Origin of the sequence: Streptomyces sp. NPDC018610 (genome assembly GCF_044391765.1) — a bacterium.
Lineage (GTDB): Bacteria > Actinomycetota > Actinomycetes > Streptomycetales > Streptomycetaceae > Streptomyces.
Map to the genome: position 1 here is coordinate 112656 of NZ_JBISAL010000013.1, position 170241 is coordinate 282896.

General features: G+C 72.7%; 138 protein-coding genes, 1 tRNA gene and 4 pseudogenes (1 of these 143 cut by a window edge). 62 read left to right on the forward strand and 81 right to left on the reverse strand.

Annotated features, from left to right (window positions below; translation table 11 throughout):
* Nucleotides 1-97, forward strand: the final stretch of a protein-coding gene (locus ACH5A8_RS29950; RefSeq protein WP_399007232.1) for a CoA transferase subunit A. 749 nt of this gene lie to the left of the window's left edge; the window shows 97 of its 846 coding nt (coding positions 750-846); its start codon lies beyond the left edge, outside the window; it ends in the stop codon at nucleotides 95-97.
* A 2-nt stretch (nucleotides 98-99) separates the two neighbouring features.
* On the forward strand, nucleotides 100-756 hold the full coding sequence (locus tag ACH5A8_RS29955; RefSeq protein ID WP_399007096.1) for a CoA transferase subunit B: 657 nt from the start codon (nucleotides 100-102) through the stop codon (nucleotides 754-756).
* A gap of 198 nt (nucleotides 757-954) precedes the next feature.
* On the opposite strand, the gene ACH5A8_RS29960 is transcribed toward ACH5A8_RS29955, so the two are convergent.
* Nucleotides 955-1287, reverse strand: coding sequence for a DUF3140 domain-containing protein (locus ACH5A8_RS29960; protein ID WP_399007097.1), 333 nt, complete (start codon nucleotides 1285-1287; stop codon nucleotides 955-957).
* Nucleotides 1288-1757: 470 nt separating this feature from the next.
* On the opposite strand from ACH5A8_RS29960, the gene ACH5A8_RS29965 reads away from it, so the two are divergent.
* The 4 genes from ACH5A8_RS29965 to ACH5A8_RS29980 all read left to right on the forward strand — a co-directional run bounded on the left by ACH5A8_RS29965 (nucleotide 1758) and on the right by ACH5A8_RS29980 (nucleotide 7364).
* Nucleotides 1758-2960: a cysteine desulfurase-like protein gene (locus ACH5A8_RS29965; protein WP_399007098.1), complete on the forward strand. Its 1203-nt coding sequence runs from the start codon at nucleotides 1758-1760 to the stop codon at nucleotides 2958-2960.
* A 428-nt stretch (nucleotides 2961-3388) separates the two neighbouring features.
* Nucleotides 3389-3901 carry a hypothetical protein gene (locus ACH5A8_RS29970; RefSeq protein ID WP_399007099.1) on the forward strand — a complete coding sequence of 171 codons (513 nt, stop codon included), beginning with the start codon at nucleotides 3389-3391 and terminating at the stop codon, nucleotides 3899-3901.
* Nucleotides 3902-4199: 298 nt separating this feature from the next.
* Nucleotides 4200-5216, forward strand: a complete 1017-nt coding sequence (locus ACH5A8_RS29975) for a bile acid:sodium symporter family protein (RefSeq protein WP_399007100.1) — start codon at nucleotides 4200-4202, stop codon at nucleotides 5214-5216.
* 711 nt (nucleotides 5217-5927) lie between these two features.
* Nucleotides 5928-7364, forward strand: a complete 1437-nt coding sequence (locus ACH5A8_RS29980) for a purine-cytosine permease family protein (RefSeq protein ID WP_399007233.1) — start codon at nucleotides 5928-5930, stop codon at nucleotides 7362-7364.
* Nucleotides 7365-7494: 130 nt separating this feature from the next.
* Here the strand turns inward: ACH5A8_RS29980 and ACH5A8_RS29985 are convergent, their stop codons facing one another.
* Nucleotides 7495-8748 (reverse strand): MFS transporter, encoded by a 1254-nt coding sequence (locus tag ACH5A8_RS29985; RefSeq protein ID WP_399007101.1) that lies wholly within the window; start codon nucleotides 8746-8748, stop codon nucleotides 7495-7497.
* A gap of 187 nt (nucleotides 8749-8935) precedes the next feature.
* Between ACH5A8_RS29985 and ACH5A8_RS29990 the strand changes: the two genes are divergently transcribed.
* The 10 genes from ACH5A8_RS29990 (at nucleotide 8936) to ACH5A8_RS30035 (ending at nucleotide 20730) form a co-directional block, all read left to right on the forward strand.
* Entirely contained in the window at nucleotides 8936-10093 is a 1158-nt protein-coding gene (locus ACH5A8_RS29990) for an NAD(P)/FAD-dependent oxidoreductase (RefSeq protein ID WP_399007102.1), read from the forward strand.
* Nucleotides 10094-10336: 243 nt separating this feature from the next.
* Nucleotides 10337-10597 carry a (2Fe-2S)-binding protein gene (locus ACH5A8_RS29995; protein WP_399007234.1) on the forward strand — a complete coding sequence of 87 codons (261 nt, stop codon included), beginning with the start codon at nucleotides 10337-10339 and terminating at the stop codon, nucleotides 10595-10597.
* On the forward strand, nucleotides 10578-12071 hold the full coding sequence (locus ACH5A8_RS30000) for an NAD(P)/FAD-dependent oxidoreductase (RefSeq protein ID WP_399007103.1): 1494 nt from the start codon (nucleotides 10578-10580) through the stop codon (nucleotides 12069-12071). Before ACH5A8_RS29995 ends, ACH5A8_RS30000 begins: the two co-directional genes overlap by 20 nt.
* Before the next feature lie 86 nt (nucleotides 12072-12157).
* The gene (locus ACH5A8_RS30005; RefSeq protein WP_399007104.1) at nucleotides 12158-13060 is read left to right on the forward strand and encodes a dihydrodipicolinate synthase family protein; all 903 of its coding nucleotides are present in this window, start codon (nucleotides 12158-12160) and stop codon (nucleotides 13058-13060) included.
* A gap of 39 nt (nucleotides 13061-13099) precedes the next feature.
* On the forward strand, nucleotides 13100-14101 hold the full coding sequence (locus tag ACH5A8_RS30010; RefSeq protein ID WP_399007105.1) for a proline racemase family protein: 1002 nt from the start codon (nucleotides 13100-13102) through the stop codon (nucleotides 14099-14101).
* Between the two features lie 139 nt (nucleotides 14102-14240).
* Nucleotides 14241-14951, forward strand: a complete 711-nt coding sequence (locus tag ACH5A8_RS30015) for a GntR family transcriptional regulator (RefSeq protein WP_399007106.1) — start codon at nucleotides 14241-14243, stop codon at nucleotides 14949-14951.
* Between the two features lie 384 nt (nucleotides 14952-15335).
* Nucleotides 15336-17777, forward strand: a complete 2442-nt coding sequence (locus ACH5A8_RS30020; RefSeq protein WP_399007107.1) for a M9 family metallopeptidase — start codon at nucleotides 15336-15338, stop codon at nucleotides 17775-17777.
* A gap of 186 nt (nucleotides 17778-17963) precedes the next feature.
* Nucleotides 17964-18869 carry a LysR family transcriptional regulator gene (locus ACH5A8_RS30025; RefSeq protein WP_399007108.1) on the forward strand — a complete coding sequence of 302 codons (906 nt, stop codon included), beginning with the start codon at nucleotides 17964-17966 and terminating at the stop codon, nucleotides 18867-18869.
* A gap of 143 nt (nucleotides 18870-19012) precedes the next feature.
* Complete coding sequence (locus tag ACH5A8_RS30030; RefSeq protein ID WP_399007109.1) at nucleotides 19013-19576, forward strand: cysteine dioxygenase; 564 nt, start codon at nucleotides 19013-19015, stop codon at nucleotides 19574-19576.
* Between the two features lie 158 nt (nucleotides 19577-19734).
* On the forward strand, nucleotides 19735-20730 hold the full coding sequence (locus ACH5A8_RS30035) for a YeiH family protein (RefSeq protein WP_399007110.1): 996 nt from the start codon (nucleotides 19735-19737) through the stop codon (nucleotides 20728-20730).
* A 27-nt stretch (nucleotides 20731-20757) separates the two neighbouring features.
* Here the strand turns inward: ACH5A8_RS30035 and ACH5A8_RS30040 are convergent, their stop codons facing one another.
* From ACH5A8_RS30040 to ACH5A8_RS30060, 5 genes are all read right to left on the reverse strand, one after another.
* The gene (locus ACH5A8_RS30040; protein ID WP_399007111.1) at nucleotides 20758-21207 is read right to left on the reverse strand and encodes a DUF523 domain-containing protein; all 450 of its coding nucleotides are present in this window, start codon (nucleotides 21205-21207) and stop codon (nucleotides 20758-20760) included.
* A 189-nt stretch (nucleotides 21208-21396) separates the two neighbouring features.
* On the reverse strand, nucleotides 21397-22140 hold the full coding sequence (locus ACH5A8_RS30045; RefSeq protein WP_399007112.1) for a hypothetical protein: 744 nt from the start codon (nucleotides 22138-22140) through the stop codon (nucleotides 21397-21399).
* 393 nt (nucleotides 22141-22533) lie between these two features.
* The gene (gene gap / locus ACH5A8_RS30050; RefSeq protein ID WP_399007113.1) at nucleotides 22534-23532 is read right to left on the reverse strand and encodes a type I glyceraldehyde-3-phosphate dehydrogenase; all 999 of its coding nucleotides are present in this window, start codon (nucleotides 23530-23532) and stop codon (nucleotides 22534-22536) included.
* A 116-nt stretch (nucleotides 23533-23648) separates the two neighbouring features.
* A complete protein-coding gene (locus tag ACH5A8_RS30055; protein ID WP_399007114.1) occupies nucleotides 23649-24605 on the reverse strand; it encodes a GlxA family transcriptional regulator in 957 nt (318 codons plus the stop codon).
* A 151-nt stretch (nucleotides 24606-24756) separates the two neighbouring features.
* Nucleotides 24757-25278 carry a GNAT family N-acetyltransferase gene (locus ACH5A8_RS30060; RefSeq protein ID WP_399007115.1) on the reverse strand — a complete coding sequence of 174 codons (522 nt, stop codon included), beginning with the start codon at nucleotides 25276-25278 and terminating at the stop codon, nucleotides 24757-24759.
* A gap of 259 nt (nucleotides 25279-25537) precedes the next feature.
* Between ACH5A8_RS30060 and ACH5A8_RS30065 the strand changes: the two genes are divergently transcribed.
* On the forward strand, nucleotides 25538-27664 hold the full coding sequence (locus tag ACH5A8_RS30065; RefSeq protein ID WP_399007116.1) for a cellulose binding domain-containing protein: 2127 nt from the start codon (nucleotides 25538-25540) through the stop codon (nucleotides 27662-27664).
* A 58-nt stretch (nucleotides 27665-27722) separates the two neighbouring features.
* Here ACH5A8_RS30065 and ACH5A8_RS30070 read toward each other — a convergent pair whose 3' ends face one another.
* Nucleotides 27723-29555: a glycoside hydrolase family 2 protein gene (locus tag ACH5A8_RS30070; protein WP_399007117.1), complete on the reverse strand. Its 1833-nt coding sequence runs from the start codon at nucleotides 29553-29555 to the stop codon at nucleotides 27723-27725.
* Nucleotides 29556-29856: 301 nt separating this feature from the next.
* Between ACH5A8_RS30070 and ACH5A8_RS30075 the strand changes: the two genes are divergently transcribed.
* From ACH5A8_RS30075 to ACH5A8_RS30095, 5 genes are all read left to right on the forward strand, one after another.
* A complete protein-coding gene (locus tag ACH5A8_RS30075; RefSeq protein WP_399007235.1) occupies nucleotides 29857-30885 on the forward strand; it encodes a LacI family DNA-binding transcriptional regulator in 1029 nt (342 codons plus the stop codon).
* Nucleotides 30886-31174: 289 nt separating this feature from the next.
* On the forward strand, nucleotides 31175-32506 hold the full coding sequence (locus ACH5A8_RS30080; RefSeq protein WP_399007118.1) for an extracellular solute-binding protein: 1332 nt from the start codon (nucleotides 31175-31177) through the stop codon (nucleotides 32504-32506).
* A 12-nt stretch (nucleotides 32507-32518) separates the two neighbouring features.
* Nucleotides 32519-33466: a carbohydrate ABC transporter permease gene (locus tag ACH5A8_RS30085; RefSeq protein ID WP_399007119.1), complete on the forward strand. Its 948-nt coding sequence runs from the start codon at nucleotides 32519-32521 to the stop codon at nucleotides 33464-33466.
* Nucleotides 33467-33478: 12 nt separating this feature from the next.
* A complete protein-coding gene (locus ACH5A8_RS30090) occupies nucleotides 33479-34354 on the forward strand; it encodes a carbohydrate ABC transporter permease (RefSeq protein WP_399007120.1) in 876 nt (291 codons plus the stop codon).
* 105 nt (nucleotides 34355-34459) lie between these two features.
* The gene (locus tag ACH5A8_RS30095) at nucleotides 34460-34801 is read left to right on the forward strand and encodes a DUF6980 family protein (protein ID WP_399007121.1); all 342 of its coding nucleotides are present in this window, start codon (nucleotides 34460-34462) and stop codon (nucleotides 34799-34801) included.
* Between the two features lie 317 nt (nucleotides 34802-35118).
* On the opposite strand, the gene ACH5A8_RS30100 is transcribed toward ACH5A8_RS30095, so the two are convergent.
* The 4 genes from ACH5A8_RS30100 to ACH5A8_RS30115 form a co-directional block, all read right to left on the reverse strand.
* A complete protein-coding gene (locus ACH5A8_RS30100; RefSeq protein ID WP_399007122.1) occupies nucleotides 35119-35424 on the reverse strand; it encodes an SCO5918 family protein in 306 nt (101 codons plus the stop codon).
* Between the two features lie 124 nt (nucleotides 35425-35548).
* Entirely contained in the window at nucleotides 35549-37036 is a 1488-nt protein-coding gene (locus ACH5A8_RS30105) for a DEAD/DEAH box helicase (RefSeq protein ID WP_399007123.1), read from the reverse strand.
* Nucleotides 37037-37223: 187 nt separating this feature from the next.
* Nucleotides 37224-37427 carry a cold-shock protein gene (locus ACH5A8_RS30110; RefSeq protein ID WP_360981329.1) on the reverse strand — a complete coding sequence of 68 codons (204 nt, stop codon included), beginning with the start codon at nucleotides 37425-37427 and terminating at the stop codon, nucleotides 37224-37226.
* A 294-nt stretch (nucleotides 37428-37721) separates the two neighbouring features.
* Complete coding sequence (locus ACH5A8_RS30115; RefSeq protein WP_399007124.1) at nucleotides 37722-38702, reverse strand: MurR/RpiR family transcriptional regulator; 981 nt, start codon at nucleotides 38700-38702, stop codon at nucleotides 37722-37724.
* A gap of 374 nt (nucleotides 38703-39076) precedes the next feature.
* Here ACH5A8_RS30115 and ACH5A8_RS30120 point away from each other — a divergent pair, with 374 nt between their 5' ends.
* The 5 genes from ACH5A8_RS30120 (at nucleotide 39077) to ACH5A8_RS30140 (ending at nucleotide 45412) form a co-directional block, all read left to right on the forward strand.
* Complete coding sequence (locus tag ACH5A8_RS30120; RefSeq protein WP_399007125.1) at nucleotides 39077-40648, forward strand: sodium:solute symporter; 1572 nt, start codon at nucleotides 39077-39079, stop codon at nucleotides 40646-40648.
* Nucleotides 40649-40718: 70 nt separating this feature from the next.
* Nucleotides 40719-41900, forward strand: coding sequence for an anhydro-N-acetylmuramic acid kinase (locus ACH5A8_RS30125; protein ID WP_399007126.1), 1182 nt, complete (start codon nucleotides 40719-40721; stop codon nucleotides 41898-41900).
* Between the two features lie 26 nt (nucleotides 41901-41926).
* Entirely contained in the window at nucleotides 41927-42844 is a 918-nt protein-coding gene (locus ACH5A8_RS30130) for an endonuclease/exonuclease/phosphatase family protein (RefSeq protein ID WP_399007127.1), read from the forward strand.
* 209 nt (nucleotides 42845-43053) lie between these two features.
* On the forward strand, nucleotides 43054-44577 hold the full coding sequence (locus tag ACH5A8_RS30135) for a pyridoxal phosphate-dependent decarboxylase family protein (RefSeq protein WP_399007128.1): 1524 nt from the start codon (nucleotides 43054-43056) through the stop codon (nucleotides 44575-44577).
* A gap of 55 nt (nucleotides 44578-44632) precedes the next feature.
* Nucleotides 44633-45412 (forward strand): SDR family NAD(P)-dependent oxidoreductase, encoded by a 780-nt coding sequence (locus tag ACH5A8_RS30140; protein ID WP_399007129.1) that lies wholly within the window; start codon nucleotides 44633-44635, stop codon nucleotides 45410-45412.
* Between the two features lie 173 nt (nucleotides 45413-45585).
* Here the strand turns inward: ACH5A8_RS30140 and ACH5A8_RS30145 are convergent.
* The 8 genes and pseudogenes from ACH5A8_RS30145 to ACH5A8_RS30180 form a co-directional block, all read right to left on the reverse strand.
* Nucleotides 45586-45711 (reverse strand): annotated as a pseudogene (locus ACH5A8_RS30145) (IS481 family transposase); the annotation flags it as partial.
* Nucleotides 45712-45899: 188 nt separating this feature from the next.
* Nucleotides 45900-48311 carry an ATP-binding cassette domain-containing protein gene (locus ACH5A8_RS30150; protein WP_399007130.1) on the reverse strand — a complete coding sequence of 804 codons (2412 nt, stop codon included), beginning with the start codon at nucleotides 48309-48311 and terminating at the stop codon, nucleotides 45900-45902.
* 317 nt (nucleotides 48312-48628) lie between these two features.
* Nucleotides 48629-49291: a hypothetical protein gene (locus tag ACH5A8_RS30155; protein ID WP_399007131.1), complete on the reverse strand. Its 663-nt coding sequence runs from the start codon at nucleotides 49289-49291 to the stop codon at nucleotides 48629-48631.
* A 222-nt stretch (nucleotides 49292-49513) separates the two neighbouring features.
* A complete protein-coding gene (nadE, locus tag ACH5A8_RS30160; RefSeq protein ID WP_399007132.1) occupies nucleotides 49514-50344 on the reverse strand; it encodes an ammonia-dependent NAD(+) synthetase in 831 nt (276 codons plus the stop codon).
* 197 nt (nucleotides 50345-50541) lie between these two features.
* Nucleotides 50542-51993, reverse strand: a complete 1452-nt coding sequence (locus ACH5A8_RS30165) for a WGR domain-containing protein (protein ID WP_399007133.1) — start codon at nucleotides 51991-51993, stop codon at nucleotides 50542-50544.
* Between the two features lie 198 nt (nucleotides 51994-52191).
* A complete protein-coding gene (locus ACH5A8_RS30170; RefSeq protein ID WP_399007134.1) occupies nucleotides 52192-53853 on the reverse strand; it encodes an FG-GAP-like repeat-containing protein in 1662 nt (553 codons plus the stop codon).
* 211 nt (nucleotides 53854-54064) lie between these two features.
* Nucleotides 54065-54976 carry a hypothetical protein gene (locus ACH5A8_RS30175; RefSeq protein ID WP_399007135.1) on the reverse strand — a complete coding sequence of 304 codons (912 nt, stop codon included), beginning with the start codon at nucleotides 54974-54976 and terminating at the stop codon, nucleotides 54065-54067.
* On the reverse strand, nucleotides 54973-55407 hold the full coding sequence (locus ACH5A8_RS30180) for a hypothetical protein (RefSeq protein WP_399007136.1): 435 nt from the start codon (nucleotides 55405-55407) through the stop codon (nucleotides 54973-54975). Before ACH5A8_RS30180 ends, ACH5A8_RS30175 begins: the two co-directional genes overlap by 4 nt.
* A gap of 119 nt (nucleotides 55408-55526) precedes the next feature.
* Between ACH5A8_RS30180 and ACH5A8_RS30185 the strand changes: the two genes are divergently transcribed.
* Nucleotides 55527-59159: a CHAT domain-containing protein gene (locus tag ACH5A8_RS30185; protein WP_399007137.1), complete on the forward strand. Its 3633-nt coding sequence runs from the start codon at nucleotides 55527-55529 to the stop codon at nucleotides 59157-59159.
* A gap of 7 nt (nucleotides 59160-59166) precedes the next feature.
* Here the strand turns inward: ACH5A8_RS30185 and ACH5A8_RS30190 are convergent, their stop codons facing one another.
* The 4 genes from ACH5A8_RS30190 to ACH5A8_RS30205 all read right to left on the reverse strand — a co-directional run bounded on the left by ACH5A8_RS30190 (nucleotide 59167) and on the right by ACH5A8_RS30205 (nucleotide 64019).
* The gene (locus tag ACH5A8_RS30190) at nucleotides 59167-60342 is read right to left on the reverse strand and encodes a tetratricopeptide repeat protein (protein WP_399007138.1); all 1176 of its coding nucleotides are present in this window, start codon (nucleotides 60340-60342) and stop codon (nucleotides 59167-59169) included.
* A 253-nt stretch (nucleotides 60343-60595) separates the two neighbouring features.
* Complete coding sequence (locus tag ACH5A8_RS30195; protein WP_399007139.1) at nucleotides 60596-62029, reverse strand: DHA2 family efflux MFS transporter permease subunit; 1434 nt, start codon at nucleotides 62027-62029, stop codon at nucleotides 60596-60598.
* Nucleotides 62030-62246: 217 nt separating this feature from the next.
* A complete protein-coding gene (locus tag ACH5A8_RS30200; RefSeq protein ID WP_399007140.1) occupies nucleotides 62247-62816 on the reverse strand; it encodes a TetR/AcrR family transcriptional regulator in 570 nt (189 codons plus the stop codon).
* 372 nt (nucleotides 62817-63188) lie between these two features.
* Nucleotides 63189-64019, reverse strand: a complete 831-nt coding sequence (locus tag ACH5A8_RS30205; protein ID WP_399007141.1) for a hypothetical protein — start codon at nucleotides 64017-64019, stop codon at nucleotides 63189-63191.
* Between the two features lie 1261 nt (nucleotides 64020-65280).
* Here ACH5A8_RS30205 and argG point away from each other — a divergent pair.
* On the forward strand, nucleotides 65281-66726 hold the full coding sequence (argG, locus tag ACH5A8_RS30210; protein ID WP_399007142.1) for an argininosuccinate synthase: 1446 nt from the start codon (nucleotides 65281-65283) through the stop codon (nucleotides 66724-66726).
* 143 nt (nucleotides 66727-66869) lie between these two features.
* Here the strand turns inward: argG and ACH5A8_RS30215 are convergent, their stop codons facing one another.
* Both ACH5A8_RS30215 and ACH5A8_RS30220 read right to left on the reverse strand, forming a co-directional pair.
* Complete coding sequence (locus tag ACH5A8_RS30215) at nucleotides 66870-67895, reverse strand: zinc-binding alcohol dehydrogenase family protein (RefSeq protein ID WP_399007143.1); 1026 nt, start codon at nucleotides 67893-67895, stop codon at nucleotides 66870-66872.
* Nucleotides 67896-67935: 40 nt separating this feature from the next.
* A complete protein-coding gene (locus ACH5A8_RS30220; protein ID WP_399007144.1) occupies nucleotides 67936-68451 on the reverse strand; it encodes a MarR family winged helix-turn-helix transcriptional regulator in 516 nt (171 codons plus the stop codon).
* Between the two features lie 299 nt (nucleotides 68452-68750).
* Here ACH5A8_RS30220 and ACH5A8_RS30225 point away from each other — a divergent pair, with 299 nt between their 5' ends.
* Nucleotides 68751-69437, forward strand: coding sequence for a GNAT family N-acetyltransferase (locus ACH5A8_RS30225; protein ID WP_399007145.1), 687 nt, complete (start codon nucleotides 68751-68753; stop codon nucleotides 69435-69437).
* Nucleotides 69438-69515: 78 nt separating this feature from the next.
* Here ACH5A8_RS30225 and ACH5A8_RS30230 read toward each other — a convergent pair whose 3' ends face one another.
* Together ACH5A8_RS30230 and ACH5A8_RS30235 are read right to left on the reverse strand one after the other, a co-directional pair.
* Nucleotides 69516-69767, reverse strand: a complete 252-nt coding sequence (locus ACH5A8_RS30230; protein WP_399007146.1) for a Smr/MutS family protein — start codon at nucleotides 69765-69767, stop codon at nucleotides 69516-69518.
* 43 nt (nucleotides 69768-69810) lie between these two features.
* Nucleotides 69811-70362: a GNAT family N-acetyltransferase gene (locus ACH5A8_RS30235; RefSeq protein ID WP_399007147.1), complete on the reverse strand. Its 552-nt coding sequence runs from the start codon at nucleotides 70360-70362 to the stop codon at nucleotides 69811-69813.
* Nucleotides 70363-70683: 321 nt separating this feature from the next.
* On the opposite strand from ACH5A8_RS30235, the gene ACH5A8_RS30240 reads away from it, so the two are divergent.
* A tRNA-Leu gene (locus ACH5A8_RS30240) sits at nucleotides 70684-70758 on the forward strand.
* Between the two features lie 330 nt (nucleotides 70759-71088).
* Here the strand turns inward: ACH5A8_RS30240 and ACH5A8_RS30245 are convergent.
* From ACH5A8_RS30245 to ACH5A8_RS30265, 5 genes are all read right to left on the reverse strand, one after another.
* Complete coding sequence (locus ACH5A8_RS30245; protein WP_365530084.1) at nucleotides 71089-71472, reverse strand: DUF6009 family protein; 384 nt, start codon at nucleotides 71470-71472, stop codon at nucleotides 71089-71091.
* A gap of 208 nt (nucleotides 71473-71680) precedes the next feature.
* Nucleotides 71681-73243, reverse strand: a complete 1563-nt coding sequence (locus ACH5A8_RS30250) for a phage/plasmid primase, P4 family (RefSeq protein WP_399007148.1) — start codon at nucleotides 73241-73243, stop codon at nucleotides 71681-71683.
* Complete coding sequence (locus tag ACH5A8_RS30255) at nucleotides 73240-74391, reverse strand: bifunctional DNA primase/polymerase (protein WP_399007149.1); 1152 nt, start codon at nucleotides 74389-74391, stop codon at nucleotides 73240-73242. Before ACH5A8_RS30255 ends, ACH5A8_RS30250 begins: the two co-directional genes overlap by 4 nt.
* Nucleotides 74392-74818: 427 nt before the next feature.
* A complete protein-coding gene (locus tag ACH5A8_RS30260) occupies nucleotides 74819-76348 on the reverse strand; it encodes a ParB/RepB/Spo0J family partition protein (RefSeq protein WP_399007150.1) in 1530 nt (509 codons plus the stop codon).
* Nucleotides 76345-77610 (reverse strand): ParA family protein, encoded by a 1266-nt coding sequence (locus tag ACH5A8_RS30265; RefSeq protein WP_399007151.1) that lies wholly within the window; start codon nucleotides 77608-77610, stop codon nucleotides 76345-76347. The genes ACH5A8_RS30260 and ACH5A8_RS30265 overlap by 4 nt, the downstream gene beginning before the upstream one ends.
* Before the next feature lie 483 nt (nucleotides 77611-78093).
* On the opposite strand from ACH5A8_RS30265, the gene helR reads away from it, so the two are divergent.
* The gene (gene helR, locus ACH5A8_RS30270; protein WP_399007152.1) at nucleotides 78094-80241 is read left to right on the forward strand and encodes an RNA polymerase recycling motor ATPase HelR; all 2148 of its coding nucleotides are present in this window, start codon (nucleotides 78094-78096) and stop codon (nucleotides 80239-80241) included.
* Nucleotides 80242-80425: 184 nt separating this feature from the next.
* Here helR and ACH5A8_RS30275 read toward each other — a convergent pair whose 3' ends face one another.
* Nucleotides 80426-81184: a hypothetical protein gene (locus ACH5A8_RS30275; RefSeq protein WP_399007153.1), complete on the reverse strand. Its 759-nt coding sequence runs from the start codon at nucleotides 81182-81184 to the stop codon at nucleotides 80426-80428.
* A gap of 805 nt (nucleotides 81185-81989) precedes the next feature.
* On the opposite strand from ACH5A8_RS30275, the gene ACH5A8_RS30280 reads away from it, so the two are divergent.
* Both ACH5A8_RS30280 and ACH5A8_RS30285 read left to right on the forward strand, forming a co-directional pair.
* Entirely contained in the window at nucleotides 81990-83705 is a 1716-nt protein-coding gene (locus ACH5A8_RS30280; RefSeq protein ID WP_399007154.1) for a carbohydrate-binding module family 20 domain-containing protein, read from the forward strand.
* A gap of 344 nt (nucleotides 83706-84049) precedes the next feature.
* On the forward strand, nucleotides 84050-84865 hold the full coding sequence (locus ACH5A8_RS30285; RefSeq protein WP_399007155.1) for an SAM-dependent methyltransferase: 816 nt from the start codon (nucleotides 84050-84052) through the stop codon (nucleotides 84863-84865).
* A gap of 210 nt (nucleotides 84866-85075) precedes the next feature.
* Here the strand turns inward: ACH5A8_RS30285 and ACH5A8_RS30290 are convergent, their stop codons facing one another.
* Nucleotides 85076-85228, reverse strand: coding sequence for a VenA family class IV lanthipeptide (locus tag ACH5A8_RS30290; RefSeq protein WP_399007156.1), 153 nt, complete (start codon nucleotides 85226-85228; stop codon nucleotides 85076-85078).
* Between the two features lie 47 nt (nucleotides 85229-85275).
* On the reverse strand, nucleotides 85276-88014 hold the full coding sequence (gene lanL / locus ACH5A8_RS30295; protein WP_399007157.1) for a class IV lanthionine synthetase LanL: 2739 nt from the start codon (nucleotides 88012-88014) through the stop codon (nucleotides 85276-85278).
* Nucleotides 88015-88578: 564 nt separating this feature from the next.
* Between lanL and catA the strand changes: the two genes are divergently transcribed.
* The 4 genes from catA (at nucleotide 88579) to ACH5A8_RS30315 (ending at nucleotide 93120) form a co-directional block, all read left to right on the forward strand.
* Nucleotides 88579-89247: a type A chloramphenicol O-acetyltransferase gene (gene catA / locus ACH5A8_RS30300; protein ID WP_399007158.1), complete on the forward strand. Its 669-nt coding sequence runs from the start codon at nucleotides 88579-88581 to the stop codon at nucleotides 89245-89247.
* Between the two features lie 571 nt (nucleotides 89248-89818).
* Nucleotides 89819-90325, forward strand: a complete 507-nt coding sequence (locus ACH5A8_RS30305) for a hypothetical protein (protein WP_399007159.1) — start codon at nucleotides 89819-89821, stop codon at nucleotides 90323-90325.
* 123 nt (nucleotides 90326-90448) lie between these two features.
* Nucleotides 90449-91141, forward strand: a complete 693-nt coding sequence (locus tag ACH5A8_RS30310; protein ID WP_399007160.1) for a response regulator — start codon at nucleotides 90449-90451, stop codon at nucleotides 91139-91141.
* Between the two features lie 260 nt (nucleotides 91142-91401).
* The gene (locus ACH5A8_RS30315) at nucleotides 91402-93120 is read left to right on the forward strand and encodes a GAF domain-containing protein (RefSeq protein ID WP_399007161.1); all 1719 of its coding nucleotides are present in this window, start codon (nucleotides 91402-91404) and stop codon (nucleotides 93118-93120) included.
* Nucleotides 93121-93543: 423 nt separating this feature from the next.
* Here ACH5A8_RS30315 and ACH5A8_RS30320 read toward each other — a convergent pair whose 3' ends face one another.
* On the reverse strand, nucleotides 93544-93969 hold the full coding sequence (locus tag ACH5A8_RS30320) for a pyridoxamine 5'-phosphate oxidase family protein (RefSeq protein WP_399007162.1): 426 nt from the start codon (nucleotides 93967-93969) through the stop codon (nucleotides 93544-93546).
* A 179-nt stretch (nucleotides 93970-94148) separates the two neighbouring features.
* On the opposite strand from ACH5A8_RS30320, the gene ACH5A8_RS30325 reads away from it, so the two are divergent.
* On the forward strand, nucleotides 94149-94694 hold the full coding sequence (locus ACH5A8_RS30325; protein WP_399007163.1) for a VOC family protein: 546 nt from the start codon (nucleotides 94149-94151) through the stop codon (nucleotides 94692-94694).
* 85 nt (nucleotides 94695-94779) lie between these two features.
* On the opposite strand, the gene ACH5A8_RS30330 is transcribed toward ACH5A8_RS30325, so the two are convergent.
* The 3 genes from ACH5A8_RS30330 to ACH5A8_RS30340 all read right to left on the reverse strand — a co-directional run bounded on the left by ACH5A8_RS30330 (nucleotide 94780) and on the right by ACH5A8_RS30340 (nucleotide 97781).
* Entirely contained in the window at nucleotides 94780-95430 is a 651-nt protein-coding gene (locus tag ACH5A8_RS30330) for a M15 family metallopeptidase (RefSeq protein WP_399007164.1), read from the reverse strand.
* Complete coding sequence (locus tag ACH5A8_RS30335; RefSeq protein ID WP_399007236.1) at nucleotides 95427-95888, reverse strand: NUDIX domain-containing protein; 462 nt, start codon at nucleotides 95886-95888, stop codon at nucleotides 95427-95429. Before ACH5A8_RS30335 ends, ACH5A8_RS30330 begins: the two co-directional genes overlap by 4 nt.
* Nucleotides 95889-96302: 414 nt before the next feature.
* The gene (locus ACH5A8_RS30340) at nucleotides 96303-97781 is read right to left on the reverse strand and encodes a glutamate-cysteine ligase family protein (protein ID WP_399007165.1); all 1479 of its coding nucleotides are present in this window, start codon (nucleotides 97779-97781) and stop codon (nucleotides 96303-96305) included.
* 268 nt (nucleotides 97782-98049) lie between these two features.
* On the opposite strand from ACH5A8_RS30340, the gene ACH5A8_RS30345 reads away from it, so the two are divergent.
* Nucleotides 98050-98730, forward strand: a complete 681-nt coding sequence (locus ACH5A8_RS30345; protein ID WP_399007166.1) for a pyridoxamine 5'-phosphate oxidase family protein — start codon at nucleotides 98050-98052, stop codon at nucleotides 98728-98730.
* 126 nt (nucleotides 98731-98856) lie between these two features.
* On the opposite strand, the gene ACH5A8_RS30350 is transcribed toward ACH5A8_RS30345, so the two are convergent.
* The 4 genes and pseudogenes from ACH5A8_RS30350 to ACH5A8_RS30365 form a co-directional block, all read right to left on the reverse strand.
* Nucleotides 98857-100089, reverse strand: coding sequence for a cytochrome P450 (locus ACH5A8_RS30350; RefSeq protein ID WP_399007167.1), 1233 nt, complete (start codon nucleotides 100087-100089; stop codon nucleotides 98857-98859).
* A 139-nt stretch (nucleotides 100090-100228) separates the two neighbouring features.
* Nucleotides 100229-100396 (reverse strand): annotated as a pseudogene (locus ACH5A8_RS30355) (IS110 family transposase); the annotation flags it as partial.
* 1044 nt (nucleotides 100397-101440) lie between these two features.
* Complete coding sequence (locus ACH5A8_RS30360) at nucleotides 101441-101653, reverse strand: DUF397 domain-containing protein (protein WP_399007169.1); 213 nt, start codon at nucleotides 101651-101653, stop codon at nucleotides 101441-101443.
* The gene (locus ACH5A8_RS30365) at nucleotides 101650-102516 is read right to left on the reverse strand and encodes a helix-turn-helix domain-containing protein (RefSeq protein ID WP_399007170.1); all 867 of its coding nucleotides are present in this window, start codon (nucleotides 102514-102516) and stop codon (nucleotides 101650-101652) included. The genes ACH5A8_RS30360 and ACH5A8_RS30365 overlap by 4 nt, the downstream gene beginning before the upstream one ends.
* Before the next feature lie 328 nt (nucleotides 102517-102844).
* On the opposite strand from ACH5A8_RS30365, the gene ACH5A8_RS30370 reads away from it, so the two are divergent.
* Complete coding sequence (locus ACH5A8_RS30370; RefSeq protein ID WP_399007237.1) at nucleotides 102845-104431, forward strand: serine/threonine-protein kinase; 1587 nt, start codon at nucleotides 102845-102847, stop codon at nucleotides 104429-104431.
* A 209-nt stretch (nucleotides 104432-104640) separates the two neighbouring features.
* On the opposite strand, the gene ACH5A8_RS30375 is transcribed toward ACH5A8_RS30370, so the two are convergent.
* Entirely contained in the window at nucleotides 104641-105648 is a 1008-nt protein-coding gene (locus ACH5A8_RS30375) for an ArsR/SmtB family transcription factor (protein WP_399007171.1), read from the reverse strand.
* 250 nt (nucleotides 105649-105898) lie between these two features.
* On the opposite strand from ACH5A8_RS30375, the gene ACH5A8_RS30380 reads away from it, so the two are divergent.
* From ACH5A8_RS30380 to ACH5A8_RS30400, 5 genes and pseudogenes are all read left to right on the forward strand, one after another.
* Nucleotides 105899-106279 (forward strand): peptidase inhibitor family I36 protein, encoded by a 381-nt coding sequence (locus ACH5A8_RS30380; RefSeq protein WP_399007172.1) that lies wholly within the window; start codon nucleotides 105899-105901, stop codon nucleotides 106277-106279.
* A 163-nt stretch (nucleotides 106280-106442) separates the two neighbouring features.
* On the forward strand, nucleotides 106443-107333 hold the full coding sequence (locus ACH5A8_RS30385) for a hypothetical protein (RefSeq protein WP_399007173.1): 891 nt from the start codon (nucleotides 106443-106445) through the stop codon (nucleotides 107331-107333).
* 514 nt (nucleotides 107334-107847) lie between these two features.
* Nucleotides 107848-108252 (forward strand): hypothetical protein, encoded by a 405-nt coding sequence (locus tag ACH5A8_RS30390; protein ID WP_399007174.1) that lies wholly within the window; start codon nucleotides 107848-107850, stop codon nucleotides 108250-108252.
* A 38-nt stretch (nucleotides 108253-108290) separates the two neighbouring features.
* Nucleotides 108291-108509 (forward strand): annotated as a pseudogene (locus ACH5A8_RS30395) (aldehyde dehydrogenase family protein); the annotation flags it as partial.
* Nucleotides 108510-108668: 159 nt separating this feature from the next.
* Nucleotides 108669-109151 (forward strand): SRPBCC family protein, encoded by a 483-nt coding sequence (locus tag ACH5A8_RS30400; protein WP_399007175.1) that lies wholly within the window; start codon nucleotides 108669-108671, stop codon nucleotides 109149-109151.
* Between the two features lie 211 nt (nucleotides 109152-109362).
* On the opposite strand, the gene ACH5A8_RS30405 is transcribed toward ACH5A8_RS30400, so the two are convergent.
* A complete protein-coding gene (locus ACH5A8_RS30405) occupies nucleotides 109363-110343 on the reverse strand; it encodes a DUF4232 domain-containing protein (protein WP_399007176.1) in 981 nt (326 codons plus the stop codon).
* Between the two features lie 213 nt (nucleotides 110344-110556).
* Here ACH5A8_RS30405 and ACH5A8_RS30410 point away from each other — a divergent pair, with 213 nt between their 5' ends.
* A complete protein-coding gene (locus tag ACH5A8_RS30410) occupies nucleotides 110557-111822 on the forward strand; it encodes a cellulose-binding domain-containing protein (RefSeq protein WP_399007177.1) in 1266 nt (421 codons plus the stop codon).
* 206 nt (nucleotides 111823-112028) lie between these two features.
* On the opposite strand, the gene ACH5A8_RS30415 is transcribed toward ACH5A8_RS30410, so the two are convergent.
* The gene (locus tag ACH5A8_RS30415) at nucleotides 112029-112313 is read right to left on the reverse strand and encodes a hypothetical protein (RefSeq protein ID WP_399007178.1); all 285 of its coding nucleotides are present in this window, start codon (nucleotides 112311-112313) and stop codon (nucleotides 112029-112031) included.
* Nucleotides 112314-112358: 45 nt separating this feature from the next.
* Nucleotides 112359-112955, reverse strand: a complete 597-nt coding sequence (locus ACH5A8_RS30420) for a TetR/AcrR family transcriptional regulator (protein ID WP_399007179.1) — start codon at nucleotides 112953-112955, stop codon at nucleotides 112359-112361.
* A 125-nt stretch (nucleotides 112956-113080) separates the two neighbouring features.
* Between ACH5A8_RS30420 and ACH5A8_RS30425 the strand changes: the two genes are divergently transcribed.
* On the forward strand, nucleotides 113081-113728 hold the full coding sequence (locus ACH5A8_RS30425) for a peroxiredoxin-like family protein (RefSeq protein ID WP_399007180.1): 648 nt from the start codon (nucleotides 113081-113083) through the stop codon (nucleotides 113726-113728).
* Nucleotides 113729-113737: 9 nt separating this feature from the next.
* Here ACH5A8_RS30425 and ACH5A8_RS30430 read toward each other — a convergent pair whose 3' ends face one another.
* The 7 genes and pseudogenes from ACH5A8_RS30430 to ACH5A8_RS30460 form a co-directional block, all read right to left on the reverse strand.
* Entirely contained in the window at nucleotides 113738-114703 is a 966-nt protein-coding gene (locus tag ACH5A8_RS30430; protein WP_399007181.1) for a CAP domain-containing protein, read from the reverse strand.
* 1011 nt (nucleotides 114704-115714) lie between these two features.
* Nucleotides 115715-116059 (reverse strand): annotated as a pseudogene (locus ACH5A8_RS30435) (ArsR/SmtB family transcription factor); the annotation flags it as partial.
* A 199-nt stretch (nucleotides 116060-116258) separates the two neighbouring features.
* Entirely contained in the window at nucleotides 116259-116633 is a 375-nt protein-coding gene (locus tag ACH5A8_RS30440) for a hypothetical protein (RefSeq protein ID WP_399007182.1), read from the reverse strand.
* A gap of 197 nt (nucleotides 116634-116830) precedes the next feature.
* Complete coding sequence (locus ACH5A8_RS30445) at nucleotides 116831-118471, reverse strand: APC family permease (RefSeq protein WP_399007183.1); 1641 nt, start codon at nucleotides 118469-118471, stop codon at nucleotides 116831-116833.
* Between the two features lie 199 nt (nucleotides 118472-118670).
* On the reverse strand, nucleotides 118671-119891 hold the full coding sequence (locus ACH5A8_RS30450) for a cytochrome P450 (protein ID WP_399007184.1): 1221 nt from the start codon (nucleotides 119889-119891) through the stop codon (nucleotides 118671-118673).
* A 13-nt stretch (nucleotides 119892-119904) separates the two neighbouring features.
* A complete protein-coding gene (locus ACH5A8_RS30455; protein ID WP_399007185.1) occupies nucleotides 119905-121299 on the reverse strand; it encodes an NAD(P)/FAD-dependent oxidoreductase in 1395 nt (464 codons plus the stop codon).
* Nucleotides 121296-121523 (reverse strand): ferredoxin, encoded by a 228-nt coding sequence (locus tag ACH5A8_RS30460; RefSeq protein WP_399007186.1) that lies wholly within the window; start codon nucleotides 121521-121523, stop codon nucleotides 121296-121298. The genes ACH5A8_RS30455 and ACH5A8_RS30460 overlap by 4 nt, the downstream gene beginning before the upstream one ends.
* 448 nt (nucleotides 121524-121971) lie before the next feature.
* Here ACH5A8_RS30460 and ACH5A8_RS30465 point away from each other — a divergent pair, with 448 nt between their 5' ends.
* On the forward strand, nucleotides 121972-122811 hold the full coding sequence (locus ACH5A8_RS30465; RefSeq protein WP_399007187.1) for an SDR family oxidoreductase: 840 nt from the start codon (nucleotides 121972-121974) through the stop codon (nucleotides 122809-122811).
* A 94-nt stretch (nucleotides 122812-122905) separates the two neighbouring features.
* Here ACH5A8_RS30465 and ACH5A8_RS30470 read toward each other — a convergent pair whose 3' ends face one another.
* Nucleotides 122906-124726, reverse strand: a complete 1821-nt coding sequence (locus ACH5A8_RS30470) for a glycoside hydrolase family 15 protein (RefSeq protein WP_399007238.1) — start codon at nucleotides 124724-124726, stop codon at nucleotides 122906-122908.
* A 165-nt stretch (nucleotides 124727-124891) separates the two neighbouring features.
* Nucleotides 124892-125821, reverse strand: coding sequence for a LysR family transcriptional regulator (locus ACH5A8_RS30475; protein WP_399007188.1), 930 nt, complete (start codon nucleotides 125819-125821; stop codon nucleotides 124892-124894).
* A 94-nt stretch (nucleotides 125822-125915) separates the two neighbouring features.
* Here ACH5A8_RS30475 and ACH5A8_RS30480 point away from each other — a divergent pair, with 94 nt between their 5' ends.
* Complete coding sequence (locus tag ACH5A8_RS30480; protein ID WP_399007189.1) at nucleotides 125916-126857, forward strand: DMT family transporter; 942 nt, start codon at nucleotides 125916-125918, stop codon at nucleotides 126855-126857.
* A 17-nt stretch (nucleotides 126858-126874) separates the two neighbouring features.
* Here the strand turns inward: ACH5A8_RS30480 and ACH5A8_RS30485 are convergent, their stop codons facing one another.
* The 4 genes from ACH5A8_RS30485 to ACH5A8_RS30500 all read right to left on the reverse strand — a co-directional run bounded on the left by ACH5A8_RS30485 (nucleotide 126875) and on the right by ACH5A8_RS30500 (nucleotide 131553).
* Nucleotides 126875-127438 carry a CGNR zinc finger domain-containing protein gene (locus ACH5A8_RS30485; RefSeq protein WP_399007190.1) on the reverse strand — a complete coding sequence of 188 codons (564 nt, stop codon included), beginning with the start codon at nucleotides 127436-127438 and terminating at the stop codon, nucleotides 126875-126877.
* Nucleotides 127439-128084: 646 nt separating this feature from the next.
* Nucleotides 128085-129719 (reverse strand): ABC-F family ATP-binding cassette domain-containing protein, encoded by a 1635-nt coding sequence (locus ACH5A8_RS30490; RefSeq protein ID WP_399007191.1) that lies wholly within the window; start codon nucleotides 129717-129719, stop codon nucleotides 128085-128087.
* 351 nt (nucleotides 129720-130070) lie between these two features.
* Nucleotides 130071-130400 (reverse strand): hypothetical protein, encoded by a 330-nt coding sequence (locus tag ACH5A8_RS30495; protein WP_399007192.1) that lies wholly within the window; start codon nucleotides 130398-130400, stop codon nucleotides 130071-130073.
* Between the two features lie 313 nt (nucleotides 130401-130713).
* On the reverse strand, nucleotides 130714-131553 hold the full coding sequence (locus ACH5A8_RS30500) for an SDR family NAD(P)-dependent oxidoreductase (protein ID WP_399007193.1): 840 nt from the start codon (nucleotides 131551-131553) through the stop codon (nucleotides 130714-130716).
* 490 nt (nucleotides 131554-132043) lie between these two features.
* Here ACH5A8_RS30500 and ACH5A8_RS30505 point away from each other — a divergent pair, with 490 nt between their 5' ends.
* Nucleotides 132044-133183, forward strand: coding sequence for a cellulose binding domain-containing protein (locus ACH5A8_RS30505; RefSeq protein ID WP_399007194.1), 1140 nt, complete (start codon nucleotides 132044-132046; stop codon nucleotides 133181-133183).
* Between the two features lie 190 nt (nucleotides 133184-133373).
* On the opposite strand, the gene ACH5A8_RS30510 is transcribed toward ACH5A8_RS30505, so the two are convergent.
* The 4 genes from ACH5A8_RS30510 to ACH5A8_RS30525 all read right to left on the reverse strand — a co-directional run bounded on the left by ACH5A8_RS30510 (nucleotide 133374) and on the right by ACH5A8_RS30525 (nucleotide 136275).
* Nucleotides 133374-133946, reverse strand: coding sequence for a hypothetical protein (locus tag ACH5A8_RS30510; RefSeq protein ID WP_399007195.1), 573 nt, complete (start codon nucleotides 133944-133946; stop codon nucleotides 133374-133376).
* Nucleotides 133947-134170: 224 nt separating this feature from the next.
* Complete coding sequence (locus ACH5A8_RS30515) at nucleotides 134171-134362, reverse strand: hypothetical protein (protein WP_399007196.1); 192 nt, start codon at nucleotides 134360-134362, stop codon at nucleotides 134171-134173.
* 119 nt (nucleotides 134363-134481) lie between these two features.
* A complete protein-coding gene (locus tag ACH5A8_RS30520; protein ID WP_399007197.1) occupies nucleotides 134482-135282 on the reverse strand; it encodes a GNAT family N-acetyltransferase in 801 nt (266 codons plus the stop codon).
* Between the two features lie 189 nt (nucleotides 135283-135471).
* Nucleotides 135472-136275 carry a class I SAM-dependent methyltransferase gene (locus ACH5A8_RS30525; RefSeq protein WP_399007198.1) on the reverse strand — a complete coding sequence of 268 codons (804 nt, stop codon included), beginning with the start codon at nucleotides 136273-136275 and terminating at the stop codon, nucleotides 135472-135474.
* Between the two features lie 158 nt (nucleotides 136276-136433).
* Between ACH5A8_RS30525 and ACH5A8_RS30530 the strand changes: the two genes are divergently transcribed.
* Entirely contained in the window at nucleotides 136434-137591 is a 1158-nt protein-coding gene (locus ACH5A8_RS30530) for an SDR family oxidoreductase (protein WP_399007199.1), read from the forward strand.
* On the opposite strand, the gene ACH5A8_RS30535 is transcribed toward ACH5A8_RS30530, so the two are convergent.
* The 3 genes from ACH5A8_RS30535 to ACH5A8_RS30545 form a co-directional block, all read right to left on the reverse strand.
* Nucleotides 137582-138616: a helix-turn-helix transcriptional regulator gene (locus tag ACH5A8_RS30535; RefSeq protein ID WP_399007200.1), complete on the reverse strand. Its 1035-nt coding sequence runs from the start codon at nucleotides 138614-138616 to the stop codon at nucleotides 137582-137584. The genes ACH5A8_RS30530 and ACH5A8_RS30535 overlap by 10 nt on opposite strands.
* 61 nt (nucleotides 138617-138677) lie before the next feature.
* On the reverse strand, nucleotides 138678-139232 hold the full coding sequence (locus tag ACH5A8_RS30540; protein WP_399007201.1) for an NUDIX hydrolase: 555 nt from the start codon (nucleotides 139230-139232) through the stop codon (nucleotides 138678-138680).
* A gap of 177 nt (nucleotides 139233-139409) precedes the next feature.
* On the reverse strand, nucleotides 139410-140462 hold the full coding sequence (locus tag ACH5A8_RS30545; protein WP_399007202.1) for a DUF2804 domain-containing protein: 1053 nt from the start codon (nucleotides 140460-140462) through the stop codon (nucleotides 139410-139412).
* Between the two features lie 523 nt (nucleotides 140463-140985).
* On the opposite strand from ACH5A8_RS30545, the gene ACH5A8_RS30550 reads away from it, so the two are divergent.
* Together ACH5A8_RS30550 and ACH5A8_RS30555 are read left to right on the forward strand one after the other, a co-directional pair.
* Entirely contained in the window at nucleotides 140986-141579 is a 594-nt protein-coding gene (locus tag ACH5A8_RS30550) for a lasso peptide biosynthesis B2 protein (RefSeq protein WP_399007203.1), read from the forward strand.
* Nucleotide 141580: 1 nt separating this feature from the next.
* Nucleotides 141581-143359 (forward strand): asparagine synthase-related protein, encoded by a 1779-nt coding sequence (locus ACH5A8_RS30555; RefSeq protein ID WP_399007204.1) that lies wholly within the window; start codon nucleotides 141581-141583, stop codon nucleotides 143357-143359.
* Here the strand turns inward: ACH5A8_RS30555 and ACH5A8_RS30560 are convergent.
* The gene (locus ACH5A8_RS30560; RefSeq protein WP_399007205.1) at nucleotides 143343-144542 is read right to left on the reverse strand and encodes a hypothetical protein; all 1200 of its coding nucleotides are present in this window, start codon (nucleotides 144540-144542) and stop codon (nucleotides 143343-143345) included. The two genes, ACH5A8_RS30555 and ACH5A8_RS30560, sit on opposite strands and share 17 nt — an antisense overlap.
* Before the next feature lie 826 nt (nucleotides 144543-145368).
* Here ACH5A8_RS30560 and ACH5A8_RS30565 point away from each other — a divergent pair.
* Nucleotides 145369-148230, forward strand: coding sequence for an N-acetylmuramoyl-L-alanine amidase (locus tag ACH5A8_RS30565; RefSeq protein ID WP_399007206.1), 2862 nt, complete (start codon nucleotides 145369-145371; stop codon nucleotides 148228-148230).
* A 303-nt stretch (nucleotides 148231-148533) separates the two neighbouring features.
* Here ACH5A8_RS30565 and ACH5A8_RS30570 read toward each other — a convergent pair whose 3' ends face one another.
* On the reverse strand, nucleotides 148534-149742 hold the full coding sequence (locus ACH5A8_RS30570; RefSeq protein ID WP_399007207.1) for an alginate lyase family protein: 1209 nt from the start codon (nucleotides 149740-149742) through the stop codon (nucleotides 148534-148536).
* 295 nt (nucleotides 149743-150037) lie between these two features.
* Here ACH5A8_RS30570 and ACH5A8_RS30575 point away from each other — a divergent pair, with 295 nt between their 5' ends.
* Together ACH5A8_RS30575 and ACH5A8_RS30580 are read left to right on the forward strand one after the other, a co-directional pair.
* Nucleotides 150038-151426 carry a lectin gene (locus ACH5A8_RS30575; RefSeq protein ID WP_399007208.1) on the forward strand — a complete coding sequence of 463 codons (1389 nt, stop codon included), beginning with the start codon at nucleotides 150038-150040 and terminating at the stop codon, nucleotides 151424-151426.
* A 108-nt stretch (nucleotides 151427-151534) separates the two neighbouring features.
* Complete coding sequence (locus tag ACH5A8_RS30580; RefSeq protein ID WP_399007209.1) at nucleotides 151535-152890, forward strand: beta-1,3-glucanase family protein; 1356 nt, start codon at nucleotides 151535-151537, stop codon at nucleotides 152888-152890.
* Nucleotides 152891-152956: 66 nt separating this feature from the next.
* On the opposite strand, the gene ACH5A8_RS30585 is transcribed toward ACH5A8_RS30580, so the two are convergent.
* The 11 genes from ACH5A8_RS30585 to ACH5A8_RS30635 all read right to left on the reverse strand — a co-directional run bounded on the left by ACH5A8_RS30585 (nucleotide 152957) and on the right by ACH5A8_RS30635 (nucleotide 165852).
* Complete coding sequence (locus ACH5A8_RS30585) at nucleotides 152957-154576, reverse strand: SpoIIE family protein phosphatase (RefSeq protein ID WP_399007210.1); 1620 nt, start codon at nucleotides 154574-154576, stop codon at nucleotides 152957-152959.
* Nucleotides 154573-156471 carry an ATP-binding protein gene (locus ACH5A8_RS30590; RefSeq protein ID WP_399007211.1) on the reverse strand — a complete coding sequence of 633 codons (1899 nt, stop codon included), beginning with the start codon at nucleotides 156469-156471 and terminating at the stop codon, nucleotides 154573-154575. Before ACH5A8_RS30590 ends, ACH5A8_RS30585 begins: the two co-directional genes overlap by 4 nt.
* A complete protein-coding gene (locus tag ACH5A8_RS30595; protein ID WP_399007212.1) occupies nucleotides 156468-157514 on the reverse strand; it encodes an ATP-binding SpoIIE family protein phosphatase in 1047 nt (348 codons plus the stop codon). Before ACH5A8_RS30595 ends, ACH5A8_RS30590 begins: the two co-directional genes overlap by 4 nt.
* Nucleotides 157502-157921 carry an ATP-binding protein gene (locus ACH5A8_RS30600; protein ID WP_399007213.1) on the reverse strand — a complete coding sequence of 140 codons (420 nt, stop codon included), beginning with the start codon at nucleotides 157919-157921 and terminating at the stop codon, nucleotides 157502-157504. Before ACH5A8_RS30600 ends, ACH5A8_RS30595 begins: the two co-directional genes overlap by 13 nt.
* Complete coding sequence (locus tag ACH5A8_RS30605; protein WP_399007214.1) at nucleotides 157918-158286, reverse strand: STAS domain-containing protein; 369 nt, start codon at nucleotides 158284-158286, stop codon at nucleotides 157918-157920. The genes ACH5A8_RS30600 and ACH5A8_RS30605 overlap by 4 nt, the downstream gene beginning before the upstream one ends.
* On the reverse strand, nucleotides 158283-159131 hold the full coding sequence (locus tag ACH5A8_RS30610; RefSeq protein WP_399007215.1) for an STAS domain-containing protein: 849 nt from the start codon (nucleotides 159129-159131) through the stop codon (nucleotides 158283-158285). Before ACH5A8_RS30610 ends, ACH5A8_RS30605 begins: the two co-directional genes overlap by 4 nt.
* Nucleotides 159132-159335: 204 nt before the next feature.
* Nucleotides 159336-160193 (reverse strand): MOSC domain-containing protein, encoded by an 858-nt coding sequence (locus ACH5A8_RS30615; RefSeq protein WP_399007216.1) that lies wholly within the window; start codon nucleotides 160191-160193, stop codon nucleotides 159336-159338.
* Nucleotides 160187-160573: a thioesterase family protein gene (locus ACH5A8_RS30620; protein ID WP_399007217.1), complete on the reverse strand. Its 387-nt coding sequence runs from the start codon at nucleotides 160571-160573 to the stop codon at nucleotides 160187-160189. The genes ACH5A8_RS30615 and ACH5A8_RS30620 overlap by 7 nt, the downstream gene beginning before the upstream one ends.
* Before the next feature lie 67 nt (nucleotides 160574-160640).
* Nucleotides 160641-161165, reverse strand: coding sequence for a DUF488 family protein (locus ACH5A8_RS30625; RefSeq protein ID WP_399007218.1), 525 nt, complete (start codon nucleotides 161163-161165; stop codon nucleotides 160641-160643).
* A 75-nt stretch (nucleotides 161166-161240) separates the two neighbouring features.
* Nucleotides 161241-161720, reverse strand: coding sequence for a hypothetical protein (locus tag ACH5A8_RS30630; RefSeq protein ID WP_399007219.1), 480 nt, complete (start codon nucleotides 161718-161720; stop codon nucleotides 161241-161243).
* A 109-nt stretch (nucleotides 161721-161829) separates the two neighbouring features.
* A complete protein-coding gene (locus ACH5A8_RS30635) occupies nucleotides 161830-165852 on the reverse strand; it encodes an SGNH/GDSL hydrolase family protein (protein ID WP_399007220.1) in 4023 nt (1340 codons plus the stop codon).
* Between the two features lie 945 nt (nucleotides 165853-166797).
* On the opposite strand from ACH5A8_RS30635, the gene ACH5A8_RS30640 reads away from it, so the two are divergent.
* From ACH5A8_RS30640 to ACH5A8_RS30660, 5 genes are all read left to right on the forward strand, one after another.
* Nucleotides 166798-167784, forward strand: a complete 987-nt coding sequence (locus ACH5A8_RS30640) for an NAD-dependent epimerase/dehydratase family protein (RefSeq protein WP_399007221.1) — start codon at nucleotides 166798-166800, stop codon at nucleotides 167782-167784.
* A 176-nt stretch (nucleotides 167785-167960) separates the two neighbouring features.
* Complete coding sequence (locus ACH5A8_RS30645; protein ID WP_399007222.1) at nucleotides 167961-168392, forward strand: sortase-dependent protein; 432 nt, start codon at nucleotides 167961-167963, stop codon at nucleotides 168390-168392.
* 3 nt (nucleotides 168393-168395) lie between these two features.
* Nucleotides 168396-169058, forward strand: a complete 663-nt coding sequence (locus ACH5A8_RS30650; RefSeq protein ID WP_399007223.1) for a class F sortase — start codon at nucleotides 168396-168398, stop codon at nucleotides 169056-169058.
* A gap of 116 nt (nucleotides 169059-169174) precedes the next feature.
* Nucleotides 169175-169672, forward strand: coding sequence for an RNA polymerase sigma factor (locus ACH5A8_RS30655; protein ID WP_399007224.1), 498 nt, complete (start codon nucleotides 169175-169177; stop codon nucleotides 169670-169672).
* A complete protein-coding gene (locus ACH5A8_RS30660) occupies nucleotides 169656-170126 on the forward strand; it encodes a hypothetical protein (protein ID WP_399007225.1) in 471 nt (156 codons plus the stop codon). Before ACH5A8_RS30655 ends, ACH5A8_RS30660 begins: the two co-directional genes overlap by 17 nt.
* Nucleotides 170127-170241: the final 115 nt, after the last annotated feature.

Consider the following 170241-nt stretch of genomic DNA (forward strand, 5'->3'; position numbering starts at 1 on the left):
CCCGGCGCGCGGCGATGTCGCCGGCGTGGCCGAGGCCACGACCGCTCGTGCCGCGCGTACCGCCGATACCGCTCGTACCGTCACCGAGGAGAACTGACGATGCCGCTCGACAGGGACCAGCTCGCCGCCCGCGCCGCGCGGGAACTGCGTGACGGCCAGTACGTCAACCTGGGCATCGGCCTGCCCACGCTCATCCCCAACCACCTTCCCGAGGGCGTGCACGTGGTGCTCCATTCGGAGAACGGCATCCTGGGCGTCGGCCCCTACCCGTACGAGGGCGAGGAGCATCCCGACCTGGTCAACGCCGGGAAGGAGACGGTGACCACGGTCCCCGGCACCGCGTACTTCGACTCGGCGTTCTCCTTCGGCATGATCCGCGCCGGCCGGATCGACGTGTCCGTGCTCGGGGGCATGCAGGTCTCGGCGCGGGGCGACCTGGCCAACTGGATGATCCCCGGCAAGATGGTCAAGGGCATGGGCGGGGCGATGGACCTGGTGCACGGCGCCCGTCGGCTGATCGTGGTCATGGAGCACACCGCCAAGGACGGCTCCCCGAAGATCGTCGAGGAGCTGACGCTGCCCGCCACCGGCCGCGGCGTCGTCGACCGGATCATCACCGACCTGGCGGTCATCGACGTCACGCCGCAGGGGCTGCGGCTGGCCGAGACCGCCCCGGGCGTCACGACGGAGCGGGTCAGGGCCGCCACCGACGCGGAACTCCTCGTCGACGAGGGGGTGGTGACCGCCGGCCGGTGACGGGGCGGGCAGGGTCCCCGGGCCTCAGGCCTCAGGCCTCAGGCCTCAGGCCTCAGGCCTCAGGCCTCAGGCCTCAGGTTCTACGGTCCTCCGATCTCAGGTCTCCGGCCCCCCGGCCCGGTCCCCCAGCCCCCCGGCCCCCCGGTCCCCCGGTCCTCCGATCTCGGGTCTCCGGTCTTCCGTCTCAGGTCGTAGGCCTCAAGCCAGTGGGTCGTGGCCCCAGTTCATGAGGGAGTGACGCCACCGGGTGTCCTCCACGTCGCCGGAGGGCCGCTGGGCGAGGTGTCGGCGGATGTAGCCGACGACCTTGCGCATGTGCTGGTAGTCGTCGTCCGAGAGGTCGCCCTTCTTCGCCCGGAGGATCTCCACGATCCGGCGGCCGGAGGCGTGCCCGGTGGACTCCGCCCCGTCCTTGTGCTGGCCGGCGTCCTGGGACTCCTCGGTCGCCAGCCACTCCTCCAGCCGGGCCGGCTTCATGTTGACCAGCTCATGGAAGTTCTCCCAGGCCTCTTCCCGCTCCTCACCGTCCACGCCGCCTCACTTCCCTTTCCGCTCTCTCGGTCCCTTCGGCCCCGTCCCGTCGGGACCGGCCGCATCGGCTTCTCCAGCCAGCGTGCGGGCCGCGCGCCGGGTCCGCAGCTCGCGGGCCGCCGGAACGCGGGCTCGTCGGGGGACGCGGTTCGGCGGGACCGCGGACCGGGCTCGGCGAGGCTGCTCGGACCCCGGCTCGGCGGAATCGCCCGGGCCCGGGCCCGGGCTCGGCAAAACCGCCCGGGTGCGGACTCGGCGGACCTGCCCGGCGCGGGCTCGGCGGAACGGGTGTCCGCACCCCTGTCGCCGGGCCCGCCGATGCTGCGATCATGTGGCTGACGTGGCGGGTGCGGGCCCGCGCGGCTTCGGCGCACCCGTGCGCGCGCACCCCCGTCCGTACCCGTGCGCGCGGCTCCGGGACCGTACCGGCCGGCGCCCGCCCGAAGTCTTCCGAGCCCACAGGAGTTGACATGGCCCTCGACGTCGAAGCGATCCGCGCACGGACGCCCGCGCTGAAATCCGGGTCCGCACGCTTCGACGCGCCCGGCGGCACCCAGACGCCCCAGCCGGTCATCGACGCCGTCGCGGAGGCGCTGACCCGCCCGCTGGCCAACCGGGGCCGCACCACCGAGGGCGAGCGCAACGCGGACGACACCGTCCTCGGGGCCCGCGCCGCGCTGGCCGACCTGCTCGGCGCCGACCCCCGGGGCATCGTGTTCGGGCGCAGCGCCACCCAGCTGGCGTACGACCTGTCCCGGACGCTGGCCAAGGACTGGGGGCCGGGTGACGAGGTGGTCGTGACCCGACTGGACCACGATTCCAACATCCGTCCCTGGATCCAGGCGGCCGAATCGGTGGGGGCCACCGTGCGCTGGGCGGACTTCGACCCGGCCACCGGTGAGCTGTCCCCCGATCACGTGGCGAAGGTGCTCTCGCCGCGCACCCGGCTGGTGGCGGTCACCGCGGCGTCCAACCTGATCGGCACCCGTCCCGACATCCCGGCCATCGCGACCCTGGCGCACGGAGTCGGCGCGCTGCTGCACGTCGACGCGGTGCACTACGCCTCGCACGCGGCCGTGGACCTGTCCGCTCTGGGCGCGGACACGCTGGTGTGCTCGCCGTACAAGTTCCTCGGTCCGCACCTGGGGGTGCTCGCCGCGCGGCCCGAGTTCCTGGAGACGCTGCGCCCGGACAAGCTGCTGCCCTCCAGCGACGCCGTCCCCGAGCGTTTCGAGCTGGGCACTCTGCCTTATGAGCTGCTGGCCGGCGCCCGCGCCGCGGTGGACTTCCTCGCGGATCTGGACCCGCAGGCGCGCGGCGGTCGCCGTGACCGTCTGGTGGCCTCCTTCGCGGCGCTGGAGGCGCACGAGGACGCGCTGCGCGAGCGGATCGAGCGGGGGCTCGCGGACCTCGGCGGGATCACCGTGCACTCGCGGGCCGCGCGGCGCACCCCGACGTTGCTGTTCACCGTGGCCGGCATGCTCCCGGCCGAGGTGTCGCGGCATCTGGCCGGCCACGCCGTCGACGCGCCCGCCGGTTCCTTCTACGCGCTGGAGGCCTCGCGGCGGCTGGGTCTGGGCGACGCCGGGGGCGTACGGGTCGGACTCGCGCCGTACAGCTGCGCCGAGGACGTCGACCGGCTGCTGACGGCCCTGGGCACGCTCGACCGCTGACGGCGCCGCCGACCGGACATCCGTCAACATGTTGACGGCTTGTTTCACCCGTAAGGGTGAGGGTCGGGCGGGTGCGTATCGGAACTTTCGGTCCTTTCCGGGGCGGTGGTCCCGGTCCCGGGGCGTCCCGTCCGTCGCAGTGGGCCCCGAGGGCGGGCCCGGCGATGCGACACGCCGCCCGATTCCCTCGCATACGCCGCTGAAACCGCCCGAATCACATTGACCGAGACATATACGAGGTCGCTGTTCAGCGTCACCCGTCCGAGGTTTGCTGTGGGGCACGCCAGCGCCCGCCGGCCGGAGTTCCCGCACACGCGGCTGGAGCGGAAGGACCGCTGTCCGTCTCCGAAGCCATCCCTACGTTCCGCCTCCGCGGGCCTTCCGCGCCCCCGCGGCGCACCGAACCGTCGAAGGACAGGGGGACCATCATGTCCATCCGCAAGAATCTCGCAATCGTGGCCGGCCCGGCGATGCTGGGAAGCAGCCTCGTCCTGCTCGCCCCGGGGAGCAGCGCCCTCGCCGCGCCGCAGCACACCGTCACACCGGCCACGGCGGCACACCGGGCCCAGCCCGCCGTCGGGCTGGAGTGCGGGCGGAACTGGCCGCACCACCAGTACCGCAAGGGCGGCGTCAGCGGGGCGTACACGGCCTTCCACGTGTGTTGGGACAACCGGCGCAACGCCCGGATCGACTACTCCTCGTCCTACGTCAAGGACACCAGGACGGACCGCAACAAGGCCTACGTCTACGTGAGTTACCAGAAGCTCTTCGAGGGCCGGTGGTACCACAGGTGGACGGGCCCCGAGGCCGGCGCGGGCCCCCGGAAGAACCGGACGAAGCACTTCCAGTGGGGCGACTCCTCCGTGCGCAACGTCGCGGTGGCCGTCTGCGCCGGCACCAGGGCGCCCTGGCAGGCAGGTCACCACTGCAAGCTGGTCTGACCGGCACCGCAAGCCGGCCTGAGCGGCCGACCGAGGGCGGGCGGCGCCGCAGGGCGGGCTCTGCGGCGCCGCCCTGCTCTGTGGCGCGGCCGGTCTCCTGCGCGGCCGGTCTCCGGCCGCCCCGCCGCACCGCGGCGACCGCCTCCGGGAGCGCGGGCACACGTGTGACGGCCGCGCTCGCCGGGGGCCAGGGCATTCGTGTGGTGGCCGCCGACCCGGGTGCGGCGGCGTCACGCGGGGTGCCCGGCATCCGAGACGGGATTGCCGCCCACCGATACATGGTATTTACATGCATCTTATGAGCAGCCCAGAAACCCCGACCGCCGCCGGCGCCGCCCGGAGCGCGGCCGCCCCCGCCCCCGCGGACCGCGCCGCCCGCCGAGCCGTCACCGTCTTCCCCGTCCTCGTGATCGCGGCCGGGGTCGTCGGCCTCCTGCTCCCGGACACGTTCAGCGGATTCGGCCCCGACGTGCCGTACCTCCTGGGCCTCGTCATGTTCTGCATGGGCCTGACCATGTCCCTCGACGACTTCAAGGGCGTGGCCCGCCGGCCGTGGGCGGTGCTGCTCGGCCTCGTGGCCCACTACGTCATCATGCCGGGGCTCGGCTGGCTCGTGGCACACCTGCTGCACCTCACGCCCACCCTCGCGGCCGGTGTCATCCTCGTCGGCTGCGCGCCCAGCGGCACGGCCTCCAACGTGGTCACCTACCTCGCCCGCGGCGACGTGGCCCTGTCCGTCTCCGTGGCCACCGTCTCCACCGTCCTCGCGCCGCTGCTGACGCCGCCGCTGACACTGCTGCTCGCGGGCCAGTACCTTCCCGTCGACGCCGGGTCGATGGTGACCGACATCCTCAAGACCGTGCTGCTGCCGGTCGTCGCCGGGCTCGCCGTGCGCCTGGCCGCCGGACGGTACGTCGGCCGGGTGCTCGGCGCGATGCCGTGGCTGTCCTCGCTGGCGATCGCCGCGATCGTCACCGTGGTCGTCGCGGGCAGCGCGCACGCCCTGAAGTCCGCCGCCCTCACCGTCCTGCTGGCGGTCGTGATCCACAACGGCTGCGGTCTGGCGCTCGGCTACGGCTGCGGACGGCTCGCCCGCCTCGGCCGGCCCTCGTCCCGCGCGATGGCCTTCGAGGTCGGCATGCAGAACTCCGGCCTCGCCGCCTCCCTCGCCACCGCCCACTTCAGCCCGCTGGCCGCCCTGCCCGCCGCGGTCTTCTCCGTGTGGCACAACGTCTCCGGCGCGGTGGTCGCCGCATGGATGGCGCGGCGCGAGACCCGAGGGACCGGCGCCGCGGGAGCGGCCGGTCGCGCCTGACGAGCGGGTCGGCCTGGGTTGAACCGGTCCGCGGCAGGAAACCCGGGGCCGGACGCGCGGGTGCGTCCGGCCCCGGGCCGGCCCGTGCGTCGCCCCGCGGGCGCGGCGCCGTAGCGCCTCAACACCTAGTGCCGGTCTGTGGTCGAGCCGCAATCAGTGATCGCTCCGTCTGCCGAATCCGCGCTGTTCCTCGTCTGCGCCATCGCGTCCGGCGGTGAGTCCGTCGTCCGCGACCTGCTTCGAGCTGCGTCTCGGTGAGGATCTCGCGATCGTCTACACCGCGCACGACGCGGCCGGGATCGAGTGTACTTCCGGCAGACGTTCACGTTCCTGGTGTACACCGACGAGGCGGTCGTGGTGCTCGCCCGACGCGAGCGGAACGGGGGCCGGGGTGTCGCCGCGGAACGAGGGCCCGGGCGCTGCCGCGGAACCGGAGGCCGGGGCGCTGCGGCGGAACCGGGGCCCGGGCGCTGCCGGTGAGCCGCCGCCCGCCGTCCAGCTGCGTTTTTCATCCGCGGGTATTGCATTTCATTCAAGGAAGCGGAACCCTGCATAACAGTATGCAGGCGGTGAGCGCGCTCCTCCTCGCGCCCCTCGCGGCTGCCCGTTCCCCGGGTGTGCCGCGTCCACGGTGTCCAGCGCCTCGAACCGCATCCGACCCGTCGGCCCCGGCCGGCGCTCAGCAGGACGGAGCAGCTTGTGGCGCAGGCCATGGTCGAGCGGCGTTCCATCGACGTCATCCCCGATGAGGAACGCCACGGCACGGCGTTCTCCCAGTTCACTCTCTGGCTGGGCGCCAACCTGCAGATCACGACCGTGGTCACCGGAGCCCTGGCGGTGGTCTTCGGCGGCGACGTGGTCTGGTCGGTGACCGCCCTGCTGATCGGCAATCTGGTGGGCGGCGCGGTCATGGCGCTGCACTCGGCGCAGGGCCCCAGGCTGGGCCTGCCCCAGATGATCTCCTCGCGGGCGCAGTTCGGGGTGCGCGGAGCGGTCGTGCCGCTGGTCCTCGTCGTGGTGATGTACATAGGTTTCTTCGCCAGCGGTTCGGTGCTCGCCGGGCAGGCGGTCGGCAAGCTCACGCATCTCGGCGCGGTGCCGGGCATCATTCTGTTCGCCCTGGTCACCGGGGTGACGGCGACCGTGGGCTATCGCGTCATCCATGTCCTGGGCCGGGTGGCCAGCGTGGTGTGCGCGCTCGCCTTCGTCTATCTGGGCGCCCGTCTCCTGGGCCGGGTGGACCTCTCCGACATGGCGCACCACCACCATTTCTCGCTGCCGATGTTCCTGCTGGCCATGTCGCTGTCGGCGTCCTGGCAGCTGGCGTTCGGCCCCTATGTCGCGGACTACTCCCGCTATCTGCCCCGCACCACGTCCGCCCGCGCCACCTTCGGCTGGACGCTGGGCGGCACCGTGCTCGGCGCCCAGTGGTCGATGACCTTCGGCGTCCTGGTGGCCGCCACCGCCGGAGCGGCCTTCGTGGACGACCAGGTCGGTTACGTGGTGGGTCTGGGCGGCGCCGGGCTGGTCGCCTCCTTCCTGTACTTCGTCATCGCGCTGGGCAAGCTGACGGTGAACGTGCTCAACACCTACGGCGGGTTCATGTCGATCGTGACCAGCGTGAGCGGTTTCCGCGGTCAGCGCGTCCTGTCCCGGCGCGCCCGTACCGCGTACATCGCGGGCATCATGGCCGCGGGCACGGTGGTGGCGCTGGCCGGACGGAACTCCTTCCTGGACTCCTTCGCCGACTTCCTCCTCTTCCTGCTGACCTTCTTCACCCCGTGGTCGGCGATCAACCTGGTGGACTACTACCTGATCTCCCGGGAGCGCTACGACCTCGCCGCCCTGAGCGACCCGGACGGCCGCTACGGCGGCTGGCGCTGGACCGCGCTGCTGGTCTACGGCGTCGGGCTCGCCGTCCAGTTCCCGTTCCTGTCCACCAGCTTCTACACCGGCCCGCTGGTCGGCCCGCTCGGCGGCGCCGACATCTCCTGGATCGTCGGCCTCGTCGTCCCCGCGGTGCTGTACGGCGTGCTGGGCGCCCGCCGGGCACGGACGGCGCCGCCCGTGCCGGACGGACCGGCCGCCGCGCGCTCCGCGCCCGACCTGTGCTCGCCGGGCGCGCCGCTCGGCCCGGACGCCGGGTGACCGCCCGCGCGAGGTGACACGTCGCGGCGCGAGGTGACACCGGCCGCGCGACGCGGCGGCCGGCCCGCGTCGGCGATGTCCGGCCCGGCTCGGCGACGTCCGGACGGGCGGCCGCCCGACGCGGTGAGGGTCAGCCCGCGCTCTCGCAACGGTCGTTCCCGATGACGCGGTCCACACGGTGGGCGTCCGGGACGCAGAGATTGAGGACGGCCGCGGCGACGATCAGGCCGGCGCAGGCCAGGAGCACGGTCCGGTCGTCCCAGGTGTGGGCCGCGAGGGCGGTGAGGAGGTAGCCGAGGGGGATGGCCAGGCGCTCCCCGACGCCGTTCAGGGCGCTCATGCGGCCCTGCTCGGCGACGGGCACGTGCCGCTGGAACGCGGTGGTCCAGGCGACGATCGAGATGTCGAGCCCGATGCCCGCGAGCAGCGCGGCCGCCAGGACCGCGGGCAGCGGCGCTCCGCAGCCCATGGCGGTCAGGGGCAGCGCGAGCGCCCCGCCGGAGGCGATCGCCCAGGCGAGCAGCCGGCGGGGTCTCCAGCGCAGGCACACCAGCGCCCCGGCCAGCAGCCCGCAGGCGATGGCCGCCTGCACCAGGCCCCAGTCGCGGGCCCCGGCGTAGTGCCGCGCGGCGACGACGGGCCCGAGGAGCTGGTAGCCCGTCAGCCAGGCCGCGACGAGCACGGTCCCGGCGGTCGTGTAGGTCCACAGCCAGGTGCGCGACCGGAAACCGGCCCAGCCCGCCCGAAGGTCGCCCAGCACTCCGGTGGCGACGGTGAGCGGTGCGTCCAGCCGCAGGCCGAGGAGCAGGAAGGCCGCGACGGCGAAGCTGACCGCGTCCCAGGCCAGCGCCCACGCCGCGCCGCCGGCGGCGACGACGAGTCCGCCGACGACCGGCGCCAGCACCTTGACCGCGTTGCCCGGCAGCCTCAGCAGCGCGTTGGCCCGTTGCAGATGTTCGGCGGGCACGATCTGGGCGACGGCGCCCTGGGCGGCGGGCACGATGAAGGACGCCGCGGTCCCCGAGACGAAGCCGCACACGGCGATGGACGCGGTCGTCGCCCGGCCGGCGCCCACGGTCACCGCCAGCACGCCCTGCGCGGCGGCGGCCAGCAGGTTGCCGAGGAACAGGATCCGGCTGCGGGAGAGGCGGTCCGCGAAGAGGCCGCCCGCCAGCAGGAACACGATCGTCGGGACGGTGTTCGTGGCGAGCACCAAGCCGAGGGACCCCGCTCCCCCGCCCTGCTCGATGACGGAGTAGGCCAGCGCGAGGGGAGCCATCGCGGACCCGGTCGCGGAGACGAGATTGGCCGACACGAACCGCCGGAAGGCCGCCACGGGAAACGGCGTGCCGCTGATCGCGGGTGACTTTGTGGCGGTCTTCATGATCTCCCTCATGCTCGGCGCAGCGAGCACCCTAGCGCTGCGACCGCCAGGTTCCGGAGCCGTCGGCCGCCGGCGCCGGCATGTGGCCGGAACGCGGGACGGATGGCCAAAAGAGGGCCGACGGTATGCCGGTCATGTGCGTGACGCACCCTTGGCCCGCAGAGAAGCATGTGACATTGTACTGAGCATGGATGAGGTCTTCGACGTGGTGGTCGTCGGCGCCGGGGCCGTCGGCGCCGCGTGCGCGTACTACGCGAGCCGGGCCGGGCTGTCCGTGGCGGTCGTCGACCGCGGCTCGCCGGCCGGCGGCACCACCGGGGCGGGCGAGGGCAATCTGCTGGTCTCGGACAAGGAGCCGGGCCCGGAACTGGAGTTGGCCCTGCTCTCCGCCTCCCTGTGGCGGAAGATCGCCGCGGAACTCGGCGACCGCGTCGAGTACGAGGCGAAGGGCGGCGTGGTGGTGGCCGCCGACCAGGCCGGTCTCACGGCGCTGCGCGAACTCGCCGCACGGCAGGCGGAGTCCGGGGTCCGGATGCGGACCGTTCACGGCGACCGGCTGCGCGAACTGGAACCGGCTCTGGCCCCCGGACTCGCGGGCGCCGTCCACTACCCCGAGGACGCCCAGGTCCAACCCGCCCTGGCGGCGGCAGAGTTGCTGCGCCGGGCACGTGAGGCGGGCGCCCGCTGCCACTGGGGCGAGACGGTGACCGGGATCCGCACGGGTCCCGGGGGCGCGGTGCGCGGCGTACGGACCGACCGCGGACGGCTGTCGGCCGCCGCCGTGGTCAACGCGGCGGGCGTCCTGGGCGGGGAACTCGCCTCGGCCGCGGGCGTGTTCCTGCCGGTGCTGCCCCGCCGGGGCTTCGTCCTGGTGACCGAGCCCGTGCCGCGCGTGGTCCGGCACAAGGTGTACGCCGCCGATTACGTCGCCGATGTCGCCAGCGGCACGGCCGCGTTGCAGACCTCCCCGGTGGTGGAGGGGACCCCGGCCGGACCACTGCTCATCGGCGCCAGCCGGGAACGGGTCGGCTTCGACCGCACCCTGTCCACCGAGGCCGTACGGCGGCTGGCCGCGGGCGCGGTGCGGCTCTTCCCCGTGCTGGCCGGGCTGCGGGCACTGCGCGTCTACTGCGGTTTCCGGCCCTACCTTCCCGATCACCTGCCGGCGATCGGGCCGGACCCGCGGGTCCCGGGACTGCTGCACGCCTGCGGGCACGAGGGCGCCGGCATCGGTCTCGCCCCCGCGACCGGCCTGCTGATCAGCCAGATGCTCATCGGACAGCGGCCGTCCCTCGACCCGGCCCCCTTCCGTCCCGAACGGTTCGCTCCCGCGCCGGCCACCTGACCGGGCCGCACGGATTCCCGCGAGAGCCACCCACCGGTCCCCGAGGAGACTTCCATGGCACACACCCCGGACGACCCCGACGGCACCCCCAGCACCCCCGGCACCCCCGGCACCCCCGGCACCCCCGGCGAACCTGCCGGCGTCTCCACGGCCGACACCACCAGGGCCGGCGACGCCACCGAGGCCGGCGGAGTCGGCGGTGTCACCGGCACCCCGGCGCCCACACCCGGCACGGGTCCGCGGCTGGAGTTCGACGGGCGGACACTGACCGCGCTGCCGGGGCAGAGCGTCGCCGCGGCCCTGTGGGCGGCGGGCGTCATGTCCTGGCGCACCACCCGCCGCACGGGGCGCCCGCGCGGCGCCTTCTGCGGCACGGGCGTCTGCTTCGACTGCCTGATCACCGTCAACGGGCGTCCCAACCAACGGGCCTGCCTGGTCCCGGCCCATGACGGGGACGTCCTCACGACCCAGGAAGGACACGGCCATGCCGACCTCGCCGACTGACCTGCTCGTGATCGGCGCCGGCCCCGCCGGACTCGCCGCCGCCGTCACCGCCGCAGACCACGGCCTCACCGTGGCCCTGGTCGACGCCGGCACCCGCCCCGGCGGCCAGTACTACCGGCATCCCCCTTCCCGGACGGGGCCCGCGACGCGGACCGGCCCCGCGACCGGAACCCGGGCCCCCTGGCATCCCCCGCACGACTGGTCCGCCTTCCTGCACTGGTCCCGCCGGCTCGCCGCCCACCGGCACACCGGCCGGATCCGTCACCTGGCCGACCACCACGTGTGGTCCGTCACCCGGCAGCCGGCCGGAACACCGGCGGCCTTCCGTGTGCACACCACCCCCACGGACGCCGCCCGCCCCGACGGCTCCGCACCTGCCGCCCACATCCCCGCCACCCCCATCGACACCCGCGCCCTGCTCCTCGCCACCGGCGCCCACGAGCGGCAACTTCCCTTCCCCGGCTGGACGTTGCCTGGTGTGGTCGGCGCCGGTGGCGCGCAGGCCATGCTCAAGTCCGGGCTGGTGCTGCCCGGACGCCGTGTCGTCGTGGCCGGCAGCGGCCCGCTCCTGATGGCCGTGGCCGGCTCGCTCGCCGCCGCCGGGGCCCGGGTGCCCGCGGTGGTCGAGGCCGCCGGATACCTGCGCTACGCCCGCCACGGCGGCGTCCTCGCCGGCAACACCGGCAAGCTCGCGGAGGGCGCGCGATACGGCGCGCTGCTGCTGCGCCACCGCGTGCGGGTGCTGACCCGCAGCGCGGTGCTTGAGGCGCACGGCACGGACCGGGTGAGCGCGGTGACCGTGACCGCCGTCGACCGCGAGTGGCGGCCGGTGCCCGGCACCCGCCGGCGTATCGCGTGCGACGCCCTCGCCGTGGGACACGGCCTGGTGCCGCAGCTCGAACTCGCCACCGCGCTCGGCTGCCGCACCCGTACGACACCCGACGGGCCCGCAGCCGTCCAGGTCGACGGCGGCCTGCGCACCAGCGTGTCCGGCGTCTGGGCGGCCGGCGAGACGGCCGGGGTCGGCGGCGCCGAACTCGCTCTGGTCGAGGGCGAACTCGCGGCCCGGACGGCCGCCGCCGAACTCGGCGCCCCGGGCGCGCGGGCCGCCCTCACCGCGCGGGAGGAGGACCTGTGCCGCCGCCGTGACCGGCTGCGCGGCTTCGCCGAGGTCATGGCCCGCGCCCACCGGCCGGGTCCGGGCTGGACCGGCCGGCTCACCGACGACACCGAGGTGTGCCGCTGCGAGGAGGTGCCCGTCGCCCGGATCCGCGAGGCGGTCACCGAGCTGGGCGCGAGCGACGTACGGACGGCCAAGCTGCTCACCCGGGCCGGGATGGGCTGGTGCCAGGGCCGTATGTGCGCGGACGCGGTGGCGGCGCTGACCGCGCCCGACGGCCTCGGCACGCCCGGCGCGGCCCGCCGCCCGCTCTCCTGCCCCGTCACCCTCGGCGAACTGTCCCGCCTGCCCTGAACCTCCCGCTCCGGCCTTGGACCGTTCGCGCCGGCCCTTCGCCGCTGCCGCCAAGTCCCCATATCTGCAGAGGAGTTCACCGACTCATGGCCGCAAGCACCCGTATCCGCCCATGGCACGGCGTCATGGTCGCCACCGCCCTCCCGCTGCGCCCGGACCTCTCCGTCGACCACGACGCGTACGCGGAGCACGTACGCGCGCTCATCGACGCCGGCTGCGACGGCGTCGTGCCCAACGGCTCGCTCGGCGAGTACCAGACGCTCACCGGCCAGGAGAGGCTGCGCGTCGTGCGCACCGCCGTCGAGGCGGCCGGCGACGGGAGCCGTGTCATGCCCGGGGTGTCCGCCTACGGCAGCGGCGAGGCCCGCCACTGGGCCGAGCGGGCCGCCGAGGCCGGGGCCGGGTCGGTCCTGCTGCTGCCGCCCAACGCCTACCGCGCCGACGACGCCGCCGTACGCGCCCACTACCGCGAGGTGGCCGCCGTGGGCGTGCCGGTGGTGGCGTACAACAACCCGCTCGACACACATGTCGACCTCACACCCGCTCTGCTGGCGACCCTGCACGGCGAGGGAAGCATCGTCGCCGTCAAGGAGTTCAGCGGCGACGTGCGCCGCGCGTACCGGATCGCCGAGCGGGCGCCCGGACTGGATCTGCTGATCGGGGCCGACGACGTGGCGCTGGAGCTCGCCCTCGCGGGCGCGGTCGGCTGGGTCGCCGGCTTCCCCAACGCACTGCCCGGGGCCTGCGTCGCCCTGTACCGGGCCGCCACCGGACAGGACCTGGACCTCGCGCTCCCCCTGTACCGGGCGCTGCACCCGCTGCTGCGCTGGGACTCCAGGACCGAGTTCGTCCAGGCCGTCAAGCTGGCCATGGACGTCGCCGGCCGGTACGGCGGCCCGTGCCGTGCGCCCCGTACGCCGCTTTCGCCCGAGCAGGCCGCCGAGGTGCGCGCCGCCACCGAGAAGGCCCTCGCCGAGGGCCTCGGCTGACCGTCCTCCGGCCCTCACTTCCCACAAGGGGGAACGCCCATGCGCAGCCGCCACGTGTTCCACGTCGTGGACTCCCACACCGAAGGCATGCCCACCCGCGTCGTCACCGGCGGGGTGGGCGTCGTCCCGGGGGCCACCATGGCCGAACGCCGCGTCCACTTCATGCGGCACATGGACCACCTGCGGACCCTGCTGATGTACGAGCCGCGCGGCCACGCGGCCATGAGCGGCGCCGTCCTCCAGCCGCCGACCCGGCCGGACGCCGACTGGGGTGTGCTGTTCATCGAGGTGTCCGGCTGTCTGCCGATGTGCGGGCACGGCGCCATCGGCGTGGCCACCGTCCTGGTGGAAACCGGCAGGGTCGCGGTGACGGAGCCGGTCACCACCGTGCGGCTGGACACTCCGGCCGGTCTGGTCGTCGTCTCGGTCGCGGTCCAGGACGGGGCCGCGCGCGAGGTGACCCTGCGCAACGTGCCTGCCTTCGCGGTCGGGCTGGACCGCCGGGTGGACGTGCCCGGGTTCGGCGAGGTCACCTACGATCTCGCGTTCGGCGGCAACTTCTACGCCGTGCTGCCGCTGGACGCGCTGGGGCTGCCCTTCGACCGGGCCCGCAAGGACGACATCCTGCGTGCCGGGCTCGCCGTCATGGACGCCGTCAACGCCACCGATCCGCCCCGCCATCCCGAGGACCCGGCCATCACCGGCTGCCACCACGTCCAGTTGCTCGCCCCCGGGTCGAACGCCGTCCGCTCCCGGCACGCCATGGCGATCCGCCCGGGCTGGTTCGACCGCTCCCCGTGCGGCACCGGCACCAGCGCGCGCATGGCGCAGCTGCACGCCCGCGGCGAACTCCCCCTGGAGCGCGACTTCTTCAACGAGTCCTTCATCGGCACCTCGTTCACCGGCCGGCTGGTGGCGAAGACCCGTGTCGCCGGCCGGCCGGCGGTGATCCCCACCGTCACCGGCCGGGCGTGGCTCACCGGCACCGCCCAGTACTTCCTCGACCCCACCGACCCGTTCCCCGAAGGGTTCCTGCTGTGACCGCCGTCCCCGCCCGGAACGTCCGGCACCCTCACGCCCCGCCCTGAGCACCGTAGACCGCCACCGCACCCCTCCACGGCACAACGTGACATTGTATGCTGGGAGATCACCGGACGGCGGCGCGCACGGAGGAACGAAGATGCCTCATCTGGAACCGCGGGTCATCTCCGTCCAGACGCACCTGCGTGATCAGGTCGCCGACGCGCTGCGCGCCGCCCTCATCGCCGGTGAACTCCGCCCCGGCGTCATCTACTCCGCGCCCACCCTGGCGGCGGAACTGGGCGTCTCGGCGACCCCGGTCCGCGAGGCGATGCTGGACCTGGCCCGGGAGGGCCTGGTCGAGGCGGTCCGCAACAAGGGGTTCCGGATCACCGAGATGACCGACCGGGACCTCGACGAGTTCACGGAGATCCGCACCCTGATCGAGGTGCCGACCGTGGGCCGGGTCACCGCGACGGCCGGCACCGAACAGCTTGAGGCCCTGCGGCCGCTGGCCCAGCAGATCGTGACGGCGGCCCGGAAGGGCGATGTCCTCGGGTACCTGGAGGCCGACCACCGCTTCCACCTGGAGCTGCTGGGCCTGGCCGGCAACGACCGCCTCGTCGAGGTGGTCGCCGACCTGCGCAAGCGGTCGCGCCTGTACGGTCTGGGCAGTCTGAACGAGACGGGACGTCTGGTCGCCTCCGCCCAGGAGCACGTCGACCTCCTCGATCTCATGCTGGCCGGTGAGGCCCGGGAGGCGGAGGACTGCATGCGCCGCCACCTCGCCCACATCCGCACCCTGTGGGCGGACGGCCGTTCGGACACCGACGAGCAGCAGCCGGCCCTCCGCCTGGGCGGCCGCCGGTAGAGCGACGCCGCCCCGACGCGACGACGGTGGTGCGACCGCCGAGGCGCTTCGCGCCGTCCTAGGCCCGGTCCGGCCCGGAGCGGGCGGGACCGGCCCCAGCACCGCGGCACTGTCAAGTCCCCGACGTCACCAGGGCGTTCACCCACCGGTTGTCTCTGTCTCGAACAGAGTCCTTCCCTGCACCATGTGACCTGTGCAATGGTACATGGCACAGGTCGTGCGCACGTCAATGAATGCGGGGCCCCCGCACTCGATGTCCTCGCCTATCGGCCGCGCTCCCGTCCGCCTCCGGACCGGCGCGGCCCACTCCCCCGGACCACGACCCGCACGGCACATCCCATCGGCCACGCAGCCGCGCGGCCCGACCCCACATGGGAGGCATTCGTGAGAACCACACCCGTCCGGCGAAGTCTGGGCGCGGCGCTGCCGCTCGCCCTGGCCTGGGCCATGGGCGCGGGCCTGCTCGCGCAGCCGGCCCAGGCCCGGACGAACTCCGCGGCGGCCGTGGCCCGTTCGGCACCGGCGACGGCTGACCGGAGCACCCGGGACACCCAGAACACCCAGGACGACGTCCGGAACACCCGGGCCGTCGCGAACACCCGGGGCTCGGGGGAAGCGCGCCCCGCCCCCCTGGCGCAGTCCGCCGCTGCCACCGCCACCGAGCACGTCGCCGCCGGCCGCCTGAAGCCGTCCGGACTCCCGCCGCTGTCCGCCGGCAAGGACGCGCTCAAGGAGTCCTACGACCGGTCCGTGACCCCGCCGAGCAGGCCCGCCGACCACCGCGGGAGGGCGACGGAGAAACCGACGGGCAAGCCGACGGGAAGGGTGTCAGCCCCGTCAGCCCTGGCCGCCGCGAAGGCCGCCGCCTGCGACCCGGCCGACTTCACCAGCCGCACCGGCGGTGAACTCGTCCGGCAGATCAGGGCGTCCACGACCGACTGCGTCAACACGCTGTTCGACCTGAACGGCGCCGACGCGTACAACGCCTTCCGCGAGGCGCAGATGACCACCGTCGCCCAAGCGCTGCGTGACAACTCCGCGAGCTATCCCGGCGATCCGAGCACCGGCACCCCGCAGCTGGTGCTGTACCTGCGCGCGGGCTACTACGTCCACTGGTACGACCCCGGCACCGTGGGCGCCTACGGCAGCGCCCTGCGGACCGCGATCCGCTCGGCGCTCGACGCCTTCTTCGCGAGCCCGCACTCGCGCGACGTCACCGACGCCAACGGCGAGACGCTGGCCGAGGCGGTCGTCCTGATCGACAGCGCCGAGGAGAACGCGCGCTACATATACGTCGTCGAACGGCTGCTGGCCGAGTACGACGCCTCCTGGAACTCCTCTCGGTACATGCTCAACGCGGTCAACGACGTCTACACGGTGACCTACCGCGGCCATCAGGTACCCGAGTTCGTCAGCGCCGTCCAGGCCGACCCGGGTCTGCTCGACGCCCTGTACTCCTTCGCCGCCGCGCACACCGGTCTGCTGGGCACCGACCAGGCGTATCTGACCTCCAACGCCGGCCGGGAGCTGGGGCGGTTCCTGCAGCACCCGGGCCTGCTGGCCAAGACCCGTCCCCTGGCCGCCGGACTGCTGGCCAAGAGCGCGATCACCGGCCGCACCGCGCCGCTGTGGGTGGGCGTCGCGGAGATGACGGACTCCTACGACAAGGCGAACTGCTCCTCCTACGGCACCTGCGACCTCCAGGCCCGCCTCAGGAGCGCGGTACTGACGGCCGATCACACCTGCGGCGCGGGCATCCGCGTCCTCGCCCAGCAGATGACCCCGGCCGAGCTGAGCTCCACCTGCGCCGGTCTGCGGAACCAGGACGCCTACTTCCACGGCGTCGTCCGGGACAGCGGCCCCGTGGCGCACGACGCCAACAGCACCATCGAGGTCGTGGTCTACGACTCCAGCACCGACTACCAGACCTACGCCGGCGCGATGTACGGCATCGACACCGACAACGGCGGCATGTACCTGGAGGGCGACCCCGCCGCCGCCGGGAACCAGCCCCGCTTCATCGCGTACGAGGCGGAATGGCTGCGGCCGGACTTCCAGATCTGGAACCTGAACCACGAGTACACCCACTACCTCGACGGCCGCTTCGACATGTACGGCGACTTCGACGCCGGCGTCAGCACCCCGACCGTCTGGTGGATCGAGGGGTTCGCCGAGTACGTCTCCTACTCCTACCGGGGCGTCCCCTACCCCGAGGCGACGGCGGAGGCCGGCCGGCACACCTACGCGCTGAGCACCCTGTTCGGCACCACGTACGGCGACGACACCACACGTGTCTACCGCTGGGGCTACCTCGCCGTGCGGTACATGCTCGAACACCACCGGGCCGACATGGACAAGGTGCTCGGCTCCTACCGGACCGGCGACTGGAACGGCGCCCGCGCCTATCTCACGGGCACCGTCGGCACCCGCTACGACAGCGACTGGTACACGTGGCTGGCGTCCTGCGCGGCCGGCGACTGCGGCGGCCCGACGGTCCCCGAGTGCACCGGCACGGACACCCGGGAGCTGGGCAAGGACTGCCGGCGCGACGGCCAGAGCGCCGGCACCGGGGCCTACGCCTACCTCTACCTCTACGTCCCCGCGGGCACCGGCCGGCTGACGATCACCACCTCCGGCGGCACCGGTGACGCCGACCTGTACTACAGCGGCAGCGGCTGGCCCACCGCCGAGGAGTACACCGACCGCGCCACCGGCCCCGGCAACGCCCACACCCTGACCGTCACCGACCCTCCGGCCGGCGCGAACTACATCAGTCTGCGGGCGGTGGACGGCTTCTCCGGGGTCTCCGTCACCACCGGCTACTGACCGGTTCTGACCGCGCGCGGAGCCCTCACTCCCGTACGCGGAACGGGATCCCGTGGCCCGGAGACCTCCCGCACGCCGAGGTCCCCGGGCCGCACCGCGCCCCCCGATGCGGCAAAAGGGCGCCGTAGAGGCCACAGAAGGAGCCCGCTTCGGCCCGTACCCCAAGTTCTGCTTATGATTCGAGGCGTGTTCGATTCACGGCACATCAGGACCTTCCACGCGGTGGTGAACGCCGGGACGTACTCCGGGGCCGCCTCGGCGCTCGGCTATACGCAGCCGGCGGTCACCCAGCAGATGAAGGCGCTGGAACGCTCCGTGGGCAGCCCGCTGTTCATCCGGGTGGGCCGGCGAATGCGGCTGACCGAGGCCGGCGAGACGCTGGCCCGGCACGCGGCGGCCATCCTCGACAGCCTGTCCGTGGCCGAGGAACAGGTCACGGCGATCACCCGGCTGCACAGCGGCCGGGTGCGGATCTGCGCCTTCCCCAGCGCGAGCGCCACCCTCGTCCCCGAGGCCCTGGCCCGTCTCGCCGCCGACCACCCCGGGATACGGGTGAACCTGCTGGAGGACGAGCCGCCCGACTCGCTCCAGCGGCTCGCGCGCGGCGAGTGCGACATCACGCTGGCCTTCACCTACCCCGGTCCGCGGGAGGCCGTGCCCGACGAGGTGGTGGAGATCCCGCTGCTGGAGGACCAGCTGACGGTGCTGATGCCGATCGGTCACCCGCAGGCCCGGCGACGGGCGGTGCGGCTCGCCGACTTCGCCGACGACCGCTGGATCGCCGGATGCGCGCGCTGCCGCACCCACTTCCTGCACGAGTGCGCCGAACTGGGCTTCGCCCCCGACATCGCCTTCACCACCGATGACGGCCTGGTCGTGCAGTCGCTGGTCGCCGAAGGCCTGGGCGTCGCCATGATGCCGAGCCTCGTGCTGTCCTTCCTCAGGCTCGACCGAGTCGCCGGCCGGGCCCTGGAACCGGCGGTGCGCCGCCGGATCTCGGCCTACGTGCTGCGCGAGCACCTGCGGATCCCGGCGACCGCCCTGGTGGTCGAGACGATCAAGACCGTGGCCGAACGCCGCGTCGGCTGCTGACCCGCCGCACGCCGGCCACGCACCACCGCGGGCGACCGGCGCGCAGAGGCCGCGGCCCGCACCCGCATCCATAAGCGCCGCTTGGGCGGAACCGAAGAAACCGTCGTTGGACGCGAGGTCCCGCGAGGCCGGACGCTGCCAGCATGACCACTTCCAAGGCCCGGACGCGCACGGCGGCGACCACTCGCCTCGACCGTCTCGTCCACGAGGTGAGGGAAACAGTCGGGCGCGGCCTGCCCCACGATCGCACGGCCCGCCTGGTCGGCGAGTGTCTCGCGCCGCACCTCGGCGCCGACGACCTGCTGACCGACCGTCAGCGCGAGGGCGACCCCGGCCACTACCGCCAGCACGTCCTGCACGCCGAGCCGGACGGCAGCTTCTCGATCGTCTCCCTGGTCTGGCTGCCGGGCCAGCGCACCACCGTCCACGACCACGTCTCCTGGTGCGTCACCGGCGTCCATCAGGGCCGCGAACACGAACGCCGCTACGCGCTGGTCCCCGGCCCGGCCGGCGCCCGGCTCATCGCCACCGCCGACGTCGTCAACGAGCAGGGCGACGTGTGCGGCTTCGCACCGCCCGGCGACATCCACCGCGTCCGGAACGCGGGACAGGACAAGGCGATCTCCCTGCACGTCTACGGAGCCGACATCACCCGCCTGGGCACCAGCGTCCGCCGCACCTACGAACCGCCGGCCGGCGAGCGGTGACCGGGCGCGGCCCGACGACCGGGAGCCCGACCCGCACGCGGCAGCAGAGCACCACCCCGACGCACGGCCGGAAGGAGAGCACCGCCCCGGCGGCCCCCCGGACGCCTGAGCGGCGGCCCACGGCCGGCGGCGCCCGCGCCGAGCTCCCCGGCCTGGCGATGGCCGCCCTCGGGGTGGCGCTGGCCTGGACGGCGCACCGGCTGCTGCCCGCCGTGCCCATGCTGACCGCCGCCATCGTGCTCGGCGTCGCCGCCGCTCACCTGCCGCGGCTGCGCGCCGTCGTCCGGGGCGCGGCACGCCCCGGCCTCACCTTCGCCGGCAAGCGCCTCATGCGGGCCGGTGTCGTGCTCCTCGGACTGAGCATCGGCCTCGGCGACGTGGCCGGCCTGGGCTGGGAGACCGTCGCGATGGTGCTGTGCACCGTCGCCGCGACCTTCGGCGGCACGGTGTGGCTCGGCCGTCGTATGAAGCTGCCCGGCGATCTGCCGCTGCTCATCGCGACCGGTTACGCGATCTGCGGCGCCTCGGCCATCGGCGCCATGAGCGACGTGTCGGACAGCGAGGAGGAGGACGTGGCCACCGCGGTGGCGGTGGTGACGCTGTGCGGCACCCTCGCGATCGTCGTCCTGCCGCTGCTGCGGCAGCCGTTGGGCCTCGACGCCACGCAGTTCGGGCGCTGGGTGGGCGCGGGTGTGCACGACGTGGGCCAGGTGGTGGCGACCGCCCAGACCGCCGGGCCGACCGCCCTGCGCGAAGCGGTCCTCGTCAAACTGATCCGGGTGGCGATGCTCGCACCCCTGGTCGCCGCGGTCGGACTGTCCCTGCGCCACCGCCGGGCGGGCGCGGCGGCGGCCGGCGCCCCCACCGCGCCGAGCGGCGCACGCGGCGGCCGACGGGCCCCGATCGTGCCGCTCTTCGTCGCCGGCTTCCTCGCCATGACCGCGCTGCGCTCCACCGGCCTGCTCCCGCGGACCGCCCTCACCGCCGCCCACCAGGTCCAGGAACTCCTGCTCGCCGCCGCCCTCGTGGGCCTCGGCAGCGCCGTCCACCTGCCGTCCCTGGTGCGCGGCGGGGGCCGGGTGGCGGCGCTCGGCCTGTGCTCCTGGGTGGTCATCGCCGGCGTCTCGTACGGCGGCGTGCTGCTGACGGCGTGAGCCGGAACCCTCGGCCGCCGTACGGTCTCACATCCCGGGTGCGGGCCGTACGGCGATGCCGGCCCGTTCCAACAGCGCCGCCGTCACTCCGTCGCCGGGCGTCAGCGCGCCCGTGAACGAGCCGTCGTACACCGCGCCCCGGCCGCACGACGGGCTGCGCGGCATGAGCAACGCCTCGGCGCAGCCCGTCTGCCGGGCCCTCTCGAGCGCGCTGCGGGCCCCGTCCAGGAACCGGGCCGTCACATCGCGTCCGGTGTCGTCCACGACCCGCGCCGCCCCGTCGAGCACGTCGTGCCCGTCGCCGCCCACCAGCTCCGCGGGCCGGCGCGGTGTCGCGAGGCCGCCGGCGACCTCCGGGCAGAAGGGGACGACCTCACGGCCGGCCACCGCCTCCGCGAGCCCCGGCACCGCCTTGTGCCGTCCGTCGAACCGGCACGGCACACCCCGCAGACACGCGCTGACCAGAACCGCTTCCATACCGCCAGCCCAAGGGCGAGGGATCGGAAGCCGGGCCGGTGGGACGGGGCGGTGTCGTCCCGGGTGACATCCGGTGATTCCGCGATGGTCACCGGCGATCCGCGGCGAGAAGCGACAGTCATCCGAAAAGGCGACGGCTCCGCCGCACACCGCGGCGGAGCCGTCCTTCGCACGGGTGACGCCTCGGCGTCACCTCACGCAGCCGGGCTTCGGGAAGGCCGTCGTGGTGGCGGGGTGGCCGCCGCCCTCCATGTCGGTGACGAGCACGGGCGCGGAGCCCGAGGGGCTGACGATACGGGCGACGAAGCCGGCGCTCGCGGGCAGCGCCGGCCTCGCACGGTCGACGACGCCGCCGAAGCGCGTGCCGTCGCCGGCGTCCTCGAAGAAGGCCTGCGGGCCGGTGGGGCCGTTGCTCAGCACGGCGACGGTCCCGGCTCCGACGGGGGCCTCCTTGATGATGGTGCAGCCCCGTGCGTCGGGGGTGCCGGCCTTGGGGAGCGCGTAGGTCGTGGTGCTGCCCGCGGCGGTGCGCACCCCCAGCGCGGGAGCGGATCCGGTGACGCCCGTCAGCTCCAGGGACAGGCCGCCCTGCCGGGCCGTGCGGTGGGTGGAGTCGAGCTTGGCGAGGACGCGGGACATGTACGCGTCGCCCGGCTTCCAGTGCGCCGACTCGGCGCGGATCCACGCTTCCGGGCCGCCCGCCTCGGGGTCGTCGCGCAGGACGGCGACCATGTTCCCGCCGATGGCCACGGCCTTGCCGGCGTAGCGGGCGCCCGGGTCGGTGCCGACCGCGCCGGCGACGGTCCGTGCTGTGGTCCGTGCGGTGGCGGCCGAGGCCGTCGCCGCGGGCACGACGGCGGTGGCCGCGAGGGCGCCGGCGAGCGCCGCAGTGGCGGCGGTCAGGACACTGCGGCGGGCGATGGCGATGGGCATCGAAAGCTCCTGGTGCGTGGCCGTGGAGAAGAGGGGTCTTGATGCCGCCCCTCGTCGAACGCGTCGTGTCCGGTGATCGACGAGGCTGGGGGGTGGCGGCTGAATGGATGTTAAGTAGCCGAAGTCGACGGCCGGTTCCTGAAAGTGTCACAGAAGACCGACCGCAAGCGGAATGCCGATCTCCACGACACGCCGCGTGAAGGCGTGCGTCACCGCCACTCGGGCGCCGCCGCGGATCCGGCCGACGCGGATCGTGCCGCGGAGCGCCTCCGCACACCACCATGGGCGGCCCCTCCCGCGCCCGCAACACGAAAGGCCCGCCCCGTGGGGCGGACCTCGGTGCGGGTGTGGGCGGCCTCCGGAGACGGAGACCGCCCCGCTCGCGGTCAGCGGTCAGCGGCCGGCGAGGAGTTCGAGGGTGTCGATCACACGGTTGGAGAAGCCCCACTCGTTGTCGTACCAGGCGACCACCTTGACGTGACGGCCGTCGACACGGGTGAGGGCCGAGTCGAAGATCGAGGAGGCCGGGTTGCCGGTGATGTCGGACGACACCAGCGGGTCCTCCGAGTACTCGAGGATGCCGGCGAGCGGCCCCCGCGCGGCGGCGCGGTACGCCTCCAGGACGTCGTCGCGCGTGACGTCGCGGGCGACGGTCGTGTTCAGCTCGACGATGGAGCCCACCGGGACCGGCACGCGGATCGAGTCGCCCGACAGCTTGCCGTCCAGGGCGGGCAGCACGAGGCCGATCGCCTTGGCGGCGCCCGTCGTGGTGGGCACGATGTTGACGGCGGCGGCACGGGCGCGGCGGGCGTCGCGGTGCGGACCGTCCTGAAGGTTCTGCTCCTGGGTGTAGGCGTGCACCGTGGTCATGAACCCGTGCTCGATGCCGGCGAGTTCGTCGAGCACCGCGGCGAGCGGCGCGAGCGCGTTGGTCGTGCACGAGGCGTTCGAGACGACCGTGTGCACCGCCGGGTCGTACGCGTCGGTGTTGACGCCGAAGGCGAGGGTGACGTCGGCCCCGTCCGAGGGCGCGCTGACGAGCACCTTGGCCGCGCCCGCGTCGAGGTGGGCGCGGGCGGCCTTGGCCGAGGTGAAGCGGCCGGTCGCCTCCAGGGCGATGTCGACGCCGAGTTCGGCCCACGGCAGCCGCGCCGGGTCGCGCTCGGCGAGCACCGTGATGCGGCGGCCGTCGACGACGAGGGTGTTGCCGTCGACGGTCACCGGGCGTCCGAGCCGGCCGGCGGTCGTGTCGTAGGCGAGCAGCCGGGCGAGGGTCGCGGGCTCGGTGAGGTCGTTGACGGCGACGATCTCCAGGTCGCTGTCGCGCTCCAGCAGGGCGCGCAGCACGTTGCGTCCGATGCGGCCGAATCCGTTGATGGCGATGCGGGTCATGAATGGTGTCCCTTCTGGCTGGTCATCACCAAGATCGCCCCTGTCCGCGGTCCGGGACAGCGGCGTGAGTGCCACGGTCCGCAAGGATCCCGCCACGGGTGCGGGCCCCAGGCCCCTCACTCGCTCCGGGCGAAGGTGCGCCGGTACTCGCTCGGTGTGGTGCCGAGGATGCGCTGGAAGTGCAGCCGCAGGTTGGCGCCGGTGCCCAGACCGACGTCGGCGGCGATCCGCTCGACGCTCCGCTGCGAACGTTCGAGCAGCTCACGGGCCACGTCGATGCGGGCCCGCATGACCCACTGCATCGGCGTGTAGCCCGTGTCCTCGACGAAGCGCCGCGAGAGCGTGCGCGGCGAGACCGCCGCGTGCCGGGCCAGCACGTCGAGGGTGAGCGGCTCGCCGAGCCGGTGCAGCGCCCATTCGCGGGTGGCGGCGAAGCGCTCGCCCAGCGGTTCGGGCACGCTGCGCGGGACGTACTGCGCCTGGCCGCCGCTGCGGTAGGGGGCGGCGACGAGACGCCGTGCCGCGTGGTTGGAGGCGGCCACCCCGAGGTCGCCGCGGAGGATGTGCAGGCACAGGTCGATGCCCGAGGCGGCTCCGGCCGAGGTCAGCACGCTGCCCTCGTCGACGAACAGGACGTTCTCGTCGACCTCGACGAGCGGGTGCTTGGCCGCGAGCGCCGCCGAGTAGTGCCAGTGCGTCGTGGCGCGTCTGCCGTCCAGGAGTCCCGTGGCGGCGAGCGCGAACGCGCCCGTCGAGATGGCGGCGAGCCGCGCGCCCCGCTGATGGGCCGCGATCAGCGCCTCGACGACGGCTCGCGGCGGATCCTCGCGGTCCGGGAACCGGTAGCCGGGGATGAAGACGATGTCCGCCCACTCCAGGGCGGCCGGTCCGTGGGCGACGTGGTACGACAGACCGTCGCCGCCGGTCACCAGGCCGGGCGCCGGCCCGCACACCCGCACTTCGTAGGGCATGCTCGCCCGCGTGGTGAACACCTGCGCCGGGATCCCGACGTCGAGCGGCTTCGCGCCCTCGAGCACGAGGACGGCGACACGGCGCGGAGCGGGGGCTGACACGCCCAACAGGGTACGCGGGCGCCAGGGTCCTTCGTTCGGATCAGGCCAGGTCAGGGAGCGGGGCCCCAGCGTGCCCGGGCGGGGCGGCCGTCCTCGTCGCGGCGGTCGACGATCGGCTGCGACCGTTCGTCGGCCGTCATCGTCGTGGCCGTCAGCGATCGGCTACGACCGCTCGTGCGGCGCGCCGCATGCACACCAGTCGATCCCGCTCGTCCCATGACCGGGTGACGGTGAAGCCGAGTCGTTCGTAGAGGGCGATGGCGGCGGTCCGCCACTCCCACACCGAGAGCCGGACGCTGTCCGCGCCGTCCTCCGCGGCATGAGCGAGCGCGGCGCCGAGCAAGGCGGACGCGATGCCCCGGCCACGGAACCCGGGGTCGGTCCAGAGCCTCTTGATCTCCGACTGCCCGTCGGCCAGGGAGGTCACCACCACACACCCCACAGCGGTGTCCCCATGGAGAGCGAGCAGCACGGTATCGCCGGCGAACGCGGTCCGGGGATCGCTGATCTCCGCCCGGTAGCGATCCGGCAGCCCGTCCACATCGGCCACCGGTTCGCCCTTCTCGGCCTCCGTCCGAAGGTGGTAGGCCGCCAGCAACGCGGCCAGGCCGTCCTCGGCGGGAAGGGTCCGGCCCGGTCGGCGGACGACGGCGATCTCGCGGTGATCAGTCATGGCGCCAGCATCACACGGCGGGGACCGGCGAGGGCCCGGGCGCCGAGGGGCACTTCCTGTGCCCGCCCTCCGGGGCGGCCGGTCCGTCCCCGCACGCTTATTGACAGCCACCACGGCCGACCCCTCACAATATGGGAGCGCTCCCACACCCTGTGTCACGCACACCCCCCTGCCCTCCCGCACCCTCCCACCCCCGCCAGGAGCGCCCGCACGCAGCACACCCCGCCTCGACCTCCACGCGACGAAGGTGAGAACCGCCGTGCACGCTGTCGAACCGCACGTCCGCAGACCGCCGGGCCGGCCGGCCCGCACGCCGCTGCGCGGACCCGGGCCCGTGCGCCGGGCCCTGACCGCCGGGGCGGTGGCCGCCGCGCTGCTGGCCACCGCCGGCCGGCTGCCCGCCGCCGCGGCCGACACCACCGCCGCCGACGCCTCCGCCGCGGTCGACGTCACCGTCAACGCCGACCAGGGCCTCGGCACCATCCCGGACACCGCGTACGGGCTCAACAGCGCGATCTGGGACGCGCACATGAACACCTCCGACACCCAGGACCTGATCAAGGCCGCCGGCATCGGCATGCTCCGCTACCCGGGCGGAAGCTACGGCGACATCTACCACTGGCAGACGCACACCGCTCCCGGCGGCTACGTCGCGCCGGGCACCGACTTCGACTCCTTCATGGGCACCGTCCAGAAGGTGGGCGCCCAGCCGATCCTGATCGCGAACTACGGCTCCGGCACCCCGGACGAGGCGGCCGGCTGGGTGCGGTACGCCAACGTCACCAAGAAGTACGGCGCGAAGTTCTGGGAGGTGGGCAACGAGCTGTACGGCAACGGCCATTACGGCTCCGGCTGGGAGACGGACGAACACGCCGACACCTCCCCGACCGCCTACGCGCACGGCGTGCTGGACTACATCTCCGCGATGAAGGCGGCCGACCCGACGATCAAGGTCGGCGCGGTGCTCACCACTCCGGGCAACTGGCCGGACGGCGTGATGGGCAGCGGGGAGAGCGCGGACTGGAACCACACCGTCGTCCCGATCGTCGCGGGCAAGGCCGACTTCGTGATCGTGCACTGGTACCCGGGCGGCTCCGACGCCGCCGGCATGCTGAACACCCCCGCACAGCTGGCGGGCGAACTCCAGCAGTTGCGGGCCGAACTGGACGCGGCGGGCGCGGCGGACACCCCGATCGCGCTGACCGAGACCAACTCCAACGTGCTGATGGACACCCAGCCCAACGCGCTGTTCGCGGCCGACACCTATCTCACCGCGCTGGCCAACGGGGCGTTCACGGTGGACTGGTGGGACACCCACAACGGTGTCGGCGCGATCTCCACCGCTCCGGACGGGGCCACCGACTACGGCGACATGGGCCTGCTGTCCAGCGGGGGCTGCACGGGCGCGGTCTGCGAGCCTCCCGTCAACACGCCCTTCGCGCCCTACTACGGCATACAGATGCTCAGCCACCTGGGCCGCCCCGGAGACCAGCTGGTCAACGCGGGCACGGACAACGCGCTGGTGGCCGCGCACGCCGTACGGCAGGCCGACGGCGATCTGAGCGTGCTGCTGATCAACAAGGACCCGTCCGCCTCTCACACCGCGCGTCTGCGGCTGAGCGGCTACACGCCGGACGGCTCGCCCGCCGACGTCGCCGTCTTCCGGGACCGGGCCTCGGCCGTCGAGACCTCGACCGGCGACGGCACGTCCCGTACGCTGCCGCCGTACTCGATCACCACCGTCACCCTGCACCCCAAGAGCGGCACCGCCTCCGCGCTGGGCGCGCCGCGCTCCCCGAAGGTCGCCTCGGTCACCGACACCACCGCCACGCTGTCCTGGTCGCCGTCCACCGGCGGCACCCCGGTCCGCTACGAGGTCTACCGGCAGCAGGGCACCACCAGCGAGCTGCTCACCGGCACGACCTCGACCACGGCGACCGTGCGCAACCTGACGCCGGGCACCACGTACACGCTCAACGTCCTGGCCCGGGACGCGGACGGGCGGCTGTCCCGCGCCTCCGCCCCGGTCACCGTCCGCACCACCTCGCCCGCCGAGTCGACCTGCGCGGTGGCGTACCGGCTCACCGGGGGCTGGGGCAGCGGCTTCAACGCCGAGGTCACGGTCACCGACACCGGGCCCGACCCGATCGACGGCTGGACCCTGGCGTTCGCCTTCCCCGACAGCGGGGTCTCGGTGACGGGGTACTGGAACGCGAACGTGAGCCAGTCCGGCCGGAACGTGGTCGCGACACCGGTGTCGTACAACGCCGCTCTGGCCGCGCACGGCGGCAACTCGGTGTCGTTCGGCTTCACCGGGGCCAACTCGGGCGCGTACTCGCCGCCGACGGTGTTCACGCTCAACGGCACGGTGTGCACCACGACATGAGGTGCGTCGGCGCGGGGGGCGCGTGGCCGTGGCCGCGTGCCCCCCGCGCCGCGTCGGCTCAGCCGGCCGGCGTGGAGGCCCCGTCCTTCTCCCCGGTGACGATGCGGCGGATCGTCTCCAGCGGCAGCTTGGGCGAACCGTCGGGAAAGAGCAGGCCGTTGGTCTCCTGGGCGGTGTCCATGAACTGCGTGTAGCAGAAGCCCGCGACGATGCCGCTGTCGCGCAGCGCGGCGAACAGGTCGCCCAGCAACGCGGCGTACTGGGTGTCTGAGCTGGTGCGGGTGTAGGAGAAGTCGTCCTCGTCGGCGCGCAGCGACAGACCGCCGAACTCGGTGATCATCAGAGGGGCGTCGCCCGAGGCGTACCGGTCCCTCTGCCGCCGGGTGACCGCCAGCGCGCGGCCCTGGGGACCGGGGCCTGCCAGCACCGCGTCGAAGGCGGCGGCGTCACCGTAGCGCCGGGTGAGCTCCTCGGGGTCGGCGGAGTAGTCGTGCACGCCGAGGATGTCGCTGTCGGTGTGCTCCCAGCCCTCGTTGGACAGCACCGGCCGGGTGGGGTCGAGGGCCCGGGTGAGGTTCGCCAGGGCGAGGGAGTAGTGGCGCTGCGCGGGGTCGTGCGGGATGTCCGAGGCGCCCCAGCTCTCGTTGATCGGCACCCAGGTGACGACGGACGGGTGGCTGCGGTCGCGCCGCACCAGGTCCAGCCATTCGCGGGTGAGGAGTTCCACGGCCTCGGTGCCGAATTCGTAGGCGGCGGCGGTCTCGCCCCACACCAGCAGGCCGAGCCGGTCCGCCCAGTACAGGAAGCGGGGGTCCTCGGCCTTCTGGTGGACCCGGACCGCGTTGAAGCCCATCGCCTTGATCAGCTCGACCTCGCGGCGCAGTTCCCCGGTGCCGGCGTTGGCGATCAGGGTGTCCGTGCGATAGCCCTGGTTGAGCACCGAACGCACGTAGTAGGGACGGTCGTTGAGCAGGAAGGCACCGTGGCCGACGCCGGCGCTGCGCAGTCCGACGTAGCTGTCGACGGTGTCGAGGACGGCCGAGGCGGCGGCGTCGCGGACGGTGACCCGGGCGTCGATCAGGGTGGGCCGCTCGGGGCTCCACAGCAGGTCCTCGCGGTCGATGCCGTTGCGCAGGGCGGGGATGACGAGGTCGATCCGGCTGCGCGGGGTGCAGACCTCGGTGGTGCTCCGGGCCAGCACCTCGTCGCCGTGGCTGAGCACGACGTCCACCGACAGCGGGGCGGCGGGGACCTCGGCGAGGGTGACCTCGGCGACCACGCCGCGCGCGGGGTCGGGGATCCAGGCCAGGTCGGTGACGTGCTGGGCGGTCACCGTCTCCGTCCACACGGTCTGCCAGATGCCGGTGGTCCGCTCGTACCAGACGGCGTGCGGGCGGTCCTGCCAGTCCTGCTTGCCGCGGGGCTGGGCGAGGTCGGCGGGGTCGTCCTCGGCGCGGACGACGAGCACGTGTTCGTCGGCGCCGGGGCGCAGCGCGCCGGTGACGTCGGCGGTGAAGGGGGTCTGCCCGCCAACGTGTTCGGCCACGAGCCGGCCGTCCAGCCAGACCTTGGCCCGGTGGTCGACGGCGCCGAAGTGCACCAGGGCGCGCTCGCCGCCGGCGGCCGCGAGGGTCTCGTGGGGGATGCGGCGGCGGTACCAGACCACGCGGTGCGGGGCCGTCTCGCCGATCCCGGAGGCGGGGGCCTCGGGCGGGAACGGGACGGTGATGCGCCGGTCGAAGACTCCGGCCCCGTCCCGCGCGAACCACGCGTCGCGCTCACCGGCGCCGTCGTCGTCGTAGGCGAAGTCCCAGACTCCGTCGAGGCTGTGCCACCGCTCCCGTCGCAGGAGCGGCCTCGGATACGTCCCGTCCTGCTCGCTCGCCCTCACGAGTCCTCCTTCTGCCTTCTCCGGCATGCCGGGCATACCGGGTTTCGGCGCTGATCGGCGTTTTCAGAATCGAAGCCCTGCCATCATGAGTGATCATTTGCATCGATGCAAGGCCCGGCCGGAGACGAGACGGGCGCGAGGCGGAGGGCGCGGCTCCATGCCGGGGCCGCGGGTGCGGCAGACTCTGAGAGCCTGTGTGCGGACCCCCGTCCGGAACGCGCCTCGGCCCCGGACGCGGGTGCGCACACAGGCTCCGAGGGCCGACTCGACGGGAAGGGGGCCGCAAGTGGCCAGGGTGCGGATGCGGGATGTGGCCGAGCACGCCGGCGTCTCGGTGCGGACGGTGTCGAACGTGGTCAGCGGCTATCCGCACGTGAGCCCGGACACCCGCGCCAAGGTGCAGCGCTCGCTGGACGAGCTGGGCTACCGGATGGACTACCTGGCACGCGGCCTGCGTTCGGGCCGCACCGGGTTCATCGCGCTGGCGGTGCCCTTCCTCGCCGAGCCGTACTTCGCCGAGCTCGCCCAGGCCGTCATCAGGGCCGCGGGCCGGCGCGGCATCACGGTGCTCGTGGAGGCGACCGCGGGCGACAGCGAGGTGGAGCGGCGCATCCTCGACGGCGGTCTGACCAACGTCGCCGACGGGGTGCTGCTGAGCGCCCTGACCGTGCCGCCGGCCGGCGCCGGGGCACGGAAACCCGACTTCCCGCTGGTCATGCTGGGTGAGCACAGCGTCGGCGACCAGTTCCCGCGGGTCGGGATCGACAATGTGGCCGCGGCCCGCACAGCGGTGGAACACCTGCTGGAACAGGGCTGCCGCAGGATCGTCGCGCTCGGGCAGAACGGCAGCGAGAACGGCCGCCAGCGCACCGAGGGCTACCGGCAGGCGCTGTCGGCGGCCCGGGTGCGGCGGGTGAACTGGCTGGTCGTGCCGGTCGAGGACTGGACCAGGGAGCAGGGCTACGCGGCCGTGCGGGAGCTCCTGGAGGGCGACGGCCCGCTGCCCGACGCGGTCTTCGCCTTCAACGACGCGCTGGCGGTCGGCGCGCTGCGGGCGCTGGACGCCTCCGGGGTGCGGGTGCCCGAGGACGTCGCGGTGGCCGGCATCGACGACATCCAGGAGGCGGCGTACACCCACCCGCCGCTCACCTCGATCGCCCCCGACCTGGACGTCATCGCCGAGCGCGCGCTCGCCCTGCTGGAGGAACAGACGGCAAGGTCCGGGACGCCCGAGGAGTCCGGGGCCGAGGTCACGGCGGCGGCACAGGAGGCCACGCCGTTCCGGCTGGTGGTGCGCGAGTCGTCGCGGTGGCGGTCGGCGGGGCGGTGAGGGGCGCGGGGCGCGTCGTACGCGATGGGCCCGCACCGGCACCGGGTTCCCGTACCGGCGGCGGCCCCGGGCCCCGTACGTCCCGACGCCCGCCCCGCACGCCGTCCGCGCGTGCTCTGCCCGCCGGTCCCGGCCGCCGTCTGTCCGCCGGCCGCCGCCGGGCCCCTGCTCAGAAGGGCTTCCGGCTTCTTGACGGACAACCTATTGCATCGTTGCAAATCGTGTGCCAAGGTCTGCGCCATCGAGTTCACATCGAATCAACGAGGTGAATACCCCCATGAGCGGAGCGATGGCACGCCGTCGATTCCTGGCCCTTGGCGGTGGTCTTGCCCTGACCGGCGGGCTCGCGGCGTGCTCCTCCCCGCTCGCGTCCGGCCTGACGGGCTCACAGCCGAACACCGCGGACGTCATCTTCTGGAACCTGTTCACCGGTGGTGACGGCGCCAACATGGTGCTGATGGAGGACGCCTTCCGCAAGGCCAATCCCGGCACCTCGCTGGAGGCCACCATCCTGGGCTGGGGCAACCCGTACTACACGAAACTGGCGCTGGCCACCGCGAGCGGCACGCCCCCGGACGTCGGCATCACCCACCTGTCCCGGCTGCCGCTGCTGGCCGCCTCCGGCCTGCTGGAGCCGATCGAGCGGACCGGAGCGAGCGAGCTGGGTGTGACCGAGGACCGGTTCACACCCGCGGCCTGGAAGAAGGCCACCGTGAACGGCACCGTGTACGCGGTCCCCCTGGACACCCACCCCTTCGTCCTCTACTACAACGTGGACCTGGCCAGGAAGGCCGGACTGCTGAACACGGCCGGCGACGGCCTGGCCCCGCTCAAGGGCAAGGAGGACTTCCTCGACGCCGTGAAGGCGATGAAGGAGACCGCCGGGGCCCAGTACGGCGCGGTGATGTCGATCACCGCGGACCCGTCCACGGCGTGGCGCTACTTCAGCATGATCTACTCCGGTCTGGCCGGCCCGGTCGTCACGGACTCCGGGACGAAGGTCGACATCGACGGTGAGGCGATGCAGGAGACGATCTCCTTCATGCAGAGCCTCACCGCCGGCGGCCTGATGCCGAGGAACCTCACCGGTTCCGGCGCGAACGCCCTGTTCAGCACGGGCAAGGCCGGCTTCCTCTTCGACGGCGAGTGGCAGATACCCTCCTACCGGCTGGTGAAGGGCCTGCGCTTCGACGTGGTGCCGTTCCCGGCGCTGCTCGGGCCGAAGCCGGTGGCGTACGCCGACTCGCACGCGCTGGTCGTCCCGCGCAGCGCCAAGCGCTCGGACGCCCGCACGCACACCGCGGCGAAGTTCATCAAGAGCCTCCTCGACCACAGTGCCGTATGGGCCGAGGGCGGGCACATCCCCGCCTGGCTGCCCACCCAGCGCGGCAAGGCGTTCCTCGACCAGTCGCCGCAGCGCAACTACGTCCAGGCCGCCTTCGACGCCCAGTACGACCCGGTGGCCTGGTACACCGGCGCGGGCTCGGACTTCCAGAGCGTCGTGGGCGGAACGATCATCGAGGCCCTCGCCGGACGGATCTCGCCCCAGGGCATGGTCTCGAGCATGCGCTCCGACCTGAAGCGGTACACCACGGCCCGACCGCCGGTCACGATGAAGTAGGAGGCAGCCACCATGACGACCGTCGTCCCGACGCGACCGGCACCCGCGGCGTCCGCAACGATCCCGCCCGCCGACCGGCCGCCCCGTTCCGAACGCCGGGCCGGTGCGCTGCTCACCGCCCCCTTCCTCGTGATCTACCTGCTGTTCCTGGTCGGCCCGCTGCTGGTGGGCATGGGCTTGAGCTTCTTCAACACCACCACCGTCAAGAGCGGGCTCGGCGACTTCGTCGGCCTGGCGAACTACCGGGAGGTGGTCACCGACTCCCAGTTCTGGGACGCCATGTGGCACTCGGTGGTCTTCACCCTGCTGACCACGCCCCCGCTGGTGATCCTCGCCCTGGTCGTCGCCGTCCTCGCCTCCCGCATGCGGCGCGGCCGGGTCTTCTACCGGGTGGCCTTCTTCGCGCCGTACGTCGTGCCGTCGTCCGTGGTCGCGCTGATCTTCCTGTGGATGTACACCCCGCAGATCGGGCTGCTGCCGAAGCTGTTCGGCGCGGTCGGACTGCCGGTGCCCGACTTCATCGGCAGCACCGCCGGCGGCTGGACCGCCGTGACGCTGATGACCCTGTGGTGGACGTTCGGCTTCAACTTCGTCCTCTACACCGCCGCCATCCAGGACGTCCCACCGGACGTGTACGAGGCGGCGGCCATCGACGGGGCGAGCCCCTGGCAGCAGATCCGGCACATCACGGTGCCGCTGCTCGGCCGGACCACGAGCCTGGTCCTGATCCTCCAGATCCTGGCCTCCCTGAAGGTCTTCGACCAGATCTACCTGCTGCTGACCGGCGGCCCGAACCAGTCCACCCGCCCGGTCATCGAATACATCTACGACACCGGCTTCACCTCGTACCGGGGTGGCTACGGCGCCGCCGCCACCATGGTCTATTTCGTCGTCATCGTCGCGGTATCGGCGGCCTGGTACGGGCTGCGGCGCCGGCGCGCGAACAGCACCGCGGCCTGAGCGGAGGACCCCATGACCATCATCACCACCCGCCCCACGGCCGCCGCGCGGCAGGGCACGCCGGCCGTCGACGGCGCGAAGCTCTTCAACCGGCTCTGCGCCGTGTGCCTGACCCTGTTCGCCCTGATCTGGCTGGTGCCCTTCGTGTGGGCGCTGGTCACCTCGCTGCGCGCGGACGGGTCGATCACCCAGGACCCGACCTCGCCGTTCGCCGGCGGCTGGTCGCTGCACGCCTACTCCTACGCGTGGGACAACTACCCGATCGGCACCTGGTACCTCAACAGCCTGGTCATCTCGACCCTCGCCGTCGTGTTCACGGTGGCCTTCTGCTCGATGGCGGGCTTCGCGCTGGCCTTCCTGCGCTACCGCGGCCGGGCCGTGGTCATGGCGCTGGTCGCGGCGGGCCTGATGCTGCCGAGCGAGGCTCTGGTGCTGCCGCAGTTCATCGAGTACCGGTCCCTGCACCTGCTCGGCACCTTCTGGGCCCTGATCCTGCCGTCGGTCGCGGCGCCGGTCTCGGTCTTCGTCTTCCAGGCGTTCTTCCGCGGCATCCCCATGCCGCTGATCGAGGCCGCGCGCATCGACGGGGCGAGCTGGTGGAGGGTGTACGCGACGGTGTGCATGCCCATCTGCCGCCCGGCCCTGTCCACGGTCGCGATCCTCACCTTCATCACCTCCTGGAACTCCTTCCTGTGGCCCCTGCTGGTCCTCAACCAGACCAAGTCCCAGACCATCCCCGTCGGCCTGGCCTCCCTGGTGAACAACACCAACATCCAGTACGCCGAGGTCATGGCCTCCTCCGTCCTCGGCCTCCTCCCCCTCATCGCGGTCTTCCTGGTCTTCCAGCGACAGATCACGCAGGGGATCGCCACGACGGGCATCAAGTAGGGCCCCGCCGGGCCGAGGCTCTCCGTCGGCCGGCGTCGTGATCTACTTCCGATCTGTTTCCGATCTGTTTTCGATGACGACGCGGACCGACGGGGGGCCGAGACCATGACCGCGCACAGCGCGCCCGCCACACCCGCCCCGCACTGCTGCGAGGCGATGACCGACCGCGTGAACGCGCGCTGCGACCAGCACGACGACCCTTTCGACTGTCCGGACGCGCTGATCGACTTCTCGGCCGAGTTCCAGGAGTACGGGCTGATCGTCCACGACGGCGGCCGGTCGCACATCACCATCGAGTTCTGCCCCTGGTGCGGACGGCGCCTTCCCGAGTCGCAGCGGGACCGGTGGTTCGACGAGCTGGAGCGCCGCGGGATCGACCCATGGGAGGACGAGGTCCCACCCGAGTTCCAGGACGCCCGCTGGCTCACCTCCCTCCGCCCGCGATGAGGCGACCGGCAGACCCCCCGAATCCCCTGGGAACACACCGCGCCACGCCCCGGCCGACCTTCCGGCCGGCCGACGTGACCGCGCCACGTTCCTCCCCTTCGCAGGGCCGGCCGGCATCGTCACGGACGTGTACCAAGGCTCCGCGTCTCAGCACCGGAGGACCGAAGGACTTCTCTCAGCGGATCGCCCGCTGTCGTGACACCTTGCCGCCGGGCGCTGCGAAGGCCCTGGTGCGGTGTGGCACCAGGGCCTCGAGGCGTTCGGGTCCGGAGGCGTTCGACGCCGTGCGGGCGCCGTTCACCAAAGGTCGCGGAAGGTCACGGGAGGTCGGGCGTGCCGCCGAGCAGCTCCGATGCCGCCTGCAGCGGAGTGGGAGCGGGCGCGGCCTCGGGGTGGGCGTGGCAGGTGAAGCCGAGGCGGGCCATGGCCCGGGTGACCTCGCCGCCGGTGAAGTCACGGCGGTCCTGTCCGGTGATGACCGCGCCCACCTGCTTGACGGGGTAGCGGCGGCGGCCGATGGTCACGGACTCACCCGTGATGGCCTCGGGCTTGACGCCCTTCATGGAAGCGAGCACCCCGGCCGGGGTCAGCTCGAACGGGTACCGGGCGATGACACAGCGCATGGCGCCTCACAGGGAGAAGGGGAGCGGGCGTACCGGGGGCGGGAGCGGATCAGCGGATCGGGCCGGACCGCGGGGACACGGGCGGTGCCGGGCCCCCGGGCCCGGCCCGATCCGAACGAGCGGACTAGGCGGCGGTGTCGGCGCCGCCGGGCCGGCGGCGCGGTCCGCGGCGCGGCGCTTCGCCGGTGGGACGGCCCTTGGCGGCGCCGCCGCGACGGCCGCGGGCCGACGAGGGCTTGGCCCGGCGCGGGGCGCGTTCCGGGGCCGGCTCCGTGATGACCACCGGGACACCGGGGGGCGTCTGGGCGCCCGTGATGCGGTTCAGCTCCGCGTCGCCCGCGCGTACCGGGGTGATCCGCGGGCTGATGCCGGCCGCCGCCATCAGCCGGCTCATCGCGCGGCGCTGGTCGGGGGTCACCAGGGTGACCACGCTGCCGGACTCGCCGGCGCGGGCGGTCCGGCCGCCGCGGTGCAGGTAGTCCTTGTGGTCGCTGGGCGGGTCCACGTTGACGACCAGGTCGAGGTTGTCGACGTGGATGCCGCGCGCCGCGACGTTGGTCGCCACCAGTGCCGTCACCAGTCCGCTCTTGAACTGCGCGAGGGTCCGGGTGCGCTGCGGCTGCGACTTGCCGCCGTGCAGGGCGGCGGCGCGGACGCCGCTGTGCAGCAGGTGCTTGGTCATCCGGTCCACCGCGTGCTTGGTGTCCAGGAACATGATCACTCGGCCGTCCCGGGCCGCGATCTCGGTGGCCGTCTGGTGCTTGTCCGTGTCGTGGACGTGCAGGACGTGGTGTTCCATCGTGGTGACGGCGCCCGCCGAGGGGTCGACGGAGTGGACCACCGGGTCGTTCAGGTAGCGGCGGACCAGCCGGTCGACGTTGCGGTCCAGGGTGGCGGAGAAGAGCATCCGCTGCCCGTCGGGGCGCACCTGGTCGAGCAGCGCGGTGACCTGGGGCATGAAGCCCATGTCGGCCATCTGGTCGGCCTCGTCCAGGACGGTGATGTCGACGTCGTCCAGCCGGCAGTCACCGCGGTCGATGAGGTCCTTGAGCCGGCCCGGGGTCGCGACGACGACCTCGGCGCCCGCCCGCAGCGCACCGGCCTGCCTGCCTATCGACATCCCGCCGACCACGGTGGCCGGCCGCAGCCCCACGGAGCGGGCGTACGGGGTGAGCGCGTCGGTGACCTGCTGGGCCAGCTCGCGCGTGGGGACCAGGACGAGGGCGAGGGGCCGACGGGGTTCGGCGCGCCGGCCCGCCGTACGGGAGAGCACCGCGAGGCCGAAGGCGAGGGTCTTGCCCGAGCCGGTGCGGCCACGGCCGAGTACGTCACGGCCGGCCAGGGAGTCCGGCAGGGTCGCCGCCTGGATCGGGAACGGCGCGGTCACGCCTTCCCGGCCGAGGGTTTCCAGCAGCCGCGCCGGCATGGCGAGCTCGGCGAACGACTCGGCCGCGGGCAGCGCGGGCGTCACCGTCTTCGGCAGCGCGAATTCTCCCTGCGCCGCGACCGGCCTGCGCCCGTTGCCTTTGGACCGGCGTGGGCCGACGGGTCGGCCGGTGCCGGCGGGGTTCGTGGAACGCCCGAATCTGCGTGTTGTGCGTGCGCCGCTCATGCAGCACCTTTCCTGGTGCGGGCGCGTACCGAGAAATTCCCGCAGCACTTGAACGGCGCAGAGAATCGCGAGAACGAGCCGATGACGATGGGGTGTGGGGTCGGGGTGACCTGAAACACGGCTAGCTGGGGCCCGCACCCCAAGGTGCGGGCCCCAGCTGCGAAAGTATGCGTCAGTGCCAGTGGTGTCAGGCGGGGACGATGTTCTCGGCGGTCGGGCCCTTCTGGCCCTGACCGATCTCGAAGGTCACCTTCTGGCCCTCCTGCAGCTCACGGAAGCCCTGGGTGGCGATGTTCGAGTAGTGGGCGAAGACGTCGGGGCCGCCGCCGTCCTGCTCGATGAAGCCGAAGCCCTTTTCCGAGTTGAACCACTTCACGGTGCCGGTAGCCATTTTTTCTCCTTGGGGGACGGTGCTCGGAGTGCGCCCTGTGCGGACTCCGGTCGCCGCGATGATCACCCCGTCGAAAAAACGTTCAGGCAACCACAACTGCAACTGACGTCGACAGTAGCACGTCACCGCTGTCGTCGCGGGACGATAATTCCGTCACGGCGGGCGGCTGAGGAATATTCCGTGTGCGGCATGTCGATTTTCCGTGAACGCGGAAATTGGCGTGCCGAGGGCGTGGCGCCGTCGAGGTGGCCGGGGAACGCGGCCGGCCGGGCCCTCTCGTCCCAGCCGTCGGTGTCAGTCGTTCGCGGGCGGTGTCGACGGCAGGCGGCGGGTGCCCCGGCCGTGGATGGCGCCCCAGGTCCCGCTGATGGCCTCGGTGGCGTGATCGTAGGAGCGTTGGGCTACTCCCACGAACAGGCAGTCCACGAGCGCGAGTTGGGCGATGCGGCTGGCGGTGGCACCGGACCGGTACGGCGTCTCGTGGGCGCGGGTGGTCAGCAGCAGGTCGGCGCTCTCGGCGATCGGCGAGCGGGCGAAGTTCGTCAGGGCGATCGTCGTGGCGCCGCGCCCGGCCGCCACCTGGAGCGGCTCGACCGTGTCGGCCGTGGCGCCCGAGTGGGAGATGCCGATCGCCACGTCCGCCGGGCCGAGCAGTGCGGCGGCCGTCAGGGCGGCGTGGACGTCGGTCCAGATGAACGCCATCAGACCGATCCGGTGCAGCTTCTGGTGCAGGTCCTGGCCGACGAAACCGCTCGCGCCCATGCCGAAGACGTCGATCCGCCGGGCGGCGGCCACGGCGTCGACCGCGCGGCCCAGGGTCTCCACGTCGAGTGAGGCGCCGGTCTCCTCCAGCGAGCGCGCCTCGTTGTAGATGATCTTTTCAACCACCTGTTCGAGGGAGTCGGTGGCGCTGATGTCCGTGCCGAGGGCCGGCCGCCTGCCGCGCAGCGCGTGTTCACGGGCGGCGGCGCCGGCCAGGGCCAGCCGCAGGTGCGGGTAGTTCGGCAGGCCGACGGCGCGGCAGAACCGCATGACGGTGGTCACCGAGGTCCGGGCGCGGGTGGCGAGTGCGCCGATGGACAGCTGCGCCGCCTGTGCGGGGTCGCCGAGCACCGCCTCGGCCACGCGCCTCTCGGCCGGCGCCAGGGTGGGCAGCGCCCTGCGGATGTCCGGCAGGAGGTCGGCCGGGACCGGCGCGGCGGCCGGGTCGGGCGCGGCGGCCGGGTCGGGCGCGGCCGGCTCCGCCGGGTCGGGAGGGGTGGTCCTGCGGGCCATGGGGTCCTCGATGGGGGCGCTCGACGGGAGGGGAGAGGCGGTCGGAAACGGGCGGCCTGTCAAAAAGTAACGCGGAACGCGGGTGCGGGTGTTGCTTATTGACAACCCGTACGGGCTCTTCTGATACTCGACACCTCGCCAGTGACCGGCCACCACCACACCGTGAGCGCCCCCGCCGGCCGCGCACCGTCCCGCACGGCGACACCGCTTCGCCCCCCACCTCCGGCCCTCCCCCCACCGCCTCCGGCCCCTCCCCCACCCCGGATCTCCCCCACCACCTCTGGTCACCCCCGGCTCCGGACGTCCCCACCCCTGACCCCCGCTCCGCCGACGCCGTTCCGCTGCCGACGCCTTCCGCTGAGGAGCAAGTGCCCGTGCGCCATTTCGACCTCGTAGTGATCATCGCCTACCTCATCGCGATCGCCTGGCTGGGCCTGCGTCTGTCCGGGCGGCAGAGATCCGCGACGGAGTACTTCGTCGGCGAGGGCCGGATGCCCTGGTGGACCGTGTGCTTCTCGGTCGTGGCCACGGAGACCAGCGTCCTCACCGTGATCAGCGTGCCCGGCGGCGCCTACGGCACCCAGGCCTTCGGCAACGTCGAACTCGCCCTGGGCTACGTCATCGGACGCATCGTCGTCGCCACGCTGCTGATCCCGCTCTACAAGCGCGGCGGCTTCGTCAGCGCCTACGAGTACCTGGGGGACCGCTTCGGCCCGCGGCTGCAGGGGCTGGCCTCCGTCACCTTCGTCGTCACCCGGCTGCTCGCGGAGGGCGTCCGCCTGTTCGCCTCCGCCATTCCGATCAAACTGCTGCTGGACGAGCTGGGCGTCGGCGCCGACTACCGGACGATCATCATCGCGGTCACCGCCGTCACCGTGCTCTACACCTACCTCGGCGGCATCAAGGCGGTGATCTGGACCGACGCCGTGCAGATGCTGCTCTATCTCGGCGGGGCGGTGCTGGCCATCGCGGTGCTGTCCGGGCACGTCGGGACGGCCGGCCTCGGCGACGCGCTGCACAGCGGCCACCTCAGGGTCTTCGACACCGACTTCTCCCTCCGCCACGTACTGACCAACTCCTTCGCCCTGCCGACGGCGATCCTCGGCGGCGCCGTCTTCGCCATGGCCAGCCACGGCTCGGACCAGCTGATCGTCCAGCGCATCCTGTCCACCCGCAGCCTGCGCGACAGCCAGAAGGCGATGATCGGCTCGGGCGTCTTCATCACCGTCCAGTTCGCGGCGTTCTCCCTCGTCGGCGCGCTCCTGTGGTCGTACAACGACGGCCGCGGCTTCACCGACCTCGGACTGCGCAGCTCGGACGACCTCTATCCGGACTTCATCCTGCACGGACTGCCGGTCGGCGTCTCGGGCCTGCTGGTGGCGGGCATCCTGGGCGCCGCCATGGGCTCGCTGTCCTCGGCGCTCAACTCGATGTCCAACTCGACCGTCTCCGACCTGATCCGCTCGCTGCTGCGGCGCTCCCCCGACGAGGAGACCATGCTGCGGCTGGCGCGGGTGACGACGCTGGTGTGGGCCGTGCTGATGGCGGTCTTCGCCTGCGCCTTCAGCACCAGTACGGGCAACGTCTACCTCACCGGCCTGACCATCGCCGGCTACACCTACGGCGCCCTGCTCGGCGCCTTCCTCCTCGGCCGCCTGGTCAAGCGGGCCAGCGAGGTGGACTCCCTCGTCTCGTTCGTGGTGACGGTCGCGGTGATGACGTACGTCGTCAGGGACGTGAGGATCGACACCGTCGTCGGGGGGAGCACCGTGGCCGCGGGCATCGCCGCGCAGTGGCTCGTGCCGATCGGGGTCCTCCTCACCCTGGCCGTGGGCGGCACGATGAGCCTCTTCCACCGGCCGTCGGCGCCCGCCTCCGCCACGGCCTCCGACGACGGGCCGGGCGCGACCGAGGGGACCCAGCCGCAGGGCGCCCCGTCGCTCTGAGCCGCCCCGTCGGCCACCCCCGCCGGGCCCACCCGTCCCCGCACCGCCCGCCCGCCCGTAGGGAGACAGCATGCGCGTGATCGGTCTCATGTCCGGCACCTCCTACGACGCCATCGAGGCCGCTGCCGCCGAACTGCGCCTTGAGGACGAGGAGTTGGTGATGTCCGTGCTCGGCGCGCACAGCCTGCCCTGGCCCGAGGAGCCGCGCCGCGGCATCGAGGCCGCCCTGCCGCCGGCCGGGACGACCGTGGAGGCCGTCTGCCGCCTGGACACCCTCATCGGGCAGGCGTTCGCCGACGCCGCCGTACGGGCCGTCGAGACCCTGTGTTCCGGCAGCGCCGACCTGGTGGTCTCGCACGGGCAGACCGTCCACCACTGGGTCGAGGACGGCCTGGTCCGCGGCACCCTCCAGCTCGGCCGGCCCGCCTGGATCGCCGAGGCCACCGGCCTGCCCGTGGTGGCCGATCTGCGCAGCCGCGACGTCGCCGCGGGCGGCCAGGGCGCCCCGCTGGTCAGCGTCGTCGACACGCTGCTGCTGCGCGGCCGGCCGGGAGTGCCCGCCGCCCTCAACCTGGGCGGCATGGCCAATGTGACCGTCGTCCCCCGCGACGCCGACCCGGTCGCCTTCGACACCGGCCCCGCCAACGCGCTGATCGACGCCGCCGTACGGCACTTCACCGCGGGCGCCCGCCACTGGGACGAGGACGGCCGCGGCGCGGCGGCCGGCCGGGTCGACACCGCGCTGCTGTCCCTGCTGCTGGACGAGCCGTACTACCGGCGGCCCGCCCCGAAGACCACCGGCAAGGAGCTGTTCCACCTGCCCTACCTGCTGGACGCGCTCGCCGCCCGGCCCGTCCCCGAACCCGACGACGTCCTGGCCACGTTGACGCGGCTCACCGCGGTGACCGTCGCCGACGCCTGCCGCGCCCACGGCGTCACCGAACTCGTCGTCTCCGGCGGCGGCACGCGCAACCCGGTACTGATGCGCATGATCGGCGCGGAGATGCCCGGCATACCGGTTCTGACCAGCGACGACGTGGGGCTGCCGTCCGGCGCCAAGGAGGCGCTCGCCTTCGCCGTCCTGGGATTCCTGACCGTGCACGGGCTGCCCGCCACCGTGCCCTCCTGCACCGGAGCCCGGCACGCCTCCCTGCTCGGCGGCATCACCCCCGGCCGGGCGCCCCTGCGGCTGCCGCCCGCGGCGGCGCTCGCGCCGAACAGGCTGCGGATCGTCCCCGCCGCACCTCGGTGAGCCGGCACGTCAACCACCCACGCCGTATGGAGGACCGTGTGACCCGCAGAAGTCGAACGTCCGCCTGCCGAATCCTGGCCGCCCTCGCGTGCGCCGCCGCCGTCACGCTCGGCGCGGCGTCCCCGGGCGTCGCCTCCGCCGACCAGTCGGCCTTCGCCCACCGGGCGGCCACCGGAGACCGGGCGGCCCCTCCGGTGCCGCTGCGGGTGGCGACGTACAACATCCACGCCGGCGCCGGCGAGGACGACGTCTTCGACCTCGACCGCACCGCGGGGGCGATCCGCGCTCTGAACGCGGACGTGATCGGCCTCCAGGAGGTCGACGTGCACTGGGGCGACCGCAGCGGCTTCACCGACGAGGCGCGCGAACTGGCCCGGCGGCTGCGCATGCGGGCCTTCTTCGCCCCGATCTACGACCTGCCGCCGGCCCCCGGGCACACCCAGCGGCAGCGGTTCGGTGTCGCGGTGCTCAGCCGCCTCCCGGTGGTGAGCGCCGAGAACCACGAGATCACCCGGCTGTCCACCCAGTCCTCCGACCCCGTCCCGGAGCCCGCGCCGGGCTTCGCCGAGGTCACCGTCCGAGACCGGGGCGCCCTGGTGCACATCTACTCGACCCACCTGGACTACCGCCCCGATCCGTCGGTCCGGCGAACCCAGGTCGACGACATGCTCGCCGTCCTGGTCGAGGACCACGGGCCCAAGGTCCTCGTCGGTGACTTCAACGCGGAACCGAGCGCCCCGGAACTGGCCCGCCTGTGGGGGCCGCTCGCCGACGCCGCCCCGGACGCCGGCGACACGTATCCGGCGCTCGCCCCGGTCAAGCGCATCGATCTCGTCACGGTCTCCCCCGAGGTCACCGTCACCCGTGCCCGCACGGTCGACACGGCCGCCTCCGACCACCGGCCGGTCGTCGCCGATCTCCTGGTCCGCCGGCACACCTCCTGAGCCGCCCCACCCGACACGCTCACGGGCTGCCCGGCCGGGACTCGTCCTCCGCCCGGCCGGGCAGCCGTCTTCCCCCGGGCCGGGAAGCGGCCCCCCCCGCCGACAGGGGAACAGCCCTGCCGCCGGCCGGGAAACGGCCCCCGCTCCCGGCCGGGGGCGCCCGCGCACACGGGCCGAAGCACCCTTGCCACACCGGGCGTCGCTGATCCATGCTCAGCGGCGTGTGGACGCCCCCCGAACCCGACGCCGCCCCCGCATCCGCCCCCGGCTCCTTTCCCGCGGCGCTGCCGCCGGGCCGCCCGGCCGACGAACTGCTGGCCGAGCTGCGCGGCCTGCGCGCCGGTGACGCCCCGACCCGGGGCGGCCGTACGTTCGCCTACGTCTACGACGCGGGCCTGCCCGGCCTGGACGACCTGGCCGCCGCCGCGTACGCGACGTACGCGACCGTCAACGGCCTGGACCCGACCGTCTTCCCGAGCGTGGCACGGCTGGAGAACGACCTGGTGCGCGCGGTCTCCGAGATTCTCGGGACACCCGGCGCGCAGGGCGCCTTCACCAGTGGCGGCACGGAGTCGGTCCTGCTCGCGGTGAAGGCCGCCCGCGATCACGCCCGGGCCGAACGCGGTGTCACCCGGCCCCAGTTGGTCCTGCCGTCGACGGCGCACGCCGCCTTCCACAAGGCCGCGCACTATCTGGGCGTGGAGGCGGTGGTGGTGCCGGTCGACCCGGTGAGCTTCCGGGTGCCCGCACCGTCCGTCGAGGCGGCGCTGACCGACCGGACGGCCCTGGTGGTGGCGTCGGCACCGTCCTACGCGCACGGGGTGATGGACCCGGTGGCCGACATCGCCGCGGCCGCCGCCGCGCGCGGGGTGCTGTGCCATGTGGACGCCTGCATCGGCGGCTGGTTCCTGCCCTTCCTGCGCCGCACGGGCCGGGAGGTGGAGCCGTTCGACCTCTCGGTGCCGGGGGTGACCTCGCTCTCGGTGGACCTGCACAAGTACGGCTACGCCGACAAGGGCGCCTCCGTCGTCCTCTACCGGGACGCGGAGCTGCGCCGCCACCAGTACTTCGCGCACGCCGGCTGGCCCGGCTACCCGGTGGTCAACCCGACCGTGCAGGGCACCAAGTCCGCCGGGCTGCTGGCCCAGGCCTGGGCGGTGCTGCGGCACATCGGCGACGACGGCTACACCGCTCTGGCCGCTCGGATCGCGGACGCCGCCGACCGGCTGCTCCCGGCGCTGCGAGCCGTGCCCGGCGTGCGGGTGCTGGGCGAACCGGCGGGCAGTCTGGTGGCGTTCACCGTGACCGGAGCCGACGGCGCCCCGGACCTCGGCGGGGTGCTGCGCCTGGCGGACGAGATGCGCGAGCGCGGCTGGTATCTCCAACCGCAGCTCTCCTTCGGCCCGTTGCCGCCCAACCTGCACCTGACGCTGACACCGGCGACCGGTGACCGTGTGGAGGCGCTGCTGGCCGATCTGACCGAGGCCGTGAAGACGGTCCGCACGGGTCGAGGACCGGCGCCCGACCCCGCGTCGGCCGCTCTCGCGGCCGGGCTGGATCCCGACGGCCTCGGTCCCGAGGAGGTCGCCGCGGTGCTGGCCTTCGCCGGCCTCGGCGGCGAAGGCCCGTTGCCCACACGCATGGCGCCGGTGCTGATGCTGCTGGACGCGCTTCCTGTACGGCTGAAGGAACGGCTGCTGACGGAGTTCATCGGCTCGCTGTTCCGGATCTGACCCGGGCACGACGGCCGCGGTCCCCCGCCGCGGGTGCGCCGTCTACGCTGCCCGCATGAACGCGCACCCCTACCTCTCCGAACTGTTCTCGCTGGACGGCCGGGTCGCCGTGGTGACCGGCGGAAGTTCCGGCATCGGCCGGGCCATCGCCGGGGCACTGGCGCGCGCCGGGGCGGCCGTGGTCGTCGTGGCGCGCAAGCAGGACCAACTGACCGAGACGGTGGACGAGTTGGTCGCCGACGGCTGCCGGGCGGCCTGGGTCAGCGGCGACCTGGGCAGCCGCGAGGGGGTGCGGGCGGCGGCCGAGGAGGCCGCCGCGGTGTTCGGCGAGCCGGACATCCTCGTCAACAGCGCCGGGGTGAACCTGCGTCCGCCGATGGGCGAGCTGGGCGAGGACGTGTGGGACACCACCATGGCGGTGAACCTGGAGGCGCCCTTCCTGCTCGGGCAGCGGTTCGGGCCCGGCATGGCCGAACGGGGCTTCGGCCGGATCATCCACGTCACCTCCCAGCAGGCGCACCGCGCGTTCGTGCAGAGCGGCGCGTACGGCGTCTCCAAGGGGGCGCTGGAATCGCTGGCCCGTTCCCAGGCCGAGGCGTGGTCGCCGTACGGGGTCACCTGCAACACCCTGGTGCCGGGCTTCGTGATGACACCGCTGAACGCGCGGCTGTCCTCCGATCCCGCGAAGGTGGCGGCGCTGGCCGAGCGCACGATGATCGGACGCAACGGTCTGGCCGGGGACTTCGCGGGCGCGGCGGTCTTCCTGGCCGGCCGCGCCTCCGCCTACGTCACCGGACAGTCGCTCTTCGTCGACGGCGGCCTCTCCGTCCACTAGGGCGTGTTTCGAAAGTGGCGCCGTCCGCCCGAAGGGCGGGCCCCGCGGCGTCTGGTGCGTGTGATCGCAAGGCGGAGGGTCGTCCTCGTACCGGGCGTACGTGGACGATCCCGACAACGCGGCGAGCGCGCGTGCCAGGCGTCGCGGGGCAGGCGGGACTTTCGAAACACGCCCTAGGTGTATTGCCCTGTGGCGTTGTTGACACGGCTGATCGGTGGGTGGCCGCGGAGTGCGGTGCGGCAGCGGTGGTGGTCGCAGGTGTGCAGGAAGTCTGCCGGGACGTCGGTGCGTTCGGGGTTGCCGGCCGCACGCCCGCGCGGGTGGGGCCCGGCAGTGACCGGAACGGCCCGCCGAACAGCATCGTGAGACGCTGCCCGGCGTATCCGGACCGTCCCAGTTCCCGGCACAGGCCGTTGGTCCGGAACGCGGTGCGGGAGTTCGGCAGAACCTCAGGGCGGACCGCCGACACCGGTCGCGGCCGGGCGGGTCAGGCGCCGACGTAGGCCGCCAGGTGTTCGCCGGTGAGGGTGGAGCGGGCGGCGACGAGGTCGGCGGGTGTGCCCTCGAAGACGATCCGGCCGCCGTCGTGGCCTGCGCCGGGGCCGAGGTCGACGATCCAGTCGGCGTGCGCCATGACCGCCTGGTGGTGCTCGATGACGACGACCGACTTGCCCGAGTCGACGAGCCGGTCGAGCAGGCCGAGCAGTTGCTCGACGTCGGCGAGGTGCAGTCCGGCCGTCGGCTCGTCCAGGACGTAGACGCCGCCCTTCTCGGCCATGTGCGTGGCGAGCTTGAGCCGCTGCCGCTCGCCACCGGACAGCGTGGTGAGCGGCTGGCCGAGGGTGAGGTAGCCGAGGCCGACGTCCGCGAGCCGGCCCAGGATGCGGTGCGCGGCGGGTGTGCGTGCCTCGCCCGCGCCGAAGAACTTCTCGGCCTCGGCCACCGGCATGGCCAGCACCTCGCTGATGTCGCGCCCGCCGAGGCGGTACTCCAGCACCGACGCCTCGAACCGCTTCCCCTCGCACTCCTCGCAGGTCACGGCGACGCCGGCCATCATCGCCAGATCGGTGTAGACGACGCCGGCGCCGTTGCACGTAGGGCAGGCGCCCTCGGAGTTGGCGCTGAACAGGGCCGGCTTGACGCCGTTGGCCTTGGCGAACGCCTTGCGGATCGGGTCGAGCAGTCCGGTGTACGTCGCCGGGTTGCTGCGCCGGGAGCCGCGGATCGGGCTCTGGTCGACCGTCACCACCTCCGTGCCGGCGGCCCCGCGGCCCAGGGAACCGTGCACGAGGGAGCTCTTGCCGGAGCCCGCCACACCGGTGACCACGCAGAGCACGCCGAGCGGGATGTCCACGTCGACGTCGCGCAGGTTGTGGGTGTTCGCGCCCCGGATCTCCAGCGTGCCGGTGGGTTCGCGCACCGTCTCCTTGAGGGCGGCGCGGTCGTCGAAGTGCCGGCCGGTGACGGTGCCCGCCTCCCGCAGCCCCTCGACGCCGCCCTCGAAGCACACCGTGCCGCCCGCCGTGCCGGCGCCGGGGCCGAGGTCGACGACGTGGTCGGCGATCGCGATGACCTCCGGCTTGTGCTCCACGACGAGCACCGTGTTGCCCTTGTCGCGCAGCCGCAGCAGCAGGTCGTTCATCCGCTGGATGTCATGGGGGTGCAGTCCGGTGGTGGGTTCGTCGAAGACGTACGTGGTGTCGGTGAGCGAGGAGCCGAGGTGGCGGATCATCTTGACACGCTGCGCCTCGCCGCCCGACAGGGTGCCCGCGGGCCGGTCGAGGGAGAGGTAGCCGAGCCCGATCTCCACGAACGAGTCCAGGGTCTGCCGCAGGGTGGCGAGCAGCGGCGCCACGGACGGCTCGTCCAGAGCGCCGACCCATGCGGCCAGATCGCTGATCTGCAGGGCGCAGGCGTCGGCGATGGTGAGGCCGTCGATCCGCGAGGACCGGGCGGCCTCGCTGAGCCGGGTGCCGCCGCAGTCGGGACAGTCGGTGAAGGTGACGGCCCGGTCCACGAACTCCCGGATGTGCGGCTGCATCGCCTCCCGGTCCTTGGCGAGCATCGACTTCTGGATCCGCGGCACCAGCCCCTCGTAGGTCATGTTGATGCCCGCGATCTTCATCCTGGTCGGCTCGCGGTGCAGGAAGTCGTGCAGCTCGGGCCCGGTGAAGTCGCGGATCGGCTTGTCCTGGGGGAAGAGGCCGGACTCGCTGTAGAGGCGGTGGTTCCAGCCGCCCGCCTTGTAGCCGGGGACGGTGAGCGCGCCCTCGGCGAGCGACTTGGAGTCGTCGAAGAGCTGGGTCAGGTCGAGGTCGGTGATCTGGCCCCGGCCCTCGCAGCGCGGGCACATGCCGCCGGTGATGCTGAACTCGCGTCGCTCCTTCACCTTCTTCCCGCCCCGTTCGACGGTGACCGCGCCGGCCCCGCTGATGGAGGGGACGTTGAAGGAGAAGGCCTTGGGCGAGCCGATGTGCGGCTGTCCGAGCCGGCTGAAGAGGATGCGCAGCATCGCGTTGGCGTCGGTGGCGGTGCCGACGGTGGAGCGGGGGTCGGCGCCCATTCGCTGCTGGTCGACGATGATCGCGGTGGTGAGTCCTTCGAGCACGTCGACCTCGGGCCGGGCCAGTGTGGGCATGAAGCCCTGCACGAAGGCGCTGTAGGTCTCGTTGATCAGCCGCTGCGACTCCGCGGCGATCGTGCCGAACACCAGGGAGCTCTTGCCCGAGCCGGAGACCCCGGTGAACACCGTCAGCCGGCGCTTGGGGATCTCGATGCCGACGTCCTTGAGGTTGTTCACGCGGGCGCCGTGCACGCGGATCACGTCGTGGCTGTCGGCGACGTGCCGTCCGGACGGCTGCCCGGGGGTGTGCGGGTCCGTCCTCGTGGCCGTGTTCATCGTGTCTCCATCCGTCGGGGCGGGCCGTCTGCGCGGGCCTGGTCGTCGGCGCCGGACTCGACCCTACTGACCGGAGCCGGACCGCACGCCCGGGTTCTCCGGGCCGGCGTGGTCATGACGCACGGCCCGGGGCCGCGCGGGCGTGGCCGCTCAGCCCGGGGGCGGCGCGGGCGGGAGCCCGGGGGCGGCGCGGGCGGGAGTCCGGGGGCGGCGCGGGCGGGAGCCCGGGGGCCGCGCGGGCGGGAGTCCGGGGGCGGCGCGGGCGGGAGCCCGGGGGCCGCGCGGGCGGGAGTCCGGGACTGCGCGGGCGGGACCGCTCAGTCCGTGGCGGGGACGACGGCGGCGTCGGCGGTGATCTCGTCGAGTTCGCGGAGGGCGGGGGCCTGCGGAGCGCCGCTGGTGATGCCGAGGAGGAAGGCGGTGCGGGTGTCATCGGCCGTGACGACGGTCATCTCCAGATGTGCGGTGGTTCCGTCCGTGGCCGTGATGCGCAGGACCACGGTGTGGGCCGGGCGGCCGTCGACCGTAGTGGGCCGGGAGTCCTCGACCAAGGCGTGGCTGTCCGGGTAGAAGAACTCGGCGTTGGAGCGAGCGGCGGCGTCGGCGGCACGGGCCAGGCCGGCGCGGGGCACCGGCTGCCCGGCGCGGCCGGTCATGACGACGCTGCCCTGGCCGTCCGCTCCCTTCCTCGTCATCTGCGAGGAGAAGCCGTCGACGAGGTCCTCGTCCTTGGCCGCGTCGTGCTCCCAGCCCTCCGGGACGGCGTAGGAGAGACCGGCCTCGGCGTCGGTCACCCGGGGCCTGCCGGCGAGCGGGTCGGCCTGCCCTCGGTTCGTCCACCACACGGTGGCGCCGGCGAGGGCCAGGACCAGGGCCGCCACGAGGCCGATCAGCAGACCGCGACGAGGGCGCGCGGGCGGCGGCTGGGAAGCGGCGCAGGCGGGCGCGGGCGGCGGGAAGCCGGGCGAGGAAGTCGTCATGCCGGTCAGCCTCCCAGCCCGCCCGCTGCCCCGGCTGAGTCGTCGTACTCAAATCCACCCTCAGGCGGCTTCCGCGTACTCACCCACGGGTGTCCGTACGCGAACACCCGGCCCACCGCCGACGAGGGCCGGCTCGAGCTCCCCGGTCCGAGGCACAGGGGCCCATGAGCTCAGGGACCCGCCCAGGAGCTCGGAGAATCGAACCAGGACGCGCTCAGTCGCTCACGGAGCGATCGGCAGCTGCCGCTTGTGCTCGGTGAGCCGGTAGCGGCGGACGATGGCCTCGAAGGCGGCCTCGGTGACCGGCTTGCCCTCCAGGAAGTCGTCGATGTCGTCGTAGGTGACTCCGAGCGCGTCCTCGTCGGGCTTGCCCGGGTCCAGGGTCTCCAGGTCGGCGGTCGGGATCTTGCCCACCAGCCCGGACGGCGCGCCCAGCTCCTGCGCCACGGCCCGTACACGCCGCTTGGTGAGGCCGGTGAGCGGCACCACGTCGGCCGCTCCGTCGCCGAACTTGGTGAAGAACCCGGAGACCGCCTCCGCGGCGTGGTCGGTGCCGACGACCAGTCCGTCCTGCGCGCCCGCCACCGCGTACTGGGCGATCATGCGCTGCCGGGCCTTGATGTTGCCCTGCACGAAGTCCTGGTGGTGCGCGTCCCGGAAGACCGTGCCACCGGCGACCACCGCTTCCAGGGCGGCGTCGGAGGCCGACTTCACGTCGACGGTCAGGACCTGGTCGGGGCGGATGAAGTCCAGCGCCAGCTGCGCGTCCTTCTCGTCCGCCTGGACGCCGTACGGCAGCCGCATCGCGAAGAACGTGGCCTCCCGGCCGGTGGCGCGGACCCGCTCGACGGCGAGCTGGCACAGCCGGCCGGCGGTCGTGGAGTCCACGCCCCCGCTGATTCCCAGGACCAGCGAGCGCAGCCCCGTGGAGATCAGCCGGTCGGCGAGGAAGGCCACTCGGCGCTCGATCTCCTGCCCCGCGTCGAAGGACGCGCTCACCTGGAGATCACGGGCGATCTCCTGCTGCAGGGACATGGACGCCACGTCGGTCACGGGTTGCTCCTCGGTCGGTGCGTAGACGGTGTCGCGAGGCGCCGCCGCTCCGGTGCGGGCACCGGTGCACGGCCGCGGTCGCTCGCCGAGCATGATGCCACCCCTCGCCGCCGGGCCGGACGACGGCCGTAGGCGAGCGGGTGCCACGGCGGGCCTCGTCTACGCATGCCCGCGCCCGCCCCGTCGCATGCGAGCGGTCACAGCAGGCGGCGGATGTCGCCGCGGACCCGGTAGAAGCCGCCGGCCGCCGGGTGCAGGGCGTCGACGACGTAGCGGGCCCCCGGCTCGCGTATCGCACGGGGGAACTGCACGTTCCAGGAGTGGTCGTAACCCTCGGACACCACGTGGACGCGCAGCCGGCCGCTGTACTGGACGCATTCGACGACGATCGCCCCGGCGGGCGCCTGGGCCACGGCGGTCACCGCGGCGACGGTCGTGGCCGGCGCGTAGGCCGGCAGGGCCGCGGCGAGCTTGACGTCCCGGGCCACCGGTACCGTGCCCTGCTGCGCCGCCGCGACGGCGGTCTCGCTCGCGTCCACGCACAGCAGCGCGCCGTCCGTGGTCACCAGGTACAGCCGCTCGTCGTGGTACTGCATCGACAGGGCCGAGCCGCCGCCCGTGGCCAGCTTCCACAGACGGGACCCGTCCTGGTCGAAGCAGTAGACCGACGAGGCCGCGTCACCGGCGAAGACGAACCGGCCGCCGGGCGAGGTGGCGCACGAGTAGACCGCGCTGTCGCAGGCGTAGGTGGCCTCGATCGCCCCGTTCGTCTTGGACAGCCGCTGGACCACGCGGTGCGCCGTCCCCGCGTACAGGGTGTCGTCCTCCTGCCAGCCGAACAGGACTCCGCCCCGGGTCTGGGTGTGCCAAAGCTCCCCGCCGCCGTCGGGCGTGTAGGCGGTCACGCCCCGCTGGTGGCCGTGGTAGACGGCCCGGTCGTCGGCGCGGACCATCCAGGCGTGCTCGCCCTGGCTGCGGCGGGCCCACTGGTGCTCGTCCTCGTGGTCGATGACGGTGATCCGGCCCGCGCGGTCCGAGACGTTCAGCACGCCCTCATGGATGTCCAGCCAGAAGATGTCGACGTCGGCCGAGATGTCGTACGCGGCGAACGGCAGCTTGGAGGACAGGTCGTACACCTTGCCGTCGTCGCAGCCGGCGTAGATCCAGAAGTCGTCGGCGACCAGGCACTTCACGCCGTCGGGGAGGCTGAAGCGGGCGCGGACGCCACCGTCGTGGTCCAGGGTGTAGACGTCGCCCGCCTGATTGCCGACCCAGCAGTGCTCGTCGTCGACGTGGATGCCGAACGCCGCGGAGCCGGTGGCGAAACGCCACAGCACGGGCGCCACGGCGCGCGCGGTGGACGGCGCGGAGGACACCTGCCGGCGGGTCACCGCGCGCGGGGCGCGCTGTCCGGGAACGGCCGGGGCGTATCCCTTGCGGACCTTCTCCCCCACCTTCTTCGCGGCGGCGGCCCGTGCCTTGTCCGCCGAGGGGAACGTCGAGGTCTGGGTCTGCCCGGCGGCTCCTATGCGGCCGTAGCGGACCGTCACCACCTGGCCGTCGACGGAGACTTCGTAGAACTTGTGCGCGCCGCCGCCGTCCTGCGACAGCTCCAGGTACGTCGTCGACACCGCGTTCCCCGCAGACATGGCAGACCCCTCCCCAGGGCACGGGTCCCCCGGCTCTTCCGGCGGATCCCACTGCTCACACGGTAGGGGCGACCACTGACAACGGCCGGAGACGGGCGAGGGGCTTGCCCCGGCACCGCGGTGCCGGGGCAAGCCCCCTTTCTGCCGTTCCTCGCAGCCGCGCTCACACGCGGCGCCGAGGTGTGCCGACCGGTGCCGTCAGTACAGGTCCCGGTAGGTGTTCCAGCCGTTGCCCAGCTTCACCGGGGGCTTGAACTGCCCGCTGCCGCCGGCCGAGTAGCGGAACGCCTCGCCCTTGGAATTGACCGCGACCAGGTCGGCGCGGTTGTCGCCGTCGAGGTCGCCCGGGGAGGCCAGCTTGTTGTACACCTGCCAGCCGTTGCCGACCTTGATCCGCGAGGCGAACGGCGCGGTGGCCGATCCGGTGCCGCGGTACAGGTAGAGCGTGCCCGAGGGCGTGCGCGCGACGATGTCGGTACGGCCGTCGCCGGTGAAGTCGCCACCACCGACGATCTTGTCGTACGCGTTCCAGCCGGAACCGATCCTCAGGCCCGCGGAGAGCGCCGTGCCGTTGCCGTTGCCGCGCTCCAGGTACAGAACGCCGGAGGTGTCGCGGGCGAGCAGGTCGCCCTTGCCGTCGTCGTTCAGGTCGCCCGGACCGAGGAACAGGTTGATCTTGCCCCAGCCGGTGGCCAGGTAGTCGTCGGCGCCGGCGCCGTAGTTGTACAGGACGCCGTCGTACAGCTCCAGCAGGTCGGCGTAGCCGTCCTTGTCGAGCGACGAGGCGTAGGCGACCTTGGCGCCCAGCCAGCCGCCCGTGTCGCTGACCTGGTCGCGCGCGGTGAACTGGCCGTTGTTCTGACCGCCGTACCAGAACAGCGTGCCCTTGGTGTCCAGGCCCATCAGCGACGTCTTGCCGAACCGCGGGGTGGCCCCGCTGCCCACCAGGAGGTCGATGCCGAAGAAGCCGCCGGCGACCTTCTGCCGGGCGACGAACTTCCCGGTCCCGTCCGCCAGGTAGACGTACAGGTCACCGGAGGGCGTGCGGGCGATCACGTCGGCCGTGCCGTCGCCGTTCCAGTCGTAGGCGGCGGCGATCTGGTTGTACGCGTTCCAGCCGCCGCCGAGGCGCACCGCGGCCGCGAGCGGGGCGGTGGTGCTGCCCTTGCCCGCGTAGAAGTACAAGGAGCCGTCGGTGGCGCGGGCGACGACGTCGCCGAGCCCGTCCTTGTTCATGTCGCCGACGCCGACCAGCTGGTCGTAGGCCCCCCAGCCGCCGCCGACCTTGACCCGGGAGCGCCAGGGCGAGCTGTCGCTGCCGGTGCCCTGGTACAGGTACAGGACGCCGTCCGGGGTGCGCGCCAGCAGGTCGGGCCTGCCGTCGCCGGTCACATCGCCGGGGGCGAAGACCTTGTTGTAGATCTGCCAGCCGTTGCCGCTCCAGACGGCGGAACCCGTGCCGCCCGCACCCTCGCTGTGGTACAGGGACAGGGTGCCCGTCATGGACAGGGTCAGGAGCTCCGGACCGCCGGTACCGTCGAGGTTTCCGGGGGTGAGGATGTCCTTGTGGCGCTCGGAGCCGTCACCGTTGCCGATCGTGTACGTGCTGAACGCGCCGTCCGAGCCGCTGAGCCAGACGTGCGTCGTCCCGTCCATGAGCCGGACGAGCGTCTCGTCGATGCCGTCGCCGTCCACGTCGAACTGCGGATCGGAGGCGGCGGCGGTCTTGATGGCGGTGCGCGCCCAAGGCGCCTTCTGGGGCGTCGGGCGGTCGAGCTGGGGCAGCGCGGACTTGGAGGTCGGCACCTTCACGTCCCGGTGCGGCCCGTCGGCCGCGACGGCGGGTGTGCTGAGCAACATGCCCGCCGCCACCGCGAGGGCGGTGCAGCCAAGCAGCCGGGAACGACGTGCTCTGCCGTACAGGCTTGATATGGACAAAAGCCCCCCACTGATTGAATTGACGTCCGGCCGACATCTGAAGATCAGTCAAGGCCGGTGATCGCGGATTGTATGACATACCTGTGAGTGGTGGGAGACGCGGGACTCACGAAGGACGGCCGCCGACACCGCTTCAGTACCCCTTGCGCAGGATACGTGTGACCGACTCGCCGTCGGCCGGAGTGAACGGACCCTGGATTGGATGCCCCAGGGACGCGGCGAGCGCGGACAGGTGCAGGTCTACGCCCGCCTCGACGAGCTGGGCGAGGTTCTCCATGGCGGTACGGCCCCGCCACCAGCCGATCAGCAGCGCGGCGGCGCCGATCAGGGCGGCGGGCCACCAGCGCGGCCCCAGGCCGAGGTAGAGCAGGCCCCAGGCGGCCGTACGGGCGGCGGCGGTGAACGCGGCCTGCGCCTGCGCGAGGGACGCCCGCACGTCCTCCGGCAGGTTCAGCCACAGCCGTGGCCACACCGTGGCGAGGTCGACGTCGTAGGCGGTGCGGACACGTTCGCCGACGGCGAGCATCCGGTCGCCCGTCCAGGTGGGCAGGCGCGGTCTGACCGGCGCGATCCGGTCGCGGGCGGCGGCGAGGGCGGCGGTGTCCGGCAGCTCCCCGGCCGCGGGCGGGCGGCCCCGCGGCCGGCGCAGCAGGCGGGCCTTCTCGCGCAGCGCCTCCTCGTACCGCGAGGCGGCCTCGTCCCAGCGGCGCTGCCTCCTGCGCGTGAGCGGCCTCCCGCAGCGGCCCCAGGGCCCCGTCCACGCCCGGACGACCAGCTGTCCCAGCGCCTGGGCCACCAGTGAGGCGGCGACCGCCGAGGCCACGGCCGCCAGCGCCACGAGGAGGACGGTGCCGTCGCTGTGCGCGGTGGGCGAGGACGCGAACCGGTCGAAACCGGTGCTCAGCAGCCCGAGGTCCGACCAGTGCCGCCGGCCGAGCCGGGCGGCGACCGCCACGACGCCGACGAACACCACTCCCGGCAGCATGAGCGTGGCCAGCCAGCGCTCGGCGAGCCGGCCGCCCAGCGAGGCCACCCAGGCGGTCACGGATGCCGGTCCGTCCGGAAGCGCGGCAACGGGCAGGCCCACACCGCGCACATCGGAGGCCCGGGCGCAGCCGGCCGGGGAACCTCCACCCGGTCGCAGAGGTCGCCCGGGCAGACGTGGACCTCCTCCAGCGGCCGTGCCGGACCGAGGCCGGGCAGCGGCTCGTAGGGCCCGGGCCCGGTTCCCGGGGCGCCGCGTACGACGGCGCCGGCGCCCACCAGCCCGCACCGCCGCAGCAGTTCCTCCAGCTCCGCCAGGGCCGCCCGCACCTGCTCGTCGCCGGCGTCCGGGGCGCGCAGCCGGCCGAGCACCGCGGCGAACTCGGGCCCGATCAGTTCCTCGGCCTCGGTCAAGTCCTCGCACATGCGCGAGAGCTGGGCCGACGTCCGGGCGCTGACACGGACCCGCGGCGCCCGCTCGCGGTGGCTCATTCCTGCTTCCCCTCCTCCGGCTCCCCGGCCCGTTTCGGCGCGGGGCAGCCACGGCACCTTCCTCGCTCGTATCGTCAGCGTAGTGGGCGAGTTACCCGCCTAGGGGGGAACGGGGCGACATGGCAAGGGAGTTCGACTTCGAGACGTTGCGCGCGAGCTACTTCGAGGGCCTGCGCCTGATGGAGGAGTACCAGCACAGCCGCGACGCGGGCCTGCTGGAGAGGGCCGACGCGCTGCTGCGTCTGGCCCGTGACCACGGACCGCGGGAGGGCCGGGCCGCGGTGACACAGAACATCGGCGCCGTCGCCATGCTCCGCTGGGAGCACACCCGCCAGGAAGGCCATCTCGACACCGCCGTGGCCCTGTTCCGCGACGCCCTGTCCGGCAGCGCCGGCGAGCCGGCCGGGCAACTGCTGTGCCTGCAAGGCCTGGCGCGGGCGCTGCGCGGTTACGCCAGGATGCCGGAGATCGACGAGTGCGTGGCGGCCCACCGCCGGCTGGTGCAGGTGGGCGGGGACCGGGATCCCGACCGGGTGGTGCAACTGCGCGAGGCCGCCGAGGCGTTGCGCACCCGCTACCGGCTGACCGGTGAACCGGCGGATCTGGTCGAGGCGTCGGGGCTGTCCGCGCGGGCGGCCCTGCTGCTGCCGTCCCGGGACCGGCGACGTGCCGAGGAGCTGCGCCTGAGGGCCGAATGCCTCGACCGGGTCTGCGAGAAGGAGCCCGCGGACAGCGGCCCCGAGTCGACCGACGAGCATCATCACAGAGTCGCCGGCTCATCGGGCCGGTCGGGCGGCGGTGCCGGGGCGGCCGGTTCGGATGCCGTCCCGGCCGCGTCCGGCGGTACCTGGGCCGACGAGGCCGTGGCGGCGTGGCGGGACGCGCTCGCCGTCCACCCGGACGGCTCACCCGAGGCGCACCTGTGCCGGTCCGGACTGGGCCACGCCCTGCTCCGGCGCCACCAGCGGCAGCACGAGCCGGAGGACCTCGACGAGGCGGTGATCCTGCTGCACGCCGCGCTGCTCGGGACCATGCTCGCCGACGACGAGGCCGTCGTCCGGGTGGCCGCCCTCTGTGACGCGCTCGTCGTCCGCGCCGGACGCAACGGCTGGACCGGCGACCTGGACAACGCGGTGGCGGCGCTGCGCGTGGCGGCCAGGGCCCACGCCCACCAGCCGCACGAGACGGTCGTGCTGAAGCTGAAGACGACGCAGGCGCTGCTCGCCAAGTACCGCATGGCCGGCGGCCAGGACGTCCTGGACGAGGCCGTGACGGAGGCGCGCGGGGCCCTGGCGGCGACCGGCGAGAACGCGGCCGGCCCTGCCAACACGGTCGTCGCCCACGGCCTGCTGGCCGAGGCGCTGCACGCGCGGTACGAGCTGACGGTCCGGCCCGCCGATCTGGACGAGGCGATCGCGCTGCTGGAACGGGCCGCGACGCTGACCGCGGGAGCCAACCGCGTGGCCGTCACCATGACCCTCGCCGACTGTCTGCTCACCCGGGCCGGCGGCACCCGGCACACGAAGGACGTCCGCCAAGCCGTCGAGCTGCTGCGCACGGCACGCGACCAGGCCGGCCCGCACGGCGCCTACCGGGCCACCCTCTCCAACCGTCTCGGCAACGCCCTTCTGCGCCTGTTCGAGCGCACCGGGGACCAGGAGACGCTGAGCCAGGCGAGTGACGCGTATCAGGCCACCCTCCAGGACCTCAGTCCGCGCGACCCGCGGTACCCGCTGGCCGTGGCGAGCCTCGCCGGCATGCTGCGCATCGCCCACGAGCACACGGGCGCCCTGGAGCCACTGGAGTACGCGGTGGGCTGCCACCGCCACGCCCTGGCCCTGTGCGCCCCCGATCACGACGACCGCAGACTGTTCCTCGACGGTCTCGGCTACGTGCTGCGCAAACGCTACGACGCCACCGGCGACCTCGCTGACCTGCGGGAGTGCGTGGAGGTGCTGCGCGAGGCCGTGGCCGGGTTCCCGGCGCAGCACCCGCAGCAGATGGCGACCCGTTACTCACTGGTGCAGGCGTTGCGCGCCGAGCACCTGCGCACCGGCGATCCGGAACGGGTCCGGGAGGCCGCGGAGGTGGCCGCCGCGGCCGGCCTGGTGCGGACCGCCCCGGTCAGCCGCCGCGTCGAGGCCCTGGACGTCCTCGGACACTGCCGGGCGACGCTGGGCGACTGGACGGCGGCGGCCGACGCGCTCGGTGAGGCGGTCGCGCTGCTGCCCCGGCTCGCCTCCCGCAACCGGCTGCGCGTGGACCAGCACCACGACCTGGCCGGGACATCGGGCGTCGCCATGTCGGCGGCGGCGTGCGCACTGAACGCCGGACGGCCACAGCGGGCTCTCGAACTGCTGGAGCAGGGCCGCGGCGTGCTCCTCAGCCGCAGGCTCACGGCCCGCGGCGGACTCGGCCGGCTGTGGGCCGCCGACCCGGGACTCGCACAGGCCTACGAACGGTTGCGGCGCGAGTTCGACGCGCCCGAGCCGGACCGCCTCCCGGACCCGGACCCGCTCACGCGGGGAACCTTCCGGTCACCGGACGCGAGCCGCGACCGGGAGGCGGAGTGGGAGGCGCTGCTCGGCCGGATCCGGGCCCTGCCCGGACTCGACGACTTCCTGCGCCCGGCCACCGCCCGCGAACTGCTCGCCGGAACCGGTACGGAGCCGGTCGTCCTGCTCACGACCACCAAGTACCGCTGTGACGCGCTCATCCTGCGCGCGGGACGCCTCGATGTGCTGCCGCTGCCGGAGCTGACACTCGAGGACGCGATCCACAACGCGACCGCGCTCGGCGCCGCGGCCGCGGAGGCGCACGACCCGAAGGTCCGGGTGCGCGGCCGGATGGCGGCGCAGGAGACGGTCCGGCAGATCCTCGACTGGTTGTGGCGCACCACGGTGGGGCCCGTCCTGGACCGGCTCGGCCATCACGGTCCGCCGCGGCGCGGCGGACCGTGGCCCCGGGTCACCTGGTGCCCCACCGGGCCGATGGCGTTCTTCCCCCTGCACGCGGCGGGTCCGGCGGGTGACGACGGCGCCGGCGCCCCCACAGCTGCCGCTGCGCGCACGGCGGCACCGGGCGCGTGCGCGCTCGACCGGGCGGTGTCGTCCTACTCCCCCACCGTCGAGGCGCTGATCAGGGTCCGGTCCCGGCCGCCGGCCGGCCCGGCGCGGACCAGGGCGTGCGTGGTCGCCATGAGCAGCACGCCCGGCGGACACGCGGTGCTGCCCTCCGCGCTGCCGGAAGCGCGTCTGGCCGCGGACGCCCTGCCCGGGGCGCGTGTCCAGGCCGACGAGGGCGCCACCCGGGAGCGGGTGCTCGCCGCGCTCGCCGAGGTGACGCACGCCCACTTCGTCTGCCACGCGGTCTCCGACCCGTCCGACCCAGCGGCGGGCCGGCTGCTGGTCCACGACCACGTGGACCACCCGCTGACCGTCGCCGACGTCTCGGCTCTCGGCCTGGACCAGGGTGAGCTGGCGTACCTCTCGGCCTGCTCCACGACCCGCAGCACTCCCCGGCTCACCGACGAGGCCGTGCACATCACGGGAGCCTTCCTGCTCGCCGGCTTCCGCAACGTCATCGGCACCCTGTGGGAGACCGACGACCAGGCCGCGCTGGAGATCGCCCGGCGCTACTACGCGACGCCCGCGCCACCGCCGTACGCGCTGCACACGGCGGTCCGCGCACTGCGCGACCGTTACCCCCGCACGCCCAGCCTGTGGGCGGCGCACACGCACACGGGGGCGTGACCGCTCGTCACCGCGCCTCGCGGACCCGGGCGAGGAGAGCACGGACCCATTCGGTGTCCGGGTGGCCGGGGCCGAGGGTGCGTTCGCGGCCGGCCAGACAGGCTCGGGCCTCGCGCTCCGCGCCGGCGCGGTCCCCGACGGCGGCCAGCACCTCCGCCAGCGCGGAGCGCGCCTGGAGGGTGGCGGGGTGGTCGGCTCCATGAGCGCGTTCGTAACCGGCGACCACCTCCTCCAGGGCGCGGGCCGCCTTGCGGGAGCGGCCGCAATGGTCGAGGGCGTCGGCGAGGCCGTGGCGGGCGTGCAGGGTCACCTCGTGATCGGGGCCCAGTGCGCGTTCGGCCTCCCTGAGCAGTGGCCGCGCCTTGCCGAGGGCCTCGCGGGCCCGGCCGAGGCTGATCAGCACGGTGACATGGTTGCTGCGGGCCTGGAGGGTGCGCGGTGACGTCCGGCCCTCGGCCCGTTCGAGTCCGGCCGCCGCGGCGGCGCAGACCCGCTCGGCGTCCTCCAGCCGCCCCAGCGAGCGCAGCGCGCCGACCAGCTTCATCCGGGCCAGCAGCGTCTCCGGCGCGTCCTCGCCCAGCGTCCGGGCCATCCCGTCGGCGACCTTCCGCTGCACCGGCTCCGCCTGGTCCGGCCGGCCCAGGTGGAGCAGGATCTCGCCCAGGTTCGTGCCGCTGGTCAGCGTGTCGGGCTCCTCCTCCCCCAGGACCCGGCACCGTCTGTCGTACACCGTCCGCTGCACGCGCGCGGCCTCGGTGTAGGCGCCCTGGGTGAACAGGGCGAAGGCCAGGCTGTGTTCCGAGGCGAGCGTGTCGGGGTGGTCCGGCCCCAGCGAGGCGCGCCGGGCGGCGGCGATCTGGCGGTACGTCGTGACGGCTTCCGCCACCTCGTTCTGCTCCATCAGGAACCGCGCGTACGCCGTGCCGGTGCGCAGGGTCCGCGAGTCGGTCATCCCGTACTCGCCGATTTCATGACGGTACTTCAGGGCCAGGGACATCGTGGGGCCGAGGGTGATGTCGATGACGGTGGTGCCGTCGGCCCGTGTGGACGAGCTGACGGTGAACGGCTCGTCCTCATCACCACCACCACTGCCGCCGGGGCGGCCGCCACCACCGTCGCCGCCTGACCGCTGTTCCGCGCGACCGGGTCTCCGGCCGATCCACTTCCGTCCGTCGCCGTCCATGGGTGCTCCCTGGCCTGCTGGGGTCTGGACCGGTTCTCCTCTTCTCCGGTCGACGCCCGGGCCTCGCCCTGCGGTTCCCGCCCTCGGCCTTCGCCGTGCTGCCGACCGCCGAGCGCTCTGAGACGGGCCCTGGGCTATTACGGCGTAATAATCGCGTGCCCCGGAACCACCGGACCGCACCTCGGAAACGACCGCTCCCCGGCCGGCTCGGAGAGAGCCGGCCGGGGCCGTCGGAGACGGTGTGCGTTCTCCGTCAGCTCATCGTGGGCTCCACGCTGACATGGTCGACTGTCTCCGAGGAGGCCACAGGGCGCTCGGTGACGACCTGGGCGGGAGCGGCGCGGCGCCTGCCGGGAATCAGCAGGGCCGCGACCGCGGCGAGCGCCACCACCACGGCCCCGACCATGAGCGCGGGCCGCAGACCGTCGACGAAGCTCTGTGCACTCTCGTATCCGCCCTGAGCGGCGAAGATCGAGGACATCACCGCGACGCCGAGCGCTCCGCCGACCTCGCGCAAGGCGTTGTTGGCACCGGAGGCGATGCCCTGCTGCTCCGGCCGGACGCTCGACATGACCAGGTTGGCGGCCGGGGCGAAGTACAACGCCATGCCCACACCACTGATGATCAGGGCGGGCAGCTGGGTGGTGTAGGAGGTGTCCGCGGTCACCACGACCGCCATGTAGCCGAGACCGACCGCCTGCAGGAAGAGCCCCGCGGCGACGACCGGGCGGCCGCCGATCCGGTCGGAGAGGACGCCCGCGACCGGCGCGATGAGCATCGGCATACCGGTCCAGGGCAGCATCCGCAGCCCCGCCTGGGTGGGCGAGTAGCCGAGCACTCCCTGCATGTACTGGCTGAGCAGGAAGATCGAGCCGAACATGCCCAGGAACATCAACAGGCTCGCGGCGTTGATCCCGGAGAAGGCGCGGGAGCGGAACAGCCGCATCGGCAGCATCGGGTTCTGGGCGCGGATGCCGTGCAGCACGAAGCCCGTCAGGAGCGCCGCGCCCGCGAACAGCCCGGTCAGCACCAGGGAGCTGGTCCAGCCGTCGGAGGGGCCGCGGACCAGACCGTAGACGATGCCGAAGAGGCCACCGCTGGCGAGAAGGGTGCCGGGGATGTCGAGGCGCGCACCGGTGCCATGGGACTCGTCCAGGCGCAGACGGGCGAGCGGCATGACGGCGAGACCGAGCGGAACGTTCAGCCAGAAGATCCAGTGCCAGGAGACGTGTTCGGTGAGGCTGCCGCCGATGAGCGGACCGGAGGCGACGGCGAGCCCGTTCACCGCGCCCCATATCCCGTACGCGGTCCCACGCTTGGCCGGTGGCACCGCGGCGGTCAGCAGGGTCAGGGTCAGCGGCATCATCACCGCCGCACCGGCACCCTGGACCGCGCGGGCGGCGATGAGGGAGTCGATGCCCGGCGCCATGGCCGCGGCGGCGGACGCACCGGTGAAGACAGTGAGGCCGACCATGAAGAGCCGTCGGCGGCCGAACCGGTCGCCGAGGGCCGCGCCGAACATCAGCAGGACGGCGAAGGTGAGCGTGTAGGCGCTCACGGTCCACTCCAGGTCGTCCAGCGCTCCCCCGAGGTCCTTGCGGAGGGAGGGCAGAGCGGTGGTGACCACGAGGTTGTCGAGGGCCGCCATGAAACCGGCGACGCTGGTGATGACGAGGGCCCAGGCCATGGCCCCGCGGCGAGGTGAGCTCTGCGATTCCTGTCGGCCGGCACGGCCGGTGCGATCCGTTCGGTTGTTTGCCTTCTGTTGTGCCATCTCTCCCCCAGTGGCGCTGTGACGGTGGTGATCGCGTGTGCGACCTTCACTTAGTTATCGATGACTAACTTTGGCGGGCAGGAGAAGGCCCCCGCGCGCTCACTCGAGTGCTCCTCCCCCTCAGCCCTCGCTACTTCTCCAGTCGGCCATGGACTCGGGCGGACGGGTAGAGCCCTTCCCACACCCGGTGCTGGGGCGGGAACCCCATGGCCACCAACGTATTGATGAGCATGCCGTACGCCAGGAACGTCGTCGTCTCGTTGACGTCCGCACCGAGCGGAAGGTGGACCGCCTCCCACAGCCGCATCCAGCCGGCACGCACGGCCTCGCCGAACTCGTGGTCGCCGTCGGCCTCGGCGGCGGCCACCGCGACGTAGGTCTGCATCTGCATGGTGAGCAGTTCGGGCCGTTCGACAATGACCCTGCTGTACGCGTTGGCCATGGAGTGCAGGGCCTCTTGACCCTCCAGTCCTTCAGCGGCCTCGTGGAAGATGCGGATCACCTCCTCGGTGCAGCGGTCGACCGCCGCGAGGAAGATCGCCTTCTTGCCCGGGAAGAGCCGGAACAGATACGGCTGCGAGACGCCGACCCTCCGGGCGATCGCCTCGGTGGAGGTGCCGTAGTAGCCACCGCGGGCGAACTCGCTCGTCGCCGCGCGGATGACGCTCTCACGCCGTTCCTGCGCGCTCATCCTGACCATGCAAGTAAGTTAGCACTCAATTACTAACGCCCACAAGGCCTTTCGCCGAGCGAGGCGCCCTCCTCGGTCCTCCTGGTCCGGAGAGGCCGGACACTTCTCGGACTTTGAGGCCCTTCAGCCCCTTCGGACCCTGCAGGGCGGGGCTGTCGGAGGGCGGAAGCTATTACGGCGTAATAACCCGCCCTCCGACAAACGGCTCTGCCGGGGCATCAGGCCCCGAGCCCGGGCGTCCTCCAGCCCCGCGTCCCTCGGGCCTCCCGTCCCTCGGGGCCTTTTCCGTCCTTCAGTCCTTGAGTCCCTCAGTCCCTCCGAGCGGACGAACGAAACGGCTCCCGACTGCCCTGCTCTATTACGCCGTAATAGAGCAGGGCCTCAGGAATGCGGGAGGTTCCCTGCTTCTTCCTGCAGTGCACCGGCGGCCACGTACGCCGCATGCGCCTCCTGCGTCCTGGCGGCCGGGAGGCCGCTGAGTTGTTCCTGCTTCCGCAGGGACCGAACGGCGGCCCCGAGATAGCGGTTGAGGCTCAGCATCTGAGTGGGGGTCACACAATCGGGAAGCACCGCGGAGATCTCGTCCAGCCAGTACGCGGCGTCTTCGTCCAGTACCAGCGCGGCTCTCTGTTCGACGAGCCGCCGTGCGACGGGAAGCAGCAGCCGATGAGAGCGTTCCGCGGCTTCCTGCTTGCGGCGCTCCGCCTCCGCCTCCAAGGCCCTGCGCCGCTCCGCTTCGAGAACCGCTTCCGGCGTCCGCCGGACCGGGCGCGCGTCCGCGGTGTCGTCGGTCAGCGTGACGGCCTGCAGACGCTTCGCCTTGTTGTACGCCGCGCTCGGCGCCGCAACCGCCAAGGCCGGGGCCAGTTGGACCCAGGGGACGCCCGCGCTGCGGGCGTCGGTCACCGCACGGAGCTGGTGAAGGTCCGTCTGCTCCCGTAGGTACTCCCACAGTTGGACCCTCTTGAGCGCGGCGGAACGCTGCGCCTCGATGCCTGAGCGCCGGAGGGCGAAGGCGTGCTTCTCGCAGTAGAGGAGCGCCCCAAAGATCTCCTCGTCCCCGGGCATGCGCTCGACATCCGGGTCGCCCGCCGCCTCATGCAGTTGTCTCAACTCGGCGACCACCGCGCCGACATTCAGAGAACCGATCCGGGTCGGGGGCCTGACCAGCGGCTTTGTCGGGTGGGCCGCCGCCTGTCTGCGCTTCGCCATGGAGAAGAGTCTGCCTGAGAACCCCTGTTTCACATAATGTGAAACCCCTGGGAGGAGGGGTCGGCCGAGGGGCGGGGGCCGAGAGCCGACACCTCGGGATTGAGCCTGAGGTGCGGCTATTACGGCGTAATAGTTCCCGCGAGCGCGGGCTCAGCCGTGGCCCGGGGTACAGGCACTACGTCGATGTCGGTCGGGGCCACCCCACGGTCCCTGCCGGCGGAGCACACAAGGACCGAAGGGACCCAAGTGACTCGAATCCCGATTCGGACATTGAGGGACCCCAACCAAGGCGAGGCTCCCTGAGAGCAGGCTCCTGCCGGACAGCTCCCGAGGGGCCAGAAGCCCAGGGACCGAAGCAGAGAGGCCCGAGCTGGGGGACTGAAGCCGAGGGACTCAAGCTCAGGGACTGAAGGCCGAAGACCGCAAGCCAGGGACCGGGATGCAGGGACCGGACCTCAGGGACCGGGACACAGGGCCGGACCTCAGGGACCGAAAAGTGCCCTCTGGAGGAGCCGAGGGACCGGAAGGGACCGGGATCGTGGCGGCCTGGGGCCCGAGGGGCTGAGGAGAAAACAGGGAAAGCCCAGGTCGGCAGGGGCTGTCAGAGACCAGGGACCAAACAGCAGGGCCCGAGAGGGGCTGGGTCCAGCTTCAGTCCCTGGCACGTTTCCGCAGGTCAGAGGCGTTTTACCCAGGGACTGAGGGACTGTAGGGACCCAAGCCGCTATTTATAAGCAGAATCTTTCTTGTGTGTTCATACGCACGCGCGCATACAAACAAGTAGTTGAGCAGCTCATAATTAGCGATTTCAGTCCCTCTGGTCCCTACTAGGGGCTCCATAACCCCTCTGACCTGCGAAAATGCCAGGGACTGAGGCTCAGGGACCAAAGAGCTGCAGCCCCTGTCCCCGCCCTGTGCCGGGCCCCTGAGCTCTTACGGTCCCTGGATGGCCGCCTACTGCCCTGGCAGGCCGAGGCAGCGGCCAGGGACCCAGCGGAGCCCAGGGACCGAGCCCGCCCGCAGGCTCCGCCGCCGTGGGGAGCAGTCGCCCATGAGTCCGAGTTTCGGTCCTTTGGTCCCTTCAGCCCCTGCCCCACGTGCCGCCAGGGACCAGGCCCCCCGGAGCCGGGCTATTACGCCGTAATAGAGCTGGAGAGTCGACGGCGCCCATCACCCCTCAGCCTCCCCCGCCGGGGCACAGCCGAAAACCTTCTGGCCACCCCCCTTTGCATGATCATGCGAGATTCTGCATACTCTTTCTATGTCCAAGGTCCTAACCTCCCTTCCGGCCGGCGAGCGCGTCGGCATCGCCTTCTCGGGCGGCCTCGACACCTCGGTCGCGGTCGCGTGGATGCGTGACAAGGGCGCCATCCCTTGCACCTACACCGCAGACATCGGTCAGTACGACGAGCCGGACATCGCCTCTGTGCCCGGCCGCGCCAAGACCTACGGCGCCGAGGTCGCGCGCCTGGTCGACTGCCGCGCCGCCCTCGTCGAGGAAGGCCTGGCCGCACTCACCTGCGGGGCGTTCCACATCCGCTCGGGCGGGCGGGCCTACTTCAACACCACGCCGCTCGGCCGTGCCGTCACGGGCACCCTTCTGGTGCGGGCGATGCTCGAGGACGACGTCCAGATCTGGGGCGACGGCTCCACCTTCAAGGGCAACGACATCGAGCGGTTCTACCGGTACGGTCTGCTCGCCAACCCGCAGCTGCGGATCTACAAGCCCTGGCTGGACGCGGACTTCGTGACCGAGCTCGGCGGCCGCAAGGAGATGTCGGAGTGGCTCCTGGCCCACGACCTGCCTTACCGCGACAGCACGGAGAAGGCGTACTCCACCGACGCCAACATCTGGGGCGCCACCCACGAGGCCAAGACCCTGGAGCACCTGGACACCGGGGTGGAGACCGTTGAGCCCATCATGGGCGTGCGTTTCTGGGACCCCGAGGTCGAGATCGTCACCGAGGACGTCACGATCGGCTTCGAGCAGGGCCGCCCGGTGACGATCAACGGCAAGGAGTTCGCGTCGGCCGTCGACCTGGTCATGGAGGCGAACGCCATCGGCGGGCGCCACGGCATGGGCATGTCGGACCAGATCGAGAACCGGATCATCGAGGCCAAGAGCCGCGGCATCTACGAAGCGCCCGGCATGGCCCTGCTGCACGCGGCGTACGAACGCCTCGTCAACGCGATCCACAACGAGGACACCCTCGCCCAGTACCACAACGAGGGCCGCCGGCTGGGTCGGCTGATGTACGAGGGCCGCTGGCTCGACCCGCAGGCCCTGATGGTCCGCGAGTCGCTCCAGCGCTGGGTCGGCGCCGCCGTCACCGGTGAGGTCACCCTGCGTCTGCGGCGCGGTGAGGACTACTCGATCCTCGACACCACCGGCCCCGCGTTCAGCTACCACCCGGACAAGCTGTCCATGGAGCGCACCGAGGACTCGGCTTTCGGACCGGTGGACCGGATCGGTCAGCTCACCATGCGCAACCTCGACATCGCCGACTCGCGCGCCAAGCTGGAGCAGTACGCCGCGATCGGCCTGCTCGGCGCCGCCGGTTCCGCGCTCGGCGCCGCCCAGGCGGCCGCCACCGGGTTGATCGGCACCCTGCCGGAGGGCGGCGCCGAGGCCATCGCCTCCCGTGGCGAGGTCTCCGAGGAGGACGAGATGCTGGACCGCGCCGCCATGGAGTCCGGCACCGACTGAGCGGTCAGGTCGAGTGGAACGCTCGACGCCTGAGAGGGCTGCCTCATGGACGGGGGCCTGCTCGACGCCACTGGCGTCGAGCAGGCCCCCGTCCCGTCTCCTGTCGACGTCCGTCTCCCACCGGGGGAGGGGAGGGCCTGCGGTCAGAAGCCGGTGAGGGTGATCTTGCCGATCGCCGTGCCCGACTCCAGGATGCGGTGCGCCTCGCGGAGGCCGGCCGCGTTTGCCGGACCGAGGTCCTTGGCGGCGGTGGTGGTGAGGATGCCCGCGTCCACCAGACGGGCGACCTGGGACAGGATGTGGCCCTGCCTGGCCTGGTCCGGGGTCTGGAAGAGCGAGCGGGTGAACACGAACTCCCAGTGGAACGAGATGCTCTTGGGCTTCAGCACCCCGACCGGCAGGGAGTCGAAGTCGTCGATGGCGACGATGCGGCCGAAGGGAGACAGCGCCTCGGCGTAGTCGGTCAGGTTGCGGTCGGTGCCGGCGGTGCTGAAGACGTGGGTCAGGTTGTCCGGAACGACCTCGGTGAGCTGGGGGACCAGCGGCTTGTGGTGGTCGACGACGTGCTGGACGCCCATACGGGTGGCGAACTCGACGGTCTCCGGGCGGGACGCGGTGCCGATGACGGTCAGGCTGGTCAGGGCGCGCGCCAGCTGGGCCGCGATGGAACCGACACCTCCGGCCGCCGCGGTGATCAGCAGGGCGCCGTCCTGGTTGAGGCCGCCGTTGTCCAGGCCCAGCCGCTCGAACAGGCCCTCCCAGGCGGTGAGTGAGGTCAGGGGGAGGGCGGCTGCCTCGGTGAAGGAGAGGGAGGCGGGTTTGAGGGCGACGAGCCGCTCGTCGACGACGTGGTATTCCGAGTTCGCCCCGGCCCGGTCGAGGGCACCGGCGTAGTACACCTCGTCCCCGGTGCTGAAGCGCCGCACCTCCTCGCCGACCGCGACGACCGTGCCCGCCGCGTCCCAGCCGAGCACCTTCGGCTCCCCACCCGGGTTTTTGCTCTGTCGGATCTTGTAGTCGACGGGGTTGACCGCGACGGCCGCCACCTCCACCAGGAGGTCGTGGGGGCCTGGCTCCGGGAGGGGGAGCTCCAGGTCGATCAGACTGTCCTCGTCGCCGATCGGCAGGCTCTCGCGGTAGCCGACGGCTCGCATGGTGTTGTTGCTCATGGGAGACGGGTGCCCACTGTCGGCGGGCGTGCATACGGTGTCAGAGGCTTTCGCCCAGCCGCTCCAGCAGAGGCGCCGCTGCGGCGAGGGTCCGTAGCTCGGCGGGGGTGAACCGCTCGGTGAGCGCCGTGGCCAGTTGCCGGCCACGAGCCTCGCGCTTGCGTCGCAGTACGTCCTCGCCAGCCTCGGTGAGCGACACGATGATCCGCCTGCCGTCATGAGGGTCGGGTCGGCGCTCGACGAAACCGCGCGCCTCAAGTCCGTTCACGACGGTGCCCATGGCCTGTGCGGTGATCTGTTCGGCCCGCGCCAGTTCGGCCGCCGAGGCCGGTCCGGCACCGGCCAGTCGTGACAGCGCCGAACGCTCGGGCAGCGACAGCTCACCCGGCGCCCTGCTGTGCCGGAGCCGTCGTGCGATCAGACCGATGGAGTCGTACAGGGCACCACCGACGTCGTAGGGATCCGTCTGGTGCGTGGGGTCGTGGCGATCCGCTCGGGCCGCTTCGTCGGCTTCGTTCCCGCCGGATCGGTCCGGACGACCGGGCTGCTGGGTCACGTCTACAGGCTAGGCGCCCCTTAAGAGCTGCGGACAGAAGTGGACACCGCCCGCTGATCGGAACCCACTTCTGTCCGCAGCTCTGAGGGAGCGGGGGCCCCGTTCGGGGGCAGGGGCCTGGTTGGGGGAGGGGCTCGTTCGGAGGAAGGGGCCCGTTGGGGGAGGGGCCCCACCGGGCGGAATTCTCCGGGACAGGACGTGATCATCCTGCGATGATCTTCCGGGGAGAACACCGCATGGGCGATCGCGGATCGTCGGCGGACGTCGGTATCGGCACGAGCACAGGTGGGCGGCGGGGGATGGTTTTCCTACTCGAAGGACCGGTTCTGGAGGGGACGCTCGTGCGTCTGGAGCCCCTTGCCCACCGGCACGTGCCGGACCTCTCGGTGGCGGCCGAGGAGGACCGCAGTTCCTATGGGTTCACCTGGGTGCCCCGTGCGGCCGAGATGGGGGAGTACGTCGCCGCGCGGCTCGCCGTCGCCGCTTCGGGACAGCTGGCTCCGTACGCGCAGGTGGACCGGGCGACGGGGCGGGCGGTCGGGGTCACGGCCTACTGCGGACCGCGGCCGTGGCCGGTGGGGGAGGGGCTGTGCGCGGTCGAGGTCGGCTACACCTGGCTCGCCGCCTCGGCCCAGGGCACCGGAGTGAACACCGAGGCGAAGTACCTGCTGTTCAGGCACGCGTTCGAGACGTGGAAGGTGGCGCGCCTCGACCTGGAGACCGACGCCCGCAACGCCCGCTCCCGGGCGGCCGTCGAAAGGGTCGGCGCACGGTTCGAGGGTGTGCTGCGCAACTGGTCCCGCTCTCGGGTGGCGGGGGAGGAGGGACTGCTCCGGGACTCGGCCCTGTTCTCGGTCACGGCGGCGGAATGGCCGCGACGCCGAGCCGCACTGGAGGCCGCGGTCGCGCGGCGGACCGCCCGGCGGCCGGAGCACCGGCACTCCGGCAGCGCCCTCCCGCCGGCTGAGAGCCCCGCACCGTGCTGACTCGGGCGCGGAGCACACCCGGAGAGCGGGCCCCGCGCGGCGGCGAGCGGGCCGCCCCTGTCCGCGTGCCCGGCCGGCTCAGCGCCGGGTGAAGTGCACGAGTACGCGCCCGGTGTTGGCGTCGCTGATCTCCACCCGGTCGTACAGCCTCCTGATGTGCTTCTGCTCCAGGAAGGCCAGCACCCGGCCGCGGAGCCGGCCCGTCCCCTTGCCGGGAATGATCTCGGCGACGGGCTCGCCCGACTGGTGGGCGCGGAAGATGAACTGCCGCAGCGCCAGTTCTATGTCGCGGTTGTTGCGGAACAGCGGATGCAGATCCAGGCTCAGCACGTCTCTTCTCCTCGGTGCGGGGGTTGGGGCACTCGGCGCGCTCTCACGGCCGTCGCGGCATCGGCTCCGGGTCGGTGGCCAGCCGCGCGTGCAGTTCCACGTCGTGGCGGACGCCGTCGTACTCGAGCTTGTCGCGCTGGAGTCCCTCGACGGCGAAGCCGGCGGCCGTGGCCACGCGGCAGGAGGCCGGGTTGTCCACCCGGTGCCCCAGCTCCAGCCGGAACAGCCCGACGTCGTCGAACGCCCAGCGGGCCAGAGCGCGGCAGGCGCGGGAGGCGACGCCCCGGCCACGCGCCGCTGCCGTCGTCCAGTACGACACCCACCCCGTGCCGTGCCGGCGGTCCACGGGACCCACCGCCACATTGCCCAGCACCGTGTCCGCGTCGTCGACCACGGCGAAAGCGAAACGAGTGCCGGAGTCCCACTGCCCGGCCGCGGCCGTGAGCCAGCGCCGTGCCGCGGCGGGGGAGGAGACCGGCTCGCCGCTCTGCCGGTCCATCAACGGCTCGGCGAACGCCGTCAGCACCGCCGGGGCGTCCGCGGCCGACCAGCGCCGCAGCCTCAGCCCCGGTGCCGCATCCAAGTGATCACGCATCTCCCGGAGTCTGCCGCAGTCGGCGGAACGGCGCGAGTCCCTTCGGCCCCGGCAGCCGGTGCAGGTTCGAGACGCGACGCCGCGCGGAGGGCGGGACCGGGGGAGCGGACGGCATCCGGCGCCTCCCGCTGCCGTACGAGTTGGCCGACGCGGCGAAAGCGCACGGACTCGGCGAGACGGGCCGCGCCGCGGGGGAGTTGGTTCTGACCGTGCGCTGACCTCGGTGGGGCCGCCTGTGCCCGCTGCCGGGGAGACTCCTCCGTCGAGGCCCCGAATTCGGTTGGCGGACGGGTGCGGCAGGAGCCTATGATCATGTGCAAGGCGGGGTCGTAGCACAGAGGTAGTGCGCCGCGACAGCATCTCGGAGGACGCCGGTTCGAATCCGGTCGCCCCGCCCCTTTTCCACCCCCCGGGCTTCGCCCCTCCTCATACGGCCGTCATCGCCACGCCGGACACCTCGCCGATGCGGTCCGTCTTGAGCGCGCTCACGGAAGTCCGCGGACGACGTCACGCGCACGCTCGGGTCCCTGGTGAGGCCACGGAGGACAACCGGAACAAGGCCGTGCGGCGCGCGCCCGCCGCCGGGGGAGTGCCTGAGCGCCGGGGTGCGGGCCGCCTGCGCCGCAAGGCAGGTGCAAGGGCGTGCGTCGGGCGGCATCGGGCCACGAGCTTCGGGCTTCGGTGCTCACCGGTTCCGGCGGGCCGTGCGGGGCGGCGTGAGGTGGCTCAGGGGGTGGAGGACGCCATCGCCACGGGGCCGCGCTGGGAGCGCGGGGTCTTCGCGCCGGGCTTGCCGGGCTCGATGGTGCGCGGGTCGATGGCCTCGCCCGGGGCGCCTTCGCGGTAGAGGCCGTCGGGCAGGCTGTCCCGGTCGTGCGGCAGCAGGAAGAAGACCCTCCGCTTGTACAGGCCGCTGTCGGGGTCGGGGGCGGCCTGGTCGTCGAGCAGGGCGTACCCGACCATGCGGCCGTCACGGGCGTAGGGCGGCTTGGTGTTGCGGCGCTTGGTCTTGTCGAGCGCCTGACGGACGTAGTCGAGCTTTTCCGGGTTCTCCAGCCACACCACCTCTTCCTCGTGGATGAGGTCGCTCTCGGTCAACAGCGAACTCATGGCTGCAGCCCCTCCTTCATCGGCTCGGTCCCCACCGTCGAGGACGTGGCCCGGCATGTGTGCGTGTGCGCGTCACGGTGGCCTGCGCACCGGCCAGTGGCGGCCCGTTGTGTGGCGGTCGCCGTGTGCGGGGCCCGGCCCCCATGGTAGAGCGCATGCGGACGGGGGTGTAGGCCGCATGCCAGGGAGTGCCCGAAAGCGACTGTCATCATGCCTGTTCCACCAGGGCGATACCGGGGTAGTACTTGCGTCCGTTGGACTTGATCATGTCGGCCGGCGAGGCCACTCCGACCTCCTGCCGGACACGGTTGGCGAAGGCGCGCGGTGTGGCGGGCCGGATGCCCTCGCCCGCGTGGCACCAGGAGCTGTACTCCGTGTAGAGCAGACCCTGCTCGACCCGCAGGTCACGGGCGTTCTCACCGCCCCGGGTGCAGCACTCGGCGAGGAAGCGGCCGATGTGGTCCTCGGTCGAGGCGTAGGCGGAGGTGGCGATACGGACCCTGTCGGGGCCCTCCAGCGGGTCCCGGGTCGCCAGATAGCGCTGGGCGCCCTCGATCAGCCACTGCAGGATGCCGGGCCCCTCGTCGCGGACCAGCTCGAAGGCCAGGTTGTCGATCCGGCGCTCGGCCGGCACCGTCCGGGTGAACGGCAGCAGACGGATACGGCGCCAGAAGGCGAAGCCGCCCGTGGACACCTCGGGCCGGTGGTTGCCCAGCAGCCACAGGTGGTGGGTGGGCGTGAAGGAGAAGTAGTCCTGCCGCATCCGGCGCGCCTTGATCTTGTCGCCGCCGGTCAGCAGCCGTACCCGGGCCTCGTCGAACTTGTCGTTGGGCTTCAGCTCGCTGCACACCACCAGCCGCCGCCCGTGCAGTTCGGTCAGTTCCGTGGAGTGCTCGGAGAAGGCGCCGCGGTCCATCAGGAAGCCGGGCGGGGCGGCGTCGGCGTAGTCGCCCAGGATCTGGATCATCGTGTCCAGCAGCACGGACTTGCCGTTCTTGCCCTCGCCGTGCAGGAACGGCAGCACCTGGGCGCCCACGTCGCCGGTGATGGAGTAGCCCAGCATGAGGTGCAGGAAGGCGATCATCTCCCGGCCCTCGGCGTCGTCGCCGAAGGTGTCCGCGAGGAACCGGTGCCAGCGGGGGGTCTCCATGCGCTGGGGGGCGACGCTGGTGGCGCGGGAGTGGAAGTCGCGGGTCGGGTCGGCCTTGCGGATGTGGCCGTTGTGCAGGTCGACGACGCCGGCGGGCGTGCACAGCGCGTAGGGGTCGCCGTCCAGTTCGTCGGGGTCGACGGACAGGTCGGGGGACGCCTTGGCCTGGGTGAGCAGCGCCTTCATGCCGGCCGTCGACAGGGTGCGCCGCTTGTGGTGGGCGATCTCCCGCTCGCTGAACACGCCGCGCGGGTCGCTGTCGGGCATGTCCTCGGCCATCTCGCCCGCCGCCCACAGCGCGGCCTTCTCGCCGCCGCCGCGCTTCCACCGGTAGCCGTCCCACACGAACCAGCCCAGTCCCTCCACGTGCCGGAACTGGTCGCGGTGCAGCCGGACGAACAGCCGTGCGTTGCCGCGGTCGGAGAGGGAGGGCGGCAGGGGGGCCGTCGGGACCGCCGCGCCCAGGGGGCGGGCCGGGGCCGCGGCGGCGTCGGGGTAGGCCTGCGGGGGCACGAGGGCGGGCACGGGCTGTTCGACCGTCTGCTCCAGCATCTGCAGGTCGAGCATCTGCTGAGCGGCGGCCTGTGGGTCGAACCGCGGCGTGCTCTCGGCGCTGCTCATGAACGTCCTTCGAGGTGGAGCGGACGGGCGGACCCCACGGCGAGGGCATCGTCGACGATCGCCTCGTTGCGCGCCTGCTGCCACGGCCGGGCGTGCTCGGCGACCCGTACGAGCCGGTCCCGGACCGTGGCGCGGTCCAGGTGCCCGGCGGCGACCAGCCCGCCCGCGGTGTAGGCGGCCCGGTTGAGCTTCTCCGTGAACGCGGTGCCCTCGCGTGCCTCGGCGCAGCGGGCGACCTGGGCGATCAGCGGATCGAGGACCCGGTGCGCCGCGCCGGTCCGCGGGGCCCGGCGGACCGGCGGCGTGCGACGGGGCCGGGTGGCCCCCTCGGGGGCCGCGGCGTCCGGGACCCCGCTCGTCCCTTCGTGTGCCGGCCCGTCCGGGGGCTCGGAGGGGGCCGGGCCGACGAGGTGGCCGGTGCGGACGAGTTCGTCGCGCAGCCAGTCGGGCAGCGGCGCCGGAGTGCGCGTGGAACCCAGCGCGCGGTACACGCCCTGCGCCGTACGGGTGGTGGGCGCCACGATGTAGCCGCCGTCGGCGCGGACGTCCACCTGCCAGGCCAGGGCGGCCCTGCTGCCCGAACCGGTGGAACAGCGCAGCCGGGTGGCCGGGTCGGGGTTGCGGTACCACACGTGCAGGCCGCCGGAGGGCGTACGGACCCGGAGGGTGTCCTCGTCGCACGCGGGGTCGGGCCGGCCGCGGAAGGCGGCCAGCAGGGCGAGGGTGTCGAAGCCGGACGCCAGCCCGTCCAGGGTCACCTGTTCGGGGATGGGGATGCCGGGCAGCAGCCGGCCGCGGTCGGGTACCTCGGCCGCGTGGGCGTCGATGTCGATGACGACCAGGCGGGCGGGGCCGCAGGCGACGCCCACGCCCGCCGACGGAGTGGCGGTCCACCAGTCGTCGATGCGCCGCGGGTCGGTCGTGGCGGCGTGGAAGCCGTGGCAGGGACGCCCGGCCGGGAGGCAGGGGCAGGCCGCCGGGGCGTGCCGGCGGCTCCGGCAGTCCGGGCAGTTGGCCGCGGGGGTCTTGCGCCCCGGGGCCAGCGGATGGACCGGCCAGCCCTGGGCGGCGCACCACCGCGCGACCGAGCGCGGCGGCACGGGGCCGCCCGCAGCGGTGCGTTCGCTGATCTCACCATGGCGCGGCACGCGAATCGTCCTCGTCACATCTCGTCTTCGGTCACTTCACGGCGGCCCGGCTGGCAGGTGACGCCCGGTCAGGGACCGAAGGGACTGTAATCCAGGAAAAGTGTAGGGCTCATCGTCCCCAGGGATCCCGCAGCCCCTCCGCGTGCCGTTTCTATCAGTTTTCTCGGTCCCTTGAGTCCCTTGGTCCCTGGGTGGGAGTCACCATGCGGGTGAATTGCCCGCACTTCACCCTACTGATGGGTATCCGGCGTACCGCCCCCGGCCCTTCGGGGGCGGTACGGAGCGGCCGACTCCACTTCGGGTCCGGGTCCCTCCGGTCCCTGGATGAGCCGTCCCGGGCCCCTGACCGGCGCTGATGACGCGCGGCCAGCGGCCCTTCGGGCAGGGACGCGGCACGTTCGGTCCCTGGTTCCCCGTCCCTCTCGGGTCAGGCACTGCCCTGACGCACCGCGTCGCGCTGCCGCTGGTGCTCGTTGAGGAGCTCCAGCATCCTGTCGAACGCGCTGTCGGGCATCTTGCGGATCAGATGGTGGGCGAGGAAGACCCCGTCGTCGTACGGGAGCCGGGGCCGGGCGTACGCCTCGGCGCCCGCCTGGTCCCCGCTCTCCTGGTCAGCGTCGGCCTGATCGCCCTCCCCCACGGCCTCGGCGCCCCGTGGCTCGGGGACGCCGTCCAGCGGCGCGCCGTCCACGGGGGCGGCGGTGGGGGCGGCGGCCGGGGCGGAGGGGCTGAGAGCCGGTGACACGGCCGTGGCGGCGGCAGGGACCGGAGCGGGGCGCGTGGGCGCCGCCGGGCGCTGCTGCCCGCCGTCCTGGGGCTCCGGAGGCCCCGGCACGGCGGTGTCACCGTAGGAGGCCACCTGAGCGCCGCCGTACGCGTCTCCGTCGCCGCCCTCGGGAGCCGCGGACTCGGCGGAACCCGGGGACTCGGTGGGACCCTCGGGCTCGCCGGGACCCTCGGACTCGGCCGAGTCCATGGACTCGACCGCGTCCACGGACCGGGCCGGGCTCGCGGGCTCGTCCGGCCCGGCGGGCGAAGGCGATCCGGCGGGCGAAGGCGATGGGGTGGACCCCGCCGTGCCGTCGGCCCCGTCCGGGTCGGCCGCCTCGGGCGTGGCGTCCGGCTCCCCCTCCCCTCCCCCGGGGGAGGAGGCGGGGAAGTCGTCCGTGCGGCCGGGCGTGTCGGCCGGACCGGACGCCTGCCCGGTGGCCGCGGCCTCCCGCTCCCTGCGCCGCTCCGCCTTCTCCGCCTCCGCGCGCGCCTGCTCGCGCTTGAGCGACTCCAGGGCGGCCTCCTGCTCCTCGGCGGGCTTGTTGCCCACGGCGCGCAGCAGGTCGATGCGCTCTTCGCCGATGCGCTCCTGCAGCGCGGGCGCGAGGTTGAGGAGGGCCAGGCGCTGCGAGACCCAGCCCTGCGACTTGTGCAGCCGCTTCGCCAGCCGGGTCTGCGTCCCGTGGATGGCGAGCAGGCGCTGCAGCGCCCGGGCCTCGTCCAGGGGCTCCAGTTCCTGACGGTGCACGTTGGCGACGAGGGCGGACTCGAGGATGGCCTCGGAGTCGGTTCCCTGGTCGTCGTCCACCATCACGTTCAGGTGGGTCAGTCCGGCCTCGCGCGCCGCCGCCAGGCGGCTGCTGCCGTCGACGACGACATGGGTGGCGTCGGCGGACAGTTCGCTCTCGCGTTCGGGGTTGGCCTTGACGTAGGCGTCGCGGTTCATCACCGTGATGGCCTGCTTCTGGCCGTGTTCGCGCAGGCTTCCGGTGAGTTCGGCGAGGTCGCCCAGGCTGGTGCGGGGGTTGTCCGGGTTGGGGCTGATGCGGTCCAGGGGAAGCCGGGTGGGCGGGGCGACGCCTTCCGTGGGGACGCCGGTCGCCGCGCCGATCGCCGCCCGGCGTGCGCTGACCGGTCGTGCGGTGGCGCCGAAACGGCCCGTTCCGAGCTGGTCGGCCTTGCTCATGAGATCTCCCGTGCGAGGGCCCGCATGCCCACCGCCTGCTGCGATGAGGGGGCGTAGGACAGGAGGGGCTGCTTCATGCGTACGGCCTCCTTCTGTTCCTTCAGGTCGCTGATGAGTCCGACCACGCGGGGGTCTTTTATGTCGACCCAGCCCTGCAGGGACGACGTCGCGATGTAACCCCGGCGGCCGTCGTAGAGGTTGACGACGATGCCCAGGTAGTCGAGGTCCAGGGCGAGGTCGCCGCGCAGGTCCTCGATCTGGTTGGTGAGCAGGTCGTAGGCGTCGGCCGAGCTGTCCTCCGCCTGGACCACGATCAGGGCGCCGGACTGGCCGGGCCGCTCCCCCTCGCGGCGCCGGCCGTAGTAGGCGGCGGCGTCCATGCTCAGGCCGAGGCTGGGCGGGCAGTCGACGAGGATGATGTCGTAGTCGCTCTCCAGGGGCAGCAGCGCCCGCTCCAGCGCCGCCTCCCGGGCCCGTACGGCCGACAGGCGCACGTCGAGGAGGAAGGCGTCGTGGCAGGCGGGCAGCAGGTGGAGGCGGCCGCCGAAGGTGTCGTCGTCGATGGAGACGATCAGGTCGCGCAGATCGCCCTTGGGGTCGCCCGCCATGTGGTTGGTGAGGCTGTCGCCGTTCATCGGCAGCGGGGTGGCCCCGAGCTGGTTGGTCAGGTGGCACTGCGGGTCGAAGTCGACCAGGAGCACCCGCAGGCCGAGGCCGGGCAGGCTCTCCACGTCGAGGGGGTCGCTGTCCGCCCCGGTGCCCTCGCCCGCCTGGTCGCTGGCGCGCAGGGCCGCCGAGAGGGCCTTGGCGACCCGGACCGGGTGCAGTGAGCCGGGGTCCTCCGCCAGTGCCTCGCCGACACCGGCCGCGATGGCGGTCTTGCCGACGCCGCCCTTCTGGTTGCAGACGATGATCCGCCGGGTGACGGCCGGCCGCTCGATGTCCGGCGCGGGCGTGTTGTCGAGCCACAACTGGACCGATTGTGCGAGACCCTGGATGAGGGAGACCCGCCGGTCGGCGGCCACGTCGCGGAACCTCTCCCACTGACCCTCGGGAAGGAAGGTGGAGAAGGAGTCGGCCCCGGCGGTGTCGACGGTGGCGGGAGTGGAGGCGAGGGCGATCCACGCGTCGATGCCCTGTTCCACGGCCGTCTGGATCTCGACGCCGTGCTGGGCGGCCCTTACCTTGAGATTCTGCCGGAGCCATCCCGGCAGTTTGGAGACGACCTTCTCGCGGTCGCTGGAAGTGGCTGGCGAACTCATGGGGACACCTTACTAACGCGCATGATCATTCGCTGCAGCGACACGTTAGAAAGCAAAAATTGAGGATGAGTTACTCCTCATTTGTCCTCATTGACCCATCAATGGGCCGCGTCTGAACGCCCGTCAGGCACCAGGGACCCCCGGTGGACAGGTGTCGCCGTCCTCGGGCGGGAGCTTCGCGACGCGGGTCACGGGTCGTGGGTCGGCGGTCGCCGGGCCCGGGTCATGGGTCGTGGGCGGATGCGTACGAGGGTGACAGCCGGCCGTCGGTGGGCCGTGCGGGCGCATACCGGGCCAGGCGGGGTCTGTGTGGAGGGCGGCGTGGGCGCTCCGAGGGTGGTCACTCAGGAGCAGGCACTCTTCGCCACTTTCAACTTATAGCGCGGTGGGGGGCTTGCGGCAAGGCCCCCGTCGTGCCGCACAATCGCTCGCCGAGGCCGCAACCTGCGGAAATATGAGATGCACGGAGTGTGCTGCGCCGATATGACCCCTTTGACCACCAGCGCGTTCGATCTTCCCGACCGGCTCGCCGCCAAGGCCGACCCGGCTCTGATCGGCGGCGACGAGCGGCACTTCGCGGCCGTCACGGAGACCCTCGAGCAGACGATCGCCGAACTGACCGGTCTTCTCGACGCCGAACGCCGGGCGCCCGGCGGTGTGGGCCGGCAGGCGATGGACCGGGACGCCGAGATCCACCGGCTGACCGCCCGCCTGCGCACACTGCGCCGCTTCGGCGCGGACCTGTGCCTGGGACACATGGTCGGCGCGGACGATCCCGAACCGGTGTACGTGGGACGGCTCGGCCTCACCGACAGCGCGGGCCGCCGGCTGCTGGTCGACTGGCGCTCCCCGGCGGCCGAGCCGTTCTTCGGCGCCACCCACGCCAACCCGATGGGGCTGGCGAGCCGCCGCAGGTACCGCTGGACCCGCGGCCGGATCAGCGACTACTGGGACGAGGTGTTCACCGCCGACGGGCTGGAGCGGCGCGCCGCGCTCGACGACCAGTCCGCCTTCATCGCCAGTCTCGGCGCCAACAGGTCGGCACGCATGCGGGACGTGCTCGGCACCATCCAGGCCGACCAGGACGCGATCATCCGGGCGGGATCCCGCGGTGCCCTCGTCGTCGACGGCGGTCCGGGCACCGGCAAGACCGTGGTCGCGCTGCACCGCTCCGCCTACCTCCTGCACTCCGACCCGCGTCTCGGTCACCGCCGGGGCGGCGTGCTGTTCGTCGGTCCGCACCGGCCCTATCTGGCCTACGTCGCCGACGTCCTGCCGAGCCTGGGAGAGGAGGGAGTGCGGACCTGCGTCCTGCGGGACCTGGTCGCCGAGGGCGCCACGGCGGTGGACGAGAGCGACCCGGAGGTCGCCCGGCTGAAGTCGTCCGCGGACCTGGTGCGGGCGATCGAGACCGCCGTCAGGTTCTACGAGGAGCCGCCCACCGAGCCGATGACGGTCACCACCCCCTGGTCCGACGTCCTGCTGAGCGCCGACGACTGGGCCGAGGCGTTCGGGGCGGCCGAACCGGGCACCCCGCACAACGAGGCGCGCGACCAGATCTGGGAGGCCCTGGTCACGATCCTGGCGGACAAGCACGACGGCGACGTGTCCCCCGTCCTGCTGCGCAGGGCGCTGCTGCACGACGAGGAGCTGACCGGGACGCTCGACCGGGCCTGGCCGCTGCTGGAGGCGGCCGACCTCGTCTCGGACCTGTGGTCGGTCCCCGCCTACCTGCGGATGTGCGCTCCCTGGCTGAGCCGCGAGGAGGTGCGCACACTGCGGCGCGCGGACGACCGGGCCTGGACGGTGTCCGACCTGCCGTTGCTGGACGCGGCCCGCCAGCGGCTCGGCGACCCCGCGACCGCGCGCCGCCGGCGCCGGCACGAAGCCTCCCTCGCCGCCGAGCGCGAGCGCATGAGCGCCGTCATCGACGCCGTGCTCGCGGCAGACGACGACGGTGAGGGCGCGGTGACGATGCTGCACGGACAGGACCTGCGGAACAGTCTGGTCGACGAGAGCGCGCTGCCGAGCGCCGAACCCGACCTGCTCGCCGGTCCGTTCGCGCACATCGTGGTGGACGAGGCCCAGGAACTGACCGACGCGGAGTGGCAGATGCTGCTGTCGCGCTGTCCGTCCCGCAGCTTCACCGTCGTCGGGGACCGCGCCCAGGCGAGGCACGGATTTCCCGAGTCGTGGCGCGAACGGCTGGAGCGGATCGGGCTCGACCGGATCGAGGTCGCCTCCTTGAGCGTCAACTACCGGACGCCGCGGGAGGTCATGGCGGAGGCCGAGCCGGTCATCCGGGCCGTGCTGCCGGACGCCAACGTGCCGACGTCCGTCCGCGCCGCCGGCATCCCCGTCGGCCACGGTCCCGCCGCGGAGCTGGAGTCGGTCGTCGACACCTGGCTCGCCGCGAACACCGAAGGCACGGCCTGTGTCATCGGCGCTCCCACGTTCCGGGAGACGTCCCGAGTGCGCTCGCTGACACCGGAGTTGGCGAAGGGGCTCGAGTTCGACCTGGTCGTGCTCGTCGACCCGGAGAAGTTCGGCGACGGCGTCGAGGGAGCGGTGGACCGCTATGTCGCGATGACCAGGGCGACCCGGCGGCTCGTCGTCCTCACCAGCTCCTGACCCCCACGCGGCGACGCGGGCTGCCGTCGCCGGTGCCGGCGGTGCGCCGGGGCGGGAGCCGTGCCTCGTCGGACGGCCCGCGCCCGGCCCCACGGGTGTGCGCGGGCCGTCGCGGCCGGGGGCGGCCGATGGCGACCGGGTGTGGCCGTCGGCGGCCGCGGCCGCGTGTGTCCGTGCCGCCGGGTCAGGCGGCGCCGGCCTGCGCGTCCTCCTGCTCCGGCCCCACCAGGGTGTACATCACCGACCTGCCCTGCTTGTGACGCTGGATGCGTCCCTTGGCGACCAGCGCCTCCAGGGTGTTGCGCACGACCTGGGGGGTGGGCTCGCGGTCCGGGTGCTTGCTCAGCAGTTCCTCGCGCAGTTCGGCCGCCAGGCGCGGCTCGCTGTGCCCGCCGAGCAGGTCCAGAAGGAGGTCGCGGAGCAGGACCTGCGGCTCGTCCTTCTTCGCGGCCGCCTTGCCGGCGCTCCGGCCCGTGCTCTTGCCGGCGCTCTTCGAGGTGGTTCCCTCGGTGCTCTTGACGGTGTTCTTCGTCGCGGTCTTCGCGGTCTTCGCGGTCTTCGCCGTGCTCCTGGCGGTGTTCCTGCCGGTGCCGGCGGCGGTGCTCTTCGCGGTGCGCTTCTTCGCGCCGGCCTTGGGAGCCGCCGTGGGGGCGGTCTTCGGGGCGGCGTCCGGGGTCGTCGCGAGGGCGGTCTCGTCCTTCGCGGGCGCCGGGTGCTCGGCCGGGGCGCTGTCGGTGGCGTCCGGCACGGCGGGAGCGCCGGGCGCGGAGGTGGCGGCCGATACCGCGGGGGCCTCCTCCGTCGCGGGCCGGGGGGTGGGTTCGTTGCGGGCCTGCTGCGGCACGTGTGCCGTGTCGGAGGCGGCGGCCGGGTGTCCCGCGAGGTCGAGGATGTCCAGCAGCAGCGTCTCCTCCTGCCGCAGGGTCTCCAGCTGGCGTGTCAACTCGTTTTGCTGACGGCGGTTCTCGGCCAGATCCGTCGCTGCTTGCTCGGCATACCGCGACCGGACCGTGGCCGTGGCTGATTTGGTGGGCACAGCCGTTCACTCCCTTTGGTGGATGACGCTGCGCATGCTACTGGGGGTGTGCGGGCCGTGCCGAGAGCCGGGGAAGAACGCGGTGAGCGGCGTGGACGCCCATCACCCGCTGTCACAGGGGCCGGCGAGGTGTGTCCGGCGGCTTCCGGGCGGCAGGAGGACCGTCGGAAAACCGCCGTATCGAGTGTCACCGGGTCTTTGACGCAGCCGGTGCCGACGGCCGGCCGTCGGCGACTGGATCTCGCCACGGACGGTGGGCGACGCGGCTCGGTCGGCAAGCCGGCACGGCAGTACCGAGGGGGCGGCGGAGTGGTGGTCCCGAAGCGGTCGACGCGGTGGTCCGGAAGAGATCCCCACGGCACGACTTCCGGCGGTGGGCCGGTGGGCACTCCGGCCCACCGGCCGGGCGCGTAGGGGCTGCGGCTGTTCACCTGCCGGCCCCGCGGCCGTGGGCCGGAGTTCGACGAACGTAGCACCGTTGAAAATTTTGCGAAAGAGCTTGCTACGCCTTCGGTTCACTTGTTGCCTGCTGAACTGCCATTTGTGCGCGAAGGGTTGACCGGCGGTAATACAGCGCCGTACGGTCTCGGCCGCAATCTCTTGCAGCAAGAACCAACGGCGGCAAGGGACGGCACAACGGCCTTCTCCGGCACGGCGCGTTGCCACCGAGGCTGCTGCTCCGGTACACCCCACTTCCACAACTGGAGAAACCATGGCCAGAAAGACCGTGGCCGCTGCACTCGCCGTAGTGGCGGGAGCCGCTGTGGCCGTCACGGCACCGACGCCGGCGCAGGCCAGCGCGCCCGGCGGCAAGGACGTCACCGCGGTGATGTTCGAGTGGAACTTCGCCTCCGTCGCCAAGGCCTGCACCGACGAACTGGGTCCGGACGGGTACGGGTACGTCCAGGTCTCCCCGCCCAACGAGCACATACAGGGCAACACCTGGTGGACGGCCTACCAGCCGGTCAGCTACAAGATCGGCACCAAGCTCGGCGACCGCACCGCCTTCAAGAACATGGTCGACACCTGTCACGCCGCCGGCGTCAAGGTGGTCGCCGATGCAGTGATCAACCACATGGCGAACGCCTCCGGGACGGGCACCGCCGGATCGTCCTTCACCAAGTACGACTACCCCGGCACCTACTCGGCCGCCGACATGGACGACTGCACCTCGACCATCAGCAACTACGCGGACCGCTGGAACGTCCAGCACTGCGAACTGGTCGGCCTGCCCGACCTCGACACCAACGAGGCGTACGTCCGCAAGACCATCGCGGGCTACCTGAACGACCTGCTCTCCCTCGGCGTCGACGGCTTCCGGATCGACGCGGCCAAGCACATCGCCGAGGAGGACCTCGCCGACATCAAGTCCCGGCTCACCAGCCCCGGCGTCTACTGGAAGCAGGAGACGATCGGCGCCGCCGGCGAGGCCGTCCAGCCGTCCGAGTACTACAGCACCGGCGACGTACAGGAGTTCCACTACGCCTATGACCTCAAGCGGGTCTTCAACAACGAGAAGCTCGCGGAGCTGAAGAACTTCGGCGAGGCCTGGGGGTACGTGCCCAGCGACAAGGCGTCGGTGTTCGTCACCAACCACGACACCGAACGCAACGGCACCACCCTCACCTACAAGGACGGCGCCAACTACACCCTCGCCCACGTCTTCATGCTGGCCTGGCCCTACGGCTCGCCCGACGTGCACTCCGGCTATGAGTTCACGAACAATGACGCCGCCGGCCCGAACAACGGTCAGGTCAACGCCTGTTACACCGACGGCTGGAAGTGCCAGCACGCCTGGCGCGAGATCGCGAGCATGGTCAAGTTCCGCAACACCGCCGCCGGGACCGCGGTCACGAACTGGTGGGACAACGGCGGCAACCAGATCGCCTTCGGCCGCGGCGACAAGGCGTACGTCGCCATCAACCACGAGGGCTCCTCGCTCACCCGCACCTTCCAGACCTCCCTGCCCGCCGGCGACTACTGCGACGTGCAGAGCGGCAAGGGCGTCACGGTGAACTCCTCCGGCCAGTTCACCGCCACCCTCGGAGCCAACACGGCCCTCGCCCTGCAGGTGGGCGCGAAGACCTGCGGCGGCGGCTCGGGCGGCGGCGACAACGGCGGCGGCCAGAACACGGCGACCGGCGCGTCGTTCAACGTCAACGCCACCACCCAGTGGGGCCAGAACATCTACGTCACCGGCGACAACGCCGCCCTCGGCAACTGGAACACCGCGGCCGCCCTCAAGCTGGACCCGGCGAGCTACCCCGTGTGGAAGCTCGACGTGTCCCTGCCCGCCGGCACCTCCTTCGCCTACAAGTACATCCGCAAGGACGCCTCCGGCAACGTCACCTGGGAGAGCGGCGCCAACCGCACCGCCACCGTCGGATCGAGCGGGCTGGTCACGCTGAACGACACCTGGCGCACCTGACACCCCACGCCCCGCCCCCTCGCGGACCGGACCGTCCGGCGCCCGGCGCACCCGCGCGGACGCCGGGCGGTCCCGGCCATGCGAGAAGCGGCGCGCGGCGCGACGGCCCGCCTCCTCCCCGCCGCCCCCCACCGATCGGCCTGCCCCCCACCGATCGGCCCGCCCGGTACCCAGCGGTCCGGCACCGATCCGTCCGGTCCCGATCGGCCCGGCTGACACCTGTCACCCGCAGGGCCGGCTCCGTCCGACCCGCCGGAAACGTGAACCGGTGTGCCCGGTGGGGCTGTTGGGACGTAACTTGTGCTCCGGACACTCCAGGCCTCGATCGAAGACGGACGGTACCCATGACCCACCCCGAGACGACGCAAGGGCCGGCGGCGCAGCAGAAGATCGACACGTCGGTGCCGCACTCGGCCCGGATCTGGAACTACTGGCTGGGCGGGAAGGACAACTACCCCGTCGACGAGGAGGCCGGCGACGCGTACACGGCCGTCTTCCCCGGCATCGTCACCATCGCCCGCAGCAGCCGCGCCTTCCTGCGCCGCAACATCACCTACCTGGTGGCCGAGGCGGGCATCCGGCAGTTCCTGGACGTCGGAACCGGCCTGCCGACGGCCGACAACACCCACGAGGTGGCCCAGCGCATCGCCCCGGAGTCCAGGATCGTCTACGTCGACAACGACCCGATGGTCCTGACGCACGCCCGCGTCCTGCTCTACTCCGCCCCCGAGGGCGCCACGGCCTACGTCGACGCCGACGTGCTGGAACCGGACCGCATCCTGGAGGCCGCCGCCCGGACGCTGGACCTCACCCGGCCCGTCGGCCTCATCCTCAGCAACATCCTGGGTCACATCCCCGACTACGACCAGGCGCGCTCCGTCGTCACCCGCCTGATGGGCGCGCTCCCCTCCGGCAGCCATCTCTCCGTCAACGACGGCTCCCGCGGCATCGACCCGGTCTTCGAGCGCGCCCAGGACGCCTACAACGACAGCGGCGCCGCCCCGTACGTCCTGCGCACCGTCGATCAGATCACGTCCTTCTTCGACGGCCTGGAACTCCTGGAACCGGGGGTCGTGTCGGTCCCCCTGTGGCGTCCGGAGGGCGCCTCCTCGGGCCTGGAGCCCATCGGCGAGCACGGCGGTCTCGCCCGCAAGCCGTGACCCCCTGACGGGCGCGCCCCGGCGTGGCGAAGGGGCCCGGATCCCATGAGCGGATCCGGGCCCCTCAGGGGCGTTCCGGCCGGCCGTCGTCGGGGACGGCCGCCGGCCGGGGTTCGCGATAACAACGGGAACGGACGTGGCCATCGCCCGGCCCCGGTTTCCCGCGGGCCCGGTACGTTCCTCGTGGTGGCGTGACCGGGCCGGCCGGGATCAGGCGCAGGTTATGCCGATGCAGATGGTGTTCAGCGCCGTCAGCAGGCCGACGCAGGCACAGGTGCCGCCGTAGGAGGCCTCCATCTCGACGGGCTCCGTCTCGCGCAGGGCGTGCAGCTCCGCCAGCAGTTCAAGGTCCAGGTTCTCCATGGGTGTTCCTTTCCTCGGTGGGGGTTGAGCGGCGAAGGGACCGCGGCTCAGGGGGTGGCGACCGGGTGGAGCGCTTGGTGCGCCACCCGGGGGTCTGTGGGGCTTCGGCGCCCGGCCGGCGGCGGGACCGTCCAGAGCCTGGGGGAGGTGTGGCGCAGCCGCAGGAGGAAGGCCAGGATTCCGGCGGCCCCGTCGCTCCAGCCGGTCGACACGTCCCCGTACTCGTTGGGAAAGACGACGTGGCCGTGCCGATGGGAGCGCTGGGTGAGGATGAGGCGCGCCAGTTCCTCGGCCAGGGCGCGGTGGGCGGTGTCCTGCGTGGCGGCGGCCATGTCGAGCAGGAAGTCGCCGTTGCCCGCCAGGCCGTGGCACTGGGTGAGCGGAGCGCGGGAGGCGTACTCGGCCACGGCACGCGTCGCGCGGTGCGCGAGGTCGCCGAACCGGTCGTCGCCGGTGGCCCGGTACAGCTGGACGAGGAACGTGCCGATGCCGGCGGAACCATGGCACCAGTACGGGGTCGTGGGTTCGTTCGCGGCCTGGGCGGGCCAGTGGGCGGCCTCGCCGATCAGCACGGCGTGGGCCATCAGGTGCTCGCCCGCGTCCAGGGCCAGGTCCAGGAGGTCGGGCCGCCGGGCGGCGGACGCGGTGGACAGAAGGAAGCTGCCGATCCCGGCGACGCCGTGCGCGAAGCCGAGGTAGCGCTTGCCGGCCAGCCGGGAGACGGCCTCGGCGGGCGCCGCCCAGCTCACCCCGGTGGGCTCGGGCTCGGCCGCGACGGCCAGTTCGTCGGCGGCGGCGACGGCCCGCTCCAGGAAGCGCGCGTCGCCGGTCCGGTGCCACAGATGCAGGGCGGCGAGTCCGCTGCCGGCGGTGCCGTGCGTGATGTCGTGGCTCGGCGTGTGGCGCAGCGGCGCGAGGGCGAGTGCGAGGGCGTGGTCGGTGAGCCGGCCGTCGTCGACGGCGCGGCCCGCGTCGTACAGCGCCCAGGCGGTGCCGCGTTCGCCGAAGTGCAGACCGGGGCGGGCCTGACGGGTGTCGGTGTGCCGGGTGATCCAGTGCCCCGCGGTGGAGATCACCTCCGGCAGGCGTGGATCGCCGGTGAGTTCGAAATACCTCGTGAGGGCCGCGAGGACGCCGGCCGCGCCCTGCTGGACCGTGCAGGGGGCGGTCTCCCCCGCGGTGGTCGAGACGGGCCACAGCCGTCCGTCGTCGTCCGGCGTCATGGTGCTCAGGAGGTGGTCGACGATCCCGGCCACCGGGTCCGGGTCGCCGTCCGGTGCGGCGGGAGCGTGTGCCGGGCGGCGCGGCGGGGTGGACGTCGCCTGCGGCGGCGCCAGGGTCCGCAGGGCCTCGCGCGCCCTGTCCAGGTCCCAGCGTGCGGCGGGCTCGTCCCTCATCAGCCCGAGGACCATCGCCACCAGGCCGTCGGCCAGTCCGAGCCGCCCGGCGCAGGCGGTCAGCCACGCGGCGAGCCGCTGTTCCACGGGCCTGGTGGCGGGCTCGTCGTCCAGCAGGGTCGGCACCCGGCCGGCCAGGACGAAGCAGGCGGTGGCCCCGACGCTGTAGAAGTCGGCGGTCCGGGACACGGGCGCGTCGACCAGGCGTTCGGGTGCGCTGAACCCGGGGGTGCCCAGCCGCGTCGGCGGGGCGGACGTCTCGTCGAGGACGGTGAGTTCCAGGTCGATCAGGCACAGCCGGCCGTCCGGACGGACCATGACGTTGCCGGGGGTGAGGTCCCGCAGGACGCAGCCCTGCGCGTGGGCCGCGGCCACCAGGTCCACCAGCCGCACCACCACGTCGAGGGCGTCGGCCCGGTAGCGGTCCGCGCCGACGGTGCGGAAGCGGTCCGACACCCAGGTGCGCAGGGTGACCCCCGGCACCTCCTCCTCGGCGAGGAACAGGTGCCGGCCGTGTTCGAACAGGGCCAGCGGCGCCGGCGCCAGGCCGAGCCCGTCGAGCCGCTCCAGCGCACGGGCCTCGTCGCGCAGCCAGTCCTGTACGCTCCGGCCGTCCGTGTCCTCCTCGACGTGCGGCCGGGCCTCCTTGATCACCACGGGGGCGCCGGTGCGCACGTCGGTGCCCCGGTAGACGCCGCCCTTGTTGGTGTGCCGGATCGCCTCCCGCACGGCGAAGCGGCCGCCCAGGGTCACCGGCCCGCCGGACGGGGCCTGCCGGTCCGGTACGTCGGGAGCGGAGGGGAAGGGCGAGACGGCCCAGGAAGGCGGGTCGTACCGGCCGGTGCGCCGGTCCTCCACCGGGTTGCCGTCGGGGTCCGTGATGTACCACACCATCAGGCCCTCGTCCGAGAGGTGCCGCCGGGCGACGAACGCCCCGTAGCGGTAGTGCACCAAGCTGCCCGGCGCGTACGGCCGGTCGGACAGGATCTGCGGCCCGGCCAGACCGGCCGTGGCCCGGTGCAGCTCCTGCGCCAGACGGGCGGCGGCGATGTCGTCGCGCGGATAGACGGTGATGAACTTCCCGGAGCTTCCCCGGGGTGTGCTGCGGGAGTTGAGGGCGCTCACCTTCTCCCGTGAGCGGGCGAACTTGAACGCGGAGTCCTCCGCCAGGAGTACACCCAGTGCCCGGGAGAGGACCGCGGGGGCGGAGGCGACCGTCGCCGACAGGTGCAGCTTCCAGCCCTGCTCGGGCACCGCCCCGGAGGCCGGCGTGACATGGCACCACGTCTCGTCGCGGGAAGTGCTCCAGCGCGCGCCGGTCGCGCCGGCGCGCAGCGCTTCACCGACGAGGCGCTCGAGGTCGCCTTCCGTGTCGAGGTGCCCGGTCATCTCAGTCCCTTCCGCCGGTCGAAGCCCTGACGTTCCGCCTGTGTCCATCGGTCCGGCAGTCGCCCGCCGTGTCCTTTCGGCGCTCGGTGGCGCCGGGAGGAACGGTGTTCCCGCTCCTGCGGTCAGGACCAAGGTGCCCACAGCGGCGTGCCGTTGGCGCGCGGTGCCGCGCAGACGGGTGACGGCCTCACACGGGAGGCGGACAGCGAGGGGCCGACGGGGTGGCCGGAGGTTTCCGGTGTGCGGTGGTGTGGCGGCGGTGGTGTGCGGCAGTGGCCGGGGCCCCCGCCACCGCTCGCCGACGGTCGGCGCGAGCGGCGCGCACGAAGGGGCGCGGGGAACCGTGCGAGGGCGGCCCGTGCGACTGCGGGTCTGGACGTCTGGGGGCCTGAGGGGGCTGGGGACGCAGCCCCAGGACGGGAAGGGCAGGGGGGCGGCGGCGGTGAAGACACGTGCGGAACCCGGGCGTTGGGCGAGAAAGCGGCACCTGTGGTCGGGACCCGGAGAGCGGTGAGGTGATCGGTTCGGGGCGGGTCGCGTCGCGGCGGCTGGCATGATGAGCGGATGGACGCCCCCATCCCGATCGACGTCGACACGTGGCCGCGCCGACAGCACTTCGAGCACTACCGCCGCCTCGTCCCCTGCGCGTACTCGATCACGGTGGAGCTCGACGTCACGGCGTTCACCGAGGCGCTGCGTCCGTCGCGACGCAAGTCCTACATCGCGCAGGTCTGGGCGCTCGCCACGGTCGTCAACCGGCACGACGAGTTCAGGATGTGCCTCACGGAGTCGGGCGACCCGGCCGTCTGGCCCGTCGTGCACCCGGCCTTCACGGTGTTCAACCCGGAACGCGAGACGTTCGCGTGCGTCTGGGCCCCCTACGATCCCGACTTCGGCGCGTTCCACGACGTGGCCGCCCCGCTGCTCGCTGAGCACGGCCGTGCCACCGAGTTCTTCCCGCAGGGGGCGCCGCCGGACAACCGGTTCGACGTGTCGAGCCTGCCGTGGACGTCCTTCACCGGGTTCCACCTCGACATCGACGACGGCTGGGAACACCTGGCGCCGATCTTCACGCTCGGCCGGTACGCCGAGCGGGACGGCCGGGTGCTCCTCCCCCTCGCCGTACAGGTGCACCACGCGGCAGCGGACGGGTTCCACTCGGCGCGGCTCGTCAACGAGCTCCAGGCACTTCTCGGGGACCCGACCTGGCTGGAAGAGGGCCCGAAGCCGTAGGCCCGGTGACGGGGCCGGAGTTGAGAGGTTCCGGAGTTCTCCTTTCCCGGCCGCCGTCGATTCCCGTGCCGTGCCCGTGGTCGAGGGCCGCGCGGCCGTGGGCGCGGGACCTCGAGCCCAGGCGCCGACGGAGCCGGGCGGGGAGACGCCGGCCCGGACCGACCGGCAGTCCTCCGTGACGGTCGCGCCCGGCGGCTGGTCCCGTCTTCTCGCGTCCAGGCAGCGGCGGACACGGCGTGCTCCCCGTCGGCACCGCCCGGAACCGGACTCTCGGCGACAGGGCGGCGAGCCGCGCGACCCTCGTGCCGCTCGACGCGAACGGCCGTGCACCGCCCGTGCCGCCGCGACGCGAACGGCCGTGCACCGCCCGTGCCGCCGCGACGCGAACCCCGTCCTTCTCGGTCGCGTACCTCCGGCGGGGCCCGGAGGCCTGGCGGCCGTGGCTGAGCCACCGTCGACCGCGCCCTGGTCGCGGACCCCGCCGAATTCGCGGACCATGGGCACGCGCCCTCGGACGGCCGCGGGGCCCGCGCAGCCACCCACCCCACGACGAACGAAGGAAGGCACGTCTATGCATGGCGCCCACCGCCGAGCCCGCCGGACCGCCGCCCTCACCGGCGCGGTCGGCGCGGCCCTGCTCGCCGCCGGACCCGTGATGGTCCTGCGCGGTCGCAGCGGCCGCAAGGAGATCCGTACGGAACTGGCCGCGCAGAGGATCGCGTTCCCCGCCCGCGGACTGCCCGCCCACCTCGCCCGTCTCGCCGGAGAGCGGGTGGAGACCGGACCGCACGCCCACGCCTACGCCGCGCTGATCAAGGACCATGTCGCCCGGGCCACCGGCGGCCGGACCTACGCCGAGATCACCGAGGAACTGCACGCCACGGGTGACGACGAGGAACTCGCCGAGTTGCGGCAGACGGCCTTCATGGGCGAGACACTGCGCGCCTCGCTGCTCTCCGCCTACCAGGCGTGGCACCTGACCACGCTGGTCACCGGCCTGGGCGCCCTCCTGACCGGAGTGGGCGCGACCCTGCTGGCCACCGTCGGACCGCCGGGAGCGGACACCCGCCGCGGCTGAGCTGAGGCACACGGGACGCGGGCGGGCGCGCGGGGAGGAACAGGGCCGATCGGCCCTGGCCCTCCGGCCCCGGTTCGGGGAAGGATGGCCGAGGAGACAGAGGAACATCACGAGGAGTGACCGATGGCGGACCGCGAGCAGGCAGGCCCCGACACCCCGATCAGGGTCTTCCTCCTCGACGACCACGAGGTGGTGCGCCGTGGGGTGCACGACCTGCTGAACGACGAGGCGGACATCGAGGTGATCGGCGAGGCCGGCACCGTCGAACAGGCACTGGTGCGCGTCCCCGCCCTGCGTCCGGACGTCGCGGTGCTCGATGTGCGGCTGCCGGACGGCGACGGCGTGACCGTGTGCCGCGAGCTGCGCTCCCGCCTGCCGGAGCTGGCCTGTCTCATGCTGACCTCGTTCGACGACGAGGAAGCGCTGCTGGACGCGATCATGGCGGGCGCCTCCGGATACGTGCTGAAGCAGATCCAGGGCTCGGACCTGGTGTCGGCGGTGCGCACCGTGGCCCGCGGCCAGTCGCTGCTGGACCCGAGCGCCACCACCAAGCTGATGGCCCGGTTGCGCGGCGGACAGCAGCGGGAGGAGCAGCCGGACGAACTGCCCGGCCTGACCGACCGGGAGCGGGAGATCCTGGCCCTGATCGGTGAGGGCCTCACCAACCGGCAGATCGGCCGGCGGCTCTACCTCGCCGAGAAGACGGTCAAGAACCACATCTCCCGGCTGCTCGCCAAGCTCGGCGTGGAGCGCCGTATCCAGGCCGCCGTGATCGCCACCCAGGCCAAGGACCGCCTGCGCGGCGACAGCCGCTGACCAACCCCGGTCCCGCTGACGAATCCCAGACCTGCCGGGGGGCCACCGGGCCTGAGCCGACAGACCCACGGCCCTGCCCATGGGCCCGGCCCTGCCCACGGCCCCGGCCCCTCGGCAACCCGCCCCGCCCGGTGCCGCGCGCACCCGCCGATCCCGCTGGTGCGCGGTCCCCGTTCGCCATGCCGTTGCCGGGCGGCAGCCACTAGTGTGACCCGTGAGCGGTCCGGTTCTCGGCACGTCGTGGGCATGGAGGAACAGCGGTGGGAAGGTCCGGGGAAGCCGCCCGCGTCCGCCTGCCACAGCTGCGGCTGGACGAGTTGCTGGAGGAACTCCAGGCCCGCCTCGACGCAGCGCGTGGCACCCGGGACCGGGTGCACAGTCTGCTGGAGGCGGTGCTCTCCGTCGGCCGGGAGCTCGACCTCGAACAGGTGCTGCACAGCATCGTCGAGGCGGCGGCGACACTCGTGGACGCCCGGTACGCGGCGCTGGGAGTGATCGGACCCGACGGCACGCGCCTGTCGGCGTTCCACACCATCGGCGTGAGCGAGGAGCGGATCGCCGAGATCGGTCCGTACCCGGAAGGGCACGGGATCCTGGGGGAGTTGATCCGGCATCCGGAGCCGTTGCGGCTGGCGAAGCTGTCGGAGCACCCGGCGTCGTACGGTTTCCCGGCGCACCATCCGCCGATGAACACGTTTCTGGGTGTGCCGATCCGGGTGCGGGGCCAGGTGTTCGGGAACCTGTATCTCACGGAGAAACGTGGTGGTGCGGAGTTCGACGACGAGGACGAGTCGGTCCTGTCGACGTTGGCGGTGGCCGCGGGTGTGGCGATCGACAACGCGCGGCTGTACGAGGAGTCCCGGCTGCGTGAGCGCTGGCTGCGGGCCAACGCGGAGATCACCCGCAGTCTGATGTCCGGCGCCGCCCAGGCGGAGGTCCTGGCGCTGATCGCCGAACGCGCCCGGGAGATCACCGGCTCGGCCCTCGCCGCGATGTCCACGCCGGTGAAGGACACCGACACCCTCACCGTGGAAGTGGCCATCGGACAGCAGGCCGAGGTGCACCGAGGGCTCGTGCTGTCCGTGGAGGGCACCCTGACGGGCGAGGCGTTCGCCGAGGGCGCGCCCGTGTGCAGCCCGGACGTCGAGCACGACGAACGTGTCTCGGCCGGCCCGCCCCGCTTCACCGGTCTGGGCCCCGCCGTGGCCGTCCCCATCGGCGCCGGCGACCACATACGCGGCGTGGTGCTGCTCGCCCGGGTGACCGGCGCCGGCGACTTCTCCGACAAGGAGGTCGAGCCGCTGAAGAGCTTCGCGGGGCAGGCGGCGCTGGCGATGGAGCTGGCCGAGCGGCGTCAGGACGCCGAGCAGATCGCGTTGCTCGAGGACCGGGACCGGATCGCCCGTGACCTGCACGACCTGGCCATCCAGCGGCTGTTCGCCACCGGGATGACCTTGCAGAGCGCGGGCCGGTTCGTCGACCACGCGGGCGCGAAGGAACGCGTGCTGCGGGCCGTGGACGACCTGGACGAGACCATCAAGATCATCCGCTCCACGATCTTCGGACTGCGCGCCCGGGACGGTGACGCGGCTCCCGGTCTGCGGGCCCGGGTGGTGCGTGTGGTCGGCGAGGTGGCGCCCGCGCTGGGTTTCGCCCCGAGCCTGCGCATGGAGGGCCTGCTCGACACCCACGTGGGCAGGGAGACCGCCGACCACGTGGTCGCGGTGCTGTCCGAGGCCCTGACGAACGTGGCCCGGCACGCGCACGCCCGCCGTGTCGAGGTGGTGCTGGAGACGGACGGCAGGACGGTACGCCTCGCCGTGACCGACGACGGCGTGGGCATCCCCGAGGAGGGCCGCCGCAGCGGACTCGCCAACATGGCCGAACGCGCCCGGCAGCTCGGCGGTGACCTGGAGCGGGCCGTCCCGCCGGGCGGGGGCACCGCCCTGGTGTGGCGGGTGCCGCTGAGGGAGCGGTGAGCGGGCCGCCGCACACCGCCGGAGCGCTCACCTCAAGGCCCCTGCCGCCGCCGTGTCACAGCAGGTTGCTCCAGTGGGGCCGGAAGCGGGTCAGGACCTGTGGCAGCTGGTGCGGTTCCCGCACGTCACCGGCGCCGTCCTGTGGGTCGGCGGCCGGCCGGCGCTGTCGCCACGCCCCGCGCCTCCGTCGCCGTCACCGGTCCCGTGACCGGATCCGGCCGGCCGGACGCGGCGCGCGGAGCGGAGCGGCGGACCGGCTGACCCCGGCGGTCCGCACCGGCGGCCGAGGCCCCCGTCCGGTGGCCCCGGCACACCGGGCGGGGCCCGGTCGGTCGTCGGTACACGCACGGACACCGCCACCGGCGTCAGTGGTGCCGGTGGCGGTGTGTCCGGGGTGTGCCTCCGGGTGTGCCTCAGGGGCGGTCAGCCCGCGGTGGTGCGCAGGTCCGTGAGTTCGCGGCCGGTGACCATCGCGGCCTCGATCCTGATGAAGACGTCGTCCTGGATGGGCAGCCACGAGTGGGGGCCCGTCCGCAGCAGATGTTCGTGCTCGGCCGGATCGGTGACGACGAGGGCCCGCCCGGTGACGACCACGCTCCAGCCGGACCGGCTCCCGGCGTCGAACCGGTCCGCCTCGAAGGCGACCACGACACCGTCGACGGCACGCACGAGGTCGGAACCGGCCGAGGTGCGCACCAGCACGGACGAGTCCGGGGCCAGGGCGAAGTTCACCGGCAGCACGGCGGGCAGCGCCTGCCTGGTGTACACCACGCGGCCCACCGGCACCTCGGCCAGCAGACGCAGGCACTCCCGTCGGTCCATCGAGCGAAAGCCGTCGTTCTTCAGCATCCCCCCATCGTCCCCACACCCCGGGCCGATCGTTAGGGCCGATCGGCCCCCGTTCCCGCGCGGGGCGACAGGCCCCGCCGCCTCGGGACGGCCGGTCCCGGGATCGGGACGATCTTCTTCGGGCACGGCGGGTGGGTGGTCCGTGTGCGGGACCGGGCGGCGGGTGCGACGGTGGGGGAATGCACGACGGCCGTGACCCCGCCCCCGAGCGGTCCCCCGTACGCGGGATCGACCACGTCGGCGTCACCGTCCCCGACATCGAGGCCGCCACCGACTTCTTCGTCCGCGCCCTGGGCGCCGAGGTGCTCTACGACACGCTGCGCCGGGCGGACGGGCCGAACAGCGGGCCGGCGATGGAACGGCGGCTCGGGGTGCCGCCGGGCAGCGTCCAGCGGGCGATCCGGATGCTCGCCCTGCCGCACGGTCCCGGCCTCGAACTCTTCGAGTTCGACGCTCCCGGCCGGCGGCCACCGGCACTCCCGTGCGACCTCGGCTGGCAGCACCTGGCCGTCTACGTCGACGATCTCGACGACGCCGTCGCGCGGGTGGAGGAGGCGGGCGGACGCGCCCTGTCCGAGCCCTGCCCGCTGCCCGGCCCGGAGGCGGGCCCGCGCAACCGCATGGCCTACACGCACACCCCGTGGGGCAGCACCCTGGAACTCATCACCTACCCCGACCCCCAGCCCTACGAGAACCGCACCCCGCACCGCCGCCGGCGCCCCTGACCGGACGGGGGGCTTCCCTCCGGACCCGGCACTCGCCCGTCCCGCCGACGCCTCCCCGCCGGAAGAGGCGGACCGGGCCACGGCGCTACGGCAGTTCGGCGGGGCCGTACAGGGCCTCGGGCCGGTCGGTCTGCAGGGCCCAGTAGCGGTCGCCCCAGCTCCAGTGCCACCATTCCGTGCCGTAGTTGACCAGGCCGGCCTCGGACAGGGCGTCGGCGAGGAGTCGGCGGTTGGCCCTGGCCGCCGGGCTGATGTCCAGGGCGTCGGTGTAGCAGGCGCCGTCGCTCTCCTCCGGCGTGGCGTTCAACCGGGTGCCCATGTCCAGCTCGCGGCCCCGCTCGTCCACGAGGGTCAGGTCGACGGCCGCTCCCGCGCTGTGCGGGGCGATCTCCGGCGGCGAGACATAGCGGCCGGCCGCGGTGAGAACACGCTCCGGGGACCAGTCGGGCCGGCTGCGGCCGAGCTCGGCGGCGTACTCCTCGAAGTACCGCCGTTGCAGGACGGGCGGCCGGTAGCCCTCGACGAACAACAGGGCCACTCCCGGGGGGAGTCGGGACTGGGCGTGCGAGAGCCGGTCGAGGAGGCCCTGGCGCAGATGGGCGAAGGAGCCGTCCGCGTCCCGCCTGCGGGCGTCGACGCGGATCGCGCCGTGCGCCCGGACGTCGACCAGCCGCTCGCCGCACTCCCGTACCGGTATCGCCGCCACCCGTGGATCGGACATCAGTACGACGCTCATTCCCGCTCCCAGTCCCAGGTGTCGAAGTAGGCGGCCACACCCGTGCGGCGGGCCTCCATCACCGCGGTCAGCCGCTCGAAGTCCCGTGGCGGCATCAGCGGCCGCCACCGGGGCAGGGACAGGACTCGCACCTCGTCGTGTTCCTCGGGGTCCAGGACGATGCCGCGGATCCGGGCCCCGGTGAGCCGACCGCCGTCGAAGACCATGCCCATCGTGCTGTACGGCCACTCCTCGCCGGGCAGCCCGAAGACCGCCGCGAGCAGGCGCGGCGGGCCCTCCACGGTGATCCCGGTCTCCTCCCGGCACTCCCTGACGGCCGTCTGCCACGGACGCTCCCCGGGGTCCATGGTGCCGCCCGGCAGGTGCCACGGGTGCGTCGCACCGTAGACGGAGCGGAGCTGGACGGGCCGGTCCCGCTCGTCGGTGAACAACACGCAGGCGAAGCCGGTCGCCTTCATCAGGGTCTCGGCGTACTCCTCGGGCGGCAGCCAGACACGGCCGCCCACAGACGTGCGCCGGGCGGCTTCCGCACCGGGCACCGGCACCGGATCACCGACCGCCGCCACGGCTTCACCATCCCCTCCGGCTCGTTCGCACCGCGCAGGCGCGGCGGGCGAGAGCTGCTTCGCGGCGCGCAGGTGCGGCAGACAACAGGCAACAGGCATGAGGAACAACGGATGCCGCCCCGGTCCGTCACGGCTTCCGGCGGGCGGAACGCGGCGAGTCCGGCCGGCGGAGGAGGCGAGCGGCCTCGCGGCTCATGAGTTCGTCCGCGTCCGGGTCCGCGCCGTGCCCGGCCCGCGCCGCCCGGAGACCCGCGGCGGCGCACGCCGGCACCCCGGCGAAAGGCCGCGTCACGCGGTGGCCGGGCGTCAGTCGATCGGCCAGGTGTGGACGGGGGCGTTGAGGTGCATGTACTCGATGTACTGCTCCGTCATCCGGCGCAACGACTCGTGGCGGCCGCAGCGGGCGGAGGCTTCCAGCCGGTGGAACATCTCCTTCTGCCAGACCGCTCCGTTGCGGCCGGTGACGCACCGCTGCTCGATCACGCCGAGCAGCGGTTCCCGCCAGGCGTCGTCCATGCCGGACAGCTCCAGCCCCCGGTGTGCCATCGGCAGCAGCCGCCGCAGGACGAGTTCGGGCACCGGCACCTCGCCCATCCCGGGCCAGTACAGCCGTCCCTCGATGCCGTGCCGTGCCGCCGTGTGCAGGTTGTCCTCGGCGGCCGAGAAGGACATCCGCGACCACACCGGCCGGTCCTCCTCCACCAGGGCCCGGATGATCCCGTAGTAGAAGGCCCCGTTGGCGAGGGTGTCGGCGACGGTCGGGCCGGCGGGCAGCACCCGGTTCTCCACCCTCAGGTGCGGCTTGTCCTGGGCGATGGCGTAGACCGGGCGGTTCCAGCGGTAGATGGTGCCGTTGTGCAGGGTCAGCTCGCCCAGCTCCGGGACGTCGCCGCGGTCCAGGGTCTCCCCGGGGTCCTGGTCGTCGCAGAGCGGGAGGAGGGCCGGAAAGTAGCGCAGGTTCTCCTCGAAGAGGTCGAAGACGCTGTTGATCCACCGCTCCCCGAACCACACCCGGGGCCGCACCCCCTGCACCTTGATCTCCTGCGGGCGGGTGTCGGTGGCCTGTTCGAACAGTGGGATGCGCGTCTCGTGCCACAGCTCCTTGCCGAACAGGAACGGCGAGTTGGCCGCCAGCGCGACCTGCACCCCGGCCACCGCCTGGGCCGCGTTCCAGTAACCGGCGAACTCCTCCGGGGACACCTGGAGATGGAACTGCGTGCTGGTGCACGCGGCCTCCGGGGTGATCGTGTCCGCGTACGTCCGCAGCCGGTCCACGCCGTCCACCTCGATGCGCAGGTCCTCCCCGCGCGCGGCGAAGACCTGGTCGTTGAGCAGCCGGTAGCGCGGGTTCTCCGAGAGCGCCGCGTGGCCGACGTCCTCCTGCCGCAGCGTCGGCAGGATGCCGATCATGATCAGATGCGCGCCGACCGACCTGGCCCGCCGGTCCGCGTGGTTGAGCGCGGCGCGGATCTCGGACTCCCAGGCGTCGGGGCCGCCGGCCGTCAGCCGGCGCGGCGGGATGTTGGTCTCCAGGTTGAACCGGCCCAGTTCCGTGGACCAGGCGGGGTCCGCGATCGCCTCCAGGACGTCGTTGTTGCGCATCGTCGGTTCCGCCCGGTCGTCGACCAGGTTCAGTTCGATCTCGAGTCCGACCTGGGGCCGCTCGGACTCGAACCGTGCGTCGCGCAGCATCTGCGCCAAGGCGTCGAGGCACTCCTGCATCTTGATCCGGTAGCGGCGGCGGTCCTCACGGGTGAACACCAGCGCCGGGACGTCCCGTCCCATCGGGCCTCCCAGGTTGCCTCGCGCGGACATCCTCCACACCTCAGCGTCGCACCACCGGGCGATCTCGACCACGCGACGGGGGAGAGGCCCGGGCGCACGGCCCGGTCACCGGAACCCCGATCGAGAAAGTGAATTCGTCGCCGAAGAGCCCCTGGGCGACGAATTGCGCGGAATCCATGGCACTTGGCGGATGGAATCAGTAGGGTTCCCTCATCGTCGCGCGTCGGGTGCTTCCCGTTCCCGGCCGTATCCCAGAGAGGCGACGCCCATGGACTCCGGCTCCCGGGAACGACGGCTGACCGTCACCGAGCGGACGCGCCACCGCCGGCTGCGCCGGCAGGGCAGCCTCGACCGCGACCGGCTCGACGCGATCCTCGCCGCCGGCTTCGTCTGCCACCTGGGCGTCACCGTCGACGGGAACCAGCTGGTGGTGCCCACCGTCTACGGCTCCGACGGCGACACCCTGTACTTCCACGGTTCGGTCGCCAGCCGCAGCCTGGTCGCGTCGCCGACCGCCACGGTCTGCGTCACGGTCACCCACGTCGACGGCCTCGTCCTGGCCCGCTCGGTCTTCGAGCACGGGGTCAACTACCGCAGCGCCATGATCTTCGGCACGCCCCGCCCGGTCACGGACCCGGAGGAGAAGCTCGCCGGCCTGCGGCGCCTGACCGAGCAGGCCGCGCCCGGTCAATGGGACTACGCCCGTCGTCCCGACGCCAGGGAACTCGCCGCCACGGCCCTGCTCGCCCTCTCGCTGGACGAGGCGTCCGTCAAGATCCGCACTGGTGCTCCGGACGACGGCGACAGCGAGGACGCCCGGCTGGGTCTGTGGGCGGGCGTCCTGCCTTTGCGGACGACGTGGGGCGAGCTGGAGAGCGACCCGCTCCTGCCCGAGGGCGTCGAAGCGCCCGGCCACCTGACGAAGCGGGTCGGCTGCCGCGCCAACTGACCCGGGCCGGGGCCGGCCGTGGCCGGTCGGCCCCGGCCGGAACCGGCCACCTGACGAAGCCGGCCGGAACCGGCCGGTCCGAGCCGGTCAGGTCGGGTTCGGCGTGGCCGGTCGGGTCGGCGCCGGTCAGCCGACCGTGGGCCGGAGGCGTACGGGGAGGGTCCGGTGGCCGTTGCTGATGAGGGACGGACAGGGCGGCAAGTCCTTCGCCGGGACCGTGAGTTCGATCTCCGGGAAGCGGTCGAAGAGCAGCCGGAGGGCGGTGGCCACCTCGATGCGGGCGAGCGGCGCGCCGAGGCAGAAGTGCACGCCGTGGCCGAAGGCGAGGTGGTCCTTCACCGCCCTGGTCGCGTCGAAGACGTCCGCGTTCGGCCCGTGCCACTCAGGGTGCCGGTTGGCGGCGGCGTAGGACGCCAGGATCGCCTCGCCGCGGGCGATGGTCCGCCCGTCGGGCAGCGGGATGTCCACGAGGGCGTAGCGCAGCGGGAGGTGCTTGACGGCGGGTTCGTGCCGCAGCGTCTCCTCCACGACGTCCGACCAGTTCACACGGCCCGCGCGGAGGTGGGCCAGCTGTTCGGGGTCGGTGAGCAGAGCCGTGACGGCCTGGTCGATGACGTTGACGGTGGTCTCGTACCCGGCGCTGATCATCAGCAGCAGGGTGTCGCGCAGTTCGGTGTCGGACAGGGTGCTGCCGTCGCCCTCGTCGTCGCGGGCGGCGATGAGCAGACTCGTCATGTCGTCGCCGGGCGTGCGGCGTTTAGCGGTCACGAGCCGGTCCAGCGCCTCGTAGAGAGCGGCGGTGTTGGCCTCCGCCTCCTCGGCGGTGAGCGTGGTGGTGAAGACGCCGTCGACGAGCGCGCGGAAGTCCTGCCGCTGGTCGTCGGGCATGCCCATCAGTCCGCCGATGACGGCGATCGGCAGTGGGTAGGCCAGGTGTTCCCGCAGGTCGACCGGCTCCCCGGCGGGCAGGGAGTCGAGACGGTCGAGGATCGCCGTCACCGTCGCCTCCACGACGGGACGCATCGCCTCCACGCGACGGATGCCGAAGGCGGGAGCGATCATGCGGCGCAGCCTGCGGTGGTCGGTGCCGTAGGCCGTGAACATGTTCCTGGCCGTCACCCACAGGGCGAGCGGCCAGGTGGTGATGGTCCCGGCGAAGGCCGGCCAGTGCGCGGCGGCGTCCTTGGAGACGTCCGCGCTGGTCAACAAGCGTTTCAGCAGGGTGGGTTCGGTGACGGCCCAGGCGGTCACGCCGAGGATGTCCACTCGGGTGGCCGGGCCGCGGGCGCGCAGTTCCCGGTGTTCGGCGTGGTGGTCGGAGCCGGTGGGATCGAGGACGTACGTCGGCTGCTCGGTCACGAGTGCGGCCTCCTTCAGCGGATGGCCCCAGCATGTCTACCCCGCCGTACCTCCGTGGCAATCGGCTCGCGGGGGCGGGAACCGGCCGATGTGCCGCCGGCCGCGGGGGGCCTCTGGATTTTCGTCAAGCCCGAGCTGGTCATGCGGTGACCGCTTTGGGGAGGCGTGGTTCGTAGAGGGTTCCGTCGCGGAGCATGGCGAAGAGGACGCTGATGCGGTGGCGGGCGAGGCGGAGGAGGGCGCAGGGAGCGGCGGTAGTCGGTGAGGGCTCCAGTCGCCCAGAGCGGTACCAGGCGCGGGAGTTCGGAGCGCGGGACGGTGCCGCGCACACAGCGCAGGCCGAGCTTGGCCAGGGAGTCGGCGGTCTCGTTGAGGGGGTGGCCGACGTGGGCCTTCTCGTGGACGAAGGTCAGGTGCGGGGTGTACTCGGCGAGCATCTGCAGCTTCATCAGGCTGGGCTTGCGGCCCTGGGAGCGCAGGTGGGTGTCGTATCCGTCGGGCATGTCCGCACCGCCCCGCTGCCAGTGATGCAGGTGTTGCAGCGCTTGGAGGTTGTCCACGCGGACCCCGACCGGCCGGCCGGGGTGGGCGCCCAGGACCGTCCTGAGTCCCCAGTACACGGCGCGCAGTTCGGCGACGACCACGCGGGCGTGGGGGTGCGCGAGGTACTTGGGGTAGAGGTGGGCGCGCAGTCCGGTGTGGCCGGTGGTGGCCAGGTAGCCGGAGGCGACCCGGTCCGGGCCGACCGATGCGTCGGTGGCCAGCACGATCGAACCGGCGACGGCCTTGACCTTGTCGTTCACGAACACCTGGCGGCGGGCGGAGGTGGTGGCGCGGGGTGCGTGGGCGAGGGGAGAACGGCGACCCAATTCTCGGCGGCCACCGGGGCGGCCACCGCGGCTCCGAGTGTGATACCGGGGATCGGGACCGCGGTCGCGGTCCTGGGCGGCGGCGCCGCCGATGCTGCCGCGGCACTCAAACTCCAGGTCGACATGTGCATGTGCCTGGTCGAGGTGTACGAGACCGAGCTGAGCGACGAGGACAAGAAGCAGCTCGCCTTCTTGCTCGCGTTGGCGAGTTCGGGGGAACAGATGGCGGCGAAGGGCGGCAAGGCGGCGGTCATGAAGGTCGCCGAGAAGCTGGTCTACCAGTACCTGAGAGGACCCGCCCTGGTCACGATCAAGCAGCTGTTCAAGCGGCTCGACCAACTACGTACTGACGAGGGTGGTGGGCAGGGTCGCCGTAGCCGTCCTGGCCAAGGATGTGAAGTAGCCCCGTTGCTCACCCCGGCAGAACGCGGGTGCCCAGCCGCCCGTGCGACTGGGCCCAACGGCGGTGGTGAAGGTACGGCTCAGACGGTCCGGTCGGCGGCCAGCCGGACGAGCCCGGCCCACGCGTCGGGGGCGACCGTCAGAACCGGTCCGGACCGGACCTTCGAGTCCCGGATGTGTACGGCCCCGGAAGCCTCGGCCACCTCGACGCATTCGCCGCCGTTGCCCGTGCTGTAACTGCTCTTGAACCAAGCGGCTTCCGGCACAGCCGCTCTGCTGCGCTGCACGTTCATGCCTCTCCCATCAGTTGCTCGATGAACGCCGACGACTCGCTCGGGGTCAGCGCCTGTGATCGGAGGATGCCATAGCGTGCTTCGAGCGTCCGTACGTATGAGGTATCGGTGTAGAGACGGCTGTCGTCCTGGACCTCCGCATACGCGATGCGATGCCCCTTGTCGGTGTCGATCAAGGTGAAGGGGCCGCCGAGCGCGGCGTGATCCTCGCGTCCGATCGGCATGACCTGCACTTCCACGTTCCTCGACTGCCCAGTGAGCAAGATCTGTTCCAGAGCCCCGCGCATGGTTTTCGGGCCGCCGAGCCGCCTGCGCAGCACCGCTTCCTCGATGACGAAACTCATCAGAGGGGCTGGGCGGCGGGAGAAGATGCTCTGCCGCACCATACGAGCTTCCAACCGCTGCTCGATCACCTCGTCCTCCAGCAGTGGGCGCTGCATCTGGAAGACGGCCCGTGCGTAGTCCTCCGTCTGCAACAGCCCAGGGATGGCGTACAGGGCATACACATTCAGCGCCGTCGCCCGAGCCTCCAAGCGCGCCGCGTCCCGGAAGAACGCCGGATACTGCGCCCGCCCCACCTCCTCCTTCAGTGCCTTGAGGACGCCCCCGGCGTCCAGCAGCTCGTCGGCGCGGTCGATGAACCTCGGCGAGGGAATGCGCCGCCCCTGCTCGAAGGAGGCGATCGACTGGGCCGCGTAGCCCGTGAGTCTCCCGAACTCCGGCCGTTCCAGGCCCGCCCGCACCCGCAGCAGCTTCAACTGCCGCCCGAACGCCGTCACCACGCCCGATCCCGGTTCGTCCTCCGGCCTCGGCCCCGCGTCCTCCCGCGGCCCCACGACCTCGCCCCGCTCCACCGACTCCATCGGCTCCACCGCCTCCCCGGCCCAGTTCCCTGGCCCAACGCGCCCGCCCCGAGCCGGTCACGCGGCGCGTCCCGTACACCTCCCGCTCCGTCGCGTACAACCGGCACGCGACGGCGCGTCACCACTGGTCACGCTACGCCACTGCGGCAAGTGTCGAGGGCATGAACAACGAGATCGTCACTCCTTCCGGCACCCCTGCCCGTCGTCCACCGCTCCGGCCGTGGCCCGGTAGCAGCGCGGGCCCTGGACGGCGCCCTGGACGGAAGATCGGCACAGCGGCCACACTTGACCCCTGACATGACTGTTGTTCACGCACACCGGGGGCAAGGTGCCGCAGGAGGCGATCTCCGACCGTTACGAACTCCTGGAGGAGCTCAGCCACGGCGGCATGGGTGACGTGTGGCGCGGCTACGACGCCGTGCTCGACCGGCCCGTCGCCGTGAAGCTCATCCGGCAGGCGTCGGTCACCTCCCCGCAGCTGGCCGAGGAGTTCGCCAAGCGCTTCCGCCGCGAGGCCCGCATCACCGCGCGCATCCAGCACCCCGGCGTGCCGCAGGTGTACGACGCGGTGCTCGACGCGTCGTACGAACGGCTGTTCCTGGTGATGGAGCTCGTCGACGGCGTACCGCTGTCCGCCTACCTCGACCCCACCAGGCCGCTGCCGGTCAGCTGGGCGGCCGCCGTCGCCGCCCAGGTCGCGACCGTGCTGTCGTACGCGCACGACGTACCGGTCATCCACCGGGACCTCAAGCCGGGCAACATCCTCGTCGCCCGCGACGGCATCGTGAAGGTCCTCGACTTCGGCATCGCGGCGATGCTGCGCACCGACGTCACCAAGCTGACCGCCACCGGCAGCCCCATCGGCACCCACCAGTACATGTCGCCCGAGCAGGTCCGCGGCGGACGCATCACCCCGCGAACCGACCTGTACGCGCTGGGCTGCGTACTGCACGAACTCCTCAGCGGACGCCTGGCGTTCGAGGCGGAGAGCGAGTACCTGCTGATGTACCAGCACGTCAACGCCGCCCCCACCCCGCTGCGGCGGCTGCGGCCCGACGTCCCCGAGGAGCTGGAGGAGCTGGTCCTGCACCTGCTGCGCAAGGCCCCCGAGGCGCGGCCCGCCGACACGCAGGAGGTGTACGCGCGGCTGCTGCCGTTCCTCCCGCCGCCGGGCGGGGAACCCGGCGCGGCCGACGCCGGGCCGGCCGGCGCGCCCGACCCGACGGGCGTGTTCCGTCGCCCCTTCGCGCCCCGCGCCCGCGCCCAGACACCCGCCCCCGGTGGTCCGGCGCCGACAGCCGTCCTCCCGGGGGCCCAGCCGGTGCCCGTCCCCGCGCGGCTGCGCGAGGACATCAAGGAGGCGTACGCCCACTCCGACGCCCTGTTGGAGGAGGAGCGGTTCGCGCAGGCCGCCGAGGTGCTCGGCGAGGTCATCGCACCCGCGGCCCTCGCCCTCGGCTCCGAGAGCAAGCAGATCCTGGCGCTGCGCCGACGGCGGGCGGCGATCCGCCTCCTCGGCGGGGACTACCGGGCCGCCCTGCGCGAGTTCGACGCCCTCGCCGACGCGTACGCCCTCATCGCCGGACCCACCGGCGATGAGGCCCGCGCCTGCCGCGCCCAGGCGGCCCGGTGCCGCGCCGAACTCGGCCAGGTCACCGACGCGCTCGCCGCGCTCCAGGGCGTGCTGGACGTCGTGCGGGCCGTCGACAGCGACGTGAGCGAGGAAGCCGTGGAGCTGCGGCACAACATCGGGATGCTGCTGCTCGCCCAGGGCCGGGCCGGCGAGGCCCGGCAGGTCCTCGAACCGCTCCACCAGGACATGTGCATGGTGTTCGGACCCGACGACGAGATGACCGCCGAGATCGCCGAGACACTCGCCGTGATCCACCTCGGCCTCGACGGTCCGGCGTCCTGACCGGCCCGGGTCCTCCGGGAGCGGCACCGGCCGAACCCATGCCGCGGGCGCCGAGTCCGGACCCGCGCCGCACCCGCGACCACACCACTTGAGCCGGGCCTGCCGACCGAGCGACAGCCCACGGGCGCACGAGCCCGGCGGGCCGCGGCCCGTGGCTCCTTGGAGTCGGCCATGTGACGTCGCCTCACACTGACCTTGTACAACGGAAATCATACGTGGCTACTTGACCTTGGGCCGGGGGTGTCGCCTTCCAGCAGCGCCTCTCCCAACGTGGTGATCGTGTGGATGACGGTGTTGCGGTGGCGTCTGCTGCTGATCAAGTCCGCTTCTCGTAGGACGGTGACTTGGTTGCTGGCCGTCTGTACCGGCAGGCCCGCGCGCCCGGCGAGTTGGGTGGTGGTGCATGACCCCACGGCGACCAGCTCCAGTACGCGCGCTCGCGTCTTGCCCAGCAGGGCGGCCAGCGCCGAGTGGCGGGTTCGCTGCGTCGATGCGTACCAGTCCACGCTGCGTTCGACCGGATAGACCAGGATCGGGGTCAGTTCCGTGTCGAGGAAGGTGGTCGGGGGTCCCCAGCAGAAGAAGGATGGTTGAAGTATCAGACCACGCCCCTCGAGATGGATGTCGTGATCGGCGGGAAAAGCGAGTCGGAGCTCCGGGTAATTCCATTGAGCAGAGGGGTGCAGGGTGGCAAGAACCGCTTCCCATCCCCTCTCGTCAAGGGTGTTTCTGCGCCAGTCGTGGTCACGGGTGACCTGCAGCTGGATAGCGCGCCAGTACGGTTTCAGCGCTGTCGAGAAGTATCCGGTGACGGAGTCCGCGAGGTGCGTCAGTGCCTCCGGTGAGCCGTCTGCCAGATCGCGTGTCCAGCCGGGAAGCGGGCGGCCGGGGTGCCGGCGGGAGAGCTCCTCGAGATCGTTCCGCAGACGGGTGCGCGTCGTGCCTCGCAGAGCTTCCGTTCCCTCGGCCAGGGTCTGACCTGCGCCGACCGGGGTGAGGAAATCGACTGCGTAGCCAACGGGAGGGGCCAGGGCGGTGAGCGCAAGCGCGTCGGTCGCGAGACGCGGGGTCACCGCGCGCCGCCACTCGCCGAAGAGCACCGTCCCGGCCGAGTGCCGCAGTCGGTAGGAGCTGAGGAGTATCTCCCACATGATGTCGGCGCGAGGAGTCAGCCGGATTCGGGAGAGGTCGTCGCTGGTGAAGTGGATCCGGAGCATACGTCGTCGCCTTCCGTGACAGAAGCGTAGCCGCGCAGCCGTCCGTCGCTGTCCACGGTCTTCCCGTCTGGATGGGAAGACATTGCCCCGACCAGCCGGGGCGGTACAGAGTTGTTCCGGCAATCGAGAGAACAGGAAAGGCCGCTCTGCATTCGTGCAGATGGCGAATTCCGCTCCGTCCGCGTCGGATTGCCGTGGGCGGAAAAGCATCGCATCGTCGACCGGTGTCACGATCCCTAAGGAGTGCATCGTGAAAGTCCGCTTCCGCGCCGCCGCCTCAGCGGCCGCCCTGGCCTTGGCGACCGTGGGTGGTGTCGCCGCATCCGGGCAGGCAACCGCCGCGGCCGCGACTCCGCAGGCTCAGACCTGTGTCTCGGGTTACTACTGCGTCTGGACCTTGTCCGGCTACGAGGGCTCCCGCTACATCTTCAAGGACAGCAACCGCAGCTGGGCCGCCTGGGGCATCTACCACAACGACGAGTCGTCGTGGAACTCCGGCACCTCCGGCATGGGCGTCTACCTCATCGGCGACGGCGGCCGGACCCTCGGCTGCCTGCCCAGGGGGCACGGTTGGACCCTGCACAACCCCGCCAACCGGGGTGAGGGGAACACCTGGACCTGGAACTGCTGAAGACGCGTGAGCAGGCGGCCGACGCCGTCCCGGTCCGCGCCGTCCCCCCGGGGACGGCGCGGGCTCCTGTCCCTGCTGTGGAGGTTCCATGGTGCCCGCACGTCGCCCGAGTCCACCCTGGTCGGGAGCGCCGCTGGCCGCGGCATGCTCGGCTCTCGCCCTGTTGCTCACCACTGCCTGCACCGCCGGCCACCGCGATGCCCCGCTCACCGCTTCCAGCCCGTCGGCTTCGGTGGCCACGACGGATCTGGCCGGCTTGCGGGGAGCCCCGGCGGAGCGCAAGCGGCTGTTCGAAGCGCAGGAACGCGCCATCGCCGCTTGCATGGCCCGGCGCGGGTGGCCCTACCAACCCGTGGCCTGGCAGCCGGCGGACGGCGACGTCACGGCGGCACGGGGACTCGCCCGTGGCGACGACATACCGCTCCACCACAGGCTGGGTTACGGCGTCACCACCGTAGGCACATCGAAGCCGGCCGACCCCAACGAGCGCTACACCGCGTCCTTGTCCTCACGGCGTCAGGAGCGTTACTCCGCGGCTCTCTTCGGCACTCCGGCGCACCGGCTCGACGCCCGCTTGCCCACGGGGGAGGTCACCTTCGTCTACACCGACGGTTGCACGGCCCAGGCGGAGGAGGGGCTCTACGGGGACCTCGAGAAGTGGCTGGTGGCCGACACGACCGTCGTGAACCTGCCCGCGGAGGTGGAAAACCGCGTGCGAGCGGCGCGTGAGCTCGCGGCCACCGAGAAACCCTGGAGCGCGTGCATGGCCTCACACGGCTTCCGGTTCAGCTCCCCGGACGACGCGAGGAATCGGATCGCCCGCGCGGCGAGCGGGCAGCGGACGACGCCCCGTACCGACGTCGAGCGGATGCGTCAGCGGGAGATCTCCCAAGCGACCGTCGACGCCACGTGTGACCGCGCGGTAGGACGCTCCCGCGTGGCGCGCCTGCTCATCAGCAGGGAGACGCGCCGGATCGTAGGTGACCGGACTCCCGAGATCAGCGCCTATCAGACGGCGGTACGCCAGGCGCTGTCCACCCTTCCCCGTCACTGAGGCCGGCGGCCTGCCACGATCCGTCAACGACGTCACCCAGACCCTGGCCCTGGTCGACGGCGTCCCGCCGGTCGCAGGGAAGCCTGTCGGCCCCGCCGACGGTCCGACGCCTTGCTCGGCGGCAAGGGATAGGACAGCGACCCCAACCGGCGCGAGCTGCGCAGACGCCGGATCCTGCCAGTGATCTCCCGCCAGAGCGCCCTGAATACCAGGGGCCCGGGCAGGGACCGCACCGTCCACGCCAACTTCTCATGCCGCCCGAACTCACCGACTGGACCCCGGCCGGTCCGAGGGACACTGTCGTCGTGCATCTCCAAGACGTACCCGCTCTGAACCTGCTGGGTGAGGGTGGCCCGCACTGGGGTTGCTGTGGCCCGCTCGGCACCGGGGGCCGCAACATGACCTGTGAATGCGGTGCCCTTGTCGCCACCCTCGCCGCCGACTGCATGGGTCCGTACGAAGTCCACCTCGATCCCGTACGCGTATGGGCGTTCGACACCGAAGGAGCGGATGGATGAACAGCCGTCCGGTACCGGCGCATGCCGCTGAACTGGAACCGCTCAGGCGTCACCTCCGTGACCCCTCGTCCCTATTCGATGTGGGGCCCGGATGGGTTGCCCTTGTGCTGCGGTGCCACGAGGCGGTCGTCGCGCTGTTTCCCGAGTACGAGCTTCTGGCGGTGAAGCAGAAGTGGGCGGTCCTGTCCTTCCAGGCATTTCCTCGGCCGTGGGAGCGGGGTGGAAACTGGACATCCGACGAGGCGGTCAGGCTCGACGAGTCGGTGGCCGGGTTCACGGCCGCCAGCGAGCACCTCTGCGAGCGCTGCGGCAACGCTGGGTCGCTGCGTGAGACCCGGCGGATCGAGTCGACTCTCTGCGATGTATGCGAGTCCCGCGTGGGACCTGACGGCCGCCTGTAGGCCGGTCCTGCTCCGAGCTGGCGCCAAAAGCCGGCAAGCTCGCCCCCGCCCTGGCCGCCGGCAACACCGTCGTCCTCAAGCCGGCCGAGACCGCCTCGCTGAGCACGCTGCGCCTGGCCGAACTGCTGGCCGCGACCGACCTGCCGGCAGGTGTCGTGAACGTCGTCACCGGCCTGGGCTCCGAGGCGGGCCAGGCGCTGGTCGCGCACCCCGGCGTCGCGAAGATCGCCTTCACCGGGTCGACCGGGACCGGCAAACCGACACGCTCAAGTGACAACGGCTGAGGCGCCCGGCCGTGCGTCGCCGAAGGCGCTGTCGTAAAGCCGCACGCGTCGGGTACTCGCCTCCATGCCGAGAGCCGACCGGCGGGCTTACGGCCCGCCGCGGCCGATCGACGAAACTGGAGGCATCGTTACATGAGCACGGTCAAGGAAACCGTCGAGGTCGACGTCCCGGTCCGCATCGCGTACGACCAGTGGACGCAGTTCGAGTCCTTCCCGAACTTCATGGAGGGGGTCGAGGAGATCAGGCAGTTGGACGACCGCCACAACCACTGGGTCACGAAGGTCTCCGGCGTCACACGGGAGTTCGACACCGAGATCGTCGACCAGCTCCCCGACGAACGCATCACCTGGCGTACCACCAGCGGCGACACCCAGCAGAAGGGCACGGTCCGCTTCGAGCGGGTGGACGACGCGCACACGCGCGTCGAGCTCGTGATGGACATCGAGCCCAGCGGCATGGCGGAGAAGGCCGGTGATCTGCTGGGGGTGACCGGCCGACAGATCAAGGGCGACATGAAACGCTTCAAGCAGTACATCGAGCAGCGCGGCGGCGAGTCCGGCGCCTGGCGCGGACGGATCACGCCGGGGGACGCGGACACCGGCGGGGCTCTCTGAGACGGGGCCGCGCACCGGCGGGGCTCTCTGAGACGGGGCCGCGCACCGGCGGGGCTCTGTGAGACGGGGCCGTTCACCGGCGGGGCTCTGTGAGACGGGGCCGTTCACCGGCGGGGCTTTGTGAGACGGGCCGCTCCGACGGCCGCCATCGGGTCACCGGGTCGTCGCGACGGCCGCCGTCTCGTGCCGTCCTCCGGCGGAAGCGCCGTCCTCAGCGAGGCGTAGACGTCTCGTCCCGCTGCCAGGGGCCGACGCCGAGCTTCCCCGTCGTGCCGAGGTCCAGCTCCGGCGTCACCGTCACGGCGGTGGCGCCGGGCTTCGCCACCACCCTCACATAGGGCGCGTTGACGGGAGCGCTCTCCATGCCGGTGGTGTTGCGCCACACCAGCCCGGCGCGGGCGCCTTCCCCGGGCTTCAGCGTCAGCGGCCGGGGGGTGCCGTCGGCCCCGGTGCCGGTGGCGATGGAATCGCCGCCGTGGAGGATCCGTACGCCTTCGACCGGCTTGTGCTCCTCGTCGAACAACCGCAGCTGCGGATATCCGTCCAGGTCATACGTGTGCGTGCCGCAGTTCTCCAGGTGCAGTCCCACGACGCGCAACCCCATGGCGGCGTCGCCCTTGTCGGCGTACACGCGCACCCCCGAGGGCGGACAGGGCCCTGCCGAGGACGGCGCCTCGGCGGAGGGCACCGACCTGACCCGGATGATCCGCACCTTCGTCGCCGGCCCCATGTCCGCCGGGACGACGCGCAGGTCGTCGCGTGCGTCGTCGGGGGAGTACGCGCGCCGCACCGTCCGGCCGGGCCCGACGGAGGGCACCGTCAGCTCCGCACTCGTCAGGGCCGCCCCCGATTCCGACAGCAGTTGGAAGGTGATCGTGTAGGTGAGGGGGGCGGCCGTGTCGTTGGTGACCTCGAACTCCGGGCAGGCGGCCGGACCGACGCTCCGGACTCCCTCCGTCTCCTGGCCGGCGGGGTCTCCCTCGGGGGCGGTGCCGGGTGTGGCGGAAGCGCCGGGTGTGGTGGAACCGCCGCAGGAGGGGGCGCCGGAGCCGCCCGGGGTGGGGGACACGTGTGCCGTGGCCGAGCCGGGGCTCCGCGCGACGACCTGCTGGGTGCCGCACGCCGTGAGCAGCAGGGCGCCGGTGACGACGGCGGGCAGCGGGAGGGCGAGGGGGCGGGGGAAGCGACGCATGCGGCCAGTGGATCAGGCCCGGTCACCTCCTGCTGTGACGGAGGCCACGCTTCCGGTCACAGGGGTGTCACAGACGGACAAGGCGCGTTACCGGGGCGTACCGCGTTTACATCGGACCTCGGTGTCGCTACCGTGGCGTGATGGGAGCGCTCCCATTCTGCTTTCGTGTGTTTGTCATGCTCTGATCATTCAGGCGCGGAGGGAGAACGTACGGTGACGAGGACGATTCGGCCGCCGGGCAGGCGGGAGTTACGGGCGGCGGCGCTTCTGGCCGTGGTGGGCACGCTGCTGGCGTGCCTCGCGGCGTACGGGCCGCGCGGCGTCGCCCAGGCGGCGGACGACGGGACGGCGTGCCGGGTGTCCTGGACCGTGGACCAGTGGTCCGGGGGCTTCACCGCGCAGGTGGCCGTCACCAACCTCGGCCCCGCGGTGACCGGTTGGGAACTGCGGTGGACGTTCGTCGCCGGTCAGCGGGTCACCTCGGCGTGGAACGCCCGGGTGAGCCAGACCGGCACGGCCGTGACCGCCGCGAACCTCGACTACAACGGGTCGCTGGCGACCGGGAGCACCGCGAACTTCGGCCTTCAAGGCACGTGGTCCGGCGCCGACCCCGTGCCCGGTGACTTCGTGTTCAACGGCGCGGCGTGCGCGGGCGGGTCGGGCCCGGGGCCCGACCCGAGCGGATCCGTGACGCCACCGACGTCCCCGTCCCCGTCCTCGCCTCCGTCCTCTTCCCCCTCGCCGAGCGGTTCACCGAGCGGTTCGCCGCCGCCGTCGGGCGGTCCCGCTCCCGGATGCGCCGACGCGACGGTGTGCTCCGGCTTCGAGGACCAGACCGGGAGCACGCCGTCGGGCGCGTGGACGGTCGTGTCGCCCGACTGCGGCGGCGCGGGCAAGGCGGCGGTCGACACGTCGGTGACCCACACCGGCACCCGCTCGGTGCGGGTGGACGGAGCCGCCGGCTACTGCAACCACGTCTTCGTGGCCACCACGAAGGACGTCTCCACGGTGGGCCCCGTGGTCTACGGGCGTCTGTGGGTGCGCCACACCACCGCGCTGCCCGCCGCGCACGTCGCGATGATCACGCTGGCCGACGCGCGCGACGGCGGGCGGGACTTGAGGATGGGCGGCCAGAACGGCGCGCTCCAGTGGAACCGCCAGTCCGACGACGCGACCCTCCCCGCGCAGAGCCCGGCGGGGGTGGCGCTGAGCGCTCCGCTGCCGACCGGCCGCTGGGTGTGCCTGCGGTTCGCCGTCGACACCACCCGGCAGAGCATGGACACCTGGCTGGACGGCCAGCAGGTCGCCGGACTGCACCTGGACGGCACGCCCACCCAGGACGTCGACGCCCAGTGGCTGAGCCGCACCACGGCCCCCCGGCCCACCACCTTCCGCCTCGGCTGGGAGAGTTACGGCACGGGCGACGACACGCTCTGGTACGACGACGTGGCGCTCGGCTCCACGCCCCAGAGCTGCTGAGTCCGGCGGACCGCCGCGCGGCGCAGCGGCACACCGGCACCGGCCGGCTCCCGAAGCGGGGGCCGGCCGGTGCCGTTCGCCGCCACCCCGCCCCCTACGGGGCCATTCCGCCCTGAACCCGACCCCCTACGGGGATTCCGCCCTGAACCCGCCCCTACGGGGCCACCCCGCCCCCTACGGGCCCCGCCCCCTACGGGCCCCGCCCCCTACGCTCGGGCCGGCGCCGTGGGGCCGCAGCCGGCGGCCTCCTCCGCGCGCTGGATACGGCGCACGGTCTCGACATAGGCGGACAGGGCCTCCCTGCTGCGGACCGGGCACTCGACGCGCCGGTCCATGCGTTCCCGCTCACGCTCCAGCGTGGCGATCGTCTCGGGCGTGACGTCGGAGACGAGGATGTCCCGGGGCTGTTTGAGGCAGGGAAGGAGCTGCTTGATGACCCGGATCGGCAGCCCGGCGTCCAGCAGTCCCCTGACCTGCGGCGACCGGTCCACGCTGCGTTCGCAGCGGCCGGGCAGCGGGTGGTGCCGTCAGGCCGCCTACATGCCGGCGGCGATCGAGGCGAGGGCCGCGGCCACCGTCCTGTGCAGTGCCCCGGCGTCGGCCCCGGCGCGCGAGCGCAGATTCACGCCGTAGGCGAGCAGTGCCAACAGCTCGGCCGACGGACCCAGTTCGGCGTCGCGGGGCAGTTGGTCCCGCGACTGCGCGGACCGGAGCGCGGCGTGCAGGGCGCCCAGCAGGTGCTGGTGGTGCCGCTCCAGGAGGCGGTGCGCCTCCGGGGCATCGTTCCCGGCGCCGGCGGCCTGCGCGTTGGTGATCATGCAACCCCAGTGCGCGTACTCGCCCGAGCAGCGGACGTCGATCAGCGCGTCGAAGAACTCGGTGATGGCCGGCAGGCCGCGTCCGTCCTGGGCCAGGCGCTGGAAGGCCGGCTCGGAGTGGGTCTGGACATAGCGGCGCAGCGCGGCGAGGTAGAGGTCCTGTTTGCCGCCGAACGTGGCGTAGAGGCTGGAGCGGTTGAGGCCGGTGGCCGTCACCACGTCCTGGATCCCGGTCGAGGCCGCACCCCGGCGCCAGAAGAGCCGCACCGCCGTGTCCAGGGCCGTCTGCGGATCGAAGTGCTTGATGTCCGGCATGCCCACCTCCCATCTTGAAACGAGGGTTCCAAGATACTGCGCCGACCGCTAGGCTGCCTGCATCCTGGAACGATCGTTCCGAGATTCGGTTTCCGCTGTCCCGACACCCCCTGGAGGACGCTCCGATGAGCCTCGAAGCCGAACTGCGCGCCTTCTACACGTCCCGCTCTCCCCAGATCCCGGCCGAGGCGCGGGAGACCATGGAGCGGGCCGGGCGGGACCTGGCCGCCTCCGGCCAGGTCGACCGCGCCCTGACCGCCGGCGCCCGGGCCCCGCGGTTCGCCCTGCCGTCCGCGACCGGGCGGACCGTCACCCTGGACGGCCTGCTGGCGAACGGACCGGTCGTGCTCACCTTCTACCGCGGCGCCTGGTGCCCGTACTGCAACCTCGCCCTGAGGGCCCTGCAGCTCCACCACGAGGAGTTCGCCGCGCGCGGAGCCCGCCTGGTGGCCGTCTCGCCGCAGATACCCGACGAGTCCCTGACCCTCACCGAGAAGCACGGCCTCGCCTTCGACGTCCTCAGCGACCTCGGCTCCGACACGGCCAAGCAGTACGGCCTCGCCTTCGACCTGCCCGAGGACCTGGCGGCGGTCTACGACCGGTTCGGCTTCGACCTCCAGCGCGTCAACGGCGGCCACGCGCGTACGCTCCCGCTGCCCGCGACCTACGTCATCGACCGCGCCGGAACCGTCCGCTGGGCCTTCGTCGATCCCGACTACACCAAGCGCGCGGAACCGGCGGACATCCTCGGTGCGCTCGACTCCCTCGGCTGACGCCGCCGCTCAGCGGGCGGCGCCGAAGTCCTGGGTCCAGTAGGAGCCGGGCTGGGCGAGACCGACGCCGATCTCCTTGAACGAGCAGTTGAGGATGTTCTCCTTGTGGCCGGGGCTGGCCATCCAGCCCGCCATGACCTGCTCCGGGGTGGCGTAACCGTAGGCGACGTTCTCGCCGTAGCTGCTCCAGACGTAGCCGGCGCCGGTGATCCGGTCGCCCGGGGCGGACCCGTCGGACCCGGTGTGCGACATGTTCTGGTGGGCCGCCATGTCCTCGCTGTGCGCCTGGGCGGCCTGGGTCAGCTTCGCGTTGACGGTCAGCGGCGAGCAACCCACCTTCGCCCGCTCGGCGTTGACGAGTTCCACGACGCGAGCCGTGTCCCCGGACGCCGTGGCGGCGGGAGCCGGTGCGCTGGACGCGGCGGCGGTCGCGGACGGGGCGGGGGCCGAGGACGGGGCGGCGGGCGCGGTGGCCGCGGCGGTGGCCCCAGGTGTGCCGGGCGAGGTGCTGGTCGCGGGCTCGGGGGCCGTCGTGTGCCGCTGGTGCGACGGCGCGGCGGTCCTGGTCCTGCCCTTGGGCTTGGACTTGGGCTCGGCTTCGGTCTTGGCCTTCGGCGCATGGGGCCGCGGAGCGCCCGCCACGGCGGGGGGAGCCTTCGGCGTGACCGTGGCGACCGGAGCCGTACCGTCCGGCGACACCGTCGTGCCCGGCGTCGTCGGAACGGCCGACGGGGCCGTCGTACCGGCCTCGGCGCCCTCGCCGCCGCTGCCGTCGACGTCCCACGCGGTGGAGTTCCACGGGGCCTGACTCCATGGAGCCACGGCCACCGTCTTCCCGGCGGGGGACGCCTGGTCCTGCCCGCCGCCCTGCCAGTCGCCACAGGCCAGGGCGACTGACGGAACGCCAACGGCGGCCACCGTGGCGGTGGCGATGGCTATCCGCCGGTAGTACTGCTTCTTACGATGCTTGCCCATGCGTGACCTCACTCGGTGGTCGCCGCGCGCTCCTCATACGGCTCGCTCGTATGCAATGCGCTCATGAACTGCGGCGATGCCTTGTGGGTCGTCATTCTTAGGAAGCCTTCACATCGAGCGCAAAGGGTCTGGCTACTACCGCGCCTCGTAGATCCATCCGGCCCTTGCGCGGCCGTGCGGTAAGTGCTGACCGGGTCCCTGATGTCACCGGGCGGCACTGGCTGTCCGTCAGGAAGCCGCCTGGGTTCGCAGATGCGACGAGAACTCCGAGAGGGTGGAACGTCTCGGCGTCGTACGCGGGACGTGACCGGATCAAGACGGACAAGTCCCATATTTCCGCAGAGTGGCGACTACTACTCCGGGGGCATAGGTGTGGCATGCGCTGTGACTCATGTCACGGCAAGGTGTGGATCAGGGCGGCGGATCACCACAGGTGCGGAGCGGCCGGCGGCCGCTGCCCCGCGCGGCCCGCCCGGCCTTGCGGCCCCTGCGGCCCGCCCGGCCTTGCGGCCCCTGCGGCCCGCCCGGCCTCTCGGCCCCGTCCGGCCTCTCGGCCCCGTCCGGCCTCTCGGCCCCGTCCGGCCTCTCGGCCCGTCCGGCCTCTCGGCCCGCCCGGCCTCTCGGCTTCCGGGCCCCGGCGTCCTACGCTGCGAAGCCCACGTCGGGGGCGTACTCGTGCCTGCCTGGCTCACACCCAGGACGCCGACGAGACCGGTCCGCGACTCACCCGTCGCGTGCGGAAGCGCGGCGCCGCCGATCGCACCCGCTCGTCGAACCCCCTCCCACGGCAGCCACACCCCATCCCGCGGATCGGGAGCGGTGGTGTCAGCGCCCGGCGAGGCCCGCCCGGCCGGTGGCCACGGGACCCGCACCGGACACGGCGCCGCCGGCGGGCACGGGACCCGGATCGGTCAGCACGCCAGGACCGGCCACGGAGCCAGGACCCGTCACGGAGCCAGGACCCGTCACAGAGTCAGGACCGGCCACGGTGCCCGGGGCGGAGCCGGCGCCCGGGTCGGTCACCGCCCCGTCCGTCTGCTGGAGTTCGGCGAGCAGTTCGTTGCGCCCCACCAGGAGCTCGGTGAGGATGCGGCGGGCCGCGCGCAACAGTTCGGCGACGTCGCCGCCGGCGAGCGCGTAGCGGACCGTGGACCCCTCCCGGGTGGACACGACGATGCCGGAGCGGCGCAGTACCGCCAACTGCTGCGACAGGCTGGAGGGTTCGATCTCGATGTCGGCGAGCAGGTCCCGCACCGGCACCGGACCGTGCTGGAGCAGCTCCAGCACCCTGATGCGCACCGGGTGTCCGAGCATGCGGAAGAACTCCGCCTTGGCCTGGTAGAGGGGGACTTGCATGAGTGCTCGCTCCCTGCCGCGTCGCGACGGTCCGGATGCGGGGCGACGCCCCGAGGGGCGCCGCCGCCGGATGTGCCCTGCACAGCCCATACTTCTCGTCCCCGGTCCCGGGCATCCACGAATTGGGATCATGCTGATGTGGTGACTTGAAGAAGTCTTCACATCATGGGCGTGCGTGGTCCCGGAACACGGACGGACGCTAGATCTCCAGCTGTTCCTCGACACGCTTGAGCTGGAGGCGGGCCATCGCCAGGTTCGAACGTGCCTTGTCCAGCACGAGGTAGAGGAACAGACCGTTGCCGTTGCGCCCGGTGACCAGGCGGATCAGGTGGTACTGGCCGCCGAGGGTGATCAGCACGTCCTCGATCTGGCTCTTGAGGCCCAGCTGCTCCATGGTGCGCACCTTGGCGCGGATGACATCGGTGTTCCCGGCCGCGGCGATGGTCAGGTCCAGGTCCTTGCCCCCGCCGAGGGTGCCCAGCGCCATCCCGCTGGTGTAGTCGACCACCGCCGCGCCCAGCGCCCCCTCGGCGGCGGTCATCATTTCCTTCAGCGACACTTCCACACTCGCCATGGTGCCTCCCCTTGATCGTCGACTGGTCGGAACGGGACGGGCGGCGCCGTCCTGTCCGGTGACCGCACCGTAGGCGCGTTCGGCCGGCGTTCGAGTGGTGATCTTCGGCAGTGACCTCTGTTGATCCGGGGGTGTCCATAAGGGATCGGTCGGCGACCGTGCTTGATACGGAGTGGAACGGACGATGGAGCTCCGCACTACGCGCGCGGCGTCGCACCCCCCGCCGTCGCGCCGGGCAGGCCCCCGCCGCGGCCCTGCCGTGACTCCCGTAGCCAGGCGGTGCCCGCGCGCACCGCCCAGAAGAAGACCGCGAACGAGGTCGCCGCCACCGCCAGCGAGTCCCACGGCGCCGGAAGCCGCCCGGAGCCGCCGAACGAGCCGAGCCAGGACAGCAGCGTGAGCAGGACCAGGAACACCACCAGCCACCCTCCCGTGCGCAGCTCCGCGGCGAGCGGCCGGCCCGCCATGGCGGTGCGGTGCATGCCGAGGAACACCAGCAGGCCGGCCAGCACCAGGGGCAGCGCGAGGCGCAGGTCGTGCCAGCCCGACCAGTACACGAACTCGGCCGCCACCACGAAGCTCACCGGCGCGATCCAGCGCAGCCCCGGCACCCAGCCCGCCGTGCCGCTGCCCGGATCGGCCAGGAACACCGCCGCCGCCACCGCCGAGGCGGCGTAGATCAGCAGGTACATGTCCCCCATCACGCTCACGATGTCCTGCCAGCCGCCGAACGGCAGCAGGAACACCACGATCACCGCCAGATTCAGCACCAGCGCCCGGCGCGGGATGCCCGAGCGTTCCTCCACCGCCATGAACCAGCGCGGCAACGTGCCGTTCTTCGCCAGCGCGTAGGTGTGCCGGGCGTCCAGCGCGACCCCGACGTACGCCGATCCGCCCGGCGAGACCACGGCGTCCGCGTACAGCAGCGCGGAGAGCCAGTGAAGGTTGAGCAGCAGCGCCAGCTGCCCGAACGGCGAGTCGAAGTCCACGCCCCGCCAGCCGTGCCCGAGCAGGTCCTCCGGCACCGTGAACAGGAACGCGGCCTGCAACGCCAGGTACATCAGCACCGCCAGGCCGATGCCGGTCAGCACCGAGGCCGGTACGGTGCGTCGCGGATCGCGGGTCTCGCCGGAGAAGTCCAGGGGCGCCTGGAAGCCGTTCACCGAGTACACGATGCCCCCGCCGGCCAGCGCCGACAGACAGGCGGCGTACCCGTACGGCGCGAACCCGCCGTGGTCGGTGAGGCGCCCGGAGTGCCAGCCGGACGCCATCAGCGCCACCACCGTGACCACGGGCACCGCGATCTTGAAGACGGACAGCAGGTTGTTCAGCCGTGCGAACAAGCGCACCGCGAACCAGTTCAGCGCCGTCAGCACCACGCTCAGCGCCGTCGCCACCCCGAGTCCGGCCGCCGTCAGCGAGCCGCCGTGGTAGATGCCGGGCAGGTAGTGCCCCGCGTACTGCATGATCGCGCTGATCTCCGCCGCGGTGCCGCCCACCGACAGCAGCACCGACCAGCCCACCAGCGTGCCCACCAGGCGTCCCGAGGCGTACAGCGGCCAGCGCACCGTGCCGCCGCCCTCCGGGCGGGAGGCGCCCAGCTCGATCATCACCAGTGCCACCAGGACGCACAGCAGCCCCGCCGCCACCCACGACAGCAGGGCCGCCGGGCCCGCCGTCTGCGCCGCGTACATCGCGGCGAACAGCCATCCCGAGCCCACGATGTTGGAGAACGCGATCGCCGTCAGCGCCCAGAAGCCCAGGTCCCGGCGCAACCGCCGCTCCTGCGTCTGCGCCGCGGGGATCGCGTCCCCGCCGGCCGGCCGGTCCTGCGGCACGCCACCGCCTCCTCAGCGTCGTCGTACGTCCCGACGAGCCTAGGCCCTGTCGTCGGACTTCCGCCCGTACCGCGACGCCATGCACACTCCCCAAGCTCTTCGAGCAAGGGGGACCCGGGGGACGCTCCCGCGTCGGCCACGGGTTGGAGGTGGTCCGTCCGTTCTCCGGGCCCCGTCCTCGTGGGCCGGAGCGCTCGGGTCAGCCTCCGTCCCGCTCGATGAGCAGGTGGAGCGGGCCGCGCAGAACGGGGCTGCGCCGGTACGGTGGCGGGTCGGCGACGAGCCCGGGCCGGTCGATGCGGCGTACCAGCCCGCTCAGCGCGATCTGGGTCTCCAGGCGGGCGAGCGGGCCTCCGAAACACAGGTGGATGCCGCTGCCGAAGCCGAGGTGCTGGTTGTCGCGCCGGTCGGGGTCGAAGCGGTCGGGCTCGGGGAAGCGGTTCGGATCGCGGCTGCCCGACGCCAGCATGAGCATGATCTGCGAGCCCTTGGGAATCGTCGTGTCGCCGAGCTCGATATCTCCGAACGCCGCCCGCCAGGGAATGATGTGCACGGGGGGTTCGTAGCGCAGCAGCTCCTCGACCAGAGGGACGACCAGGCCCGCATCGTCGCGCAGGCGCCGCATGACCGAGGGGTGGCGCAGCAACGTCAGCATGCCGTTGGTGATGAGGTTGACGGTGGTCTCGTGACCCGCGATCAACAGCAGGTTGGCGGTGGCGACGATCTCTTCGTCGGTCATCCGTCCGTCCGGCCCGTCATCGTTGGCCAGGCGCGACAGGAGGTCCTCGCCCGGGTCGCCGTGGCGCTGTTCGAGCAGCGCGCCGAGGTACTGGCGCAGGTCCTTGCGGGCCTGCACGCCCTTCTCCAGCTTCTCCTTCGGGTCGACCTGGGGGTCGTAGTCGATCGAGTTGATGAGGTCGTTCACCCACACGTGGAACCGCTGCTCGTCCTCGCGAGGCACCCCGAGCAGATGGCAGATCACCGTGACGGGGAACGGGTAGGCGAAGTCGTCGACGAGGTCGATCCGTTCCTTGTCGGCGAAGCCGTCGATCAGACCGTCGACGATGTCGGTCAGGAACGGTTCCAGGCCGGCCACCAGCCCAGGGGTGTGCGGAGGACCGAAGTGGCGCATCGCCATCCGCCGGAGGCGGTCGTGTTCGGGCGGATCGAGATTGATGAACGACGGTGTGGTGCTCTCCTGCATCGCGGGGATCGGCCGTGTCAGATTGCGGACGTCGGAACTCGTGAGCGGGTCGTGCAGCAGTTCCATGATCTCCCGGTACGTGCTGACGACGTAGCTGCCGTCCTCCTGTCGGGCCACCGGCGTCCTGCGCAGCTCGGCGTAGAGCGGATAGGGGTCGGCCCGGGAGGAGTAGTCGAGAATCCGGCGCAGTGTGTCCGGGGTCTCGGTCGTGGTCATCTCGCTCTCCGTCCTACCGGTGGTGCTGCTGCGCGGCCGTGACCCGGCGCTCGCCCGGGTCGTGACCGGTGACGACGACGGTGGCGCCCTGGGCGAGCAGAGTGGGGCCGGGGAAGTCGACCGGTACCGGCTTGGTGTCGGCCGGCCGGTCGGGCGTGGGGCAGGGGGGTGGGAAGGGGGCGGCTGTCTCGATCAGCTTCCGGTAGTGGTCCAGCCACTTCGCGTTGTTGAAACTGACCGCCGCGGTGACACGGCCCCGATAGCCGTAGGCGGCGACGAAACGGTGGTCGGACACGGACCCCTGGGCGACGACGACCTCGTCGGCGAAGGTCGGCACGCCGACGGACTTGATGTTGACACCGAACTGGATCGACCAGAACGCCGGGACAGCCAGGTGCGGCCAGCGGTCCGCCTGGCCGCTGACCATGTTGTGCGCCGCCACCTCGGCCTGCTCCACGGCGTTGGCCCAGTGCTCCAGGGAGATGAGCCGGTACTCGTAGATCGGATTCGGGCAGCGGGCGACGTCGCCGGCGACGAACACGTCGTCGGTGATCAGGCCGTCGAGGGTGAGGGCCCGGCAGCCGGTGTCGCAGGCGATCCCCCAGACGCCCGCCGCCAGTCCGGAGTCCCGCAGCCACTCGGTGTTGCGGATGCCTCCGAGCGCCACCACCGCCACGTCGGCGTCCACGGTGCTGCCGTCGTCGAAGTGGGCACGGCGGAGCCGCCCCCGCTCGTCGCCCTCCAGCCGGGTGACCTTGACCCCGCAGCGCAGGTCGACACCGTGGGCGCGCTGCATGTCCGCGGCGACCTCACCGATCATGGCGCCGAGCGCCCCGACCAGCGGGGCCGGAGCCAGTTCGGCGACGGTCACCGCGATGCCGCGTTCCCGGCACACGGAGGCGATCTCGGAGCCGGTGAATCCCGCGCCGATGACCAGTACGCGTGACGGCCCGGCGGCGAGCGCCCGCTGGAGCCCCTCGGCGTGCTCGCGGGTGCGCACGACGAACACGCCGTCCAGCGCGGCCTCGCTCTCCACGAACCATGGCCGGGCCCGTACCCCGGTGGAGATCAGCACCCGGTCGAAGGGGATCTCCCGTCCGTCGGCGAGCCGCACCTGGTTGGTGGCCAGGTCCAGGCCGGCGGCGGGCACGCCCAGCAGCCATTCGGCGTCGATCTCCCTGCGGCGCGGCAGAGCGGTGCCGTCGGCCGGCACCCACCCGGTCAGCACCTGCTTGGACAGGGGAGGGCGATCGTAGGGCTCGCCCAGTTCGTCACCGATCATGGTCAGCGAACCGGTGAAGCCCTCCTCACGCAGGGCTTCCGCGGCCCGCAGGCCCGCGAGGGACGCCCCGACGATCACGACGCGGCCCTCGCGCTTGAACGCTTGCAGCGTGTCCGCGCTGGTCATGACCTCGACGCCTCCGCCGGACCGTTCCGCCCCTCGAGCCGGTCGACGAGTATCGCCTGGACCGGGCAGGCGGCCGCGGCGCGCAGCACCCGGTCGCGCCCGGCGTCGTCTGGGCTCGGGTCGTACATCAGGGCTTCCTCGCCGTGCATCCGGAACGCGTCCGGGGCCAGGAACGCGCACTGCGCGTACCCCTCGCATCGCGACAGATCAACGATGACTCTCATCCCGACCTCCACAGGGACGTGCGACCCGCGGAGCCTGAAGCCGGCGCTCTACGGCGCGCGAAGGGCGAGAGGGGTCGAACAGGGGAGATCGTCTCCGGCCGTTGCCCACCTCTGCGGAGCACGAGGGATGCACCGCGCCTGTGGGGTCTCCGCAGAAAGAACTGATCGTCGCGCATCAGGCGACTGACGTCCGCGGAATTGCCTGGATATCAGGACGTCACTGATGAAAAGCGTATCTTGGGCGCTCGCCACGCGCACCTCGTGACGAGGAGGTCCCGGCCGGTCGGGGCGGGTCCGCACGCCCTTCGGGCGTGGGGACTTTCGATCGGTCGGCGCAATCTGCTCGCACCCGGCGTGTGAGGCGGACGTCCGGGTGATTCGGTGTCGATAGGCACCGATCGGAACCGCAGACGGTCGTGTGGTCGGCCTCTCGAGAAGGAGAATCGGCGTGAGCGTGACTCAGGGAGCCCCTCGGGGCGTCATACCGGCGCATCTGCTGAAGGGCCAGAAGGCGCTTGTCACCGGGGCGAACTCGGGAATCGGCAAGGCGACGGCCATCGGCCTGGGACGCGCCGGCGCCGACGTGGTCGTGAACTACGTCGCCGGGCGCGAAGAGGCCGAACAGGTGGTCGAGGAGATCTCCGGGTTCGGAGTGCGCGCGGCCGCGTACGAGGCCGATGTGTCCCAGGAGGACCAGGTCGTCGCGATGATCGAACGGATGGTCCAGGAGTTCGGGACCATCGACATCCTCGTGGCCAACGCCGGGCTGCAGCGGGACGCGCCCTTCACCGAGATGACGACGGCTCAGTGGCAGAAGGTGCTGGACGTCAACCTCACCGGCCAGTTCCTGTGCGCCCGGGAGGCGACGAAGGAGTTCCTGAGGAGGGGCATCGTCCCCGAGGTGTCGCGAGCCGCGGGGAAGATCATCTGCATGAGCTCGGTGCACCAGCTCATCCCGTGGGCCGGTCATGTCAACTACGCGGCCTCCAAGGGCGGCGTGCAGATGATGATGGAGACGCTCGCCCAGGAACTCGCGCCCCGCAGGATCAGGGTCAACGCGATCGCTCCCGGAGCCATCAAGACGCCCATCAACAGCGCTGCGTGGGACACTCCCGATGCCGAGAAGGACCTGCTGCGACTGATTCCCTACGGACGGGTCGGGGATCCGGAGGACATCGCCCACGCGGCCGTCGGGCTCGCCTCCGATCTCATGGACTACGTCGTGGGCGCCACTCTCTACGTGGACGGCGGGATGACCCTCTTCCCCGGTTTCGCCACGGGCGGCTGAACACGACGGGACGCCGGCCGCCGGAGCGGGTTCGCGCCGGCGGGCGGGCGTCCGACCACCGGCGAACCGGGAAACTCCCGTGCCGCGCCGGTCCTCAGTCGCGCTGCTGGTCGAGGGCGTCGTCCAGGGTGGTGGCGGCCATGATCAGCGAAAGATGGGTGAAGGCCTGCGGGAAGTTGCCCAACTGCTCGCCGCTGGGGCCGATCTCCTCCGCGAACAGGCCCACGTGGTTGGCGTAGGTCTGCATCTTCTCGAAGGCATAGCGCGCCGGTCGGACCCGGCCGGCGCGAGCGAGGGCGTCCACGTAGAGGAACGTGCAGAGGCTGAAGGTGCCTTCGGAGCCCCGCAGGCCGTCCGGGGAGGCCGCGGGGTCGTACCGGTAGACGAGGCTGTCCGAGACGAGCGTGCGATCCATCGCGTCCAGCGTCTGCAGCCAGCTCAGCGTCCTGCCCGCCAGGAAGCCGACGCGCGGGACGAGCAGCAGTGAGGCGTCGAGGACGTCACTGCCGTAGTGCTGGACGAGTGCCTGCTCCTTCTCGTTCCAGGCCCTCTCCATCACCTGGTCGAGGATCGTGTCCCGAGCCGCGGTCCACCGCGCGGCGTCGGCGGGTCGGCTGTACTCGGCCGCCAGGCGCAGCCCCCGGTCGAAGGCCACCCACGCCATCACCCGGCTGAAGGTGAAATCCTTGCGGCCGCCCCGGGTCTCCCAGACGCCCTCGTCGGGCCGGTCCCAGGAATCGGCGAGCCAGTCGAGTGTCCGGGCGAGGTTCTTCCAGCCGTGGTAGCCGGCGACGGTGGCGATCTCACGTCCCTCCGACACGGCGTAGAGGGCCTCGCCGTAGATGTCCAGTTGCAACTGGTCGGCCGCGGCGTTGCCCGCCCGCACCGGATACGAGCCGCGATAGCCCTCGAGGTGCGGGAGGACCTGCTCCGGCAGCTCGGGGTCGCCGTCGACGCGGTACATGATCTGCAGCGGCTCTCCGTCGACGCCTTCCCGAGCCTGGAGACGGTCGCCCAGCCAGTGCGTGAACCGCGCCGCCTCCTCGGCGAATCCCAGGTCGAGCAGGGCGCGCACGGACAGGGAGCCATCGCGGACCCAGGTGTAGCGGTAGTCCCAGTTGCGTTCGCCCCCGATCTGCTCGGGCAGGCCCATGGTGGCGGCGGCGACGGGAGCGCCGGTCGGCGCGTAGGTGAGGAGCTTGAGCGTGATGGCCGAGCGGTGCACCGGACCCGGCCACCGGCCGTGGTAATGAGAGGAGCGCACCCAGTGCTGCCAGAACTCCACGACGTCCCAGAACCGTCCCAGCGCCGTGTCCACGGTGACGGGGGGCGGAGTGTCGGCGTCGGGTCCGTCGACGGTGAAGACGGCCGCGGCCACCTCCCCCGAACTCAAGGTCACCTCGGCCCGCACGTCGGCGCCGTCCTGTCGCAGCGGGAAGGTGCTCTGCAGATGGGCGGTGACGTTCGGCGTCCTGAACGCGGCGGTGGTGCTGTCCCGCAGGTCGAGACGGTGGGTGGACCGGGCGTAGTCGAAGCGCGGACGGCACTCCAGGGTGAAGCGCACCGTGCCGCGCACCGCCCGCGCGCCGCGGAGCAGCACGTGCTGGTCGGTGGGGACGCCGATGCGGTCCGGTGGCATGCAGTCGAAGATCTCGCCGACCCCGTCCGGTGACATGAACCGCGTGACCAGGACCGCGGTGTCGGGGTAGTAGAGCTGCTTGCAGACGGTGTTCCCGTTCTCCGGCGCGAACCGGAAGTAGCCGCCGCGGTCGTGGTCGAGCAGGGCGGCGAAGACGCTCGGCGAGTCGAACCGGGGCGCCGCGAACCAGTCGACGACGCCCTGGTCCGACACCAGAGCGGCGGTCTGCAGGTCGCCGACGAGGCCGTGGTCAGCGATGGGCGGGTATCGATCCATGAGCATCTCGCTTCCCTGACGTCCCCGCTTCCACTGTCCGTCCTGTGCGGCGGGATCGCACCAGGGGCCGCGGAGCGGGAAGCGAGGCCGTGCGGCGGCCGGTCGCGCGCCGTCGGAGCCGCCGAACGAGACGCTCCCGCTGCGGTGGCGCCGGCCGCCGCGGGTTCACGAACCCGCGGCGGCCCACCCGGTGGTGTCCCTCGACCGGATCGCCTCGGCGGCGCGGTGCAGTGCGGCGAGGACCGTCCGGACGGCCCTGCGCGCGGTGCGCTCGGGACGGTGCAGTACGTCGATGCGGCGCCGGGCGTGCACCCCGCTCAGCGGTCTGAGGACCACGCCGGGGTGGGCGCGGGCGGTCCAGCGGGGCAGCAGCGCGATGCCGCCGCCGGCCGCCACGACCTCGGCGACCACGGAGAACTCGTTGATGCGGTGGACGATGTCGAGCCGGCGGTTGGCGACACAGGCGATCGCTTCGACGGTCGCCATCAGCGGGAAGCCGTCATGGACGGTGATCCAGGGCTGGTCCGCCACGTCCCGCGGCGTCAGCACGGGTTCGCCGGCCAGCGGATGGCCGGCCGGCAGGGCCACGTCGAGCGGCTCGCGCAGCAGGGTCGTGGCGGTCACCGTGCGCGGCCACGGCGGGCCGTGGTCGAGGCGGTGCGCGAGCACGAGGTCGTGGTCGCGGGTGAGGGCGGGGAAGCGGTCCTGGGCGACGTCCTCGTCGGCGAGCGACAGTCGGGGGCTGTCCGGGCCGGACAGTGCGCGCAGCAGCAGCGGGAAGAGCGCGGAGCCCGCGCTGTGGAACGCCGCCACCGACACGTCGCCGTCCGGCCGGCCCGTGAAGTCGGTGAGGGTGTGCCGGGCCCGGGCCAGCGCCGTCTCCACCTCGACGGCGGCGCCGGCCAGCGCCTGCCCTGCCTCGGTCAGCACCACCCGGCGCCCGGCGCGCTCGGTCAGCGGGACGGGGATCGAGCGCTGGAGCAGCCGCAGTTGCTGCGAGATCGCCGAGGGCGTCACCCGGAGCGCGTCGGCGACGGCGGTGACACTGCCGAGCTCGCCCAGCTCCCGCAGAATTCTCAGCTGCCGTTCGTCCATGCCGCCAGTCTAGGAGGACGATGCAGCTCTGCTACAGGGTCGTTTAAGAAGTTGGTGGTGGCCTACAGCGTGCCTGGTGGTGCAGCGTGTGGGCATGCCTCTCGCCCGCCGTACCGATGCGGTACTCCTCCTGGTCGCGCTCGTCTGGGGTTCCAGTTACCTCGCCGCCAAGACGGCGACCGCCGCACTGCCCGTACTCGTGGTGCTGTTCGCCCGGTACGCCGTCTCCGCGCTCGCGTGCGGCGGCCTGGTCGCCGCCCGCCGCCGCAGGCCCGGCTGGACCCGCGCCGAGGTGCGCCTCGGCGCGCTGCTCGGCGTCACACAGGCGGCCGTGCTGGTACTGGAGACCTACGGCGTGGCGCACACCAGCGCCGCGAACGCCGGGCTGATCATCAGCCTGACCATCGTGCTGACGCCGCTGCTGGACCGCACCGGGGGTCGTCCCGGCCTGCCCCCGGCCTTCTTCGGCGCCGCCGGTCTGTGCGTGGTGGCCGTCGGGCTGCTCACCGCCGGCACCGGACTGCACGCCCCACGGCTCGGGGACGCCCTGGTGCTCGCCGCCGCGGTGGTCCGGGCCGGGCACGTCGCGCTCGTCGGGCGGCTCACCGCCTCCCGGCCCGTGGACCCGCTGCACTTGACGACCGTCCAGACCGTCCTGGGGTCGGCGCTGTTCCTGCCGGCCGCCGTCGTCCACGCCTCCGACCTGGTCCACTGCGGTGCCGGCACCTGGGCCCAGCTGGTCCATCTGGCCCTGTTCTGCAGCGTGTTCGCCTTCCTCGCCCAGACCTGGGCCGTGCAGCGCACCTCGGCCAGCCGGGCCAGCCTGCTGCTGGGCACCGAACCGGTCTGGGCGGTCGCGGTGGGGATCGGCCTCGGCGGCGAACGGCTCACCCTGTGGGCCTCGCTCGGGGCCGTGCTGATGGTCGCCGGAACCTACTGGGGTCAGTCGGTCGAACGCGCCCACCGCATCACCACGCCGGACGCCGCCGGGAAGGCGGAGGCGCCGCACCCGGCGACGACACCCGCCGGTGTCTGACCGCCCCGCCGCGCCGGTCAGCGCGCGCCGAGGGCGGGCGCGCTCTTCTTGCGGGCGCGGTAGGCGGCCGCCTTGATCCTGTTGCCGCAGGACTCCATGCCGCACCACTGCCGGCGCATGCCCCGGGAGCGGTCGATGTAGACGCGGGTGCACTCCGGGTCGCCGCACTCCTTGAGCAGCGGCACATCGGGCCCGCCGAGCAGTTCGACGGCCTGCCGGGCGAGGGTGGACAGGGCCTCCTGGGGCGTCGCCCGCGTCCACCGTCCCTCAGCCGTGAGCTGCGGTACCGCGGCGGGCGTACGGGCCGTGCCGTTCAGCAGGCCCAGCGCCCCGGTGTCGTACGCCTCGCCGAGCCGGCGTGCGGTGACCAGCTGGTAGACGGCCTCGCGCAGGGCTTTCGCCCGCTCGACGTCCGCCTCGTCGCTCGGGGCGACCGCGTCCACCACGCCGGACCCCAGGAACCAGGCGTCCAGCCGGTCCGGTGCCGCGAACATCTCGAACCGCTGCGTACGGCGGGCGCGCAGCGTCGCGGCGAAGTCCAGGACCGGGTTTCCGCACACGAAGACATGCTCGAGGTTCATGTCACCATCCTGACAGGTGACTGAAGCGCGCGGCAAGGACCGTCACCTGCCGAACGGGTGAGGAGCGGCGGACGTGTCGGACGACCGGGTCGCGTCCGGTCCGCTCGCGGTCGTCATGCCCGGTCCGCCCGCGCTCACAGGCCCGCGGCCGTGAGGATGCCGAGCATCCGGGCGGGCGGCGGCGCGGGATCGGCGGCGTCGTCGTCGGCGACCTGGGGGTCGGCGTCCGAGAGCAGCCGTTCCCGTGCGCACCGCGGTGTCGGCGTCGCCGTGTGTCAGCAGCGCCTCGACGACGGCGTCCGCCGACCGCCCGGGCCGCAGCGCCATGCCGTGCCGGCCGGCCTGGTGCGCGGCCAGGCGCACCAGGATGTCGTCGGGCGCCGCAGGGTTGCGTGCCGGCCCGGACAGCAGGCGATGAGCGAGGCTCGTCATGCGGTCAGCCCAGTCGGCCCGCACCCGGGCCCCCGGTCCGGTCCCCGGCCGGGTGAGGGACGGCGCCGTCACCGCGCCCTGCCCGCGCCGCGGCCGACGGGCCGAGGCGCAGCTCGCGTCCCGGCCAGCGCCTGCGCAGCCAGCGGTCGTGGCTCGCCAGCACGCCCGCCGGGCGGGTGCCTCGGACGCGGGGCCTGGCCGGTGGGCCGGCGGCTCACACCTCGGGCGCTCCGGTCTCCGTCAGCTCGCCGTCGGCCAGCCGCAGCCAACGGTTCACGCCGATCTCCCTCAGGAACCGCTCGTCATGGCTGACCACCACGAACGCTCCCCGGTAGGAGTGCAGGGCGCTCTCCAGCCGGCCCACGCTCACCAGGTCGAGGTTGTTCGTCGGCTCGTCCAGGAGCAGCAGGTGCGGGGCCGGTTCGGCGCACAGGACGCACGCCAGGGTGGCGCGCAGCCGCTCCCCGCCGGAGAGCACCCCGACGGGGAGGTGGGCGCGGGCGCCCCGGAAGAGGAAGCGGGCGAGCAGGTTCATCCGCTCGGCCTCCGGCCGCTTCGGGGCGTAGGCGGCGAAGTTCTCGGCGACGCTGCGGTCCGCGTCCAGCAGGTCGAGGCGCTGGGAGAGGTAGGCGACGCGCCCCTCGGCCCGCCTGATCTCGCCGTCGTGCGGGGCCAGTTCGCCGCCCAGCAGACGCAGCAGGGTGCTCTTGCCCGCGCCGTTGGGGCCGGTCAGCGCGATGCGCTCCGGGCCCCGGACGGTCAGGCCGACGCCCTCGCCCGCGAACACCTCCCTGCCGCCGAGCCGGATCCGGAGCCGCTCACCGAGGAACAGGGTGCGCCCGGCGGGCACGTCGGTGTCCGGCAGGTCCACGGTGATGCGCTGCTCGTCGCGCAGGGAGCGGCCCGCCTCGTCCAGACGCGCCCTGGCCTCGCCGACCCGGTCGGCGTGCGTCTGGGCCGCCCGCCCGGCGGACTCCTGCGCGCCCCGCTTCATGGTGCCGGCGAAGATGCGGGGCAGGCCCGCGCTCTTCAGGTTGCGGGCGGCGTTGCTCGCCCGGCGCTCGGCGCGCTCGCGGGCCTGCTGCATCTCCCGCTTCTCGCGCTTCAGTTCCTGTGCGGCGTTGCGGACGTTCTTCTCGGCGACCTCGCGCTCGGCCCGTACGGCCTCTTCGTACGCGGTGAAGTCGCCGCCGTACAGGCGCATCTCGCCCCGGTCGAGTTCGGCGACGCACTCCATGCGGTCGAGCAGGGCCCGGTCGTGGCTGACCAGGAGGAGGCAGCCGGTGAAGTCCTCCAGCGCGTCGTAGAGCTTGTGCCGGGCGTCGAGGTCGAGGTTGTTGGTGGGCTCGTCGAGCAGCAGCACGTCGGGTCGCTTGAGCAGCCGGGCCGCGAGGCCCAGGGAGACGACCTGGCCGCCGCTGAGCGTGCTCAGGGTCCGGTCCAGGGCGAGGCCGGCCAGGCCCAGACGGTCCAGCTGGGCCCGGGTGCGCTCCTCGATGTCCCAGTCGTCGCCGATGGTCGTGAAGTGCTCCTCGCTCACGTCCCCGGACTCGACGGCGTCCAGGGCGCGGACGACGGCGGCGACGCCGAGCACCTCGGCCACGGTGAGGTCACCGGTCAGGGGGAGGTCCTGCGGAAGGTGGCCGAGGGTTCCGGCCACGGTCACCGAGCCGGTGGCGGGCCGCAGTTCACCGGCGATCAGCCTGAGCAGCGTGGTCTTGCCGGAGCCGTTGGGCGCGACGAGACCCGTACGGCCGGCGCCGACGGTGAAGGAGAGGTCCTGGAAGACGGGGGTGTCGTCGGGCCAGGAGAAGGACAGGTTCGAGCAGACGACGGACGCGTCGGACATGGAGACGACCTCGCGGAGAGGGGGCAGGAGAGACACCTCTGCCCCGGTGACAGACAGGGGAAGCGGAGACGACAGCGAGGCCACGACGGCAGCGGCGCCTGTACGCGCCGGCCGGTGGCCTGTCGGGTCCGGGTATCACCCGGAGATGTCGTCGTCCACCACCATGTCTGGTCTCCTCCGCAAACGATCAACGTCCCTGCGAGTCTAACAGCCGGCCGCCCACGGCGGTGGGTCCCGGCCGGGACCCACCGCCCTGGACGGCGACGGCCGACGCAGGGGGAGTCGTGGTCCGGCCGTCCGCGCCACGCGCGACACCCGGCGACGCCGGGTATCGGCGAGGCGGCGCCGGAGCTACCGGTGAGACGGCCCGAACAGGTCGATCTGGTCCTTGACCCACGGGTCGAAGACCGCCGACCGCTCGGGGGCCGGGAGCAGACCGAACGTCGCCAGCTGGCCCGCGACCCAGGGATCCGTACGCGGGTCGGCGGCCCGGTGGCGGTGGGCGGCGGGGTGGGCGACGGCGGTCGCGGCAACCGGCGACGAGGTGTGTCCGGACGTCCGGGAGGAGGACGCCGGGGAAGCGGCCGCCGCCGCGGGACCGCCCGCCGAGAACAGCGCGCCCGCGGCTACGGCGGCGCAGACACCTGTGGTCGCGGCGCGCCGGATCAGCTTCTTCATCATCGTTCCTCCTTGCACAGCCCGACTTCCTGCGATCACGGACGGCGCGAGCCGATCCGGACCCAGGTCGGGGCTTCTACCCGGGGCCACTCCCGTCACACACCCACGAATTCCTCGCACTGTCCCAGGGAGCGCGGGCCGTGGGCCGCCACGCCCCTGGCGGTACCACACCCACCGATCCCGCAAGGGCCTTCCGGGCTCCCGCGGGCGGATCAGCGGCTCCTGAAGGCGGCTCGCTCGTGATCAATACAGCTAGGTGCCAGGCGCCGGGAGCCAGGCGCCAGGTGGCTCGCTCGAGCAGGTCCCGCGGGCGCCTTCAGCCGTCCGAGTCCGGCCCCGCGCGGTAGCGCGGGGCCAGTGCCGCGCCGGCCCCGCCGCGCAGGTCGAGCTCCGCTCCGGCCAGCCGCTCCACGGCCCCGGCGTCCTCCAGTCCGGGCACGCACACCACCTCGCCGGCCGTCAGGGCGGCCAGTGACGCGGTCACCACGTCGGCCACGGGCATCCCGCCCTCGTCGTGGACCCGCTGCTCGCCCGGCACCGGCCTCTCGCCCGTGCCGAGGTGGAACTCGGTGGCGGTGAGGCCGGGGCAGACGACCTGGACCCGTACCGGGGTGCCGGCCAGCTCGGCGGCGAGAGTCCTGGTGAACGTCACGACGTATCCCTTGGTGCCGCCGTAGACGGCCCGGTGCGGGAGCGGGACGGGAGGCAGCGCGCCGGCGAAGGCCAGCAGCGAGGCGACGTTGATCACCGCGCCGCGCCCGCGCGCGAGCATCCCGGGGACGGCGGCGCGCGTCAGCACCGTGGGAGCCACGACGTTGACGTCGACCACCTTGGTCAGCAGGGCGGCGTCGACCTCGGTGAAGGGCCCGTACCCGTTGATCCCGGCGTTGTTGACGAGCAGCGACACGTCCGGTGCGCCGACCCGCTCCGCGACGCGGGCCAGGTCGGCCGGCCGGGCGAGATCTGCCTCCATCGTCTCCACCGCCGTCCCGGAGTCCTCGCGCAGGCGTTCGGCCAGTCCGGCGAGCCGGTCGGCACGCCGGGCGACCAGCACCACGTCCCAGCCGCTCCCGGCCAGACGCTCCGCGTACTCGGCGCCGATCCCCGAAGAAGCCCCGGTCACCACGGCCGTGCCGGGCGTCCCGTCCCACGTCATCTCCCGTGTCCCTTCCTCGACGGCCGCACCCCGGACGACGGCATGATCACCGGCCCGGGCTGTCTGGGTTCCCCCTCGACCCGGCGGATCAAACGTCCGGGCGAGGCGCACCCCGCGCTCGCCCCGGGGACGACCGGAGGGCGGGCGCCCGGGAGCGCTCGGGACGCTGGACGCCGGCCTCCCCGGGAGAGTTGCGGGGTCGGTGGAGGGTGGCCTCCCCGGAGAGTTGCGGGGTCGGTGGAGGTGGACTCTCGGGAGCGCTCCCATCGAATGCCGGGCGGGCGGCTCTCCCGGCGTGCGCCGGTGACCTGGGGCTTCGAAATCTCTTCGACGACTCCACCGTTCGCACTCTTGTCAGGAGCATGATCACCTCTCTACAGTCCCACCGAGTCGTGATGGGAGCGCTCCCAACTCGAGAGCGGAACAAGCGGGCGGCGCTTCCCCGGGCTCACGCACCCGCACCGTCCCGTTCCGTCCGGAGAGGACCCGCATGCCCCCGTCCCCGCACCCCGCACGCAGGACGCACGTGCTGCTCGGCGCGCTGCTGACCGTTCTCGCCGCGCTCGCGGCGCTCGTGACCACCACGTCGGCCGCCCAGGCGGACACACAGATCTGCGACGCCTTCGGGTCCACCACGATCCAGGGCCGGTACGTCGTCCAGAACAACCGCTGGGGCACCGACCAGACCCAGTGCGTCACGGCCACGGACTCCGGCTTCCGCGTCACCCAGGCCGACGGCTCGGTGCCCACCAACGGCGCCCCGAAGTCGTACCCCTCGATCTACAACGGCTGTCACTACACCAACTGCTCGCCCGGAACGGCCCTCCCGGCCAAGCTCAGCACCATCTCCAGCGCTCCCACGAGCATTTCCTACAGCTACGTCAGCGGCGCGGTCTTCGACGCCGCGTACGACATCTGGCTCGACCCCACGCCCCGCACCGACGGCGTCAACAAGACCGAGATCATGGTCTGGTTCAACCATGTGGGCTCCGTCCAGCCGGTGGGCTCGCAGGTCGGCACCGCCACCGTGGCCGGCCGCCAGTGGCAGGTGTGGTCCGGCAACAACGGCGGCAACGACGTGCTGTCCTTCGTCGCCCCGTCGGCGATCGGCAGCTGGAACTTCGACGTCATGGACTTCGCCCGGGAGGCGGTCTCCCGCGGTCTGGCCCAGAACGGCTGGTACCTGACCAGTGTCCAGGCCGGCTTCGAGCCGTGGCAGAACGGCGCGGGACTCGCCGTGACGTCCTTCTCCTCGACCGTCAACACCGGTACCGGCGGTGACCCGGGCAATCCCGGCAACCCGGGTGGCCCGGCGGCCTGCAAGGTGGCGTACGGGACGAACGTCTGGCAGGGCGGCTTCACCGCCGACGTCACCGTCACCAACACCGGATCGGCCGCCGTCGACCATTGGCAGCTGGCCTTCACCCTGCCCTCCGGGCAGCGGATCACCAGCGGGTGGAACGCCACCCTCTCCGCCCAGTCGGGCGCCGTCACGGCGGCCGGCCAGTCGTACAACGCGCAGATCGCGCCCGGCGGCACCGCGTCCTTCGGCTTCCAGGGCACCTACAGCGGCACCTTCGCCAAGCCCTCCGGCTTCACCCTGAACGGCACCGCCTGCACCACCGCGTGACCCGGCGGTGCGGCCCGTACGCCGTACGCACGGTGCCGCGCCGGCCAGGCGGCGCACGGCCGGACAGGTCACACCTGCCGGCCGTGCGCCGCCCCGCGCTGCGCGGACGCGAGGTCCGTCGTACCGGCGACCGCCCTCTCCGTCCGCGGCCGTCGTGCTCACCCCGCTCGGTGCGGCGGGGCGGGCGGGCTCAGGGGAGTTCGGGTGCGCAGGTGCGGCACAGGCGGTAGCGGGCGCCGCCGCGCGGGCCGACGCGCTCCTTCACCCACACCGCGGCCTCGCCGGGCTCCAGCATGCGCATGTGCGTCGCCCACTCGGGGTCGAGGCGGCCGCCGTGGGCGAAGCGGGGCAGTGCGTCCCGCTCCCACGCGCGGTCGTCGCCGGCCACGCGCGCGATCGACTGTTCGACCTTCTTGCAGTCGCCGCGATGCAGCGTCTGCTTCTCGGCGGCGTACGCACGGTGGCCGGACTCCTCGAAGCGGCGGCGCTGTGCGAGCGACTCGGCGCGCAGGGCGCCGTATCCGCCGGCGGCCTCGGCGCAGACCCGGCACTCGGGAGCGCAGACCGCTACCGCCGGGGACGGGACCCGGGCGGCGATGTCGTCGGCCGCGCGGGCGGGGGCGGGCACCTCGGCCACGGCGCCGGGCGGCTGCCGGCGCGGGCGGGGCGGCACCGCCGTGGCGAGGCGTACGGCCGCGGCGGCTCGCCGAGCCGCCTCCCGGGCCACGCGCTGCCGTGGAGAAGTACGTCCTCGCTTTGCCATCGGAAGCCGGTCTCCCCTTGTTCGCCGTCGGGCACAGTTCACCGGGGCGCGGCGGCTGCCGGCGGCGATGCCGCGCCCACGGCGGACCAGCATGGCATTCGCCTGCCCGGCGGCCGGCGCGCCGCGCCAGGGAGTCCAGCCGTGTGGAGCAGTGCGCCGTCCCCGAGCGACGGACCTCGCGGAACCCGCCCTCCAGGGTCTCTCGGCGCCAGGGGCCGGTGGCGCTACAGGCCGAGGTCCAGGGCCAGGCAGGAGAAGTGGTTCCAGGAGGCCTCGGGGTCGTAGGAGCCGGACGGGTCCTTCGGGGTGGCCGGCTTCTCCTCGACCATGTCGGCGTAGGCGACGCGCTCGGGAAGTCTGCCGAACTTCGCGTGGCGGATCCGGGCGGCGACGTCCGAAGTGCTGTTGCTTTCCACGGTTCGACCTCCGTTCGACCGGGGCGGATCGCTCCGCGCCCGTTCCGATGGGCAGAGCGTCGCACCCCCTCGCGTCACCTGTCAAGGAGGTGACGCAAGGGGGGGGGCGGCCGGGAGACTCAGTCCTTGAGGGCGAAGAAGCGCATCGGAGAGTTCGGCTCGAAGCCGATGCGCGGATACACGGGCGCCCCGGCCGCGGTCGCGTGCAGGGTGGCGCGGGTCAGACCGGTCGCCCGGGCGCCCTCGTGCAGCGCCTTGCGGGTCACCGCCTCGCCGTACCCCCTGCGCTCCCACTCGGGAAGCGTGGCGACGAGCACGACGAAGAGGCGGCCGTCCGCCGCCACCGTCCCGGCGCAGGTGACCGGAACGCCGTCCCGCAGGCCCAGGTAGGCGTGCACGTCCTCCTTCCACAGGGTCGAGCCGGCGAGCCCGTCGCGGCCCTCCTCCAGGGACAAGCCGTAGGCACGCGCGTTGATGTCCGCGTACGCCCGCAGCTGTTCGTCGGTGCGCACACGGGTGAACGTCAGGTCGGGGTGGACCGGGTCGGGGACGGGGAGCAGGTCCCCGGCCATGCCGGTGCCGGGGAACGCGTGCTGGAGACCGGCCCGTTCGGCTGCTTCCGCCAGCCCCGCGCGCGCCCCGGCGTCGAGCAGGTCCTCGAAGAGCCACAGGAAACCCGGCCGCCTCTTCGAACGCATGATGTCCGCCGCCTGGTTCAGGCGCCGCTCCACCAGGGCGGCGTCCGCCCCGACGTCGGTCAGCGTGACGCAGTTCCAGAACGCGAACCGGCAGTCGGCCCAGCGCACGGCGAGACCGGGCAGGTCCCGCACGTCCGCTTCCGGTTCCCGGTCCAGGACCATCGCCCGCCAGACCGTGGCGAGTTGTTCCATCGATTCGATCGATTCCGCGAGACCCGTCATGAGGAACCCCTTCGGCAGTCGAGTGTGCGGACACCTTCCCCATGTCAACGAACGCGGGGAAGGCCTGTTCTCGTCGAAACGCGCGGGGTGGCCGGGGAGCGACCGTTGCGGGGCCGGGAGACCGGGAGCGGGTCCGGGCGGGGGCCGGATGGGAACCGAATACTTCCGGAGGGCGGGCAGGGACGGAGGTCAGGCGCGGCGGCCCCATGCCGAGACCATCGGGGCGGTGGCGAGATCGAGGCGTCCCGTTGCCACGTTCGCCAGGTGCCGGTCGATCTCCTCGTCGGTGGCCAGCCCCCCGGCCACCAGACGGCCGCGGATCTGCCGTACGGTCGCGGCCTCCAGGACGGTGCACGCCGGCGAGGTGATCGGGAAGTACGCGTCGGCCCGCACCTCGGCGAGACGGGCCTCGCGCAGCAGCCTGGGCAGGGTCCGGCCGTAGGCGAGGTCCGCGCCGCGTTCCGCCATCAGGGCCCGGAAGCCGGACCGCAACCGGTTGGCGAGCCGCTGCTCCTCGCCCGACTCGTCCGGGCACAGCAACGGCTGCAACGCCGGGTCGGCGTCCTCCAGGAGCAGCCAGCCGCCCGGCCGCAGCGCCTGGATCATCCGGCGCAGCGCCTCGGCGCGGTCGGCGACGTGCACCAGGACCAGCCGGGCGTGCACGAGGTCGAAGCCGCCGGACGGCGGCGGGTCGGCCGCCACGTCGTGCTGCCGCGCCTCGATCACGCCGCCGTCGACGTCCCGGAGCCACGACACGTCGATGTCCGTGGCGAGCACCGTTCCGGTGGGGCCGACCCGCTCGGCCAGCCCGAGGGGCACGGACGGGCCGCCGGCGCCGACCTCCCAGCACCGCATGCCGGCCGAGAGGCCGATCTCGTCGACATGCCGGAACGTCACCGGGTCGAACAACTCGCCGAGCGCCTCGAAGCGCGTCCCCGCCTCCGACTGCCGGTTGTCCAGCAGGTAACCGCGATCTGTGTCGTGCTCAGCCATGCGGCGATTGTGGCAGAGCGGCGTCACGCCTCTGAACTGGGCGTTCGCCCCGTCGGCCCCGACCGGACCGGACGGCTGCGGGGACGCGCCAGGGGTGCTCGCCCGACCGCCGAAGAAAGGTGACGTGAACTGTCACCTTTGGCGTGCACGGTGGTGTCATGGAGAAGAACACGGACCCCGACGTCCGCCGGATCACGGGCGTCGACCCCCACCAGAGCACGGGCGAGAACACGGACCGGGACCGCGACGCGGCCGACCCGACGGCACAGGGCCCGAACGCGGCCGGTCCCACGGCCCACGGCCGGAGCACGGACGACATCACTGGCCACGCCACTGACGACACCGCGGACATCGGCGCGGACCAGCGCGCGGGGAGCCGTCCCGCCGGCCGGCCGGGGCCGCTCTCCGGCCGGATCGCGCTCGTCGCCGGGGCCACCCGCGGGGCCGGTCGCGCCCTCGCCGTCGAGCTCGGCCGGGCAGGCGCCGTCGTCTACGTCACCGGCCGCACCACCCGCGAGCACGTCAGCGAGGTCGGCCGGGCCACGGAGACCATCGAGCAGACCGCCGAAGCGGTCACCGAGGCCGGCGGCACCGGCATCGCCGTCCCCACCGACCACCTCGACCAGGACCGCGTGCGCGCCCTCGTGCGGCGCATCGACCACGAGCGGGGACGGCTCGACATCCTCGTCAACGACCTGTGGGGCGGCGAACACCTGACGGCCGAGTCCGTCTTCGGCAAGAAGAGCTGGGAGACGCCGCTCGCCGACGGCCTGCGCATCCTGGAGCTCGGGGTGCGCTCACACGTGATCACCGCGGCGCTCGCCCTCCCGCTCTTGATCCGCTCGCGGGAGCCGCTGCACGTGGAGGTCACCGACGGCACGGCGGCCTTCAACCGCCGCTACCGCGAGAACCTCTACTACGACCTCGCCAAGAACGCCCCGATCCGCATCGCCTTCGGACTGGGCCAGGAACTGGCGGAGTACGGGGGCACGGCGGTCGCCGTCACGCCGGGCTTCCTGCGCTCGGAGCAGATGCTCGCCCACTTCGGCGTCGGCGAGGAGAACTGGCGCGACGCCGTCGCCCGGGACCCGCACTTCGCCGTCGCCGAGTCGCCCTGGTACCTGGCCCGCGCGGTCGCCGCGCTCGCCGCCGACCCGGACCGGGCCGCACGCTGGAACGGGAAGTCCACCTCCAGCGCGGAGCTCGCCGAGGTCTACGGCGTACGGGACGTGGACGGCAGTCGGCCCGACGCCTGGTCGTACTTCGAGGACGTCGTGTACGGCGGCAAGGGCGGCTCGCCGGACGACTACCGCTGACCGCCGCCCGGCTCCGCGCCGTACAGCTCTGCCAGCGACCGGGCGTACGCGCGGAATCGGGCGCGCAGCCCCGCCGGGGCCAGCACCTCCACGTCCGCGCCCAGAGCGGTCAGCTGCCCGAAGGCGACGTCCTCGGACTCCACCGGCACGTCGAGCGTGACCCACCCGGCGGCGTCCGGCGCGGGTGCGGCCTGCGGCACCGAGTCGGCGCCGGCGGGGTCCAGCACGGCGGGCAGGCGGCGCAGGCCGTGCTCGGTCAGCCGCAGGGTGACGGTGATGCGCAGCAGCGTCCGGGCGAACGCGGCGCAGTGCGCCCGCCAGTGCGCGGCCAGGTCGAAGGACGGGTCGCGCACGAAGGGCTCGTCGGCGCCGGGAGCGGGGGAGAGCGCGGTGACGCGGTCGACGCGGTAGGTGCGCCAGCCGCCGCCACCTGGACCGTCGCCCGGAAGGCGGCCGACGACGTACCAGACCCCCGCTTTGAGGACGAGCCCGTACGGTTCCAGGGGACGGGTCACCGTGCGGGGCGGACGGCCGTCACGGCCGGGACGCGCGTAGGACAGTTCGACGATGCGATCGGACCACACGGCGCGGGCCAGCTCCGGCAGCAGCTCCGGAGCCGACGGCTCGCGGAACCACGCCGGGGCGTCGAGGTGGAAGCGGTGGGCCGACGACTCGGCCGCCGCGCGCAGCGAAGGGAGCAGAGTGGCCGCCAGCTTCAGCCGGGCGGTGTCCGCCGCGTCCGACAGGCCGAGGTCGCGCAGGGCGGTGGGCAGACCGGACAGGTACAGCGTCTCCGCCTCGGTGGGGCGGAGTGTGGTGAGCCGGGTCCGGTGGCCCGGCGCCAGCCGGTAGCCGCCCGCCCGTCCGCGTGCGGAGCGGACGGGCACGCCCGCCTCCTGCAGGGCCTGGACGTCACGGATCACGGTGCGCTCGGAGACGTCCAGCTCGCGGGCGAGGCCGGCGGCGGTCAGGCCGGGGCTGGACTGGAGGAGCAGGGCCATGCGGATCAGACGGGCGGCACGCATGGCTCAATGATCCTGTCCCCGCCGCTCCGGCGTGTCCGGTTGGTCGGGCCCGCCGGGTCCGTCACGGGCCGAGCAGCGGCTCCACCCGGGACAGCGTGTCCCGGACGTTGGCCTCGTCGACCGCTTCCCGCGCCGCCCGCGGGGACAGCCACCGCAGCGGCGCGTCCGGGTTCTCCGGCCGTACCGCGTCCGGGACTCCGGTGGCCAGGACGAAACGCAGGTCGGCGTGTTCGTGCGCCTCCTCCCGGCCGCCGGCCGGGACCGGCACGATCACCAGATGCCGTACGTCCGCGTCCGGCCAGGGCGCGAGGTCGGGCAGCCCGGTCTCCTCGCGTCCCTCCCGGAGGGCGACGGCGAGCGGGGAGTCCTCACCCGGATCGGCGTGCCCGCCGACGAGCAGCCACGACCGGTGGCGCGGGTGCCGGCGCAGCAGCACCCGGCCACTGTCCGGATGCACGATCAGCGCCGACGCGGTGATGTGCAGGGGGCTGGACCGGTGCCACGGGTCACCCGCCGCGACGAGCGCCCGCACCCGTTCCGTGTCGGCGCGTTCCGCCGCGGTCGCCGGGCGGTGGCGGGCGAGGACGTCGATGACGGAGCGGTGTGCTGTGGCCATGGGACGGATCCTAGTGACGGGGGACGTGATCCGCCCGGCATTATCGGACGGGCCGTTCCCGACGGCATCGGGCGCGACGAGTACGGGTGCGGGCCTGGGCAAGAGCCGGTGCACCGGGACGTCGGCCCGCACTCAGTGCCGGTCGACGGGCGCCCACCGGCTCGGCGGGGCGGGGGGTCACCAGCGCATGTGGACGTCCTCGGCCCAGCCGAGGAGGCGGTCGACGGCGATCTCGGCGCCGTCGTCGGTGCGGACGCGGCCGCTGTAGTGGCCGAAGCGCTGGTCGGTGCGGTTGGCGATCAGGCCGGCGTCCGTGTTCGTGGACCGGTTGTGGAACGGCGTGAACGTCAGGTCCACCTGGTCGGACGAGGGCGTGCGGACGGTCCAGGGGGCCGACTCGTCCGTGGTGGACCAGCGCCACTGGAGTTCCTCGCCGATCTTGCTGAGCCGGCCGTCCACGCAGAGACCGTTCTCGGTGGAGCCGGTGCCCACCGTCCAGCGGCCGCCGAACTGGAGGCCCACCGTGTGTCCGTCCGTACGTCCCGAGGCGGCGCCCCAGTTCCAGTCCACCGTCCGCGGCCAGCGTCCCCGGCCGTGGTCCAGGACCGCCCAACTGTTCCCGTCCTCACCGAACTTCAGGACGTCGCCGCCGATCCTCACCCGGCCGGCCGCCGGGAGCGCCGTGTGCTTGGAGGTGTATTGGAAGCGCCGCCGGCTCCAGGGCACGACGACGGAGAGCGACTCGTGCCCCTCGGGGTGCGTGACCAGGAGGTCGACCTCCAGGGGCAGCCCGGCGGGCGTCACGGCGCGGGCTCGCAGCCGGGTGCCGCCGTCCTCGTCGCGGATCTCCACGCGCACCTTGCCGCGCGGCGGACGGGCGGGGCCGACCACCACGTCCGCGGACCCGGTGGCTCCGGCGACGGTGTCCGGCAGGCGTACGCCACGGCCGAGCGGGACGATCGCACCGCACTCGAACTCCCGGCCCGAGGGCCCGAACTCCAGCAGGTAGACCGAGTTGAGGGCCAGGAAGTCGAGGTCGCTGACGGTCAGCGCCACCAGATGGGAGGGCGTCGTCACGCACCAGTACTCCCACCGCTTGGTCCGGCCCCAGCCGCGCAGGTTCGCACGGTGCAGGGGCACCCTGGACCAGCCGACCGCCGCCGGGTCGAGGCTGCCGTCGGGGCGGCACAGGTCGACGGGTTCGGTGATCTCGCGCTCGTGCGTCGCCATGGGCGGAGCCTACCGCCGGCTTCCGGGCGGGCTCCGGGTTCGCGCCCCCGGGACGGTGCGCCGAGGGCCGTGCGGCAGCGCTTTCCGCGGCGGGAGAAGTCGGGTCGGGCGTCGGCAGCGGCGTGTGAGTGGTCCGGTGGTGGTGTCGGCCTGTGCGGCTCGTTCGTGACATGCCGGAAGAGGCCGTTGACGCGGCGGCGTGATGGTCCGCGCGCGACCGCGCGTCACACATGCGACCACCTGTCACACAGGGGCCGCGGCTGGTCCGGTTGCGGGCTATGCGTGGCGGCGTAGCGTGGAGTTGACGGGTCCGGTCCCGCCCGACCGATTCTGGAGGTGGGCGATGCTCCATCAATTGCTGCGGCGTCGCAGGCCGCGTCGGCTGGTCCTTCTCGGCAACGGCCGTCTGATCCGAGGTTTCAGCGGCGGATTCTACGACGGTCACGGCTACCAGTCATGACGCCGTCCACGGCGGAGACCTGGAGGATGTGCGGTGACAGCGGACACCGATGCCCTGAGAGCCATGGCAAGGATCCTGTCACCGCACTGCCGCGTCGTCCGGATGTCCTACGGGGTGCTGATCGCCGACTGGAGACGAACGCGCTTTCTCGGGATGACGGAGGACGACGTCCGCAGGTTCGCTGAGGGCAGTTCGCAGGAGCGCGCCGAGCTGGTCGCCGTGCTGGCGCGGGCCGGATGCACGACAGGCCGACGCAAGGCGCGCACAGGCGCCGACGTGTGGCTCTGGCTGCGGGTGGTGCACCTGCTCGTCAAGGCCTTGGGCTTCGGACGTGTCCTCCGGCTGCTGTCCTTGGCCGCCCCGGGTTACAACCGTGGCGACTTGCCGCGCGCGGAACAGGTCGGACGACTGAAACGGGCGGTGCAGACGCACAGCCGCAGGAGCTGGCTCATCAACGGCGACTGCAAGTCCGAGGCCGTGACGGCCTTCGTCCTGCTGCGACGGCACGGTCTGCACGCGGTCCTGCACGTCGGTGTGCGCGAACACCCCTTCGCCATGCACGCCTGGACGACCTCCGGTGGCGTGTGCATCCCGGACGCCGATCCCGGCGGGCACGCCTTCACACCGGTGCTCTCGATCGACTACGGCGGACAGTGACGTGGAGGCGCTCCGCCTCGAGTGGGCCGGCGACGCTCCGAAGGTCCGGACCGACGACGTCATGGCGCGCCGGGGACTCGTGACGGTGGTCTCCTCCCCGGCCGGCACCGCGGCTGTCGTGGGCTGGGCCGGTTCTGTCGGCGACCGGGCGGCCGGCGCGCACGGCCTGCTCGACGTCCTCGGCCGGCGGGGAGCCGGCCCGTCTCTGCCGACGGGCGACTACGCCGCCGTTCTGGTGTGCCGCGACCGAGTCCTCCTCGTCCGCGACGAGCAGGCGCGCATTCCCCTGTTCTTCCGGGAGTCCGGCGGCATCGTGAATGCCGTGAGCACCTCCGCCCGGCGCCTGGGGAGCGCCACGGAGTTGGAACCCCGCTACTTCTGTCGGTACCTCACCGGGAACCTCGCGCAACCGCACACCGACCTCACCCCGTTCGCGGGGGTGCACCGCGTCCTCGGCGGGGAGGTGGTGGAGCTGTCCCTCAGCGGCCGACTGCGCCGCCGTACGACGGGCCCCGTCCGTCGGATCACTGGCCCGCTCGCGCCGACGGCGGACGGACCCGCCCTCGGTGAGGCGGCGCAGGAGCTGCGCCTGGCGCTGGAGAACGCCGTCGGGCGCCGCATGGGCGCAACCACCGTATGCCATGTCTCGGGCGGTACCGACTCCACCAGCGTCGCCCTGCTCGCCGCGCGTCTGCTGGCCGAGGGACGCGGCGGTCGAGGAGACCTCGTCCTGCTCGCAGGGTGCTTCTCCCGCGGGGAGCTGGCTGCCGAGCGGCCGTACCTCGATGTCGCGTTGGAAGCCATTCGCCGGCACACCCTCGCGGCACACCCGGTGATCGTCGATGTCGACGATGTGAGGGACTTCGACGATTTCCAGCACCACGCGGGTGACGCGGACGAGCCTCACGCGCACGCGTTCCGCGCCCCTTTCTGGAGCAGACTCCATTCCGCGGCCGCGGAACTGGGCTGCGACGCCCTCCTGACCGGCTGCGGCGCCGATCCCGTCGTGGACGCCAACCCCTTCCATCTGCACCGGCTCGTCCGCACGGGCCGGCTCTGGCAGATGACCCGGCAGGCACGCGCCTGGGCCGCGGGTACCGAGCGGGGTCTGCGCGACGTCGTCCGCGACTACGTCGTCCAGCCGGCTCTTCCGGTGACGGCCGCAAGGGTCGGCGCACTCGGCCGCGGCGGAACGGTGCTCGGAGGCCTTGGCGCCTACGACCGCCTCCCATGGCTACGACGCGCATTCGCGCGGGCGCACGGCTACCGGGAAGCCAGTGTCGCGGAGAGCCGCTTCGCGTTCGGGCGCAGGCCGGAACAGTCGCTGTACGATGCCGCCAACTACATGGCTGCTCCTGACCTGCTGTCCTGGCACCGGGCCCCGCGAGACGGGTTCTTCCTCTCCCACCCCTTCCTCGACCCGGACGTCATCACCACCATGAGCCGCGTTCCCTTCGCGGTCTCGTTCCAGCCGGGCCGTCCGAAGGCCGTTCTCCGTGAGGCCATGGCGGATCTGCTGCCCGCCCCGATCCGTGGCAGGGCGGTCAAGGTCCCTTTCAACGACCTCTACGCTCGCGGCTTGCGGGCCCACGGCGACGAACTCATCGCCCGGTGCCGCTCCGCCCGGCATCCGCTGATCACCGAGATGTTCGACGTGGAGACGCTGTGCCGGGCCGTTCGGGAGGCTCAGCTGGGCATAGGGGACTCGTACTCCTGGGACCGCGTGAACAGCTCGCTCGCCCTGGTGGTCTGGCTGGAGCGCCTCACTTCTGACTCTTGATGTCCCACAGGGTCCGCTCGACGGGGCCGGCGGCGAGATCGACCAGACCGTACCGGCTCACCAGCTCGCGTGCTTCCTCTCCGGACACCCGGGTACGGTTCTCCTCGCCCTTGCGCGTGACGCTCGACTCCACGGCCGCGCCTTGGGTGCCGAACCGCCAGTAGACGGTGACGAAGCGCGGAGCTCTCGTGTTCTCGTCGATCGCGTTGTTCTCGTGCACGCGGGCTCGGTAGACGAGGGAGTCGAGGTCCCGCTGCGTCTTCACCCATGCCGCGACGTCGCTGCTCTTCCAGGAAGTCGCCACGAACTGCAGCGGTGGATCCAGAACGATCTGATCTCTGCGCGCGAGGCTCGCGGTGGCGTAGAAGGCCAATTGGTCGTAGCGCGTGTCCTTGGGCAGTTGCACCACCAGGCGCGTGGTGAAGGCGTCGTTCGACTCGATCCAGTCGCCAGGCGCGATCCATGGTTTCGCCTCCACCAACTCGCCCGGCTGGTGAATCTCCCTCCGGGAGAGCGGGTTCACTTCCCCCGTGGAGTGCGCCCACCGCTCGGCATCGCTGCGCCACTGCTCGCGGAGCCGGTCCTTCGAGGTCAGCGGCACTTGTTGCCCCATCGTGTGGAATTCGGCGCCGAGCACGTAGAAGCCGACGTCGGCGTGGTTCTGGAGCGTGATGTCGACGGGGACGGCGAATGCCTTGCGGTCCTTGCTCGGCACAGGATCCCCCACGGACAACGTGATGAGAGGCCGGATGTCACGCCGGTAGGGCAGATAGAGGTTCTGGTAGCCGAAATTGGCCACGGCGAAGAGCGTGGAGACGATCAGGGCGGCAGCCACCCGTTTGGGGGCGGGCACCGCGACCAACGTCCGCCACACGGTGAAGACGGCCCATGCCGATCCCGCCGCGAGTACCCCCCACAGCACTGGGAAGGCCAGGAAATCACCGTTCTTCAGTGTCCTGAGGCACAGCAGTGTGTTGGGCAGGAACGCCGCGAAGGCGCCGATCAGCGCGAGCAGACCGGAGTATTGGAAACTGTGCCGGATCCAGTGGTCCACGACCGCCACTGCGCCGAGGAGCGTGGTGAACGCGAAAAGGATCAGGACGGCCCCGGTGAGGCGCCCGGGGAAGGTCAGAGCATGGGCGAAGTCGGCGAGGCCGAACCGGCACAGCAACAGCGTCGTCATGAGGAGGACCAGCAGTGTCCCCGTCATGTCCAGCTTGGCCCGCCGGGTCGTCAGCGAGGGTGGTCGCGGATGCGAGCCGGGGCGAGGTCTGGACGGGGTTCTCATGCGATCGTCTCCTGAGGTCACCGGCCGTCCGCAACGCCATGCCCGCGCCGACGGAGGCGGTCGTCAACGGTTCGCGACCCATGGTCCGTGCGATCCGTCTGATCCACGTGTCGCTGAATGACGGGATCACCGTTTCGTGTGGGTCCCGTGGCCCAGACGACGCAGCCATGAGGGAAGGACGTGACCGGCTCGGCGCACAGGGAAGCTGCGATCCTGGCGCTGGTCCGCGGCCGCCGGAGCCTGGTCCGGCAGAGCGGATGCCAGGTTCCCGGCGGGTCCGTCGCCGGGTGGTTCTGGCGCAGGGCCACGCGTTGTCGGTCAGGGCGGGTTCCGCGGTGATGCTCCGGGCGGCGAACCAGGCGGTGGCCCCGGTGAGCCACCGGGTCGACGCGCCGTCACCCGCGTCGCGCCGCTCACAGGGCTGCCGGTCGAAGGGCGGTGGACACCCGCTGCGGCGAGGAGACGGAGCATGAACTCGGCCAGGGCCGGTGGGCGGTCGCCTCCTCCAGGGTCCCAAGGGATCGAAGGGACTCAAGACCGTCATGTCACTGGCGCAACGGGGCCTCGAGCGACGGGCCATGACGGCGCGGGGCCGGCCGGGCCCGGTGGGCGGACGCCGCCCGGTGACGGCGATGTCACAGCGCATTGGTACGGTCCACTCGTTGAAGTGTGAACTGCAACAACCTCACGTTGCACATCCAGCACTCACCAGGGGTGGAATTTGAGCGCGGACCATCGCAGAGGCCGCAAGAAGAAGAGACTGCTCGTCTACGGGGTGGCCTCGGCCGTCGTGGCGACTGCCACGGCCGGCACTCTGGCCGTGGCCTCGACCGGAGCCTCGGGCTCCGGCGACGCCGCGGCCGACGCCCCGCGGGGCATGCGGCTGCAGGCCGAGTTCGCGGACGCGGCCAAGGAGTTCGACGTCCCGCTGAGCGTGCTGATGGCGGTCTCCTACCGTCAGACCCTGTGGGAGGACCACGACGGGCTGCCGAGCACCACCGGCGCCTACAACGTCATGGGGCTCACCCAGGTCGACCCGGAAAGCCTTCCGACCGGCGACGACGAGCGCGCGCAGCAGCTCGAGCAGATGAACCGCAGCGGCGATCCGGCCGTGGAGAAGCACTTCGACGCCGACAAGGCTCTCAAGAGCCTTCGCCGGAAGTCCGTCGACACGAGCGACCCGCGGCTGCACACCCTCCAGCAGGCGGCCGACCTCATCGACGTCTCCCCGCAGAAGGTGCGCCAGGACGCCGGCGAGAGCGTCCGCGCGGGGGCGGCGCTGCTCGCCAAGTACCAGAAGGACGCCACCGGTTCGCTGCCCGAGGACCCGGGCGCGTGGTACCCGGCCGTGGCGCGCGCCAGCCAGGCCACACAGACCCGGGGAGCGCAGCTCTTCGCCGACCGCGTCTACGAGTCGATCAAGACCGGCGAGCAGCGCGTCACCACGGACGGCGAGTCGCTCACGCTGCCGGCCGACCCGTCGGTCCAGCCCGAGCGGCAGGCGGCCGTCCAGCTCCCCAAGAGCGCCGTCGCGGGTGTCGCGGCCGGCTCCTCCGGGCTGACCGCGCAGTGCCCGTCCTCGCTGAAGTGCGACTTCCGGCCCGCCGCGTACAAGCAGAACAGCGGCCCGGACGACTGGGGCAACTACAACATCGCCAACCGTCCCTCGAACGGCGAAGAGATCAACTACATCGTCATCCACGACACCGAGGGCAGCTACGACGGTTCGCTGCAGGTCTTCCAGAACCCCGCGTTCTACGCCAGCACGAACTACCTGATCCGCGCCTCCGACGGTCTGGTCACCCAGGTCGTGGAGAACAAGGACGAGGCGTGGCACGCGGCCAACAAGAGCATGAACATGCACTCGATCGGCATCGAGCACGAGGGCTACGCGATCAAGAAGGGGAGCTGGTACACCGAGCCCGAGTACGAGTCCTCCGCGACGCTGGTGAAGTACCTGGCCGCCAAGTACGGCATCCCGCTGGACCGTGAGCACATCATCGGCCACGACGAGGTTCCGGGCGTACTGGGCGGCAACGTCGCGACCCAGCACTGGGACCCGGGCCCGTTCTGGGACTGGAACCACTACATGCAGCTGCTGGGCGCACCGACCGGCGCGAGCGGTGCGGGCGGTCTGTACCGGGCCGGGCAGGTGATCCGCGTCGTACCGCCGTTCACCACGGCGAACCAGCCGAAGCTCACCAACGGCAAGGACGCGGTCGACACCCAGCCGGCGAACTTCGTGTACCTGTACACCGCCCCGTCCACCAGCGGGCCCGCCCTGTCCGACCCGTACCTGGGGACGCAGACCGCGACCGAGGGCCCGAACTGGGCCAACAAGGCGGTGGCCGGCGGCGAGTACGTCGTCGCCGACGCGCAGCCGGACTGGACCGCCATCTGGTACGGCGGGCAGAAGGCCTGGTTCCACAACCCGGGCGGCCAGTTCGCCACCGTCGTCGGCACGCCGGACGTCGTCACACCCAAGGCGGGCGCCACCACGATCCCGGTGTACGGGCGCACCTACCCCCGGGACTCGGCGTACGCCGGTACGGGAGTGGATGTCCAGGACAACCCCACACTGGGCAAGAACTCCGATCCGTTGTTCAAGTACAGCGTCCCGTCCGGGCAGAAGTACACGCTGGCCGGACCGGCCGTGGTGGGCTCGTACTACAACGCCGGCCTCATCGACGGCACCGGCACGGCCTCCCGCGTGACGGTCGTGGACACCAACACCTTCTACCCGATCCGCTACAACCACCGGATCGCCTGGGTGAACGCCTCGGACGTCCAGCTCGTCAAGGGCACCGCCGCCGACCCGGGCACCGACCGCTACGACATCCTCGGCCGGGACGCGTCGGGTGTGCTGTGGCAGTACCAGGGCACCGGCAGCGCCACCGCGCCGTTCCTCACCCGCTACCGCGTCGGCGGCGGCTGGGGCGGCTACACCGCGGTGACGTCGATGACGGCGCTGCGCGCGGACGGCACCGGTGACATGGTCGCCCGCGACAAGAGCGGGGTGCTCTGGTACTACAAGGGCAGCGGCAAGCCTTCGGCGCCCTTCCAGTCGCGGATCAAGGTCGGCGGCGGCTGGAACACCTACAACATCCTGACCGGCGCCCGGGACCTGACCGGTGACGGGAAGGCCGATCTGATCGGGCGGGACGCCTCGGGTGTGCTGTGGCTCTACAAGGGCACCGGCAGCACGACGGCGCCGTTCGCCGCGCGGACCAAGATCGGTGCGGGCTGGAACACCTACAAGACCCTGACCGACACCGGGGACCTGACCGGTGACGGGAAGGCCGATCTGATCGGGCGGGACGCCTCGGGTGTGCTGTGGCTCTACAAGGGCACGGGCAGCGCCACCGCGCCGTTCGCCGCGCGGATCAGGATCGGCGGCGGCTGGAACACGTACAACGTGCTGAACGGCCCGAGCGACCTGGACCGCGACGGCAAGGCCGACCTGATCGGCCGGGACGCCTCGGGTGTGCTCTGGTTCTACAAGGGCACGGGCAGCGCCACCGCGCCGTTCGCGGCGCGGACCAGGGTCGGCGGCGGCTGGAACACGTACGACATGTTCGTCTGACACCGCCGACGGGGCGCGCGAGCGCTCCGCCGCACCTCCGCACAGACGTCGAGGGCCGCCTTCCGGGCGGCCCTCGACGGCGTGTGGGCACGGTGGGGTCGTCGACCGGTCCAGGGGCCGGAGCAGGTGAGGGCGGTGGGCGCGACTGAGCCGCCGTTCACGGTGAAGCCGGTGAAGCCGGTTGCGAAGACGTGCGGGAGCTGCGAGGACGTGCGGGGCCCGGGCGCGTGCGGCGGGGCCCGGCCGTGTCGTCGGTCGGGCCCCGCGGTGCGTCCGCGCGGTGTGTAGGGCGCGCGCTGGGGGTTACGCGGGGTTGTCCCCGTGGGTCAGGGTCTCCCAGGCGACGAAGAGGGCGTTGGTGCCGGCCGGGCGGTTCTGCTGGGTGAGCGCCTGGGTGTTGGTCATGGCGATGCCCAGGCGGTTGTGCAGGGCGTTGTAGCCGACCTCCGTGACCGGCCCGAGGCCCCGGTTCACCGAGCCCCCGCACAGCCAGTCGGGCACGGCCGCGCCGAGCTCGTACTTGGACTGGAAGCCGAGGGCCTGCCGCAGCCGCTCCCCGACGTCGGTGCCGTACAGGTCCTGGCCCTGGATCCGGCTCGTCTCGGCGACGTGCGAGATGGCCGAGATGCCGTACCCGGTGTGGGTGAAGTCGCGGCAGGTCTCCTGGGTGAGGCCGGTGACGAAGGTGGACTGGCCCTGCCAGTACGAGACGATCTTGTCGCGGGTGTTCAGGTTCTGGCTCGGCACGGTCTTCGGCAGGGCGCCGTCGGAGTCGAGGTAGACGTAAGCGGCCGTGCGGGTGCGGAACGTGGCCATGGCGGTGTCGTAGGAGGCCTTGTCCTCCAGGAAGACGGAGATGCCGACGGCGGCCTCCGTCATCGAGAGCTCCCAGTTGCCGTTGGAGTTGGAGCCCTTGATGACCACCGGCAGGTAGACGTCGCGCAGCATGGTCGCGAACCGGCCGGCGTTCGGCCAGGCGCCGGTGTACGTGTACTTGATGATCTCGGCGGCCTTGGGCCAGGAGGATCCGGCCCAGCCGGTCTGCAGCGGCGCGTTGCTGTTGGTGTGGCTGCGGATCACGGCCGACCAGGCGTCCATGATCTCGATGGCCTTCTGGGCGTAGCGCGGATCGCGGGAGATGTACCAGGCCAGCGCGTCGGTGTAGGCGGCGATGGCGTCCTGGCGCTCGTCGGTGCACCCGTAGTCGGGGTTGGAGTACGAGCCGCACTCCACGGTCGCGCGGGGCTTGGGGGTGCGGCCGAGGCCGGCGTAGGCGCTCGCCGTCATCTGGTCGTAGGCGCCCTTCCACGGCTGGGCGCCGGCCAGCACCTTGCCGCGGACGAAGTCCAGTTGGGCCCGGGAGACGGTCACTCCCGGGTGGACGAAGACGGCGGGCGCGGCCTCGGCGCGCTGGGCCCGGGGCAGCAGCAGGCCGCCGGTGAGGACGGCGGCCAGGGCGATCAGGAGCACGGCGCGGGTTCTGCGGCGGATGTGTGGGGGAGCGGCAGTCATGCGGCCATCCGTTCTCGTATGTGAACGCTGTGTCGGTCGTTGAACATGCGTGTTGGCCGGTGACCATAGGGACGGGCTCACGGGCCGTCAAGTGCTGGTGCCCCGGCGGGGATACGGCGGGTGGGTCCCGAGGGCGGGTTGGCGACCGTGACGGTCACGCCTCTTGACGCCCGATGGTCCGGACCTTTAACTTCACGGCTTAAACAAAGACCGATGGCGCTGCTCCGTGTTCCGTATGGTGAACGCTCGGAGCAGTGTCGAGGTCCCCCCACCCCCCACGCGAAGGGCCCCGCACATGGCCAGACCCCGCCCTGCCGTCCGCTCCGCGCGGACCGCCGCCACCACCGTCTCCCTGGCGGCGCTCACCCTGTCCGCAGGCCTGCTCACGGCCTCCCCGGCCGCGGCCGCCACCGGCGCCGTCACCGGCCTCGCCGGCAAGTGCCTGGACGTGGCCGGGGCCGGCACCGCCGACGGCACCGCGGTCCAGCTCTACGACTGCAACGGCACCGCCGCCCAGCAGTGGACCGTCGGAGCCGACGGCACGATCCGCGCCCTCGGCAAGTGTCTCGACGTCACCGGCGACTCCACCGCGAACGGCGCCAAGGTCCAGCTGTGGACCTGCACCGGCGGCGCCAACCAGAAGTGGACGGTCACCGCGGCGCACGACATCGTCAACCCCCAGGCCGACAAGTGCCTGGACGTCACCGACAACAACTCCGCCAACGGCTCGCGTGCGCAGATCTGGAGCTGCACCGGCGCGGCGAACCAGAAGTGGAACGCGCCCGCCGCGGACGGCGGCGGCAGCACCCCGGCGGCCCCGATGGCCGTCGCCCCCTACCTCTACAACGGCTGGGGCAGCCCGCCGAGCCCCGCCACGATCACCAACGCCACCGGCGTGAAGTGGTTCACCCTCGCCTTCGTGCTCAGCAACGGCTACTGCAACCCGCAGTGGGACGGCAGCCGACCGCTCACCGGCGGAGTCGACCAGCAGACCGTCAACACCGTCCGCGCGGGCGGCGGCGACGTCATCCCGTCCTTCGGCGGCTACAGCGGCAACAAGCTGGAGAGTTCCTGCTCCAGCGCCGGCGAACTGGCCGCCGCCTACCAGAAGGTGATCGGCGCCTACGGGCTCAAGGCCATCGACATCGACATCGAGGCCGACGCCTACAGCAACCCCACCGTCCAGCAGCGCACCGTGGACGCGCTGAAGACCGTCAAGAACAACAACCCGGGACTGAAGGTCTACGTCACCATCGGCACCGGCCAGAGCGGCCCCGACACCTCCCTGATCAACCGCGCGGCCTCCTCCGGCCTGACCGTCGACGCCTGGACCATCATGCCGTTCGACTTCGGCGGCGCCGGACAGAACATGGGCACTCTCACCCAGCGCGCGGCCGAAGGCCTCAAGACCGCGCTGAAGAACGCCTACCACTACAGCGACGACCAGGCCTACCGCGACATGGGCATCTCCTCCATGAACGGCGTCACCGACAACAACGAGACCGTCACCGTCGCCGACTTCCGCACCATCCTCGCCTACGCCCAGCAGCACCACCTGGCCCGGCTCACCTTCTGGTCCGCCAACCGCGACCGGCCCTGCACCGGCGGCCCCGCCGACAGCTGTTCCGGCGTCAGCCAGCAGAACTGGGACTACACCAAGGTGTTCGCCGCCTACACCGGCTGACCGCCCACCGCTGCTCCGACTCGGCCTGTCCGCACGGGCGTTCAGGCCGAGCGCTCCCGGCACACCGTTCCCTCCCGCCCTGACAGCACGGTGAAACGGAGACCCCCCATGCTCACATCCGCCCGCTCTCTTCGGAGCGGACCGCCGGGCGCGGCCCCGCGCTCCTGGGCCGCCCTCCTCGTCGTCGCCCTGCTCGCCGCCTGCGTGGCCGCCCTGGCGCCGTCCCCGGCACACGCCGACGACCAGCTGCTCTCCCGCGGCCGTCCGGCGACCGCCTCCTCGGTGGAGAACGCGGCGTTCCCGGCGACCGCGGCCGTGGACGGCGACCAGGGCACCCGATGGTCCTCGGCGTTCGGCGACCCCCAGTGGCTCCAGGTCGACCTCGGCTCCGTCCGGCAGCTCAGCCGCGTCACCCTGCGCTGGGAGGCCGCCTACGCCAAGGCCTACCGGATCGAGACCTCCACCGACGCGCGGAACTGGACCACCGCCTACTCCACCACCACCGCCGGCGGCGGCACCGAGAACCTGACGATCGACGGCAGCGGCCGCTACGTCCGCCTCTACGGCACGGCGCGCGCCACCCCGTACGGCTACTCCCTGTGGGAGTTCGAGGTGTACGGCGCCGGCGGCACCACCCAGCCGCCGGACGACTTCTGGGGCGGCACCGCCGACATTCCCGCCGCGCACAACGCCGTCGAGGTGAAGATCCTCAACCGGACCAACGGCAAGTACCCCGACAGCCAGGTCTACTGGACCTTCGACGGCCAGACCCACTCCATCGCCGAACAGCCCTACCTCGACATGCCGGCCAACTCCGCGGGCCGGATGTACTTCCACCTCGGCTCGCCCGACGGCCCCTACTACGACTTCATCGAGTTCACGGTCGGCGGTGACGTGTTCAACGGCAACACCACACGGGTCGACGCGTTCGGCCTCAAACTCGCCATGCGGCTGCACAGCAAGGACGGCTACGACAAGGAGGTCGGCGAGAACCGCCAGACCTTCGCCGAGGACCGCGCCACCACCTTCCAGCGGTTCGGCGACGCCGTGCCCTCCCCGTTCAAGGTGCTCGCCCAGACCCAGGCCCCGTACCGCATCATCGCGCCCGGCAGCGACCCCGGCTTCCGCGCGGGCGGCGCCAACGCGAACTACTTCACCGCCTACGCCCGGTCCGTCGGCGTGGGCGCGGCCACCTCGGACATCTTCGGCTGCGCCGCCTCCCTGGCCGGCGACCCCGACATGTGCGCGGCCCTCAACCGCCACGTGGCCACGCTGCCCGCCTCCCAGCAGGGCGACCCGGCCCAGTACTACATGGCCGCGCCGGCGAACTACTACGCGAAGTTCTGGCACGACAACGCCATCGACCACCTCGCCTACGGCTTCCCCTACGACGACGTGGCCGGCCAGTCCTCCTTCATCTCCCACGGCGCTCCGCAGTGGCTGCTCGTGGCGGTGGGCTGGTAAAAGGTCCGGCGCCCCGCGGCACCGGACCGCGGGGCCGCCCGCCCGGACCGGCCGCCTCCCGGGCGGTCAGTCCGGGCGGGGCGCGTTCAGGCGCACGGCCATCAGCGCCACGTCGTCGCTGCCGTCCGGTGGCAGCCGGTCCAGCAGCCGCTCGCACGCCTCCTCGGGATCGGTCGGCGTCCGGGCGACCACCGCGGCGAGGGTGCCCAGGGAGTCCTGAAGATCCTCGTGGCGGCGCTCGACCAGCCCGTCCGTGACGAGGAGGATGAGCGAACCCGGCTCCACGGTGACCTTCCGGGCGGGCGGGTGCGGAAGGCCGAGGCCCAGGAGCGGACCGTGCTCGTGCACATAGGACGTGCCGCCGTCCGGGGTGCGGATCAGCGGCGGCAGATGACCCGCGTTGGCCACATGGACGGTGTCCGAGTCGAACTCGATCAGGACGACGCACAAGGTCACCGTCGCCCCGGGCTCCACGGACGTCAGCAGGTGGTCGAGGCAGGAGAGGATCACCTGCGGCGGGTGACCCTCGGCCGCGTACGCGCGCAGCGCGTGCCGCACCTGGCCCATCACCATGGCCGCGTCGAGCGAGTGCCCGGCGACGTCGCCGACGGCCACCACCAGGCCGGCGGGCGTGCTGATCGCCTCGTAGAAGTCGCCGCCTATCTCCGTGCGCTCACTGGCGGGCAGATAGCGCACGGCCAGGTCCGCGCGCGACGTCCTCGGCAGGCTCTCGGGCAGGAAGCCGCGCTGCAGGGTGAGGGCCAGGGCGTGCTCCTCGCTGTAGCTGCGCAGCGCCTCCAGCGCCAGGGCGCTCGCCTGGGTGAGCTGGGTCAGCAACTGCTCGTCGTCCGGGGTGGTGACGGCGTCCGCGGAGGCGATGACGACGACCGGCGGACGTTCGGCCTTGGCCCGGCCGACGACGGTGCGCCGACGCGCCGGGTCCTTGAGGTCGGGCGGCAGGCACGGCAGGTCGGTCTCCGTCGCCTTCGCCCTCCCGGGACCGGCGTGGTCGCCGCGCCGCTGCGGCCAGGCCGGCGTGGAGTGCACCTGCGGGCGGCCGGTCCGCTCCGGGCCGTCCTCGTCCTGCCAGGTGTGGGCGACCAGCGGACTGCCCTGGGGCGTGGTGAGCAGGGCGGCCACGCTGCACCGGAAGATGACGGCCGCCGCCTCGGCGGTCACCTCGACCAGTTCGTGGGCGTCGGAGGCGCTGTAGAGGGCCAGGGTGAGGCGGTTGAGCAGGTGCAGGCGCTCGGCCAGGAGCTCGGCGCGGCGCCGGGCGCGGGCGTAGCGCAGCGTCGCGGTGACCGTGGCGAGCAGTTCGTCGGGGGCCACGGGTTCGACGAGGTAGGCGTCGGCTCCGCGGTAGAGCCCCTGGGCCCGGTCGTCGACCGTGATGGCGGCCGCGGAGATGTTGATGACGGGGACGGCGGCGGTGGCCGGGGCGCCCTTGATGTGCTCGCACACCTCGAAGCCGGTCATGTCGGGCAGCCGCACGTCGACGATGGCGATCTCCGGCGCCGGGCCGGGGCCGCCGAGCAGTTCGAGCGCGCCCGTGCCGTCCTCGGCCTCGGTGACCCGGTGCCCGGCCCGGCGCAGCGTGGTGGCCAGGACGTACCGGTTCGCGGGGGTGTCGTCCACCACCAGGATGTGTGCCGGACTGAGGTCCATGTCGGGTCGGCGGGTCATCGGCGCTCCTCGGCCCTGGTCGACATCGGAGGGGTGCGGTCCGGCTCGTGCGCCGCGGCGGGGGCCGGGCGCGGCCGGCTCAGGGCGGCGGCGAGGTCCGCGGCGGCGAGGCGGGACTTGTTCAGCACGGTTTCGACCCCGGGCAGGCGCGCGCGGTCCACGTCGCCGGCCTCCAGCGCGGTCAGGACGACCACGGGCACATGCGCCGTCGCCGGATTCGCGGCCAGCAGCCGGTGCACCTCGTACCCGTCCGGGCCGGGCATGTCGAGGTCGAGGAGGACGGCGTCCGGGCGTTCGCGCTCCACGGTCGCCACGGCCCGGCCGCTGTCGGTGAGGACGGTGACGGAGCCGGCGAGCCCCTCCAGCAGTGGACGCAGCCAGGACAGGAACACCTCGTCGTCGTCCACGACCACCACGGAACCCGCCGAAAGAACCGCGTCGGCGGACGGCGCTTCTGGATGCGACGCCCGCGGCCGGGCGGTGGTGGCCGTGCCGTCCGGCGCCTCACGGGTGGCGGCGTCCTCCGCCGCCTGCCCGGCGGGGTGGGCGGGGATCTCGACGGTCACGACGGTGCCGCGGCCCTCCTCGCTGTCGAGCGTGAGTGTGCCGCCCAGCAGTTCCGTCAGCCTGCGGGCGTAGGGGAGTCCCAGGCCGGTCCCGGCCCGGCCGCGCTGATGCGGCCCCCGCACCTGGTAGAACTCCTCGAAGACACGGGTGAGTTCGCCGGCCGGGATGCCGACGCCGGTGTCCTGGACGCGGAAGGCGAGACGGCCGTCGCGCTCGCCACCGGCGATCTCCAGGGTCACCCGGCCCTCGACCGTGAACTTCAGGGCGTTGGACAGGACGTTGCGCAGGATCCTGGTCAGCATGACCTCGTCGGTGGCCAGGGGCACGGGCTGGACGAGGTCCGGGATGCGCAGCTCCACTCCCGGCTGCGCGGTGCCCTGGAGCATGCCGCGCAACTGGTGCAGCAGCGCCCTCAGATCGACCTCGGCGATGTGCGGCTCCAGCCGGCCGGACTCCGCCTTGGCGATGTCGAGCAGTTCGTCGACGAGGGCCAGCAGCGTGCTGCCGGACGCCTGCACGAGCGCCACCTGCCGGTGCTGTTCGTCGGACAGGGGGTCCGCCGCGCCGTCCAGCAGCAGCCGGGCCAGGGCGATGACGGAGTTCACCGGGGAGCGCAGCTCGTGGCTGACGTTGGCCCAGAACCGGCTCTTGTCCTCGTGGGCGAGCTCCAGCTGGCGGGTTTTGTCCTCCAGTTCGGCGTAGAGGGCGACGACACCGCTGTTCGTCTCCTCCAACTCGCTCGCCAGCTCGGAGTACAGGGCGACGACCCCGGCGTTGGTCTCCTCCAGCTCGGCGTTCAGCCGCTGCAGTTCCTCCTGCTGGCCCTGCGACTCCTCGAGCGCGGCCAGCAGTTGGCGGTTCTGCGTGCGCAGGGTGTCGATCAGGTCGGCCGCCGTGTCGGCGCCGGCGAGCCTGCCGCGTACGTCGGAGGCCAGCTCCGCCGCGGAGGCGGGCGCCGCCGGGACGCGCTGGGCGAGGACGAGTCCGTGGCGGCCGTCGCCGTCCGCGGGCAGCAGACGGCTGTCGTCGAGCAGGCGGGCGGCGGCGGTCAGCAACGTCGCGGGCGGCCGGCGCGCCTCCCGCCAGCCGAAGCGGACGACCAGGACCACGCCGCCGTCCTCCTCCAGACCGAGCCGCGCCGTCAGGTCCGAGGCGCCCAGCAGGTGCTCGCCGGCCTCGCTGACGACGGTCGTCAGCCGGACCAGGGGACTGCCCTTGAGACCGAGGGCCCGGCACGCCGACTGCGTGCACCGGCGCAGGACGACCACGTCACCCCCTTCCCGCAGGGCGATCGTGACGAGCTCATGGACGGACGGCACCGTGTTCACGACCGCCCGTGCACGGCCACGACGATCCCGGCGTCGTCCCTGCGGACCGCGGCCTGGCTGAGGACCTGCGCGGCCACCAGGGCGGGATCGTTGGCGAACAGGCCGGGGAAGTCCGCCGGCTTCCAGCGGTCGCTGAGACCGTCGGAGTGCATCACGAGGGCGCAACCGGGCGGGAACGGGGCCTCGAAGGTGCGCACGCGGGGCAGCTGCGCACCGACGATGCCCGGCATGGACAGCAGTCCGGTACGGGTCTGACCGGCCGTGACCAGCGCCGCGATGTTGCCGACGCCGCTCAGCCGCACCCGCTGCCCGGGGACGTCGATCAGTGCGATCGCCATGGCCGCGCCCCGGGTTCCGCGCAGACCCCGGTGGACGTCCTCCAGCACGGCCGCGGGGCTCGTGTGGCGGCTGTCGCGGAAGGCCTGCCGGGCCAGATCGGCGACCCGGGCCGCCAGCGGCCCGTGCCCGAGCCCGTCGCACATCATCAGCAGCAGCGCCTCCGGGCCGTCACCGCCGACCGTGCGCACGGCCCAGCTGTCGCCGCACACCTGCTCACCGCCGATCGGGCGGGTCAGCCCGCCGGTCTCCACCGTACGGGGCTCCGGCACCCGGCCGTCCGCCCAGAAACGCGCGTAGACCGCCGTGCCGCGCCCGGGCAGGGAGTGGACGCCGAAGACGTCCGCGAGCCGTCCGATGGCCCCCATGCCGATGCCCAGGCTGCCGACGGCGGACGTGCCGTCGCGCAGCGCCCGGCGGATGTCGTCCATGCCGGGACCGCTGTCCAGGGACAGGCACTCGACGGCCGCGCGGTCGCGGGCGCGCACGACCCGCAGGACCAGGGAGCCGTCCTCGGCGTGCTTGAGGAGATTGGTCGCCATCTCCGTCACGCACAGTTCGAGGCGTGCCACCCGCTCCTCGGGCAGGCAGATGCCGCGGGCCAGCTGCCCCGCCTGCCTGCGTGCCGCCGCCGCGAGGGCGACGTCCGAGCGCAGCCAGCACACGTCGCCGGCCTCGGCGACGAGGGCGCCCTTCACCGGCCCCACTTCACGATGCGCACGGTGGTGCCTTCCGGTCCGGACCGGATCTCGAACTCGTCGACGAGCCGTTTGGCGCCGCTGAGTCCGAGCCCCATTCCGCTGCCGGAGGTCCAGCCGTCCGTCAAGGCCAGTTCGATGTCCGCTATGCCGGGTCCCTGGTCCTCGAACTCGACGTAGATGCCGGAGCGTCCGGCTTCGGTGACGGTCACCGCGCGCACGACGCCCCCGCCGCCGTAGACCAGCATGTTGCGGCCGAGTTCGCTGGCCGCCGTGACGAGCTTGGTCTGGTGGACCAGCGACATGCCGCCGCGCTGGGCGAGGGTGCGCACCATCTGCCGTGCGGAGACGACGTCGCTGCTGTCGGCGACGGACACGGTGTCGGCCGAGGCCCGTGCGGCGCCGTAGTCCCTCATGCGCGGTCCGCGCTGAGACGACGCAGGAGTTTCAGCCCGCGCTCCAGGTTGAGGGCGGTACGGACGCCCTGAAGGGACAGTCCGAGCTCCACGAGCGTCATGGCCACGGCGGGCCGCATGCCGACGACGATGGTCTCCGCGCCGAGGACGCGTGAGATGGAGGCGTTGGTCGCCAGCATGCGCCCGACGAAGGAGTCGACGATCTCCAGGGCCGAGATGTCGATGACGACGCCCTTGGCGCCGGTCTCGACGATCCGGTTCGACAGGTCCTCCTGGAGGTCCATCACCATCTGGTCCTCCAGGTCCACCTGGATGGGGACCAGAAGGGTCTCGCCGATCTTGAGGATGGGCACGCGGTCGGTCACAGCAGCCCCCGCACGTCGTCGGCGGCGTCCTGGGCGACTTCCTTCAGCGCCTGGCGCAGCGCGTCGGACAGGGACGCGTTGGTGGGGATGTCGCCGAACTCGATGCCGAGCGCCACGATGGTCTGGGCTATCTGCGGGCGGATGCCCGAGATGGTGCACTGCGCGCCCATCATGCGGGCCGCGACGACCGTCTTCAGCAGGTGCTGGGCGACCTGGGTGTCCACGGTCGGGACGCCCGTGATGTCGATGATGGCGTGCGTGGAGTCGGTGTCGACGAGCGTCTGCAGCAGCTTCTCCATGACGACCTGGGTACGGGCCGAGTCGAGCGTGCCCACCAGCGGCACACCGACGACGCCGTTCCACAGCTTCACCACCGGCGTGGAGAGTTCGAGCAACTGCTCGGCCTGGGCGGAGATGATCTCCTCGCGGGTGCGGACGTACGCCTCGGTCGTCAGCAGGCCGAGCTCGTCCAGCAGCCGGGCGAACTGCAGATACAGCCGCGCGCCCTTCTCGTCGCCGGCGAGGGAGGACTCCAGCACCTCCTTGAGCGCGAAGACGCTGCGGGCGGTCTCGGTGGGCGTGAAGCCCTGCCGGGCCCGGCTGCGGGAGAGCTCGATCAGCAGACTGCGGGTCTCGCCGAAGTGCTCCCCGCGGCCGTCCAGGTCGCCGGCGGCCAGGGCGCGGAGCAGGGCCTCGTACAACTCTCCCAGTTCGCGGCCCAGTTCCGCCACGCTCAGACGGCCCTGCAGCTCCTCGCCGACCGTTCTGGTCCACTGGGTGAGGAACACGTCACGCTGTGCGGTGAGTGTCTCGACCAGGAGGGCCGCGTTGCTTTCCGTCGTCACGTCTTCCCACCAAAGCATTGATCGAATATGCCAAGAAGACGATACGGCAAGCGGGTGTGCGCCCATCGGACACTCCTCGGGGCCGGCCACGCGCCCCGGACCGCGGCGGCCGGTGGCCCCACGTCCCGCCCGCCGGGGCCGCTGCCCGAGAGGCCGGACGACACACCGGGCCGGGCCACGAGCAGGACGCCCGTCAGGGCCTGTTCACGGTCCGTCCAGCACGGTGACCGGATCGCCCAGCCGGACCGTGCCGGGCTCCAGCACGTCCAGGTACACCCCGAGGCACGCCAGTCGGCCCAGGTCGAGGACCGGGACGCGGTGCTCGCGGGCGACCGCGCGCATGACACCGGGGTCGGGCGGCAGTTCGTCGTGGGCGAGGGTGGGGACCACACAGCGGGGAGTGGGCACCAGGACACGGAACAGCGCCCCGCCCGCCCGCAGCCGCCGGCCGGGCCACGCGTCCTCCGCGAAGCCCGCCTCGTCCCCGGTGTCGACGACCAGGTTCGGCCGGAAACGGCGCGGATCGAAGTCGCCGGCGGGATGCACGGCCTTGAGCCTCCTCAGGGAGCCCGCGGTGAGGAGATGGATCCTGCCGAAGTCGAAGAACGTCCCCGCGGCCGTCCCGCCGACGGTGATCCGCTCTCCCGTGCCGTCCACGGACGCCGTCGCCCGCACGGCGTCCGGGACACCGCCCGCGTACTCGGGCACCGCGCGCTCCAGCCGGGCCCGCTGCGGCGCGGCGGCCGAGACGGACACCCGGCGGCTCGTCAACTCGGTCAGCCGCTGGTCCAGTTCGGGATCGCCCGCCATGAGGTGAGTCCCGTCGGGCAGTTCGACCCGGACGGCGCCGTCGCCGGCCGACCGGCTCCGGCAGTCCAGCAACCGCCCCCACTTGCGTGGGTGCTTGGCGCTCCCGATCGCGCCCGACTCGTCGAGCACGGCGTGGGTCCGGTCGCCGCGCAGGCCGTCGGGGGTGACGTCCACGGACGTCAGGGCCTCGCCGAGCATGGACTTCACCGGATACCGGCGCAACGCCGTCACGGACCCCGTGGAGGTCAGCAACCGGAGCGCTCCTGACCGGAGTTCGAGTCCGTCTTCGAGCGCTGCGCCGCCGCGAGGAACCGCTCCCGCTCGACGATCGCCCGGTCGATCTCGCCCGTGGCGACGAGGCGTCCGGAGTCGTCGACGGCCCGTACGGCGAAGGTGAGCCGTCCGTCGACCGGGGCGGCGGGCGGCTCCGCGACCACCTCGACGCCGCCGCCCACCGGGGTGGCGCGGAGGTGCTCGACCCGGATCGCCGTTCCCACGGTCGTCCGGTCCCCGTCCGTGAACGCGGCGGCGGCCCGTACGGTCGCCGCCTCCATCCACGCGATCAGCCGCGGGGTGGCCAGCACGGGCACGTCACCGCTGCCCAGGGCCACCGAGGTATCGGCATCGGTCACATCGCATCGCATGCCACCACGCTAACCCCTGAGCGCCCGGCCGCCGCCGGGCCGCCGGGCGCGCGCGTCAGTCGGACGGCGGGTACGTCAGACGTCCGTCGTGCACTCGCGCGTGCTCGTTCAGGACGGCCGGCTTCACCGTCGTGCCCGACATGATGTGCGTCACCTCCGCGCCGGCGACGATCAGGGCGTCGGTGATCAGTCTGCGGTGGCACCGCCACGGCACGGCCTCGCTGCACATGATCGCCGGGCGTTCGTGTGCGGCCAGTTCGAGCAGTTCTCGCAGGCCTTGCGCGAACTCGTCGGTGGCCATGTAGTCGGCGTAGTCGCGGAAGGCCTTGACCCGCCATGCGCCGTTCACGGTCGGTGTGCCCTTGGGCGTGTGCCGGCGGCCGCCCAGCCGGGGGATCCAGCGATACGTGATGTCGGGGGGCAGGGCTTCGACGATCGCCGACTGGTTCCACTGCGGGTACTTCCTCGACGAGGGGAAGGAGCGGACGTCCACCAGACAGGTGACGTCGTTGTCGCGCAGCAGCGCCAGCATCTCGTCGAAGTCGCGCGTGGAGTGCCCGACCGTGCGGATGCGGTTCATACCTGGAGTGTCGGCAACACCCGCCCCGCGCGCACGGCGGCGGACCGGAGGACCGACGGCGTCCCTGGCGAGGCCCTAGCGGTACACGGCCCCGAGTGAAGCGAGGAGCAGCACCCCGGCGAGGGAGAGGCCCAGGGCGCGGTAGGGGCGCCAGAGGGTGAGGACCAGGGCGGCGGCCCACACCGCACCCGCCAGGACGGCCGGCCACGGACCGATCGTGGTCCGAGCGGCGACGAGGACGAACGGCGCCAGGAGCAGCGTCGGCGGGACCACCGCGAGCCGCGGGCGGATGCCCAGCAGCCGGTACGCCACGATCAGCACGACGAGGGCGATGGCGAGCGAGGCGGGGATCGAGAGCAACGGCGCCAGCGTCATGCAGAAGTCCGACGCCTTGGCGCAGGTGCGGTCGTCGTAGCGGTTCGCCCAGTCCACGAGCGCGAACGACAGGTACGAGAGGAGGGCGCCGGTCACGGCGGCGCCCACGACGCGCCGGGCGACGGCCGCGCGGGAAGGAGCCGCCTGTTCGCCGGACCGCTCTGAGGAGGCAGTGTTCATGACAGCATGGTTTCCCATCGAGGCCGCCGGGGCCTGAGTACGGGTACTCAGGCCCCGGCGTGGGCCGGGGGAGGCCGGCTCGCGGCTTCCCCCGGCACCCGCGGTTTCTTTACTTGAGTTTCTTCTCCAGCACGTTGGCGTACAGACGCGCGCCGGCGATCTTCGGGTGGAGGGACGCCATACCGGTCGCCAGCGTCCCGGTGTTGTCCGCCTGCGAGAAGCCGGTGAGGACGATGCCGTTCACGTCCTCCGGGTCACCGCACGCCGCCTTGCCGTCGAACTCGTCGCGCGGGTCGGCGAACGTCACGAGGGCCGTGCCGGAGACCGCGTTGACGTCGGAGGCGGCGCCGTCCATCTCGTCGTCCAGGGTGTCCGCGACCGAGTTGAGCCACGGGGCCTCCTCGGTGCCGATGCCGGGGACGCACTGTCCGCCGCCCGACAGCAGGCGCGGATAGCCCATGAGGACGATCTTCGCGTGCGGCGCGAGGGCGTGGATCCTGGTCATGACGTTCGCGATGCGCGGGCGCACCTGGTCGTGCAGCCACTTCGGGGCCCAGTCCTTCAGCGGCCCGGTGTCTCCCGACACGTCGTCACCGGTGTCCGGGTCCTTGTTCCCGATCGACGTGTTCTGGCACAGGTCCAGGATGACCTTGTACGTGCACTGCTTGAACACGTCCGAGAAGCGGGCGTCGTTGCCGCCCACCGACAGGGTCACCAGGGTCGTGTTGGCGTCGAGGTAGCCGGCGTCGATCTGCGGCACCTCGTGGGACTGCCCCTCGGTGAGCATGTTGTAGGTGCGAGCGCCCGAGCAGGCGACGAAGTGGTAGTCCATGCTCGGGTCGAGGCCGTCGGCCAGCGCACCGATCGACTTGGAGTCGCCCGGCAGGGACGCCTGTCGCGACCAGGCCAGGGTGGAGCGGTGGCACTTGTCGATCAGCTCGTCGTTCAGCTTGTCGGGGTGGTCCGTCTCCGGGAAGAAGTCACCGCCGCCGGGGGCGCTGGCGCCCTCGCCCGAGGAGTAGGAGTCGCCCATGGCGACGACCATGTTCTTCGGCTTGGCGTCGAGCGGCTGGAAGGCGACGGCGCCCCAGGCGATGTCCTCGTCCGCCGTGCCGTCGGCCGTGGCGCTGGACAGGGACACCGTCGGCGTGCCGGTGAAGTGGAAGACGCCGAGGCTGGCCCAGCCTCCCGCCCGCTGGAGGAGCACCCGCTTGGGGCTGGTGCTGTCCGAGCCGCCCACCACGTAGGAGGCCTGGCGGGTCTGGGCGCCGGTGTCGGGCAACTGGACCAGGACGCGTGCCCAGCCCAGGCTCTTGTTGAGCGTCCACTTGCCGTCGATCGTCATCTCCCCGCCGGGACCGCCGAGGCGGTCGGCGTTACGGGTGTGCGTGTACCAGTAGTGGCCTCCGTAGCCGCCGCCGACCGAGTGCAGGTCCGCCTTGGCCTCGTAGTGGGTTCCCAGGGTGCTCGCGTTGAACGTGAACTGGAAGCTGCCCGAGGAGGACACCACCCCGCAGTTGCTCCAGCTGTTCGTCCCGTCGGGCACCGAGGCGACGACCCAGGGGGACGGAGCGCCGGTGCAGACCGGGGTGCCGTGCTGCAGCCGGTAGCCGCGGCCCGGTTCGGAGACCAGGGTGGCGTACTTGATGTTCTCGTGTCCGCAACTGGTGTCGCAGTCGTTCTTCCAGGTGGCGTTGGGCTTGTTCCACCAGTACTGCGCGTAGCACTCCTCGGTGCCGCAGTTCGGGGGCGACTGCGAGTCGCAGTTGTTGTTGCTGTTGCAGAAGGTGTCCAGGTCCGGCGAGACCCGGCTCCGGTAGGCGGTGCTGGTCCACCAGGCGGGACGGAAGCCGGCCGAGGAGAAGCCCGACTCGCCGGGCCAGTCCTGACGGCCGTCGGTGGAGTAGGAGAAGCCGGTGTCCATGGACCAGGCGGCCCAGCCCATCACCTTCTCCTCGTACGGCCAGTCCTGCGGGTGCGCCGCGTCGTGGTTGGCCTCGGTGCCGTCCACGTCGGTGTCCATGAACGGGTGGTGCCAGCTGTTCTTGAAGACCGGGTTGGCCGGGTTGTTGTACCAGCCGAGACCCCAGTGCCCGTCGTGCTTGGACGCCTCCGAGGGCGGGTTGAAGCCGAGGTTGTAGTTCCACGCGGCGGTGAACCAGTTCTCCACGCGGGAGGGGTCGTCGTTGTTGACGGTGACCGTCTGCCCGGCGGTGTGGACCTCGTTCCACTTGTCCGCGAGGATCTTCATGGACGCCGCGATGTTCGTCGCGTAGTCCACGGCGACGGCCTTCTGCAGGGCGGGGGACAGGCTCGTCTCCCCCGGCTTCTCGTGCCCCGGCAGGCGCATGCCGTCGGTGACCTGTCCGACGCCGTAACCGCAGTCGGACTTGTCCCAGTTGATGTTCCAGTAGGCGTTCGGGTTGCCCGGGTCCAGCTGGTGGCCGTAGTAACCGTCCACCGCGGCCAGGGGGTTTCCCATCTGGCCGGGGATGGACCCGGACTCGGCCTGCCACAGGTTGGATTCCTGGGCCATGATGCCGAGCATGACGTTGGCGGGGATACGCCCGCCGCCGATCAGCGTGGGCGGCGGGAACAGGCCCTGCGGGTCGACCGTGCCGAGACCCGTCTGGGTGGTGCGGTAGCCCTCCTGCCGCAGGTACTGCGAGCGCAGGTTGCCGCGGACGGCCATGTCGACGGCCCACTCGACCTGGTTCGGGGTGGGCTGCAGCGCCTGGGCGTTCATGTCGTTGCGGGAGATCGAGCACCAGCGGTCGGGGTCCGTGGGCTCGTGCGAGACGATGCCCGCCGCGACGCCCTTGGGCCGCGCGCCCGTGCCGGAGGCCGGCTTGCCCACGCCCGCCAGGGCCGGCGAGAGGTGCTCGGTGCCGTGCGGCGCCGTGGTCTGCGTGACCGTCTGGCTGAGCTTCGTCCCGGTGGCGGTGGCGGTGGACGTCACGGTGACCGGGGCGTCGGGAGTCACGGTGGCCGGCGCCTGCGCGGTGCCGTCCTGCGGTGTCGCCTTCGCCTTGTCGAAGCCCTTGCCGACGCCGGCGATGTGCGCCAGGCCCGCCCGGATGCCGGGGGTGAGGACGGTGTCGACGGCGAGCCGGCCGTCGGAGGAGACGTCCGCCTCGGACGGCGCGTCGATCCGGGTGATCCCGCTGCCGGCGGTGTGCGAGGTGCCGGTCGGGTGACCGGTCAGGAAGACCTTCTCGGCCCCGCCGCGCTTGAGTTCGAGGTCGCCGAGCGGGCCCGTGGCGACCGTGGTCGCCGTGCCGCCCGACTTCCACACCCGGGCCCGCGCCTTGTCGCTGCCGTTGCGCTCGACGAAGGCGACCTTTCCGCCCCTGACCGGGTGGATGTCGAAGGGCACCCCGCCCGCGGTGAGCAGGTCCTTGACCTTGCCCGAGCGGTCGAGGCGGATCAGGTGGCTGCCCAGGGCGCCCACGACGCCGTTGCCGGCGGGAACGGCGCTGGTGATCTCGCCCTTCGCCGCGGCCGTGCCGAGGGTCTTGCCGGCGGAGTCCACGGTGATGACGCGCGTCATGGTCTTCGCCGGGTCGTTCATGTCGCGGAAGGCGGTGAACGCGGCGGTGTGCGTGGTCGTGTCGCAGGAGGGGTCGAAGTACGCCAGTGACGCGGTGAACGGCAGCTTGGTCACCCGGCCGGTGGCGAGGTCGACGATGGCCGCGAACGCGCCTCCCTGCATCAGGTCGGGCTTGTTGGTGAAGGTGCGCGGCGCGTACACGGCGGCGACGTGGTCGTGGTCCATGACGCACTGGTTGCCGAGCCAGGAGTCGGCCGGCATGCCGGGCTCCGAGAGCACGGCCGCGGTCTTCCACTCGTACGCCTTGGCGCTGTCGGCGACGAGGATGCGCAGGCCGTTCACGTCGGCCGCGGCGGTGACGGCGCGGTCCTGGGACGTCTTCCAGCCCCGCCCGAGCTTGCGCGCGGGGTCGCTGACCCTGGCCGGCGGGGCGGGCGCCTTCTTCGCGGCGCCGGATGTCGCGGTGCGTGCGGCGGTGGCGGGCGCGGCGGTGGCGGGCACGGCCTGCAGCAGGCCGCCGGCCAGTGCGGCGCACGTCACCGCCGCGGCCACGGCCGCGCGTGTTCGTCTTGCGGGTCTCAAGTGAGAGCTCCCTGTCTCGCGTCGAGTCGGCTCACCGTCCCCGGTCCCGGGCACGGCGTGTTCCACCCGCCCCCGCCGACGGGACCGGCGGGCAGGCAGGGGGGCTTGGAGGGGTGGTCGGCCACGGGGGAGCCGGGGACGGCACGCAGGACGGTCTGCGCGATGTCCGCTCCGGGTGCGGCCGTTCGCGTGCAGGGGCGGCGACAGCGTTGTCGCCGCGGCACGCGGTGAGCCGGCTCACCGGGGCGGTGCGGATCGTGGCCGGTCGGGCGACCGGGGGCGCCCGGTCGGCACGGTGGCGGAGGTCTCAGGGGAGCGCGGGCGCTCCGCGGGATCCGGCGGCAGGGGCGGTGTCCGTGGCCGGGGACGGGGCCGCGGACCGGCGCGCCGCCTCGCACCACGTGAGGGGGGAGGGCGCGCCGTGGCTCGTCAGGGCGGAGTCGCCGGAGCGGCGGCGGCCTTACCGCTTTCCCCGAAACGCATGAGCCCCCCTTGCTGCGATGTATGCAGACGGAGGCAGCGCGGCAAGTGCCGTGCGAGACGCCCCCGTTGACGTGCACGCGCCTTCGGTGCGCCGGATTGGTCTGTTCCGGACCGAGGCGTGATCATCGTAGGCGAGGCATGGACACGTCACGCAAGGGCGGAGCCCGCAGATGGCGCGAATTCCTCCCCGGCCCCCCGGTGCCGCAGAGTCCTCCAGGAAATTCCAACTGACCGCCGTGACTGTGGACTTGATATGCGTTCAATGTGCGGCGCACGGCCCCCGGAGACCGTCCGGCGTGGCCTGTTCTCGCGGGACCGGCGCAAGCGTGCGCCCCACCGGCCGTCCCTCGGCCAGCGACCGGCCGTCGACCGGTCGTCCACCGCCGGACGGGCCCGATCTGCCCTCGGCAGAAGCCCCTTGGCGTGCTCCGTGACCGCTGATTGGCTTCCCCCATGGAACGCATGGAGATTCTGGTCCTCGGCGGTACGGCCTGGCTGGGCCGGGAGGTGTCCCGGCAGGCCCTCGAACGCGGCCACCGCGTCACCTGCCTGGCCCGTGGCGAGAGCGGCTCGGTGGCGGAGGGCGCGCACCTGGTCGCCGCCGACCGGCGCGAAGCCGACGCGTACGCGGCCCTGGCCGGCCGGGACTGGGACGCCGTGTTCGAGCTGTCCTGGCAACCCGGCTTCGTACGGCGCGCGGTGGCGGCCCTGGGCGCGCGGGCACGCCACTGGACCTATGTCTCCTCGGTCAGCGCGTACGCCTCCCACGGCGAGCCCGGCGCGGACGAGTCGGCCGCGCTCCTGCCCGCCACGGACCGTGAGGAGGCCGGCCGGGAGCAGTACGGCGAGGCCAAGTCGGCCTGCGAGGCGCTCACCCGGGCCGCCCTGGCCGACCGCCTCCTGATCGCACGCCCCGGGCTCATCGGCGGACCCGGCGACCACAGCGACCGCACGGGCTACTGGGTGGCCCGCGCCGCCCGTGCGCCCGAGGAGCCGCTGCTCGTCCCCGACACCCCCGACGCCCCCACGCAGACCGTCGACGTACGCGATCTGACGGCCTGGCTCCTCGACACCGCCGAGCGGCGCACCACGGGCGTCTACAACGCGCTCGGCCCGACGGTGCCCTTCGCCGAGTGGATCGAACTCTCCCGCCGCGTCGGCGGACACACCGGACCGGTCGTCACGGTGCCGTCCCAGGAACTCCTCGCGCGCGGAGTGGGCGAGTACATGGGCCCCGGCTCACTGCCCCTGTGGCTCGTCGAACCGGGCTGGGAGGGCTGGGCGGCCCGCGACGGCTCCGCAGCCACCGCGGCGGGCCTGCGCCACCGCCCCCGCGCCGACCTCCTGGCCGACACCCTCCGCTGGGAACGCGAACAGGGCCTGCACCGCCCCCGCAGGGCGGGTATCGCCCAGGACAGGGAACGCGAACTCCTGGCCTCCCTGGGATAGAGACCCAGCGCTCCCCGGGGCCCGCCCGCGCGTGACCGGCCGGCCCCGCGGAGCGGACTTTGCCATCCCTTTACAACCCCGGCCGGCACCGCGTCGTCTCTCCGTCCGATTCCGCACCGGACAGCCGCCCGGCGCTCCGCGCAGGAGACGACCGGGCCGATCGAGGGAGACTTCTCATGCGTGCACGGACCTTCTTCGCAGCCGTCGGCTGCGCCGCGGCCCTGGCCGCCGCCGGGGCCGGAACGGCCCTCGCCGACAGCGGCGGCTCCCACCCCACGCCGGTGCCGTCGGCGCCCGCCGAGACGGGCGGCGCCGGCGGGGGCGCCGCCACCCCCGAGCCGGTCCCGAGCCCGGCCGGCCCGACCACGGCGGACAGCCGGGGCGGCGCGGCCCCCACCGCCGTGAAGCCCGTCCCGAGCCCCGCCGAGGCGGGCACCGGCGGCCAGGTCGGCGTGGTGCCCGCGGGCGCCCCGGACACCGGGGTACCGCCCCAGGCGTCCGAGACGACCGGGACGACGACCACCACCGGCGCGGCGGCCGGCGCCGGAGCGCTCGTCCTCGGCGCGGGCGCGCTCGTGCTGCGCCGCAGGCTCAAGGCCCGGGGCTGACCCGTGCGGGCGTCCCGGACGACCGCGCTGCCGACGGTCCTCGCCACGATCTGCCTGACGGCGTACGCGGTCGCCGGCTGCGAGGCCGCACAGAAAGCCTCGCCCGCGGCCGCGCCGTCGTCCGCGCCCGCGCGGCCGACCGGAGGCATGGCGGCCGCGCGGCCCCCGGCCGCCGCCGGCACGGCCGCGCCCGCCCCGATCGCACGGTCGGTCCCGGTACGCCTGCGCATCCCGGACATCGGGGTCGACACCCCGGTCACCCGACTCGGCCTGGAACCCGACGGTACGGTCCAGGTCCCGCCGGTCGGACCCCGTTCCCCGGCCGGCTGGTACGGCGGCTCACCCACCCCCGGCCAACTGGGGCCGTCGGTGATCCTCGGTCATGTGACCGTCGGCCGGTACGGGGACGGGGTCTTCCTCAGGCTGTCGCGGCTGAGGCCGGGCGCGCGCGCCGTCGTCCGGCTCCAGGACGGCACCTCGGCCACCTTCACGGTGGACGCCGTGCGGACCGTGGCCAAGGACCGGTTCCCGTCCCGTGCGGTCTACGGCGACACCGACCATCCGGAACTGCGCCTCATCACCTGCGGCGGTCCGCGGACCGGCGCCGGCTACCGCGACAACGTGATCGTGTTCGCCTCACTGACCGCCGTGCGGCACGCGGCCTAGGGTCCTTCGTACGGATCGGGCCGGACGAGGGGGCGGTGCCACAGCACGCGCGCGGCAAGATCCGAACGAGAGGCCCTGGCCACGGCCCCCTTCACCTTCCGAGCACATGGAGAGAGTTGAGCCGGTCCAAGGACAGGGCAGCCGCCGAGCTGTTCGCCGACCTCTACCCCCGCCTCGCCGGCTGGTGCCGCCGTCTGGTCGACGACGACGGCACCGCCCACGAGATCGCCTCCGAGGCGTTCACCCGCCTGTGGACACGCTGGACCGCCGTGGAGGAGCCCCGCGGCTTCCTCTACGTCACGGCGGCCAACCTGGTGCGCGACCACTGGCGCAAGCTGGAGCGCGAACGCCGGGCGGTGCGGCGGGCCGGCACCGAAGCGGCGCTGGCCCGCCCGCAGGAGGGCGCGGAGACCTCGGTCCCGGTACGGCTGCTGGTGCAGTCGCTGCCCGAGCGGCTGCGCACCGTCGTTCTGCTGTACTACTACGCCGACCTGCCGGTCCGGAAGATCGCCCTGCTGACGGAGCGAAGGGAAGGCACCGTCAAGGCCGATCTGCACGCCGCCCGGGAGTACCTGCGCGCCCGACTGGGAGGACACCTTGATCACACCCATTGAGCCCTGGGACGAGGACGGCGACGGAGAACTGGCCGCGCTGCTGCGCCAGGGCCCGGCGGTGCTGGCGCCGCCCCCCGGCGCCTTCGAGGGGATCCGCCGCCGCGCCGCCCGCCGCCGGGGACTGCGCGCCGCGGCCGCGGGCGGCGCGACCACGGCGGTGATCGCCGCGGCGGCCCTGCTGTGGCCCGCCGCGGACCCGACCGGCCCGGCCCCCGTGTCCCCGCTCGCCCCGCCGGCCGGCGTCTCCGCCCCGGCGACCGCGCCCGTGGACCCCCCCACCTCCACCCCCGGGCCCACTCATGGCACGCCCCTGCCGAGCGTCCCGGTGCCGACACCGTCCCGTTCCTCGCCGTCCGAACCCACCACCGCCGTCGGGGGCAGCGGCTCCGGCGGCCCGGCCGGCACGGGAGGCGGCCCGGTCGCCATCCCGACCGGGAAGGGGCCGGGGAACTGAGGTGCCTTCGCGTATCGGAACACGGCAAGGGCGGGTCCGCGTTGATGGCGGGCCCGCCCTTGGTGTCGTGGGCCGGGGTCAGGCGGTGGGGAGGGTGGTTCCCTGGACGGCCTGG

What these genes read in the sequence shown, in the direction of transcription:
- ACH5A8_RS30250 (WP_399007148.1), bottom strand. Translation starts at nt 73,243, where the DNA reads ATGAGCAGCGCCGAGAGCACGCCGCGGTTCGACCCACAGGCCGCCGCT.
- ACH5A8_RS30150 (WP_399007130.1), bottom strand. Translation starts at nt 48,311, where the DNA reads ATGAACACGGCCACGAGGACGGACCCGCACACCCCCGGGCAGCCGTCC.
- ACH5A8_RS30480 (WP_399007189.1), top strand. Translation starts at nt 125,916, where the DNA reads ATGCCTCTCGCCCGCCGTACCGATGCGGTACTCCTCCTGGTCGCGCTC.
- ACH5A8_RS30290 (WP_399007156.1), bottom strand. Translation starts at nt 85,228, where the DNA reads ATGGAGAACCTGGACCTTGAACTGCTGGCGGAGCTGCACGCCCTGCGC.
- ACH5A8_RS30260 (WP_399007150.1), bottom strand. Translation starts at nt 76,348, where the DNA reads ATGAGCAAGGCCGACCAGCTCGGAACGGGCCGTTTCGGCGCCACCGCA.
- catA (WP_399007158.1), top strand. Translation starts at nt 88,579, where the DNA reads ATGGACGCCCCCATCCCGATCGACGTCGACACGTGGCCGCGCCGACAG.
- ACH5A8_RS30585 (WP_399007210.1), bottom strand. Translation starts at nt 154,576, where the DNA reads ATGACCCGCCGACCCGACATGGACCTCAGTCCGGCACACATCCTGGTG.
- ACH5A8_RS30470 (WP_399007238.1), bottom strand. Translation starts at nt 124,726, where the DNA reads ATGGATCGATACCCGCCCATCGCTGACCACGGCCTCGTCGGCGACCTG.
- ACH5A8_RS30125 (WP_399007126.1), top strand. Translation starts at nt 40,719, where the DNA reads ATGCGCGTGATCGGTCTCATGTCCGGCACCTCCTACGACGCCATCGAG.
- ACH5A8_RS29985 (WP_399007101.1), bottom strand. Translation starts at nt 8,748, where the DNA reads ATGAAGACCGCCACAAAGTCACCCGCGATCAGCGGCACGCCGTTTCCC.
- ACH5A8_RS30500 (WP_399007193.1), bottom strand. Translation starts at nt 131,553, where the DNA reads ATGACGTGGGACGGGACGCCCGGCACGGCCGTGGTGACCGGGGCTTCT.
- ACH5A8_RS30360 (WP_399007169.1), bottom strand. Translation starts at nt 101,653, where the DNA reads ATGAACGTGCAGCGCAGCAGAGCGGCTGTGCCGGAAGCCGCTTGGTTC.
- ACH5A8_RS30550 (WP_399007203.1), top strand. Translation starts at nt 140,986, where the DNA reads ATGGCAAGGATCCTGTCACCGCACTGCCGCGTCGTCCGGATGTCCTAC.
- ACH5A8_RS30525 (WP_399007198.1), bottom strand. Translation starts at nt 136,275, where the DNA reads ATGGCTGAGCACGACACAGATCGCGGTTACCTGCTGGACAACCGGCAG.
- ACH5A8_RS30235 (WP_399007147.1), bottom strand. Translation starts at nt 70,362, where the DNA reads ATGCGTGATCACTTGGATGCGGCACCGGGGCTGAGGCTGCGGCGCTGG.
- ACH5A8_RS30510 (WP_399007195.1), bottom strand. Translation starts at nt 133,946, where the DNA reads ATGGCAAAGCGAGGACGTACTTCTCCACGGCAGCGCGTGGCCCGGGAG.
- ACH5A8_RS30060 (WP_399007115.1), bottom strand. Translation starts at nt 25,278, where the DNA reads ATGACTGATCACCGCGAGATCGCCGTCGTCCGCCGACCGGGCCGGACC.
- ACH5A8_RS30005 (WP_399007104.1), top strand. Translation starts at nt 12,158, where the DNA reads ATGGCCGCAAGCACCCGTATCCGCCCATGGCACGGCGTCATGGTCGCC.
- ACH5A8_RS30090 (WP_399007120.1), top strand. Translation starts at nt 33,479, where the DNA reads ATGACCATCATCACCACCCGCCCCACGGCCGCCGCGCGGCAGGGCACG.
- ACH5A8_RS30195 (WP_399007139.1), bottom strand. Translation starts at nt 62,029, where the DNA reads ATGGCCTGGGCCCTCGTCATCACCAGCGTCGCCGGTTTCATGGCGGCC.
- ACH5A8_RS30200 (WP_399007140.1), bottom strand. Translation starts at nt 62,816, where the DNA reads ATGGTCAGGATGAGCGCGCAGGAACGGCGTGAGAGCGTCATCCGCGCG.
- ACH5A8_RS30330 (WP_399007164.1), bottom strand. Translation starts at nt 95,430, where the DNA reads ATGAGCGTCGTACTGATGTCCGATCCACGGGTGGCGGCGATACCGGTA.
- ACH5A8_RS30390 (WP_399007174.1), top strand. Translation starts at nt 107,848, where the DNA reads ATGAACAGCCGTCCGGTACCGGCGCATGCCGCTGAACTGGAACCGCTC.
- ACH5A8_RS30530 (WP_399007199.1), top strand. Translation starts at nt 136,434, where the DNA reads ATGGAGAAGAACACGGACCCCGACGTCCGCCGGATCACGGGCGTCGAC.
- ACH5A8_RS30570 (WP_399007207.1), bottom strand. Translation starts at nt 149,742, where the DNA reads ATGACTGCCGCTCCCCCACACATCCGCCGCAGAACCCGCGCCGTGCTC.
- ACH5A8_RS30450 (WP_399007184.1), bottom strand. Translation starts at nt 119,891, where the DNA reads ATGACCACGACCGAGACCCCGGACACACTGCGCCGGATTCTCGACTAC.
- ACH5A8_RS30640 (WP_399007221.1), top strand. Translation starts at nt 166,798, where the DNA reads ATGGAGATTCTGGTCCTCGGCGGTACGGCCTGGCTGGGCCGGGAGGTG.
- ACH5A8_RS30035 (WP_399007110.1), top strand. Translation starts at nt 19,735, where the DNA reads ATGGCCGCCCTCGGGGTGGCGCTGGCCTGGACGGCGCACCGGCTGCTG.
- ACH5A8_RS30000 (WP_399007103.1), top strand. Translation starts at nt 10,578, where the DNA reads ATGCCGACCTCGCCGACTGACCTGCTCGTGATCGGCGCCGGCCCCGCC.
- ACH5A8_RS30625 (WP_399007218.1), bottom strand. Translation starts at nt 161,165, where the DNA reads ATGAACCGCATCCGCACGGTCGGGCACTCCACGCGCGACTTCGACGAG.
- lanL (WP_399007157.1), bottom strand. Translation starts at nt 88,014, where the DNA reads ATGACCGGGCACCTCGACACGGAAGGCGACCTCGAGCGCCTCGTCGGT.
- argG (WP_399007142.1), top strand. Translation starts at nt 65,281, where the DNA reads ATGTCCAAGGTCCTAACCTCCCTTCCGGCCGGCGAGCGCGTCGGCATC.
- ACH5A8_RS30165 (WP_399007133.1), bottom strand. Translation starts at nt 51,993, where the DNA reads ATGTCTGCGGGGAACGCGGTGTCGACGACGTACCTGGAGCTGTCGCAG.
- ACH5A8_RS30130 (WP_399007127.1), top strand. Translation starts at nt 41,927, where the DNA reads ATGGAGGACCGTGTGACCCGCAGAAGTCGAACGTCCGCCTGCCGAATC.
- ACH5A8_RS30540 (WP_399007201.1), bottom strand. Translation starts at nt 139,232, where the DNA reads ATGGCCACAGCACACCGCTCCGTCATCGACGTCCTCGCCCGCCACCGC.
- ACH5A8_RS30580 (WP_399007209.1), top strand. Translation starts at nt 151,535, where the DNA reads ATGCTCACATCCGCCCGCTCTCTTCGGAGCGGACCGCCGGGCGCGGCC.
- ACH5A8_RS30100 (WP_399007122.1), bottom strand. Translation starts at nt 35,424, where the DNA reads ATGCGCTGTGTCATCGCCCGGTACCCGTTCGAGCTGACCCCGGCCGGG.
- ACH5A8_RS30645 (WP_399007222.1), top strand. Translation starts at nt 167,961, where the DNA reads ATGCGTGCACGGACCTTCTTCGCAGCCGTCGGCTGCGCCGCGGCCCTG.
- ACH5A8_RS30560 (WP_399007205.1), bottom strand. Translation starts at nt 144,542, where the DNA reads ATGACGACGCTGTTGCTGTGCCGGTTCGGCCTCGCCGACTTCGCCCAT.
- ACH5A8_RS29975 (WP_399007100.1), top strand. Translation starts at nt 4,200, where the DNA reads ATGAGCAGCCCAGAAACCCCGACCGCCGCCGGCGCCGCCCGGAGCGCG.
- ACH5A8_RS30310 (WP_399007160.1), top strand. Translation starts at nt 90,449, where the DNA reads ATGGCGGACCGCGAGCAGGCAGGCCCCGACACCCCGATCAGGGTCTTC.
- ACH5A8_RS30455 (WP_399007185.1), bottom strand. Translation starts at nt 121,299, where the DNA reads ATGACCAGCGCGGACACGCTGCAAGCGTTCAAGCGCGAGGGCCGCGTC.
- ACH5A8_RS30285 (WP_399007155.1), top strand. Translation starts at nt 84,050, where the DNA reads ATGACCCACCCCGAGACGACGCAAGGGCCGGCGGCGCAGCAGAAGATC.
- ACH5A8_RS30400 (WP_399007175.1), top strand. Translation starts at nt 108,669, where the DNA reads ATGAGCACGGTCAAGGAAACCGTCGAGGTCGACGTCCCGGTCCGCATC.
- ACH5A8_RS29990 (WP_399007102.1), top strand. Translation starts at nt 8,936, where the DNA reads ATGGATGAGGTCTTCGACGTGGTGGTCGTCGGCGCCGGGGCCGTCGGC.
- ACH5A8_RS30010 (WP_399007105.1), top strand. Translation starts at nt 13,100, where the DNA reads ATGCGCAGCCGCCACGTGTTCCACGTCGTGGACTCCCACACCGAAGGC.
- ACH5A8_RS30430 (WP_399007181.1), bottom strand. Translation starts at nt 114,703, where the DNA reads ATGGGCAAGCATCGTAAGAAGCAGTACTACCGGCGGATAGCCATCGCC.
- ACH5A8_RS30495 (WP_399007192.1), bottom strand. Translation starts at nt 130,400, where the DNA reads ATGATGAAGAAGCTGATCCGGCGCGCCGCGACCACAGGTGTCTGCGCC.
- ACH5A8_RS30520 (WP_399007197.1), bottom strand. Translation starts at nt 135,282, where the DNA reads ATGACGGGTCTCGCGGAATCGATCGAATCGATGGAACAACTCGCCACG.
- ACH5A8_RS30185 (WP_399007137.1), top strand. Translation starts at nt 55,527, where the DNA reads ATGGCAAGGGAGTTCGACTTCGAGACGTTGCGCGCGAGCTACTTCGAG.
- ACH5A8_RS30045 (WP_399007112.1), bottom strand. Translation starts at nt 22,140, where the DNA reads ATGCCCATCGCCATCGCCCGCCGCAGTGTCCTGACCGCCGCCACTGCG.
- ACH5A8_RS30280 (WP_399007154.1), top strand. Translation starts at nt 81,990, where the DNA reads ATGGCCAGAAAGACCGTGGCCGCTGCACTCGCCGTAGTGGCGGGAGCC.
- ACH5A8_RS30575 (WP_399007208.1), top strand. Translation starts at nt 150,038, where the DNA reads ATGGCCAGACCCCGCCCTGCCGTCCGCTCCGCGCGGACCGCCGCCACC.
- ACH5A8_RS30425 (WP_399007180.1), top strand. Translation starts at nt 113,081, where the DNA reads ATGAGCCTCGAAGCCGAACTGCGCGCCTTCTACACGTCCCGCTCTCCC.
- ACH5A8_RS29980 (WP_399007233.1), top strand. Translation starts at nt 5,928, where the DNA reads ATGGTCGAGCGGCGTTCCATCGACGTCATCCCCGATGAGGAACGCCAC.
- ACH5A8_RS30320 (WP_399007162.1), bottom strand. Translation starts at nt 93,969, where the DNA reads ATGCTGAAGAACGACGGCTTTCGCTCGATGGACCGACGGGAGTGCCTG.
- ACH5A8_RS30180 (WP_399007136.1), bottom strand. Translation starts at nt 55,407, where the DNA reads ATGAGCCACCGCGAGCGGGCGCCGCGGGTCCGTGTCAGCGCCCGGACG.
- ACH5A8_RS30085 (WP_399007119.1), top strand. Translation starts at nt 32,519, where the DNA reads ATGACGACCGTCGTCCCGACGCGACCGGCACCCGCGGCGTCCGCAACG.
- ACH5A8_RS29965 (WP_399007098.1), top strand. Translation starts at nt 1,758, where the DNA reads ATGGCCCTCGACGTCGAAGCGATCCGCGCACGGACGCCCGCGCTGAAA.
- ACH5A8_RS30215 (WP_399007143.1), bottom strand. Translation starts at nt 67,895, where the DNA reads ATGAGCAACAACACCATGCGAGCCGTCGGCTACCGCGAGAGCCTGCCG.
- ACH5A8_RS30335 (WP_399007236.1), bottom strand. Translation starts at nt 95,888, where the DNA reads ATGAAGGCGACCGGCTTCGCCTGCGTGTTGTTCACCGACGAGCGGGAC.
- ACH5A8_RS30095 (WP_399007121.1), top strand. Translation starts at nt 34,460, where the DNA reads ATGACCGCGCACAGCGCGCCCGCCACACCCGCCCCGCACTGCTGCGAG.
- ACH5A8_RS30105 (WP_399007123.1), bottom strand. Translation starts at nt 37,036, where the DNA reads ATGAGCGGCGCACGCACAACACGCAGATTCGGGCGTTCCACGAACCCC.
- ACH5A8_RS30305 (WP_399007159.1), top strand. Translation starts at nt 89,819, where the DNA reads ATGCATGGCGCCCACCGCCGAGCCCGCCGGACCGCCGCCCTCACCGGC.
- ACH5A8_RS30075 (WP_399007235.1), top strand. Translation starts at nt 29,857, where the DNA reads ATGCGGGATGTGGCCGAGCACGCCGGCGTCTCGGTGCGGACGGTGTCG.
- ACH5A8_RS30190 (WP_399007138.1), bottom strand. Translation starts at nt 60,342, where the DNA reads ATGGACGGCGACGGACGGAAGTGGATCGGCCGGAGACCCGGTCGCGCG.
- ACH5A8_RS29955 (WP_399007096.1), top strand. Translation starts at nt 100, where the DNA reads ATGCCGCTCGACAGGGACCAGCTCGCCGCCCGCGCCGCGCGGGAACTG.
- ACH5A8_RS30545 (WP_399007202.1), bottom strand. Translation starts at nt 140,462, where the DNA reads ATGGCGACGCACGAGCGCGAGATCACCGAACCCGTCGACCTGTGCCGC.
- gap (WP_399007113.1), bottom strand. Translation starts at nt 23,532, where the DNA reads ATGACCCGCATCGCCATCAACGGATTCGGCCGCATCGGACGCAACGTG.
- ACH5A8_RS30140 (WP_399007129.1), top strand. Translation starts at nt 44,633, where the DNA reads ATGAACGCGCACCCCTACCTCTCCGAACTGTTCTCGCTGGACGGCCGG.
- ACH5A8_RS30030 (WP_399007109.1), top strand. Translation starts at nt 19,013, where the DNA reads ATGACCACTTCCAAGGCCCGGACGCGCACGGCGGCGACCACTCGCCTC.
- ACH5A8_RS30080 (WP_399007118.1), top strand. Translation starts at nt 31,175, where the DNA reads ATGGCACGCCGTCGATTCCTGGCCCTTGGCGGTGGTCTTGCCCTGACC.
- helR (WP_399007152.1), top strand. Translation starts at nt 78,094, where the DNA reads ATGACCCCTTTGACCACCAGCGCGTTCGATCTTCCCGACCGGCTCGCC.
- ACH5A8_RS30015 (WP_399007106.1), top strand. Translation starts at nt 14,241, where the DNA reads ATGCCTCATCTGGAACCGCGGGTCATCTCCGTCCAGACGCACCTGCGT.
- ACH5A8_RS30245 (WP_365530084.1), bottom strand. Translation starts at nt 71,472, where the DNA reads ATGAGTTCGCTGTTGACCGAGAGCGACCTCATCCACGAGGAAGAGGTG.
- ACH5A8_RS30505 (WP_399007194.1), top strand. Translation starts at nt 132,044, where the DNA reads ATGCCCCCGTCCCCGCACCCCGCACGCAGGACGCACGTGCTGCTCGGC.
- ACH5A8_RS30535 (WP_399007200.1), bottom strand. Translation starts at nt 138,616, where the DNA reads ATGCGTGCCGCCCGTCTGATCCGCATGGCCCTGCTCCTCCAGTCCAGC.
- ACH5A8_RS30115 (WP_399007124.1), bottom strand. Translation starts at nt 38,702, where the DNA reads ATGGCCCGCAGGACCACCCCTCCCGACCCGGCGGAGCCGGCCGCGCCC.
- ACH5A8_RS30460 (WP_399007186.1), bottom strand. Translation starts at nt 121,523, where the DNA reads ATGAGAGTCATCGTTGATCTGTCGCGATGCGAGGGGTACGCGCAGTGC.
- ACH5A8_RS30420 (WP_399007179.1), bottom strand. Translation starts at nt 112,955, where the DNA reads ATGCCGGACATCAAGCACTTCGATCCGCAGACGGCCCTGGACACGGCG.
- ACH5A8_RS30365 (WP_399007170.1), bottom strand. Translation starts at nt 102,516, where the DNA reads ATGGAGTCGGTGGAGCGGGGCGAGGTCGTGGGGCCGCGGGAGGACGCG.
- ACH5A8_RS30405 (WP_399007176.1), bottom strand. Translation starts at nt 110,343, where the DNA reads ATGCGTCGCTTCCCCCGCCCCCTCGCCCTCCCGCTGCCCGCCGTCGTC.
- ACH5A8_RS30265 (WP_399007151.1), bottom strand. Translation starts at nt 77,610, where the DNA reads ATGAGTTCGCCAGCCACTTCCAGCGACCGCGAGAAGGTCGTCTCCAAA.
- ACH5A8_RS30170 (WP_399007134.1), bottom strand. Translation starts at nt 53,853, where the DNA reads ATGTTGCTCAGCACACCCGCCGTCGCGGCCGACGGGCCGCACCGGGAC.
- ACH5A8_RS30485 (WP_399007190.1), bottom strand. Translation starts at nt 127,438, where the DNA reads ATGAACCTCGAGCATGTCTTCGTGTGCGGAAACCCGGTCCTGGACTTC.
- ACH5A8_RS30225 (WP_399007145.1), top strand. Translation starts at nt 68,751, where the DNA reads ATGGTTTTCCTACTCGAAGGACCGGTTCTGGAGGGGACGCTCGTGCGT.
- ACH5A8_RS30600 (WP_399007213.1), bottom strand. Translation starts at nt 157,921, where the DNA reads ATGAGGGACTACGGCGCCGCACGGGCCTCGGCCGACACCGTGTCCGTC.
- ACH5A8_RS30205 (WP_399007141.1), bottom strand. Translation starts at nt 64,019, where the DNA reads ATGGCGAAGCGCAGACAGGCGGCGGCCCACCCGACAAAGCCGCTGGTC.
- ACH5A8_RS30490 (WP_399007191.1), bottom strand. Translation starts at nt 129,719, where the DNA reads ATGTCCGACGCGTCCGTCGTCTGCTCGAACCTGTCCTTCTCCTGGCCC.
- ACH5A8_RS30110 (WP_360981329.1), bottom strand. Translation starts at nt 37,427, where the DNA reads ATGGCTACCGGCACCGTGAAGTGGTTCAACTCGGAAAAGGGCTTCGGC.
- ACH5A8_RS30475 (WP_399007188.1), bottom strand. Translation starts at nt 125,821, where the DNA reads ATGGACGAACGGCAGCTGAGAATTCTGCGGGAGCTGGGCGAGCTCGGC.
- ACH5A8_RS30155 (WP_399007131.1), bottom strand. Translation starts at nt 49,291, where the DNA reads ATGACGACTTCCTCGCCCGGCTTCCCGCCGCCCGCGCCCGCCTGCGCC.
- ACH5A8_RS30375 (WP_399007171.1), bottom strand. Translation starts at nt 105,648, where the DNA reads ATGCTCCGGATCCACTTCACCAGCGACGACCTCTCCCGAATCCGGCTG.
- ACH5A8_RS30340 (WP_399007165.1), bottom strand. Translation starts at nt 97,781, where the DNA reads ATGGGACGGGACGTCCCGGCGCTGGTGTTCACCCGTGAGGACCGCCGC.
- ACH5A8_RS30345 (WP_399007166.1), top strand. Translation starts at nt 98,050, where the DNA reads ATGGACTCCGGCTCCCGGGAACGACGGCTGACCGTCACCGAGCGGACG.
- ACH5A8_RS30135 (WP_399007128.1), top strand. Translation starts at nt 43,054, where the DNA reads ATGCTCAGCGGCGTGTGGACGCCCCCCGAACCCGACGCCGCCCCCGCA.
- ACH5A8_RS30440 (WP_399007182.1), bottom strand. Translation starts at nt 116,633, where the DNA reads ATGGCGAGTGTGGAAGTGTCGCTGAAGGAAATGATGACCGCCGCCGAG.
- ACH5A8_RS30040 (WP_399007111.1), bottom strand. Translation starts at nt 21,207, where the DNA reads ATGGAAGCGGTTCTGGTCAGCGCGTGTCTGCGGGGTGTGCCGTGCCGG.
- ACH5A8_RS30630 (WP_399007219.1), bottom strand. Translation starts at nt 161,720, where the DNA reads ATGAACACTGCCTCCTCAGAGCGGTCCGGCGAACAGGCGGCTCCTTCC.
- ACH5A8_RS29970 (WP_399007099.1), top strand. Translation starts at nt 3,389, where the DNA reads ATGTCCATCCGCAAGAATCTCGCAATCGTGGCCGGCCCGGCGATGCTG.
- ACH5A8_RS30325 (WP_399007163.1), top strand. Translation starts at nt 94,149, where the DNA reads ATGCACGACGGCCGTGACCCCGCCCCCGAGCGGTCCCCCGTACGCGGG.